At 41.6% G+C, this 230,686-nt stretch carries 229 protein-coding genes, 2 tRNA genes, 1 other RNA gene, 3 pseudogenes, 1 riboswitch and 2 other annotated features (1 of these 238 cut by a window edge); of the genes and pseudogenes, 32 read left to right on the top strand and 203 right to left on the bottom strand.

Going from position 1 to position 230,686, the window contains the following annotated elements; translation table 11 throughout:
* Positions 1-1,305, bottom strand: partial view of a glutamine-hydrolyzing GMP synthase gene (gene guaA / locus FZ941_RS01235; protein ID WP_148886541.1) — the 5' portion only. It extends 255 nt beyond the left edge of the window; the window shows 1,305 of its 1,560 coding nt (coding positions 1-1,305); the start codon lies at positions 1,303-1,305; its stop codon lies beyond the left edge, outside the window.
* Positions 1,306-1,545: 240 nt separating this feature from the next.
* On the opposite strand from guaA, the gene FZ941_RS01230 reads away from it, so the two are divergent.
* The 6 genes from FZ941_RS01230 (at position 1,546) to xerS (ending at position 7,609) form a co-directional block, all read left to right on the top strand.
* Positions 1,546-2,244, top strand: coding sequence for a GntR family transcriptional regulator (locus FZ941_RS01230; RefSeq protein WP_148886540.1), 699 nt, complete (start codon positions 1,546-1,548; stop codon positions 2,242-2,244).
* Between the two features lie 117 nt (positions 2,245-2,361).
* Positions 2,362-2,694, top strand: coding sequence for a putative DNA-binding protein (locus FZ941_RS01225; protein ID WP_005590307.1), 333 nt, complete (start codon positions 2,362-2,364; stop codon positions 2,692-2,694).
* A gap of 55 nt (positions 2,695-2,749) precedes the next feature.
* On the top strand, positions 2,750-4,318 hold the full coding sequence (gene ffh / locus FZ941_RS01220; protein ID WP_125446558.1) for a signal recognition particle protein: 1,569 nt from the start codon (positions 2,750-2,752) through the stop codon (positions 4,316-4,318).
* Between the two features lie 61 nt (positions 4,319-4,379).
* Entirely contained in the window at positions 4,380-5,171 is a 792-nt protein-coding gene (locus tag FZ941_RS01215; RefSeq protein ID WP_148886539.1) for an alpha/beta hydrolase, read from the top strand.
* 359 nt (positions 5,172-5,530) lie between these two features.
* The gene (locus FZ941_RS01210; RefSeq protein ID WP_148886538.1) at positions 5,531-6,034 is read left to right on the top strand and encodes a GNAT family N-acetyltransferase; all 504 of its coding nucleotides are present in this window, start codon (positions 5,531-5,533) and stop codon (positions 6,032-6,034) included.
* Between the two features lie 504 nt (positions 6,035-6,538).
* Complete coding sequence (gene xerS, locus FZ941_RS01205) at positions 6,539-7,609, top strand: tyrosine recombinase XerS (RefSeq protein ID WP_148886537.1); 1,071 nt, start codon at positions 6,539-6,541, stop codon at positions 7,607-7,609.
* A gap of 77 nt (positions 7,610-7,686) precedes the next feature.
* Here xerS and FZ941_RS01200 read toward each other — a convergent pair whose 3' ends face one another.
* The 37 genes from FZ941_RS01200 to FZ941_RS01020 all read right to left on the bottom strand — a co-directional run bounded on the left by FZ941_RS01200 (position 7,687) and on the right by FZ941_RS01020 (position 45,151).
* On the bottom strand, positions 7,687-8,319 hold the full coding sequence (locus tag FZ941_RS01200; protein ID WP_148886536.1) for a putative bacteriocin export ABC transporter: 633 nt from the start codon (positions 8,317-8,319) through the stop codon (positions 7,687-7,689).
* A 1-nt stretch (position 8,320) separates the two neighbouring features.
* Positions 8,321-10,330 carry a DUF1430 domain-containing protein gene (locus FZ941_RS01195; protein WP_148886535.1) on the bottom strand — a complete coding sequence of 670 codons (2,010 nt, stop codon included), beginning with the start codon at positions 10,328-10,330 and terminating at the stop codon, positions 8,321-8,323.
* Positions 10,331-10,489: 159 nt separating this feature from the next.
* Positions 10,490-11,479 (bottom strand): lipoate--protein ligase, encoded by a 990-nt coding sequence (locus FZ941_RS01190; protein ID WP_125372831.1) that lies wholly within the window; start codon positions 11,477-11,479, stop codon positions 10,490-10,492.
* 14 nt (positions 11,480-11,493) lie between these two features.
* Positions 11,494-13,197, bottom strand: a complete 1,704-nt coding sequence (gene lpdA / locus FZ941_RS01185; protein ID WP_148886534.1) for a dihydrolipoyl dehydrogenase — start codon at positions 13,195-13,197, stop codon at positions 11,494-11,496.
* Between the two features lie 72 nt (positions 13,198-13,269).
* Positions 13,270-14,313 (bottom strand): dihydrolipoamide acetyltransferase, encoded by a 1,044-nt coding sequence (locus FZ941_RS01180; protein ID WP_148886533.1) that lies wholly within the window; start codon positions 14,311-14,313, stop codon positions 13,270-13,272.
* A 220-nt stretch (positions 14,314-14,533) separates the two neighbouring features.
* Complete coding sequence (locus tag FZ941_RS01175) at positions 14,534-15,526, bottom strand: alpha-ketoacid dehydrogenase subunit beta (protein ID WP_148886532.1); 993 nt, start codon at positions 15,524-15,526, stop codon at positions 14,534-14,536.
* Positions 15,527-15,544: 18 nt separating this feature from the next.
* Complete coding sequence (locus FZ941_RS01170) at positions 15,545-16,513, bottom strand: thiamine pyrophosphate-dependent dehydrogenase E1 component subunit alpha (protein WP_148886531.1); 969 nt, start codon at positions 16,511-16,513, stop codon at positions 15,545-15,547.
* 397 nt (positions 16,514-16,910) lie between these two features.
* The gene (locus tag FZ941_RS01165) at positions 16,911-18,077 is read right to left on the bottom strand and encodes an acetyl-CoA carboxylase biotin carboxylase subunit family protein (RefSeq protein ID WP_148886530.1); all 1,167 of its coding nucleotides are present in this window, start codon (positions 18,075-18,077) and stop codon (positions 16,911-16,913) included.
* Between the two features lie 27 nt (positions 18,078-18,104).
* Positions 18,105-18,845, bottom strand: coding sequence for an esterase family protein (locus tag FZ941_RS01160; protein ID WP_148886529.1), 741 nt, complete (start codon positions 18,843-18,845; stop codon positions 18,105-18,107).
* 26 nt (positions 18,846-18,871) lie between these two features.
* Positions 18,872-19,696: an alpha/beta hydrolase gene (locus FZ941_RS01155; RefSeq protein WP_148886528.1), complete on the bottom strand. Its 825-nt coding sequence runs from the start codon at positions 19,694-19,696 to the stop codon at positions 18,872-18,874.
* A 115-nt stretch (positions 19,697-19,811) separates the two neighbouring features.
* A complete protein-coding gene (gene trmFO, locus FZ941_RS01150; protein ID WP_148886527.1) occupies positions 19,812-21,146 on the bottom strand; it encodes a methylenetetrahydrofolate--tRNA-(uracil(54)-C(5))-methyltransferase (FADH(2)-oxidizing) TrmFO in 1,335 nt (444 codons plus the stop codon).
* Positions 21,147-21,239: 93 nt separating this feature from the next.
* Complete coding sequence (locus tag FZ941_RS01145; protein WP_148886526.1) at positions 21,240-21,734, bottom strand: phosphoribosylanthranilate isomerase; 495 nt, start codon at positions 21,732-21,734, stop codon at positions 21,240-21,242.
* A gap of 56 nt (positions 21,735-21,790) precedes the next feature.
* A complete protein-coding gene (topA, locus tag FZ941_RS01140) occupies positions 21,791-23,884 on the bottom strand; it encodes a type I DNA topoisomerase (RefSeq protein ID WP_148886525.1) in 2,094 nt (697 codons plus the stop codon).
* 84 nt (positions 23,885-23,968) lie between these two features.
* Positions 23,969-24,811: a DNA-processing protein DprA gene (gene dprA / locus FZ941_RS01135; RefSeq protein WP_148886524.1), complete on the bottom strand. Its 843-nt coding sequence runs from the start codon at positions 24,809-24,811 to the stop codon at positions 23,969-23,971.
* A gap of 104 nt (positions 24,812-24,915) precedes the next feature.
* Entirely contained in the window at positions 24,916-25,479 is a 564-nt protein-coding gene (locus FZ941_RS01130; protein ID WP_148886523.1) for a sugar O-acetyltransferase, read from the bottom strand.
* A 29-nt stretch (positions 25,480-25,508) separates the two neighbouring features.
* On the bottom strand, positions 25,509-26,276 hold the full coding sequence (locus FZ941_RS01125) for a ribonuclease HII (RefSeq protein WP_148886522.1): 768 nt from the start codon (positions 26,274-26,276) through the stop codon (positions 25,509-25,511).
* The gene (gene ylqF, locus FZ941_RS01120; RefSeq protein WP_148886521.1) at positions 26,263-27,114 is read right to left on the bottom strand and encodes a ribosome biogenesis GTPase YlqF; all 852 of its coding nucleotides are present in this window, start codon (positions 27,112-27,114) and stop codon (positions 26,263-26,265) included. Before ylqF ends, FZ941_RS01125 begins: the two co-directional genes overlap by 14 nt.
* 105 nt (positions 27,115-27,219) lie before the next feature.
* A complete protein-coding gene (locus FZ941_RS01115; protein ID WP_148886520.1) occupies positions 27,220-28,134 on the bottom strand; it encodes an MBL fold metallo-hydrolase in 915 nt (304 codons plus the stop codon).
* Between the two features lie 3 nt (positions 28,135-28,137).
* Complete coding sequence (locus FZ941_RS01110) at positions 28,138-29,250, bottom strand: acyl-CoA dehydrogenase family protein (RefSeq protein ID WP_148886519.1); 1,113 nt, start codon at positions 29,248-29,250, stop codon at positions 28,138-28,140.
* A gap of 11 nt (positions 29,251-29,261) precedes the next feature.
* Positions 29,262-30,176 carry a LysR family transcriptional regulator gene (locus FZ941_RS01105; protein WP_187418364.1) on the bottom strand — a complete coding sequence of 305 codons (915 nt, stop codon included), beginning with the start codon at positions 30,174-30,176 and terminating at the stop codon, positions 29,262-29,264.
* Between the two features lie 185 nt (positions 30,177-30,361).
* Complete coding sequence (locus tag FZ941_RS01100) at positions 30,362-31,015, bottom strand: 3-oxoacid CoA-transferase subunit B (protein WP_015604978.1); 654 nt, start codon at positions 31,013-31,015, stop codon at positions 30,362-30,364.
* A gap of 1 nt (position 31,016) precedes the next feature.
* Positions 31,017-31,742 (bottom strand): CoA transferase subunit A, encoded by a 726-nt coding sequence (locus FZ941_RS01095; RefSeq protein ID WP_148886517.1) that lies wholly within the window; start codon positions 31,740-31,742, stop codon positions 31,017-31,019.
* A gap of 16 nt (positions 31,743-31,758) precedes the next feature.
* Positions 31,759-32,538 (bottom strand): enoyl-CoA hydratase/isomerase family protein, encoded by a 780-nt coding sequence (locus tag FZ941_RS01090; protein WP_015604980.1) that lies wholly within the window; start codon positions 32,536-32,538, stop codon positions 31,759-31,761.
* A gap of 284 nt (positions 32,539-32,822) precedes the next feature.
* Positions 32,823-34,001: an acetyl-CoA C-acetyltransferase gene (locus FZ941_RS01085; protein WP_148886516.1), complete on the bottom strand. Its 1,179-nt coding sequence runs from the start codon at positions 33,999-34,001 to the stop codon at positions 32,823-32,825.
* A gap of 18 nt (positions 34,002-34,019) precedes the next feature.
* Positions 34,020-34,868 (bottom strand): 3-hydroxybutyryl-CoA dehydrogenase, encoded by an 849-nt coding sequence (locus FZ941_RS01080; RefSeq protein WP_061422821.1) that lies wholly within the window; start codon positions 34,866-34,868, stop codon positions 34,020-34,022.
* A 94-nt stretch (positions 34,869-34,962) separates the two neighbouring features.
* The gene (locus FZ941_RS01075; protein ID WP_015604983.1) at positions 34,963-36,171 is read right to left on the bottom strand and encodes an acyl-CoA dehydrogenase family protein; all 1,209 of its coding nucleotides are present in this window, start codon (positions 36,169-36,171) and stop codon (positions 34,963-34,965) included.
* A 303-nt stretch (positions 36,172-36,474) separates the two neighbouring features.
* The gene (locus FZ941_RS01070; RefSeq protein WP_015604984.1) at positions 36,475-36,813 is read right to left on the bottom strand and encodes an ATP cone domain-containing protein; all 339 of its coding nucleotides are present in this window, start codon (positions 36,811-36,813) and stop codon (positions 36,475-36,477) included.
* A gap of 15 nt (positions 36,814-36,828) precedes the next feature.
* A complete protein-coding gene (locus FZ941_RS01065) occupies positions 36,829-37,329 on the bottom strand; it encodes a GNAT family N-acetyltransferase (protein ID WP_148886515.1) in 501 nt (166 codons plus the stop codon).
* Between the two features lie 336 nt (positions 37,330-37,665).
* Positions 37,666-38,322, bottom strand: coding sequence for a hypothetical protein (locus FZ941_RS01060; protein ID WP_148886514.1), 657 nt, complete (start codon positions 38,320-38,322; stop codon positions 37,666-37,668).
* A gap of 53 nt (positions 38,323-38,375) precedes the next feature.
* Positions 38,376-39,311 carry a 4-hydroxy-tetrahydrodipicolinate synthase gene (gene dapA, locus FZ941_RS01055; RefSeq protein WP_148886513.1) on the bottom strand — a complete coding sequence of 312 codons (936 nt, stop codon included), beginning with the start codon at positions 39,309-39,311 and terminating at the stop codon, positions 38,376-38,378.
* A 79-nt stretch (positions 39,312-39,390) separates the two neighbouring features.
* Positions 39,391-40,467 (bottom strand): aspartate-semialdehyde dehydrogenase, encoded by a 1,077-nt coding sequence (locus tag FZ941_RS01050; protein ID WP_148886512.1) that lies wholly within the window; start codon positions 40,465-40,467, stop codon positions 39,391-39,393.
* 242 nt (positions 40,468-40,709) lie between these two features.
* Positions 40,710-40,835 carry a hypothetical protein gene (locus tag FZ941_RS10690; protein ID WP_262366259.1) on the bottom strand — a complete coding sequence of 42 codons (126 nt, stop codon included), beginning with the start codon at positions 40,833-40,835 and terminating at the stop codon, positions 40,710-40,712.
* 183 nt (positions 40,836-41,018) lie between these two features.
* Positions 41,019-41,543 (bottom strand): GNAT family N-acetyltransferase, encoded by a 525-nt coding sequence (locus FZ941_RS01040; RefSeq protein WP_148886511.1) that lies wholly within the window; start codon positions 41,541-41,543, stop codon positions 41,019-41,021.
* On the bottom strand, positions 41,540-42,193 hold the full coding sequence (locus tag FZ941_RS01035; protein ID WP_148886510.1) for a DNA alkylation repair protein: 654 nt from the start codon (positions 42,191-42,193) through the stop codon (positions 41,540-41,542). The genes FZ941_RS01040 and FZ941_RS01035 overlap by 4 nt, the downstream gene beginning before the upstream one ends.
* Before the next feature lie 3 nt (positions 42,194-42,196).
* The gene (locus tag FZ941_RS01030) at positions 42,197-42,808 is read right to left on the bottom strand and encodes a DUF5052 family protein (protein ID WP_148886509.1); all 612 of its coding nucleotides are present in this window, start codon (positions 42,806-42,808) and stop codon (positions 42,197-42,199) included.
* Entirely contained in the window at positions 42,805-43,347 is a 543-nt protein-coding gene (locus FZ941_RS01025; RefSeq protein WP_148886508.1) for a hypothetical protein, read from the bottom strand. The genes FZ941_RS01030 and FZ941_RS01025 overlap by 4 nt, the downstream gene beginning before the upstream one ends.
* Positions 43,348-43,480: 133 nt before the next feature.
* Entirely contained in the window at positions 43,481-45,151 is a 1,671-nt protein-coding gene (locus FZ941_RS01020; protein ID WP_148886507.1) for a formate--tetrahydrofolate ligase, read from the bottom strand.
* 207 nt (positions 45,152-45,358) lie between these two features.
* On the opposite strand from FZ941_RS01020, the gene FZ941_RS01015 reads away from it, so the two are divergent.
* From FZ941_RS01015 to FZ941_RS00995, 5 genes are all read left to right on the top strand, one after another.
* Positions 45,359-46,051 (top strand): phosphopantothenate--cysteine ligase, encoded by a 693-nt coding sequence (locus tag FZ941_RS01015; RefSeq protein WP_148886506.1) that lies wholly within the window; start codon positions 45,359-45,361, stop codon positions 46,049-46,051.
* A complete protein-coding gene (gene coaC, locus FZ941_RS01010; RefSeq protein ID WP_148886505.1) occupies positions 46,048-46,599 on the top strand; it encodes a phosphopantothenoylcysteine decarboxylase in 552 nt (183 codons plus the stop codon). Before FZ941_RS01015 ends, coaC begins: the two co-directional genes overlap by 4 nt.
* A complete protein-coding gene (locus FZ941_RS01005) occupies positions 46,583-47,146 on the top strand; it encodes an ECF transporter S component (protein WP_125446530.1) in 564 nt (187 codons plus the stop codon). The genes coaC and FZ941_RS01005 overlap by 17 nt, the downstream gene beginning before the upstream one ends.
* A gap of 195 nt (positions 47,147-47,341) precedes the next feature.
* Positions 47,342-49,060, top strand: a complete 1,719-nt coding sequence (locus tag FZ941_RS01000; RefSeq protein ID WP_148886504.1) for a phospho-sugar mutase — start codon at positions 47,342-47,344, stop codon at positions 49,058-49,060.
* Positions 49,061-49,184: 124 nt separating this feature from the next.
* A complete protein-coding gene (locus FZ941_RS00995) occupies positions 49,185-49,532 on the top strand; it encodes a PedC/BrcD family bacteriocin maturation disulfide isomerase (protein WP_148886503.1) in 348 nt (115 codons plus the stop codon).
* Between the two features lie 790 nt (positions 49,533-50,322).
* On the opposite strand, the gene mutY is transcribed toward FZ941_RS00995, so the two are convergent.
* The 5 genes from mutY to FZ941_RS00960 form a co-directional block, all read right to left on the bottom strand.
* On the bottom strand, positions 50,323-51,486 hold the full coding sequence (gene mutY, locus FZ941_RS00985; protein WP_148886502.1) for an A/G-specific adenine glycosylase: 1,164 nt from the start codon (positions 51,484-51,486) through the stop codon (positions 50,323-50,325).
* Positions 51,487-51,700: 214 nt separating this feature from the next.
* Positions 51,701-52,675: a phosphate acetyltransferase gene (pta, locus tag FZ941_RS00975; protein WP_148886501.1), complete on the bottom strand. Its 975-nt coding sequence runs from the start codon at positions 52,673-52,675 to the stop codon at positions 51,701-51,703.
* A 19-nt stretch (positions 52,676-52,694) separates the two neighbouring features.
* Entirely contained in the window at positions 52,695-53,588 is an 894-nt protein-coding gene (locus FZ941_RS00970; RefSeq protein WP_148886500.1) for an RluA family pseudouridine synthase, read from the bottom strand.
* Positions 53,585-54,403, bottom strand: coding sequence for an NAD kinase (locus tag FZ941_RS00965; RefSeq protein WP_187418362.1), 819 nt, complete (start codon positions 54,401-54,403; stop codon positions 53,585-53,587). The genes FZ941_RS00970 and FZ941_RS00965 overlap by 4 nt, the downstream gene beginning before the upstream one ends.
* Complete coding sequence (locus tag FZ941_RS00960; protein WP_125372903.1) at positions 54,387-55,058, bottom strand: GTP pyrophosphokinase family protein; 672 nt, start codon at positions 55,056-55,058, stop codon at positions 54,387-54,389. Before FZ941_RS00960 ends, FZ941_RS00965 begins: the two co-directional genes overlap by 17 nt.
* A 95-nt stretch (positions 55,059-55,153) precedes the next feature.
* On the opposite strand from FZ941_RS00960, the gene FZ941_RS00955 reads away from it, so the two are divergent.
* The 6 genes from FZ941_RS00955 to FZ941_RS00930 all read left to right on the top strand — a co-directional run bounded on the left by FZ941_RS00955 (position 55,154) and on the right by FZ941_RS00930 (position 59,720).
* Positions 55,154-55,714 carry a CYTH domain-containing protein gene (locus FZ941_RS00955; protein ID WP_148886498.1) on the top strand — a complete coding sequence of 187 codons (561 nt, stop codon included), beginning with the start codon at positions 55,154-55,156 and terminating at the stop codon, positions 55,712-55,714.
* 78 nt (positions 55,715-55,792) lie between these two features.
* The gene (locus tag FZ941_RS00950) at positions 55,793-56,749 is read left to right on the top strand and encodes a ribose-phosphate diphosphokinase (RefSeq protein WP_148886497.1); all 957 of its coding nucleotides are present in this window, start codon (positions 55,793-55,795) and stop codon (positions 56,747-56,749) included.
* An 11-nt stretch (positions 56,750-56,760) separates the two neighbouring features.
* Positions 56,761-57,873 (top strand): cysteine desulfurase family protein, encoded by a 1,113-nt coding sequence (locus tag FZ941_RS00945; RefSeq protein WP_148886496.1) that lies wholly within the window; start codon positions 56,761-56,763, stop codon positions 57,871-57,873.
* A gap of 1 nt (position 57,874) precedes the next feature.
* Positions 57,875-58,222, top strand: a complete 348-nt coding sequence (locus tag FZ941_RS00940; protein ID WP_148886495.1) for a DUF1831 domain-containing protein — start codon at positions 57,875-57,877, stop codon at positions 58,220-58,222.
* A 133-nt stretch (positions 58,223-58,355) separates the two neighbouring features.
* Positions 58,356-59,003 carry a redox-sensing transcriptional repressor Rex gene (locus FZ941_RS00935; RefSeq protein ID WP_062005325.1) on the top strand — a complete coding sequence of 216 codons (648 nt, stop codon included), beginning with the start codon at positions 58,356-58,358 and terminating at the stop codon, positions 59,001-59,003.
* A 24-nt stretch (positions 59,004-59,027) separates the two neighbouring features.
* The gene (locus tag FZ941_RS00930) at positions 59,028-59,720 is read left to right on the top strand and encodes a gamma-glutamyl-gamma-aminobutyrate hydrolase family protein (protein WP_048764348.1); all 693 of its coding nucleotides are present in this window, start codon (positions 59,028-59,030) and stop codon (positions 59,718-59,720) included.
* Here the strand turns inward: FZ941_RS00930 and radC are convergent.
* From radC to gyrA, 3 genes are all read right to left on the bottom strand, one after another.
* Positions 59,717-60,400, bottom strand: a complete 684-nt coding sequence (radC, locus tag FZ941_RS00925) for a DNA repair protein RadC (RefSeq protein ID WP_148886494.1) — start codon at positions 60,398-60,400, stop codon at positions 59,717-59,719. The two genes, FZ941_RS00930 and radC, sit on opposite strands and share 4 nt — an antisense overlap.
* 153 nt (positions 60,401-60,553) lie before the next feature.
* The gene (locus FZ941_RS00920) at positions 60,554-61,300 is read right to left on the bottom strand and encodes a class A sortase (RefSeq protein WP_148886493.1); all 747 of its coding nucleotides are present in this window, start codon (positions 61,298-61,300) and stop codon (positions 60,554-60,556) included.
* Between the two features lie 7 nt (positions 61,301-61,307).
* Positions 61,308-63,758 carry a DNA gyrase subunit A gene (gene gyrA, locus FZ941_RS00915; RefSeq protein ID WP_222861804.1) on the bottom strand — a complete coding sequence of 817 codons (2,451 nt, stop codon included), beginning with the start codon at positions 63,756-63,758 and terminating at the stop codon, positions 61,308-61,310.
* Between the two features lie 206 nt (positions 63,759-63,964).
* Between gyrA and FZ941_RS00910 the strand changes: the two genes are divergently transcribed.
* The gene (locus tag FZ941_RS00910) at positions 63,965-64,951 is read left to right on the top strand and encodes an L-lactate dehydrogenase (protein ID WP_005591942.1); all 987 of its coding nucleotides are present in this window, start codon (positions 63,965-63,967) and stop codon (positions 64,949-64,951) included.
* Between the two features lie 41 nt (positions 64,952-64,992).
* Here the strand turns inward: FZ941_RS00910 and FZ941_RS00905 are convergent, their stop codons facing one another.
* The 3 genes from FZ941_RS00905 to FZ941_RS00895 form a co-directional block, all read right to left on the bottom strand.
* Positions 64,993-65,409 carry an NUDIX hydrolase gene (locus FZ941_RS00905; protein WP_148886491.1) on the bottom strand — a complete coding sequence of 139 codons (417 nt, stop codon included), beginning with the start codon at positions 65,407-65,409 and terminating at the stop codon, positions 64,993-64,995.
* 61 nt (positions 65,410-65,470) lie between these two features.
* A tRNA-Arg gene (locus tag FZ941_RS00900) sits at positions 65,471-65,542 on the bottom strand.
* A 123-nt stretch (positions 65,543-65,665) separates the two neighbouring features.
* Entirely contained in the window at positions 65,666-67,630 is a 1,965-nt protein-coding gene (locus tag FZ941_RS00895; RefSeq protein ID WP_148886490.1) for a peptide ABC transporter substrate-binding protein, read from the bottom strand.
* Between the two features lie 269 nt (positions 67,631-67,899).
* On the opposite strand from FZ941_RS00895, the gene FZ941_RS00890 reads away from it, so the two are divergent.
* The gene (locus FZ941_RS00890; protein ID WP_148886489.1) at positions 67,900-68,154 is read left to right on the top strand and encodes a metal-sensitive transcriptional regulator; all 255 of its coding nucleotides are present in this window, start codon (positions 67,900-67,902) and stop codon (positions 68,152-68,154) included.
* 201 nt (positions 68,155-68,355) lie between these two features.
* Here the strand turns inward: FZ941_RS00890 and FZ941_RS00880 are convergent, their stop codons facing one another.
* The 13 genes from FZ941_RS00880 to FZ941_RS00820 all read right to left on the bottom strand — a co-directional run bounded on the left by FZ941_RS00880 (position 68,356) and on the right by FZ941_RS00820 (position 80,632).
* Positions 68,356-68,649 carry a rhodanese-like domain-containing protein gene (locus FZ941_RS00880; RefSeq protein ID WP_148886488.1) on the bottom strand — a complete coding sequence of 98 codons (294 nt, stop codon included), beginning with the start codon at positions 68,647-68,649 and terminating at the stop codon, positions 68,356-68,358.
* Positions 68,646-70,298 carry an FAD-dependent oxidoreductase gene (locus FZ941_RS00875; protein WP_148886487.1) on the bottom strand — a complete coding sequence of 551 codons (1,653 nt, stop codon included), beginning with the start codon at positions 70,296-70,298 and terminating at the stop codon, positions 68,646-68,648. The genes FZ941_RS00880 and FZ941_RS00875 overlap by 4 nt, the downstream gene beginning before the upstream one ends.
* A 16-nt stretch (positions 70,299-70,314) precedes the next feature.
* Entirely contained in the window at positions 70,315-70,620 is a 306-nt protein-coding gene (locus FZ941_RS00870; protein WP_148886486.1) for a rhodanese-like domain-containing protein, read from the bottom strand.
* A gap of 103 nt (positions 70,621-70,723) precedes the next feature.
* Positions 70,724-72,703, bottom strand: a complete 1,980-nt coding sequence (locus FZ941_RS00865) for an NACHT domain-containing NTPase (protein ID WP_148886485.1) — start codon at positions 72,701-72,703, stop codon at positions 70,724-70,726.
* 161 nt (positions 72,704-72,864) lie between these two features.
* A complete protein-coding gene (gene rpmA, locus FZ941_RS00860; RefSeq protein ID WP_005590406.1) occupies positions 72,865-73,158 on the bottom strand; it encodes a 50S ribosomal protein L27 in 294 nt (97 codons plus the stop codon).
* Between the two features lie 17 nt (positions 73,159-73,175).
* Positions 73,176-73,520 carry a ribosomal-processing cysteine protease Prp gene (locus FZ941_RS00855; protein ID WP_148886484.1) on the bottom strand — a complete coding sequence of 115 codons (345 nt, stop codon included), beginning with the start codon at positions 73,518-73,520 and terminating at the stop codon, positions 73,176-73,178.
* Positions 73,521-73,535: 15 nt separating this feature from the next.
* Positions 73,536-73,850, bottom strand: a complete 315-nt coding sequence (gene rplU, locus FZ941_RS00850; RefSeq protein ID WP_005591928.1) for a 50S ribosomal protein L21 — start codon at positions 73,848-73,850, stop codon at positions 73,536-73,538.
* 34 nt (positions 73,851-73,884) lie between these two features.
* Positions 73,885-73,972, bottom strand: a sequence feature (ribosomal protein L21 leader region).
* Positions 73,973-74,077: 105 nt separating this feature from the next.
* Positions 74,078-74,674, bottom strand: coding sequence for a hypothetical protein (locus FZ941_RS00845; protein ID WP_148886483.1), 597 nt, complete (start codon positions 74,672-74,674; stop codon positions 74,078-74,080).
* Positions 74,675-74,749: 75 nt separating this feature from the next.
* Positions 74,750-75,964, bottom strand: a complete 1,215-nt coding sequence (gene thiI / locus FZ941_RS00840) for a tRNA uracil 4-sulfurtransferase ThiI (protein ID WP_148886482.1) — start codon at positions 75,962-75,964, stop codon at positions 74,750-74,752.
* A gap of 3 nt (positions 75,965-75,967) precedes the next feature.
* Entirely contained in the window at positions 75,968-77,110 is a 1,143-nt protein-coding gene (locus tag FZ941_RS00835; protein WP_148886481.1) for a cysteine desulfurase family protein, read from the bottom strand.
* Between the two features lie 113 nt (positions 77,111-77,223).
* The gene (locus FZ941_RS00830) at positions 77,224-79,134 is read right to left on the bottom strand and encodes a fructose-1,6-bisphosphatase (RefSeq protein ID WP_148886480.1); all 1,911 of its coding nucleotides are present in this window, start codon (positions 79,132-79,134) and stop codon (positions 77,224-77,226) included.
* Between the two features lie 44 nt (positions 79,135-79,178).
* Positions 79,179-79,997: a pyruvate, water dikinase regulatory protein gene (locus FZ941_RS00825; protein WP_148886479.1), complete on the bottom strand. Its 819-nt coding sequence runs from the start codon at positions 79,995-79,997 to the stop codon at positions 79,179-79,181.
* A gap of 5 nt (positions 79,998-80,002) precedes the next feature.
* On the bottom strand, positions 80,003-80,632 hold the full coding sequence (locus FZ941_RS00820; RefSeq protein WP_148886478.1) for a CBS domain-containing protein: 630 nt from the start codon (positions 80,630-80,632) through the stop codon (positions 80,003-80,005).
* Positions 80,633-80,875: 243 nt separating this feature from the next.
* Here FZ941_RS00820 and ppdK point away from each other — a divergent pair, with 243 nt between their 5' ends.
* Complete coding sequence (gene ppdK / locus FZ941_RS00815; RefSeq protein WP_148886477.1) at positions 80,876-83,509, top strand: pyruvate, phosphate dikinase; 2,634 nt, start codon at positions 80,876-80,878, stop codon at positions 83,507-83,509.
* A gap of 165 nt (positions 83,510-83,674) precedes the next feature.
* Positions 83,675-84,094, top strand: a complete 420-nt coding sequence (locus tag FZ941_RS00810; RefSeq protein ID WP_148886476.1) for a DUF6556 family protein — start codon at positions 83,675-83,677, stop codon at positions 84,092-84,094.
* Between the two features lie 157 nt (positions 84,095-84,251).
* Here FZ941_RS00810 and FZ941_RS00805 read toward each other — a convergent pair whose 3' ends face one another.
* The 83 genes and pseudogenes from FZ941_RS00805 to miaA form a co-directional block, all read right to left on the bottom strand.
* Positions 84,252-84,740 (bottom strand): prolyl-tRNA synthetase associated domain-containing protein, encoded by a 489-nt coding sequence (locus FZ941_RS00805; protein ID WP_148886475.1) that lies wholly within the window; start codon positions 84,738-84,740, stop codon positions 84,252-84,254.
* A gap of 12 nt (positions 84,741-84,752) precedes the next feature.
* A complete protein-coding gene (locus FZ941_RS00800; protein ID WP_148886474.1) occupies positions 84,753-85,337 on the bottom strand; it encodes a uracil-DNA glycosylase family protein in 585 nt (194 codons plus the stop codon).
* Positions 85,338-85,392: 55 nt separating this feature from the next.
* Positions 85,393-86,793, bottom strand: coding sequence for a dipeptidase PepV (pepV, locus tag FZ941_RS00795; protein WP_148886473.1), 1,401 nt, complete (start codon positions 86,791-86,793; stop codon positions 85,393-85,395).
* Between the two features lie 75 nt (positions 86,794-86,868).
* Positions 86,869-87,474: a nitroreductase family protein gene (locus tag FZ941_RS00790; RefSeq protein ID WP_148886472.1), complete on the bottom strand. Its 606-nt coding sequence runs from the start codon at positions 87,472-87,474 to the stop codon at positions 86,869-86,871.
* Positions 87,475-87,653: 179 nt separating this feature from the next.
* Positions 87,654-89,294, bottom strand: coding sequence for a hypothetical protein (locus tag FZ941_RS00785; protein ID WP_148886471.1), 1,641 nt, complete (start codon positions 89,292-89,294; stop codon positions 87,654-87,656).
* A 116-nt stretch (positions 89,295-89,410) separates the two neighbouring features.
* Complete coding sequence (locus tag FZ941_RS00780) at positions 89,411-89,860, bottom strand: hypothetical protein (protein WP_148886470.1); 450 nt, start codon at positions 89,858-89,860, stop codon at positions 89,411-89,413.
* A 9-nt stretch (positions 89,861-89,869) separates the two neighbouring features.
* Positions 89,870-90,316 carry a hypothetical protein gene (locus tag FZ941_RS00775; RefSeq protein WP_148886469.1) on the bottom strand — a complete coding sequence of 149 codons (447 nt, stop codon included), beginning with the start codon at positions 90,314-90,316 and terminating at the stop codon, positions 89,870-89,872.
* A gap of 13 nt (positions 90,317-90,329) precedes the next feature.
* Positions 90,330-90,731 carry a hypothetical protein gene (locus FZ941_RS00770; protein ID WP_148886468.1) on the bottom strand — a complete coding sequence of 134 codons (402 nt, stop codon included), beginning with the start codon at positions 90,729-90,731 and terminating at the stop codon, positions 90,330-90,332.
* 104 nt (positions 90,732-90,835) lie between these two features.
* Positions 90,836-91,000, bottom strand: a complete 165-nt coding sequence (locus tag FZ941_RS10685) for a hypothetical protein (RefSeq protein WP_262366258.1) — start codon at positions 90,998-91,000, stop codon at positions 90,836-90,838.
* Positions 91,001-91,360: 360 nt separating this feature from the next.
* Complete coding sequence (locus FZ941_RS00760; RefSeq protein ID WP_148886467.1) at positions 91,361-92,020, bottom strand: PoNe immunity protein domain-containing protein; 660 nt, start codon at positions 92,018-92,020, stop codon at positions 91,361-91,363.
* A 21-nt stretch (positions 92,021-92,041) separates the two neighbouring features.
* Positions 92,042-92,701, bottom strand: coding sequence for a PoNe immunity protein domain-containing protein (locus FZ941_RS00755; RefSeq protein ID WP_148886466.1), 660 nt, complete (start codon positions 92,699-92,701; stop codon positions 92,042-92,044).
* An 89-nt stretch (positions 92,702-92,790) separates the two neighbouring features.
* A complete protein-coding gene (locus tag FZ941_RS00750; RefSeq protein ID WP_148886465.1) occupies positions 92,791-93,276 on the bottom strand; it encodes an immunity protein YezG family protein in 486 nt (161 codons plus the stop codon).
* Between the two features lie 260 nt (positions 93,277-93,536).
* Positions 93,537-93,869, bottom strand: a complete 333-nt coding sequence (locus FZ941_RS00745) for a hypothetical protein (protein ID WP_148886464.1) — start codon at positions 93,867-93,869, stop codon at positions 93,537-93,539.
* A 114-nt stretch (positions 93,870-93,983) separates the two neighbouring features.
* On the bottom strand, positions 93,984-94,394 hold the full coding sequence (locus FZ941_RS00740; protein ID WP_148886463.1) for an SMI1/KNR4 family protein: 411 nt from the start codon (positions 94,392-94,394) through the stop codon (positions 93,984-93,986).
* A gap of 149 nt (positions 94,395-94,543) precedes the next feature.
* Positions 94,544-95,023 (bottom strand): annotated as a pseudogene (locus FZ941_RS10885) (DUF6985 domain-containing protein).
* A 125-nt stretch (positions 95,024-95,148) separates the two neighbouring features.
* Positions 95,149-95,577, bottom strand: coding sequence for a hypothetical protein (locus FZ941_RS00730; RefSeq protein WP_148886462.1), 429 nt, complete (start codon positions 95,575-95,577; stop codon positions 95,149-95,151).
* A 122-nt stretch (positions 95,578-95,699) separates the two neighbouring features.
* Positions 95,700-96,131: an SMI1/KNR4 family protein gene (locus tag FZ941_RS00725; protein WP_148886461.1), complete on the bottom strand. Its 432-nt coding sequence runs from the start codon at positions 96,129-96,131 to the stop codon at positions 95,700-95,702.
* Positions 96,132-96,167: 36 nt separating this feature from the next.
* Positions 96,168-97,022, bottom strand: a complete 855-nt coding sequence (locus tag FZ941_RS00720; RefSeq protein WP_148886460.1) for a metallophosphoesterase — start codon at positions 97,020-97,022, stop codon at positions 96,168-96,170.
* Between the two features lie 66 nt (positions 97,023-97,088).
* Positions 97,089-98,963: an AAA family ATPase gene (locus FZ941_RS00715; RefSeq protein ID WP_148886459.1), complete on the bottom strand. Its 1,875-nt coding sequence runs from the start codon at positions 98,961-98,963 to the stop codon at positions 97,089-97,091.
* On the bottom strand, positions 98,960-99,937 hold the full coding sequence (locus FZ941_RS00710; protein ID WP_148886458.1) for an HNH endonuclease: 978 nt from the start codon (positions 99,935-99,937) through the stop codon (positions 98,960-98,962). Before FZ941_RS00710 ends, FZ941_RS00715 begins: the two co-directional genes overlap by 4 nt.
* 75 nt (positions 99,938-100,012) lie before the next feature.
* On the bottom strand, positions 100,013-101,848 hold the full coding sequence (uvrC, locus tag FZ941_RS00705; protein WP_148886457.1) for an excinuclease ABC subunit UvrC: 1,836 nt from the start codon (positions 101,846-101,848) through the stop codon (positions 100,013-100,015).
* 95 nt (positions 101,849-101,943) lie between these two features.
* On the bottom strand, positions 101,944-103,038 hold the full coding sequence (gene hemH / locus FZ941_RS00700) for a ferrochelatase (RefSeq protein WP_148886456.1): 1,095 nt from the start codon (positions 103,036-103,038) through the stop codon (positions 101,944-101,946).
* 193 nt (positions 103,039-103,231) lie between these two features.
* Positions 103,232-105,685 carry a CAP domain-containing protein gene (locus tag FZ941_RS00695; RefSeq protein ID WP_148886455.1) on the bottom strand — a complete coding sequence of 818 codons (2,454 nt, stop codon included), beginning with the start codon at positions 105,683-105,685 and terminating at the stop codon, positions 103,232-103,234.
* 229 nt (positions 105,686-105,914) lie between these two features.
* Positions 105,915-109,211 carry a pneumococcal-type histidine triad protein gene (locus FZ941_RS00690; protein ID WP_148886454.1) on the bottom strand — a complete coding sequence of 1,099 codons (3,297 nt, stop codon included), beginning with the start codon at positions 109,209-109,211 and terminating at the stop codon, positions 105,915-105,917.
* A gap of 8 nt (positions 109,212-109,219) precedes the next feature.
* On the bottom strand, positions 109,220-110,152 hold the full coding sequence (locus tag FZ941_RS00685) for a metal ABC transporter solute-binding protein, Zn/Mn family (RefSeq protein WP_148886453.1): 933 nt from the start codon (positions 110,150-110,152) through the stop codon (positions 109,220-109,222).
* 424 nt (positions 110,153-110,576) lie between these two features.
* Complete coding sequence (gene trmD / locus FZ941_RS00675) at positions 110,577-111,308, bottom strand: tRNA (guanosine(37)-N1)-methyltransferase TrmD (RefSeq protein ID WP_005590438.1); 732 nt, start codon at positions 111,306-111,308, stop codon at positions 110,577-110,579.
* A complete protein-coding gene (rimM, locus tag FZ941_RS00670) occupies positions 111,298-111,816 on the bottom strand; it encodes a ribosome maturation factor RimM (protein WP_045497618.1) in 519 nt (172 codons plus the stop codon). The genes trmD and rimM overlap by 11 nt, the downstream gene beginning before the upstream one ends.
* 94 nt (positions 111,817-111,910) lie before the next feature.
* Positions 111,911-112,273, bottom strand: coding sequence for a TIGR02328 family protein (locus FZ941_RS00665; protein ID WP_148886452.1), 363 nt, complete (start codon positions 112,271-112,273; stop codon positions 111,911-111,913).
* A 75-nt stretch (positions 112,274-112,348) separates the two neighbouring features.
* A complete protein-coding gene (locus FZ941_RS00660; protein ID WP_148886451.1) occupies positions 112,349-112,903 on the bottom strand; it encodes a GNAT family N-acetyltransferase in 555 nt (184 codons plus the stop codon).
* A gap of 336 nt (positions 112,904-113,239) precedes the next feature.
* On the bottom strand, positions 113,240-113,905 hold the full coding sequence (locus FZ941_RS00650) for a TrkA family potassium uptake protein (protein WP_148886450.1): 666 nt from the start codon (positions 113,903-113,905) through the stop codon (positions 113,240-113,242).
* 10 nt (positions 113,906-113,915) lie between these two features.
* Positions 113,916-115,265 carry a TrkH family potassium uptake protein gene (locus FZ941_RS00645; protein ID WP_148886449.1) on the bottom strand — a complete coding sequence of 450 codons (1,350 nt, stop codon included), beginning with the start codon at positions 115,263-115,265 and terminating at the stop codon, positions 113,916-113,918.
* Positions 115,262-115,813 (bottom strand): putative immunity protein, encoded by a 552-nt coding sequence (locus FZ941_RS00640; RefSeq protein ID WP_148886448.1) that lies wholly within the window; start codon positions 115,811-115,813, stop codon positions 115,262-115,264. The genes FZ941_RS00645 and FZ941_RS00640 overlap by 4 nt, the downstream gene beginning before the upstream one ends.
* Before the next feature lie 175 nt (positions 115,814-115,988).
* On the bottom strand, positions 115,989-116,228 hold the full coding sequence (kphA, locus tag FZ941_RS00635; RefSeq protein ID WP_005590445.1) for an RNA-binding protein KphA: 240 nt from the start codon (positions 116,226-116,228) through the stop codon (positions 115,989-115,991).
* Positions 116,229-116,247: 19 nt separating this feature from the next.
* Positions 116,248-116,520 (bottom strand): 30S ribosomal protein S16, encoded by a 273-nt coding sequence (rpsP, locus tag FZ941_RS00630; RefSeq protein ID WP_005590447.1) that lies wholly within the window; start codon positions 116,518-116,520, stop codon positions 116,248-116,250.
* A 125-nt stretch (positions 116,521-116,645) separates the two neighbouring features.
* A complete protein-coding gene (locus FZ941_RS00625) occupies positions 116,646-117,332 on the bottom strand; it encodes a YjjG family noncanonical pyrimidine nucleotidase (protein WP_148886447.1) in 687 nt (228 codons plus the stop codon).
* A gap of 191 nt (positions 117,333-117,523) precedes the next feature.
* Complete coding sequence (locus FZ941_RS00620; RefSeq protein ID WP_148886864.1) at positions 117,524-118,450, bottom strand: DNA repair protein RadC; 927 nt, start codon at positions 118,448-118,450, stop codon at positions 117,524-117,526.
* A gap of 52 nt (positions 118,451-118,502) precedes the next feature.
* A complete protein-coding gene (locus FZ941_RS00615; RefSeq protein WP_148886446.1) occupies positions 118,503-119,336 on the bottom strand; it encodes an AraC family transcriptional regulator in 834 nt (277 codons plus the stop codon).
* 88 nt (positions 119,337-119,424) lie between these two features.
* Entirely contained in the window at positions 119,425-119,919 is a 495-nt protein-coding gene (locus FZ941_RS00610; RefSeq protein WP_148886445.1) for a YkgJ family cysteine cluster protein, read from the bottom strand.
* A gap of 244 nt (positions 119,920-120,163) precedes the next feature.
* Positions 120,164-120,808: a hypothetical protein gene (locus FZ941_RS00605; RefSeq protein ID WP_148886444.1), complete on the bottom strand. Its 645-nt coding sequence runs from the start codon at positions 120,806-120,808 to the stop codon at positions 120,164-120,166.
* Between the two features lie 170 nt (positions 120,809-120,978).
* On the bottom strand, positions 120,979-122,802 hold the full coding sequence (lepA, locus tag FZ941_RS00600; protein ID WP_148886443.1) for a translation elongation factor 4: 1,824 nt from the start codon (positions 122,800-122,802) through the stop codon (positions 120,979-120,981).
* A 123-nt stretch (positions 122,803-122,925) separates the two neighbouring features.
* Positions 122,926-123,828, bottom strand: coding sequence for an RluA family pseudouridine synthase (locus tag FZ941_RS00595; RefSeq protein ID WP_148886442.1), 903 nt, complete (start codon positions 123,826-123,828; stop codon positions 122,926-122,928).
* A complete protein-coding gene (gene lspA / locus FZ941_RS00590; RefSeq protein WP_148886441.1) occupies positions 123,812-124,279 on the bottom strand; it encodes a signal peptidase II in 468 nt (155 codons plus the stop codon). The genes FZ941_RS00595 and lspA overlap by 17 nt, the downstream gene beginning before the upstream one ends.
* Positions 124,276-125,184: a LysR family transcriptional regulator gene (locus tag FZ941_RS00585; protein WP_148886440.1), complete on the bottom strand. Its 909-nt coding sequence runs from the start codon at positions 125,182-125,184 to the stop codon at positions 124,276-124,278. Before FZ941_RS00585 ends, lspA begins: the two co-directional genes overlap by 4 nt.
* Before the next feature lie 102 nt (positions 125,185-125,286).
* Entirely contained in the window at positions 125,287-126,201 is a 915-nt protein-coding gene (locus FZ941_RS00580) for a TDT family transporter (protein WP_148886439.1), read from the bottom strand.
* Positions 126,202-126,250: 49 nt separating this feature from the next.
* Positions 126,251-127,108, bottom strand: a complete 858-nt coding sequence (locus tag FZ941_RS00575; protein ID WP_148886863.1) for a GNAT family N-acetyltransferase — start codon at positions 127,106-127,108, stop codon at positions 126,251-126,253.
* A 49-nt stretch (positions 127,109-127,157) separates the two neighbouring features.
* Positions 127,158-129,023: an ABC-F family ATP-binding cassette domain-containing protein gene (locus FZ941_RS00570; RefSeq protein ID WP_148886438.1), complete on the bottom strand. Its 1,866-nt coding sequence runs from the start codon at positions 129,021-129,023 to the stop codon at positions 127,158-127,160.
* Positions 129,020-130,225 carry a CCA tRNA nucleotidyltransferase gene (locus FZ941_RS00565; RefSeq protein ID WP_148886437.1) on the bottom strand — a complete coding sequence of 402 codons (1,206 nt, stop codon included), beginning with the start codon at positions 130,223-130,225 and terminating at the stop codon, positions 129,020-129,022. Before FZ941_RS00565 ends, FZ941_RS00570 begins: the two co-directional genes overlap by 4 nt.
* On the bottom strand, positions 130,222-130,989 hold the full coding sequence (gene dapB, locus FZ941_RS00560; protein ID WP_148886436.1) for a 4-hydroxy-tetrahydrodipicolinate reductase: 768 nt from the start codon (positions 130,987-130,989) through the stop codon (positions 130,222-130,224). Before dapB ends, FZ941_RS00565 begins: the two co-directional genes overlap by 4 nt.
* A 42-nt stretch (positions 130,990-131,031) precedes the next feature.
* Positions 131,032-131,880, bottom strand: a complete 849-nt coding sequence (locus tag FZ941_RS00555; RefSeq protein WP_148886862.1) for a DegV family protein — start codon at positions 131,878-131,880, stop codon at positions 131,032-131,034.
* 2 nt (positions 131,881-131,882) lie between these two features.
* Positions 131,883-132,257, bottom strand: coding sequence for a DUF1149 family protein (locus FZ941_RS00550; RefSeq protein WP_015605101.1), 375 nt, complete (start codon positions 132,255-132,257; stop codon positions 131,883-131,885).
* Between the two features lie 624 nt (positions 132,258-132,881).
* Complete coding sequence (locus FZ941_RS00540; RefSeq protein WP_148886435.1) at positions 132,882-134,843, bottom strand: fructose-specific PTS transporter subunit EIIC; 1,962 nt, start codon at positions 134,841-134,843, stop codon at positions 132,882-132,884.
* Positions 134,840-135,751, bottom strand: a complete 912-nt coding sequence (pfkB, locus tag FZ941_RS00535; RefSeq protein ID WP_148886434.1) for a 1-phosphofructokinase — start codon at positions 135,749-135,751, stop codon at positions 134,840-134,842. The genes FZ941_RS00540 and pfkB overlap by 4 nt, the downstream gene beginning before the upstream one ends.
* Positions 135,748-136,491, bottom strand: a complete 744-nt coding sequence (locus FZ941_RS00530) for a DeoR/GlpR family DNA-binding transcription regulator (RefSeq protein ID WP_148886433.1) — start codon at positions 136,489-136,491, stop codon at positions 135,748-135,750. Before FZ941_RS00530 ends, pfkB begins: the two co-directional genes overlap by 4 nt.
* Positions 136,492-136,638: 147 nt before the next feature.
* Complete coding sequence (locus FZ941_RS00525) at positions 136,639-137,610, bottom strand: CPBP family intramembrane glutamic endopeptidase (protein WP_148886432.1); 972 nt, start codon at positions 137,608-137,610, stop codon at positions 136,639-136,641.
* A 19-nt stretch (positions 137,611-137,629) separates the two neighbouring features.
* Positions 137,630-138,253: a TIGR01906 family membrane protein gene (locus FZ941_RS00520; RefSeq protein ID WP_148886431.1), complete on the bottom strand. Its 624-nt coding sequence runs from the start codon at positions 138,251-138,253 to the stop codon at positions 137,630-137,632.
* Positions 138,246-139,016, bottom strand: coding sequence for a TIGR01457 family HAD-type hydrolase (locus tag FZ941_RS00515; protein WP_148886430.1), 771 nt, complete (start codon positions 139,014-139,016; stop codon positions 138,246-138,248). The genes FZ941_RS00520 and FZ941_RS00515 overlap by 8 nt, the downstream gene beginning before the upstream one ends.
* A 10-nt stretch (positions 139,017-139,026) precedes the next feature.
* Entirely contained in the window at positions 139,027-139,764 is a 738-nt protein-coding gene (locus FZ941_RS00510; RefSeq protein WP_148886429.1) for an acyl-[acyl-carrier-protein] thioesterase, read from the bottom strand.
* A 3-nt stretch (positions 139,765-139,767) separates the two neighbouring features.
* Positions 139,768-140,898 carry a radical SAM family heme chaperone HemW gene (hemW, locus tag FZ941_RS00505; protein ID WP_148886428.1) on the bottom strand — a complete coding sequence of 377 codons (1,131 nt, stop codon included), beginning with the start codon at positions 140,896-140,898 and terminating at the stop codon, positions 139,768-139,770.
* A gap of 116 nt (positions 140,899-141,014) precedes the next feature.
* Complete coding sequence (locus FZ941_RS00500; protein WP_148886427.1) at positions 141,015-141,308, bottom strand: AraC family ligand binding domain-containing protein; 294 nt, start codon at positions 141,306-141,308, stop codon at positions 141,015-141,017.
* A 210-nt stretch (positions 141,309-141,518) separates the two neighbouring features.
* Complete coding sequence (locus FZ941_RS00495; protein WP_148886426.1) at positions 141,519-142,121, bottom strand: hypothetical protein; 603 nt, start codon at positions 142,119-142,121, stop codon at positions 141,519-141,521.
* A 331-nt stretch (positions 142,122-142,452) separates the two neighbouring features.
* Complete coding sequence (rfbB, locus tag FZ941_RS00485) at positions 142,453-143,499, bottom strand: dTDP-glucose 4,6-dehydratase (RefSeq protein WP_148886425.1); 1,047 nt, start codon at positions 143,497-143,499, stop codon at positions 142,453-142,455.
* A gap of 143 nt (positions 143,500-143,642) precedes the next feature.
* Positions 143,643-144,236 (bottom strand): dTDP-4-dehydrorhamnose 3,5-epimerase family protein, encoded by a 594-nt coding sequence (locus FZ941_RS00480; protein WP_148886424.1) that lies wholly within the window; start codon positions 144,234-144,236, stop codon positions 143,643-143,645.
* A gap of 4 nt (positions 144,237-144,240) precedes the next feature.
* Complete coding sequence (gene rfbA / locus FZ941_RS00475; RefSeq protein WP_148886423.1) at positions 144,241-145,110, bottom strand: glucose-1-phosphate thymidylyltransferase RfbA; 870 nt, start codon at positions 145,108-145,110, stop codon at positions 144,241-144,243.
* A 134-nt stretch (positions 145,111-145,244) separates the two neighbouring features.
* Positions 145,245-145,388, bottom strand: a pseudogene (locus FZ941_RS10880) (zinc transporter); the annotation flags it as partial.
* Positions 145,364-145,527, bottom strand: a pseudogene (locus FZ941_RS10875) (ZIP family metal transporter); the annotation flags it as partial. The pseudogenes FZ941_RS10875 and FZ941_RS10880, both read right to left, overlap by 25 nt.
* Positions 145,528-145,684: 157 nt before the next feature.
* Positions 145,685-145,903 carry a hypothetical protein gene (locus FZ941_RS00460; protein ID WP_148886421.1) on the bottom strand — a complete coding sequence of 73 codons (219 nt, stop codon included), beginning with the start codon at positions 145,901-145,903 and terminating at the stop codon, positions 145,685-145,687.
* Between the two features lie 107 nt (positions 145,904-146,010).
* Positions 146,011-147,051, bottom strand: coding sequence for a hypothetical protein (locus FZ941_RS00455; protein WP_148886420.1), 1,041 nt, complete (start codon positions 147,049-147,051; stop codon positions 146,011-146,013).
* A 9-nt stretch (positions 147,052-147,060) separates the two neighbouring features.
* The gene (locus FZ941_RS00450; protein WP_148886419.1) at positions 147,061-148,164 is read right to left on the bottom strand and encodes an FAD-binding oxidoreductase; all 1,104 of its coding nucleotides are present in this window, start codon (positions 148,162-148,164) and stop codon (positions 147,061-147,063) included.
* Positions 148,165-148,175: 11 nt separating this feature from the next.
* Positions 148,176-148,973: a Nif3-like dinuclear metal center hexameric protein gene (locus tag FZ941_RS00445; RefSeq protein WP_148886418.1), complete on the bottom strand. Its 798-nt coding sequence runs from the start codon at positions 148,971-148,973 to the stop codon at positions 148,176-148,178.
* On the bottom strand, positions 148,960-149,649 hold the full coding sequence (locus FZ941_RS00440; protein ID WP_148886417.1) for a tRNA (adenine(22)-N(1))-methyltransferase TrmK: 690 nt from the start codon (positions 149,647-149,649) through the stop codon (positions 148,960-148,962). The genes FZ941_RS00445 and FZ941_RS00440 overlap by 14 nt, the downstream gene beginning before the upstream one ends.
* A gap of 119 nt (positions 149,650-149,768) precedes the next feature.
* Entirely contained in the window at positions 149,769-150,557 is a 789-nt protein-coding gene (gene yghU / locus FZ941_RS00435) for a glutathione-dependent disulfide-bond oxidoreductase (protein WP_148886416.1), read from the bottom strand.
* Between the two features lie 67 nt (positions 150,558-150,624).
* Positions 150,625-151,305, bottom strand: coding sequence for a DnaD domain-containing protein (locus FZ941_RS00430; protein WP_148886415.1), 681 nt, complete (start codon positions 151,303-151,305; stop codon positions 150,625-150,627).
* A 9-nt stretch (positions 151,306-151,314) separates the two neighbouring features.
* Positions 151,315-152,256: a homoserine O-succinyltransferase gene (gene metA / locus FZ941_RS00425; protein WP_148886414.1), complete on the bottom strand. Its 942-nt coding sequence runs from the start codon at positions 152,254-152,256 to the stop codon at positions 151,315-151,317.
* 100 nt (positions 152,257-152,356) lie between these two features.
* Positions 152,357-152,869: an adenine phosphoribosyltransferase gene (locus FZ941_RS00420; protein WP_061422727.1), complete on the bottom strand. Its 513-nt coding sequence runs from the start codon at positions 152,867-152,869 to the stop codon at positions 152,357-152,359.
* Between the two features lie 122 nt (positions 152,870-152,991).
* Positions 152,992-155,211 (bottom strand): single-stranded-DNA-specific exonuclease RecJ, encoded by a 2,220-nt coding sequence (gene recJ, locus FZ941_RS00415; protein WP_148886413.1) that lies wholly within the window; start codon positions 155,209-155,211, stop codon positions 152,992-152,994.
* A gap of 219 nt (positions 155,212-155,430) precedes the next feature.
* Complete coding sequence (locus tag FZ941_RS00410) at positions 155,431-156,483, bottom strand: acyltransferase (RefSeq protein ID WP_148886412.1); 1,053 nt, start codon at positions 156,481-156,483, stop codon at positions 155,431-155,433.
* Between the two features lie 40 nt (positions 156,484-156,523).
* Positions 156,524-157,234, bottom strand: coding sequence for a class I SAM-dependent methyltransferase (locus FZ941_RS00405; protein WP_148886411.1), 711 nt, complete (start codon positions 157,232-157,234; stop codon positions 156,524-156,526).
* A 6-nt stretch (positions 157,235-157,240) separates the two neighbouring features.
* Positions 157,241-157,996, bottom strand: coding sequence for an SDR family oxidoreductase (locus FZ941_RS00400; protein ID WP_148886410.1), 756 nt, complete (start codon positions 157,994-157,996; stop codon positions 157,241-157,243).
* 24 nt (positions 157,997-158,020) lie between these two features.
* Entirely contained in the window at positions 158,021-158,512 is a 492-nt protein-coding gene (locus FZ941_RS00395) for a hypothetical protein (protein ID WP_148886409.1), read from the bottom strand.
* A gap of 38 nt (positions 158,513-158,550) precedes the next feature.
* Positions 158,551-159,480, bottom strand: a complete 930-nt coding sequence (rnz, locus tag FZ941_RS00390; protein WP_148886408.1) for a ribonuclease Z — start codon at positions 159,478-159,480, stop codon at positions 158,551-158,553.
* Positions 159,481-159,490: 10 nt separating this feature from the next.
* Entirely contained in the window at positions 159,491-160,114 is a 624-nt protein-coding gene (locus FZ941_RS00385; protein WP_187418360.1) for a cystathionine beta-lyase, read from the bottom strand.
* Positions 160,107-161,345 (bottom strand): GTPase HflX, encoded by a 1,239-nt coding sequence (gene hflX / locus FZ941_RS00380; RefSeq protein ID WP_148886406.1) that lies wholly within the window; start codon positions 161,343-161,345, stop codon positions 160,107-160,109. Before hflX ends, FZ941_RS00385 begins: the two co-directional genes overlap by 8 nt.
* A 31-nt stretch (positions 161,346-161,376) precedes the next feature.
* Positions 161,377-162,261 carry a tRNA (adenosine(37)-N6)-dimethylallyltransferase MiaA gene (miaA, locus tag FZ941_RS00375; RefSeq protein ID WP_148886405.1) on the bottom strand — a complete coding sequence of 295 codons (885 nt, stop codon included), beginning with the start codon at positions 162,259-162,261 and terminating at the stop codon, positions 161,377-161,379.
* Between the two features lie 81 nt (positions 162,262-162,342).
* Between miaA and FZ941_RS00370 the strand changes: the two genes are divergently transcribed.
* Positions 162,343-162,513, top strand: coding sequence for a DUF3042 family protein (locus FZ941_RS00370; protein WP_005590510.1), 171 nt, complete (start codon positions 162,343-162,345; stop codon positions 162,511-162,513).
* A gap of 213 nt (positions 162,514-162,726) precedes the next feature.
* Here FZ941_RS00370 and FZ941_RS00355 read toward each other — a convergent pair whose 3' ends face one another.
* From FZ941_RS00355 to FZ941_RS00315, 7 genes are all read right to left on the bottom strand, one after another.
* On the bottom strand, positions 162,727-163,125 hold the full coding sequence (locus FZ941_RS00355; protein WP_148886404.1) for a hypothetical protein: 399 nt from the start codon (positions 163,123-163,125) through the stop codon (positions 162,727-162,729).
* Positions 163,126-163,473: 348 nt separating this feature from the next.
* Positions 163,474-164,634, bottom strand: coding sequence for an ABC transporter permease subunit (locus FZ941_RS00345; RefSeq protein WP_148886402.1), 1,161 nt, complete (start codon positions 164,632-164,634; stop codon positions 163,474-163,476).
* Positions 164,631-165,494: an ABC transporter ATP-binding protein gene (locus FZ941_RS00340; protein WP_148886401.1), complete on the bottom strand. Its 864-nt coding sequence runs from the start codon at positions 165,492-165,494 to the stop codon at positions 164,631-164,633. The genes FZ941_RS00345 and FZ941_RS00340 overlap by 4 nt, the downstream gene beginning before the upstream one ends.
* A 1,103-nt stretch (positions 165,495-166,597) precedes the next feature.
* Positions 166,598-167,932, bottom strand: coding sequence for a sensor histidine kinase (locus tag FZ941_RS00330; protein WP_148886399.1), 1,335 nt, complete (start codon positions 167,930-167,932; stop codon positions 166,598-166,600).
* A 32-nt stretch (positions 167,933-167,964) separates the two neighbouring features.
* On the bottom strand, positions 167,965-168,696 hold the full coding sequence (locus FZ941_RS00325; protein ID WP_148886398.1) for a response regulator transcription factor: 732 nt from the start codon (positions 168,694-168,696) through the stop codon (positions 167,965-167,967).
* Position 168,697: 1 nt separating this feature from the next.
* On the bottom strand, positions 168,698-169,039 hold the full coding sequence (locus FZ941_RS00320) for a LytTR family DNA-binding domain-containing protein (protein WP_125372691.1): 342 nt from the start codon (positions 169,037-169,039) through the stop codon (positions 168,698-168,700).
* A gap of 183 nt (positions 169,040-169,222) precedes the next feature.
* Positions 169,223-169,795: a TetR/AcrR family transcriptional regulator gene (locus FZ941_RS00315; protein WP_015605159.1), complete on the bottom strand. Its 573-nt coding sequence runs from the start codon at positions 169,793-169,795 to the stop codon at positions 169,223-169,225.
* 126 nt (positions 169,796-169,921) lie between these two features.
* Between FZ941_RS00315 and FZ941_RS00310 the strand changes: the two genes are divergently transcribed.
* Together FZ941_RS00310 and FZ941_RS00305 are read left to right on the top strand one after the other, a co-directional pair.
* On the top strand, positions 169,922-170,764 hold the full coding sequence (locus FZ941_RS00310) for a DegV family protein (protein WP_148886397.1): 843 nt from the start codon (positions 169,922-169,924) through the stop codon (positions 170,762-170,764).
* Between the two features lie 90 nt (positions 170,765-170,854).
* The gene (locus tag FZ941_RS00305) at positions 170,855-171,631 is read left to right on the top strand and encodes an XRE family transcriptional regulator (protein ID WP_148886396.1); all 777 of its coding nucleotides are present in this window, start codon (positions 170,855-170,857) and stop codon (positions 171,629-171,631) included.
* A 17-nt stretch (positions 171,632-171,648) separates the two neighbouring features.
* On the opposite strand, the gene FZ941_RS00300 is transcribed toward FZ941_RS00305, so the two are convergent.
* The 6 genes from FZ941_RS00300 to FZ941_RS00270 all read right to left on the bottom strand — a co-directional run bounded on the left by FZ941_RS00300 (position 171,649) and on the right by FZ941_RS00270 (position 177,758).
* On the bottom strand, positions 171,649-172,128 hold the full coding sequence (locus tag FZ941_RS00300; protein ID WP_148886395.1) for a hypothetical protein: 480 nt from the start codon (positions 172,126-172,128) through the stop codon (positions 171,649-171,651).
* Positions 172,129-172,667: 539 nt separating this feature from the next.
* Complete coding sequence (locus FZ941_RS00290; protein ID WP_148886394.1) at positions 172,668-173,213, bottom strand: DUF1697 domain-containing protein; 546 nt, start codon at positions 173,211-173,213, stop codon at positions 172,668-172,670.
* A gap of 37 nt (positions 173,214-173,250) precedes the next feature.
* On the bottom strand, positions 173,251-173,748 hold the full coding sequence (locus FZ941_RS00285; RefSeq protein ID WP_148886393.1) for a GNAT family N-acetyltransferase: 498 nt from the start codon (positions 173,746-173,748) through the stop codon (positions 173,251-173,253).
* Between the two features lie 31 nt (positions 173,749-173,779).
* Positions 173,780-174,556, bottom strand: a complete 777-nt coding sequence (locus tag FZ941_RS00280; protein ID WP_148886392.1) for a hypothetical protein — start codon at positions 174,554-174,556, stop codon at positions 173,780-173,782.
* 107 nt (positions 174,557-174,663) lie between these two features.
* Entirely contained in the window at positions 174,664-176,652 is a 1,989-nt protein-coding gene (gene uvrB / locus FZ941_RS00275) for an excinuclease ABC subunit UvrB (RefSeq protein WP_148886391.1), read from the bottom strand.
* A gap of 158 nt (positions 176,653-176,810) precedes the next feature.
* Positions 176,811-177,758: a CPBP family intramembrane glutamic endopeptidase gene (locus FZ941_RS00270; RefSeq protein WP_148886390.1), complete on the bottom strand. Its 948-nt coding sequence runs from the start codon at positions 177,756-177,758 to the stop codon at positions 176,811-176,813.
* Positions 177,759-177,925: 167 nt separating this feature from the next.
* Here FZ941_RS00270 and FZ941_RS00265 point away from each other — a divergent pair, with 167 nt between their 5' ends.
* The 3 genes from FZ941_RS00265 to FZ941_RS00255 all read left to right on the top strand — a co-directional run bounded on the left by FZ941_RS00265 (position 177,926) and on the right by FZ941_RS00255 (position 182,739).
* Positions 177,926-180,103: an ABC transporter substrate-binding protein/permease gene (locus FZ941_RS00265; protein ID WP_148886389.1), complete on the top strand. Its 2,178-nt coding sequence runs from the start codon at positions 177,926-177,928 to the stop codon at positions 180,101-180,103.
* A complete protein-coding gene (locus FZ941_RS00260) occupies positions 180,103-180,843 on the top strand; it encodes an amino acid ABC transporter ATP-binding protein (RefSeq protein WP_005590533.1) in 741 nt (246 codons plus the stop codon). The genes FZ941_RS00265 and FZ941_RS00260 overlap by 1 nt, the downstream gene beginning before the upstream one ends.
* 369 nt (positions 180,844-181,212) lie before the next feature.
* Positions 181,213-182,739 carry an ATP-binding cassette domain-containing protein gene (locus FZ941_RS00255; RefSeq protein ID WP_148886388.1) on the top strand — a complete coding sequence of 509 codons (1,527 nt, stop codon included), beginning with the start codon at positions 181,213-181,215 and terminating at the stop codon, positions 182,737-182,739.
* 74 nt (positions 182,740-182,813) lie between these two features.
* Here the strand turns inward: FZ941_RS00255 and FZ941_RS00250 are convergent, their stop codons facing one another.
* The 7 genes from FZ941_RS00250 to FZ941_RS00220 all read right to left on the bottom strand — a co-directional run bounded on the left by FZ941_RS00250 (position 182,814) and on the right by FZ941_RS00220 (position 191,120).
* Positions 182,814-184,550, bottom strand: coding sequence for an ABC transporter ATP-binding protein (locus FZ941_RS00250; protein ID WP_148886387.1), 1,737 nt, complete (start codon positions 184,548-184,550; stop codon positions 182,814-182,816).
* Positions 184,540-186,282 (bottom strand): ABC transporter ATP-binding protein, encoded by a 1,743-nt coding sequence (locus tag FZ941_RS00245; RefSeq protein ID WP_148886386.1) that lies wholly within the window; start codon positions 186,280-186,282, stop codon positions 184,540-184,542. Before FZ941_RS00245 ends, FZ941_RS00250 begins: the two co-directional genes overlap by 11 nt.
* A gap of 96 nt (positions 186,283-186,378) precedes the next feature.
* Entirely contained in the window at positions 186,379-187,566 is a 1,188-nt protein-coding gene (locus FZ941_RS00240) for an MFS transporter (protein WP_148886385.1), read from the bottom strand.
* A gap of 155 nt (positions 187,567-187,721) precedes the next feature.
* Positions 187,722-189,068 carry an asparagine--tRNA ligase gene (gene asnS / locus FZ941_RS00235; protein ID WP_148886384.1) on the bottom strand — a complete coding sequence of 449 codons (1,347 nt, stop codon included), beginning with the start codon at positions 189,066-189,068 and terminating at the stop codon, positions 187,722-187,724.
* A gap of 20 nt (positions 189,069-189,088) precedes the next feature.
* Positions 189,089-189,454: a VOC family protein gene (locus FZ941_RS00230; RefSeq protein WP_148886383.1), complete on the bottom strand. Its 366-nt coding sequence runs from the start codon at positions 189,452-189,454 to the stop codon at positions 189,089-189,091.
* Between the two features lie 2 nt (positions 189,455-189,456).
* Positions 189,457-190,635 (bottom strand): pyridoxal phosphate-dependent aminotransferase, encoded by a 1,179-nt coding sequence (locus FZ941_RS00225; RefSeq protein WP_148886382.1) that lies wholly within the window; start codon positions 190,633-190,635, stop codon positions 189,457-189,459.
* Complete coding sequence (locus tag FZ941_RS00220; protein WP_148886381.1) at positions 190,632-191,120, bottom strand: DUF5590 domain-containing protein; 489 nt, start codon at positions 191,118-191,120, stop codon at positions 190,632-190,634. Before FZ941_RS00220 ends, FZ941_RS00225 begins: the two co-directional genes overlap by 4 nt.
* Before the next feature lie 85 nt (positions 191,121-191,205).
* Between FZ941_RS00220 and FZ941_RS00215 the strand changes: the two genes are divergently transcribed.
* A complete protein-coding gene (locus tag FZ941_RS00215) occupies positions 191,206-191,652 on the top strand; it encodes a MarR family winged helix-turn-helix transcriptional regulator (protein WP_148886380.1) in 447 nt (148 codons plus the stop codon).
* A gap of 88 nt (positions 191,653-191,740) precedes the next feature.
* Complete coding sequence (locus FZ941_RS00210) at positions 191,741-192,289, top strand: NADPH-dependent FMN reductase (RefSeq protein WP_148886379.1); 549 nt, start codon at positions 191,741-191,743, stop codon at positions 192,287-192,289.
* Positions 192,290-192,342: 53 nt separating this feature from the next.
* Here FZ941_RS00210 and FZ941_RS00205 read toward each other — a convergent pair whose 3' ends face one another.
* From FZ941_RS00205 to FZ941_RS00145, 13 genes are all read right to left on the bottom strand, one after another.
* On the bottom strand, positions 192,343-193,038 hold the full coding sequence (locus FZ941_RS00205) for an LrgB family protein (RefSeq protein WP_015604519.1): 696 nt from the start codon (positions 193,036-193,038) through the stop codon (positions 192,343-192,345).
* On the bottom strand, positions 193,031-193,411 hold the full coding sequence (locus FZ941_RS00200; RefSeq protein WP_148886378.1) for a CidA/LrgA family protein: 381 nt from the start codon (positions 193,409-193,411) through the stop codon (positions 193,031-193,033). Before FZ941_RS00200 ends, FZ941_RS00205 begins: the two co-directional genes overlap by 8 nt.
* Before the next feature lie 212 nt (positions 193,412-193,623).
* A tRNA-Ser gene (locus FZ941_RS00195) sits at positions 193,624-193,711 on the bottom strand.
* A 38-nt stretch (positions 193,712-193,749) separates the two neighbouring features.
* Positions 193,750-194,574 carry a DUF695 domain-containing protein gene (locus FZ941_RS00190; RefSeq protein ID WP_148886377.1) on the bottom strand — a complete coding sequence of 275 codons (825 nt, stop codon included), beginning with the start codon at positions 194,572-194,574 and terminating at the stop codon, positions 193,750-193,752.
* A gap of 27 nt (positions 194,575-194,601) precedes the next feature.
* Positions 194,602-194,950: a transfer-messenger RNA gene (gene ssrA, locus FZ941_RS00185) on the bottom strand.
* A gap of 108 nt (positions 194,951-195,058) precedes the next feature.
* Positions 195,059-195,544, bottom strand: a complete 486-nt coding sequence (locus FZ941_RS00180) for a thioesterase family protein (protein ID WP_148886376.1) — start codon at positions 195,542-195,544, stop codon at positions 195,059-195,061.
* A gap of 257 nt (positions 195,545-195,801) precedes the next feature.
* Positions 195,802-196,137: a YlbF/YmcA family competence regulator gene (locus tag FZ941_RS00175; protein WP_148886375.1), complete on the bottom strand. Its 336-nt coding sequence runs from the start codon at positions 196,135-196,137 to the stop codon at positions 195,802-195,804.
* Positions 196,138-196,155: 18 nt separating this feature from the next.
* Positions 196,156-197,262 carry a prephenate dehydrogenase gene (locus FZ941_RS00170; RefSeq protein WP_148886374.1) on the bottom strand — a complete coding sequence of 369 codons (1,107 nt, stop codon included), beginning with the start codon at positions 197,260-197,262 and terminating at the stop codon, positions 196,156-196,158.
* A 16-nt stretch (positions 197,263-197,278) separates the two neighbouring features.
* On the bottom strand, positions 197,279-198,445 hold the full coding sequence (aroC, locus tag FZ941_RS00165; RefSeq protein ID WP_148886373.1) for a chorismate synthase: 1,167 nt from the start codon (positions 198,443-198,445) through the stop codon (positions 197,279-197,281).
* Positions 198,446-198,533: 88 nt separating this feature from the next.
* Positions 198,534-199,601 (bottom strand): 3-dehydroquinate synthase, encoded by a 1,068-nt coding sequence (aroB, locus tag FZ941_RS00160; protein ID WP_148886372.1) that lies wholly within the window; start codon positions 199,599-199,601, stop codon positions 198,534-198,536.
* A 53-nt stretch (positions 199,602-199,654) separates the two neighbouring features.
* A complete protein-coding gene (locus FZ941_RS00155) occupies positions 199,655-200,509 on the bottom strand; it encodes a shikimate dehydrogenase (protein WP_148886371.1) in 855 nt (284 codons plus the stop codon).
* Positions 200,499-201,176, bottom strand: a complete 678-nt coding sequence (aroD, locus tag FZ941_RS00150) for a type I 3-dehydroquinate dehydratase (RefSeq protein WP_148886370.1) — start codon at positions 201,174-201,176, stop codon at positions 200,499-200,501. The genes FZ941_RS00155 and aroD overlap by 11 nt, the downstream gene beginning before the upstream one ends.
* Complete coding sequence (locus FZ941_RS00145) at positions 201,173-202,336, bottom strand: class I SAM-dependent rRNA methyltransferase (protein WP_148886369.1); 1,164 nt, start codon at positions 202,334-202,336, stop codon at positions 201,173-201,175. The genes aroD and FZ941_RS00145 overlap by 4 nt, the downstream gene beginning before the upstream one ends.
* 361 nt (positions 202,337-202,697) lie before the next feature.
* Here FZ941_RS00145 and FZ941_RS00140 point away from each other — a divergent pair, with 361 nt between their 5' ends.
* Positions 202,698-204,899 carry an LTA synthase family protein gene (locus tag FZ941_RS00140; protein ID WP_148886368.1) on the top strand — a complete coding sequence of 734 codons (2,202 nt, stop codon included), beginning with the start codon at positions 202,698-202,700 and terminating at the stop codon, positions 204,897-204,899.
* A 136-nt stretch (positions 204,900-205,035) separates the two neighbouring features.
* Here the strand turns inward: FZ941_RS00140 and pulA are convergent, their stop codons facing one another.
* The 5 genes from pulA to FZ941_RS00115 all read right to left on the bottom strand — a co-directional run bounded on the left by pulA (position 205,036) and on the right by FZ941_RS00115 (position 212,445).
* The gene (gene pulA, locus FZ941_RS00135) at positions 205,036-207,333 is read right to left on the bottom strand and encodes a type I pullulanase (RefSeq protein WP_148886860.1); all 2,298 of its coding nucleotides are present in this window, start codon (positions 207,331-207,333) and stop codon (positions 205,036-205,038) included.
* Positions 207,334-207,356: 23 nt separating this feature from the next.
* Entirely contained in the window at positions 207,357-208,307 is a 951-nt protein-coding gene (locus tag FZ941_RS00130) for a diacylglycerol kinase family lipid kinase (protein WP_125382596.1), read from the bottom strand.
* Positions 208,308-208,315: 8 nt separating this feature from the next.
* Positions 208,316-210,274, bottom strand: coding sequence for an NAD-dependent DNA ligase LigA (gene ligA, locus FZ941_RS00125; RefSeq protein WP_148886367.1), 1,959 nt, complete (start codon positions 210,272-210,274; stop codon positions 208,316-208,318).
* 290 nt (positions 210,275-210,564) lie between these two features.
* Positions 210,565-211,320 (bottom strand): hypothetical protein, encoded by a 756-nt coding sequence (locus FZ941_RS00120; RefSeq protein WP_148886366.1) that lies wholly within the window; start codon positions 211,318-211,320, stop codon positions 210,565-210,567.
* 609 nt (positions 211,321-211,929) lie between these two features.
* Complete coding sequence (locus tag FZ941_RS00115) at positions 211,930-212,445, bottom strand: QueT transporter family protein (RefSeq protein ID WP_148886365.1); 516 nt, start codon at positions 212,443-212,445, stop codon at positions 211,930-211,932.
* Positions 212,443-212,565, bottom strand: a riboswitch (PreQ1 riboswitch). (Overlaps the previous gene by 3 nt.)
* Positions 212,566-212,593: 28 nt before the next feature.
* Here FZ941_RS00115 and FZ941_RS00110 point away from each other — a divergent pair.
* Positions 212,594-213,034 (top strand): GtrA family protein, encoded by a 441-nt coding sequence (locus FZ941_RS00110; protein WP_148886859.1) that lies wholly within the window; start codon positions 212,594-212,596, stop codon positions 213,032-213,034.
* Positions 213,035-213,104: 70 nt separating this feature from the next.
* Here FZ941_RS00110 and FZ941_RS00105 read toward each other — a convergent pair whose 3' ends face one another.
* The 18 genes from FZ941_RS00105 to FZ941_RS00020 all read right to left on the bottom strand — a co-directional run bounded on the left by FZ941_RS00105 (position 213,105) and on the right by FZ941_RS00020 (position 227,615).
* Positions 213,105-213,812, bottom strand: a complete 708-nt coding sequence (locus FZ941_RS00105) for a B3/4 domain-containing protein (RefSeq protein WP_148886364.1) — start codon at positions 213,810-213,812, stop codon at positions 213,105-213,107.
* Positions 213,796-214,269 carry a MarR family winged helix-turn-helix transcriptional regulator gene (locus FZ941_RS00100; RefSeq protein WP_148886363.1) on the bottom strand — a complete coding sequence of 158 codons (474 nt, stop codon included), beginning with the start codon at positions 214,267-214,269 and terminating at the stop codon, positions 213,796-213,798. The genes FZ941_RS00105 and FZ941_RS00100 overlap by 17 nt, the downstream gene beginning before the upstream one ends.
* Positions 214,270-214,686: 417 nt before the next feature.
* Entirely contained in the window at positions 214,687-215,511 is an 825-nt protein-coding gene (locus tag FZ941_RS00095; protein WP_148886362.1) for a hypothetical protein, read from the bottom strand.
* Positions 215,512-215,724: 213 nt separating this feature from the next.
* Positions 215,725-216,543 (bottom strand): hypothetical protein, encoded by an 819-nt coding sequence (locus FZ941_RS00090; protein WP_148886361.1) that lies wholly within the window; start codon positions 216,541-216,543, stop codon positions 215,725-215,727.
* An 82-nt stretch (positions 216,544-216,625) separates the two neighbouring features.
* Complete coding sequence (locus FZ941_RS00085) at positions 216,626-217,474, bottom strand: hypothetical protein (RefSeq protein ID WP_148886360.1); 849 nt, start codon at positions 217,472-217,474, stop codon at positions 216,626-216,628.
* A gap of 10 nt (positions 217,475-217,484) precedes the next feature.
* Positions 217,485-218,405 (bottom strand): YihY/virulence factor BrkB family protein, encoded by a 921-nt coding sequence (locus FZ941_RS00080; protein ID WP_148886359.1) that lies wholly within the window; start codon positions 218,403-218,405, stop codon positions 217,485-217,487.
* A gap of 47 nt (positions 218,406-218,452) precedes the next feature.
* The gene (locus FZ941_RS00075; RefSeq protein ID WP_148886358.1) at positions 218,453-219,310 is read right to left on the bottom strand and encodes a methionyl aminopeptidase; all 858 of its coding nucleotides are present in this window, start codon (positions 219,308-219,310) and stop codon (positions 218,453-218,455) included.
* A gap of 13 nt (positions 219,311-219,323) precedes the next feature.
* The gene (gene spxR, locus FZ941_RS00070) at positions 219,324-220,601 is read right to left on the bottom strand and encodes a CBS-HotDog domain-containing transcription factor SpxR (protein WP_148886357.1); all 1,278 of its coding nucleotides are present in this window, start codon (positions 220,599-220,601) and stop codon (positions 219,324-219,326) included.
* On the bottom strand, positions 220,594-221,145 hold the full coding sequence (locus FZ941_RS00065) for a GNAT family N-acetyltransferase (RefSeq protein WP_148886356.1): 552 nt from the start codon (positions 221,143-221,145) through the stop codon (positions 220,594-220,596). The genes spxR and FZ941_RS00065 overlap by 8 nt, the downstream gene beginning before the upstream one ends.
* Positions 221,146-221,178: 33 nt before the next feature.
* A complete protein-coding gene (locus FZ941_RS00060; RefSeq protein ID WP_148886355.1) occupies positions 221,179-222,438 on the bottom strand; it encodes a UDP-N-acetylglucosamine 1-carboxyvinyltransferase in 1,260 nt (419 codons plus the stop codon).
* Between the two features lie 103 nt (positions 222,439-222,541).
* A complete protein-coding gene (metK, locus tag FZ941_RS00055) occupies positions 222,542-223,732 on the bottom strand; it encodes a methionine adenosyltransferase (RefSeq protein ID WP_148886354.1) in 1,191 nt (396 codons plus the stop codon).
* Positions 223,733-223,907: 175 nt separating this feature from the next.
* Positions 223,908-224,522 (bottom strand): tetratricopeptide repeat protein, encoded by a 615-nt coding sequence (locus tag FZ941_RS00050; protein ID WP_148886353.1) that lies wholly within the window; start codon positions 224,520-224,522, stop codon positions 223,908-223,910.
* A 33-nt stretch (positions 224,523-224,555) separates the two neighbouring features.
* Positions 224,556-225,023: a cytidine/deoxycytidylate deaminase family protein gene (locus FZ941_RS00045; protein ID WP_148886858.1), complete on the bottom strand. Its 468-nt coding sequence runs from the start codon at positions 225,021-225,023 to the stop codon at positions 224,556-224,558.
* Between the two features lie 102 nt (positions 225,024-225,125).
* Positions 225,126-225,485, bottom strand: a complete 360-nt coding sequence (gene rplT, locus FZ941_RS00040; protein ID WP_005590588.1) for a 50S ribosomal protein L20 — start codon at positions 225,483-225,485, stop codon at positions 225,126-225,128.
* A gap of 46 nt (positions 225,486-225,531) precedes the next feature.
* Positions 225,532-225,732, bottom strand: coding sequence for a 50S ribosomal protein L35 (rpmI, locus tag FZ941_RS00035; protein ID WP_146566150.1), 201 nt, complete (start codon positions 225,730-225,732; stop codon positions 225,532-225,534).
* Positions 225,733-225,765: 33 nt separating this feature from the next.
* The gene (infC, locus tag FZ941_RS00030; protein ID WP_015604487.1) at positions 225,766-226,296 is read right to left on the bottom strand and encodes a translation initiation factor IF-3; all 531 of its coding nucleotides are present in this window, start codon (positions 226,294-226,296) and stop codon (positions 225,766-225,768) included.
* 16 nt (positions 226,297-226,312) lie between these two features.
* Positions 226,313-226,443: a sequence feature (ribosomal protein L20 leader region), on the bottom strand.
* Positions 226,444-226,469: 26 nt separating this feature from the next.
* Entirely contained in the window at positions 226,470-227,147 is a 678-nt protein-coding gene (cmk, locus tag FZ941_RS00025) for a (d)CMP kinase (protein WP_148886352.1), read from the bottom strand.
* Positions 227,148-227,156: 9 nt separating this feature from the next.
* A complete protein-coding gene (locus FZ941_RS00020; RefSeq protein ID WP_148886351.1) occupies positions 227,157-227,615 on the bottom strand; it encodes an SAG1386/EF1546 family surface-associated protein in 459 nt (152 codons plus the stop codon).
* Positions 227,616-227,660: 45 nt separating this feature from the next.
* Between FZ941_RS00020 and FZ941_RS00015 the strand changes: the two genes are divergently transcribed.
* Entirely contained in the window at positions 227,661-227,858 is a 198-nt protein-coding gene (locus FZ941_RS00015; protein ID WP_316246065.1) for a ferredoxin, read from the top strand.
* On the opposite strand, the gene FZ941_RS00010 is transcribed toward FZ941_RS00015, so the two are convergent.
* Positions 227,855-228,343 carry an EbsA family protein gene (locus tag FZ941_RS00010; protein ID WP_111694566.1) on the bottom strand — a complete coding sequence of 163 codons (489 nt, stop codon included), beginning with the start codon at positions 228,341-228,343 and terminating at the stop codon, positions 227,855-227,857. The two genes, FZ941_RS00015 and FZ941_RS00010, sit on opposite strands and share 4 nt — an antisense overlap.
* A 70-nt stretch (positions 228,344-228,413) precedes the next feature.
* The coding region (locus tag FZ941_RS00005) for an LTA synthase family protein (RefSeq protein WP_187418359.1) at positions 228,414-230,686 on the bottom strand (2,273 nt) is incomplete at its 5' end.

The raw sequence follows: 230,686 nt of genomic DNA, 5'->3' as shown, positions 1-230,686 counted from the left end.
GTCAAGACCAGCCTTGGCGATTTCTTCGCGGAGGATAGCGTCCGATTCGCGGACAGTTTCTAATTTTTCCTCAGTGATTTCACCCATGACACGGATAGCAAGCCCAGGACCTGGGAATGGTTGGCGCCAGACAATTTCATCAGGCATACCAAGCTCTGTACCCAAAGCGCGCACTTCATCCTTGTAAAGTGTATTTAGAGGTTCAATCAACTCAAACTGCATATCTTCTGGCAGACCACCAACATTGTGGTGAGACTTGATAGTTTGAGCAGTGTCAGTACCAGATTCGATAACGTCAGTATAAAGTGTACCTTGAGCCAAGAATTTCACATCTTTCAGCTTGCTAGCTTCATCGTCAAAGACATAAACAAACTCGTTTCCAATGATTTTACGTTTTTGCTCTGGATCAGATACGCCAGCAAGTTTGTCAAGGAAACGCTTAGCTGCGTCCGCTTTGACGATATTAAGACCAAACTTGCCACCTAGCATCTCCATAACTTGATCAGCTTCGCCTTTACGCAAAAGACCGTGATCTACAAAGATACAGATCAATTGATCGCCGATAGCTTTCTGCAAGAGGACACCTACGACAGAAGAGTCAACACCACCTGATAGACCGAGCAGGACACGCTTGTCACCGACTGTTTTACGGATTTTTTGAATCTGCATATCGATGAAGTTATCCATAGACCAGTCGCCCTTAGCGCCACAGATATTGAGAGCAAAATTGCGCAGAATATCGTAACCGTACTCAGAATGACGAACCTCAGGGTGGAATTGAATTCCGTAGATTTTCTTGTCAGGATTTTCAATAGATGCAAAAGGACAGTCTGCAGATGTACCAGTGCGGACAAAGTCTGCAGGAATCTCTGTCACCGCATCACCGTGGCTCATCAGGACAAGCTGCTCTTCTGGTGTGCTTTCAAAGAGAGGAGAAGTAGTACGTGTTAGTTTTGATTGTCCATATTCACGATTACCGGCATCACCTGCTGGCACCACCTTCCCGCCCAATTTATGAGTCAAAAGCTGCATACCATAGCAAATCCCCAAAATTGGGATCCCCAACTCAAAAATCTCTGGGTCAATATCAAATGAATCTTCTTCATAAACTGAGTTAGGTCCACCTGAAAGGATAATCCCGACAGGACGGATAGCACGAACTTCATCCGCTGTGATCTTGTGGCTCTTGAGTTCAGAAAATACACCAATTTCACGGATACGGCGTGAAATCAGCTGGTTGTACTGGCTGCCGTAATCAAGCACGATGATTTTTTCAACATCTTGCAATTCAGTTGTAGTTGTCATCTTTTCCCTTTCTTAAAAGAAGTAATCTTTTCCCCTCATTTTATCACAAAAATCGAATTTTTCCAAGGTAATAAGACTAGCTGCAAGTAAAAATAACTGAAAGTAAGGGCATTTGCTCTGAAAATTGATAATAAAATAAGATTTCCCCACATTGATTGATATTTAGTTTGACATTTAAACTAATTGATAATACAATAAATGTATAAAAAAGCTGCTTAAAATCAGAAAAGAGGACCATGGATGTTACCTGCTTATGTGAAAATACATGATCAAATAAAAAAAGATATTGACGAGGGTATTTGGGAGATTGGCGAGCGTTTGCCAAGCGAACGTGATCTTGCTGAAACTTTCGAGGTCAGCAGAATGACCCTACGCCAAGCGATCACTCTCTTGGTCGAAGAGGGAGTTCTTGAGCGTCGAGTCGGCAGCGGGACTTATGTCGCAAGTACACGCGTTCAGGAAAAAATGCGTGGAACAACTAGTTTTACAGAAATTATGAAGTCTCAAGGGAAAGTACCGTCCAGCCAGCTGATTTCTTACCGTCGGACGCTACCTAGCGAGCGAGAAGTCGAGAAGTTGGGCATCCATAAGACAGAGAACATCATCCGCATGGAACGGGTTCGCTACGCTGACGATATCCCCGTAGTCTATGAAGTTGCCTCGATTCCAGAGAAATTTATAAAGAATTTCAAAAAAGAAGAAGTGACCAGCCATTTCTTTCAAACTCTACAGGAGCATGGGTATAAAATTGGCAAGTCCCAACAGACCATTTACGCCCGTTTGGCCAAGGAGAAAATCGCTAAATACCTAGGAATTCCCCGTGGTCATGCCATTTTAGGCTTGACACAAGTTTCTTATTTTGATGATGGAACGGCCTTTGAGTACGTAAAAAGCCAGTATGTCGGCGAACGCTTTGAATTTTATTTAGAAAACAAATAATTACATAACTTAAATTATGTTATAAAAACTGTCGATCGGCAGTTTTTTTATAATTCTCTATTTTCAAACATACCGAAAGAGTGGAGTTTAAAGGGATTATTTGGTATAATATTCTTTATGGAAATTGAAAAAACAAATCGAATGAACGCTCTGTTTGAGTTTTATGCGGCTTTGCTGACCGACAAGCAGATGAACTATATTGAGCTCTACTATGCAGATGATTACAGCCTTGCTGAAATTGCCGAAGAGTTTAATGTAAGCCGCCAAGCTGTCTATGACAATATCAAGCGGACAGAGAAAATTCTGGAAGACTACGAAATGAAACTACACATGTACTCTGACTATATCGTCAGAAGTCAGATTTTCGATCAGATTATGGAGAAATACCCTGATGATCCCTATTTGCAGGAGCAACTTGCGGTTTTGTCCAGCATTGATAACCGAGAATAAAACGGCTAGAAACCTGTCCATTTCCATCATTTGATAATTAAGAGGAGAAATATTTATGGCTTTTGAAAATTTAACTGAACGCTTACAGAACGTCTTTAAAAACCTACGCAGAAAGGGCAAAATTTCTGAGAGTGATATCCAGGAAGCGACCAAGGAGATCCGCCTTGCTCTCTTGGAGGCTGACGTTGCCCTGCCTGTTGTTAAAGACTTTATTAAAAAGATTCGTGAGCGAGCTATTGGACACGAAGTTATTGACACGCTCAATCCAGCTCAACAAATCATTAAAATCGTAGATGAAGAGCTAACAGCCATTCTAGGTTCTGATACTGCCGAGATTATCAAGTCACCAAAGATTCCGACTGTTATCATGATGGTAGGTTTGCAAGGGGCTGGTAAGACGACCTTTGCGGGTAAATTGGCCAATAAACTCAAGAAAGAAGAAAACGCCCGTCCTTTGATGATTGCGGCGGATATCTACCGTCCAGCGGCTATTGATCAGCTGAAAACACTAGGGCAACAGATTGATGTGCCAGTCTTTGCCTTGGGTACCGAGTTTCCAGCAGTAGAGATTGTCCGTCAAGGTTTGGAGCAAGCCAAGGCTAACCACAACGACTATGTCCTGATTGATACGGCTGGTCGCCTACAAATTGATGAAAAGCTCATGCAGGAGCTAGCTGATGTCAAGGCATTAGCACAGCCAAATGAAATTCTGCTGGTAGTCGATGCCATGATCGGTCAGGAAGCAGCAAACGTAGCCCGTGAATTTAACAATCAACTCGAAGTGACTGGGGTTATCCTGACCAAGATTGATGGGGATACCCGTGGTGGTGCAGCTCTGTCAGTCCGTCAGATTACTGGCAAACCAATCAAGTTTACTGGTACCGGTGAAAAGATTACTGATATCGAAACCTTCCACCCAGACCGTATGTCTGGCCGTATCCTCGGTATGGGGGATATGCTGACCCTGATTGAAAAGGCCGCTCAAGAGTACGATGAGAAGAAATCTCTTGAAATGGCTGAAAAAATGCGGGAAAACACCTTTGATTTCAACGATTTCATCGACCAGCTGGACCAAGTGCAGAACATGGGTCCTATGGAAGAATTGCTCAAGATGCTGCCAGGTATGGCCAATAATCCTGCTCTCAAAAATATCAAAGTAGATGAAAAAGAAATTGCCCGTAAACGTGCCATCGTATCCTCTATGACACCAGCCGAGCGGGAAAATCCAGACCTGCTTAACCCAAGCCGTCGCCGTCGGATTGCAGCTGGGTCTGGTAATAGCTTTGTCGAAGTCAACAAGTTTATCAAGGACTTTAACCAAGCTAAACAAATGATGCAGGGCGTCTTATCTGGAGATATGAACAAAATGATGAAACAGATGGGGCTCAATCCTAACAATCTTCCTAAAAATATGCCGGGCGGCATGCCTGATATGTCGGCTTTAGAAGGCATGATGGGCCAAGGAGGCATGCCTGATTTATCTGCCCTAGGCGGAGCAGGAATGCCAGATATGAGTCAACTTTTCGGCGGTGGCCTAAAAGGTAAAGCAGGAGAATTCCTCATGCGCCGCAGCATGAATAAAATGGCCAAGCAAATGAAGAAAAACAAGAAAAAACGGAAGTAATCGCAAACAAGTTACATAATTTGGTTTATGTAGCTTGTTTTGTACACTTAGGAAAAAAGAAATGAAAAAGTTTATTAAGTACCTAATTCGGCTTTATAACGACATACAAGCGAAGCTCACTTCCCATCCCATCAGCCATCTGCCCTTTAGCAAAGTTGATATTCAGCCAATTATCATGATTCCGGGCAGTTCAGCAACAGAGAATCGTTTTAACAAAATGGTTAGAAAGCTCAATCACGGCCAGCATCCTCACCATAGTCTCGTTCGTATCAAAGTCTGGAATGACGGCCGCATGACTTATCGTGGGCATTTGAAGCGCAAGGATAGAAATCCCATTTTTGTGGTAGGTTTTCAGAATAATCGCGATGGTTATAAAAATATCAAGAAGCAGGCTGCTATGTTCAACGCTGCCATAACTGTTTTGCGAGATAAGTACTCTTTTACTAGCTTTAAAGGGCTGGGACATTCTAACGGAGGCCTAGTATACACAGCTTTCCTGCAGCAATATCTGGCAAACTATTCTGGGTTGGAGATGGAAAAGCTCCTGACTATTGGCAGTCCTTACAATCTGAACAAGAAAAATCTTAATCATCGAGTCCCAATGCTAGATGAATTTGTAGCTAATCAGGGAAAACTGCCTAAGAAGCTTCAGCATTTATCGATTTTAGGAATATTTTTCCGAGACGGTGACGGAATTGTCCATAGAAGCAGTGTAGAGGCCGGACGCCTGATTTACAAAGGAAAGATCGCTTCGTATAGAGAAGTCGTCATCACAGGCAAGTCTGCTCATCATTCATCCCTACCACAAAATGAACAGGTAGTTGATTTGATTAGGGAGTTTTTGTTGGGATAGACTCATGTCTTTTAAAAAATTACATACTTTTAATAATTAAATGGAAAATGAAATCGAAGAAATTTAATTGTACAAAACGAGGTAGAATATACAATTGAAATAGTAGATTCAATTGTATATTTATTAAGATGATAATGTGTGGATTAAGCTGAATAGTAGTAGTTGTATGCTGGATAATTATCCCTTTTTAATGTTATAATATATGGCACATAGTCTTATGTTATGAGGTGAAATTTTGGCAAATAATAGACAAATTGAAACGTTAGGTGTTTCACATCTGGCAACATTTATTAATCAAAATATAATATTTTTTGCTTGTGAGCGACAAATTGTGTTTTGTAAGAGAGGAATTTAATAGTATGAACATAAGTGAATTATCAAGCGAATATGAAGTACGCAAACTAACGGAAGATGATGTCGACATACTATATCAGTTGTCACTTGGAAAACCTATGTATTTTGAATATTGTCCTCCTGCTGTAACGAAAGAATCTATTATTCAGGATATGAGTGCACTTCCACCAAGAACCACAAAAAAAGAAAAGTATTATGTGGGATATTTTAAGCAAAATCATTTAGTTGCAGTTGCGGATTTAATTGTGAAATATCCCAATGAACAGACTGTCTTTGTAGGGTTCTTTATGATGGCGATAGAATATCAGCAAAAAGGAATTGGAAGTAAACTGGTAAAGGAATTAGAAGAATTTTTTAGGAAGAATGGATATCACTACATTCGTCTAGGATTTGTGAAAGGAAATCCTCAAAGTGAAGCATTTTGGAAAAAGAATGGTTTTATACCAACAGGAATTGAGATGGTGCAGGAACGTTATACAGGAGTTGTGATGCAAAAGGAACTGAAGTAAGCTAGAAATTCCGATTTATCAGTATCAAAAATAGAATACGAACGACAGGAAACATCGTAGCACTTTGGACAAGTTACCTAGTTTCTTTTTAAACAAACTCATCAACGTTCTTAGTTTGAGGTTCTCTTGTTTTGATATTTACATTAGCAATTATATCCTGATATAATATTTTAAATTATCATAATCAAATTTACGTAAAGAAGTTTTAGCTTTTTTAGCATTATTACGTCTTTGACGATAATGATTTATGTTATTGATAACTTTTTTAAAATCGTTGTAATTGGTGAAAGTCATTCCGTAAATAGCTTTTAAAATTTCCAGTTTTCACTTAAATAAAGTACATTATCGGGATTAAGTTTAGTTTGAAAAAATTTTGGTTACTATTTTGTAGTAAAGTCAGATTGCTTAATTTCTCCTACCATCTTTCCGAAAAACTATAATTTTCTTGAAAAATATATCTAGATATGCTATACTTCTTTTATAGAAAATTATGAGGAAGATGGAATGAAACGCGAGATTTTATTGGAACGAATTGATAAGCTGAAGCAAATCATGCCCTGGTACGTTCTAGAATACTATCAGTCCAAGCTGGCGGTACCTTATAGTTTTACGACCTTGTATGAATATCTTAAAGAATACGATCGATTTTTTCGCTGGGTTTTAGACTCTGGTATATCTGACGCTTCAGAAATTGCTGGGATTCCTCTCTCGGTCTTGGAAAATATGACTAAGAAAGACATGGAGGCCTTTATTCTATACTTACGGGAGCGCCCACTTCTCAATGCAAATACGACCCAAAATGGTGTTTCCCAGACAACCATCAACCGGACTCTGTCAGCTTTGTCCAGCCTCTACAAATATTTGACTGAGGAAGTTGAAAACGAACAGGGTGAGCCCTACTTCTATCGAAATGTGATGAAAAAGGTTGCTACCAAGAAGAAAAAGGAAACTCTGGCCGCTCGTGCAGAGAATATTAAGCAGAAGCTCTTTTTAGGGGATGAGACAGAAGAATTCCTCCAGTATATTGATACAGAGTACCCTAAGAAGCTCTCTAATCGCGCCCTGTCCTCTTTTAACAAGAACAAGGAACGAGATCTAGCCATCATTGCCTTGCTGCTAGCCTCTGGTGTTCGTCTGTCTGAAGCCGTCAATCTGGACCTAAAAGACATCAATCTCAAGATGATGGTTATTGAAGTAACTAGAAAAGGCGGGAAAAGGGACTCTGTCAATGTCGCTGCTTTTGCCAAGCCCTATTTAGAAGAGTATTTGAGCATTCGGAGTAAGCGATACAAGGCCGAAAAGACGGATACAGCCTTCTTTTTGACGGAATACCGTGGCACTCCGAATCGAATTGATGCTTCCAGTGTCGAAAAAATGGTAGCCAAGTATTCTGAGGACTTCAAGGTGCGGGTGACGCCTCACAAACTCCGCCATACACTTGCTACACGTTTATACGATGCAACCAAATCTCAAGTTCTCGTCAGTCACCAGCTGGGGCATGCTAGTACACAAGTTACTGACCTCTACACCCACATTGTCAATGATGAACAAAAGAATGCTTTGGATAAACTATAGTTTACAGAACTAAAATTATGACACATGCAATAGTAAATGCTCTATGAACAAAAAATCATAGAGCATTTCTACTTAACTTAAATAGTGTTTAACCGAATCACTTCATCGGCCTTTTCCCAAATCACTGGATTATGAGTTGCAAGAATTATCAAGCGGTCCGGCTTTTTCAATGATAAAAGCAAGTTCATAATTTCTTGTGAAGTTTCTGGATCGAGTGCTGCAGTCAGTTCATCTGCCAAAATCAAAGGAGGATCCTTGAGGATGACTTTGGCCAAGGCGACACGCTGTGCTTCTCCGCCTGATAATTCGTAGATTTTTTGATCAAGAGTGAGATAATTCAATCCCACCTTTTCTAAGACTTCTTCTTCTCGCTTCTTCTTCTCTTGTTTAGTCCATTTTTGACCAATCAATCCAAGTTCTAAATTTGCAGCTATGATCTCGTTTTCAAGAAGACCAAAATTTTGAAAGAGATAGCCTAATTCATTTTTGAAAAAATGATGAGATTTGATTTGCTTAAGCTCTTGCCCTCGGTAGCTGATGCTTCCCTTATCATAAGGTTCCAGCTTAGCCAGAATATTGAGTAAGGTTGTTTTGCCACAACCGCTATTTCCGATTAGGGCATAGACTTTTCCTGATGCAAATTGCAGATTGATATCCTGAAAGACAGTCCGTTCTCCAAATGATTTTGACAGGTGTTCTATTTTTATCATATTAGGCTCCTTTCAGAATAATGGGCAAGAAATGCTCCTCTTTATGCGAGCGGTAAAGGAGAATCAGCCATGCATTAATCGTAAATAATAAAAACGTGACGAGAGCAATCCACCATTCCTGTGTGAGAAAGAAAATCAGGACACTACCTAATAGCAGCATGGTAATCTCTGATACGAGCATACTTTTGTGAATTTTCAAAAAGTCCATGCCCGCAATTTTCTTCAGAAAGATCGGTCTTCTAAACTCTTCAAAATAGAGGAAATTCATGGTGTTAAAGAGTAGAATGGAAGTAGCTATTGCAAAGATTCCTCCTGCAATGGTAATGAGATTCTCTAATTGAATGGATTGGGTCATCTGCTGGTATACAGACGCCGCATAGTCATATTGACTAACATTTTTTTCAAGCCCATTCTCAACTACTAGTTTCTTGCTTTTTTCCAGACCATCAAAGTAGAGATAAGAATTAAGATGAGAAAAATAAGGATTATCGTAGCCACCAAAGCTTCTAGGTAGAACAACAACCAAAATCGGGTCTGTCAAGAATTGCTGATAGATCATCGGTGTATTATTATAGATAAATCGTTTTTGGTTGTTAGGAAGATAGGTCACCCGTGCTTTCATAGGCAACTGACTCTTTCCTTGTTCATCACTAGGAGTCAGATAATCTTCATAGCGTTTTTTCAACTCCTCTTCTTGCCCTTTCAACTTTTCAGGAAGCAAGAGTCCAAATTCTCCAGCTTGCAAGTGATTCAAGCGCTCTTTTTCCTCAGGGGAAACTAAGATCCTTTGGATATCAAGGTAATTTGGTGTTACATACAGGGTGTTGGCAAGAGGATCGTAATCTGTGATCGAAAGCTCTCTCCCTGTTCTATGATCGTTCATGAAGCCTTTTGAATTAAATGCGGCAAGCTGATGATGGACCAAAAGTCCACCTTTTTCAATGCCAGACTCGATCAGTTTAGACCATTTAGCTATTTGTTCAATTTGCATTTCTTTGTTTGTCGTTTGTAAAACATTTTCCCGATTCAAACTAATTTGTATCCAATTTGTCTCTTTAGACCAAGCCAAACTTCCCTCTTGATAAGTCTGCCAGATAGAGCCATAGATGCTGACACGATGAATTGAGAGACCAATGACAGTGATTGCAAGAAATTGACATGTAAAGAGAAAAACTAAAATCCTTTTTACTGGAATTTTCCCTTTTAAAAGGCTAACCAAGTGCACCGTCTGGATGCTGAAAGCAAAGATAAAGGACAGGAGAGCTGATACGATGAGTAAGAGCATATTGTAAATGATACTACTCGAAATGATGAAGGAATAGGCAAAGGGGGTTAATTGTAAACAATAAATCAAAATGGATCCTAAGGCACTGGCTCCAATACATCCTAAAAGCAGCTCTCTGCTGTCTTCCATGAGAGAACGTCCAAAGAGTTGGTACCGTCTCATCCCTGCAATGTAACGAATCCCTGCACTCCTCAATTCAAGTGTTTTTTGAATAATGGCCAATGCACTAAAGCTAAGAATAAAAATAACCAAGGCTAAGGATTGGGAACCGGAACCAAAAAATGCCATAAAATTCTGCAAGAGATTAGGCTTATTCATGAAAGTCTTTGAGAAACCAAGTTCGTGTAGTTTTTGTTCCAACTTTTCGAGTGGTAACTTCCCTGAGAGTATATAGTAATTGGTAAGTAAGCTTTTCTTAGAAGCGACTTCTTTATCTGCTTTTTTGATGCCCTTTGGCATCTCTCCCTCTCCGTAGAGATCGTAGGAGAACTTGACCTGACCTTGCGAATCCGTTTGTTGAATCTGGCGAGCGATTACACTATTGCTTTCCCTTGCTAACTGATCTAAATTGGCTGAAAGCTCCTCATAGGTGACAGTTCTTTCTTGTTTAAGAACTCCTACTACAGGGAGGCTTCGGTAGATGAGCGTATTTGGTGAAATAAAGGCAATCCAAAGAAGAAAGCTGGTGACAAAAAGATTAGAAAAGATAATAAAGACTCGTTTCATAAGCTCACACTTTCTAAAGAGAGATTGAAGAGAGATACTTCTAGTTTTTCAAACGACTTTATCCATCTATATAATACCATAAAAGTAATATATTAGAAACTATTTATAGGTAAAACTGAGTCCAAAAAAGAGATCCGCAAAAGCGAATCTCTCATGTTTTTATCCTACTACTGCTTCAGCGATTTCTTCACGACTGATACCAGCAAAATAGCGGGTAATATCTATTGTTTCCAGTGCTTTGAGGACATCCTCACGTTCATAGCGAACACCGCGAAGGACATCTTCTACTGCTGCGACGTCTTCGATACCAAAGAAGTCACCATAAATCTTGATGTCTTGGATTTTAGACTCGATAACATTGGCAAAAACTTCGACCTTACCACTAGGGAATTTTGTTCCACGACGGACGTTAAACTCAGGTGATTTACCGTAATTCCAGTCCCAAGTACCAAATTTAGTATCCTTGATACGATTGATTTCAGCTAATTCTTCTTCTGAGAAGACGTATTCTGTCATCTCAGGGTATTCTTTTTTCATATAAGCCAGGAGAAGATCTTTAAACTCTTCAACAGTGATTTTCTCTGGTAGCTCGTCCACAATATTGGTCACACGAGCACGGACAGATTGAACTCCCTTGGATTCAAACTTATCCTTAGAAACCTTAAGAGCATTGGCCAAGACTGACAAATCCACATCAAATAGCAGACAGCCATGGTGCATGATACGGCCATTAATGTAGGCTTGGGCATTGCCACAGAATTTCTTGCCATCAATTTCCAAGTCATTCCGCCCAGTGAATTCAGCCTTTACACCAAGTTGAGCCAAGGTATTGATTACTGGCGTTGAGAAGCTCTTGAAGTCAAAGGCTTTATTCTCATCTTCTTTGGAAATAATCGTGTAGTTGAGGTTGTTAAGATCGTGGTAGACAGCTCCACCACCGCTAATGCGGCGCACAACTTCGATACCATGTTCCCGTACATAGTCGCGGTTGATTTCTTGGATGGTGTTTTGATGGCGCCCGACAATAATTGATGGCTTATTGATCCAGAGCAGGAAAATTTGATCCTCATCAAGGAGATGCTTAAAAGCATACTCCTCGAGAGCGATATTAAAGGCAGTATCATTGCTATTGTTAATGATATATTTCATTGACGAGACATCCTTTATTTTTTCTTAGGTGAATGGATGGCCATTCCTAGAACATCTGCAAATGCTTCGTACATAACTTCAGAGTATGTTGGGTGTCCGTGGATGGTCTTGAGCATTTCTTCAACAGTGATTTCCATTTCGATGATACTTGATGCTTCGTTGATCAATTCTGCAGCTGCAGGACCAATGATGTGAACACCGAGGATTTCTCCGTATTTCTTATCAGCGATGACTTTAACGAATCCTTGGGCCGCATCAGAAGCAATGGCACGTCCGTTAGCCGCAAAGTTGAATTTACCGATAGCAACATCGTATTTCTCACGAGCTTGCTCTTCTGTTAAACCAACTGCTGCTACTTCAGGAAGAGTGTAAATGGCTGCAGGAGTCAAGTTAAGTTTCGCTACAACATGGTTTCCTTTAAGGGCATTTTCAGCAGCAACTTCACCCATACGGAAGGCTGCGTGGGCCAACATCTTGGTACCGTTGATATCGCCCGGTGCGTAAATACCTGGAACAGAAGTTTCCATGTACTCGTTGACCTTGATACGGCCACGATCCAATTCGAACTCGACATCGCCAATACCCTCTAGATCTGGCACACGTCCGATAGAAAGCAGAGCTTTATCTGCGAGGATATCTTCTTTTCCTTCAACCTTGATACGAAGTTTGCCGTTTTCTTCGATGATTTCTTCCAACTTAGTTTCAGTCAGAATTGTCATACCCTTGCGCTCCAAGATGAGACGAAGGTTCTTAGAAACTTCCGCATCCATGGCTGGAACGATACGATCCATCATTTCAACAACCGTAACTTTTGAACCAAAGGTCATGAAGGCTTGACCAAGCTCAATACCAACAACTCCACCACCGATGATCACGAGGCTTTCTGGCACTTCGTTCATTTCCAGAATATCATCACTGGTCATAACAAGAGATGATTCCATACCAGGAACGTTAATCTTGCTGACTTTTGAACCACCAGCAAGGATGATCTTCTTGGTTTCAAGCAATTCTGAACCATTAACCAAAACATTCTTGTCTTTAGTAATGGTACCAATACCCTTATGAACATCTACGCCATAGCTGCGGAGAAGGCCAGCAACACCACCCACCAAGGTATTGACAACTTTAGACTTGGTTGCTAGGAGATTGTCCATATCAACTGTAAAGTTTGGATTTTCAATGACAATACCACGATTTGCTGCATGACCGATGTTTTCGATAATTTCAGCATTGTGGAGATAAGTCTTAGTTGGGATACAGCCACGGTTCAAGCAAGTTCCGCCGAGTTCAGACTTTTCAACCAAGGCAATCTTGCCACCAAGTTGAGCCGCTTTGATGGCAGCTACGTATCCAGCAGGACCACCGCCGATAACAACGATATCGTAAGCGTCATCGCTCTTACCATCATCATTTGATGCACTTGCTGCAGGTGCAGGGCTAGCTGCTGGCGCTGCTGCTCCTGCTGTTGGGATATTTTCGCCTTCTTCACCAAGGTAACCGATAACTTCCGTTACAGGGACAGTTTCGCCATCACCCTTGAGAATGGCAATCAAGTAGCCATCTTCTTCTGCTTCCAATTCCATGCTGACCTTGTCAGTCATGATTTCCAAAAGGATTTCCCCTTCTTTGACAAATTCGCCGACTTTTTTATTCCATTGAACAATTTGTCCTTCGGTCATATCCACGCCGGCTTTTGGCATAATTACTTCTAAAGCCATTTTTATTTCCTTTTCTAATTAGTTCTTCATTTGCTGAGCGCTTCTTTGCTTTTCAGACTAGCAAAGAAAATCTTATACCAACATTGAAATTGGGTCTTCAATCAGAGCCTTCAAGTCCTTCATGAACTTAGCTCCTGCCATTCCATCAACTACACGGTGGTCAATGGTCAAGCCCAAGCTCATAATTGGACGGATAACGATTTCTCCATTCACAACGACAGGTTTTTCAACTGTTGAGCTGACACCCAAGATAGCAGAGTTTGGTTGGTTGATGATTGGTCCAAAAGACTGTACACCAAACATTCCCAAGTTACTAATCGTGAAGGTTGAGTTTTGCAGTTCGCTCGGTGCCAACTTACCATCCAAAGTACGTCCGATAACGTCTTTAAAGGCGACAACTAACTCTGACAAGCTCATTTTTTCTGCGTTGTAGACGACTGGTGTCATCAGGCCATTGTCCATACCGACTGCCATAGCCAAATTCACATAATTGTGAGTGATGATCGTCTTACCTTCGTCCGTCAATGAAGCGTTGAGATAAGGGTGCTTCATCAATGTCTTGACAACAGCAAGCGAAAGCAGGTCTGTCACAGTTACTTTCTTGCCAGTTGCTTCTAGGATTGGCTCTAGAACTTTTTTACGCAGAGCCAACATTTCTGTCATGTCAACATCATAGTTGAGGGTAAAGGTTGGCGCAGTTAGGTAAGATTCAACCATCCGTTGTGCGATAACCTTCCGCATTGGCGTCATTGGAATACGCTCAATTTCACCGTAAGGAGTGATGTTGTCTGGAACTTCTTCCACTTTCTCGATTTGAGCAGGAGACTTAATCGTATCCGACTCAATATTTTCAGGCAGAAAGGCAAGGACATCTTTTTTCATAATCTTGCCACGATGGCCAGTTCCTTGAATTTCTTGCCAAGCGATATTATGTTCTTGGGCAATTCGTTTTGCCAGTGGCGAAATCCGCACCACATTTGTATCTTTATAAATTTCCACGTCTTCTTTGTGGACACGACCGTTTGCGCCTGAGCCAGAAACATCATAGAGGTTGATTCCCAAATCATCCGCTAACTTTCTAGCAGCAGGAGTCGCTCTTAGCTTATCATCAGCCATGACCTCTCCAATTCTAATTATGATACTAAGGGCACTGACTGCAAAGAAAAAATAGTTTCAATTCCTTCCAGTCGTAACCCTACAAGTTATTTTAATGCTATTTGTAACGACTATCAGCCATCACGAAAGTTTTAACATCTTTGACCCTCTACACAAGATTAGATTACATAAAATAATCTATGTAATCTAATCCATGAGAAAGCCTTTTCTTTATTATACCTTATTCTTTATGATATGTCTTCCGAATAGCGTCTTTGATGCTTTCAACAGTCGGAATCATCGCGTTTTCCAAGTTTTGTGCATAAGGCATTGGCACATCTTCACCTGCACAACGGCGGATTGGTGCATCTAGATAGTCAAATGCTTCAGATTCAGCAATAATCGCTGAAATTTCACCAATAAAACCGCTAGTTTTGTGGGCATCATTTACCAGAACAACCTTACCAGTCTTCTTAACAGAATTGATGATAATATCCTTATCAAGCGGCACCAATGTACGTGGGTCAACGACTTCTACAGAGATACCTTCTTCTGCCAATTCTTCAGCCGCCTGCATGACACGGCGCAGCATTTTTCCGTAGGTAACAACTGTTACATCAGTACCTTCTTTTTTGATTTCGCCAACGCCAAGCGGAATCGTGTAGTCCGGATCAACCGGCACCTCCCCTTTTTGGTTAAATTCTGACTTGTACTCAAGAATGATGACTGGGTTGTTATCGCGGATAGAAGACTTGAGCAGTCCTTTCATATCCGCAGGTGTACCTGGTGCCACAACCTTAAGTCCAGGGATATGCGTAAACCAAGACTCTAGAGATTGTGAGTGCTGCGCTGCGGAACCCACTCCATTACCAGCTGCACAGCGAATGGTCATCGGAACTTGTCCTTTACCACCAAACATATAACGTGTTTTAGCCGCTTGGTTGACGATATTATCCATGGCAATCACAGCAAAGTCCATGAAGGTCATATCCACGATGGGACGGAGTCCTGTCATAGCTGCTCCTGCTGCCGCTCCAGAAATCGCTGCTTCTGAAATCGGACAGTCACGTACACGCTCAGGTCCAAATTCTTCCAGCATACCAACAGATGTTCCGAAATCTCCACCGAAGACTCCGACATCTTCTCCCATCAAGAGTACATTTTCATCGCGACGCATTTCCTCAGACATAGCGAGGATAATGGTGTCACGAAAAGACATAGTTTTAGTTTCCATTTTCTTTTTCTCCTCTCTTTAGTCTGCGTAAATATCTTCAAAGGCAGATTCAAGCGGCGGGAATGGGCTTTCTTCTGCAAACTTGACAGATGCTTCTACTGCCTCTTTGACACTAGCTTGGATAGCTTCTAGCTCTTCCTCGCTTGCAATCTTGTTTTCCAGCAGGTATTTACGAAGATTTTCGATTGGATCTTTCTTCTTCCATTCGTCAACTTCTTCACGAGTACGGTATTTACCAGGGTCAGAAGATGAATGTCCCAACCAGCGATAGGTTACACTTTCGATCAGAACTGGTCCCTTACCACTGCGAACATGCTCGACAGCCTTTTGGAAGCCTTCATAGACATCGAGAACATTATTTCCGTCTTCGATGAACATGCCTGGAATACCATAAGCTGCGCTGCGCTGATGAATATGGTCAACATTGGTCATTTTCTTGATGTCAGCAGAAATACCGTAGCCGTTATTGATACAGTAGAAAATAACTGGTAGATTCCAGATGGAAGCCATGTTGACTGCTTCATGGAAAACACCTTCGTTGGTCGCACCGTCACCAAAGAAGCAGACAACAATCTTGCCTGTCTTTTTCATTTGCTGGGTCAGAGCTGCTCCGACAGCGATTCCCATACCGCCTCCTACAATACCATTGGCACCAAGGTTTCCAGCATCCAGATCGGCAATATGCATAGAGCCGCCTTTTCCTTTACAAGTACCATTATACTTACCAAGGATTTCAGCCATCATACCATTCAGGTCAATGCCTTTGGCAATGGCTTGGCCGTGTCCACGGTGATTAGAAGTGATTAAATCATCCGGATTCAAAGCTAACATTGCACCAACGTTTGCTGCTTCCTCACCAACTGAAAAGTGAGTCATGCCTGGAACTTTTCCTTTTTTTACAAGTTGCGCAATTTTCAAGTCCATGCGACGGATCTCTTCCATCTTACGGAACATCTCTAATAAGAGAGATTTATCTAAAGTTGCCATTTCTTTGCCTTTCTAAAACGCTGTTCAATCGTGAACTAAGACAATTGTTGGGAGCTGACCAAGTCGCACTGAGCTTTCATGAATATCCCACGCGCTCGAATTGTCCTATAATTCCGAATGATACAGGGTATAAGAATTATTTATTTCCCTTCTATTCTAACGAATATTGTAAGCACTGTCAAAGTTTTTGCTCAAATTTTTTCACAAAGAAAAATCAGCATATCGCATAGATACGCTGATTGATAAAACAAAAATAAATATTTCACAAACTATCATTCTTAGATTTTTTTGAATGGTTCAATAGATTCAAAACTAGATTCTCATTCTATTTCCGCAACACTATTATATATGCTGACTGGATGTTCACCGCTGTAAGAGAACTATTTGCTATAAAAAATTATTCTGCTTTCTTTCCAAAGTCCGCAATCATCTCTTCCATCTGCTCCCGACTTGGAGTGGTCAGCATGTAGAGGTAATCACCTTGCAACTCTGCGAAGGCCGCTGGCATATCTTTTTTGACTTTAAAGTTATCCCGATACTTTTCTAACAACTCCGCCTCTGAATAGGCATAATGTGAGCTTGCGCGACGAGATGTTGCCAAGCAGAATAATGGCTCCATGTCTGATTCGGGGAAAGGTTCCCCCGCAACAATATTCGCGTATCCACGATAGAGATCGATTGAGTGAGCGTAATTATAAACATCGATGGTGAAACCACCTGCTGGACGGTTATTGTATTCGATAGCTATGTAATCATCGTCTTTACGGAAAAATTCGATATGGAAAAAGCGCTCTTTCATGCCAAATGCTTGAACGATAGCTTCCCCATAAGCACGAAGTTTTGGATCCATCTCCTTGAGGACATAGTAAGAATTATCCATTTTATAAAGCATGAGGTCAAGCGGTGTGTAGGCGTAGTCAAAAGTTGTTGAAAAGACAATATTCCCCTCGGAATCAATCAGGCCATCAAACGTACAGATCTCGCTAGAAGTCACAAATTTTTCAAAGAAATAGACAGTCTCCTGATCCCATTCAGACTTAAAATGCTCGACATCCGCAGCTGTCTCAATCTTAAACGTGGCTGCTGCTCCCACTCCATTATCTGGCTTGGCAATCAGAGGAAGGCCGATTTTTTTGACAGCCTGATCCACATCCGATAGTTTTCTGACAACCTGACCTGGAACGACTGGCACACCAGCTTTCTTGAAGAGTTTCTTCATTTCAGACTTGAATTTGGTCTTTTTCAGGTCATCTGGCTTAGCTCCAAAAACGTTAAATTGTTCCCGCAACTGGGCATCTTGCTCCAGCCAGTATTCATTATGGGATTCAATGCGGTCAATCGGTCCATGTTTGTAGAAAAGGAAGGCTACCGCACGTTTAACTTCGTCCAGATTTTCCAAATTGTCAACACGGAAATACTCTGTCAAAGCGTTCTGGAGACCTGGTCCTAACTGTTCATAAGGCTCCTGTCCGATACCAAGCACCGTAATACCTTTGTTAGCCAGCTCAATCGTAAACTGCTGGAAATTTTCTGGATAATAAGGTGAAATAACAATATAATTCATAGTAAGACTTCCTTTCTACTTAACATTTTAAAGATTTAACTGGCTCAAGAAATAAGGCATCTGCTTGCGCCACCAAATCCAATCATGGGACACATCATGGCCCCATTCAGCAAACCAGGCTGGAATATTTTTGTGCTCGCAGGCTTCTTTCAGTGTATAGAATGAAGGAAGACCATCCTGCTCCCAGTCGCCCAAACCGGTACAAACAATAATGTCAGCCTGTCGATAGCGGTCAATAAACCAGCCATCATTTTGGTTCCAGATATAGTCAGCTGGTGAGTTTTGATAAATGGCCTCGTCGTTCAAATTGTCACCGACAAAAAAGCGAGCGTCATAGACACCACTAAGGGCAATCACTTTATTGAAAACATCTGGATGCTGGAGGAAGAAATTGACAGCATGATAAGCCCCCATAGAGCAGCCTGTCGTCATCATTGGGTCAAACCAGCCTGTCTTGTGTTTGATAAAGGGAATTGCTTCTTCAATAACATAACGCTCATAAGCACGGTGCATCTCAGCACGGTCATGGGGATGTTTCCAGTCTGCCAGCCAGCTTTCACTATCTACGCTGCTCAAGGTGAAAAATTGCACCTTCCCTGTCTCGATAAACCAAGAGCAGGCTTCAATCATGCCGAAGTCAGCATATTCATTGTGAGAACCGCCTGACGAGGCAAATACTACCACTGGAATTCCAGCATGACCGTAACGATTGACATACATTTCACGGTTCAAATGACCGCTCCAATGACTTAAAAATTCTACATGCATTTGTTTTCTCCTTTTAGCTTCTTTTCCTACCACTTTTCACTGATAAAGCGGAAACAGTCAGGTAGATTTTCCGCCCAGTCCACTTCATTGTGAATCGCTCCAGATTGGATTTTGATGTGCAGATTGTCCAGCACCACACCAGCAGCAATCAGCTGACGGTAATAACTGAGCGAAGAATCAATATAGGCTTGTTTGATATTGCCTGCCATGAGGGTCTTGTCAGTATCATCAGCTTCCTCCGTACCAACATAGATGAAAACTCGCTGGTCTGGATGTAACTTCTGGCGTTCTATATAGCGGTCAAAAGCCTCTTGGTGGAGCCAGTTGGCCGATGAAAAAACACCTAGACAGCCGACCTGATCCTGATATTCAATGCCGATAAACTGGGTAATATTGCCCCCCAATGAAGAACCAATCATAGCCGTATGATGGCGGTCAGGCTTAGTCCGATAGTTTTCGTCAATAAAAGGTTTGACGATATCCATGACAAACTCTGCGTACTCTGTGCCCTTGCCGCCAAATTGGACACCAGGAATATTGGACTCCTGAAACTTCCAAGCAGAATACTCATCCATCCGTCGTGGTCCATCATTGTCAATAGCCACGACTATCATTTTTTCAATATCAGGATTACGTTTGATTGTCGGAATCACTTTCCAAGAATGCCCACTGAAAGACTCCTTGCTATAGAGGACATTTTGTCCATCATGAAAATAGACGACAGGATAGGTCTTTTTAGTATCTTGTTCATAATTTTTAGGGAGCAGCACTCGCACGCGCCGTTTTTGTTTGGTGTAAGGAACCACCAACTCATGAGTTTTCATATCAAGATAGAAATAGGATTTATTCATTTTCAGAAAACTTTCTATTTTCAAAATTTTTATTTATTATATCACAAATTAAGCAAAAAAGTTAGGAAATTCCTAACTTTTTAATGATTTTTATTAGATAATGATAGAAAATAGATTATTTATCCAAATAAGGCTGTAAATCTTGCAAGGCACGCTCAGCAATCTTCTCATAACGCTCTTTCTTATCACGAATCCGAGGACCTTCAAGCTCTTTGATAATACCGAAATTGACATTCATCGGTTGGAAATGCTTGCTATCAGCGTGAGTGATATAATGCGGCAGACTACCGATTGCTGTTGTTTCTGGAAAAACAAGTGCTTCTTCTCCATTGAAGAGTCGAGCGGCATTGATACCTGCCACTAGACCAGAAGCCGCAGACTCAACATAGCCTTCGACACCCGTCATTTGTCCAGCAAAGAAAAGATTGGACTGTTTCTTAGAGCGGAAAGTCTGTTCCAGCAGATTTGGAGAGTCCATATAGGAGTTGCGGTGCATGACACCATAGCGGACAAATTCTGCATTCTCAAGGCCAGGAATCATCTGAAAGACTCGCTTTTGCTCGCCCCACTTGAGATGGGTCTGGAAGCCGACTATGTTGTAAAGGCTGCCTGCAGCATTATCCTGACGAAGCTGCACCACAGCGTATGGCGTCTTAAAATCTCCGTCACGAGGCCCTTGGTAGTCATCTGGATATTCTAAACCAACCGGCTTCATCGGTCCATAAAGCATGGTTTTAATCCCTCGCTTAGCCATGACTTCAATAGGCATACAGCCTTCAAAGTATTTTTCTTTTTCAAAGGAATTAAGCGGTGCTTCCTCCGCATTGACCAAAGCATCATGGAAATCCATAAATTCTTGCTTGGTCATGGGCGCATTGAGATAAGCTGCTTCGCCCTTGTCATAGCGGGATTTAAGATAGACCTTGGTCATATCAATGGTATTGACATCGATGATTGGCGCTGCTGCATCGTAGAAATAAAAGCCGTGGCCCCCATTGAGCGCGTGAATTTTTTCTGCTAGCGCATCGCTGGTCAAAGGCCCTGTAGCAATGACTGTGATGGCATCCTCTGGAATTTCAGTGATTTCCTCACGAATGACTTCAATCAATGGATGATTGGTCACTTGCTCCGTTACCATCTGAGAAAAACCTTCTCTATCAACCGCTAGAGCACCACCCGCTGGCACCCGAGTCGCTTCTGCCGACTTTAAGATGACTGAGTCCAACCGTCTCATTTCTTCCTTGAGCAGACCAACTGCATTGGTCAACGCATCTCCTCGCAGGGAGTTAGAGCAGACCAGTTCTGCAAAGTCTGCAGTTTTGTGCTGAGGAGTCGACTTGACGCCCCGCATTTCATAGAGTTTGACTGGGATTCCGCGCTTGGCAATCTGGTAAGCCGCTTCACTGCCCGCAAGACCAGCTCCGATAACATTGATATAGGATGATGACATGATACTCTCCCTTAGATATTTCTAGATTTTCACTCTGACCATTATAACAAAAAGATAGTAAAAAAGACAGACAGGAGGATTCCTGGCTGTCCATCATTTTGTCATTTTTTCTAAATAAGCAATCTTAGCAAAATCCTTATGATTGTTATTATCATTTCGGTAAGAATCTTGAGAAGAGGCACGGTAGATCGCCAGAAATTGCTCTGGAGTCGGCAGTAGAAATTCCACACCTTCCACTTCTCTCCGAGTCAGCTCCGCTATTGGCACACCTGAAAAGGACTCCAAAGTTTCCATGACCCCAAACTCAACAGACAAGCCTTCTTTTTGAAATTCATGTTCGTGCAGGTCGACCAAACGATAGCTCAAGCGCTCCATCATAGGTTCAATCTTGTCCATATCGTAAATACGCTCTTCATCAGGTGCTTCCCAGCCACGCTCATCGCCATGAACGTGAATGTCGATATCCCGCGCTTGCCAGTCTTGTCCAGTAACCTGCTCCAGACCTAGAGAACCCATCAGAAGTGGAACAATTCCCATCTTGTTCAGTTGAGACGCGATTTTAAGAAACTCTGCAAATTTATCCATCATAAAACTGCACCTCTTCTTCAGAAAAATATTTCACGTAATATAAATTATGTAAAAAACTATTTCACTTTTTCTTCTTGATAGTCACCATTGCTGCAGACCACTTGCTTGCCGCCACCACGAACTTTCTTTTCAATCAGATAATGATCGCATTTTGGACAGTTGCGCCCAACGGGCTTATCCCAAGATGTGAAATCACAGTCAGGATAACGATCACAGCCGTAGAAAATGCGATTTCGCTTAGTCTTACGCTCGATAACTTGACCTTTCTGACACTGCGGGCAGGTCACGCCGATTTCCTTGACAATAGCTTGAGTATGACGACAGTCTGGGAAATTGCTGCAGGCGTAGAACTTGCCAAATCGCCCCAACTTAATGACCATCGGACTACCACAGACCTCACAGTCAAAACCGGCTGGCTCATCCTTGATTTGGATTTTCTCCATCTCAGACTCAGCTTTAGCCACTTCCTTTTCAAAAGGTTTGTAAAATTCGTCAATAATTTTCTGCCACTGCTCTTTGCCAACTTCTACATCATCCAGTTTTGCTTCCATTTCGGCTGTGAATTTCACATTCACGATGTCCGGGAAGAATTCGACAATCAATGAATTGACAATCTCACCTAGTTCCGTCGGCTCAAAGCGCTTGGAAACCAGCTTAACATAGTAGCGTTTCTGAATGGTTTCAATGGTCGGTGCATAGGTAGACGGACGACCAACACCATTTTCTTCTAAAGTTTTGATGAGAGTTGCTTCAGAATAACGAGCAGGTGGCTGGGTAAAGTGCTGTTCTGGATTGGTATTGACACGTTTGACTTTATCACCCTTTTCCATATCCGGCAGCATTTTATTCTTGTCAGAGTCGTTATAAATAGCCAGATAGCCATCAAACTTGACCTGACTACCGTTGGCAGCAAATTGGACACCATTTTGCTCCAGCTTAACATTCATTGTATCAAAGACTGCTGCTGTCATTTGGCTGGCTACAAAACGGTTCCAGATCAGCGTATAAAGCTTAAGCTGATCCTTATCCAGATATTTTGCAATGCTTTCTGGTGTATTGAAGACGCTGGAAGGACGAATGGCCTCATGGGCATCTTGAGCGCCAGAAGCGTTCTTAGCCTTGCTGCCATGTTTGGAATATTTAGCACCAAATTTATCCGTAATAAAGCTTGCTGCTTCATTTTGAGCCACAGGACTGATGCGAGTCGAGTCGGTACGCATATAGGTAATAAGACCTTGTACGCCAGAACCAATATTAATCCCCTCATAGAGCTGCTGGGCCACCATCATGGTCTTACGAGTTCGGAAATTAATCTTATTAGCGGCATCCTGCTGCATAGAGGAAGTCGTGTAGGGCAGTGGAGCATTGCGTCGGCGCTCCTTCTTTTCAATGCTGTCGACAGTAAAGTCATCACCCTTGAGGTGAGACAGAACTTCTTTGACCTCATCGTTGTTGGTCAACTTCATCTTCTTGCCATTCATACCATAAAAGCTAGCTTGAAATTGACGAGTTCCTTTCTTGAAGGTTCCGTCAATTGTCCAGTATTCTTCCGGTTTGAAGGCGTTGATTTCATTTTCACGGTCGATAATCAGCTTGAGGGCGACAGACTGCACCCGACCAGCTGACAGGCCTTTTTTGACTTTCTTCCAAAGAATAGGTGAAATGGAATAACCAACCAAGCGGTCCAGAACCCGACGAGCCTGCTGGGCATTGACCAAATCCATATCAATCTGACGTGGCTCTTTAAAAGCATTCTTTACCGCATCTTTGGTAATTTCGTTGAAAACGACGCGGTTTTTCTCTTTTTCATCTAGATCGAGAATGTGAGCCAGATGCCAAGAAATAGCTTCTCCTTCGCGGTCCGGGTCACTTGCTAGAAAGACTTGCTTGGCTTTCTTGGCTTCTTTTTTCAAATCATTAATCAAAGGACCTTTACCACGAATATTGATGTATTGTGGCTCGTAGTTGTTCTCAAAATCGATGGACATGGTAGACTTTTTCAGGTCGCGAATATGCCCCACACTGGCTAGAACCTTATAGTTTCGCCCCAGATATTTTTCTATTGTTTTTGCCTTGGCAGGCGATTCTACGATGACAAGATTCTTCTTGACCGCAGACTTTTTCTTTGTTTTTGTTACCAAATTAGACACCTTCTATAAGAAATAAATCTCATAGAGTTTAAACTATTTTTTGAGAGATGTCAACTCGTAACTATTTCTATAGGAAAACTTATTTTAAAATTTAAACTCAGAAAGGACGTCAGAACCTGATGTGATGCACTTTGCACCCTCTTGAATCAAATGATGACAACCGTCCGATTTTCCATCCAAAATGGACCCTGGAATGGCAAAGACATCCCGCCCCTCTTCCATTGCCCGCTCACAGGTAATCAGACTGCCTGAGCGCATCTTGGCTTCCGCCACAATGACTCCTCGGCAGAGACCAGCGATGATACGATTTCGCTCTGGAAAATGGAATTTCAAGGGTTGCTCACCCGGCCCATACTCCGTCAGCAATAAATGATTTTTGCCAATATAAGCCTGCAGTTTTTGATTGGCCTTGGGATAGAAGACATCTAGCCCCGTCCCAATAACAGCAATAGTTTGGCCACCACTTTGCAGGGCAGCCATGTGGGACACGGTATCAATCCCACGAGCCAGCCCGCTGACGATAACCAGCTCATTATTCAACTCCTTAATGATTTTCTGCACAGCAGCATTGCCCTGCTTACTGCTGTCTCGACTACCGACAATGGCTATCTTAGGCATTTCTAGCAAATTTAAATTTCCTTGATAAAATAGCAAAGTCGGAGCATCATAAATCTCACATAAATCCCAAGGATATACATCATCCAAGATTGAAAAGGACGGGAAAAGTTCAAATTCTTCTTTCAACAATGTTAAGTCTAATCGTCTGTACTTTTCCATAAAGAGTGCGGGATTGCGGCACTCAGAGACGACTGCCTTGTCTCGCAAAGATAACTCTCCCTCTTTATTTTCTGCATACCTCAAGATATTTAAGACCTGTTGATTGGTCAAGCCAGCTTTTTTCATTTTATAAATTTCAAAATTATTCATTTTTATCACCTCACTTTCTTATTCGTAAAAAAGTTCAAAAAAAGAACTGCAATACAGTTCCTTGTTTCTTATTCGATTAATTATTGAAAAATGGTTGAGTTCTTCTATTCTTCATGAACAGGAATTTCCTTAATAATCTTAGCAGGATTGCCGGCCAGGACTAGGTTATCGCCGAATGATTTAGTCACCACTGCACCTGCTCCAACTACGACATTATCTCCTAGCGTCACGCCTGGTAGAATGGTTACACCACCACCAGCCCAGAAATTGTCACCGATCTTAATGGGCGCCCCGTATTCAATACCGGAATTTCGTTCCACTGGATCAAGGGGATGCAGCGGCGTCAGAAACTGGCAATTGGGCCCCAGCATGGCATTCTTTCCAATGGTAATAGGACAGACATCCAGCATGGTCAGATTCCAGTTGGAATAAAAATTCTCCCCTAAGTGAATGTTAACTCCATAATCACAGACCAAATCTGGATGCAACCAAAGATTCTCCCCTGTACTGCCAAACCACTCCTTGACGATAGCACTACGTTTTTCAATATCTCGTTCTTGGTTAAAACGATACTGAAAATCTCTCGAGCGAGCAGCCAATGCTCTCAATTCAGGATCTTGAGGGCTGTAGTTCTCTCCTGCAATCATTTTTTGGTATTCACTAATCATACTTATTTCCTCATAACGATTAGGATTTCTTATGAATTTATCATGGATTTAATCGGTTCAAAGCTTCGGCGGTGAATCGGTGTGATACCGTATTTTTCCAAGCCTTCCAGATGTAGCTTGGTGCCATAACCAGCATTCTGGGCAAAGTCATAGCCCGGATAAATCTGATCAAAATCCGCCATCATCTTGTCCCTCGTCACCTTGGCTACGATAGAAGCCGCAGCGATGGACAGGGAATTGGCATCGCCCTTAATAATGGACTGCTGAGGCAAGGGCAAGTCTAACTTCATCGCGTCAATCAAGAGGTAATCTGGCTTAATCTTGAGCTGGGCTACAGCTTCTAACATGGCTAGCTTGGTCGCTTCATAAATATTGACTCGGTCAATCGTTTGATTATCCATAATGCCCAAACCAACGGCTAAGGCCTGATCTAGCACCGCTTGATAAATTGCCTCATGCTTTTTCTTGGGAATCTTTTTACTGTCATTCAGCCCCTTGATTTTGCAGTTAGGAGGCAGAATGACTGCTGCTGCGACTACTGGACCAGCTAAGGGACCTCGTCCGACTTCATCAATGCCAGCAAGGGCTTGGAAGCCTTGATTGTAGAGTTCTTTTTCATAGCGCAGCATGTACTCCAGGCGTAAATCTTCATCTAGCTCTGCTTGAATTTCTTTTTGGCGCTTGAGTAGCAGTTTTTGAACACCGCTCCGCTCATCCTGCTTCAAATCCTGAAAAAGCGGATCCTGCAAGTCAGATACTTGAGCCAACTGCTCTTGGATTTCCTTAATCGTGGCCATCCAATTCCTCCAGACCATCCAGTGTATAACGTCCTAAGCGGCCATCACGCACTTCCTTGACAAAGAGACTGTAAAAGCGATCGTAGTCCTCTCTAAAGCCTAGTTTCTGCGTCATATCCATAATCATGTCTGGCGCTTCCAGCTCTAAATCCAGCTGCTCAAAGCGCTCCTGCAGTGCCTTAGGATAATGCTCTTTGAAATAATTGAGTCCAAAAATAGTAACTTCGTCCATGGGCAGCAAATTGTCCTTGATAGCACCCGTCAAAGCGAGTTTCAAAGCCACCATTTCATCTTCAAATTTGGGCCAAAGAATCCCCGGTGTATCTAGAATTTCCAAATCCTTATTGGACTTGAGCCACTGCTGACCTTTGGTGACCCCTGGTTTATTGCCGACTATTGCGATTTTCTTACCAGCTAGCCGATTCATCAGCGTTGACTTTCCAGCATTGGGAATCCCGATAATCATAGTTCGCAGAGTCTCAATTTGAATTCCTCTTTCTCGCTGGCGAGCGAGCTTATCAGCCATCAATTTCTTAGCTGCTTCGGTCACTTTTTTGACTGCAGATTGCTCCTTAGAGTTAATGGCCAAGGTTTTGATCCCCTGACTTTCAAAATAGGCCTGCCATTCCTTGGTTAAGTTTGGATCCGCTAAGTCGGCCTTATTTAAAATCAGCAACTTAGGCTTGTCCCCAACAATTTTGGTCAACATAGGATTTTGACTGGATAGAGGCAGCCTCGCATCTACCAAAATCGTCACAAAATCTACAAATTTAATACTTTCTTGAACCTGTCTCCGAGCCTTGGACATGTGCCCCGGAAACCATTGAATCGTTGCCATTAAAAACCTCTTTCTTACAATCTTCTAGTATCTCATTATACCAAAAAAATAGAGAATAAAATAGTAAAATCGCTCCCTCAAACTGACAGAAGCGATTCTCTATTCTTATAAAAATGACGGTTTGCGATCCTGTTTATCGGTGAATGGAACTCGCGGTTCACGAATCCTAGTCACATAATCAACAAATTCCTCGCCAGTCTGATCAAACTCAGCAACTGCGAAAAATTGATCGTGGTAAAAGAAAAACTTATAGTGGTTTTCAAAAGCTTCATTGAGCCATTTGTCCTTAGCTACGATTGAACGCATTGGATAATCATCTACCGCAGCAACCCATAGGGGTTTCCGATGGGCATGAGTCAACACCAGATCAGCCATATGAATCATGGTTTCCTCGCCCTGTTTGAGTAAGATGATGCTGTGACCGTTACTGTGACCGCCTGTATGAACCATTTGAATTTCTGGAATGACGTTCAGATATTCAGTAAAGGTTTCAACCTGATCCTGGATTGGCTCCCAATTTTCCTTCAGATAAGTTCCCCTTGTCCGACTATTGGGATTTCTCATTTCGTACCATTCTATCTCATTTACAAAAATCTTTGCATTTGGGAATTTTGAAACAAGCTGATTGTTTTCATCTATTCTAGTCAAACCGCCAGAGTGATCATGGTGCATGTGCGTCATTAAAATATGGGAAATATCTTCCGGTTTTAATCCCAAGAGAGCCAAACTTTCTTCAACACGGCTCTCAGAAAGAATACCTAGATTGCGGCGTTGTTTATCAGACAGCTTAGCCGTATCAAAACTCGCATCAATTAAATAATTCTGCCCCTTGTATTGAATCAAAATCGGATCTGTCAGTTCAGCCATCATATTTTCTTCTGTTGTTGGATAATAACGCGACCAAACAACCTTTGGTACAGGGCCAAATAAGGTACCTGCATCTGTGAGCTTATCCGCTCCACGCAACCAAGTCAGCTTCATTTCCCCAAACTGATACTCTTGTAATTTGAGTTCTGTCATTTTTTACTCCTTTAACCATCTTTCTGCGATTTCTTTTCTGATCGAATTTCCTGACCGTCCATAATTCTCAATAATTTCAGCATCTTTAAAATAGCGTTTGATGTTCACATGATCAAATTTTTGTAAAGGTCCGATAAGACGGAGGATTTCCTCTGTAACCTCTAGCGCTACTTTAGTCATATATAGCTTTATCCGTGAAACAAACTTGGAATCTTCTTCTATTTGATTGGGATAGGACGAAAAATAAGCATCCGCAGCAGAAAGTTTATTGTACAAATCTGCAAACTTGTACTGATGCACTTCGACATCCATCAGTCGCTTGCCAAATCCTCTTTTTACACGTGCAAACTCAAGGCCCTTATTAAAGGCGCCCTCCGCAACTCCTAAAGCAACCGCACTCAAGCCGAGTTGCATATTCTTTATAATGTTATTAAATTGTTCATTTCCAGCCAAGACTCCGCCTAATAAAGCAGTTTCTGGTAGGTTTACCTTGTCCAAGGTAACAGAACTTAGTGGAAGTCCTAGTAAACCCTGCTTTTCTATCTGCTCACCAATGAGCACACCTGAAGCACTCGTCTCCACAATGAAGAATCCGTAGGAATCAGGCTTTCCAGCCTCTCTTACTTTGGCTAAGACCAAGAGAATGTCCGCAATGCTGCTATTTGACACCTTAGCTTTTTCTCCCGAAAGTTGCCAACCTGTCTCTGTCTTAATCGCATAGGTCTCCAAATCTGCCAAAGTATTTAGATGTTTAGATTCAGAGAATCCAAGACCCGCTATACAAGTTCCCTTTACCAACTTGTCCAGATAACGCTCTTTCTGTTGCCCCGTACCAAAATTCAAAATCGGATAAACACCATAACAACCTTGGGTCAGCAATATAGTTGAAAGAGCTGGAAACTCATTCGAAATCATTCGAATAGAGCTGATAAAATCAGAAGCCAAAACCTGGTCGTCTTCTGACAAAATCGGTGAAAAAATATCCAAATCCGTCGTTAATTCTTCCCAAATCTCCTGAGGAAAGTCGACTGACTCATCATGATTTTTCATGTAGTCTCTAATAGCTGTATTTACATATGAACTCAATGCTGCTGTTTTAGTACTGGACTTCATCATCAATTCTCCCTCTATGAATGTGGCTCAGAAAGAGGCTGATAATAACCTTTTAAAAGCTCTTCATATACGTATGCTTCTACCTCATTATAGTTTGCTTTATAAGGCCGGCAGAACCAAATATTGAAAGGCACCGGATCCTTAAAGCGCACAACCTTGAATTTATTCTTATCGACAAAATACTCCAAAGGACGAGGTAAAAGTGCAATCATATCGTTTTGATAAGTTGACTCTATCAAGAAATCCCATGTCGATGATAAATAGGCAAAATTCGCTTTTATCTTTTTACTCTTTAATTTTTCAGTGATTAAATCGTAGGTTGTAAATGATTTATTAAAGGTCGCTAAACCGTACTGAGCTATATCTTTCCATTCCAATAATTCTTTGTCCGCCAAAGGATGATTCTTATCCATATAAGCTACGTATTCATCAACTTGGATGATATACTGTTCATATTTCTTTGGATCCAGGTTGGTAGGTTCAATCACTACCGCAAAATTCAAATCACCCGTAACCAACTTTTGGCGCAATTCATTACCTCCATCCTCAGTAACCTGAATGTTAACTTGCGGATTGTCTTGTAAGAACTTTGGTAAAATACTAGAAAAATATACACGTAAAATCAATGATGGAATGCCCAAGTTAAAGGTCCCTTTTTGTTTGAGGGCTTCCATATGAATCATTGATTGCATCTCTTCATGCCGGTTGACAATCTCTGTGGCAAAGCGGTAAATCTTACCACCAGCTTCCGTCAGACTCTCTAATCTTCCATTTCTACGATTGAAGAGCTGGATTCCTTCCGTTGATTCAAAATTTGTGACAAACTGACTCAAGGCTGACTGACTGATATGAATTTTCTTAGCCGCTATAGAAAGATTGCATCCACATTCGACGATATTGATAAAGTAAGTCATTTGAATTATATCCACTTTTCGTCTCCCATCTTTCAAATTTTTACGAGGTAATTTGCCATAAATAAAACAGCAACTGGCCCTCGAAAGCATGATGACCAGTTGCTAGTATTCTGATTAAAAACTAATCATCGCTCAAGTTGTCATAAACACATAGTAACACACTTTCAGAGAAAGAGCAGAATAATTGCTTACTAACTTTATTAGATTGACATCGTTTTCAAGTCTTCTGAAACAATTACTTCTCCTGCTGTCTTTTCAAGCACTTCCTCTAAGGTAACGCCAGGAGCAAGTTCTTTCAAGAGGAACTTACCATCTTGGAAACCAAAGACAGCCAACTCTGTAATGACTAGATCAAGAACTCCTTTAGCAGAAAGTGGCAAAGTGCACTCTGGCAAGAGTTTAGATTCACCATCTGAGGTAGTATGCTGGATTGCACCGATAACACGTTTCGCTCCAACCAACAAGTCCATAGCTCCACCCATTCCTGGTGCAAACTTACCTGGAATAATCCAGTTAGCGATACTACCATCTTGACTTACTTCCAAAGCTCCTAGCACGGTCGCGTCAACGTGTCCACCACGGATGATCGCGAAGGAAGTCTGCAAGTCAAACAAAGCTGCTCCAGGTAAGAGAGTAATTGGCGCTCCTCCAGAGTTTGCTAGGTTTGGATTGTAATTATCTTTCGTTGGTGTTTCACCAAAGCGAAGAGCTCCATTTTCAGCCTGAAGAATAACGTTTACTCCGTCAGGAATATAGTCAGCAGATGCGTTTGGAATACCAAATCCTAGATTGACAACATCTCCATCTTTAAATTCTTGTGCAACACGTCTTGCAATAATTTCTTTTGCTTTCATATTAGTTCACCCCCGCCAATTTTTTAGTCTCAGTCCAAAGATCACCCATCATCTTATGGTGTTCTTCTGGAGTCAAGCTTTGTACGACATAGTCAACAAGGATGCCCGGAATATAAATATCATTCGGATTAATTTCGCCAGCTTCAACAATTTCATTCGCTTCAACGATAACAGTATCTGCTGCGAGAGCTAATTGCAAGGAAATATTTTTCGTAGTGCCATCGATATACAAGTTGCCATATTTGTCAGCTTTAGTCGCTTTGATCAAGGCAACATCGATTTTAAGTGGATCATAGACCAAATATTCGCGGCCATTACGTTCTACTTTTTCATAATCTTTTTCAAGGATTGTTCCAACACCTGTCGGAGTCAAGACAGCTCCTAGGCCAGCTCCAGCTGCATGGAGACGTTCAACAACAGTTCCCATCGGTGTAAATTCAACTTCCATAGTCTTGCTGAAATATTCACGTTGAGCTGCTGCAGATGTTCCTACGTGGGCTGCAATATATTTTTTAACTTGGTGATTTTCACAAAGTCGTCCAACCCCAACTTCTTTACCAGGATGAGATGTTACCACTGATACCAAAGTCAAGTCTTGCTGGTTTTGTTTCACTAATTCTTCAATCAGTTCAAAAGGTTCACCGACTCCGAGGAATCCAGAAATTCCAACGATGTCACCCGATTTGACCTTAGAAATAGCTTCTGATAATGATACAACTGATTTCATGCTGATACCTCCTCTTTTACTTACGATTGAAAACAGCTTTGCGTTTTTCAACAAAAGCACGCATTCCTTCTAGTTTGTCTTCTGTAGAGAAGAGCAATGCTTCTGCTTCTGTTTCCAGACGGATTGCATTTTTGAGAGGAAGTTCCGCACCAACTTGAATGACATGTTTTGCTTTTTCAACAGCTAACGGTGCATTCTTCATGATGGCTGCGGCTAATTCTTCAGCTGAAGACAACAATTCTTCAGCAGGAACCAGTTTGTTAAGAATACCTAAGTCATAGGCTTCTTGACCTTTCACTGTACGAGCAGTGAAAATAAGTTCTTTGGCACGGCTAGTTCCAATCAAGCGAGACATCCGTTGAGTACCAGCAAATCCTGGAATAATACCCAAGCCAACTTCTGGGAAGCCAACCACTGTTTTTTCAAATCCGATACGGATATCTGTTGAAAGTGCTAGCTCCATACCACCACCGAGTGCATAACCATTGAGGACTGCGATCGTTGGTTGGCGTAAATCTGAAAGGCGAGTAAATGTATCATTTGCAAATGTCATGTATTCAAATGCTTGAATAGGTGACATCAAATCCATTTCCTTGATGTCAGCTCCAGCGACGAATGCTTTCTCTCCTGCTCCAGTTACGATAACAACGCGAATTTCTTCGCTTTTCTCAACTTGATCAAGAACTTCATTCAAATCAGCCAAAACTTGAGAACTCAGGGCGTTCAAAGCTTCGGGACGGTTGATAGTGATATATCCAATCCCGTTTTTAACTTCTAATAAAACAGTTTTACTCATTTTTATGCTCCTACTTATAAAAATTGAATGACTAAGTATGGTGTCAACAAATACTTAAACCCAAAATGTAAGAGCTTACATTATTATGATATACCATTTCTCACACTTCGTCTACTTAATCATCATTTATACATCAATAAGCTAAGCTTATAGCTTTGATATTCAAATTAATTTCCCAAAGAATAAAACAAGCCCTATCAAGGCTTGTTTGCAAAAAGCATCACATCGATAGGACTTGTTTATATAGTAGAAGCAAATGAAAAACTTCAAAAATGAACTAGGGTTTAGCGTTCTACGATGACCGCTGTACCCATTCCGCCACCGATACAAAGGGTAGCAAGGCCACGTTTAACATCACGTTTTTGCATTTCATGCAAGAGTGTTACCAAAATACGGCAGCCTGAAGCACCGATTGGGTGACCAAGAGCAATCGCACCACCATTTACATTGACTTTTTCAGGATCAAGATTCAATTCTTTTCCAACGGCACATGCTTGCGCTGCAAATGCTTCATTGGATTCAACCAAATCTAAATCTTCCACTGTAAATCCGCCTTTTTCAAGGGCTTTGCGAGATGCGTAAATCGGACCACAACCCATAATTTTTGGATCTAGTCCAGCGCTTGCGTAAGATTTGATCGTTGCCAAAACTGGAACGCCCAATTCTTTAGCTTTATCAGCACTCATAACAACAACTGCTGCTGCACCGTCGTTAATACCTGAGGCATTACCAGCAGTTACAGTACCATCCTTCTTGAACACTGGACGCAATTTACCCAAACCTTCAAGAGAAGCGTCTTTTCTTGGGAATTCATCTGTATCAAATACGATAGGATCGCCTTTACGTTGCGGAATTTCAACAGGAACAATTTCTTCTTTGAAACGACCAGCTTCGATCGCTGCAACTGCACGCTTTTGAGATTGCACAGCAAAGTTATCTTGGTCTTCACGTGTAATGCCATATTGTTCGGCAACGTTTTCAGCTGTAATTCCCATATGGAAGGATCCAAAGGCATCTGTCAAGCCATCGCGGAGCATAGTGTCTACTACTTGAGAGTCTCCCATACGAGCGCCCCAACGTTGGTTTTGAAGGACATAAGGAGCTTGGCTCATGTTTTCAGCCCCACCGGCTACAACGATATCAGCATCTCCACACAATACAGCTTGAGCCGCCAATTGAACTGCTTTCAAACCAGAGCCACAAACTTTGTTAATAGTGAAAGCTGGAGAAACTACCGGGACACCTGCGTTAACACTCATTTGGCGAGCTACGTTTTGACCAAGACCTGCACCCAGAACATTCCCCATGATAACTTCATCAACTTGTTCTGGTTTCAAATTTGCTCGTTCAATAGCACTTTTAATAACTAAACTACCTAGATCAACAGCCGAAACATTTTTTAAAGTTCCACCAAAAGAACCTAAAGGTGTGCGGACTGCTGCTACAATAACTGCTTCTTTCATTTCTTGCTCCTTATTATCTTAGTATTTAAAGAATCCTTCTTTAGTCTTGCGACCAAGCTTACCAGCTTCAACCATCTTCTTCAGAAGTGGAGCAGGACGATACTTAGGATCTCCAAATCCATTGTTTAACACTCCCATGATAGCCAAGCAGACATCAAGACCGATCAAGTCAGCTAATGCCAATGGGCCAATTGGGTGATTAGCACCTAGTTTCATTGCTTCGTCAATTTCTTCTGCTGAAGCAATTCCTTCTCCTAAGATGAAAATAGCTTCATTGATCATTGGAATCAAGACGCGGTTCACAACAAAACCATACGAATCTTTCACATCTACAGCTGTTTTACCGATTTTTTCAGTCAATTCACGAACAGCTTTCACAACTTCATCTGATGTTTGAAGCGCACGAATAACTTCAACCAATTTCATAACTGGTGCTGGGTTGAAGAAGTGCATACCAATAACGCGTTCTTGATGAACTGTCGCAGCTGCAATATCAGTAATAGATAGGGATGAAGTGTTTGAAGCCAAAATAGTTTGAGGATCAGTCAACTCATCCAACTGTTTAAAGATGCTCAATTTGATATCGCGATTTTCAGTAGCTGCTTCAATAACCAATTGAACATGTTTAGCATCTTCATAAGATGTAGAAGGAATCAGATTTGCCAAAATGCTATCTTTATCTTCTGCTGACAAACGACCTTTTTCAACAGAACGAGACAATTGCTTGGTGATACCATCTAGTCCTCTTTGAACAAACTCTTCCTTGATATCATTGAGATAAACTGTGAAACCTGATTGAGCAAAGACTTGTGCAATACCGCTTCCCATTTGACCTGATCCAATGATCATCACTTTTGAAATACTCATTTTTTTCTCCTATTTACTATCAAAATATAAACTTCAAAAAGAAAGAATCGGAACGATCACTAGCAAATGCTGAGCAATCGTTCCAAATTCATTATTATACAAATGCTCCAACACCAGTAATCTCACGACCAACAATCAAGGCATTCACTTCGTGTGAACCTTCATATGTATAGATTGATTCAGCATCTGCAAAGAAACGAGCAACGTCTGTCTCAAGTGTAATACCATTACCTCCGCAAGTTTCACGAGCAAGAGCAACTGTTTCGCGCATTACCAATGAGTTGTGCATCTTAGCAAGTGCAGAGTTAAGCATCAATTCGTTACCTGCTTCTTGCATTTCTGCAATACGAGTTGAATAAGCAATAACTGCTACAGCATTTGCTTGCATACGAGCCAATTTTTCTTGAACAATTTGGAATTTGGCGATTGGACGTTTGAACTGTTCACGATCTTTAGCATATTTAAGAGCTGCAACATATGATCCACAAGTCACTCCCATAGCAATGTGAGCAACGTCCGCACGAGTGAAGGTCAAGATACGGGCTACATCACCAAAACCATTGATATTTACCAAACGGTCTGAATCTGGAACCTCTACATTCTTCATGGTAATATGGCCATTACGGACACAACGAAGAGCAATCTTGTGTGGGATTGGTTCTGCATGATATCCAGGAGCTCCCTTACGAACGATAAAGCATTTCACTTTTCCATCTTCAACGTCGCGGGCAAATACTGGAACAACATCAGCTGTATCTGATCCACCGATCCAACGTTTTTCTCCGTTCAAGATCCATTTATCGCCAACACGCTCAGCTGTTGTAGCAAGACCTCCAGCAATGTCAGAACCTGACAACGGCTCAGTCAAAGCGAAACATCCTTGCCAGTCAAATGCAGCCAATTTAGGAAGGAATTCTTTTTGTTGACGCTCGTCACCACCAAGCAAGATTGTGTTGTAGCAAAGTCCACCATGAACTGTGAAGAAAGTTGCTATAGACGCATCAAAACGAGCTAATTCCAAATACAAGAATGCGATATAAAGTTCTGATGGTTTGTAGTTGCCTTCGCGACCTTCGAACAATTTAGGGTTGTTCATAATTTGAGCGCCTTTAGCAACAGCATAGAATTGTTCGAATGGGAAATCAGGTGCTTCCCAATATTCATTGATTACAGGACGAAGGTGTTTTTCAATCAAACGACGAGTTTCTTGTAATACTTCAGCTTCTCCCAATGTCAAGCCATCTGCATAGTGGAAAAGATCCTCAGGGTATAGTTCACGCAAAATTTCTTCTTTAGTTGCCATTTTATTGACTCCTTTTGTATAGTTTTTATTTGTAATAAGAGCGCTTTCATTTTGCGGCTCAGTATTTGTTGACGCTTTCATTTTATATCTAATATGTTATAATGTCTACTTAAGAAAGATTAATAAGACCATAAGTTGAGATTATACATATTGATTTGACTGGCTTTGAAAGGTCTTTTTCTAATAAAAACTAGGAAAAAATCTTTGAATGCGGTTACAAACTTTGAAGAAAGATCTACCTTGAACTGACTTTTTATATTGAGTTTAAAAAAAGAAAAAGCCCATGTGGGCTTTTCAGCATTTTTATCGGATTTGCTCAAAATGCAAATGGACAGCGATATGATCACCGTAACCACTGCGCTCCAAATCACGCTGCAAGCGGTAAGAAATATAATGCTCAGCAATGGTGATATAACCTGCTCCCAAGAGACGATTTTCAACCATAGACTGAATCATACTGATAGTCGCACGCTCAACCTTGGCTTCTTCCAAATCTAACACGACTTTTTTTGTCACCAAGGCTAGATTTTGACGGAGGTCGTCTGTCAAGACATAAACAGTTTGAGCTGCTTTTAATACCGCTTGATAGATTTTATCTGGGTCAAAATCAACGACTTCCCCACTACGTTTAATAACTTTCATAAAATACTCCTTTATTTATATATTTCTGATGTAATGTAAATCTCTGGCTTGACTGCTATCAATCCAATTTTCAGTAGCAGAGTCAAAGACAAAGCCCTCTTTTTCATAAAAAGGAAGACCAATAGCATTTCCTTCAGTTACTGTGACGGCTTGTTTTCTAGCCTGATATTGTGATTTTTGATAAGTTGTCAAGGTCTCCAATAACTCATGACCGATTCCCAAACGTTGAGCCTGCGGCAAGACGTAGAGAACATAAACATTGGCTCTGCCGTCCTCACTCATTCCACCACCAATACAACCAAGCATCTGCCCATTCACTTCTGCCAGCCAATAGCCGTTCCATTCGGTAGAAAGTTCAGTCAAGTCCTTGTGCAAACGTTCTTGGCTATAGAACATGTCAAACACTCGCTCTATGTAGGAAGAGGAGTAAATATCTTTATAGGTAGTCAGCCAAGTTTCTCTACATATTTTTTGGATTTGATGCCAATCATCCTTGCTTGCCTTACGAACCTGCATTTTCTCACCTCTCAAGCGAAGACTTACCCTGTCATTATACAATTTTTTCTTGTTTTTTTCAAAAAGAATGGAACATTTAGAAAAAGGGCTGCAGAGATGAACCGAACCACAATCCTTAGAATGTTATCTAACGTTTGATGCACCATTCAGATACAATCCTTTTGAAATATTTTTCAGAGAACTATAAGTATTAGTCTTTTTATCAAGTTAATAGAACTAACTAATAAGAGGCTGGGACAAAAGTCCTAGCCTCTCAATTGTCTTTGGATTGTCGAGCAAGACGCGGTGGTTGAGTGGGCTCTACTACGCTGATCTCATCAGCTTTTACAGCCCTACTCAACTGTGCGGAGGTGGGACGACGAAATCGAATTCTAACGAATTACCGATTTCTGTCCCACTCTCACTTTGCTCTAATACAATGTCTTGTTTCTTGTAACGATAATGCATTTTCCAATGATTTTCAGATACTTCTTCTAATTTCAGAGTTTTGTTAATCTTATTAAAAGGCAATTTCTCTTCCTCAACTTTCTTTAGGAGCTCAACTAATAAATCACCCCCAGCGTTTAGAGAAATCAAACTATCATCCTCACTATCGTATTGAAGTAAAACTTTCTTAGTCGGTTTGTGGATGACATTATAAAGATTGAAAGCTCTTTTAATGTCAAAATTCTTCTCTTTGTCTGCTATCATTGACACAGTATGTAACTCTAACCGACCAATTTTAAAAGCCCCGAAAAGACTGACAACAATCCCTAATCCAGCAAGTGTTTCCCATATAAGAGAGAAAAGTTTTAAATCCCAATCTGTTATAAGGTTAAGGAGTAAATAAAGAGCCACTAAACCAAATCCTAACAAAATTAAACCTGCGCCATAGAAACTTGCCTTATCACCAGTTCGAATAATTGGTTTGTCGTAAACTCTCTTCCCCTCAAGTTTTTCCAGACTGTGCTTTGCCTTGTACTCTTCGATTCGTTGACTATGCTTTTCTGTCATATTATGAAATCACACCTCACTTATACCTGTATCCTCTAAAACAAATTTGCCGATCAATAATCTGGTCTCAAGACACCTTTAACAGTCTCTTTCGTCGCTTCATAGTCGCCATCAACCACGACCTTGATAATGCGTTTGGCATCTTCTTCAGGAGCTGGCACAAGCGGTAAGCGGGTTGGACCCGCTGCAAATCCCATGTAATTAAGCACAGCCTTGACTGGGGCTGGGCTTGGATAAGAGAAAAGTGCATTGACTTTAGGGATGAATTTCCGTTGGATAGCTGCTGCTTTTTTGATATCATTGTGCTCAATAGCATCCAGCATTTCAAACATTTCATCACCATTTGTATGAGAAGCAACGGAAATAACTCCATCAGCCCCCAGATTCATAGCATGAAAGGCATCGCCATCCTCACCTGTATAAATCAGGAACTCCTCTGGACGATGTTCAATCAAATAAGCCATATTCGCCAGACTGGTGCATTCTTTCACGCCGATAATATTTGGGTGTTCTGCCAGCCGCAACATAGTCTCAGGTGTCATCTCAACTACTACCCGTCCTGGGATATTATAGATAATAATAGGCAGGTTTGAAGCATCCGCAATGGCTTTAAAATGCTGATACATGCCTTCTTGAGACGGTTTATTGTAGTAGGGAACAATAGCCAAACCAGCCGCAAAACCACCAAAGACATCTACTTCTTTGACAAATTCGATGGAGTCACGCGTTTCGTTGGTACCGACACCAGCTATCAAAGGAACACGCCCCTTAACAACCTTTTGAACTGCCGCAAATAGCTCCAATTCTTCATCGTGAGTCAAGGTTGGACTCTCTGCAGTCGTCCCAGCTAGCAAAATTCCATCCGTATGGTGAGCCAAAAGATGCTCAATCAAGTCTGGAATGGCCTCAAAATTGATGGAGCCATCTTCATGAAAAGGCGTGATGAAAGCTGTGATGATTTTACAATTCTTCAAATCTGCGTATGCCATAGACTTACCTCTCTTTGTATGAAAAGAGGATTGAATGACAGATATTCAATCCTCGACCTGTCACGTATTTTCAGACAGTTTATTTTAATTCAAAAACAACTTCTCCCGTCGGACGGACCAAACCACGCTCATGAAGAGTTTCAGCGATTTGGACAGAATTCCAAGCAGCACCTTTGAGAAGGTTGTCTGAAACGACCCACATATGGATTCCTTTTTCTGCATCCAAGTCTTTACGAATACGACCTACAAAAGTATCGCGTGAACCAACTGCGTTAATTGCTTGAGGATAGATTTGATGAGCTACGTCATCTTCAAGAACAGCACCTGGGAAAGCTGCAATGGCTGCCTTGACTTCTTCAATTGGAGCCACTTCTTTCGTTTCGATGTAAACAGACTCAGAGTGAGCTGACAAGACGGGAATACGCACACATGTTGCAGATACTGCAATGCTGTCATCTTCCATGATTTTCTTAGTTTCCTTAGTCATCTTCATCTCTTCGTATGTGTAATCATTGTCAGTGAAGACATCGATTTGTGGAAGAGCGTTAAAAGCGATAGGATAGTGTTTCTTGTCACCACCTGAAGGCAAGATTTCCGCATGCAAATCACGTGGATTCACACCATCATTCAACACTTCACGAAGCTCGCGTTGCGTTTCAAGAATCGCTCCCATACCTGCACCAGAAACCGCCTGATAAGTTGAAACAATGATACGCTCCAAGCCCCATTTTTGACGAACAGGCTCAAGAGCCACCATCATTTGGATTGTTGAGCAATTGGGACAAGCGATAATCCCTTTATGCTGATCTAGTGCATGAGCATTGACTTCTGGAACAACCAGAGGCACATCAGGATTTTGGCGGAAATATGAGGTGTTGTCCACTACGACTGCACCAGCTTTAACTGCATAGGGAGCATATTTTGCTGAAGTAGAGCCACCAGCTGAGAAAAGAGCGATGTCTACACCTTCAAAGGCAGTTTCTGTTGTTTCTTCAATGGTAACATCTTGTCCCTTGAACTGAAGAACCTTACCAGCTGAACGAGCAGAAGCCAAATAACGGATCTTATCAATTGGAAGTGACGATTCTTCCAGCATTTTAATCATTTGAGCGCCAACAGCACCTGTCGCGCCGACTACAGCAACTGTATATCCCATACAATCCACCTCTGAATTTTCTAAAAATTTTGTATATTCTAGTATTATACTATTTTTAAGGAAAAATGCAAATATTTCTAAAGAATTACGGACTTATTTTGTTGCAATGCTCAGCACTCACAATACTGACCCTCTCAGTATCAATGTCTCTAAGCTCGACTGCGACCAACCGTCTTGCCTCTCTGAGAGAAGTTTCATGGTTTACAAATTTTGTTCTCACGAACAAAGCTGCATCCATTGCTCTACGACTCAACTGTCTTCTGCGAAGTTGTTTCCTCAAGAGCAATAGCACTCACGACGACGACCGTCTCAGTATCAATGTCTCTAGGATCAGCTTCGACCAATGGTCTCGCCAATCTAAGAGACATAGAAAAATCCCCAATCCGTAGACTGGGGATAGGGGCACTTTCGTGTGATCAGCAGGTTCACACAACTGATCAAGGTCCGCTCCTGCGTTATGACCTCCCATGCTTCAATTTGCAGAAAATCTGCATATCGACTCATCGCACGAAATATAGTTTACCTTATCTTTCTCCGTTTTGTCAAGGTATTTAATCTAAAATATAAACAAAAACTTGTCTATCTTTCCATTCCTGACCTTCTTTTTGGAATTGTTTCCGTACTCCTTCAAGATAGAAATCAGCTTGCTCCAGCAAATTCTGTGAAGGGATATTCTGTAGATCAACATGTGCTTCTAAACGATGAAATCCTAGTTCACGACTGACTTTCTTAAGTTCACCTAGCATAGCTCTGGCGTAGCCCTGACGCCAAAATTGATTATGTATCGTATAACCTATTTCCGCCCATTGAAAATCGTCTCTAGCCAGCACAAATAAATTAACCATTCCTACATGTTTTCCGCTTTTTGCATCATAAATTCCCCAAATATACTGTTGGTCTTTCTCTCGGAAATCTCGGTGCTTAGCCACCAAATCCGCAAACCAACTTTCTGTACAAATTGTCATATCTAAAAACCCATCATCAAATGGAGATTGGGAAGGCAGTCTATCGGAAAATCCTTCCAGCCAAGCCGAATAATCTTTCTCTTCCAGATATTTTAAATAAATATGTTTCATAAATACTTACTTCCCTCTCGAATACTAAGCGCAGCCATTTCTGCCTGATGCCGCTCGATAAAATCTCTGACCCAGTCTGGGTTGGTTTTGGAATAATCTCTCAGCGCCCAGCCGATTGCCTTGTTAATAAAGAATTCTGTTTGGCCTAGATTATTGACTAAAATTTTCTCCAACAGCCCTGTGTCTGTTTCCTCTTTTCGCAGCAGCTGATGATCGATGGCCAAGCGCCGCAGCCAGATATCCTCATCACAACTCCAGGATAAAATAATCTCTTTGGTTTCTGGAAATCGGGCAATGATTGATCCGACCAAGCGATCCAAAAAGTCAATAGTATCCCACCAAGATTTTGTTTGAGCCAGCTTTTTCAAACAAGGCAAGTCAGATGGAGTCAACAGCTTCTTGCTAATCTCCAGATAATCTAGCGCGGCATACTGCAATTCTCGATAAAGATTGTTCCAAGCTTCATTTATAAAATTCCAGTCAATAACAGAGTCAGTTTGCTGTTTGAAAAAAGCTTTTGCGAGTTTCCGTCTGGCTGGAGTCTTGACTCCTAGAAACTCAAATTTATTTTTCATATAGGATTTCATAGCCACTGCATCATCAGGGTTAGCTACAGCTTTTAACTCTTTTACCAATTCCTCTACATTCATAGCTTACTCCAGCAATTCACGGTCATAAATAGTGTAGTCACAGCGGTAAATAACGAGACGCTTGCCGTCAATCAGCAACTCAGAAGTTTTAGGAGCATCTGACTTATCAAGAGAGACACGGTCGACAGCATAAGCTGCTAGAGGAGTCCCGTTTTGAGAGCGAATCAGAATGACCTTCTTCTTGCCAGTAAAGTCGTTTTTAAAAGCTGAAATCATGCGATTTAAAACGGGAACTGAACGGCTATTCTCCTCAACATCTGCCGTCTTTTGATACTGGGCAAACACATCTTTCAAGCCTTTTTCTTCTGCTATTAAGGAAGATCCCACATGGTCAATCTCATACTTACCCAAGGTGATTTTGAGCACAGAAGAATCTTCCTTGGAATTTCCCTCCGCATCAACTGAGTCAAATTCCTCGTTACGCGAGATGGATAAGGACTTGCCTGACATCTGGTCAATGAGCTGAGAATTTTCATCATAGGTGCGAACCGTCATCTCTAAACCAAGCCATTCCTCCTTGGCATTTTTGAACCACTTTTCAACAGACTGACAACCGGTCAAGGTCAAAAGACCAATACTCAAAAGAGCTATTAATAGGTATTTCTTTTTCATTATTTATGCTCCATATTTTTTTCGTATAAGGAAATTTCTTTTGCAATTTGGGATTTGGCTGCTTTTCCCGTCAATAATAACTTGAGAGGCCTCATCACTTGCAGTCCTAGGCCACCCATTGCATAGTAAGACAGGCGATAGTAAAAATAATTTACAAATTCAATGATGGCAAACAACCAAAGTAAAACTCCAATAATGATATTACTGCTACTACTCACTCTAAAAGACCAGATCCAAATCGGTATATATGCAAGCAGCATCATTAAATCTAGCACTTTTAATCCTTTATAAAGAGGTACAAGTAGTTGAGCTTTCAGGGCCTTCTTCTTTTGGATTCGTCTTAAACAGTTAAGCCAATAGAGGGAACCTTGAACCAATATCAGATTAAGAATTAACAGTGGGAAATAAAGGACGGCACTGGATGTGGCAAATCGGGTCTCTGGTTTCGTATGCAGAACATACACGATACAGAACAACACGACACTTATCGATTCCCCTGAGGCCAAATAAATTAATTCCTGTTTGAGACTTCTTTTTTTCAATGTTCATCCTCCTATGAGCAAAAACTAGGTGATGGGAATATGGCTTTATTATATCAAAATATCTGGAATTTAAGTCTAAAAAAGAGAGGCCCAGCGCTATTTAGCCCAACCTCTTCTTATATCTTAAATTCAATTAGAACAGACCGATCGCTGTGCCGTCTGCCGCCACATCCATATTGAGTGCCGCAGGACGTTTTGGCAATCCTGGCATGGTCATGACATCTCCTGTCAAAGCCACAATAAAGCCTGCCCCAAGTTTTGGTACCAATTCACGAATGGTAATTTCAAAGTTTTCTGGCGCGCCCAAAGCAGCAGGATTATCTGAAAAACTATACTGTGTTTTAGCCATACAGATTGGCAGCTTGTCCCAGCCATTCTTGACAATTTCACGAATCTGAGTCTGCGCTTTTTTCTCAAAGTTTACTTTTGAACCGCGATAGATTTCAGTGACAATTTTCTCGATCTTCTCTTCGATAGTTGAGTCATTGTCATAAAGACGAGTGTAGTGTGCTGGTTTTTCGTCAATGGTTTTGACAACAGTTTCAGCTAGGGCCACACCACCTTCGGCACCATCAGCCCAGACGCTAGCTAACTCAACTGGTACTCCGATTTCTGCACAGAGTTCCTTAAGAGCAGCAATTTCAGCTTCCGTATCAGAGACAAATTCATTGATAGCTACTACCGCTGGAATACCGAACTTACGGATATTTTCAACGTGACGTTTGAGATTGGCAAAGCCAGCACGTACCGCCTCAACATTTTCTTCTGTAAGTGCATCCTTGGCCACACCACCATTCATCTTAAGAGCACGAAGTGTTGCGACAATTACCACTGCATCTGGAGAAGTTGGTAAGTTCGGAGTTTTGATATCGAGGAATTTCTCAGCACCAAGGTCTGCACCGAATCCGGCTTCTGTCACCGTATAATCAGCTAAACGCAGCGCTGTACTAGTCGCCAAGACCGAGTTACAGCCATGGGCGATATTGGCAAACGGTCCGCCATGAACAAAGGCTGGTGTTCCGTAAATAGTCTGTACTAGATTTGGCTTAATCGCATCTTTCAAGACTAATGCCAAGGCTCCTTCTACCTCAAGGTCACGAACATAGACTGGCGTGCGGTCATAGCGATAGCCGATAACGATGTTAGCCAAGCGATTTTTCAAATCTTCAATATCCGTTGCCAAGCAAAGAATCGCCATGACTTCAGAAGCAACCGTGATATCAAAACCATCTTCGCGCGGAATACCATTGAGAGGGCTGCCTAAGCCGACAGTCACATGGCGTAGTGCTCGGTCATTCAGGTCAACCACCCGCTTCCAGATAATGCGACGTTGGTCGATACCCAGCTCATTTCCCTGATGCAAATGATTATCGATGAGAGCAGACAGAGCATTATTAGCAGTCGTAATGGCGTGCATGTCACCAGTGAAATGCAGGTTAATGTCTTCCATCGGTAAAACTTGCGCGTGACCACCACCTGCTGCGCCTCCTTTGATTCCCATCACTGGCCCTAGGGACGGTTCGCGGATAGCAATCATTGTTTTCTTGCCAATCTTATTAAGCGCGTCAGCCAGTCCAATGGTAATGGTAGACTTACCTTCTCCAGCTGGAGTCGGATTGATTGCCGTCACTAAAATCAGCTTGCCGACAGGATTTTCTGCTACTTCACGAATCTTGTCAAAACTGAGTTTGGCCTTGTACTTTCCGTACAGCTCCAAGTCATCGTAGTCAATACCAACCTTTTTTACTACATCCACAATAGGCTGTAGGGCAACGCTCTGAGCAATTTCGATATCTGTTTTCATTAGGAACTCCTCTAATTTGATAAAACTATTATAACAAATATGATATAAAACTGCACATTTAAACTCCAATAACAACACAACGTTCGGTAATTACTCTATATTCTTTTAGAGGATATAGAGTTTTTCATAGAAAAAATAAGTTTAGCTGAATAAAACATTAAGTTTATTTTATTTTACTAAATTCGTTTTTTCTTGTAGAATAAAGCTATGAATATATTGATTACCTCTGGCGGAACGAGTGAAAAAATCGACCAAGTCCGCTCTATCACTAATCATTCGACGGGTCAACTTGGGAAAATGATAGCCGAGCATTGCTTGGCCGAGGGTGCTTCGGTGACTCTGCTGACAACGGCTAAAGCTGTCAAACCTGACCCGCATGACAACCTAACGATTAAGATCATTGAAGATACGGAGCAGCTCCTGACAGCCACGGAAGGACTGGTGCCTGCTCATGACGTACTCATTCATTCGATGGCTGTTTCTGACTATAAACCAGTTTATATGGCAGGATTTGAGGAGGTTCTTGCCAGTTCAGATTTGGCAAAATTTTTGGAAAAAAGTAATTCTGAAAGTAAGATTTCGTCTGCTGATGACTATCAGGTACTGTTCCTCAAGAAAAATCCTAAAATCATCAGCAAGGTCAAGGAATGGAACCCCAATATTCGATTGATTGGCTTTAAGCTCTTAGTTGGCGTTTCTAAAGAAGAGTTACTGGCTACTGCTAGAGCTAGCCTTGAAAAAAATCAAGCTGAATTAATTGTAGCCAACGATTTGACTGAAATTACTAGTGGGCAACACCACGCCTACCTCCTTGGTGCAAACACTGTCACAGAAGCTTTCTCCAAAGAAGAAATTGCTGAACAATTGTTAAGCCATATCCAGAAAGGAGACAGTTCATGACCCATATTACTCTCGCTGTCACGGGCAGTATTTCGGCCTATAAAGCAGCAGATATTACGAGCCAGCTGGGTAAGCTAGGCTACAGTGTGTCTGTTCTCATGACGGAAGCTGCCAGTCACTTTATCACCCCGCTGACCTTACAGGTTTTATCAAAGAATCCTGTTTCCCTTGACCTTATGGACGAGCCGAGGCCAGACAAGGTCAACCATATTGAGATCGGCAAAGAAACAAATCTTTTCTTAGTCGCTCCCGCAACGGCTAATACCATCGCCAAACTGGCTAATGGTCTAGCGGATAATATGGTAACCGCTACAGCCCTTGCTCTCCCGTCTCATGTCAAAAAAGCCATCGCACCAGCCATGAATACCAAGATGCATGAAAATCCCCTAACTCAGCACAATTTGGAAAGATTAAAAAAATTTGGCTGGGAGATTATCGAACCGCGTGAAGCTGTTCTAGCTTGCGGAGATCATGGGACTGGCGCTCTAGCTGATGTCAATATTATTATAGAAAAAGTAAAGGAAATTATAAATGAGAAAACAATCTAGTATCGCGCAAATTGCTATCTTTTTTGCTATTATGTTAGTGCTCCATCTGCTGAGCTCTGTTATTTTCAACCTACTACCGGTTCCGATTAAACCGACCATTATCCATATTCCAGTCATTATCGCTAGTATTATCTACGGACCGCGAATTGGAGCTGTTCTTGGAGCCCTGATGGGGGTAATCAGTGTGGTGACCAACACCGTTGTCCTGCTGCCAACTAGCTACCTCTTCAGTCCTTTTGTAGAAAACGGCAGCATCAATTCATTGATGATCGCTATGGTTCCACGTATTTTAATCGGAATCACTCCGTATTTTGTCTACAAATGGATGAAAACTAAGCCAGGTTTAGTTTTAGCTGGTGCTGTGGGCTCAATGACTAACACCATCTTCGTTCTCGGAGGAATTTTCATTCTATTTTCATCTGTTTACAATGGAGACATCAAAGCTATGCTTGCATTGATTTTTTCAGCTAATGCAATCTCAGAAATGATTATTTCTGCTATCCTTACAGTTGCAATCGTTCCAGCACTTGAAAAACTTAAAAAATAATCACCTAGCGTGATTATTTTTTTTGATCCAAGCATGCTCATTTTTTCAAAGTATTTCACTATTTTTTAGGTCAGTACTTTCAAAAAATATGAAAATATGTTACAATGAAAGCGATTGAACAAACAAGAAAATCTTGTGCCCTTTCTTAAAACCACACAGTGATTTTCTATCTTAAATATAAAGGAGACTCCATCTATGACCTATCAAGAAAACTTCAAAAAATGGCTTGACTTCGCTGAACTTCCTGACTATCTTCGGAAAGAGTTAGAAGGTATGGACGAAAAAACTAAGGAAGATGCCTTTTATACAAACCTTGAGTTTGGTACTGCTGGTATGCGTGGCTTGATCGGCGCTGGTACCAACCGTATCAATATTTATGTTGTCCGTCAGGCAACCGAAGGTTTGGCTCGCTTGATTGAAGAAAAAGGTGATGAGTTCAAAAAACGCGGTGTTGCGATTGCTTACGACTCTCGTCATTTTTCACCAGAATTTGCCTTTGAATCTGCTGCAGTCTTGGCTAAACATGGCATCAAGTCTTATGTATTTGAAAGCCTACGCCCAACACCAGAACTTTCATTTGCAGTGCGCCATTTGGGAACTTTTGCTGGTATCATGATTACAGCCAGCCACAACCCTGCTCCATTTAACGGCTACAAGGTATATGGTGAAGACGGCGGACAAATGCCTCCGCATGATGCAGATGCATTGACTGATTACATCCGTGCGATTGAAAATCCTTTTGCGATTGAGGTAGCTGATGTTGAAGCTGAAAAAGCTTCCGGCTTGATTGAAGTGATTGGCGATGCTATTGATGCTGAATACCTCAAGGAAGTTAAAGATGTCAATATCAACCAAAAACTGATTGATGAATACGGTAAGGACATGAAGATTGTCTATACTCCGTTGCACGGTACTGGTGAAATGCTAGCTCGCCGCGCTCTTGCTCAAGCAGGATTTGACTCTGTGCAAGTCGTTGAAGCGCAAGCTGTAGCCGACCCTGACTTCTCTACTGTTAAATCTCCAAATCCTGAAAGCCAAGCAGCCTTTGCTTTAGCTGAGGAATTGGGTCGCAAGGTTGGTGCAGATGTCTTGGTTGCAACTGACCCAGATGCTGACCGTGTCGGTGTAGAAGTTCTGCAAAAAGACGGCAGCTATCTCAACCTTTCAGGTAACCAAATCGGTGCCATCATGGCTAAGTACATCTTGGAAGCTCATAAGAGTGCTGGAACTCTGCCAGCTAACGCAGCTCTCTGCAAGTCTATCGTTTCTACTGACTTGGTAACTAAGATTGCCGAAAGTTATGGCGCAACCATGTTCAATGTCTTGACTGGTTTCAAATTTATCGCTGAAAAGATTCAAGAATTCGAAGAAAAACACAACCACACTTATATGATGGGATTTGAAGAAAGCTTCGGTTACTTGATCAAACCATTCGTACGTGATAAAGATGCTATTCAAGCCGTTCTTGTAGTTGCTGAGCTTGCTGCCTACTACCGCTCACGTGGTTTGACTCTGGCTGACGGTATTGAAGAAATCTACAAAGAGTATGGTTACTTTGCTGAAAAGACTATCTCTGTAACCTTGTCCGGTGTTGATGGAGCAGAGCAAATCAAGGCTATCATGGCTAAGTTCCGTAATAATGCTCCAAAAGAATGGAACGCAACAGCTATCACTGTTGTAGAAGACTTTAAGACTCAAACTGCTACTGCTGCAGATGGTACTGTTACAAACTTGACAACTCCTCCAAGCGATGTGCTGAAATACACCTTGGCTGATGGTTCATGGATTGCTGTCCGCCCATCCGGAACAGAGCCAAAAATCAAATTCTACATTGCCGTTGTCGGTGATAGCAATGAGGATGCTCAAGCAAAAATTGCTGCTATTGAAGCAGAGATTAATGCCTTTATCAAGTAAAATAACACTATCAACCAATCAACCAGAGAATGAAATTCACATTCTCTGGTTTTTCGTTTCCAAATCAAGCATTTTTCTGCTTTTTATGGCATACTAGTTTTATCAAAAGAAATGAGGATTATTTATGGAACAATTTGCTCAAAATATTAAAGACTTGGAAGTCACAACTGTTGACCGAGCTCGCCAAGCTATTGCTGACAAAGAAACTGCAACTTTCTTCGTCGGTCGCCAATCTTGCCCATACTGCCGTAAATTCGCTGTTACTCTTGCAGGTGTTGTCGCTGATACCAAGGCGCATATTTTCTTTATCAATAGCGAAGAAGCTAGCGAATTAGAGAAACTGCAAGCCTTCCGTTCAGAATACAGCATTCCGACGGTTCCTGGTTTTGTTCATGTTCAAGACGGCCAAGTAGCTGTTCGTTGTGATTCTTCTATGACTGCAGATGAGATTAAAGCTTTTGTTGGGATTTAAGCACAAGTTCCCATTTAAAGGGTAGTTTATTTGCCTCTCTCTTTACAGAGTGAGAAGGACTATAAGTTATTTTAAAAACGAAAAAGACAAACAATATTGTTTGTCTTTTATTTTTCTTTCAAAGTATATATCGGAAAGCCGCGTTCTACTATTTTATCATCTAGTTTAAAATAATTTTTAAACCAATGCTTATATTTTTTAAATAAAGCTTCAATAGAGATATACAGGATGATTAGTGAAAAAATAAATAGAAAAGCGTGCCAATCTTGAAATTCCGATGAACTCTCAATGAAAATACCCCAGTATACACATGAGAAGAGCAAAAGAACTCCTAAAATTAAATTTACATATAAAATATAGCTCACAAAGAAGAGAAATTGATGTTTCTTTGATCTTTTACTGTAATAGATTTTATAGTTTTCGGTGTGTCTTTCGAAGACAGGCAAGTGAAAGGATTAGCGTCCGCTCCCGAACTTGACTAACTCAGGTAAGGCATGATAGCCACACCAATGGAAGAATTTATAGATGAACTCGCGAGTCAAAAAATAAATATTTAAACCTATAAAAATTGGAATAATGACGAAGTCAGGTTTCACCGTTGGAGAAAATACCCGCTGAAAATAAAGAAGGCAATGTAAGAAATTCAAAGCGCCTAATATAAAATAAATGACACTAGCAAGTTTGCTACGACGTCCAATAAAAGTTTTATCTGGAGGACTAGAGGTAGGGGACATATTTTAGTGATTTCCTATTCTTCGTAAATTTAATCGAGTACAACAGACTATTGACTTTAGTTTCCATCTTTTACGTTCCTAAAAGCCTCCCACATCTTCTGCTGGGGCTTGGCAAAGGGGTACTTGCCAAATTCTTCTGGATCAAGCCACAAGACCTCTCCCTCAGCTTCGTGCTGGCTATCTTTGACTCGACCATAAGCCAGCTGGATATGCCACTTACGATGACTGAAAACATGCTGCACCTTCGGAAAGGACTGTTGCTGCCAATCGACAATCAACTCATAATCCTGCTCAAAGCTTTCTTGAGGAGACAAGTCCAGATTGGGCTGATTTTCAGCCACCTCAAAGAGAGACATCTGATTATCTGATTGAAATTCCTCGACTTCAATCAAGGGAAAATGCCAAAAACCTGATAGCAAGCCAGCAGCTTCATTCTTTTCAAGCAAGAACTGTCCTTGCTCGTTTTCGATAATCAAGCCCTGCAAATAGACCGGAACTGGCTTCTTTTTAGGTGCTTTAATTGGATATTTATCCATTGTTCCGTGCAAATAAGCTGCGCTGAACTCTTTTACAGGACTGTCTTCTGGATGAGGATTAATAGGAGCTTCAATATCCGATCCCAAATCCATCAACGCCTGATTGAAATCTCCAGGTCTGTCTGGATCAATCAAAATCTCCATCATAGCCTGAAAAACCTTACGATTGCTAGGTTGGCCAATATCTAAATCAACTTCGAATAATCGACTCAGCACCCGCATAACATTGCCATCAACCGCGGGTTCAGGAAGGCCAAAAGCAATACTAGCAATGGCACCAGCCGTATAAGGTCCAACCCCTTTGAGGCTAGCAATTTCTTCATAGCTACCAGGAAATTTTCCATCAAAATCCGTCATTATCTGCTGGGCTGCTTTTTGCATATTTCGCACCCTTGAATAATAGCCCAATCCTTCCCAAACTTTGAGCAATCTATCCTCTGGAGTCTGCGCTAAGTCAGCTACAGTTGGAAACCAGTCAAGAAAGCGATCATAGTAAGGAATCACCGTATCCACACGTGTTTGCTGCAACATAATCTCAGAAACCCAGATATGATAAGGATTATTGGACCTACGCCAAGGCAAATCGCGCTTGTTTTCATCATACCAAGTTAATAATTTCTCGCGAAAAGAGGCGATCTTCTCCTCTTCCCACATTTCAATTCCAAATTTTTTTAAATCTAACATTTTTCTTATACTTAAGCAGACAAAAAAGAGAGTGGGACAGAAATCGGTAATTCATTAGAATTCGATTTCGTCGTCCCACCTCCGCACAGTTGAGTAGGGCTGTAAAAGCTGATGAAATCAGCCTAGTAGAGCCCACTCAACCACTGCGTCTTGCTCGACACTCCAAAGACAATTGAGAGGCTAGGAGTTTTGTCCCAGACTCTTTTTAATTATTTTATTGGTCAACACATTGTGCAGCTGTAATCAGTGTTAAGTTATAAACGTCATCTGAATTACATCCGCGAGAAAGGTCGTTTACTGGCTTATTCAATCCTTGAAGAACTGGACCGACTGCTGAGAATCCACCTAAACGCTCTGCCATTTTATAACCGATATTTCCTGCTTCAATGCTTGGGAAGACAAAGACAGTCGCTTTACCTGCAACCTTGCTGCCTGGAGCTTTCAAGGCTGCTGTGCTTGGTACAAAGGCAGCATCAAATTGCAATTCTCCGTCAACTTCTAGGTCTGGGCGCAATTCATGAACCAACTTAGTCGCATGAACCACTTTATCAACGCTTTCTCCAAAACCAGATCCTTTAGTTGAATAGCTAAGCATGGCAATCTTCGGATCAATACCAAACATTTTGGCTGTCACAGCTGAGTTAATCGCGATTTCTGCCAAAGCTTCTGAGTCAGGATTGATGTTAATGGCACAGTCACTGAAAAGATAACGTTCTGAACCACGCACCATGAGGAAGGCACCTGAAGTTCTTGTTACATTTGGACGCGTTTTAATGATTTGCAAGGCTGGACGCACTGTAGCAGCTGTAGAGTGGATAGAGCCAGAAACCATACCATCTACGATATCGAGGTAGACCAGCATAACTCCAAAATAGTTAACGTCTGTTCTTAAAAGCTCGAGAGCTTCTTCTTCACTGATTTTGCCCTTACGACGTTCCACAAGAGCAGCTACCATTTCTTCCATTCTGTCATAGTTTTTAGGATCTATGACTTCATATCCGTCCATAATGTTTTCGATTTCCAGGTAAATACGGATTTTATCTGGATTTCCCAAAAGAACTGGTGTAACTTCTGATTCTTTTACTATGCGTTTCACCGCTTGAAGAATACGCGGTTCTTGCCCTTCTGGCAAGACGATACGAACATTTTTTCCAACAACTGTGTCTCTTAGACTTTCAAAAACTTCCATGAGTTTCTCCTTTAAAATTTTAATTATTTTTTGTTAACGATGTAATAGTATTTTGGAAATCAATCGGCAACTGGGATTCCAATTGAAGCTGCTTTTCCAAAAATGGATTATAAAAAGATAGGGAGTGGCAATGCAAGGCCTGACGTGTAATTCCCGCTTCCAAAGTCCCGCCATAGAGATCATCTCCAAGGAGCGGAAAGCCAAGATGGGCAAAGTGCACACGAATTTGATGGGTTCGTCCAGTGTGCAAGCGAATATCTACCAAATAGATATCGCCAAACTGCTCTACAACCTTGTAGCTGGTATGAGCATATTTGCCATTCTTTGTCACACATCTGGTGATGATGCTATCAGGGTCGCGCCCGATTGGCGCAATTATATCTCCCTCCAGTTTAAGCTCACCACGCCCCTGAACGAGTGCGTAATAGCGCTTCTCAATCATTTTTTTCTGCAGTTGCTTATCCAGTCTTGCATGAGCATAGCCATGTTTTGCAAAGAGCATGAGACCACTGGTATCACGATCCAATCTCGTCACAATGTGAACCTGCTGATTTTCATAATCTTGCCGAATATAGTAAGCCTTAACAAAGTTTGCCATCGTATTCGAATGATTGACACTGGGGATACTGGCCACCCCAGCGGGTTTACCTAAAACCAGAAAATGTTCATCTTCATACACGATCGACAAATCACGATCCACAGCTTCTAGGCTTTCAAATCCCTTCTCAGAGGGAATATCTACCGTTACTTTATCGCCAATATCCAGTAAATAAATAGCGTTTTGAGGCTGATCATTGACAAGAATATTGCCGCCTGCAAACTTGACCTTGGCCAAAAGCCCTTTCGAAATCTCATGCTTTTTCAAAAATGTTTTGACTTTGACATGCTCATCTGCAATAAACTCAAATCTCATCCTTGACACTCCCCGATAAAGGAGTCTCTCACGCGATTCCAAAAGCTGGTATGGCTGGGCGAAGCCACAAAGTTAATCTTATGATTATCGATTTGGTACTCAAGACGGACAATATTTTTATAAGAAAATGTTTGATTATCGACCGCTATGGTATAGTAATCATTACGTGTCGGTAGCAGCTCAATCTTATCTTTTTTAGGAACAATAACTGAGGAACCCAAGGTACGATACACACGGTTATTGAGACTAGCAATCTCTGTCACTTGTAAGGCTTCAATCGTTGGGTGTAGGACTGCTCCTCCTAAAGATTTATTGTAGGCCGTGCTACCAGTCGGCGTTGAGACAGAAATCCCATCACCTCTGAATCGCTCAAAATGAACATTATTGATGACCACATCAACTACCATTGTTCTATCGGAGCGTTTAATCGTTGCTTCATTGAGCGCACGAATCGTCCGAGTTTCCCCATTTTCAAAGGTTAGCTTGACATTTAAAATCGGATAAGAGACCTTGGCACCTGTGTCCAATTTCAGATTTTCCACTAATTTATCGATTTCAAAGTCTCGGTAATCTGTATAAAAACCCAAATGTCCGGTATGGACACCGACAAAGCGCACCTTATCCAGCTGATCTTCATACTTGTGGAAGGCTGATAGCAGCATCCCATCACCACCAACAGAAATCACGATATCTGGATTTTTGGGTGTCAGGATAAAGCCTGCTTTCCGCAATTTTTGCATCAGAGTTTGAAATACTTCCTCACTCTGCCTTTTGCGATTGCGGATAATCGCAATTTTTTTACCTGTATTCTTCATCTGTATCGTCACTATTTCCAACACCGTCATTTAGCTTACGGTGCAGAGGATCAAAGAGCGCCTGTGCTTCTTGGATGGCATCACGAATGGCTCCCATCTCTTCGTCTAGTTGGTAGGCCAGATTGGCCGTTATCTCCAAGCGTTTCTTGATCTCCTCTGGAAATTCTCCTTTATACTTATAGTTTAAAGAGTGCTCAATCGTTGCCCAAAAGTTCATGGACAAGGTACGAATCTGAATTTCTGCTAAGATAACTTTATTGCCATTAATCGTATCTACTGGATATTCAACGATGGCATGGTAGCTACGATAACCACTGGCTTTTTTGTTTTTGATGTAATCACGCTCCTGGACGATACGCATATCGGTCCGATTTCGCAAAACTTCTAAAACTTCATCCACATCGTCTACAAATTGAACCATAACACGCAAACCAGCAATATCCTGCATCTCTTGGGCTAAGTTTTCCTCAGTTATCCCGCGAAGTTCCATTTTTTCCTTGATGCTTTCAATATGTTTTACGCGACCGGTTACAAACTCGATCGGTGAATGGCGTTGCTGTTTGCGATACTGTTTGCGAATGCCACGAAGCTTGATTTTCAACTCACCAACCGCCTGAATATATGGATCCAGAAAATCTTCCCAATCTATTGTCATATACATACCTTGTCATCTATTCGTTTTTTGTATAAAATAAACACAGTTGTTATTATAACATAAAATCGCTTTCAGATAAAGAAAAGGATTTAAAAATGAACCATTTAGAAATTGAATACAAAACAATGCTAACAGAAGACGAACATAAACGACTTCTGACCTTCTTTGATCATGTCCAGCCAATTTTCCAAGTCAACTATTATATTGATTCGGCGGACTTTGTTCTCCGTGAAGCTCGTATGGCCTTGCGAGTCCGAACTACTCCTGAGGATGCTGAGTTTACTCTGAAAATTCCTCAACCACTTGGAAATTTCGAGTACAACCAAATCTTATCCAAAGATGAAACCAAGGAAATTCTGGAAAATTTGCAATTTCCTCAGGGACAAATCCTCGAAAAACTTCAAGAAAAAGGAATCCCCGTTGACAAACTGACGATCCTCGGAACCCTTGAAAATATTCGTTACGAAAAACAAGATGAACTCGGTCTTTTTGCCTTGGACGAAAGCCGTTACTTTGGTAAAAAAGATTTCGAATTAGAATTAGAAATTAATAATATCGAAGAAGGGGAACAGAAATTCAAAGACTTTTTAAATGAAAAGCAAATCCAATACAAGCCTGGTAAAAGTAAGATTGCTAGATTTGCCGAAAACTTGTAAAAATGCTGAAATAATCTCATTTTTTTGGTAGAATAATACTTATAAATCTAAAGAGACAAAAAGAGGATGGTCATTCTAATGTCAGACAAAAAAAATATGAAGCTTTTCTCCCTCAATTCTAATCACTCAATCGCTGAGAAGATTGCTGAAGCTGCTGGTCTACCGTTAGGCAAGCTCTCTTCCCGTCAATTTTCTGATGGCGAGATTCAGATTAACATTGAGGAGAGTGTCCGTGGCTACGATATTTACATCATTCAATCCACCAGCTTTCCGGTCAATAATCACTTGATGGAGTTATTGATTATGGTCGATGCTTGTAAACGAGCAAGTGCCAATACCGTGACCGTTGTCATGCCCTATTTTGGTTATGCCCGCCAAGATCGGACGGCTGCTCCTCGCGAGCCAATCACTGCAAAACTCGTTGCCAATATGCTGGTTGGAGCTGGCGTAGACAGAGTTATCTCACTTGACCTTCACGCCGTCCAAGTACAAGGCTTCTTTGATATCCCAGTCGATAACCTCTTCACAATTCCGTTGTTTGCTGAACATTATTGCAACATGGGCTTAACTGGTGAGGATGTCGTCGTTGTCAGTCCGAAAAATTCTGGCGTCAAGCGTGCTCGTAGTTTGGCAGAATATCTTGATGCTCCAATCGCTATCATCGACTATGGTGAAGATGAAGCAGGACGCTCCGAAGGATATATCATCGGTGAGGTTGAAGGCAAAAAAGCAATTTTGATTGACGATATCTTAAATACTGGACGTACTTTCTCAGAAGCTGCTAAAATCGTTGAACGTGAAGGGGCTGTCGAAATTTATGCCGTATCTAGTCATGGCTTATTTGCAGATAAGGCTGCAGAATTGCTAGACAATGTCCCTATCCGAGAAATATTGGTGACTGACTCTGTTGATACGAAAGAAAAAACTCCGAAGAATGTTCACTACATCACAGCCAGCGAGTTGATTGGTGATGCTATTGTGCGTATTCAAGAAAGAAAACCAGTCAGCCCACTTTTTGCTTTTCAAAAGAAATAAGGGATAAATTTGTGATTTATTTAGATAATGCTGCTACAACCGCTTTATCGCCTGCTGCGATTGAGTCCATGACTCAGGCAATGACAGTCTTCGGCAATCCATCCAGTACCCACAGCCACGGTCGAGAAGCTAAAAAACTGCTCCGACAAGCTCGCGAAGATATTGCTAAAGTTCTACACACACAGAGCAAAAAAATCCTCTTTACATCAGGTGGTACTGAAAGTAATAACACTGCAATCAAGGGATATGCCCTACGCCATCAGAATCAAGGCAAGCATATTATCACTACGGCCATTGAACACCATGCTGTTTTAGAGCCTGTTGAATACTTGGTGGAACACTTTGGCTTTGAAGCGACTATTATTCAGCCAGTGGATGGACAAATCCGAACTGAAGATATCAAGAATGCTCTCAGACCAGATACTATCCTTGTCTCAGTCATGGCTGTCAACAATGAAACAGGCTATATTTTACCGATTCAAGAAATTGGTCAATTACTAAAGGATCATCCTGCTGCTTTTCATGTTGATGCAGTCCAAGCTGTCGGAAAGCTCCCCATCTATCCTGAAGAATGGGGAATCAATTTCCTGAGTGCATCAGCTCATAAATTCCACGGCCCAAAAGGGGTGGGATTTCTCTATGCCGACCAGATGGATTTTGATAATTTCATGCATGGCGGCGATCAAGAAAACAAACATCGAGCGGGTACAGAAAACCTCGTTTCCATTGTCGGGATGGCAACTGCACTTTCTGAAAATTTTGCCCATTTAGAGGAAAATCTTGATCATGCCCAGCAGTTAAAAGATACTTTACTGGACAACCTAACGGATATAGACTACTACCTAAACGAAAGTCAGCCTAGCCTGCCTTATGTTGTCAATATTGGATTTCCAAACCAAAAGAATGATCTTATCTTGCTTCAAATGGACCTTAATGGCTTTTCAATCTCGACTGGCTCTGCTTGTACAGCTGGTGCTGTTCAGCCCAGCCATGTCCTTCAAGCCTTATATGGCTCTAACTCTGAGCGCCTAAAAGAATCCATTCGCATCAGTGTGTCAGATCAAACTAGCATCCAAGAAATCAAACTATTAAGCCAAAAACTAAAAGAAATACTAGGAGGATAAGATGGCTTTTCAAACATCTGTTAGCTTAGCAAACTGCAACTTCACCTACTCGCTCCATCCAAACGTTAAAAAATTTACCTTACGGGATAACACATTTACTGAAACAAAAGTTGGTAATTACGAGCTTTCTCGCTTACTCGAAGCTGTTCCTAATAGTGGCGATGGATTCTTGCTTAAGATTATCGTCAATAAAGATCTAAGCGGAGTAAAAATCAATATTACGGACAAGTCTGGTTTAAGATTGGTTAATATCTTCAAATCAGAAAAACACCATATTATTCAGCAAAAATTCTATTTCCTGATGGATAGTTTAGTTGAAAGAGACATTTTTGAAAAAACACCTCAATAAGCGAAATTCTAAGAATTTTGCTTATTTCTATTATTTTATCTATCTTTATTAGTATAATAATATTTTGTTCATCAAATTAGTTGATTTTTTCACAAACTTTCTATAGAATAGAAGATAGAAAGGTCGTGATTTTGTGAAAACTGAAAAAAGCAATTCTATTCCACGTGCTACTGCTAAGCGGCTCTCCCTCTACTACCGGATTTTCAAGAGATTTAACGCGGAAAATATTGAAAAGGCCAATTCAAAACAAATCGCAGAGGCGATTGGAATCGACTCTGCGACTGTTCGGCGTGACTTTTCTTACTTCGGTGAGTTAGGTCGTAGAGGTTTTGGCTACGATGTCAAGAAACTAATGAATTTCTTTGCTAATCTTCTCAACGACAACTCGATTACAAATGTCATGATCGTTGGTGTCGGAAATATGGGCCGTGCTCTTTTACACTACCGCTTTCATGAACGGAATAAAATGAAGATTGTAATGGCCTTTGATACAGATGATTATTCTGACGTCGGGACCACCACAAATGATGGAATTCCTATTTATGGAATTTCTCAAATTAAAGAAAAGATCCAAGAAGGAAACGTAAAGACAGCCATTCTGACAGTGCCGAGCGTTAAGGCACAAGAAGTTGCATCCGTCTTGGTTGATGCTGGTATCAAGGGAATTCTTTGCTTCTCCCCAGTGCACCTATCTGTCCCCAAAGATGTGGTTGTACAATATGTAGACCTAACCAGCGAACTCCAAACCTTACTCTACTTCATGAGAAAAGATGATGAGTAAGGTAAGAAAGGAAACAGACACTTTATGAAAAAACCGATTATCGGTATAACAGGAAACCAAAGGGATATTCCCAACGATCAATTTATTCATATCAGCTATACTTCAACTGGCTTTATCGAGGGAGTCAATAAAGTTGGAGGAATCCCAATTATCTTGCCAATTGGTGATGAAGCCTTAGCTCACACCTATATCACTATGATCGATAAACTGATCCTTACCGGTGGACAAAATGTCCAGCCTCATTTCTACGGAGAAGAACAGACTATCGAAAGTGATGATTATCTGCTTCAAAGGGATCTATTTGAACTAGCTCTCATCCGAGAGGCTCGGAAACAAAACAAGCCTATTTTTGGTGTCTGTCGTGGCACTCAGCTTTACAATGTTGCAATGGGTGGCACACTTCACCAAGACATCGAGAATCACTGGCAAGATAGCACTGCTCAATACACTACACAGACTATGGTCACTAAAAATGGCTCCATCCTCCATGAATTATACGGACCTACTTGCCAAATCAACTCATTCCATCATCAAAGTATCAAGGATCTAGCGAAAAATCTAGAAGTTATAGCTTACGATCCTCGAGATAAGGTCATTGAGGCTGTTACCTCAACTGATGGAAGTCCATTTCTTGGTGTGCAGTGGCATCCAGAATTTCTATTTCCCACAAGAACAGGTGATTTAGCCTTGTTTGATTATGTGGTCCACAAACTTTAGATCAAATCCGTTTTTTCACGATAACTATAATAATTATTTTTTGAAACGATTAAATGATCTAAAAGAACCAACCCCATTAGCTCACAAGCTTCTTTCATGTGTTTGGTGACCTCGTCGTCATTCTTACTTGGTAGAATCACTCCAGAAGGATGATTGTGTACAAGTATAATAGATGTCGCCAAGTGTTTGAGCGCATAATGCAAAATCTCGCGCGGCTCAGCAATACTTCTAGTTACCGTTCCTACAAAGATTGTCTGCTGGTGGATAATCTGGTTTTGACTGTTGAGATAAATAGCAACCAAACATTCCTGCTTTTTATCTCCCAATTCGACCTGCATTTTGCGAGCTAGTTTTTGACTTCCAAGAATTTGCTCCCTCTCCAGCACTTCAGCTTTGTTGATACGACAGCCAAGCTCAATAATGGCCTGCAACTCAACAGCCTTCACAGGCCCAATTCCTGAAATTGTCTGTAACTCTTGCAAAGTCAGATATTTCAAATCATTCAAACTAGAAATCGATGATAAAATCCTTTGAGAAACTTGAAAAACAGTTTCTTTTTTGCTGCCTGTTCGCAAAAATATAGATAGCAATTCCTGATTACTAAGTTTATCCGCTCCTTCTCTTATTAGCCGTTCACGCGGCATCATGCCTATGTCATCCTGCAATGAAATACGATACATATCAACCTCCTTACCTATTAATTCGAGATTAAATAAAAAAAGATTAAATTCTTATACAGCATTTCAAACATTAGATATCATAGGAAATATTTGTAAATTTCATCAATCAAAAAACGAAGTGACTCTTGTTACTTCGTTTTGACAATATTTGCATTATAGCTGCATTTGATTATAAGATCGACTGAAAGCATCTAAAATATCTTTTGGTGCCTTGTCATAGTCAATCGTACTTTCAAGCGTTCCTTTAACAATGGTTCGACTGGTTGCTGCCGCATCCTCACATGTGACTAAAGTAATTTCAGCAACTCCTTCTGTGTCATTGATGACATCCACGCGCTCTGGTGCGACACTCTCTATACTAGAAATCGTATAGGTATAGATCTTATCCTTATCTGTGATATAGATTTTCATCCCTATTTTGGCACGATCTAGCGGTGAAAAGAGCATGTCACTGGCTCCAGTAATTCCAAAGACGTGGTGGCTGGCTAAGGCATAGTTTCCTTGTCCCATCTGTTGATCTTCTTTCATGGTTCCAGCACCATAGTAGAGTCCAACATTATCTAATCCCTTGAAAATTGGCAGATTCATCGACACTTCAGGAATTGAAATACCACCAATAACTGGTAATTTTTGAGCCTGCCACTGAGCATTGATCACCGCTTCTGTCGAAAGAGATTGGACTTCGCTAAACTCAAAACTCGATTCGACTGTCTTGTTTTGCTTGATTTCTTCCTTGGAAATCTTGCTAACCTGGTATTGGTTTGTATGCCAAACCATGATCATATTTCGGATAGAGGAGTTGAAAATCAGAGCTAGGGCAACTAGAAATAAAAGGAAAACCGCACAGTTAATGATGAAATTTCTGAGCTTGAACTTCTTCTTAGATTTCTTCACATTCATCCTCCTCTTATTCTACTTCTTCCTCATCGTCTTTTGCGTCAGGCGCAACCGTTGTAAAGGTGACAATCTGGGCATTTTGGTCCAGACGCATGACCTTCACTCCCATGGTTGAGCGACCAGTCTGGGAAATATTAGCCACGCTGGTTCGGATAATGACACCTGTGTTGGTGATAATCATCAAATCTTCCTCGCCAGTAACGGTCATCAGACCAGCAAGAGGCCCGTTCTTATCAGTGATATTGGCTGTTTTAATCCCTTTACCACCACGGCCCTTGGTTGGGTACTCGCTAGCAAGAGTTCGCTTACCGTAGCCTTTTTCAGTGATAACAAGCACTTCATCAGCCTCAGTAATCACACCTGCTCCAACAACTTGGTCGCCGTCACGCAGATTAACTCCGCGAACACCAGTCGCACTACGACTCATGCTCCGAACAGCTGTCTCATTGAAGCGGACTGAATAACCAAACTTAGTACCAATGATAACATCTGCAGCACCGTCCGTCAGAAAGACATTGATAAGCTCGTCTTCATCCTTCAAATTCAAGGCCTTAAGACCGTTCTGACGGATGTTAGCAAATTCTGTTACGCTGGTTCGTTTAACCACACCCAAACGGGTTGTAAAGAAGAGGTAGGAATGATCGCTACTGTCCTGCTGAACGTTGATAATGGTCTGAATGGTCTCTCCTTCATCCAGCTTCAAGAGATTTACCACTGGCAACCCCTTGGCTGTTCGGCCGTACTCAGGTATTTCATATCCTTTGAGACGATAAACTTGGCCTTTATTAGTGAAGAAGAGCAATCTGTCGTGGGTGCTCGTTGAAACCAGCTCTTTGACGAAGTCATCGTCTTTAACACCAGTTCCTTGGACACCGCGGCCACCACGTTTCTGAGCGGTAAATTCAGCCTGATTCAGACGTTTGATATAGCCTTTATTAGACAAGGTAATCAAAACATCCGCTTCTTCAATCAAATCTTCATCTTCAAGAGAAAGAACTTCTCCCACCATCAGCTCAGTTCGGCGGTCATCCGCAAATTTACGCTTGACCTCGTCTAACTCTTCTTTGATAATTGCGATAACGCGCTCTGGCTTAGCCAAGATATCAGCCAAGTCCGCAATCAAGGCAATCAGATCGTCATACTCTGACTGAATCTTATCACGTTCCAAACCAGTCAGACGACGCAGACGCATATCAAGGATAGCCTGACTCTGGCGCTCAGACAGTTCAAACTTAGCCATCAATTCAGCTTGTGCTTCTGCGTCCGTCTCACTATTACGGATAATGCGAATGACTTCATCAATGTGGTCCAGTGCAATCAGCAAACCAGCCAAAATGTGAGCTCGCGCTTCCGCCTTTTCTTTATCAAAGGCCGTCCGTCGAGTCACTACTTCTTTTTGGTGCTCAATGTAGGCCAACAAAATCTCACGTAGAGACAGAATCTTCGGCACACCATTTTGAATAGCCAGCATATTGAAGCTGAAATTGGTCTGCATCTGGGTCAGCTTGAAAAGATTGTTTAGAATGACATGAGCAGAGGCATCACGACGAACCTCAATGACAAAACGCACTCCTTCTCGGTTGGACTCATCACGAACAGCTGTGATACCATCAATTCGTTTTTCCTGCACCAGACGAACAATATGCTCATGGACTTTAGTCTTATTAACCATGTATGGAAACTCAGTTACGACAATTCGCTCACGGCCATTTTGCATCTCTTCAATTTCAGTGCGAGAACGAAGAACAATCGAACCTTTCCCTGTTTCATAAGCTCGGTGAATGCCAGACTTGCCCATCACCAGTGCTCCTGTTGGAAAATCTGGACCAGGCAGGACTTCCATGATGTCACGAGTCGTTGCTTCTGGATTATCCATGACCAGCTTAACTGCATCAATAGACTCACCAAGATTATGAGGTGGGATATTGGTCGCCATCCCAACCGCAATCCCTGTCGCTCCATTTACAAGCAAGTTAGGGAAGCGAGCAGGAAGAACGACGGGCTCTCTCTCGCTTGCATCATAGTTGTCAATATAATCAACAGTGTTTTTATTGATATCACGAAGCATCTCCAGAGCAATCTTGCTCATACGTGCTTCTGTATAACGCTGGGCAGCGGCCCCGTCTCCGTCCATCGAACCGAAGTTGCCATGACCGTCTACCAGCATGTAGCGATAGCTCCACCATTGAGCCATCCGCACCATCGCTTCATAAATAGAGGAGTCACCATGCGGGTGGTATTTACCCATGACATCCCCTGTGATACGAGCTGATTTCTTGTGAGGCTTATCAGGCGTAACACCCAGCTCATTCATGCCATAAAGAATCCGGCGATGAACCGGCTTAAGACCATCGCGAACATCTGGAAGAGCCCGAGCCACGATAACACTCATTGCATAATCGATGAAACTGGTCTTCATTTCGCTGGTCAAATTGACATCTACTAAGTTTCTATCTTGCATTAAAAAATGCCTCATTTCAATATTAAATCACTATCTCATTATACCACATTTTAGCTATACTTTCAGTATTTAAAACCGAATATAAAAACGTTTACATAGCTTTTTAGGGGTCAAAATCCCACGGTGAGCCGTGACAAACTGTATCAAAAGTGGTAGAATGTAATTGTATGGGGAAAACCCCAAAAATAATAAGGAGATGTTTAGAAATGACTGCTACTAAACAACATAAAAAAGTCATCCTTGTTGGTGACGGTGCCGTAGGTTCATCTTACGCTTTCGCGCTTGTTAACCAAGGAATTGCACAAGAGCTTGGAATTATCGAAATTCCACAATTACACGAAAAAGCTGTTGGTGATGCGCTTGACCTTAGCCACGCCCTTGCCTTCACTTCACCTAAAAAGATCTACGCAGCTCAATACTCTGACTGTGCAGACGCTGACCTTGTTGTTATCACTGCGGGTGCGCCTCAAAAACCAGGTGAAACTCGTCTTGACCTCGTTGGTAAAAACCTTGCCATCAACAAATCAATCGTAACACAAGTTGTTGAATCAGGTTTCGATGGTATCTTCCTTGTTGCTGCTAACCCAGTTGACGTTTTGACTTATTCAACTTGGAAATTCTCAGGCTTCCCTAAAGAACGCGTTATCGGTTCAGGTACTTCACTTGACTCAGCTCGTTTCCGTCAAGCACTTGCTGAAAAATTGGATGTTGATGCTCGTTCAGTTCACGCCTACATCATGGGTGAGCACGGCGATTCAGAATTTGCTGTTTGGTCACATGCAAACATCGCAGGGGTAAACCTTGAAGAATTCCTTAAAGATACTCAAAATGTTCAAGAGTCTGAATTAATCGAATTGTTCGAAGGCGTTCGTGATGCTGCCTACACAATCATCAACAAGAAAGGCGCTACATACTACGGTATCGCTGTAGCCCTTGCTCGTATCACAAAAGCTATCCTTGACGATGAAAATGCTGTACTTCCACTTTCAGTCTTCCAAGAAGGCCAATACGGTGTGAAAGATGTCTTCATTGGTCAACCAGCAGTTGTTGGTGCACACGGTATCGTTCGTCCAGTAAATATCCCATTGAACGATGCAGAAACTCAAAAAATGCAAGCATCTGCTAAAGAATTGCAAGCAATTATTGATGAAGCATGGAAGAATCCAGAATTCCAAGAAGCATCTAAAAACTAATCAGAAAAACATCTCCTGATAAAAGGGGATGTTTTTTTGTTTTATGTGGATCTGTCAGCAAAAATATCAAGCAAATAAGAAACGATCAGCTCCCCCTCTAAATTCTCCAAAGAAGAAAGCCAAATAAAGTCTGTATGCTCTTCTGGATCTAATATAATATTACGCTCTTCCAAAAAACTACCTGCATAAACTAAGCGCGTGAAAACAGTATCTTTGCTAGCATCAAACTGACTATCCTCATGAATAATCTTATCAATTCGAATCTTTTGATTAACCTCTTCTATAGCCTCGCGTATAGCCGCTTCTCTGGGTAGTTCGTTCTCTTCTACGATTCCGCCAGGAATATCCCAATAGCATGGATAGACATTAGGAAGGCCGCGCTTTATTTTTGAGCGTTTGATCAGCAAATACTGTCCATTATTCTCAATCAAGGTATGAGCGATTAACTTCACTGCCATGGCAATCTATCTCCTCTCTTAGACAACAAAAAAGGACTCTCACGAGTCCAAGCTTCAGTCATCCACCCTGAGAGAATCGAACTCCCATCTCAAGAACCGGAATCTTACGTGATATCCATTACACTAAGGGTGGCAACTTATTTATTATAACTAATTTTTCACAAAAAAACAAGCCTAAATGGCTCCTTTTATAAAATTCTTAATGTAGATCAAATCAAAAAGATTAACTCTCAAAGAAAGTTAATCTTTTAATCTCTTATTTCTTTTCAATATGATCTGCTAGCTCTTCTTGGGCTTTTTTGTTAGATTCTAACGTTTTTTCTTGCCATTTCTTCTTAGCTTCTTCATATTCTTTGGTCGTTACAATTTCACTTCTGAGTTTTGTATATTTAAAGTTGAAGCCAGATCCCTTGATTCCAACGAGTGAATAGGCACGACTGAAAGGTTTGGACTTACTTACAGAAGGACTACCGCCTCCTGAAATGGTCGGCATGATAATCCCACTATCCAGCAACCAAGCTTGTGCATCCGCATATTTTTCATAGCGAACTTTAACATCTGTTGTTTCAGCATTTGCCTCTTCCAACATCTTAGTATAAGTGTCCAAGCCCAGCTCTTTCATCTTCTCCATATCTTGGCCTGGCTCAAAACCAAAGTTTTGCAAGCTAGCGCCATTATTTACATTTAGAGTATCTAAGTAGGTAGATGGGTCTTGATAGTCAGCTGACCAGCCTCCTGTATAGAAGTCATAGTCTTTTTGAGCTGCAGTATTTGCAAAATAGGTGATGTTGTTCAAATCATCCACACTAATCTTCTGCAGGTCAATCACTACATTTTCTGCACCCAAGGTTGATTCAATTGATTGTTTTACTGAACTTGCCCATTGGATACTCACCTTGTCAGCCTGGTCTACAGGAAGGTCTAAATGAATTGGGAATTGAACTCCCTTAGACTCTAAAGCTTCCTTAGCTTTAGCAAATCTTGCTTTGGCTTTTTCTGGATTATAATAAGCATCTTGAGCATCTGTCAGGTCGATATTAGCCCATTCTGTACCATAATTCACTAATTTAGAGGCAACGACTTGGCCAAATGTTTGATCGCCAATTTGAACAAATGTTGGAGGGACAAGCGTATTTCTCAACTGCTTGGTAGCTCCATCTTTACCATTACTTTGCGCACCATAAGAAGTACGGTCAAGGGCAAAATTGACGGCCTGACGGAAGTCTTTATTTAAAACCGCTTCTTTTGTTGCATTCTTTTGAGCATCACTTGTTTTGGAAGTGTGATTGTAAGATTGACGGTTGAAGTTGAAATTAAAGTAATATGAGGTCGCATCCTGTGGGCTATAAAGGATATTGTCCGCATATTTCTTTTTAACTGCCGCGTATCCTGAAGTATTCGGATAGAGACGTGCACCACTATAAGCACCATCACTGAAGTTGCGAATTAAAGATTCTTGGTCTGACCCATCATAGTAGGTTAATTTGACATGTTCTAGACTGACCTTGTCTTTATCGTAATAATTTGGATTCTTAACGAATTCCATAGACGATTTAGAAGTCAAAGATTTCAAAAGGAAAGGACCGTTGTAAAGAATACTTGATGGATCAACAGAACCAAAATCTTTTCCTTTAGACTTCAAAAATTCTTCATTGACAGGGAACAAGATATTATTCGTAGTTTTAGAGTTCCAATAAGGCTCTGAGCGTGTCAGCGTGTATTGAACAGTATAATCATCTACCGCCTTCACTCCAACTTTTGAGAAGTCTTTTTCATCACCTTTGACATAGGCATCCAGGCCACTAATCGATTCTTGAATCAGGTAAAGCGCCTCAGACTTATTATCAGCCGCATACTTAAGACCTGTCACAAAGTCCTGAGCTTTAACATTTGCAATTTCTTCACCTTCAACATTGAACCACTTAGCGTCCTTACGGAGCTTATATGTATAGGTTAGGCCATCTTGAGAAACTGTCCATGATTCTGCAAGAGAGGGAACTAAATTTCCATATTCGTCATTTTCTAAAAGACCGTCAACAAGGTTTGTAATAACGTCTGACGTGGTAGCACGGTTGGCTGTCAGATAGTTCAAACTATCAGGATCGCTGGCATAAACATAAGAATACGTTGATGTACCAGATGAGGATTTGCCACAAGCCGACAAGAACACGCCTGCACTAAGTACCACTCCAGTAGCTAAAAGCATTTTTGATACTTTCATAAATACACCTCCAAAAATCGAGAGAAGCCTAAGAATAAGAGAAGTAAAAATAAAGCCATTCCTTTATTTGATCCAATATTAATCTTAGTCCAATTTCTATGTTACATTTTATAACATAAACTATTATACCAAAATTATGATGAAAAGTAAATAGAAGAATCAGAGAGTCATTATGGAAAATTTCTGAAAACTGCCTCCAACCAATCCAATTGACAAATATACAGATTAAGCATATAATAAACTCAATGTAAACAAACGAGGAAATCACCGTGAATACTAATTATATTACTCGCCTCAAGCGCTCTGAAGGTCAGTTGAGAGGCATTCAAAAAATGATTGAAGAGGACAGGGAATGTTCAGATATTCTCACACAGTTATTTGCCGTCCGCTCCAGCGTTGATCGTGTGATTGAGATGGTTATTACTGAGAATTTAACGGATTGCCTAGAAAATCCATCTGATGATCCGAAAAAACAAAGGGAAAGAATAGAGAAAGCTATTCATTTTCTGGTAAACCGAAAATAAGAAGAACAGGAAAAAAGAGGCTGGGACAAAAGTCCTAGCCTCTCAATTGTCTTTGGATTGTCGAGCAAGACGCAGTGGTTGAATGGACTCTACTAGGCTGATTTCATCAGCTTTTACAGCCCTACTCAACTGTTCGGAGGTGGGACGACGAAATCGAATTCTAACGAATTACCGATTTCTGTCCCATTCTCTTTTTATCCTTTATTCCGTCTCTCCAGACCAAGCGTTCATGCCACCTGATACGTTGGTCACATCAAAGCCCTGCATGGCAAGAAACTGGCAAGCAGTCGCTGAACGCGCTCCACCTTGGCAAATGACATAGTATTTGTAGTCAGGATCCAGCTTTTTATAGCCAGTTTCCAACTCACTGAGCGGAAGATTTCCAGCATTTGGGATATGACCCGATTGAAATTCATGCCTTTCGCGCACATCTACGATAGCCAATTTTTCAGATTGATACTGCTTTTCTAAGTCAGCTGCTGATATAGTTTTCATTTTTCTACTCCTTCTGGTTTTACCATTTTGTATAAAGCATAGGCTCCGTCTAGATTTTTCACTGCAAAGCCTGCTTGTTTTAAGATTCGCTCGGCAATATAGCTGCGCAGACCGCTGTGACAGCTTACGATATATTCTGCTTCCTTATCCAGCTCATTCAAACGTTCTCTGAGTTCATTTAGAGGAATATGGACTGTCTTGTCCGCCTTCAGGCATCCTTTCTTAAACTCATTAAGTGTCCGGACATCTAAAAAGACTTTCCCGCGTGCTAACTCGTCTTCCAGCTGGTGCCATTGGATATTTTCACTCAAGCCTTCTACTAAATTCATAGCTGCATAGCCCAGCATATTGACTGGATCCTTAGCTGAGCCAAAAGGTGGTGCATAGGTAAACTCCAGCTCTGGCAAATCAAAAATCATTAGATTGCCCTTGATAGCCGTCGCCAAGATATCAATCCGCTTGTCAACGCCTTTTTTACCAACACCTTGAGCACCATAGATTTTTCCAGTTTTTGGCTCAAAGAGCAATTTCAAGGTCAAGTCAGTCGCACCTGGATAGTAGCCCGCATGATCCTTACCGCTGACATGAATCACTTGGTAAGGCAAATGATTTTGCTGAAGGAAACGCTCGTTCAGACCTGTTAAAGCCGCTGTCATGTCAAAGACACGCACAATAGCCGTGCCAATGCTTCCCTTATTCTTCCGCTCCAAGCCAGCAATCACATCTGCCACCTGACGTCCTTGTCGATTAGCAGGCGAAGCTAGAGCAATCAAGGCATCATCGCCAGTAATTTCCTGCTTGACAAGGATGGCGTCCCCGACTGCAAAAATATCTTTCTGGCTCGTTTCATAATGCTCATCAACTAAGATGCCCCCACGAAGACCCGTCTCAATGCCTGCTGCCTTAGCCAAGCTATTTTCAGGCTGGACCCCGACAGAGAGAATGGTTACATCTGAAGCCAATTTTTGTCCATTTTCCAAGACAATCGCTTTACCATTTTCTTCGAAGCGAGTAGCTGACTGGGAAGTGATGACTTTCACTCCCTTATCAACTAATTCCGCTTGGACAAAAGCTGCCATTTCCTCATCCAGTGGTGGCAAAACATGCGGCGCTTTTTCTACGATTGTCACATTCAAGCCACGCTTGCGCAGATTTTCAGCCGTTTCCAGACCGATAAATCCAGCACCGATGACAACAGCCTCTTGAGGCTCTTCATCCAAGGCTAACATGATCTGATCCAAGTCTGGAACATTGCGCAAAGTGAATACATTAATTGCTTCTGAAAGTCCTTCAATCTTAGGAATAAAAGGCTTCGCCCCAGGTGAAAGAATCAGCTTGTCATACTGCTCTGTGAACTCTGAACCATCATGAGCCACCGTCACAGTGTGCTCCTCAGGCGAAATCTTCACCACCTCATGAAAAGGACGTACATCCAAATTGAAGCGTGCCTTGAGACTTTCAGGTTTTTGAACCAAAAGAGAGTCTCGCTCAGCAATTTCACCAGAAATATAATAAGGAAGGCCGCAGTTCGCAAAAGATACAAAAGGACCTTTTTCAAAAATTACAATTTCAGCATCTTCCACCAGCCGTCTTAAACGTGTTGCCGCAGACATACCGCCTGCAACTCCACCAATGATAATAATTTTCATTGTTGTTCCTTTCTACTTAAATGGTTTTCCCTGTCCAAGCGCTCATACCACCGCGGACATTGACAACATCATAGCCCTTTTTCTTCAGCTTTTTCGCTGCCATCTTGCTTCGCATGCCTGAATGGCAGATGACGTAAATTGTCTCCTTATTAGATGGAGCAAATTGACCAATTTGGCTCAAAGGAACATTCTGGGCCTCTTTGATATGTCCTCTACGAAATTCGGATGGCATCCGTACATCAATTAATTGGATATTGGACTTCAATCGCTTCTCCAACTCATCCGTTGAAATACTATCTATTTTTGTAAAAAAATGAAACATATTTTTTCTCCTTTATACCCCTATAGGGTATATTAAAACACTAAGAAGAGAAAATGTCAAGGAAACGATTTCAAAACTAAATAAATCAGCAGATATTGCCGATTTATTTTTTAAAATTCAAAATTGGAATTTTCCTTTTGTCCGCTTCTTTTTCGAGTCTTGTCTTGTTTACCCAGTCGTCAATAGCCTTTAAGCGCTCATATGCGCTACTATTTTTGAAGACTTCATACCATGCAGCGTCTTTACGAATCGTACTATAGTCAATAGAGAAATTAATCAAGTCTAGCTTATACTTTTCCATAAGTTCCATTGCTTCACTTGTTAGTTTTACGTTTTGGAGTTCATTATGAATTTTAACACGCAGTTGAAAATTCTCTTCATCCGTTAAATTATCATGATATTTGAAAATATAAAAAATATCTTTTTCTTTAATTTTGGGAAATTTTACAGGCAAAGGCAGTTTTTTATATTGCTCTACTAAATAAATTTTTTCAGCAAATTCCATTAAATAATATAAAAAATAAGAACCGAAATCAAAGAAAATAATGTCCCCCTCACCTTTAGGAAATAGTATCACTCTGTACGAAATCGTATCCAATTCAAGAAAGCCTCTTCCTTTATTTCTAGATTTAAATTCTTCTGAAACTGGCAGGAAGATATTGTAGCTTAACTTTTTCTTATTAAATTCTTTATCCAACTCAGCATAATATTCTATAGTGGTATCAATCAACCACACATTCATATTTATTTCAAGAAAATTATTTTTAAAAAATTGTTCCTGAACTTCATTATCCAAATCATATAAATAGTTGGCAGCGTAAAATTCTTGGAAAATATTATGAACAAAATAGTAAGATTGCCCCTCTTTATGTATGATACATAAACAAGTTATCAAATCAGCAAGCAAATCTTCTGCTCTTGTTGAAGATGAATCTTCATGATTTAATACCCTATCTAGCAAAGAAAGAATTTCACTTTCTGTAAACTCTAATTTCTCTCCATTATTTTCAAAGTAAGTGAGAAAACAAAGATAAGAAATCACTCGCAACATAGTAGACTCAGATAAGTCGGTTTTAAATTGTCTTTTCATAGCAACTAATTTTGAATGATCATGTTCTTTATAGAGCAGTCGATAAGAATTTTTGATAAAAGTAGCTTTCTCAGTCGGAAAATTTGCATTTCTTTGAAACATTTGTAACATCAAGAAAAGCAATATAGGATTTTCTGCAAATGATTGATATTCATCATATAACTGTTCTTCCAAACTCTTGATAAATCGTTCAAACACCTCTTCTCTTGGCTCTGATTCAGGCAATCTACTGATGCGCTTTATTAATGCTATTGCTTCGTTTTTACTTAAACCATTCGTTTGATAGGGATGAAATAAAGAGGCATTATTTATATGGTTAAAAGGTAATTTTCGGCTAGTCACAAGGATTGGATTATTAGAATATTCAGTGGCTAATTCTTCTATCTCTGTCGCCGCTTGTTCCATATTATTTGAAGCTATTTCATCAAAAGCATCCAAAAGAAAAATAAAACGCCCTTTTTTTGCCATATATTCAAAATACTTAAACTCTAAATCAAACCCTAATACTTTAGCTTCTTCATATATAAAATTTAAAAATTCCCTTCTTTTCTTCGAATCAAAATTATATTTCCTCAATTCAATATAAATGGGAATTCTTTGATTATTATTACTCGTAGCTTTTTCAATCTCCTTAAGAAAAAAGTACTTCAGCATGGTTGATTTACCAATGCCACCATATCCATAAATCCAAGCATTATTAGATTTTTCTAAAATGTTATCTAAATCAGCAGTATAACATCTCACATGACTTATTTCTGATTTTAAATAAGTGGGCTGGAAAATAGAAAGCAAATCGATATTATTTGTACCGCTTAAGACAAATGGAACATTCTTCACTCTTTTAAATGAACCCTCAAAATAGGAGGTGAAACTTTTATTAAATCCAGTTTCAAATTTTTCCCAATTATCTACACCAAAGTCCACCAATTCATCTTTTAATTGGATCAACGTATTATTTAGCAAAGCTGAAATAGCTAAACCCAGAAATCCCATATTGCCCTCCTTAGAATATCCTTATAACAATTCTATTATACAAAAAAAACATTGCATGTAGCAACAATTTCTTTTAAAATGATTTCACAAAAGGAAACGATTCCATTTTCTCCAAAAATAAAAATCCCAATCTTGAGACAGGGATTTTTATCAATAATGAATTATTTCGCAATTGGGTAAACTGATACTTGTTTCTTATCGCGACCTTTACGTTCAAAGCGTACTACACCTTCAACTTTTGCGAATAATGTATCGTCTCCACCGCGGCCAACGTTAACACCTGGGTAGATGTGTGTACCGCGTTGACGGTAAAGGATAGATCCTCCAGTTACAGTTTGTCCGTCAGCTGCTTTAGCTCCAAGACGTTTTGCTTGTGAATCACGTCCGTTTGACGTTGAACCTCCACCTTTTTTGTGGGCGAAAAGTTGCAAGCTTGCAAGATTCATTTTTAACATAGTGTTTTTCCTCCGTGTTAGTTTTCTGTGATAACTCTGGTTTGGACGAACTCAGAAGAGTTCTCCGATAAGTTTGCCATTCCCAAGAAAAATGATTCAAAGAAAAGCTGAGTCATTTCTCTCTGGTGCGGCGGAATATCTGTTGGTATTTCTACTCGTAAAAATCCGCCTTCTTCTTCGTTTAATTCTAAGATTGGTTCGTAGCCTGCAAATTTTTCAATTGAATTGATAAAATTTACGGCAAGCGTAGAAACCGATGCACACACGACATCAAAGCCGTATTCGCCACTTTCGGCGTGTCCAGTAATTTCCGCACTCCTCAGCTCGCCATCTTCGGCTTTCTCAAAGACTGCCTGTATCATGTGTTCTCCTATAAATTAAGCGTTGATTGCGTTGATGACAACTTTAGTGTAAGGTTGACGGTGACCTTGTTTGCGGTGGCTACCTTTTTTAGGTTTGTACTTGAAAGTAACAACTTTCTTTTGTTTTCCTTGTTTTTCAACAGTTCCAACTACAGTAGCTCCAGAAACAAGTGGAGTTCCGACAACAGTTTTATCACCACCAACAAGAACAACTTCGTTAAAAGTCACTTCTTGACCAGCTTCAACATCCAATTTTTCAACGTAGATAGCTTGACCAACTTCAACTTTAACTTGTTTTCCGCCAGTTTTAATGATTGCGTATGTGCTCATTATGCACCTCCTATGATTTTTGGGGTTTCCCCATATTTTTGTGAAGACTCGCCTAGCATCGTGGGACGAACCACTTTATACTCACTATGTGAGCAACGATGTTCGAGCGGTTGCACAGGCCGTGCATAGTCAACATTCTTAGTATAGCACTTCTACTAACCTTTGGCAAGTGATTTTATTTAATGAAAACGGATTTTCAATTAAATATCCTCATACTTTACTTCCATTTATTTCAAATATACAATCTGCCCTTCTTGATTGACATGAACATCAATAGCTATCGGAGGCTTCAAATGTTGTTTAGCTGATCTAGCAAGACTTTTATTACTATCTGAAATATTGACCTCTCGCTCTTTCCCATCAACCGTAATAGTGAAGGTAATACGAGAATAGGTAGACTTGCTTCCTCCGGTCTCAGTATCAACACCAGTCACTAAAGCCGTTTTTAGCTCGGTTGTCTGATTAGTAAAATAATGATAGCGCCAGATACCATTGCTCATTCGATAGCCCGCATAGAAGGGAATTGCAATGAAAATAATAGGTAGGCCAAACACAAGACTTAAAATACTTTGGACACGTCCATTCGTAGATATATTATAATTCCAAGAGTTTCTGAAAGCTCCCTTCCAAGAACCGGCTCGAACTTTATTTTTATAAAATTCAAATAGGATTAACCCCAAAAATCCTATGATAACCAAAAAGTGAATACCAAGTCCTAATAAATAAGTCCAACTGGGCATTCCAAACAGCAAAGCATTATCTTGTCCATCTTTCCAAGACAATGCTCCCATGAGCCCACTCAAAAAGGAATCCCATTCGTTCATAAATACCCCCTTTTATCTTCAGCATCAATAGATATAATTTCCAGATTCATTCGGTAAAAAGCTACTTCTAAACTCCTATAACAAGTCCTCAATCAGCTCGTCAACTTCATCAGTCTCTGCTTGCGGTGTGATTTCAGTGATCATGATGCCTGCAACAGCGCGTTCTACCAAGCCTTCAACATCTAGACGAGCTTCGTACTGCTCAGCATTCTTGATTTTTGGATTGGTTTTAGGCCGGTCAGGCGCAAAAATAGTACAGCAGTCTTCAAATGGCTGGATAGAGATTTGGAAAGTATCAATTTTTTCCGCAATTTCAATGATTTCCAGCTTGTCCATGGTCACGACAGGACGGATAACCGGTGTATTGGTCACGGCGTTAATAGCCTGCATACTCTCGATGGTTTGACTCGCCACCTGACCAAGACTTTCTCCGTTGATGATGACTTGACCACCCCGCTCCTCTCGAATCCGATCCGTAATACGCATCATAAAGCGACGAGTCAGTGTCATGAGGTAGGCTTCTGGAGCCTTTGCCTTGATTTCCTCTTGAATCTCCGTGAAAGGAACTTCGATAAACTGGATGTTACCGCCAAATTTAGTCAGTTTTCTTGTCAAATCTTGAGCTTTTTTCAACGCGCCTGGACTGGTGTAAGGCGGACTAGCAAAGTGAACCGCCTCGATATCCACACCGCGCTTGAGAGCCAGATAGCCCGCCACTGGTGAGTCAATTCCTCCTGAGAGCATGAGCATACCTTTTCCTGAAGTACCGACTGGCAAACCTCCAGCACCACGAATGGTCTCATAGGAGATATAAGCCGCTTCTTCACGAATTTCGACACGCAGGTCAATATCTGGCGCTTTCATCTTGACCTGAACATTTGGAATGACCTTAAAAACAGCATCCCCAAGCGTCTGGTTCAGCTCGCGACTATCCAATTCAAAGCTGTGATCACTGCGCTTGCTGGAAATCTTAAAGGTCATGCCTTCCTGATAGACTTGCTTCATGATGGTTTGGACAGCTTCGATTAGGGCTGGTACAGACTTTTCGATTTTGTAAGACGGCGAGAAATTCTGAATCCCAAAAATCTGCTTGAGTGACTCAGCGACAGGCTGATAGTCTGTTCCGTGCAGATAGACATGAGTTCGGTCACGGTCAGCCTTGACATGGACTTGTGGGTAGACTGACAAAACGGCCTGAATATTGCGTTTGAGTTTGTTGATAAAGCGCATGCGGTTCTTGCCCTTGGTAGAAAGCTCACCATAGCGCACCATAATTTCTGAATATTGCATTGTTTACCTTACTTTTCTGGTTTTTTCGTAAATGATTTTAAAAGTTGTCAAAAATTGCTCCATCTGGCTCATATCATTATCAAGATCCAAACTGATACGGACAGCAGTTTGAGCGAGAGACTTTTCGACCCCCATAGCAATCAGCGTACCTGCTGGCTTACCAGCCTTAGAAGAGCATGCGCTGGTCGTCGAGATATAAATCTCGTAGTCTTCAAAAGCATGGACGACGACTTCACCCCGCACTCCCTTGATACCAAAGGTCAGGATATGGGGAGCAAAATCTTCCAAGCCTGAGAAGACCACCACATCTGGATACTTCTGCAGCTCTTCAAGAATAATCTTCTTCATCTGAGCCGTCCGCTGGGCAAATACTTCTTGCTTTTCCATGGATAAACGCAGAGCCTTGGCTGTCGCTGCAATGCCGGCGAGATTCTCTGTCGTTGAGCGTTTGTCAGACTCCTGACCGCCACCGGTCAAGAGGGGACTGATTTTCTTGCCAGACTTGATATAGACAAATCCTACGCCCCGAAGACCGTGAAATTTGTGACTGGAGAAGGTTGCAAAATCCACGCGATCCGTCAGATAAGCAGCTGTCGGAATCTTCGTTACAGCCTGCACAGCATCCACATGAAAGGAAATGGTTGGCTTGTCTGCTAGCAGTTCGGATATTTGCTGGATAGGCTGAATACTGCCGATTTCGTTGTTGACAGCCATGATAGAGATCAGAGTGGTGTCTGGTCGAATCAACTCTGCCAGCTTGTCTACATCGACAAAACCTACCTTATCAACTGGAGCAAAATCGACTTCAAATCCCTGATTCTGCAACCAGATAGCTGACTCCTTGATCGCAGGATGCTCGATGTTGGATACGATAATGTGTTTACCAAAGGGAATCTTTTCAAAAGCTACTCCCTTAAGCACCCAGTTGTCCCCTTCTGTCCCGCCAGACGTAAAAAAAATCTCCGACGAAGACTTGCCTAAAAGCTCTGCTATTTGCCTGCGAGAAGCTTCTAAGAGACGGGTCGCCTGACTACCCAAACTATGCAGGCTGGAAGGATTGCCCCAGATTTTAGAAGCCACTTCTGTGTAAGTAGCTAGCGCTTCTGGATAGGGCTTGGTCGTCGCTGAATTATCTAAATAAATCATCTTTTTCCTCTGTATTTATCAGTAAAAATCAATACTCCTATTGTAACACGAAACGAGGATAGGAACAAGAAAGAAAAAGCCCTAAATTCTGTTATAGAACTTAGGACGAAGCTTCACCGGTCGTAAAACTCATGCAGCAAGCTAAAGAGTTCCTGTTGTTGAGCTAACAAGCTCTGACCGATGGTAGTAGATTTGATGAGGGTTCGTTCCTCTACATTTTCAATTACCTTTTTCAAGGAGGTCTGAGCAAATGGCGATTCCACGACTTTTTGAGCATTTTGGAAAGGCTGATGGGTCACCAGCTGGAAACCATAGGAATTATTGAGCAGTGAATAGCCGGCCGTTCCAGTCTTCTTTTGATAGGCCTTGCAGAGGCCACCATCAATGACAAAGAGCAGACCGCCACCACGGATAGGCGACTCTCCCTTGCCCATCTTAACCGGAGTATGACCATTGACCATCCTAGACTCTGGAGAAAAGAGACCAAATTCTTCCAAAATCAGCTGGCATACTTTCTCAGAATTACGATAAGAAAAATAAGAATTTTCCACTTCCTTGTGGGTGTCCTTATCTTCAATGAAATAGCGCTCCAAGGTGGTCATCTTTTCTTTGCCAAACAGGGGCGACAGCTTGCCTTTCCAGCAATACCAAATCAAGTCAGTTGACAAATCATCACCCACTTCCTTGTTCTTGGCCGACTGCCGAATATGATACTCAAAGAAATCCAGCAATTCCTTGCCCGCATAATGGGCTTGATTGAGAATGAAAGGCTGAAATTCTCCTGACGGCTCCAGAGGAATGCAGCCATGGAAAAGCAAGTGCTGGTTGTAAATCTTATACATAGAGCCCTTGTTCATCAGAAGGCTCATATGCTCCGCCATCTTAAGAGAACTTTGGAATGAGGCCAGCATGCTGTCTACAGCTTGATTTTCTTCTGGTGTTAAGGCTGGCGGATTTTCTGGATTTATGGTTTGGAAGCAGGTGTTAACTAGCATATGCTTGGTATCGTCAATCGTAATGCTTTCTTCCCAATAATCAATCTTATCCAGCATAATATGGTCCTGCATCTGGAATTCAGGCCGTCTTCTAATCAGCTGAGTTTCCAACTTGAACTGGATGATCGACAGCGCTTGGTGAACCTTTTCCAGCTGCAGAATTTCCTCATCTAAAAACTCCTGCTCTCTGCCGCCTAGAATGGGTCTAAACTTAGGATTAGACTGGTAAGTCTTGTCCGCAAAAAGAGTCAAGGAGCGCAGATTTAAACCATAATCTTTCTCGATATCCCAGAGATAGCCATAGCGAGCCGCAATACGTAGCACATTGAGCAAGCAGGCCTTAGAGCCAAAAAAAGCCCCCATCCAGATAATATCGTGATTGCCCCACTGAATATCCAGCGAGTGAAAACGCTGCAGTTCATCCATGACCTGAGCACTACCAGCTCCTCGGTCAAAAATATCTCCAACCACATGCAGATGGTCGATCAACAGCTGCCGAATACTTCGAGCCAAACCTAGAATAAAAGGCACCGCTTCCCGCAATTCAATCACATAAGTCAGGATATTCTCAAAATAGGACTTTTTATCGGCTAGAGCCCTATCGCTATAGAGGAGTTCCTCGATAATATAGGCATACTGTGGCGGCAAGGCCTTTCTGACCTTGGACCGACTGTATTTCGAACCTGCAAAAGCCAGTAAGTTCAAGAGTTGGGGAATAGTTTCTTGATACCAGTCTTGGCCTTTAGTTTCTTCCCCCAACACAAGCTCAGGATAGGAAACCAGCGCTGACAAGCGGTCTTTGTGAGCTTCTGACAAGCTGTCTCCAAAACAGTCCTTAATCTTCTCATTAAGGATGCCCGCGCAACTTCTCAAAATATAGTCAAAAGCAGCAAACTCCCCGTGAATGTCACTGATATACAGCTCCGTTCCTTTGGGCAGGTTCAAAATTGCCTCTAGGTTGGTCAGCTCTGTAATGACTTTCTGGCGAGAATCAAATTCTTTCAGTAAAATACGCTTATATTGCTCCATATTCAGCCCTCACTCAATAACCGATTTTTCTAATTTTCTATCTCTTATCTCAATTTCTTCAAATGTTCTTCAATCAAGAAAGCCGTCTCCTCGATTGATTTATCGGTGATATTGATGACATGAGCCCGATACTTTTTGAAGACTTCTTTCGAGTAGCCCAGTTCTTGGTAGATCTTGTCTAAATCTGTGTAGCTCGTCGCCTGAACCAAACCTAGAGAATTCAAGCGATTACTGCGAATCTTAGACAGTGTTTCTGGTTCACATAAAAGGCCGATAATCCGCTCCGGATCAACCTTGTCCAAAACCTGAGGCAGAGGAACTTCTGGAATCAAAGGCAAGTTGGAAACCTTGTAGCCTTTATTCGCGAGGTAAATGCTAAGCGGCGTTTTGGAGGTGCGAGAAACTCCTAAGAGGACTAAATCTGAATCTAAAAATCCTTGTGGCGCCTTGCCATCGTCGTATTTGACCGCAAACTCAATAGCGGAGATTTTATTAAAATACTCAGTGTCCAGGCGGTGCAAGGTACCCGGCACCTCTATTGGACTGGTGCCTGTCTTCTCCCTGATAATTTCAAAAAATGGGTGCATCAAATCCAGATAAGCAAGACCATTTGCCTGACTGAACTCCCTAGCTACAGCTGCTAGCTTGCCATCGACCAGAGTGCTGATGACAAGGGCATCGTCCTTTATGGCATCGCGCAGAATATCCAGCAATTCTTCTTCCTTATTGATAAACGGGAAACGATAGCTGTTATTAAAAATAATATCTGGGTACTGGGCTGTTACTGCAGACAATAGCTTCTGCGAAGTCCCCCCCAAAGAATCTGAAATGCTGTAAACAATAATTTCTTTCTTCATGTTCATTCCTCTTATCTCTTAACCTCAGCGCTTCTGGCCTCTTGAATAATATAATCCAGCAAGGCTGACTTGGTCACAGTTCCTAAAATTCTACGTTCATTATCCTCATCTACTACGGGCAGCGAATCAATCGCAAAATCCTGCAAAACTGCTGCTGCTTCCAAAATATTCATATCCTTGTAGCAAGTCTTGATATGAGGCATTCGGGTCATGCAAACCGCTACAGGAGTGCTGTCAATGTTAGTATTGAGCGAAGCCCGCAGCAAGTCTTTACGCGACAAAATCCCCAAGAGCAGCTTATGCTCATCAATGACATAGAGAACATCCGCATCATACATAAATAAGGTGATAATGGCATCTTGAATAAAAGAATCATGAGATACCAAAACAGGTGATGTCATGATCTCTGCCACTTCCTTTCGAAAGGTATCGAAAAAGAAAAGCGTCTCTAAATCTGAGCCCGAGTATGTGTAACCAACTTTAGGCGTAGCTTTTAAAATCCCAACCAAGGTCAGAAAAGACAGATCCGAGCGCAGAGTCGCCCGAGAAATATCTAGTAATTCAGAGATTTTCTCACCACTGAGTGGCTGGTGTTCTTTTACAATTTCTACAATTTTCTTTTGCCGTTCACTTAATTTCAAATAGGTCTGACTCCTTCGTTCTTTATATAGATGATTAGCCTGATTTCGCTTAAAATCGAGGAAATATTGCTCATATTAAATTTCAATATATCCAAATAATAATCATTTTGTAACACATTATGACAAAAAAATTGCACATTGTCAACAAAACAGGATGTTTTTTCCATTGACAAATATATATGATGTATATTAGAATATAAATAAGATATATATGACACATTTTTGTCTATTTGGAGGTAAGATATGACGAAATGGATTTATTCCTTTGAGGAAGGACGAGCCGAACAAAATGCTCTTCTGGGTGGTAAAGGGGCCAATCTGGCTGAAATGACCAATTTAGGACTGCCAGTTCCGCCAGGATTTACCATTACGACGGAAGCCTGTATTCATTTTTTAAACAGCCCCTATTTTTTTGAAGAAAAATTAAGAGAGAATGTTTTGCAGGCTATTTCCGAACTAGAGCAAAAAACCGGCCAATACTTCTCAGGAAACGAAGAGGAGCAACTGCTAGTCTCTGTGCGTAGTGGTGCCAAGTTTTCTATGCCTGGTATGATGGATACGATTTTAAACTTAGGACTAAATGACCTGCGAACCCAAACCTTGGCTTCCAAAACCAATATGGCTTTTGCCTATAATTGCTACCGCAGGCTGCTCCAGATGTATGCAGATGTCGTTTTCCAAATTCCCAAAGAGGATTTCGATCGGTTGCTCTCCTATTTTGAGAAGAATGCTGGTAAGACTGCCAACGACTTTAGTTTGGAAGAGCACCAAGCTCTCATTGATCAGTACAAGCAGCTCTATCGCGAGCATTATCAGACTTTTCCTCAAAATCCTAAGGAACAACTCTTCGCTGCTATCAAAGCCGTTTTCCGCTCTTGGAATAACCCACGGGCCCAGGTCTATCGCAAGCTCAATCAGATTCCAGAAGATTTGGGAACCGCCGTTAATGTTCAAGTCATGGTCTTTGGCAACTTTGATCAAGAAAGTGGAACTGGAGTTGTCTTCACTCGAAATCCAGCAACTGGTCAAAAAGGCCTCTTTGGCGAATTCCTTTTAAATGCCCAAGGAGAGGATGTCGTGGCTGGTATACGCACGCCTGAGCCCATTCAACATCTGCAAGAAAAGATGCCAGAATCCTATGCTGCTTTTCAAGAATATGCTCACATCCTTGAAGATCACTATAAAGATATGCAGGATATCGAATTTACAATCGAAAAGGGCAAGCTCTATATCCTGCAAACCCGTAATGGTAAGCGAACGGTCAAGGCTGCTTTGAAAATCGCTCTACAATTAGTAGAAGAAGGCAAGATCGACAAGTGCGAGGCTATCCGTCGGATTAGCCCTGCTCATATCAATCAGCTGATTCACCCAGTCTTTGATGAGAATAAGCTCCAGCAAGCGACAATTTTAGCGCAAGGATTGCCAGCCAGTCCCGGTGCTGCAACAGGAAAAATTGTCTTTACTGCCAAGCGAGCCAAAGAACTACATGAAGCTGGCGAAAAAGTTGTGCTGGTTCGACAAGAAACCTCTCCCGAAGATATAGAAGGAATGGTTGTCAGCCAAGCAATCGTCACTAGCCAAGGTGGAATGACCTCACACGCGGCAGTTGTCGCCCGAGGGATGGGAACTTGCTGTGTCGCAGGATGTGGAGATCTGCTTGTCCAAGAGGATAGCAAGACCATCCAGTGCGGAGATATCTTGCTTAATGAAGGAGATATTCTATCCGTAGATGGTCGGACTGGTTTTCTTTATCTGGGGCAAATCCCGACTGTTTCAGTAGAAAATGATCAGGACCTGCAGCTCTTGCTGACTTGGGCTGATGAAGTTGCGAAACTCTCCGTCCGCGCCAATGCTGAAACAATCCACGATTTGCAAACCGCTATTAGCTTTGGTGCACAAGGCATTGGACTAGCAAGAACCGAGCATATGTTTTTCGGTGAGGAAAGAATCCTGCAAATGAGGAAATTAATTCTGGCCGAAAATGAGATAGAAAGACTAGAGGCACTTGCCCATCTCCTCGATTACCAAGCTGAAGACTTCTATCAGATGTTCCAGACTGTTGATGAAAAACCCATGATTGTCCGTCTATTGGATCCTCCAATGCACGAATTTCTCCCTAAAGACCAACTTGAAATTGCCCTGCTGGCTGAAAAGCTCAATAAAAAGGCCAGTCAACTAGAAAGAAAAATCACACAATTGCAAGAAACAAATCCTATGCTAGGTCATCGCGGCTGTCGTTTGGGAATCACCTTGCCAGATATCTATAAGATGCAAATAGAAGCTATCTTTAGCAGCGCCATTCGACTGCAGCAAGAAGGAAATCCAGTGCGTCCTGAAATTATGATCCCGTTTATTGCTACGAAATCAGAGCTTATCTATCTAAAAGAGTTGCTCACCAAGCATATCGAATGGATTTTCAAAAAGTATCAATGCCATCCAATCCCATATGATATCGGAACCATGATCGAACTTCCGAGAGCCTGCTTCATTGCTGATCAGCTGGCTCAAGAAGCTGACTTCTTCAGCTTTGGAACCAATGACTTGACCCAGATGACTTTTGGCTTTTCAAGGGATGATATCGGAAAATTCCTCAATGATTATAAAGAGAAAAAGTTGCTCACTCAGGATCCCTTCCAAAGCCTTGACCAAGAATGTGTCGGCCAATTGATGAAATTGGCGATTGAAAAAGCTCGCCAAGTAGAGCCAAACCTATCCATCGGAGTTTGTGGTGAAGTTGGCGGTGATCCGGCTTCCATTCCTTTCTTACAAGAAATAGGAGTCACTTATGTCTCTTGCTCCCCTTATCGAGTCCCAGCTGCTCGGCTAGCCGTGGCTCAAGCTGCCTTTGACTCTGAAACGACACCAAAACAGCTCTAACATTTTGATAAAACTGACAGCTCTAAGAGGCTTATCTCTCCGCCTTTTAGAGCTGTTGTTATTTATCTTTTGTGTACGTTTTCATTTGAAATTTTCAAATTTTTGGAAGACTTTTCTAAATAAAAGACGTATAATAAATTAAGAACGAAAAGGAGCGACTTTTACATGGAAAACTATTCTCGCAAAGAAAAAAATAACAGCACTTCAAATCGAAAACCAGCTAGTCAGCATATCAAAACTGGCTTTTCTGCCCTACAAAAGACTATTGCTACAATTGCCAGTCTTCTTTCAATCGTCATTGCTTGCTTTACCATCATGAACCTTATGAACAACAATGACTCAAAATCAAAAACTGATACAGGTAGCTCGACAACGACTACTACCATTATCAAGGAAGTAGAAAAGGAATCGACATCTGTTAGCTCGACTCCAACAGAAACCTCTGCTGCTACTGAGACCGAAACATCATCAAGCTCCTCAAGCGCAGAAACGAATACGAGCCATACAACTACTTCCACTGACAGCAGTTCGACAAGCCAAGACCAGCATACAACAACAGAGTCCAGCACTCAAGCATCCAACTAAAAACTCTATTCAATCTATCCAAGAAAGCCTGAATATCACTCAGGCTTTTTTCTATTTCTCTTCTTCTCTTGCTCTTTGAGAAGAATGATAATTTTCCTAACGTTTTTGTGTCAAGAAAAATACTGCAAGGCAAGAAGCCCCACAGCATTTTTAAAAATTAAAGTTCCAAAATCTGATAATCATAGCCCAGATGAGCCAGGAACTTAAAAAGATCTTGGGTGGCGACAAAAATCGTCTTTTCATTGGTATTGGGATGGAAAGTCATGATATCCTCTGATACAATGTCCTTATCAAAATAAACTTGAATATCTTTTTCTTCATTATTTAACAAACCAAAAGGCGATACTGTTCCTGGTGGTAGCTGCATTTTTTCATAGAGGGATTCCGCTGAAGCCATGCGAATACGGTTGGCTGAAACCAGCTCTTTAAATAGGTCCATATCCAAACTTTTCTTGTCATCCATAATCAGAAGATAATATTGAGTTTTCTTCTTATTGGTCAAAAACATAGACTTAGTCCGGACTCCTTCAATTCCTTCGATAAAGGCGTCAGCTTGCTCTGTGGTGAATGCAGGTAGGTGCTCCACTACATCAAAGGTGATCCCCAACTCTTGCAACTTATTAGCCACTTGTTGATAAGCATCCATAGTTTTCCCCCTTTATTGATGAATAACCTTTTGTACCAATGCTTGCAATTCTGGCACTACCTCTGCCTCAAACCAAGGATTTTTCGCCATCCAGATTTGATTGCGGGGCGATGGGTGTACCAAGGGAAAAAAGTCTGGCAGGTAGTCTTGATAATGCTGAACCGTCTCGGTCAGTTTGACATTTCCTTTTTGCTGCAGATAGTATTTCTGCGCATACTGACCAATCAAGATAGTCAACTCAATATCTGGTAGGAGCTCTAAAATTGGCTGATGCCATTTTTCAGCAAAGCCTTTACGAGGCGGTAAATCTCCAGACTTACCATGCCCGGGGAAATAAAAATCCATGGGCAAAACCGCAAAATAACCAGACTGATAGAAAGTTTCTTCATCAACTCCCAGCCATTCTCTCAGCCGGTCGCCACTCTTATCCTTCCAGTAAAGCCCTGCCTGCTGGGTTTTCAGCCCCGGCGCTTGACCGACAATGTTAATCCGAGCATTCTTGGGCGCCGCAAAGAGTGGCTTAATGCCCTGCTCTGTGAAAGTTTGATTCTGTGGGTCAGCTATAATGGCCTTGGTAATATCTTCTATTGTCCGCATAATATCTCCTTCCTTGAAAAGAAACTCACCTGGCATAGCCAAATGAGTTCTTATTTTATTTGATCAATTCGTAGATAGCTTCCGCATAGATAGCAGCTGCACGGAATAGATCTTCAACATCGATAAATTCATTGGCTTGATGCATAGTATCGATATAGTCTGGGAACATAGCGCCGTAAGCGACACCACGTTTCAAAAGGCGTCCAAAGGTACCACCACCGATCACTTGCTCATGACCTTTCAGCCCTGTTTGTTTTTCATAAACAGCCAGCAAAGTCTGCACCAACGGATCTTCCATCGGTACATAGTGAGGAGTATGCCCATGCTCAGACAAGGTCACTTTGGTAACTGGCAACTGCTCTAAAACATTTTGAATGGCTTCTGGACTAGTTCCCTTAGGATAGCGAATATTGAGGGCAATTGTATTGCCAGCCTTGTTTTCGTCAAAGCGGAAAACGCCAGCATTCATTGATAAAGCCCCCATCTTCTCATCCACATGAGCAATCTTCAAGTTCTTACCCTCATGGTCATTTAGGAGAATATTTCCAGCCACATCTAGGTAATCCTTAGCTGGTCCAGCAAAGTCAAACTGCGTTAGGAATTTGGCTAAATAGGTTGCACCATTGACACCAGACTGAGGAGAAGCACCGTGCGCAGACTTACCGATAATGGTCACAGTGACTTGGCCACCAGCTAGTTCTTCATAAGTAAAGTCTAGCCCATTTTCCTTAGCAAACTGCTCCAATTTATCAACTAGATTTGGCAATTGACCTGATACGATGGCTGTACCAGACTCAGGTACCATGTTCTCCCGCAAGCCGCCAGTAAAGCTATGCAGGCGTGCTGCACCAGCATTTTCACCAGCAAAATGCAGGTACTCTGTGATATTTCCTTTTTCGCCATTGATAATCGGGAATTCAGCGTCTGGCGAGAAGCCAAAATCAGGCTCAGGCAGGCCTACATGAGCAAAGTAATACTCCATGTCTTTCCAGCCAGACTCCTCATCTGTCCCCACTACAAAGCGCACGCGCTTAGAAACCGGCAAGCCCAAGTCTTTGATGATTTTCAAGCCGTAGTAACATGCCATAGTTGGTCCCTTGTCATCACTAGAACCACGGGCATAAAGACGGCCATCCTTAATCGTCGGTGTATAAGGGTCTGTATCCCAACCGCTTCCAGCAGGTACCACATCCATATGGGCAAAGATTCCCAGTTCTTCTTCTCCTTCACCAAAAGTAAAGTGACCAGCATAATTGTCCACATTTTGAGTCGGGTAACCATCGCGTTCAGCAATTTCCAAGAACTTATGCAAGGCCTTTACAGGACCCGGTCCAAAAGGATGATCCTTGTCTGCCTTTGAATCATCCCGCTCTGAATTAATTTCTAAAAGGCTGGACAAGTCCGCCAACAGAGCTTCTCTACGTTTTTCAACTTCTGCTTTAAAATCAATTGTCATTTTCTCACCTCTATAAAACACTTTGATTTAAAATGAATATTTTGAATTAAATTACGATTTCTGTTTTTTACTTTATTAACGCTTTTCGATAATCTCATCAACTGGTAACCGATAGCTAGGTTCTAGCTTGTCATCTGTATAACCAACGGTAATCAAGAGTTCCGGACGGAAACGCTCATCAATCTCCAAAACTTCGTTGACTTTTGATTTATCAAATCCTAGGATGATATTGGAGCCAATCCCTTGGTCAGTCAAGGCTAAAACAAGGTTCATAGCTACCAAGCCAGCGTTAAGGGCTAAGTAATCACTCTTTTGCTGGTTGTTATAGCGAGCAAATTCAGCTGGCAAATTCTGCATGTAAAATTGAAGCTGTTCATCAGAAAAATTTCTTACTCCAGCGACACGCGCGATTTTTCGTGCCCGCTTAGCCAAATCCGTATCTGTAAAGAGGGCAATTGTCACTGGAGCTTCCTTGATTTGATCTTGGTTAGAGCCAAAAGCAATGCCCGCTAGAGCTTCATTTCGCTCACGCACTACTACAAACTTCCAAGGCTGACTATTGTGAGCACTTGGTGCCAAGGTCGCAATTTCAATAGCAGTACGGACATCCTTAGGATCTACCGGTTTGTCATTGAAATGCTTAGTCGCATGACGCTTTTTGTTTAATTCAAGAAATTTCATAATTTATTTCCTTTTCTAATTTCTGTTACTCTTATTTTACCACAAATTGAAAGAGCTTGCAGAGGTTTTTCACAAAGGATTTTTTCATTCTCTATCAAATAAAGCTGTCTGCCCTTGCCACTTGATAAGATTATTCCCTTTGTAGAAGTTTCACTTTCTCCATTCTGACTACTTGAATCTCATAAGCTCTTTTTCAAATCACTACATCCTGAGTTTCTTTCTAAGTCAAAACCTCTATATAGTTCTTGATTTAACTTAGGGATTTCAACTTTTGATTCAGGTTTGCGCACAGAATAATCAATAGCTCCAAGCAGTAGAACCAGCAACAAGACTAATATTGTCCACAAAGTCTCTTTTTTTGGAAGAGGCACTCCTTTGGTCGGGAAACCTTTCCAACGAGAATACTGCTGCAAAAATTCATTTATCTTCATCCCATTGGGGTAGAGTGTCAAAAAACCATACATGGTAAGAAAGAAAAACGAAAAACTATGCATAGATACCCAACTAAACCGAATCCTCATTTTGAAGGCTTTATAGCCTGACCTAGCCATATAAATCTCTAAGCCAAAAGCTATAATCATCAAGATAAAGAAAATAAAGACCTGCAGTTTCCAGAGCTTTCTCAATCCTAAGTAGGACCGTTTATCTGCCTGCTCTTTCACACTGTCTTTAGCTTCTCTCTCTTGAGTCTGAATTTTTGGTGTAGGTTCAGTTACTTCTTGACTTGCTTGAATCTCCTGAACCACCTCATTTTCAATCTGCGGCTTATGTTTTAGACCATACCCCACCACTTCTTTTAAGACTAACTTCAGATTTGTCTCGGTTAGTTTGTAGGGATACCCGCGTAACGTCCATTTCTCTCTTAGTTCTGGATGATCTGGAAGAGATACCATGACGTAAAAGTGCTGTCCAATCAACGTAATCGTGAAAGAAACCCGATAAAATCTAGATCTTACAAAGAAATATGCCCTATAAAGGGAGTCGCCTTCCATTTCCTTCGTCGTTTTGTCAAATTCAATCTTACCTAAAAACAGCTCTTCTATAATTTTCTGTATTTCTAAAACCTTTGTATCAACCGTATCCAGACTGAGGGGAGCCTTTAAAATAAGCTCTAAATCAGACATAGAATCCGTAGAAAAACTTATGCCAGATTTGTCTTTTTCTAAATGTTCTTCTAAATAAGTCTTACACTTGCTTAGAAAAGAGGATAAATTAGAGGAATTTAGCTGGACTGGACAATCAAGCAGCAATTCTTGACTTCCTACACTAGAATCTAAGGGGACAATATCTCTCACAATGAAATCTTGTTCTAGCAGTTCCAGAGTAAAAGAAGCTTTGTAGCGAGGTAAGATGCTTGTAATAATGACTCGATAATTTTCGCCCTTTTCAGCAGTTTTTTCCCACTTATCCGTTTCCGTTTTCCCATCAAAAATATTCTCAATCATCGCTTCAATAGCTCGTATTTTCAGATAATTATTTTCGGGAGTAAGAGGTTCAAGAAAAATCTGCTCTGGCTTATCTAGGTAGTTTTTTATTCTTCCCAGTCCTTCCGCCAATGTTTCTGGCCGATACTTGTATTGTATCCCGTATGTAGTAGGCTTTTCGCCCCACTTCAAGTGTAAATCGCTGCCGTCTACTAAAATATCCAATTTTTCTTTATAATCTTCTAGATTGATTTTAAATAGAAAAGTCGGGCAGTATGAACTCAAGACAATATCAGAAATGCCTTCTATTTCAAAACCAGATCCAAATTTTTTCTGGAGCTCTGCACGGATATCCTTCTCCAAATGTTCTTTATGCTTGTCAAAATTCAGCCCCATCTGTCTTCAACTTTCTTTTTGTTTTACTTTTCAAAACAGCCCCATCACACACTTGGTCGCATGGAAAGCATTTTGCCTCTGCTTTTCTATCATTCAACTAGAGATTGTCTTAAGCATTAAGCTTGAGTGCTTTTCTTCACTTCCTCAAACCATTTTTCAAACTCTAGACGTGGAAGCAATTCTTCATCCTTGTCATAACGCCCTTCATAACTATAGCGACTATCAAGGCTGTTTTTCTGTGCATCATAAATCAACCACATTTCAGTTGGGTGTTCACGATTGTATTCTTGGCAAATATCAAGCATTGTCTGTATATCTTCAAGACCAAAGCGTTGTACCGCTACCATCATATTTTTTGAAGTATCTACTTTAGTATCCAAAACAGTGTTGACTCTGTGTAATTTGACAAAAACTCCATTAATTTTGTAAAAAACATCAAAAGAAAGTAATGCTTCTTCAGAAATGCAATAAATATATACTTTCTCTGCTTGATTTTGGACATATTCCATAGCTAATGAAACCATGTCAATCTGGATTTCCATAAATTTATCTTCAAATTGTGTCATATTATTCTCCTACTGCTGCTCGCCTTTCACTTCCTCAAACCATTTTTCAAACTCTAGACTTGGAAGCAACTCTTCATCCTTGTCATAACGCCCTTCATAGCTATAGCGACTTTCAAGCCTGTTTTTCTGTGCATCATATACAAGCCACATTTCAGTTGGATGTTCGCGATTGTACTCTTGGCAAACATCAATCAATTTTTGTATATCTTCAGCTCCATATCCCAATAGAGCGAATGCCATATTATCGGAATCATCTATTTTTTTTGTCGCAACTTCATTAACTTTATCCATTTCGATTACAATACCATTAATCTTATAAAAAACTTTATACGATTGCAATGCTTCTTCAGAAATGCAATAAATATATACTTTTTCTGCTTGATTTTGGACATATTCCAGTGCTAGTGAAATCATGCTAGCCTGAACTTCCATAAATTTATCTTCAAATTGTGTCATTGCTACATTCCTTTTATATTTTCAATAAAACTTCCGCTTTATCTGAGTTTAGAAAATCTTTCAGTATACGCAAAGTATGTTCAATAGAATCTTTATTACAGCCATACACTCTTCTTATACTCTTATCATCAATAAGCTTGGATAAAAAGGTGACTGAAAATCTCTCTTCATCAGTTTTAGTAAACCAAATGTTAAATAATCCACCCTCTCCTGCTTCCAATTGCGTATTGTTACCTGTTGATGAAATACCTATTATCATATAATAACCGTTATAGACGAACGGAAAATTAAAATTTTCATCTTCTCCTTCATTAATCGCAATCGTATCAAGATCAATCGAAAAAATTTTCTCTAAAGCTTGCTTGACATTCTGATAACCTAAACTATCTCTTATTGGTAAGTATTGTTCGCTCATTTATAAGGACTCCACATATTCCTAAAAATCCTCACTTTTATATCTTTTTCTCTCAAAAGATTCATTTCATTCTTGAACATTCCATCTTCTATGAAAAAATACCCTTATAAAACCTTATAGTACCCCTTAGTATAACCACAAGGAATGTAGCCCGCTTGGTATAAAGCATACAAATCATCGAAAAATGTTGACTCAGCTTGAGGAATCTCTTTTTTGATGGTCAAATAGATAGCCAAGCCAATGAAATCAAATTCAATCTGATCTTTCATGGATACTACCAGTTTACCTTCCGCAATCAGGTTGTCTAATCGTGCTTCAATTTCAGGAATGATTTCCTCTTTTGCATTATTTGCCAGTGAATTCCAGTGTTTATAAATGTCACTATGGTTTTTAAAAAGATAAACACTAAAATCACCATCTTTCTCTAATACAAAATTCTACCATTTTAAACTATTAATGTTCTTTTCAGCTTCTTTTACCGTCTTTAACTGAGTAATCGGTAGACTTGTTTCTCTTTCTTCCTTCAAAAAGTCAATATTTATTAATTCATTTATCACATCTGAATGGATCTTCATCTTTATCCCCTTTCTAGAAATCAAGCTATTCTTTCAGATCAAAAGCTTCGTTTTCTATTCTCCCTGCACCAATAAATCATATGGAAAGTACTCTAGGTCTTTCAAGCGCTCGTCGTAGATTCCTTTTATCTTGCAGGTTGCGGCGGTGTCAAAACTCCAGTAGCCTACATAAGTATCTTTGGTATGGTTGTTATACCATGGAGCATCCGAGTGGCTATAGTACCAGAAGCCCTGCGCCTTAGCTACACTCTCATAAGTGTCTTCAATCATATTTTGATACTCTAAAATCGAATGAAAAGGAACTATCTTATCATGGAATAGATAAACCATGTAGTATTCAATCAAACCATCTGTGTGGTCCATCTGCTCATAAATAGCCTTCAAATCATCCAGAAACTCTTCCTTGCGTTCACTATAGAGAACTCCCAAGGCAAATATATCAACCGCCAAGTCAAAAGGAACTCCTTCCGAAGCGGCCTCTTTTAAGTTGGAGAGGATCCCTTGGTAATAAGGAAAGAGCTCCTGAACATCCTTGCCTAGAGAGTAGCCAACTCTTAATAAATCTTCATAATTAATGACCATGAACCTAAAATGACTCATGAGATCTTTAGGTTTTTCCTTTTCAAAATCATCTATATCTTCCTGTAAGCATTGAGAGTACCATTCAAATGCTTCTTGAAAGTATTCCTCTGTTTGAATTTTATCTCTTATCATGTATTAACTCCTTTTCTTAGCTTAATCTCCCTGCACCAACAAATCATAGGGAAAATACTCCAAATCTTTCAAGCGTTCGTCGTAGATTCCTTTTATCTTGCAGGTTGCGGCGGTGTCAAAACTCCAGTAGCCTACATAAGTATCTTTGGTATAGTTGTTATACCATGGAGCATCCGAATGGCTATAGTACCAGAAACCCTGCGCCTTGGCTACACTCTCATAAGTGTCCTCAATCATATTTTGATACTCTAAAATCGAATGAAAAGGAACTATCTTATCATGGAATAGATAGACCATGTAGTATTCAATCAAGCCATCTGTGTGGTCCATCTGGTCATAAATAGCCTTCAAATCATCCAGAAATTCTTCCTTGCGCTCACTATAGAGAACTCCCAAGGCAAAGACATCAACTGCACGATAAAAGGAAACTCCCTCGGAGGCGACTTCTTTTAAATTTGAGAGGATCCCTTGATAATAAGGAAAGAGTTCCTGAACATCCTTGCCTAGAGAGTAGCCAACTCTTAATAAATCTTCATAATTAATCACCATAGATCTAAAATGGTGCTCATAATACTCTGGATTTATATCAGGAAATTCAGTTATTTTTCGCTGTAATGTTTTAGAATACCATTCAAAATTTTCTTGAAAATATTCCTTTGTTTGAATTTTATCTCTTATCACGTATTAACTCCTTTGCTTAGCTTATTCTCCCTGCACCAACAAATCATAGGTAAAATACTCCAACTCCCTCAAGCGTTCATCGTAGATATTTAGCTTTGTTTTTTATATTCTTCCATTTCTTTAAAAAGTTGAAGTAAATCATTATTTTCAGGTTCTTCTCCTAAACATTTATGTTTAAAAAAAGACAACCTTTGATTAGAGGTAAAGGGACTTGCAAACCAATCAGTGTAATCAAACTCAACTTTTAATTGCTTACGAGATTTTACTATTAAAACCATTGCATACCATTTAGGTTGATTATTATTTTCTAAAACCTCTAAAATATTTCTAGAAATACTCATTAATTGATTAAAGGAGTCCATATATTCGGAAAATGGAATATCATAAATTACTGGTATATCATGTGAGAAAATATATTTTTCAGGACTTTCTTTCGTATTAAAATAGAAAAAAACTTCTCCGTCCCCTTCCTTTAACTCAACATTAAAGTAGAAATCATTCCACGTTACCGGAATCATACGATTTACATTATTTGCTATATCATTAAACAATTGGCTTAATTGATTTTCAAACATTTTTAACCTCCTGGTTTATTCCTTATCTGATTAATTCTTCAAGAGGAATATCATTTAATTTAGCTTTCCATGCATGCTCCATAGAATACCAAACTCCACTACTCCTGCTAATATTACTATTCATAGGAAAAAGAATATTAATATCGCAAGCCACCCATAAATGGAAGCAAACAAGTTCAATGCTTTGATTTTAAATAATGCTTTATTATTCTGATTCATTATTGCGATTCACCTTCCTAGGAATAAATAATTTCAGGTGATTATTTGGATATAGACACATCCACTATTTTTCCTGAGCTTATATCAATTTTGCATCTTCTAGCATAAAAATCCGTCGCATAAAGCCAGCCATCTATCAAAATCATCTGTTCGAACGAATAAATAAGCTTACTGTATCCACTGTTAGCAATGGTCCAAACTACAGTTCCTCTACAATCAAGTCTGATAATATTATTTTTCTCCAAACTATCAAAAGGTATTTCTAATAAAACAATACACTCCTCATCCACTTCTATTAGATCTCGTATAGCAAACTGAAAAATTTTAGTAATTTCACCATTCACTATTAGTTTGTTGTTTTCATATTCTACCATTCAAGTAACCTTTCTATAATCTGTTCTATGCCTTTTCCCATCATACTTAAAATCTCACTATTGGCACGTCGATATCATTTACCAAGAAGATCGTACATAGAAAGTCTATATTTCTTAAAAAAGACTCTCAATTAGACTAGAAAAACTTGAACAAACAAAGGTCGCTTCTTTAAACTTATCATAGTTCTTTTCATGATTCCAAAAAACTATGCTTTTCTCAGCTGAATAATCAAAACATAATAAATTTCCAAAACCATCTTCCGCAAAGGGAATCAGTTGGTCACCGAGTCGATCTTGTAGATCTTCAAGAATCTCATATATATTATTGTCTTCATTCTCATCTAGGCTGATTAGATTGTTGAAAATTTCTATCTTTCCTTCTACCTTAAGATGATTGGGATTAGGATAACCAGCATCATATTTCAAAGCGACTTGCTTATAATCATCTGGTAGAGTAATCTGCAATCTATGCTCCACACTTTTTATGATATCCTTAGAAATTCCCTTATAATTTAACCACTTCATATTCGTACTTGATTTCCTTTCCCAAACTTCTCTAAACTGCTCTGGCTCCTGTTTCCTATTAAACTTTGGATTTTTCTAAAATCTTTGCATAGGACGGTTGAAGCTGAGAAGCATTTGATAAAAGATAGACAAATTTATGAATTATATACTTATAGAAGTATATCTTGATAGCCAATTTCAGACAAAAGGCCATTGGTAAATTTTATTCCTATGCCATTTTCTTTATCCCAGCCACAATCACATAAAAAGCCAAATTCTTCAACACTTTCATCAAAGGTTAGAGGAAACATGATTTGCTTAGGCTGTAACAGAGAATAAATTTACTGCTCATCTCCAATTTTATTTAAAAAGGATTGTTTTTCAGCTAAATTTGTAAAACTGGAAACAATATTTGATATTTCACGATTATAGTACGATAAAATAGCAGCATTAGCCTCTGTTAGAATTTCATCTAAGTGTTCTTGAAAAAATGTATAGGCTTTTTCTTGGTTGACTTCAAATTCTGCATCTTCCTCTGCATCAATATTTATCCCTAAAACATGCTGCTTACCGAAAATCGTTATAGAAATAGGTCTTGTCCAGCCATTATTAAATTCTATGTTACCGAAAATTTGATGATCCAATTTCATTGTTCTCTTTATTCTCCAAGTTTGTCAACTAGGTGACAGCAAAAATCTTTCTTACCTTCTATGCAGTCTTTTTCCACTGCTTCATCAATTCAATGCAATTTCATTATCGAAAACAGTTATTGGCCTTACACTTCCTCAAACCATTTTTCAAACTCTAGTCGTGGAAGCAATTCTTCGTCCTTGTCATAACGCCCTTCATAGCTATAGCGACTGTCAAGACTATTTTTCTGAGCGTCATAAATCAACCACTTTTCAGTTGGGTGCTCGCGACCGTATTCTTGGCAAATTTTAATCATATTTTCTACATCCTTGATACCTTCTCTCAGTAAGATTGATTGTAGATCGATATCAACTTGAGAATCATCTGGTAAGAAATTATTTACCAAGTGTTTATGTACAACGTTCCCTTTTATTTCATAAAACAAATTAAAACTATATAAACTATCTGCTATTGCATAAATGTATATTTTATTTGCCTGATCTTGTACATATTCCAGTGCTAACGAAATCATACTAGCCTGAACTTCCATAAATTTATCTTCAAATTGTGTCATTGTCATCATCCTATCTAATTCTTTTAGCTTTTGAAGTTAGTTGATACTATTGATAAAGCGCTCGACCTTTTCAACATGATTATGAAAATCGGTATTGTTTTCTGTTCGCCAAAAAACTCCAGCTATATCAAGTCATAATAGAAGGTGTCATCTTCCATAAGCCGTTCTAGAAACTCTACTAAATTGGGAACAATTTCCTTATCATAATAGTAGATTTTCCCCTTATTTTCAGCAGCAAATCCGATAGATAGCAGTACTCCTTCATTGGCTTCAAAGAAAACTAATTTATCATCCTCAAATTGCTTGTAGATTTCAATATCTGGATAAAACTCAAAATCATGTTGCCTCAACCTAAAGTCTAATACTGACTCTGGATCCATTATACGATTTATATTGTCCACCCTGCTTTTTAGAAAGCCATATCCGACTTCTACATAAAATTCCTTGAGGAGTTCAGGGATTTGAATGCCTAGCTTTGATTCACTATCACTAATCTCATCTAGATTCACTGGATAAAACTGGTTTAAAGGCTCTAATTTAATCTTCTCAAACATCTAAGCCCCTCCTTTAAAACTCAATGCCATCTCTCTTCAACTTTTATTTTCTTTTGCTTCACTTATCTGAAAAAATTGCCTAACATCCTCTACGTAACCATACTTGTCATTCAAGTAAGCCAATAATTCCCGGTTATGGCCTTGATAATTATCTTCGCGACGTAATTCTTCATACATTTCGATAAAAGGGAGAGCTTTTTCTTGGGCCAATTCTAACTCTGCTTCGTAATCATAGGCGACTTTTCGGAATTGGATATTCACCAGTTCCCCGTCTTCAACTTCTAGCAAGGCATACTGGGCACGGTGATTTTTCAAGGCCGGCCAATCAAAATAGGGCATGCCGATTGAACCGGGATTGATAATTTGTTGCCCTTGGCTGCCATAGCGAAGCAACTGCTTGTGGACATGACCGTAAACTGCCACATCTGTCTCCTCAGCAAGTAGCTGGTCAAATTTGTCCGTCCCATTGTCAACCAATAAGTCACTCCCATAGTTTTTGTCAGGCAAGTTATGCGAGAGCGAAAAACGCAGGCCATCAATTTCTTTCTTTGCAACCATTGGCAGACTCCGCAGCCAAGCGATCTGATCAGGATCCATTCGCTCCATCAAATACTGCGTCATACGCAAGAGCTGGACTTCTTGTGGGTCTTCTAAACCATATTGCCCATCTAAAGCCTCTAATACACAATCATCCCAGTTTCCGCGGACAGTCGCTGTGATAGGAAGGTCTTTTAACAAGGCTAGCAAATCATTTTCCCCCGGACCAGGGAGAAAAATATCCCCCAAAAGCCAATACTCTGTCGCTTCCTGTCTTTTAGCATCTGACAGAACTGCCTGCAAGGCCGTGGTATTCCCATGTATATCAGAGAGAATTGCGATTCTATGTTTCATATTATTACTTTCTATTGTTCATTTTCAAATAATTGTATTGATAATTCAAACTATTTAATTACAAACTTATTTATCCGCATCGGCATTACTCATATTTTCTTCAATCATTGCTCTGACCTGCTGGCGTTGTTCCTCATTTAGATTCAACTTCTGTAGTTGTTTTTCAATACTAAATTCTGAGGTACTGTATTTCTTATCATACATCTTTAATAATTTATTACGAAGAATAGGCTCGCTGATCAAATGAATTTCTTTTAATAGTTCTTCTTCATTTCCTGCCTGTTTCTCGTCTTCGTTTCCTTCCTGTTTCTCTTCTTCGTTTCCTTCCTGTTTCTCTTCTCCGTTTCCTTCCTGTTTCTCTTCTCCGTTTCCTTCCTGTTTCTCTTCTCCGTTTCCTGCCTGTTTCTCTTCTCCGTTTCCTGCCTGTTTCTCGTCTTCGTTTAGTCTATCAATCATAGAATTAATCTTTGCTAAGGCAAAATCGCCATAAATATTATCAATCAAATTTTCCTTCATAATTTCTTGTATATTCTTAGCGAAAGTATTTTGTAAAACTTTTCCTTCTGAGTATCCAGTTTCTTGATTCCTTTCAAGCATAATCACATTTCCTGGTTTAATATCAGATAACATATAGGGAGAGTGGGTTGTGAAAATAAGCTGTAAATTTACGTCTTTCCGTCGTCTCTCTCTTTTCAAAAACTCTACGAAGTTATTAATTAACTTTCGTGACCATTCCAGATGCATTCCCATTTCTATTTCGTCAATTAAAAATATATAATCTCTGATGTCCTCATTAGATTGTTGTGAAGTCAAAGCATTTGAAAATAATCTAATAAAGTTAGTTTCACCTGCTGACATACAAATAGAATCAAATTCTAGAATATTAAATCCTAAATATGAATACTGATTTAAAAAACTACGAAGTGAGTCAAATTTCTTACAAATATCTAAAAACTCTTGGTCTTGTGATAAATCTCGTGAAAATTTTATTAATATTTTTTCATTTTCTATAGACATAATATAGTTATTAAGAAGAAATAAAAAATCAGAAATCTTTTGAAAGACTTCAAAAAAACTAACTTTCTTATTTTCTACTTTCAAACTATTCATTAGCGAATCTAACTCATTATCTAAATAACGCATTTTTCCTAAGTAAAATGTAATATCTGACTCACAGTCATCATCATTTCTGTATTTAAAATGAGCTATATCTTTCAATGCTTTATCTATCTTTTCTTTCAAATCTCCTAAACTATCCTGTCTTTTCTCTATAAAAAATGAAATTAATCTTAAACAAACATCTTTAATAAATTCTTTCTTATTATTTAGTTCTTTAGTTGAAGACTCAGGATAAGAAGAAGACTTTGTTAATAAGATTTTAAATTTGAAATCAGAAAAAATCTCTTTACCATAAAACTCAGAATAGACTCTATAATAATTTTCTAACGGAGACCAATTAGCTTCCATTCCTACGGTATTATTATCTACCAACCCAGATCCACCTCCAAAAGATTGATTGTGCAAATTAAAGTAACTTATTACAATGTTCACATTTATTTCTTGAGGTAATCCATCATCGCCATTAATTTCAAAGTTCTCATTCTCTCGTACAGTCATATTATATTGTTTGACTTTGAATTTTTCATCATCCTTAAATACTTTAAAATAGGAATTATTATTGTTTAAATGAGAATCTGAATTTTGTGTTACATATTTTATCAATTCCAATAAAGTTGATTTCCCACTACCATTTATCCCAACTATCGGAGTTATATTATAAATAGACTTTCCATAAAAATTTTCAATATAATCTGGATTTTTATCAATTTTTAATTCATCCGTTTCAAAATCAAAACTTACTTTATATTCGTCTGAAAAATTAAAAATTTGTTTTTCAAAAAGCTCATTATACCTTTTAATTACCAAAGCAATTAATTTCATTCTTCTTCTCCTACTAGTCCAATTTCTTTGCTAATATCTGTAACCATTTTTGAAAGTGGTCTTTTCCCATAATTTTCTTTGTCTGTGTAGTAACCTGTTATAAAACGATTCAACTCAGCTTTTCTCAATTCAAGATTTGTTTGATTTAAGATTTTTGACAAACCATCTCTATAACTATCTGTATATACTTCTTTTTTCCAAATCAATTCATTTACTACATCAATGTGACTTTGATATAGCTCCTCTATACCCAAAATACGAATTCCATTTTTAAAATAAATATCATGAGAATCGATTTTTATATTAATCTCATCAACAGACTTTGGAACGTATGTAAACTTTACATCATCAAATGAAAAACTAGTGTCATAGGGACTATATTCTAAACCCTTATTCGATTTCACATGATTACAGCTATAACAACTAGGAATTAAATTGTAAAATGAAACGGAAAACAGTGGATAGCTGTCTTTTGGAAAAAAATGATCTAGTTGAGCAGTATTTACTACTTTAGTCTGACCGTTAATCTCTTGTTTGCAATATCGACATTCTTTTTCAGCCTCATCAATCACTAATAATTCTTGACTACAATTATTACAATGAAGTACTTTATATGTTGAGTTTATATAATTACGATTACAATACGGGCATACAGAAACGTTCTTTAAATCAATTATTTTCCTCCTTAATCTCGAATCTATCTTTCCATAAGATTTTCTTAAAAACTCTGCTAATCTAGGTTCTTCATCTGCAAAATTATCCAACAATTCTTTAATATTTTCTAAAAATGAATACTCACCTGTCATTATCTTTAGAAAAGCATCCTTTTCACTCTCAAGTCCTGGTATATTATCTGTGACCCATTTATTTAATTCATTTTTAAATTCAGGATAATCTTGAAAATTCATTTTTCTATATAATTCCAAGCAAATTTTTTCAACTTCAGACGGATTTGATTTTTCTATAGGTATCATAATTGTCTCTCCATTCTAGCTCACTTCCTTCCAATTATACCACAAAAGACCGTTTTCACGGTCTTAGTTTATATATTAACTATCCAATTCTGCTAAGGGCTCCGCCACTTCTAACAAGGGACGGGATGGCTCTGTTTGATTGAGTTTTGCCTGCACAGCCTCCGCCACTGCTCGCGGCACGCCCACTTCGACGATTTCATCCACACTGGCTTCTTTAATCTTAGTCAGAGATTTGAAATGCTTCATGAGATTTTGCTTGCGTTTTGGCCCCAAGCCTTCGATGCCATCGAGTTGCGATGAGAAGGAATTCTTAGACCGGAGCTGGCGGTGGAAGGTAATGGCAAAGCGGTGCACCTCATCTTGGATACGCTGGAGGAGGAAAAATTCCTGAGAATTACGGGACAGTTCTACTACTTGAAGAGGATCGCCAAAGAGCAATTCATGGGTCTGGTGCTTATCATTTTTTTGCAGTCCTGCGATGGGAATATCCAGCCCCAAATGATTCTGGATAACTTCTTTAGCAATATTGACCTGGCCTTGTCCTCCGTCAATGACAATCAGATCTGGTGGCGTCAACCCGTCACGAATGACCCGACTATAGCGGCGCTTGATAACCTCTCGCATACTGGCGTAGTCGTCCGGCCCTACCACAGTCTTGATCTTGTATTTGCGATAATCTCTCTTGCTAGGCTTACCATTGACAAAGACCACCATAGCTGAGACAGGACTGGTCCCCATGATATTAGAGTTATCGAAAGACTCGATCCGAACCGGTGTCGGAATGTTAAGGAGCTTCCCTAGATTTTCGATAGCGCCCTGCGTTTTCTCAACGGATTTCTCCAAAAGGTCAAATTTCTGCTGGAGGCTGACCCGAGCATTCTTAATAGCCAGATTAACCAACTGTTTCTTTTCGCCACGCTGTGGCTTGACTACTTTGGTATCCACAACGGCCCGAACAGCTTCTTCATCAATGTCTGCTGGAATTAAGATTTCATTGGGCTTGAGGTGGGACTTTTCTTGGTAGAACTGGCCAATATAGGTCAGGAAATCCTCGTCGGGATCATTGTAATAAGGGAAAAGATTGACATCACGCTCAATTAGTTTGCCCTGGCGGACAAAGAAGACTTGGACGCACATCCAGCCCTTGTCCACATAGTAACCAAAGACATCCCGATTCTGCAAATCTTTAGCCATGACCCGCTGCTTGGTACGCAAGGTTCCAATAGCCTGAATCAGATCACGGTATTCGGCTGCCCGCTCAAATTCCATAGCTGCAGCTGTTTTATTCATCTTATCACGCAGCTCATCGATAATCTTATCATCCTGTCCCTTGAGAAAATCCGACACTTCCTGAGCCATATTCTTGAAATACTGGCTATCCCGCTTGCAAATCGTATGGGCTTCGCATTGCCCCAAGTGATAATAAAAGCAGACTTTTGCAGGTGGATTGGTACATTTTTTGAATGTAAAAATGCGATCGAGCAGGCGCTTGATTTCATTGGCTGCACCGACATCTGGATAAGGCCCAAAATAAAGACCACCATCCTTTTTGACTTGGCGCGTGATAATCAGACGCGGATAGACTTCGTTGGTAATCTTAATAAAAGGATAGGACTTATCGTCCTTGAGCATGATATTGTACTTGGGCTTATTTTCCTTGATTAGATTGATTTCTAGGAGCAAGGCCTCGATATTAGACTCGGTGACAATAAACTCAAAATCCTCAATCTCGGAAACCAAGGCCTCCGTCTTGGTGTCGTGGCTGCCACGAAAATAAGAGCGAACACGATTGCGAAGATTCTTGGCTTTGCCGACATAGATAATAGTACCGTTTTTGTCCTTGTGAATGTAACAGCCGGGACTGGTCGGCAACAGTTCCAGCTTGGATTGAATTAGCTTGTTTGTAGACATATTTTCCCAAAACCCTATCTTTTCAATAGAAATTTTTCATTTCCTAGAACATGCACTGTTACAAATGTTCATTTCTAGGTTGGTAAATCTTAGACTTACTTTGATTCTTTCGCTCTTTTTTCTAACATTTTCTTTATGAAATAAGGCATTTTGACATTTTCTCTGCCCTTTTTCTCTATCAATTTTTTGACAAATTCAGGCATCTGAAGTTCTTCTGTTTCGCTTAAGATTTGATTACTTTCTTCTGAAGGGGCCAATTCGTCAAAGGTTGTTTCTTCTGGGTGCATGTATCGAAGCTCTTCTGTTTCATGCTGACGAATAGTTGCTAATAATGCAGCGATCAAACGGGAGTCTGTGTTAGGCATTGGTGGACGATGATAAGCCACACCGAGTTCTTGACACAATTCCTGACACTCCACGTCATTATCAAACAGCACCTCGATATGTTCGCTGATGAAACTAATTGGGACAAAGATATAATGTTGCGGATGGGTCGTTTGATCTCGGAGATATTCTAGGACATCTGGCTTGATCCACGGCAAGCCAATATCGCTTTCGCTCTGCCAGGTATTGGTATACTCAGATGGAGCAAGGCCTAGCCGATGTGCAATCAACTGTGAGTTTTCAATAATCTGGTCAATATATGGATCTTCAAAATCAAGGGCTAAAACTGGTACACTGTGAGCTGAAAAGATGACCTTAAAACTTTCATCTTTGACTTGCGTTTGCAAGATTTTCCTGATTTCTTCCTCCCAAAAGCCAAGCAAATGCTCAGCCTGATACCATTCTTTGATAATATGGAATTTAATTGTCTGGCTCGTAATAAATTTTTCATACCCCATAACAGAGTAAAAGGAATAATGCGGTTCTAAAATCAAGCAAATACATTCCTCAATCCCGTCATCCTCCATCTGCTTAATAACATCTGGAATAAAGGGGCGAGAAAATTTATTAGCAAAATAGACAGCATACTCTCCCTTTAAAGCTTCTTCCACCAGCCCAACTTCTGCCCGTGTGATGCGTTGCAGGGGACTGCCACCAATACGCTGATAATTATCATGAAGATGCTGAATCTCCTGATCAGTAGGCCGCACGCCACGACGGATATTCGTAAAAAATTCTGCAATATCCTCAAAAGTATAGCCATCTGGCGATCCAAAGGTCATCATTAGAATAGCTTTTTTAGTCATAAGTTCCTCTTTTTATATAAAATCCTCTGCTATTATAACATGATATCCCCTGAAAAGCAGATAAAAGGAATGTTTTCTAGCTAAATTTAAGAATTATTTGAATCAAGAAACCTTTCTTCCACAATTTTTTCAATCAAACTAATTCACCAATAAAAAATGAAGTGAGCTGTAACACTCACTTCACTGTTATCTGCTATAAAGTTTTTCTACGGCGATGTTTCACAGCACCTGCGAGAAGAGCTGCACCGAGAGTCATTCCAAGGAAGGCTAATTGTTCCGCTTCCGTTCCTGTATTAGGAAGGACAACTGACTGGCTAGGCGAAGCTTTAGGAGTCGCTGGAGTCGATGTAGCATTAGCATTATTATCAGTTTTTGGCTGAGCTTGAGTAGCTACGTTAGCCAATGTTTCAACCGATGCATCCTTCTCATCTTGAGAAGCTGAACTTGCATTCGAAGTCAGAACCGTTTGACTACCTGCACCTGCTGCAGCAAAATTAAGTCCACCATTTGCCTGATAAGTAGTTGTAGTGGCTGATGCTAGGGCTTGGCGCACTTCTTTTGGAAGCAGGTCTAGCAAATAATTGTAATTTGCTAGCAATTCATTGTAGACTGTTTGCAAATCAACTAATTTTGCATTCTCAGTCTCAGCAACAGCTTGTTTGGCCTTCAGGTCAGCCTCTGCTGCAGCCAAGTCTTGCTTAGCTTTTTCCAATTGTTGTGGAGCTGTTTTGAGATCTGCAACTTTCTTCTGAGCCGCTGCTACACGATTTTGAGCAGCTACCAATTCAGCTTTAGCTGCTTCTAGTGCCTTATTCTTGTTTTCCTCAGCCTTCTTCAATGCTGCAAGCTGGTTTTTAGCCTCTTCTAGGGTTGCCTGAGCTTTTTGCAATTTAGCCTGATATGGAAAAAGGGCAGACGCGATTCTTGCTGTTGCTGACTTCAAAGCAGCTTTTTTATCTGACAAGTTTTGTTGAGTCAGAGCTAAGGCTTTCTCAGCAGCTTCAAGATTCTGTTTAGCTTTTACAACAGCAGCCGCACGATCTTTCTGCGCCTTGTATGAATCTGTCAACTGATTGTTTAAAAGATTCAGGCTAGACTCTTGACTAACTTTTTGCGCTTGTAACTCTGCCAAGCGATTCTTCAAGGCTGTCACATTGGCACTTGAAGCAGCCCCACGACTGCCGCCGCTGCGAAGAAGTTTCTCCATCGCCTCAACAGTTAGCAATGTGCCGTTATTAACTCTTTGATTGAAATTCCGAACATTATGGAATCCAACTTCTGAAGTTCCGTATGGAGTTCCAAACTGATTTGGATGAGTGTCATAGGCAGCAGAGATTGCATTGGCCTTGTTATCCATCATTTGGACATAGTGACCGATTTGCGCAAAGATGTTAGGCCCCACCTTCATATAAATGGCATTGGCATCCAGTTGTCTTTCATCAGTTGGCAAGCCGTATTGAGCAGCAATCTTCTGATACAAGGCTTTTTCACTATGCCAGAAATTAACCGCACCTTGAGGATTGAAGCTTATGGCCACGTTTTCATTGCCGATCAGCTTGCCCATGTGCCAGTTAGCCTTCTCAAAGTACAAGGTCTGAATTTGGCTGGCAACATTAGCATATGGATCCACTAAAAGTTCTGGAAGTCCTGCATTACGGCGGTAAGCATTGATGGCCTTAACCAATTCCAAGGCCTGCAAGTTATTCTCCAAGCTCGCTGGGCTAGATGGATTTGATCCGACTGTGATATTGAATTCATTTTGACCACGTTTGTAAAGGGCTAAAGCATCGGCTGCAGCATTTCTTACAGCTTCATTATTCGAATTATCTCGAATATTTTCCAAGAATTGCGAATAGGTCGTATTTCGTAAATCAACCGGCGCTGTACTTGCGTTTTTCTGTTCATGCACCAACTCAGTGTTTGTTGCAGCAATCAATTGCTTGGTCTGCTCTAAGTTGGCCTGAGTTTGATTGATTTTATTTTGGATTTCTGCTTGATTTTGCGGTGCAACACTTGCTGCTTGTTCCGCTTTTGCTAGTTCATTTTTAGCATGCTCCACAGCTGTCTGAGCTTGATTTTCCTGATTTTTAGCAGTTTCTACAGCTGCAGTTTCTGCATGAACTGGTTCTTTGGCCTTGTTTAGTTCAGATTCTGCCACATCCACCAATGATTGCTGACCAGCAATTGTATTTTCTTGGTCTTTAACTGCCTGACTTGCTTCCTGGACTGCAGTTTCTGCTTCTTTGACAGTTTCTGATTTTGCTGTTACTTCTTCATCAGCTTTTTTTACATTGGTCTCTGCTTGAGAAATGTTTTCTTCAGTTGCTGCCTTTTCATTTTCAGTAGCAGTAGCCACCTTCTCTTGAGCCTCTGAAACTGCAGTTTTGGCTCCTTCAAGGTCTGCTTCAGCTTTCTTAGTTTGCTCTTGTTGCTGATTTACATTTTTCTTGGCAGCATCCGCTTTTTCCTTGGCTTCTGCTACATCCGCTGTCGTAATTGGTTTCTCGGTAACTGCTGTTGCCTTTGGTTTCGTAGCCGTTGACTCAACGAGTTCATCCGCTTTTACCTGATGGCTGAGCGCACCAGAAATAATCGTTGTCGCTGCAATGCCAGTTGCTACAACGGATTTACCAATTTTCTTGTCCATAGACATCTCCTTCTAATAGCACATGTATCATTTACATTCAGTCCTATGCTATAATACTAACATAAAATGACTGGTTAAACCAGTCAAAACCATATCATTTAAATAGAAATTTTATTACAATTCTATGACAAAAATCGAACGCTTCATCCTAAGAAAGTGGAAATAGAGCGGATTTAAAGCGTTTTCTAGCTTCTTCCGCTCCATATTCCATTTATTTAGAAAAATTTCTTTACTGCTTATTTTCTTCTGGTGTCACTTGACTTTCAGCCTCTTTTTCTGAAGGAGCTGGTGCATTCGCTTCTTCTACTTTAGGAGTGGCAGGTGAGCTTGACTCTTCCACTGTTTCTTTAGGAGTCTCGCTTGTTTTTTCTTCCTTAGTCTCCTCAGCCGAATTAGCCTCCGTCTCAGTTTTAGTTTCAGTCGGATCTTGCTTGTTGGCTTGAAGCTGATTAAAGAAGGCTTCTGCTTCGGCTAACAAGCCTGCTTTGTCTACACTCGGATCGGATAATTTATCCAATAGAGCATCTACCTTGGCAAATTGCTCATCTGTCCCCTGCTGTTCCTCAAGCATCTTGTGGGCGGATATCAGCAAATTGTAAATTTTAAGATAGGTCTCTTTATCCCTGAGCGCTGCAGATGCTTGCTGTTCTTTTAAGGTTTCAACGATTTGAGCCAAGAACGTTTTCGTTTCTGCTAAAATCGTTTCTCTATCTTTGCGGGCTTCTTGCAAATCAGTACCAAGTGCTGCGAGTTGCTTTTGATAATTTGCTTGCAGAGTCGAATCCGTTACTTTTTCCAAAAGTTCTTGACCTTTTTCGAAGAGAGCTTGGAGAGTTTCTTCTGAGATTTCCTCCGTAGGTTGCGGTGCAAATTCTCCGTACAATTCTTTCAAGAAACCGTAGATAGCCGTCTTATAACTGTGGTCGTCCACCTTTTCGGTATCCAGAATCGTTTTATCCTTGGCTGAAGCAGCCTCGCCACTTGCCAGAGCCTTATCAACTTCGAGCTTGGTTTGATAAAGTTCCAAGAAAAGAACTTTCAGGTCGACCGCTTCAATAAAGGCCTGAGATTTATAAAGCTTGAGCGTCAAATCAGCAACTTTCTTCCGAAGTTCTGGCTTCAAACGAGCATCATCAACCGCAAGATAGAAAGCTTTGAGATACTCGACGGAAGTCACTCCTGTCCGATCTTGATAATCTTGCAGACTTGCCAATAGCTGCTCAATCTCAGCCATCTTAGCTTCATTTTTTTCTACCTTAGCTGCCTGCAATTCACTGAGTAAGCTGGTTTTATTCACATTGTAGCTGTCCGTTTCCAAACGTTTGATTTTGTCAACCAATTCTTGATATTTTTTATCAACTTCGGTCAGCTCTTCCGTTTTCGCTTTTTCATCAACATGAATGTAATGCTTATCAAATTGATCTAGGCTTGCCAAATATCCCTCTGTTGAGTTGCTTGGCAATTGCTTCATGGTTTCTACAAAATTACCGAGAGCTAGCTCGATTCGACGCTGCATGAGCAAGTCTTTAGCATAAATGGTTCGGCTAGCTGCCAAGAGGGCATCCACCTTTTCAAGAACTGCCTTTTCATCATAAGCTCCTGCTTGATAAGCTGATTGCAAGGCTGGGATTTTATTCTTCAAACCTAGATTCAATCCTTTGGATTGGACACGGATGTAGTGGTTGTGATCGCCATGCGGAATGACAAACTGTCCATTTTCAACCTGAATACTGTATGGAGACAGACCTGAACGCAGGGCTGTTGTATAAAGCTCGTTTAGGAAGTCCAGCTCTGGATTTCCAGTTTCTAAAGGAATCCGAACGTGCTCTTTTCGAACAGCGTATGGATGGATATGGGTCGGATCGTAGTCTTGATCCGGATTATTAAAGACAAAGAAACCTTTTGAAATCTTAATTGCTTCACGCGGTACGCCGTAAGTCTTGGAAATATAAGCGATTTTCTCTTCGTCACTTGCGTCACGAGAAAAACGGTCATATTCTGTGCTGACTTGACTGGATTGGCTTGAATCTTTTTGCTTAGCCAGGTTCGCTTCTGCTGCTGCAATCTGATCTTTGGTCAAATCTTTTTTAAAGAAATAATGTGCATGGCCGCCGTGTTGGACAACGTAACCTTCTTCATCTTTTGAGATGACATTCTCAGCATGGAAACCATGATCGTTCTCATCTTTATCAGCTGGTTTGGCTGGCCGACTTGGATTTGCTGGTTGACTAGGCTGGCTTGGTGTACTTGCAGCAGTCTTAGGATAAGTCTTCTGATCAGCAACAGGAATGTTCCGAGCTATTTCTTCTTCTAGGGCAGACAGTTTGCTGTAAGGGATAAAGTGGTAGTGATTTCCATGTGGAATGGCCACTCCTTCTGCGGTCCGTCTAACGATTTTACTTGGATCAAAGACAAGACCATCTTTTTCAACATAGCGTTTTTCTTTTGGTGTACGATAGAGTTTCTCAAGTAAGGTTTGGTAACTTGATGGTGCATCTTCTGCTTTTTCAGCTGGTTTAACTCCGTGCCCAGCATCTGATTGGGCAGGTTTGGACGCTTGAGCTGGTTTAGTAGTCTGTCCCTTGTCAGCTTGATGCGCTGGCTTAGTCGCAGTTCCTGCATGTTGATTTTCTGATGCTTTACCTGTAGGACCAGAAGCCTCTCCTCCTGTATTAAGATTTTCAGCTGGACTAGCTGCTTGCTTGCCTCGCTGCAAGGAATCCCAGTAGGCTTGGGCAGCCGCTAACTCACCTGGCGACAGATCACTTTTGGGAATATAATGTATATGACCGCCATGTGGTACCAGGAAGCCATCTCCTGTATCCGAAATCACATCAGATGGACTGAAAACATAGCCGTCATCTGTTGTATAGGCGCCATTGCTCCGACTCGATGCAGTTCCTTCTGCTTGATAGGTTCTCTTTCCTGCAGCGTAGGCGGCACTTGGACGACTGAAGTCTTGCGTTTTTCTGCTAACAGTTTGGGTAGATTTAGCTTCTGATCCTCTTTCGCCTTCTTCCTTGCTAGGATGGATTTGTCTTTGCCGTGCGATTTCATCAACTGAACGAACATTGCTGGTTTCTTTGGCATTGGTCAGATACAGGTAATATTTTCCTGCAACCTTGATAATATAACCATCTTTCACTTGGTTGACAATATCTGATTCTTGCAATTGATAATTTGGATCCCGCATGATCAACTCTTCACTCAGAATTGCATCAAAGGGAACCTTGCCATTATAGTAATGATAGTGATCACCATGTGAAGTCACATAGCCTTGGTCCGTAATCTTGACAACAATCTGCTCAGCAGTAATGCCTTCTTTGGCCTGAATCTGCTCAGGTGTCAATTTCTCAGTTTTTTGAGATTTATTGTCCTGCTTATTTGCAGATTTCTTCTCTACATAAGCGACACGATTTGTTGCTTGTTCTTGTGGCTTATCTGCTTGATACTGCATGATCGCATACCCGCACACACCAAGTGTAGCCAGTGCCGCAACTGAACTAATAATATATTTCTTTTTCATACATCACCTCAATGTTTTAATTCTTTGGCTAAAATTTCTAAATTATCTTCTAAATTTTCAAGATAGGTCTTATCATTTTCAGGATCTGCTTCCAGAGGATTTAGCACCTTTAGGTTGACTCCTGTCGCCTTCTTCAAAGTTTCGGCCAACTTAGAAGAAGCATTGCTCTCGACAAAAATCGTCTTGACTTTATAGGTCTTGATAAAGTCTTGTATCTCCGTCAACTGTCTTGGACTAGGCTCTTGATCTGGCGCAATGCCTGAAATCCCCAATTGCTTGAGACCGAAACGCTTGGCTAGATAAGAGAAGGCCGTATGCTGGGTCACGAAAGTTTTTTCATCTAGCCTGCTAAAGACTCCTTGATATTTTTGGCTCAGGACCTTTGCCTTCTCTGCAAATTTTTGAGCATTTTTCTGATAGGTATCAGCATTTTTACTATCTAGCTTGGACAATGCTTGAGCGATGAGTTGCGCTTCTTCTGCCACTTTTTCAGGATCCAGCCAAGTATGTGGATCATAGAGGGTCTTTTCATCAATCCCTTCCTCAGCAGACACTTCTTCTAAGCCAGCCACCTTGTCCAACTGCATCCCGTTGCTAGCTTCTACGACCGCTACTTTGGACTTTTGTAAACTAGGATCTAGACTACCAGCCCAAGACTCCAAAGTCCGCGAATGATACACAAAGACATCCGCTTCATAAATAGCTGCTACATCGCTGGCTGACGGCTCAAATTCATGAATCCCTGCGCCTGACTGAATCATTCGGACATCGTTCAAATCTCCCGAGACTTCTTTGACCATCGAATAAATCGGATAAAAACTCGTGACAATATTGAGCCCGCGTTTGCTGCCAGTACCACTTGCTTCCTTTTTGCTACAAGAAGCAAGGCCAAGCCCCAGCAAGACTAGACTTAAAGCTATCAAGACTTTTTTGATTTTCATTCCAACTCCTTAACCAGTTTAGCAATCATTCAAAGAAATAACTATTTTCAAAACATTCTTTACCAAGAATTGCTTTCAAAAATAGCCTCTTTTGTTAACTGGTTTATTAACTAGTTAAGATAATACTCCTTTTTATTTTTTCTGTCAAGAAGGAAGTTTGAATTTTTTCAAAAAATTTTCCAGCTCTTCATCCAAATAAAAAAAGAGTGTGGGACAGAAATCGGTAATTCGTTAGAATTCGATTTCGTTGTCCCACCTCCGCACAGTTGAGTAGGGCTGTAAAAGCTTATGAAATCAGCCTAGTAGAGCCCCCATTCAACCACTGCGTCTTGCTCGACAATCCAAAGACAATTGAGAGGCTAGGACTTTTGTCCCAGCCTCTTTGAGAAATCGATATCTACATTTTGCTACTTGATAAAAAGAACTAGTGTTCACTATCCCTACTATTGGCTCGAATTTCTTCCAACATTTTGGCTTCTTCGGCTGTACATTCATAGTTTTCCAGCAAGTCAGGACGACGCTCATAGGTCTTTTTCAGACTTTCATAGAGACGCCACTTGCGGATATTTTCATGATGACCACTCATGAGGACTTCAGGAACAACCATGCCCCGATAGTCGTAAGGACGAGTGTACTGAGGATACTCCAAGAGTCCAGACGAAAAACTGTCATCTGTATGACTGACTTCCTTGCCAATAACCTCTGGAATCAGGCGAACTGTCGCATCAATCATGGTCATAGCCGCCAATTCTCCTCCGGTCAGGACATAGTCACCTAGCGAAATCTCGTCCGTCACCAAGGTCTTGATCCGCTCATCATAGCCTTCATAATGACCACAAATGAAAATGAGTTCCTCTTCCTTGGCCAGCTCCTCAGCATAGGCTTGGTCAAAAGTCCGTCCGGCAGGATCCAGCAAAATCACGCGCGGTTGCTTCTTTTCAATAGCATCATAAGCATCAAAAATAGGCTGAGCCCGCAGCAGCATGCCCTGACCGCCACCGTAGGGCTCGTCATCCACATGCCGAGATTTTTCCGCATTTTCTCGAAAATTGTGATAGTTGATCTCCAAGAGACCTTTTTCTCGCGCCTTTCCCACAATCGAGTGCTCCAAGGGAGCAAACATCTCTGGAAAGAGGGTCAAAATATCAATCTTCATCGTCCAGTCCTTCCGGTATCTCTACATCAACCCGACCTTGCTCGATGTCAATTCCCAGCACCACTGGCGGAATGTAAGGCAGTAGCAAATCACGCTTACCTTTACGTTTGACTACCCAGACATCATTGGCTCCTGGCTGGAGAATCTCCTTAATCGTACCTAGCAGAACATCATTTTCATAGACCTCAAGGCCGATGATTTCATGGTAGTAAAATTCCCCATCTTCCAAATCAGCCAAGTCTTCTTCGGCTACTTTCAGACTAAAGTCACGAAATTTTTCGATGTCATTGATATGATACATCCCCTTAAACTTAATAATATCAAAGTTCTTGGCCTTGCGGTGGCTGGCAATCTCCACATCCATAACAAACTGGTCTTTCTTATCGAAAAGGGCCAGTTTATTACCTTTTTTAAAACGCTCTTCCGCAAAATCTGTCACTGATAAAACCCGCATCTCGCCTTGCAAACCTTGGGTATTGACGATTTTACCAACATTAAAATAATTCATTATTACTCCAGTTAATCTTTTTACTATTCGTTTTATTGTATCATTTTGCTGGCTTTTTCTCAAGACAGGCAGTTAGCCCAAACAGCGGAAAAGCCTATAAGTCAATGCCTTTTTCTTTGAGATTTTGCAGGCATTCCTCATAGTAAGCCACATCATGCTCAGGATAAATAGTGCTCGCAACAGCTATTTCTTCCAGATGCACATAGGCTGGACAGATCTTACCACGATAGTCCCGCTCTAGCCACTCTGGGGACACACGATAACCTCGCTTGCTCATCTCCTCCATAATCAGCTCATGGTAGCGGTAAAGCAAGTAAGGAGAGTGAGTAAAAACATAGTCAACGGTCGCATGTTTCTTGCCCCAGCCATTGCCACGAAGAGCGCAGCATTCCCGATGCTGACCAAGCAGTTGCGGACGGGGAAGTTTGGGAATCAGTGCTTGATGCCAGAGTCTCATTCTAACCTCCATATAGTAAAAACAAAGCAATCTTTTATTGCTCCAAATATCCTTTGACTACTATAAAATTTCATTTTAATAATCGCTGAAACGTCTATGTTTGATTTCAAAATCGAAATAATTCTCCTCCTGAAGTCGGTGGAAAATGTCTCGGTAGGCTTCTTCGTCAAAAGAATCCCCTCGATAAAGAATTTCAAAACTAAGATCCTCATATTCCAGAAAGGCATTGGCTGAGCGGAAGCCCTTGCTGTGATAGAAATCCCAACGAGCTTGGCGCTGCTCCAGATTGTCACATGGCTCGTCTAGGCGCTCAATTTCTAAAAGCATCGTTCGCTGATAGAAATTGACCAGCTTTTCGATGATTTCACCGCCATAGCCATGGCTGCGCAGGTGAGGCATAATCGCAAAGAAGCTAACATAGAAGGCTTGCGCGTTGGAGATGGCAAAGGCAAAACCAACAAATTCCTTTTCATGATAAAAGGCGAAAAAATTAGCATCTTCCTGTTCCTCATATCGTAAAAATTCACTGAGCGGTATCCTTTCCTCTTCTGGGAAAGCTTCATTATTCAAGGCTTCTACCTTATCCAAATCTGGAAAATCTGCTGTAATGATCTGGCTGGTTAAGCTCATAAAATCACTCCTTTTCTAGTGATAGTATAACAAATTTTACAACTGGTTTCAAAAAAGAGGCTGGGACAAAAGTCCTAGCCTCTCAATTGTCTTTGGATTGTCGAGCAAGACGCAGTGGTTGAGTGGGCTCTATTACGCTGATTTCATCAGCTTTTACAGCCCTACTCAACTGTGCGGAGGTGGGACGACGAAATCGAACTCTAACGAATTACCGATTTCTGTCCCACTCTCTATGTATCGATTCTCTTCATATAGATTCTCTTCATATAATAGAAAAGTGTCGAATGCCTAGTTAGAATCGCTTGGACTACCAGCGAAGAGAACTTATCCTAGCTGCTACTTCACTATTTCACGTAAATTATCCAAATGCTGGTTATCAGTCACAGCTATAATGCTGACACCTGCTGGCCAAACAAAGTCTGGGGTAAATTGGCTTTCCAAAGGCTGATTTTTTGTCAGACGATAGCCGATAATATTAAGACGATAAAGCCTACGAGCGTCTACTTCACGGACCGTTTTCCCGACCCAGCTAGCAGGCAGTTCAAACTCAGCCACCACTACATCGTCATCCAACTGGAAGACCTCAATCGAATGGTTGAAAAGAATGGTCTTAGCCAATGAAATACCAGCCTCCACTTCAGGCAGGATAACCAAATCAGCTCCCACCTTTTCCAGTACCTGCTGGGTTACTTCATCCTTGACCTTGGCAATGACATTTTTTACGCCCAATGCCTTGCAGTGCATGACCGCTAGGACGCTGGATTCCAGACTTTCTCCCGTCGCTACGACGACCGTATCACAGGAACCAACGTCCGCCGCCTCCAAAAGCTCCATATCGGTAATGTCCCCAATCACACCAACGGCAATCATGTCTTCATACTGATTGATTGTCTCTTCGTGATTATCAATCGCAATGATTTCTACATCTTGAGAAATCAAGGCCTCGATGATACTCTGTCCAAAAATCCCCAAGCCGAGGATTCCAACTGTTTGATTTGCCATTTCTTTTCTCCTATCCAATCATAATGTCCGCCTTGCTGTAATGCAAGGTTGCAGCCTTCTTCGGTTGGTAATGGTTAAGACTGACCATAAGCGTCAGCGGCCCCACCCGTCCAATAAACATCAGCAGCATAATCACAATCATACCAGCTGTATTGAGGCTGGTAGTGATATTGGCCGTCACGCCAACTGTAGCCAGTGCTGACACAGTCTCAAATATCAGATAAATAAAGCGATGACTGCTGTCGGTCACTAGCCCCAGTGCTAAAAGTCCGAGCAGAAATGTCAGCTGAAAAATCACTGTCACACCAAAAGCCTTCTGCACTAGCTGAGGAGCCAATGTCCTCCGCCCTATATTGGTATGATGCAAGCCCAGAATTTCCTTTCGGGCAAAAAGCAAAAGAACTAAGAAGGTCGTAATTTTCAGACCGCCCGCTGTACCACCCGGAGCTCCTCCTAGAAACATCTGGAGCAGATAGATAAACAGGGTTACTGGACGAGCAGCCGTATAATCTATAGAAGCAAAGCCAGCTGTCCTCATACTGACTGTCTGGAAAAAGCTGACCAGTAGCTTATCGCCAAAGGAAAGATTGCCAATCGTTCCAGGATTATTATACTCCGTCCAAAGACTCGCGACCGTCCCAATAACGAGGAGACCAGCAGTCAGCAGTAAGACTACCTTAGTATGAAAGTGCAGCCCCTTCTGTTTTCCTCCCAATTTAGTAGCCAAGTCAAACCAGACCATAAAGCCAAGTCCTCCAGTAATGATGAGGAGAGCCAAGGTGATATTGACCAAAACATCTGTCTGCAAGCCTAGTAGGCTATCATTGCCAAAATTATCAAAGCCCGCATTACAAAATGCAGAAATGGCTAGAAAGATAGAATTAAAAATCCCTTTTCTCAGACCAAACTTGGGAATGAAGCGAATCATGAGAAGGAGAGCGCCCAGTCCTTCGATAGTAAAAGTCGTGATAAAAATAGAACGGACAAATTGACCTAAGGTACGATTGTGACCATAACTAAAACTATCCCGCAGAATACGGCGATCCTTGAGACTGAGCTTTTTCCGACTTTCCATGGTGAAAAATCCGATAAAGGTCAGGATTCCCAAACCACCAATTTGAATCAGCAGCATACAAAGGAGCTGGCCCCAGACATTGTAGGTATCCACAACCGATCGTGTAAAAAGCCCTGTCACACAGACCATCGAGACAGCTGTAAAAAGATGATCCAGATAGCCCGCTTGGGAACTTGCCGTCTGCACCCAAGGCAGACTGAGTAGCAAGGAGCCACAGAATATCACCAGAAGAAAAGACAAGATAATCTTTTGCGCTGGTGACAAGCGTGAAAATAAATGCTTCATAAAGTTTCCTTTCCTGATCTAATAAAAGCAGAGGCCAGCTCTATCTGTCTCTCTCTTTCCCTGATAGCCAGCTGCAAATCATTCGTACTCTGCAAGTTTCTGACTTTGATGGCATAATCCGCTGCGACAATAGCATGTCCCCGCATGTGGCCTGTTGCGACTGCTTGGGCAAAGACACGAGCAGCATATTTACCGATTTGTGATTGAGCTTGCTGAGACAGTTTGTTAGCCAAGAAACCAGCCTGCCTTAGTTCATAGGCAGATGCCCTCCCATCAAGTCGAGCCTGAAAAACCTCTCTTACCTGAGTCGAAATCTTCTGCTTTTCAATCTCATCTTCCGCATCAATCAGATCTATAAAGCTTGACGCCATTTTCATAGCCCATCGAGCCAGTTGCCCCTGAGGAAGCTGTTCCAAAACAAGCTCCAATTCCAATCTCTTCTCACTATCATCCAGAATTTTTAGCTTATAAGGACTCGGTAAAATCACTTGATCATTCTCATAAGACTTGCGCTCATGAGCGTTCCAAGCATAATCTTCTGACTTCATATGTCCTCCGGTTTCGAATTTATTTGAATTCGAGTGTAGATTTTGCGTTTGTCTTAACTGAAATACTTGGTTCTCGCAGAGCTCGAACTGCATCAATGGCCCTAAATTCAACTACACCTAACGGCTTGTTTCATTAAGGGCCATAGAAAAACGGGACACATGGCCCCGCTGCTTCTTATTTCTCATCAATGACGATGCGAACTTTTTTGTACTCGGTTGGGACAGAGTAAACAATCGTCCTTATAGCGGAGATAGTACGACCTTTACGACCGATCACACGTCCAACATCGCTTGGATCAAGATCAAGATGATACTCTAAAAACTCAGGTGTATCTTCAATCTTGATAGTTAAGGCATCTGGCTGTGAAATCAAAGGTTTCACTATCGCAATAATGAGATTTTCAATCGTGTCCATATATCAACCTGCACTTCTATTATTTAGAGTATTTTGAATCGTGGAATTTCTTCAAAACACCAGCTTTTGAAAGAATGTTGCGAACTGTATCTGAAGGTTGAGCTCCATCAGCCAACCATGCAAGAACGCGATCTTCTTTCAATGTCACTTGGTTTTCTTCAACAAGTGGGTTGTAAGTTCCAACTGTTTCGATGAAACGTCCATCACGTGGTGAACGTGAGTCTGCAACGTTGATACGGTAGAAAGGTTTTTTCTTAGAACCCATACGAGTCAAACGGATTTTTACTGCCATTTTTAAAATTTCTCTCTTTTCTTATTTTTTATTTCGGTGAAATAGCTGAGCTATTTAGCACATGTTCTATTATAGCAGATTAAAAACAGCTGTCAAGTTTTTTTCTTGACAGACTTAAAAATTTTTTAAAGCATCAATTTTTTAATTTCTTCATAAGAAGATATCGTATAAGTCGGCTGCGCACTGCTAGTGTTAATCAGCTTTTTGGGATTGTACCAGATAGAGTCCAGTCCAGCATTATTAGCGCCAGCAATATCTGCCGTCAAGGAGTCTCCAATCATCAAAGCCTGAGACAGGACAAAATCGGGTATCTGCTCTGCTATTTTCTCATAAAACAAAGCTTCCGGCTTCTGAGTTCCCATCTTTTCCGAAATGAAAATGTGATTAAAATAGGGCGCAATATCGGAATGAGCCATGCGACCGGTCTGAATAGCCGTGATACCATTGGTCGCCCCGTAAATCTCATAGTCAGCTGCTGTCAGACTGTCCAAAAGCTCGCTAGCACCAGCGTAGGTTTGTCCTTGCTGAGCAATGTGCTGCTGATAGAGAAGGGCCAACTCGGATCCATCCTTCTCAATGCCAAAATGGGCAAAAAGACGAGAAAAGCGCGTATTGACCAGCTTTGGCTTGGTGATTTTCCCCTGCTCTAGATCCCGCCAAAGCCCCTTGTTCATGGGAATATAATAGTCTTTGTAAGTCTGAATATCCGTAACGCCCTGCTCCTTCAAAAAATGAGTCAGGGCAATGTCTTCTGCCGTATCAAAATCCAGCAGCGTATGGTCAAGGTCGAAAAGTAGAAATTTGTATGACAAGGTTGGAATCCTTTCTATAACTGTAGTAGCTTCATTATACCACAAGCCACAAAAAACCAGCCGCTCAAAAATAAACGGCTGGTTTCTAATCTACTTCACCACTGGTATCCAGAGTGCCATTTGATAGTTTGGTGGCTCTTGTTTCGATTCTGCTGCACTACCAAACAGCATCTTCCTTTTTCTCACTTCTTCTACTCTTTTTTATAGTGAATACACAAATCTCTAAATTTATTATCTAGTGCTGCAATATCATACAAGACTTCTGACAGTTTTTGGTAATCTTCCTTGATACAAAATAGATGAGCTTGACCAAACAATTTTGCTAAATTTTCTTTTAGTTCAGATCTGACCGTATCGTGGTCTTTTAAGAAGTTGCTCATGTATATATTTCTGATAGAAGCTAATTTGAAGCTAAAGTATTGATGAAGATGCTTTTGTTCTTCATTCAAGCCATTGTCCGCTACCGACTTAGCATATCTTACTATCACGTTCTCCTCACCGTCTTCATATCGTTGCTTCATCAACATAGATATTTTCTGGTAAACTTCTTTGGAAGTAGGAGATTTGATTTTTTTAAAGTTTCCCCACATGGAGAAAGAACCTCTTTTATAGTCGATATTTTTAGCTTCACAGGCTTTCGAAAATTCTGAGAAAGTCATTTTCATACAAGCAAAGCCTGCTGGATCATGGAAATAGATAAACTCATCATCTAGATCATAAACTGAAACAAAATGGTCCACCCCATACAAATGAATATGATTGGGATTATAGGTCAGATAACCCATGTCCAAAGGGCCAAGAACAACTGGCCCACTGAGCAAGAATTTACTTAAGATCGTTCTGATAGAGAGAAGATCCACCGCACTTGAATCCTTTATATAGTATTCATCGTATGTAAAACCCAGAATGTTTAAAGAATGGCTGATAGAACTATCTGGCATCCCATTATCAAAGAAGACTAAGGGATATTTTTCATCTTCCTTTATAATACTAGCACCATTTCCCATCACCATAATAGCTTCCAAAAACTCAGGGCGAACATCATAACCATACGAATGCAGCACCATCGCAAGTGAATATGTATAACAGAGAGAAACGTCCCCAAAATACATCTGCATAGCACCTCCTCCTCTGTAATTGACACCTAAAAAATGACTTGCAATCACCATTTTATTTCACCACAGGTATCCAGAGTTCCATTTGATAGTCTGGCGAGGACATGTCTCCCTCGGTGTAAACTTCAAAGTCTGGTGCTCCTGAGTGGCGATAACCTGTTTCTGGGAAGAAGACTTCCAAAACATATTTCCAAGCATGGTGGATGCTGGCAGGTATAGCCCCCTTGACTGGTACGATGGCATATTCAGCTGCTGGGATTTCCTTGATAGAAAGGCCTAGGGCTTCTGCTTTCGCTTTATCCGTCACATCATAAGCCGCCATGTAGTTAATGATTTCACCCTCTTTGACATCAGAGCAGAGGCCAAAGGATTGGCCACTGCCCATACTTTCTAAGCTTTCAAAGCTGTGATTTGCATAGAGCTGCTCCCAAGCAGATGGGCACTGGCTATTGTCGATAGCTTCCAATAGGACGCCTGCTACAGTAAAAGCAGGTTTCTTTTGAATCTTGATATCCATATTCTTTCCTCCTGTAATCTTTAAGGATAATTGAAGTCTAGGAAAGACCCGATAAGGTTTTCCATTTCGAACTTCTGAGGGAGTCGCATCATGGAATTTTTTGAAGGCTGCGCTGAAGGCATCCGAAGACTCATAGCCGTATTTCAGTGCTATATCAATGACTTTCTCAGAGCTTTCTCGCAAGTCCGTCACAGCTTCAGACAGCCTGCGGTTGCGCAAGTATTCTGCTAAAGTCATATCTGCTAGAATAGAAAAGAGCCTGCTGAAGAGAGCATAAGAATAGCCTGACAGCTGTTGGAATTGCTGCAAGTCCATTTCTGCGTCCAGCTTACTTTCCAGATATTCCATGGTTCGATTGAATTGATGCATCATATTCTTTTCTGCTTACCTCCTAACTATAGTCTAACAGATATAAGATACTTCCGCCCTAGAATTTTTGTACAAGATTTAGAGGGGGATTTTACAACCTATCCTGTAGCTTCTCCACAAAGAGATAGGCCGCTGGGCAGGTCAGGGTATTTTTGATTGTCAGATGATTAATCTGATGAATCTTCTTGCGGTCTGTGTGAGGGAACTCTCGGCAGGCCTTGGGACGGACATCGTAGATTGAGCAGAGATTGTCACCACCTAAAAAAGGACAAGGCATGGCCTTGAAAACCTTGTCGCCGTCTTCATCCACCTGCAGAAACTCCTCTTCAAAAGCCGGCAGCTTCATCTTGAAATACTTGGCAATACGGACAATATCGGCTTCCTTAAAGTCTGGTCCTAACGTCTTACAGCAATTGGCGCAGGCTGTACAGTCAATTTCCTCAAAGACCTCATCATGGATTTGCTGGGCAAGCTTATCGAGATTTTTTGGTGGCTTTTTCTTAAGATTGGCTAAAAATTTTCGGTGCTCTTTCTGCTTTTGCAGGGCTAGTTGGTGGTATTTTTCAAGGTCAATTTCTTGAGTCATAAACTACTTTCTAATCAGTTGATTTTCGTTAGCATTATATCATAAATTTCAAAAAAATGAGACTGGGACAAAAGTCCTAGCCTCTCAATTGTCTTTGGATTGTCGAGCAAGACGCAGTGGTTGAGTAGGCTCTACTACGCTGATTTCATCAGCTTTTACAGCCCTACTCAACTGTGCGGAGGTGAGACGACGAAATCGAATCTAACGAATTACCGATTTCTATCCCACTCTCATTTACTTTGTTTTAAAGATTGTTAGTTGGGCCTTTTTCGTCAAGGCTCCATGTTTCTTCTATGTAGGAAATAACAGAAGCCAAAGTTTCTCGGTCACCTTCAAAAGAGATTAAATATACTTTGTCGTCTTTTTGGAAAACCCAAGAAACCACTAGCTGCCCTGATTTCATAATTACATTCAGTTGGAAAGCTTCATTGCCAGAAACAGTGGATTTTGCTCCCCACATTTTTTCTACATCTTTATTATCATTCCAACTATAGGCTAGTCGCTGGGCAATTAGCTCAGCATTGAAAGTTTCCCCATCTTGGACATGAGCTTTTTCTCTAGTATAGCCATTCATGGTAACGATATTATAAGCTGAGCCATCCGTGAACTGAACGCTGTCGCCACCATCTAAGTCGGTGAACTTGATCCAATTACTTGGAATATCGATATAGCCGTAATCAGCCGAACCAATGCGCTTGGTCTCGGTTGTAGTAGAAACATCTTTGTCACTAGCTTTAGCAGATTTGCTGCTATCTTTTTGAGAAACTTGACTGGATGTACTACTAGAAGTAGACGATTTCCGATTACCATAATTTTTAATAAGGCCACAAGAGGACAGAGACAGACCAACCAGAACTGTCAAAAAACTAAGAAAATATTTTTTTGTCATAATACCCCCCTTTTTTAACTACATGGACCCGAACTATCTAGATTTTCATACTATCGAAACATTATAGATAACATCAACTTTTCAAGATTACTTCCCTATCTTATTTTTGGAAACAGATCTACTGTTTTTCTTCGCTTTGTAATACTGAACTCAGGCGATTAAAGCCGACTTTATTCCTCATCCATACTCAAGACGCTGAGGAAGGCCTCTTGTGGGACTTCGACAGATCCGATAGCTTTCATCCGTTTTTTACCGGCTTTTTGTTTCTCTAGAAGTTTGCGCTTCCGAGAAACGTCACCACCATAACACTTGGCCAAGACATTTTTACGCAGAGCCTTGATATCAGTACGAGCCACAATCTTATGACCAATAGCTGCCTGAATAGGTACTTCAAACTGCTGACGAGGAATGATTTTCTTGAGCTTGTCTACAATCAGCTTACCACGCTCATAGGAGAATTCCTTGTGAACAATGAAGCTAAGAGCATCAACCTTGTCGCCATTAAGGAGAATATCCATCTTCACCAGCTTGGACGAGCGATACTCAGAGATTTCGTAGTCAAAGCTAGCATAACCACGAGTAGAGGACTTGAGCTTGTCAAAGAAGTCAAAGACAATTTCAGCAAGCGGGATCTGATAGATGACATTGACCCGATTATCGTCGATATAGTCCATGGTCACAAAGTCACCGCGCTTACGCTGAGCCAACTCCATCACTGCTCCGACAAATTCCTGAGGCACCATAATCTGCGCCTTGACATAAGGCTCTTCGATAGAATCAATCTTGGTTGGGTCTGGAAACTCGCTCGGATTGGACACATCAATCGAAGCACCATCCGTCATATTGACCTTATAGATAACGGACGGTGCCGTCATAATCAGATCAATATTAAACTCACGCTCCAAACGCTCCTGAATGACGTCCATGTGCAGTAAGCCCAAGAAGCCACAACGGAAACCAAATCCTAGCGCCTGTGATGTTTCTGGCTCAAACTGCAAGCTGGCATCGTTTAGCTGGAGCTTTTCAAGAGCCTCACGTAAGTCATTGTATTTATTGGACTCGATAGGATAGAGACCAGCAAAAACCATCGGGTTCATCTGCTTGTAGCCATGCAGAGGTTCTGTTGCTGGATTATCAGCCAAGGTTACAGTATCTCCGACCCGGGTATCCTGTACAGTCTTGATAGAGGCTGCGATATAGCCGACATCCCCTGTCGCTAAGAAATCGCGGCCAATGGCCTTGGGCGTAAAGATGCCGACCTCAGTTACATCAAAGGTCTTGCCATTGCTCATGAGCTGAATGGTATCTCCCGGCTTGACCACACCGTCCATTACTCGCACTTGCAGGATTACCCCACGATAGGCGTCATAGACTGAGTCAAAGATTAATGCCTTGAGTGGTGCTTCTACACTTCCAGTCGGAGCTGGAACTTTCTCCACAATCTGCTCTAGAATATCTTCAATCCCGATACCAGCCTTGGCAGAAGCTAATACGGCTTCGCTAGCATCTAGTCCAATCACATCTTCAATCTCAGCTCGCACCCGTTCTGGATCCGCAGCTGGCAGGTCAATCTTATTGATAACCGGCAGGATTTCCAAGTCATTGTCAAGCGCTAGATAGACATTAGCCAAGGTCTGAGCTTCAATCCCCTGAGCTGCATCAACGACCAAAATAGCTCCTTCACAGGCTGCTAACGACCGCGATACTTCATAAGTAAAGTCCACGTGTCCCGGAGTATCAATCAAATGGAAAATATAGGTCTCCCCGTCCTTTGCGGTATAATTGAGCTCGATAGCATTGAGCTTAATGGTGATACCGCGCTCCCGCTCCAAGTCCATGCTGTCCAAGAGTTGGGCCTGCATTTCCCGACTGGAAACCGTCTCCGTCGCCTCCAAAATCCGGTCAGCCAAGGTTGATTTCCCGTGGTCGATATGGGCAATGATGGAGAAATTGCGAATCTTCTCCTGTCGTTTTTTCAAATCTTCTAAATTCATTTTTCTCTTCCTTTTAGGGTATTCTATTTATTATATCATGATTTGTCGAAAATAAAAACGACTGTAAGCAAGACAGTCGACTTAATTTTCCATTTATCTAAAGTCTCATAAATACGGAGACGATTAGTCATGGACTTTTCTGAGTTTTTCAAGAGTTTCTAGGAAAATAGCTGGCGCTTCAGCCGTAAATTCCAGCACTTCGCCAGTCCGAGGATGGGTGAAGCCCAGTGTTCGCGCGTGCAAAAATTGACCATGGCCCTTCAGAGTCTTACGAGGTCCATAAACCTCATCGCCAGCGACTGGATGGCCGATATAAGCCATATGGACACGGATTTGATGCGTCCGCCCCGTCTCCAGCTGCAGCTCAACCAGCGTATATTCCCCAAAACGTTCCAAGACTTGGAAACGTGTCAGAGCGGGTTTCCCCTTGGCTGTAACCGCCTGTTTCTTGCGATCTTTTTCACTACGGCCAATCGGTGCCTCAATCACTCCGCGGTCATTAGGCAGATTTCCATGCACAATCGCCCAGTATTTTCGCAGGGATTTCTTATCCTTGAGCTCGTCTGCAAGTGCCAGATGGGCTTGGTCATTCTTGGCAATCATCAAAAGGCCAGAAGTGTCCTTATCAATGCGATGGACAATCCCCGGACGCAACACACCATTGATGCCAGAAAGGTCTTTGATGTGGTACATGAGAGCATTGACCAGAGTACCGCTGGTATGGCCAGCTGACGGGTGAACCACCATGCCTTGCGGCTTGTTGACGACAGCAACATCCTCATCCTGATAGACGATTTCTAGCGGAAGATCCTCTGCCACATACTCAACCACTTCTGGCTCAGGTACTTCATAGGAAATGACATCACCTTCTTTGACGGCATACTTAGCTTTTTTTGTCTCTCCATTGACCAAAATCTGGCCATTTTTTATCTGCTCATTGGCTAAACCACGGGACAGCTCTGTCAGATCAGCCACTGCCTTGTCCAAACGCAGGCCTGCGGCAGTTGCATCAATTTTCAATTCCATTTGTTTCTTCCTTCAAAATTACCAGTAATAAAATCGCTACTCCAACAGTCAGGTACATATCCGCTACGTTAAAAATAGCAAAATTGACAAAATCTAACTGGAACATATCCACTACAAATCCCTGCTGGATCCGGTCAATGAAATTGCCCAAACCACCAGCAATAATTAGAATTAGTCCGGACAGCAACCATTTGGAGCCCTGAATATTTTTAATCAGATACCAAACAGCAACTCCAATCACGGTACAGGTAATCAAGGCGAAAAACCACTGCTGATTTTCCAAGATAGAAAAGGCGGCACCAGTATTTCTCAAGTAAGTCAAACTGACAATCTTAGGAATAAACTTCCTGACCTGCCCCAAGGAAAAATTGGAAACAATATAATACTTGACCGCTTGATCAAGAACAATCAAAAGAACAACTAAAAAAGGAATGGTAATCTTTCGTTTCATACTTCTCTTTTCTGTGCAAAATATTCTTTCATAACAGCTACAAAGGCTTCTCCAACCTGACTCAAGTCCACGTCTTCCCGCTTGACATAAACCATGCGATTATCCAAATTGTCTCGGAGCTTAATGACAGTGATCCCATTGACACTATTGCTGTCCAAGAAACCGGAGCCCGTTGCATAAGCATCCGTCCGCTCCAAAATCCCATTCAGCGTAGCCCGGTCCGTTACATTAAACATCTGGGAGCTGGCACTGGTATCGACAAAATTCTCTGAATAATAGAGATACTCGTCCTTTTCCTGAGTGAAGCGAACCGTCGGCAAATCTGCCAAGTCCTCCATGACCAACTCTTCCTTTTGAGTCAGAGGATGATTTTCCCGCAAATAAATGTGGGTCTGGAAAGGAATTAGCTCAATGACCTCCAAGCCGAGCTTCTCCACCCGCTGCATAATGCCCTTGCTATTCTGATTGTTGAGATAAATAATCCCAATCTCGCTGTGGCCTTGGGCTACTTCGTCCAAAATCTGCACGGTCGTTGATTCAAAAATCCGGAAATTCTTATATTCTGGATACTTCTGAGAAAACTCCGTAATCAAAGGCGGCAAAAAGTCATAGTGCTGCCCGGCAATGGAAAATTCATCCTTTTCCTCTTCAGGATTAGCATACTGATTTTGAAAGACATCGAAGCCTTTGACCAATTCCTGAGCTCTCTCGTAAAATTCCATGCCGCGCCGAGTCAGAAAGGTTCCGCTACTTGTCCGGCGGAAAATCTTAAATCCCAGTTCCTTTTCCAAATCTCGCACCGCGATAGATAGACTGGGCTGGCTGACATACATTTTTTCTGCTGCTTCACGGAAGGTTCCGCTGTTGGCAATGGCCACTACATAACGCAATTGTTGAATATTCATATCTTTTTCCTTTTACAAATACTCCTAATTATATCATAAACTCAGCCTTCCTCAAAGGTAGGCAGTGACTTTCCTCTTGGAAATACATCTCCGAAATCTGCCTCATTTGCCCAAAATATCCTTTGCATACAAGAAGGTGACATAAAGAACGACGAGCAGGGCTATTAAGACCTCAAAAGTAAGCAGAATTTGCCCAGCTAGACCAAGATTCAATGCGTTTAAAGATTGCTTCAAGGCCACAGCCGAAATGACCAAGGGGAAGGTAAAGGCAGAAAATCCTGCCGAAAAAGGACGATTGAGCAAACGAGGAAGTTGCCACAAAATAAAGGCATAAAAGCATTGTCCTGAAATCAAGAGCAAGCTCAACAAGACAGGATTTAGCTGAGGAAAAGTCGCCACATAAGCCGCTGTCATCAAGGAAATAGGCGCACAAATCGTTGTCGTGTTTGGACGAACATTCTCTGCTAAGCCGATTTTATAAGTTTTATAAAGGACGATTGGCAAGACCAAAATAGTCGCTAAAAGTCCGTACCAAAAGACCAGCTGCCCCAAAACTAACTGCTGGGGAACTGCAATTGTCAGAGGAGCGACACCAATCCCGACAAATAAGACCGTCCAAGCAGGAAGGACATTCTCCCACTTGAAAGGAAATACAAAAGCTAGAATATAGTAGACCATCAAGAAAACCAGCCCGCTAAAGCTCAGCCACCACAGCACTTGCGCACTAATTTGGGCAAAATTCCCCAAGAAAGTCCAGCTCGCTAGATAAGTCGAAGCTACCATTCCCTGCATAAAAAAGGTCGGGAAGACCGAGGCCACTAGCGCTTGACCTAGTTGCTCTTTGACTTGCTTGGTATGCGTCAGCATTCCCATCACTAGATGGAGGAAAAACAAGAGTGCCAGACCTGCTAAAAGATAGCGCAAGAACTGACTGACATCACCGACTAAATTTCCCAAGGCTAGTAGGCCTAGCACCAAGCCCGCCTGAACCAAGTATGGCTCTTTTCTCTTTATCATCAACAGATCTCCTAACCTTAAAAGCTCTTTTCTTCGAAAGATAATTCTTCTATTTTCTCTTTAAATAAACTGTTTCCGATTTTCGTTTAAAGCCTAATCTTTCATACAGTCTTAAGGCACCAATATTTTGAGCTTCTACTACGATTTGACAGACTTGTCCATTTCGGCCAGAAAGGTCATTCAGGATAGACCTGACTAGGTGACTCCCCAGTCCCTGTCCCTGAAAGGCTTGATCCACAGCTAAGGCGAACAGATGATTACTTCCAAAACTTGTATCCACTGAGCAAGACGCCACAATCTGACCGTCTTTTTTCAGGACATAGAGCAGGCTATCTGGGCTCTCCAGTGCTTGACTGGCATAGTGAAGCGCAGTATCCATGGGCATTTCAAAAATCTGCGACTGAAACGCTGCAATATCTGCAACCATTTCCTTTCTACCCAGCAAAACTTCCACGTCGTCTTTTTCTTCTTCAGGAAAATTTCCCGCTGCCTGCTCCAGCCAGATTTCCGTTTCTTTCAAATCATAATCAAACTTCTCAGCAAAGGTCGGATGATCTGCTAAAAACTTGACTTCACTGATGTATTCGATTTGGGATAAATCGTATTTCTCTGCAATTTTGGAAAATTCCTGCAAAAGAGCGCTCCCTATGCCCTGTCTGCGATAGTCAGGCAACATATAGACAGATACCTCTGCTTGACCGGGCTCATCCGCATAAACCGATAAAAAACCGACCGTTTGATGATCTAAATTTGCCAGAAAAAAGGTTGGCATATCCCCATCAAAATTATAGGCATTATCCAGATAAGGAAGACGATAGGTCCCATCTGTAACGTGACAACTTTGAACCAGCTCAAAAAGCTGATCCTTGATTTCCTGACTAGGCTGGCTATAAATCGGTATTTCCATCATTTTCCCTCACAAACTTGTATCCATAACGAATATACTACGTACTATCCTACTCCAACTCACTCAGATACTCATAGCGCTCATACTTTTCAAGAAGCTGCTCATTCTTGTCATCCAGCTCCTTCTGGAGTTCCGAAAGCTTAGTAAAGTCTGAGCCGTTCTGCTCCATCTCCGTCTCAATGGCGGCGATGCGTGCTTCCAGCTTCTCGATATCCGCCTCGATGGTCTCCCACTCTTGCTTTTCAAAGTAGCTCATCCGCTTCTTCTGCTCCCGCGCCTTGACTGACTTTTCCTTTTCTTTCTTTTGGGAAATAGCTGCGCTGGATTGTCTAAAAGCCTTTTCATCCAGATAGTCCGTGTAGTTGCCAAAGAACTCCTTGACCTGACCATCCTCAAAAGCTAAAATCTTGCTGGCTACCTTATCGAGGAAATACCGATCGTGGCTAACTGTAATTACTGGCCCTGCAAAGCCCTGCAGGAAATTTTCTAGAACTGTTAAAGTTGCGATATCCAAATCATTGGTCGGCTCGTCCAGAAGCAGGACATTGGGCTTTTCTAATAAAAGCTTGAGCAGGTAAAGCCGCTTCTTTTCTCCACCAGACAATTTCTCAATCAAAGTGCCGTGGCTTGAGCGAGGAAAGAGAAACTGCTCCAAGAGCTCAGCAATGGATGTCGACCCGCTACCACTCTTAACTTCTTCTGCTACTTCCTGCAAGTAATTGATGACCCGCTTGGACTCATCTAGACCTTCAATACGCTGAGAAAAATAAGCCACTCGGACTGTTTCACCAATTATAACCTGACCAGACTGAGGCTGCAACTGACCAGCAATTAGATTGAGCAAAGTAGACTTGCCCACTCCATTATCTCCGACAATGCCCAGTCGATCTTTATTTTGCAGCAAGAGATTGAAATGCGACAAAATCTGCTTGTCTCCGTATGCAAAATCCACATCTCTAAACTCGATGACCTTCTTCCCAATACGACTGGTTTCAAAGTTCATCTCTAAGTCCGTCTGATTGGTCTGACCCGCCAAATCACTTTTAAGGTCATGGAAACGATTGATACGTGCTTGCTGCTTGGTCGCCCGCGCCTGAGGCTGACGGCGCATCCAAGATAACTCCTGCTTGTAAAGCTGCTGTTTCTTGTGTAGCAGGGCAGCATCGCGCTCATCCTGCTCAGCCTTGAGTCGGACATAATCCTGATAGTTGCCCTGATACTCAATCAAGCTCCCGCCGTCTAATTCAAAAATCCGCGTGGAAATATTATCCAAAAAATAGCGGTCATGAGTAATAAAGAGGACTGTCTTCTTTGAATTTTTCAGGAAATTTGTCAGCCACTCAATCGTATCAATATCCAGATGGTTGGTCGGCTCGTCCAGCAGCAGCAAGTCCGCTTCTGAAAGTAGGACCTGCGCCAACTGAACTCGCCGGCGTAGACCACCAGAAAGCTGGTTGATTTTTGCTGCCAAGTCCGAGATACCAAGCTTGGATAGAACGGTTTTTACCTGACTTTCAATTTCCCAAGCATGCAGCGAATCCATTTCTGCCATGACCTTGTCCAGACGAGCTTGCTTAGCTTCATCATAAGCTGCCATGAGCAGTTCATATTCTCGAATGAGCTGCATTTCTCGCAAATCACTGGACAAAACAGTATCCAAGACTGTCTTGTCTTCATCGAAGTCTGGTTCCTGAGTCAAATAGGAGATTTTATAGTCAGATTTTGCTGAAAAAGGATAGACATCACCATCAAAACCTGATTTGCCAGACAAGACATCTAAAAGGGTGGTCTTTCCTGTCCCATTGACTCCAATCAGTCCAATCCGATCCAAGTCGTGAATGATAAAAGAAATCTCTTGAAAGACTGTCTTATCCCCGACAGACTTACTCAGCTTTTCAACGATAAAGTCACTCATCCAACTTGCTCCTTAATATAGTTCATTATCTCTTCCTTGCTATTTGCCAATTCTCCGTCGACAATGGCCAATTCAATTTTAGTCAGGATTTGTCCCAATTCTGGTCCGGGGTTAAAGCCATAATCTCGAATCAAATGACTGCCCGTCACTACAATCTCGTGTTTATCATAAATGGTCAGAGCAGCATGTGTAGCCTCAATAGCCTCAAACTCAACTGACAAACCTGCTGCCTGTCTTAACCTTTCTGCCTGCAGAATCAAATCAAAGTCATAATGATAGCAATCGCGCTTAGAAAGGCTCCGTTCCTGCCGAATCTCATAAACAGCTACCAGCTGATTCACTCGCTTTTGAAAGTCATTGGACGTTTTCCAATGCTTCAAGAACTTCCGAACATCTTTTACTTTCAAAGCCAGTAGAAGCGCAGCCCAAGCCTGCTCAGAACTAGAAAATCGAAAATCTTCTTCTAAACTGTCTAATAGTTCCTGCAAAGCTTCTGCTGAATCTTTCATATCAGGAAGAAAGTCGTAGGCAGCAGCTTTAATCAGGCTCTCCAGACCTTTTCGCCAGAAAGGTGCCATCAGGAGCTTGTCAAACTCGATAAAAATCCGTTCTACCGATATCTTCTCCAAAAGCGGCGCACAGTCTGCCATAGCCTGAAAGGTCAACTCTTCCAAATCAAAGTCTAAACCAGCCTGAAAACGAAAGCCCCGCATGATGCGGAGGGCATCTTCATTAAAACGCTCTGCAGCCACTCCGACTGCCCGAAGAGTGCGATTTTCCATATCTGCCAAACCGTTAAAGAGGTCCACAATCTCCCCCTTCTGATCTAAAGCAAGAGCATTGATAGTAAAATCCCTGCGCTTCAAATCCTCTTCCAAAGAGCGCACAAAAGAGACCTGACTAGGCCTGCGGTAGTCCACATAGACATCCTCAGTCCGAAAGGTCGTTATTTCGTATTCTCCCTGGCCTTCCAAGACCAGAACCGTTCCATGTTCAATACCGACATCAACAGTCCGAGGAAAGATTGTTTTGATTTCCTCAGGATAGGCCGAACTGGCAATATCCACATCGTGAATCGGCCGATTCAACAGAGCGTCTCGTACAGAACCACCGACAAAATAAGCCTCAAAACCAGCCTCTTTAATCTTCTCTAATACTGGCAAAGCCTCCTGAAACTCAGAAGGCATCTTCTCTAATCTCATAGTAAATGTTCCAATCCATAGACCAATTCAGAGCGCTTGACTACTTCTTTGATACCCAGATTTACTCCAGTCATAAAGGAAACTCGGTCATAGGAGTCATGCCGCAAAGTCAGCCCTTCTCCTTGACTACCAAAGATAACTTCCTGATGAGCGACCAAGCCTGGCAAACGCACTGAGTGAATCCGCATGCCGTCAAAGTCAGCTCCACGGGCACCAGCCAAGGATTCTTCCTCATCAGCCGCTCCCTGCTGCTTGCTTGTCCGAACTTGACTGATTAATTCAGCTGTTTTGATAGCCGTGCCACTCGGTGCATCCTTCTTGTTGTCATGATGCAGCTCAATAATTTCCACATCTGGGAAATACTTGGCTGCTTGGGCTGCAAACTGCATAAGTAAAACCGCTCCTAGAGCAAAATTCGGCGCAATCAAACCGCCCAGACGCTTTTGACGAGATAGTTGGGTCAAATCTTCAATCTGCTCAGGCGTGAAACCAGTCGTTCCGACCACCGGAGCAAAGCCATTCTCAAGAGCGAAGCGAGTATTTTCATAAGCCACTTTGGGAGTCGTAAAGTCAATCCAGACATCCGCCTGAAGACCAGCAAGTTCTTCTTTAGTATTGAAAACTGGAACTCCCGCTACTTCCTTTTCATCTGTAAAAGGATCTAGCAGACCGGCCAATGCCAACTCAGAATCTTCTGTTACCATCTTATAGGCTGCTTGTCCCATCTTTCCCTTGAAACCAGCAATAATGACTTTTATACTCATCTAAAACCTCTCTCTATTCTTGACTAAGCACCCTACAAAACTCTAGACTAGCGGAATGTAGGCCAATGCGACGCTGCCCTCACCCAAGTGAGTTCCAATCACACTACCAAAGGTAGCCAGAGGAATGTCATCCGCGATGCCAGCCTCCATCAGTTGCTGGCGTAAGCTTTCCGCCTTCTCTTCAGCATTCCCATGAATCACCATGACTTGATAGGAAGCAGAGGCAGTTTTTTCCTCCACTACTTCAATCAATCTCTTAATCGCTTTCTTTTCCGTCCGAATCTTTTCAAAGACTTCGATAACACCTGCATCGTTAAAATACAGAATCGGCTTGATACTCAAGAGATTACCCAAAATAGCTGCGCCATTGGACAAGCGACCGCCCTTAACCAGATGATTCAAGTCGTCAACCATGATAAAAGCACTGGTTCCATCAATTTGTCGCTGAATCTTAATCAAAATCTCTTCAAAATCCTGCCCTTCAGCAGCCCAAGTCAAAGCATTTTCAACCATGAGGCCAAGCGGAGCACTGGTGATTTTTGAATCAGGAAAGGCGATTTCTAGGTCAGAAAACTCGTCCTTGAGATACTGGATATTTTGATAAAATCCTGAAATCCCACTGGATAAAAAGAGCCCCAACACATGCGTGTAATCCTCGCCAGCAAGACGCGTCAACGTCTCCTCTAACTCCGCCACACTAGGCTGACTTGTCTTTGGCAAATCATCTGCAGCAGTCATCTTCTCATAAAACTCACTGGCTGTCAGATTTTTTCCTTCCACATAAGTCTCTCCAGCAATCACTACTGGAATATCGAGCACAAAAAGATGGTCATTTCCACGAAGGCTATCCGGTAAAAAAGCGGACGAATCCGTTATAACCGCTAATTTCATCATTAGAACTCCAAATTAATACCTGGTAAATCTAGCGCAATCTCAGTCACTTCATAAGTCAAACGATTGAGCATGGTCAAGCAAGGACGCGCCAATTCTTCCACCTCTTCATGCTCAAACTCACTAGGTTCCTCTACCAAACGTCCTTGAATATGATTTGTCTGCGTAATCGTTCCACTGATCACAAAACGATCAAACACAATCATGAAAGTCAAAATCACAATCATGGATGTTGAATTCTTTTCTTCATTTCTTTCAATCAGCTGAAAATTCACGTCAACTTTTGTTTCAGGTGTTCCATTTTCCTTTTCCCATTCAAAATTGCGTGCATCAAAATGATACTGGCTGACAAATTCTTGTTCACGTTGTAATTCCATTACTATTCTCCTAAAAATATACGATAGTCCATTATAACATAATTTGATGTATCTTTCTAGCGATAATTGTTTTCGGAACTCTATCAGATAGGAGATGGTGGCGAATTCTCACAAAGTCTGAAGATGATTCTGGGCGTAATTCTTCCATACTTCCAAATACTCGCTCGTCTCTCCTGCTTCTCTACGCTTAAAGAATAGATTAAATAAAAATCCAACAAAGCCTGGATAAGATTGTGTTCTTACCAATTGGCAGGTCGAAGAAGTCAAAGGAATCACTTGACAATTTAAAATCGAATGCAGAAGAGAATGTCTCGCATGTATCTCAATCCAAAAGACTTCCTCATTGACCTCGCTTATTTCGCAAGACATTTTTATCCCTTCTTTTGTCACAATATGGTACTTTCTTCCTTCGTAGAAAAAGTCTTCTCCACCTTCAAAGTAGATGGCTTAATTTGTTGACAAACTAGGGAGCCATCTATCCATCATTTTCAATGCTTCCCAAGCAACTTCTGCTTTCATATTCACAACTAACTTATCTGTATATGTTTTCATGATCTTATCCCATCTATTCAAATTATAGCAAAAAGAATCTTGATAGACCATCAAGATTCTTTCGCATATGTTTTATTTTTCCAGTGGTTTACGCAAATATCCGAAAAGAATACCGCTGACAACTGCACCAATCAAAACATACACAAGGTAAAGGATTGGGTTGTTAGTCAAACCGATAACGAAGATTCCTCCGTGAGGAGCCATAAGTTTGATGCCAGACAGACCGACAAGTGCACCTGTAAGAGCTGAACCGACGATAAAGCTTGGAATTGCACGGGCTGGGTCAGCAGCTCCAAAAGGAATCGCACCTTCTGTGATGAAAGAAAGCCCCATGACGATATTTGTCAAACCAGAATCACGTTCTTCAGTAGTAAATTTATCTTTGAAAAGCAGAGTTGCCACGAATACTGCAAGCGGTGGAACCATTCCGGCTGCCATAACCGCTGCCATGACTGGAGAACCACCAGTTGAGACAGTGCTTGCCAGCGTACTTGTACCAAATACATAGGCTGCTTTGTTCACTGGTCCACCCATATCGACAGCCATCATACCACCGACTAAGAGACCGAGAAGAACCGCAGAGCTTCCGCTTAGACTAGCAAGGAAATCGTTGAGGGCTGTATTGATTGCTGCCATTGGAATATTAACAGCCAACATGACAAATCCAGTCACAAGAACACCCAGAAGTGGCAAGAGCAAGATGGAGCGGATACCTTCAAGTGAGCGAGGCAGACCAGCAAGTAATTTGCGAAGGACTAAAATCACACCACCAGCTAAGAAACCACCAACCAGAGCTCCAAGGAAACCAGATGATACACCCGCTAGAGAGAGTGTCTTCTCACCACCTGCAGCATAGGCAACACCACCAAATGATGCACCGCTGCTAGCAATTGCACCGGCTACGAAACCAGAAACCAAACCTGGCTTTTCAGCGATTGAGTAAGCGATATAACCAGCCAATACTGGCAACATGAAGCCAAAGGCTGCACCACCAATTGCTTTAAATTGAGCTGCAATCTCATGATAGCTTCCCAGATTAGAAAGCTGATCCTTTGGCACACCTAAGATCTGATCCAGCAAGAAGGCAATGGCAATCATAATCCCGCCGCCAATAACGAATGGCAACATTTGAGAAACACCGCTCATCAAGTGCTTGTAAAAAGCTCCGCCCAAGCTAAGTTTTTCATTGCTGCTAGCTACTGCAGCGCCACCATTAGCAGCCTTGTAAACTTCGGCATTGCCAGAAAGAGCCAGATTGATGAGTTCTTCTGTCTTGCGAATACCGTCTGCAACCGGGCGACTGATTAAAGGTTTGCCGTCAAAACGATCCATTTCAACAGCCTTGTCTGCTGCGATGATGACTGCTTTCGCTTTCTTGATGTCTTCTGCTGTCAGTTTGTTGCCAACACCGCTGGCACCATTGGTTTCAACCTTGATGCCGACACCCATTTCAGCAGCCACCTTTTGAAGGGCTTCTTGAGCCATGTAAGTGTGGGCAATCCCTGTTGTACAAGCTGTAACAGCTACGAGGAAGTCCCCAGATTCGTTGGCAGGAGCAACAGTTGCTGGTTCAGCTGCCTTTTCAGACGCTTGGTCAAAAAGAGCGATAACTTCGTCTGGTGAAGATACTTTACGTAATTTGTCAGCAAAACCGTCTTTCATCAAGTATTGAGACAATTCTGCCAAGGCTGCCAAGTGAGTATCATTGGCACCTTCTGGAGCTGCAATCATGAAGAAGAGATCAGTTGGCTGACCATCCAAACTTTCATAGTCAACACCCTTGTTTGACTTAGCAAAGAGAACAGTCGCTTCTTTGACAGCAGAGTTTTTGCTATGGGGCATAGCAATCCCCTCACCCAAACCAGTTGAGGTCAAGGCCTCACGCGCTAAGATTCCTTCTTTAAAAATTTCAAAATCCGTCACATAACCGTGATCGACCAAACTTTTAATCATCTCTTCAATGACAGCTGTTTTTTCAGTTGCCTGCAAATCCAGCAACATGACATCTTTTCTCAATAGGTCTTGAATTTTCATCGTTTTTCTACCTCAACTTTTTCATATGTTTCTTTAATAAATTCCGCTGTTGCCAAGTCATCCGAGAAAGTAGTTGCCGTTCCGCAGGCCACTCCCCATTTGAAGGCTTCTACTGCATCTTTTGATTTTACAAACTCACCTGTAAATCCGGCAACCATGGAGTCGCCAGCTCCTACTGAATTTTTCACTGTTCCCTTGATTGGTTTAGCGAAGTAAGCTCCCTCAGATGTGACAAGAAGGGCACCGTCCCCAGCCATAGAGATAATGACATTTTGAGCACCTTTAGTCAGCAATTCTCGAGCATATTTCTCGATTTCGTCTAAGCTTTCCAGTTTCACTCCAAAGATAGCTCCAAGTTCGTGATTATTTGGTTTGACCAAAAGTGGCTGGTAGTCCAAACTATCAATCAAGGTCTGTCCTTCAAAGTCACAAACCACTTGCGCCCCAGTCTGGCGCGTCAAGGCAATCAGCTCCTTGTAGATGACATTTCCCAAGTTCTTAGCACTTGAACCCGCAAATACAACCGTATCTTCTGCTGTCAAACTAGATAAAATAGCTTTCAATTCTTCTAGCTGAGCTGGTTCAACATTTGGACCCGTTCCATTGATTTCTGTTTCTTGGTCTGCTTTGATTTTAACGTTGATACGCGTATCTTCCGCCACTTGGACAAAACGTGTCTCGATTTCTTCTTCTGCCAGAGTATCTGTGATAAATTTACCAGTAAAGCCTCCGATAAATCCAGTCGCTGTATTGGGAATACCCAAGCGTTTCAAGACACGACTGACATTGATTCCTTTCCCACCAGCAAACTTATCATCACTGTCCATACGATTGACACTACCGACTTGAACTTGGTCCAAGCGAACGATATAGTCAATGGATGGATTGAGTGTGACTGTATAAATCATACTTCTATTACCTCCGTTTTTTCTTTAATCTTTTGAATCACGTCAGATTCTGTCTGGTTTGTAATGAGCCTTGCGCGCGATATTGGGGCCACTTTTGCAAAAGATGTCTGCCCCAACTTTGAAGAATCAGCCAAAACATAGGTTCTCTTGGCATTTTCCAGAATAGCGCGTTTCACTGCTCCTTCTTCCATATCCGGAGTTGTGAAAAATCCACTGTCAATTCCATTCATCCCGATAAAAGCCTTGTCAAAATTCAGCTGACCGATTTGATTTAGAGCGACACCACCGATACTGGCATCTGTCGAGCGTTTCACGACACCACCAATAATCACAGCGGGAATGTTGCGCTCCACCAACTTAGTCGCATGATGGATAGAGTTAGTCACCACCGTCACGCTCGGATCGTGCAATTCATTGACTAAGAGTTCATTGGTTGTCCCTACATCAATAAAAATGACATCGTATTCTTGAATCAAGCTGGCTGCTTTTTGAGCAATCTTAGTTTTTTCTTGAATGTTTTTGATAGATTTTTCTTGGTTGCTTTCTTCCTCCTGCAAAAAGTGAAGACTCTCGGCACCACCATGCACACGCCTCAACTTCCGCTCGCTTTCAAGCTCATCCAAATCTCTTCTAACAGTTGATTCTGAAGTGTTTAAAGCTTGTACTAGATACTCTAAAGACACAAATTTATCTTTGGTAACTTTTTCGAGAATCAGCTGCTTTCTTTTCGACTTCAGCATAGAATACCTCCTCTGCAATCGATTACAGTTCTATTATACAAGATTAAGTTTCAAAGTCAAGCATTTTCTATCAATTTCTTTCAAAATAATCCATTTATTTTAGAATATAGAAAAAAGAAGTCTGTTAGACTTCTTTTAATTTCTTTATTATCTTGTAGTGATATAGACAAGAAGGATCGGTAAAAAGGCAGCAAACACACATAAGATTGAAAATACCCAGAACCAGACTGATTTAAAGGCTTGCCTATATGTGCCGGGCTGAGATTTATTTTCAGTAATGTAGGCTTTAATCTTCGACCTATTTAAAATAAGTACAATCAATACTACCGTAGTTCCTGCAGTCATCAATGCATAATTTATGAGAATCACGATGCTTTCTGGGATATAGTTAGTCAGGAAATCAAGTCCTTCTGCGATGACCAAATTATTGAAAATATGGAAGAAAATTACCCAGAAAATAGAATATTCAAAAGCGATGTAACCAAATCCCAGACCAATCAGAGCTGCAAAATACACCTGATAGAGATTTTCATGGAATAGACCGAAAAGCAGAGCCGTCATAATAATGGCAAAAACTTTTCCGTGTTTTTCCAAAGCCCGCAAGCCTGCTCCCCGAAAAATAATCTCCTCCGTAATCGGTGCCATGATGGTGGTATAGATAAACATGGTGATTGAATGAGAGCTAAAATCCTGTGATAAAATCTCAGAAAGATCCAAGCCAAAGAGCGACAAAATAGCGTTCATGATTTGACTCGTCAAAGAACTAAAGAGTTGAGAAAAAAACAAGAAGCAAATCATGAAGAAGAAGACTTTGGCTGTCATTTTCTTATTTTTCTTGCGCAAATCTCGAGTAAAAAGCTGCTTGCCCCTGAAAATCGTGAAAATGAGCACTCCCACACAAGAAGCTATAATGTAGGAACCGCCATCTTTATCCATAAAACTTTTCACAAATTCCTCAGTCTTACCTATATCAAAGCCCTGCTGAAAAAGAACAAAGAAATAGGAAAAGATAGTATAAAGGATAACGACCACAAGCATCACGATAGAATAAGTGAAGCAGCTTGCTGAAAATCTCCCCAAATCTTTCTTGGGATTTAAAGGCTCAGGTAACGTATTCATAAAATCTCCTTTGTTATTATTAGCTACGAGTCTTTCTACTGAAAAAATACAAACTTAAAAAGATTCCTTCATAAAGAAGAGCAAAAAGAATAAAGGTGTGCATGAAAAATTCTTCTGGCAAAATCCAGATGACTGGATCCTTGGCTGGATCAAATAACCAGGTACTATCACCAACAAAGAGAACTTGATGAAAGAGCGTAAAAAAATTGTTAAAACCAATCAAGCCGGCCAAACAAATCATGACAAATGGCAATACGCTCAAGATAAATAAGCTTCTTTGATAAAGAGCTAAAAATCCTTTTTTGACCACTTTTTGGATAAAGAAAATCAAAGCAGGCAGAGTAACTAAAAAAATAGCTTGCGCCAAGTGAAAAAGATACTTAACCGCTTGAAAATGATGCAGACCTGCTGCTGACGAGCGAAAATCAGGCATCGACAGCTTCTGACTAAAAGGATTGGTCAAGTAATTCAGCAAAATGTTGAAATTATATTGGATAGTCTCTGCTTTCAAATGAACTTTATCTGGTAGGTTGAAATAAGAAATCTCCATTGGGTATAAGAGCCAGGCCAGATAAATGGTTAGCAATATCGCTGTTGCCAGCAAGCACAAGACGCTGGCTGAAAATCTTACCTTATCACGCATCAAAGTCCCACTCCGCTAGACTAGACAAGACATGTGTCGGCTGAATTGGCAGATTTGGCACCTCTTCTGGCAAGGTAAAGCCTGTCGTGACCAAGAGCGTCGGAATACCATTGTCAATTCCCGCTCGAATATCTGTCAGATAGTTATCACCCACCATGACCACTTCTTCACGCGCCAACCCTAGATGCTCAATGGCTTTTTCCATGATGATGGCATTCGGCTTGCCGATAAAGGTCGGCTGAACCCGAGTGGCTGCTTCCAAGAGGGCGTTGATAGCGCCCGCTCCCGGCTGCAGACCTCGCTCCGTCGGAATATTGAGATCAGGATTGGTCCCAATAAAGTGAGCGCCCTTTTGAATAGCCAAAGTCGCTAGGGTCAGCTTCTCATAGTCCACTTCCCAGTCCAATCCCACGACGACATAGTCTGGATTTTCTGTGTCTTCTATATAGCCAGCCTCTTCAATAGCCTGTTTAAGTCCGACATCACCGATGACATAGACTTTTTTGCCCAGATTTTTCTCCTGCATATAGTCAATGGTCGCTAAAGTCGCTGTGTAAATAGTCTCAAGCGGCGTTTCAATATTGAAATTCTCAGCCAACATGGTCTTCACGGCTTCTGGCGTGCGCGTAGTGTTATTGGTCACGAAAAGATAGGGAATCTTGCGCTTCTGCAGCTCATGCACAAAGACCTCTCCTGCTGGAATCCGGCTCTTTCCCTTATAAATCGTCCCGTCTAAATCAATCAAATATCCTTTATAAGTCATACATTACTTTCTAATCTTTTTCAATCTCTTGCCAAGTGATGATAGCTTGTGCATTGACATCGCCGTCACTGGAAATCTGGTGAGTGCTCTGCAGACCGTCTAGTTCATATCTAGAGGCAATCATCCCGCCCGGCCGGACTTCTTTGACATACTTCAGGTTGATTTTCTGAGGAATATGCTGGGTAAGGAAGTCTGCTCCCATGACCTCAAAAATCCAGTCCAGATACTTGCTATTATTGACATGACCGTTCATATCCAAGTCGTAAAAGCGCACATGGTAGTCCTTACTGATAGGATTTTCCAAGTTTGGATACTTGGGACCGCGCAGCAATTTCTTAGAAAAGTCAGACTGATAAGGTGCAACAATCTCAGGCTCCACCCCATGAACCTTACGGCTATCTCGGTCCATGAGGACAAAGCTTGCCATCATCTGTATAATTGCTTCACCCGCCTCATCAAAAATCGTGAAGCGACGGTAGCAAAAGAGCCGATTGTAGGTCAAGGCCTCTGTCTCAATAGTGATTTCCTCTGCAAAACGAGGCAAACGAACCACATCAATATCATAGTCCGTGATAATCCAGACCAGATTATACTGCTCCAACATATCCTTGTCGCTGACACCCAGCTCAATCGACTGCATGCCCGACACCTGCAAGGACAGCAAGATGACATCTGGCAACTTGATATGGCCGTTCATATCCGCCATATCAAAGGGAATTTTCATTTTCATTTGATAAGTTAAGCCCATGATTTACTCCAATATAAATTTCTCAGCAACCGTATCGCCCAAAAAGAGGCCTTGTTTGGTCATGCGCACTATGTCTTTGTCTGGCACTAGCAAGCCTTGCTCAGTCAGCTCAGACACAACAGCTCCGTACTGATCTTCAAAAGAAAGATCGAATTTTTCCTCGAAGCGCTTTTTAGAAACACCTGAATTCTTCCGCAGTCCGAGAAACATCTCTTCTTCCATCTTTTCTTTCAGCGTCAGCACTTCTTCCTGCACACGGGCATTGCCCGCTTCCACCGCCTGCAGATAATGACGAATGGGCCCGTGGTTTTTATAGCGGATGCCATCGACATAGCCAGACGCTCCCGCTCCAATACCATAATATTCCGCATTGTCCCAATACATGAGATTGTGGCGGCTCTCAAAGCCTGGCTTGGAAAAGTTTGAAATTTCATAATGCTCGAAGCCGGCCTTTTCGAGCTCAGCTATAATGTATTCAAACATCTCCGCTTCCAAGTCTTCCTTGGGCAGAGGTAGCTTTCCGCGCCGCATCCGATTCATGAATACTGTGTGATTTTCCAAAATCAAGCTGTACAGACTCATGTGAGGAATGTCCAGGGCAATGGCCTTGGCTACATTGATTTTCACATCTTCCATGGTCTGCTTGGGCAGGGCATAAATCAGGTCAATTGAGATATTGTCAAAACCTGCTTTTTTGAGATTGGCAATGTTCTCATAGATATCCTTTTCCGAGTGACTGCGGCCAATCTGCTTAAGCATGCGGTCATTAAAAGTCTGGACGCCCAGCGAAACCCGATTGACAGGCGAGTCTTTTAGTACAGCAATCTTCTCCTCATCCAAATCCCCGGGATTGGCTTCAATGGTCAGCTCTTCTAGATAAGACAAGTCCAGCTTGTCCGTCAGCTTTTCCAGCAAAAAAGCCAACTGAGGTGCTGATAGAGTCGTCGGGGTCCCACCTCCGATATAGAGGGTACGGAGCTTTTGGATGTCGTAAGAATGATACTCCTCAATCAAATGCTCCAGATAAGAATCTACTGGTTGATTTCTGATAAAAACCTTGGAAAAATCGCAGTAATAACAAATCTGGGTACAAAAAGGAATATGCACATAGGCAGAAGTTGGTTTAGTTTGCATAGTATTTATTATAGCATAAAATTAGCGACAAAGCCCTCTTGGAAAATAGAATAAAAAAACTCAAGAAATAGGAAAATTCCTTGAGTTAATGTTGAAAGAGCCTCTGTTCGAGTAGATCACGGATAAAGCAACTGCTGAATCACTAAAACATGGCTCTCTTCTACGCCATATAAACTATGAAGTTCATTCGGCTCCATTGTCAGAAAACTTCCCAGTACCAATTGTACAGTTTCTCCCAAGGCAGTAAAATCTACTTTTCCTTCTAGACAGACAACTGTAACAAGAGCATCTGCGCTATGTTCAGGAATTTGTTTTCCTTTAGCAAGGTGCAAATGGCGGATGAGACGTCCTTGCTCTTCAACTGGAGTTTCAACCACATCAACATTTGGATCTATTGAGTAAAATTTCATCGTTTCCCCTCCTTTTCTTCATTTTAGCATAATTTTAAAGAATTGTCTGAATTTTTTAATATTCCTAATTACTACCTACAAAGTTACAAAATATGGTATTTTCATCATGCTCTGTTCAATTAATTTCTTAAATATAAAAAGATTGAAGAACGTCACCTAAAATAGGCCTTTTCTTCAATCTAGAAATTTGGTTTAAATTAGATTTTAAAATCATTGAATTCCATAAGCCATACTGATCTGGATTTTAGCAACTCCATTCTGCAGACTGATTTTGTCAATGCTGAACGGACTCTGCGGCAGAGATAGAAGGAAACTATCTCCCTCCGTCGTGATAGTCGAATTAGAGGTCTGCAGTTGCTGCTTCAGCATGCCAGTCACCCAAGATTTAGGGATAGGAAGGATGCCCAGCTTGGCACTATCAATTGTGATGTATAAGGCACTCCCCTTCACCGTCACATCCACCTCTAGATCTAGCTTACTATCAATGAAAAATAACTTAACTGGATACTGGATGCGCAGCTTATTGCCTTCAATACTGTAAGCACCATTCAGCAGCTCCTGATTCTCGCTATCGGTCAGCGAAGACTTGAGCACCTGATTGAGCTGGACGCTATTGAGAGAGACCTCTGTGCTGACTCCCTGAGCCGTCACATTAGCATTGTTTAAAGTCGGCTCAATCATACTTTCCCACGAAGTATTTGCTTGAACGTTTTTTAATTGCTCACTTGGATTGATAGAGGAAGGAACCAGAAATAGTACTGCTGCAAGCAACAGCACCAAGACAATTCCTACCAATCTTTTGATCAATTTCATTTTTGTCTTCCTTTACTTTGAGAAATATCCTTAGCTGAAAACACAGAAAGGATTTATCTCATTTTACACTATTTTTCCATCATTTTCTGTAATAAAGAGATTAAGAGACTAACAATCCTATGAAAAAGAGAGTGGGACAGAAATCGGTAATTCGTTAGAATTCGATTTCGTTGTCCCACCTCCGCACAGTTGAGTAGGGCTGTAAAAGCTGATGAAATCAGCGTAGTAGAGCCCACTCAACCACTGCGTCTTACTCGACAATCCAAAGACAATTGAGAGGCTAGGACTTTTGTCCCAGCCTCTTAGTCGTATATTGCCTGTATAACAAGACTTACTTAATCACTTGTTGCGTCTTAGCATAGTTGGCCTCGACTGCTTCTTTTTCTGATTTCCACCAGTCTTGGTTGTCCGTGTACCACTTGATGGTCTCTTTGAGACCCGCTTCAAAGTTGGTAAACTCTGGCTTCCATCCTAGCTCATCGCGAAGCTTGCTAGCATCAATAGCATAGCGAAGGTCGTGACCTGCACGATCGGTCACATGGTCATAAGCATCAGCCGGTTGCCCCATTTCCTTGAGAATAAGTTCCAGCACTTCCTTGTTGTTCTTCTCACCGTCAGCACCGATCAAGTAAGTTTCACCGATTTGACCCTTGGTCAAAATTGTCCAAACACCTGATGAATGGTCATTGGTATGAATCCAGTCACGGACGTTTTTACCTTCACCGTAAAGTTTTGGCTTGATACCGCTCAAGATATTGGTGATTTGGCGCGGAATAAATTTCTCAATATGTTGGTAAGGACCATAGTTGTTTGAACAGTTAGAAATGGTCGCTTTGACGCCAAATGAACGCACCCAAGCTTTAACGATTAAGTCTGAAGCTGCCTTGGTTGATGAGTATGGTGAGCTTGGATTGTACTTGGTTTCAGCCGTAAATTTCTCACCTGGACCTTCTCCATGACCTGGCAAATCTTCACGCAGAGGAAGATCTCCATAGACTTCATCAGTCGACACATGGTGGAAACGAATGTCGTATTTACGTGCTGCTTCCAAGAGTGTGTAAGTTCCGATGAAGTTGGTGTGGATAAATGGACTCGGGTCATTGAGCGAGTTATCATTGTGGCTTTCTGCTGCATAGTGAACGATAGCATCAGCTTCAGCTACCAGCTTATCTACCAAGGCTGCATCAGCAATATCTCCAACAACCAACTCAACACGGTCACCTAAAATTTCTTCAATATTGGCACGATTCCCCGCGTAAGTCAGCTTGTCCAGCACTGTCACATGGACATCTGGAAAGTTATTGTAAACATAATGGACAAAGTTAGAACCGATAAAACCAGCTCCACCTGTCACGATAATTTTTTTGTATTCAGTCATTGATTTTCTTGTCTCCAAAATGAAATTAGAATCAGGATAAATTTTTGAAATATTAAAAGAGCAAAAGCGATTAAAAAAGCAGAAAATAGAGTTTTCAAAAAGTTAAAAATGGAAATGATAAAAATAAACATCCACTTTTCTTCTTACAAATCTTCTTTTCTTAATGGTTTGACATCCTTCAGTAATGGATGGTTCTTATCTGCTTCTGAGACTTCTGCTGCTTCTAGGTTTTCCCACTGGATGCCTAAAGCAGGGTCTGCATAGTTGACAAAGGCATACTTAGGTTTGAGTTCCAAAGCCCAGTAGTCATTCACCAGATAGCTATAGGAAACCGTGTCAGAAAGGACTTGGAAGCCGTTGGCGACGCCACGTGGCACAAAAATTCCCTTGCTGGCATCGATTACTGTCTGGTAAGTATTGCCAAAGGTCTCACCTTCACGCAGGTCTACCCAAGATCCCAGCACCTTGCCGTCATCAGCAACAGAGATGTACTTGTCCCAAGGCTCAGCATGAAGGCCACGCAGGACATTTTTACGAGAAAAGCTGACATTATTTTGCAGTTTTCCTTCTGCAAAGAAGCTTACAGGAAAGCCTAGCGGCAGCATTTTTTCCTTTTGGAAATTCTCCTTAAACCAGCCTCGGTTGTCCCCTCGTACAGGGATATCAAATTCCAGCATACCTGGAATTCCGGGAACTTCACGCGCTGCTAATTCCTTATCAAAAAATTGTTCTGTCATCTTCTTACGCTTCTCCAATCAAACGGAGCAAGTATTGTCCGTATTCATTCTTCTTCAACGGCTGCGCCAATTCGTGCACTTGCTCTTTAGTGATATAGCCCATACGATAGGCAATTTCTTCTAGATTTGCCACCTGAACGTTCTGCATACGCTGAACTGTTTCGATATATTGAGCAGCTTCTAAGAGACTTTCGTGAGTACCTGTATCCAACCAAGCAAAACCACGTCCCATGAGCTCAACAGACAAATCTCCACGTTCCAAGTAAGCCTTGTTGACATCTGTGATTTCCAGTTCCCCGCGAGGACTTGGTTTGATATTCTTGGCAATTTCTACAACATCGTTATCATAGAAATACAGTCCTGTCACTGCATAGTTAGAGCGCGGCTGTTCTGGTTTTTCTTCGATGGAGATAGCATTCATATCTTCATCAAATTCTACGACACCAAAGCGTTCTGGATCCTTGACATGGTAGCCAAAAACAGTTGCTCCTTTTTCCTTAGCAGCAGCATTTTGGAGCATTTTACTCAGACCTGGTCCATGGTAAATATTATCCCCAAGAATCAGCGCTACATTATCATCTCCAATAAAATCAGCACCAATGATAAAGGCTTGTGCCAGCCCGTCCGGACTTGGCTGCTCTGCATAAGAAAGCTTGATACCAAACTCAGAGCCATCTCCCAGCAAATCCTCAAAACGAGGCAGATCCGTCGGAGTGGAGATAATCAAGATGTCCTTGATACCAGCCAGCATAAGAGTTGACAGTGGATAATAAATCATGGGTTTGTCATAAACCGGCATGAGCTGTTTTGACGCAGCGCGGGTCAATGGATACAAACGTGTACCAGAACCACCTGCAAGAATAATACCTTTCATATGAGTTTCCTCTCTTAATGTATTCTCCTTATTCTACCATTTTTGAAAGCGGATGTCATCCTTTTCACTCCCCTTAAATAAAAGAAAAATAGCGGAAATTCCGCTTTCTTCCGCTATTTGATTCAAATTTGGCATTATCCCAAAGCGACATCCAAGACCATCATGAGAACGAATCCCACCATGAGACCTAAAGTCGCCACATCAGTATTGCCATTGGTCTGCGAATCCGGTATCAACTCCTCTACCACCACGAAGATCATAGCTCCCGCCGCAAAGCCCATCATAATATCCAGCAGCTTGCGACTGACCTGATTTAAAGAAAAATACAATAGCCGAGCCCACAATGGTACACCCCCATGTAAAAAACCCGGCCAAGAATGCCTGCATAACCACAGGCTGCGATCGTAACCAGTCCATAACTTCTCCCTATCCTCTAAAATCAATCATACAAAATCGGCTTGGTTTCCCCGATACAATGAAGTTACTCGGCAATCGACAAACCATAATATCTCATCCAATATTTCACTATTCCATTCAGTCAGATAAGATATTTTCTTCTATGTCATATATAATTTTATCTCGCATTTAAACTCCAAATCGAATAAATACGGCTTTCAATTTCACGAAATGATAAATCCATAAACTCTTCATTTGATTCCGCTATCAGTCCATGATAACCCCAGACATTCACCCATATTTGGACCTTATCACTAATGATTTTTCGGTACAAATAATATCGTATGCTATCAAATTCTCCTTTAATAAATACATCATTTGGTAAAAAATTTTTCATCTTTCTCTCTCCACATAGAACTAGTAACTTTAAGAAAAGCATAATCATGACACTTGCACAACCACAAGCTGTTATTTAAAGCAAGCTCCCAAAAAAATTATTCTAACTTAATAGTCTTCATTTTGGATAGAAAATTGAACGATCTGATGATTTTGAACAATAACTTCATATTTACCGAATCCAGAATGCTTACTATCATTTCCAACACTAATAGCCATAAGATAGCGTGCATTCGGTAGCTTAGTTAAATCTAGCTGTTCTTGTAAAATCTGTTTGATTTTGTCATCATTCTTCTGGTCTTGACCAATATTAATGATAGAGCCATCGTCCTGCTCCGCGTTCAAAGTTACCTTCATTTCAATGGCAAGAGCCTCTTTTTCCAACATGTCAGAAATAGGGATTGGGTACAAGCCCTGCAAAGGCTGGCCTTCTTCCTGATTCTTTTTTATAAGAGCCTCGTATTTATCAATATTTGGTGCATCCTTATCTATCATAAAATCAAGGGATTCTAGGTATAGTTTCTTCTTATCCGCTCTTGCAAAACTATCTTTTACAGTCTGTAAAGTTTCACTATAACCTGGACTCAGCTCAAGTCCCCTATAAGCGATACTAGGGAAAGCTTGATAAATTGCGTCTCCCTTTTCAAGCTGTAGCTCAATATCCGTTTTTCCATTTTTCTTATCCCGAGAGGTGTAATATTCAATTCGGTCACCAATCTTAACCGTTTGCCCCTCAATTTCCTCAGAATACTCAGCGCTGATTAAATAACCAGCGAAAGAGGTATAGTTTTTATTGGCATCTAAAACTCTGACCGTTCCTTCAAAACCACTCTGCTTATAAGAGCGCTGAACAGCCTGTACCATTTCATATTTCGGCACTCGTACAAAAACTCCCCATATATCTATGAAATTCAGAAACATAGAGACAAGAGCCATGAGAAAAACGATCGCCACACTAGATAGGAAACAGCCCAAAACACCAAAGCCTATTTTCTTTTTTGTATTCTTTGCTAGTTCCTGATTTCCTCCATTATTTTGAGCAACAAGAGGATGTTGAGAACGACTTTTGTGTCTAGCAAATAGAATAAGTGGGATTGAAATTGATATTGATATTACTAGTAAAAGTAAAATGAGAAATATTATAATCATTTGTTTTCCTTAAGTGCCTTCTTCTTTCTCCACGTACCGTTCAATAGGATAGTCAGATGGATCTAGCAGTCCTGCTTCTCCTAAAGCCATCTGGGCCAATTGGCGTCCGATGAGCGGACCAGTTGTCAGACCAGAAGAGCCTAGACCGCTGGCTGCGTAGACATGCGGTAAGTCTGGAACAGCGCCAAAGAAAGGAGAAAAGTCGCTGGTATAAGCCCGCGTTCCCACGCGTTCGCCTAAAATCTCTGCAGTAGCCAACCTCGGCAAATAAGTTTCTGCTTCTTGCTGCAACTGATTCAATACCGTATTATCAACTGTCAAATCAAAGCACTGATCATTTTCATGACTGGCACCGACGCTGACCTTGCCTGCTAGAAAGGGAATGATATCCAGCTCGCCCTCAGGCATTACAACAGGGTAGTCATCCGTCTTTTCAGCCAGTTTAAAATCACGTAGCTGCCCCTTTTGCGGTCGAACATCTGTCACATAGCCTAGCGGCTGCAAGATTTCTCCTAGCCAAGCCCCCACAGCTAAGATAACACAGTCAAAGCTCTGACCATCCACCAGAAGTTGCTCTCCTTCTACTGTCAAGCTTACCTTTTTCTCAACTAGTTTTGCCTTACTAGCTTTCAGAAGCGTCTCCGTCAAGAGTGCTCCCTCCACACGGGCACCACCGGAAGCATATAGAAGCCACTCAAAACCTTGCAAGCTTGGAAATTTTTCCTGGGCCTCCTGACGGCTGAGAAGACTCAAGTCCCCTATTAAGGGCGACTCTTCCCGACGATTAGCAGCCAAATCATAAAGTTCCTTCAGCTTGCTCTCGTCCCTTTTCAGCAGATATACACCCGTCTGTTGGTAAAAGTCTGTCTGGATTCCAGCCGATTTCAGTTCTGCAATCAAGTCCTGATAAAAATCAGCGCCCAGACACGCCATCCTGTACCAAGCCTTATTGCGACGCTTTGAAAACCAAGGACTGATAATGCCAGCGGCTGCCTTGGTTGCCTGCCCCTTGCCGTCATCAAAGACAGTCACTTCCACATCTGGGGATTTGGATAGATAGTAAGCGGCTGTTGAGCCAACAATCCCATCTCCAATCACTGCTACTTTTTTCATGTCGCTCCCTCTCAAATATGCCGGAAAGGATTGGTCCAAGCCTGACTAGCCAGGATCTCAATCTCCCATCCCTCTTCTGCCTTCCAAGTATCAAGCTTTTCTTTTATTTTTTCCGTAAAAAGAACCTCGATATGGTGTCCAGGATCCAGCGCCAAAAGCCCTTCTGTCAGCATTTCCTGAGCTGTGTGATAGTAAATATCACCTGTAATGTAGACTTGCGCTCCCTTAGCAATGGCCTCTGGATAAAAGGACTGACCGCTACCACCACAAATAGCCACACGCTCAATCACGCGTTCGAGATCCGCTTCTTCATAAGTGACCAGACGCACACTATCTAGTCCAAAACTTGCCTTGACCTTAGCCGCAAAGTCCCCAAAAGTCTGAGGCACAATCTTCCCCACACGACCAATACCATGTTCTGGGCTTGTCTGACTGAGAAAACTTGTCTCCTCAATATCCAATAATTGGCAGAACCAATCATTTAGTCCATCCTCCACAACATCAATATTGGTATGGCTGACATAAACAGCAATATCATGCTTGATGAGGTCTAGAATGATTTGATTTCGCGCCTTATCTGCCACTAGGTTCTTGAGCGGGCGAAAAATAGGCGCATGCTTAACAATAATCAGTCCAGCACCTGCTTTGATAGCCTCCGCCACCGTTTGTTCACGAATATCCAATGCCACTAGAACCTTGTTCACTTCCTTATCCAAAGTTCCGATTTGCAGGCCTGAAATGTCACCCTCCATGGACAGTTCTTGCGCGCAATAGGCTTCATAACGGACGATGATCTCACTTGCTAACATGGAGTACCTCCTTGATACTGTTGATTTTTTGGGACATAGCAGAGCGTTCTAGCTCATTTTTTTCTGGGATATGGGCTAAAGCTCCTTCGAATTTCTTCAGTTCTTTCTGCCATTTTTCCCGAAAAACTGGCGATTTCTGCTCTAGCAGAAAAGGCCCGAAACGCTTTTCTTGCTCTGTCAAAGTTTGCTGACCTGCTTCTGCCACTAGGATTTCATAAAACTTTCCAGCTTCTTCTAAGATATCCTCAGCCAGCAAGCGAAAGCCGTTAGATACCAGCCAGCTGCGGAGTTCATCCTCTCGGTTATTGGGCTGCAAAATCAAGCTGGAAATAGCTCCAAGCTTAGCTCTGCCATTTTCCAAAATCTCTGAAATCAAGCGCCCACCCATACCAGCGATAACGATGGTGTCAATCTGATCTTCCGCTTCCAAAGCCGCTAGACCATTGGCCAAGCGAACCTCAACCTGCTCCGTCAGTCCATGTTCTGCTACATTTTTCTGAGCAGACTGAAAAGGCCCCTCTACCACTTCTCCGGCCAGAGCCTTCTCAATCCGTCCCTGCTGAATCAGGTAAATAGGCAGATAGGCGTGATCGCTTCCAACATCCAGCAGCCTTGCTCCATCCGGCACAAAAGCAGCTACTCGCTCCAAGCGTTGGGAAATAGTCTTTTTTTGCATTGCTCACTCTTTTCTAAATATTCTTCTACTCAGTATATCATTTTTAAGGGTATAAAAAAAGCAGCGGAGGAAAAATCAGCTTTTCGATAAACTGATTTTGTCTCGCCACTTATCATTTTTTATTTGATTTCTTGATACTCAGCAGCTAAACCACGCTGGACTGCCGGACGATCTGCAATCTTGTCCGCCCAAGCAGATAAGTATTTGTAGGAGGTGGTATCCAAGAACTCAGCTGCGCCTGGATAGAGCTTATCCTGAACCAGCTGACCATACCAAGACCAGATAGCAATATCAGCAATACTGTATTCATCTCCAGCCATATAAGATTTCTTGGTTAATTCTTTGTCCAGTAAATCCAGCTGTCTCTTGGCTTCCATCGTAAAGCGGTTGATAGGATATTCTAGCTTTTCTGGAGCATAGTTAAAGAAATGACCAAATCCGCCTCCCAAGAAGGGCGCCGCTCCCGTCTGCCAGAAGAGCCAGTTGAGCACCTCAGTCCGACCAGCCAAATCTGACGGAATAAGCTTTCCAAACTTCTCCGCCAGATAGAGCAAGATATTTGCAGATTCAAATACAGGAATCGGCTTATCAGCTGACTGGTCCAACAAGGCCGGAATCTTGGAGTTGGGATTTATTTTCACAAAATCTGAGCCAAATTGGTCGCCGTCCATGATGCTAATCTTAAAAAGATCATAGGCCGCCTCAGTGATACCCTCTGCCAGTAGTTCCTCCAGCATAATTGTCACCTTGACCCCATTTGGAGTCCCAAGTGAATAAAGCTGGAAAGTTTTTTTACCGACAGGAAGCTTCTGCTCAAAACGCGCGCCTGCAGTAGGCTGATTGATACCTGAAAATTTTCCTTGGTCGCTGTCCGTAGCAGACCAGACTTTTGGCAATTGATAGGTCATACTTTTCTCCTTTTTTATAAAACCAAGGGCCTGTCATATCTAACAGGCCACTGTAAATCTAGTAAATTCAGTCCTTCCACAAATTCATGGCATTGAGGAAATCATCCGAAACCGTTACATTCTGTGGATTGCTTGCTTCACGTTCCGCCCGTTTGGCTTCTACCTGAGCTGGACTTGTAATGCCTTCTCGCCGCCAATTACGCAAGATAGCCTGAATATATTTCCAATTGGCTTTGCCATTGAAAACCGCTTCGCGTAAGGCAGCCTTGACCAAATCTGGATTGATTTGATCGTCCTTAATAGTCTTGGTCAAATCCTCGATTTCAAATGGAGTCAAAAGACGCCCCAACTCTTTCTGGAATGTCTCAACCAGTTCCTTGAGAAGGTTACCATCAGACGTTGTCCTTGACCCAGTAGGACTGGAAGTGCCTAGAATCTCGTCTAGCTTTTCTAAGGCTGGTGAAGCATCAAAAATCGCCTCGATTTCCCCATTCAGTTCGATGGTTCTATACTGGAGCAAGCCCTTTTCCGTCAGATGAGACATGGAACGATTAACCTCGGATAAGGTCTTACCAATATGCTCTGCAATCTGACTGGGCGCAAACTCCTCCATTGAGGTGGTATTTTGCAGATAGAAAAACTGCCAGACCAAAAAATCATCGCTGGAATCAAAAATTTCTTTAAAATGCAAAAAGAGGGCACTTGGAAGAACCAAGTTGCCATTTTTGTAAGCTGCTAAATAAGTCATAGTACCTCTTTATAAATAAGCAAAGAAGGATGCATCATTCTCTGGACTTTGCCAATCAAATGGCGTTTCTTGATAAACTGCATAATTGACCCAGTTACTGAAAAAGAGAGCTGCCGCCAAACTCCAGCGCAGACAAGGTGTCTCATTCACATCATCATTCTTGAAATAATTTTCAGGAATATGAGGATCCTTGCCCGCTTCCAAATCACGGAAATACTCCTTGGCAAGGGTATCACGGTCATATTCCATGTGACCAAAGCTATACACCTCCCGCAAGTCACGACTTGCCAAAACAGACAAGCCAGTCTTTTCTCCCTCAGAGAGAATTTCTAGATTGGTCAGATTCAAAATGTCTTCCTTCAGCACCTCTGTATGCCTTGAATGAGGCGTGATAAATTCATCATCAAAACCTCTGAAAAGCAGATTATTGCTTGGAGCTGACTGCTCGTAAACACCCGAAAGCTTCTCTTCCATCTGGTGCTTATCTACGCCATAGCGGGCATAAAGGCCAGCCTGTGCTCCCCAACAGATATGTAAAGTCGAAAAGACATGAGTCTTGGACCATTCAATCACCTGCTGGAATTCCTCCCAATAGTCCACCGCCTCAAAAGGCAGATGTTCTACTGGCGCTCCTGTGATAATCAAGCCATCAAAGAAACGATGTTTGACCTCATCAAAAGTCTTGTAAAAGGTCTGCATATGTTCCACTTGGGTAGTCTTTGACGTATGAGAAGTCATATAAAGAAACTCAATAGTCAGCTGCAAGGGCGTATTGGCCAAATGACGCAAAATCTGAGTTTCCGTCACCATTTTCTGGGGCATAAGATTGAGTATCAAGATATTCAAGGGGCGGATATCCTGATGATCTGCCCGGTCATCATCCATGACAAAGATATTCTCAGAGCTTAAAATTTCAACTGCTGGAAGCTTCTTATCAATCTTGATAGGCATGAAAATATCTCCTTTTGTTTAATATACCTATTATACTCAAAGGAGATATAGTTTTCAATTATACTTTTTCTCTAACTAGATATAGTAATAAGCTATATCTTTAGTAGTGCATCAATACTTTATAGTCATAATCGCCGATTGCTTCGCGGCCTTTAAGCTCATCCAACTCGATGAGGAAGGCACAACCAGCCACTACGCCACCAAGACGCTCAATCATCTCAATGGTCGCCTTAACAGTTCCACCAGTTGCAAGAAGGTCATCGACAATCAGAACGCGTTGACCAGGTTTGATTGCATCCGCATGCATAGTCAGAGTATCTACACCGTACTCTTTTTCATAGTCAGCTGAGATAACTTCACGTGGAAGTTTGCCAGGCTTACGGACAGGAGCAAAGCCAACTCCTAATTCAAAGGCAACTGGACAGCCTACGATAAAGCCACGCGCTTCTGGACCAACAATCATGTCGATTTGCTTGTCAGTCGCATACTGGACAATTTCACGTACAGCGTAGCTATAGGCATTTCCATCAGCCATTAAAGGGCTAATATCGCGGAAGAGAATACCTTCCGTTGGGTAGTTTTCAATAGTTGCAATATAATCTTTTAAATTCATAATGTTCTTTCTTTCAAAAAATTTTTTACTCTCTATTATACCATGTTTTATCCAAAAAGGCTCTAGCAGACTTTCAAATATTTTTAGATATGAAAGATTTGTAAAACAAGGAGGCCTTTTCCCTAGCAATCCATGAGATAGTCATAAATCTCCTGCACAGTGCCCAGAGCCATGAGTTCTTGTTCTTTGACTAGGCGCTTGAGGTCTTGGTAAATAAGACTGCTATCAATTTCTTTCTTTTCAGCTTCCTTATTGACCGTCATGACGCCTTCGGTGATGCTGACAAAGCCCAGCTCTTCAAAAATCTGAATCATTTTGACCAAGAGAATCGGGTCGATTTTCAGATAAGCCGCCAACTCTTTGAGTTTATATCGGACGTCAAACTCGGGGAACTGATAGATTGTCTTGTAGAGTTTAGCAAATTGCTCACGAGTACCATAACCAGTCAGATAGTAAGGCTTGGCAATCTCATTCTTAAAGTAAATCGCTTCAAAATCCTGAGACTGAAGAATCTTCTTCAAGTCCTGCAAGTCATCGGGCAGGTCATAAACCACAACTGCTCTGCTATTTGTCAAATCCGGCAATTCCTCTGTGAAACGCAAAACTGGAACCTTGTCAGGCAGCGTCGCATTTTTGCTGCGGATATTGAAAAGCTGTACGCCGTCCACACGAGCATCTACCAGCATGAGCTGGAGACTGGTCTGGCCGTTCCATTTATTGACAGAGAGGCTGACAGCTAGCTCTAGATTCTTGGTCTGGGCAAATTCTGTCGCCAGGCTTCCTTGCCCAAAGGCAACTACTTCAAAAGATGCATCTTCCTGAGAAATTTTCAGCTTGAGATGGCTATTGCCAGTCCCCATAGTCCGAGCATTGTCCACTTTAAAATCCTTGAGGTAAAAAAGCGGCTTCTTATTGTCCATACCAAAAGGCGCCAGTCTCTCAAAGCTTTTGAGCGTATCCAGGGTTAGTTCTGGCAGGTGTAGCTCCTCATCTAAATACAGGGCTGTTTTGCCAGTCAAATCCAAATCATTGTCTAAGATATACTCTGTCAAGATATCAGCAAGCTCCGCCAGCTTGTCTGCTTCAAGAGTCATTCCAGCCGCTCCAGCGTGCCCGCCAAAGGCTACAAAGAGATCACGGTGGCTGTCCAAAGCCTCAAAAATATTGACCGCTTCAATACTGCGGGCGCTGCCCTTAGCAATGCCATCCTCGATATTAAGCACTATGACTGGCTGGTGCAGCTCTTCCAGCAAGCGCCCAGCGACAATCCCTAGCACTCCAGGATTCCATCCTTCCTTAGCCAGCACTTGCACTGGTCTCTTAGGGTCCAGCATGGTTTGTGCTTCTTCATAAATCTGCTGGACAATTTCCTTGCGCTCGTCATTTTTCTGGTTGATCATGAGAGCAATGTCACGAGCTTCTTCATCGTCAAAGCCGGTCAAAAGCTCAACCGCCGGATTGGGATCATCCAACCGTCCTAAGGCGTTGAGTCGGGGAGCAAGCTGAAAGCCAACCGTTTCTTCATCCAGTTCATCTGGCTGAATACCAGCTATTTTGAAGAGTTCCTGTAGACCTATTCTCTGGGTATTTTTGAGGACGGAAAGGCCGTATTTGACCAAGATCCGATTCTCCCCCGTCAGACTGACCATATCGGCAATGGTGCCAATGGCTACTAAGTCCAAAAGTTCGACTTGGACTTCTTCCAGCAAGGCTGTTGCCAGCTTAAAAGCCACCCCACAACCAGCTAGATGCTTGAAAGGGTAATCCGCTCCGCTATGTTCCGGATGGACGATCGCATAGGCGTTTGGCAACTCCTCAGGCATGGAGTGGTGATCCGTCACGATGACATCTACGCCAAAAGACTGGGCCAGCTCGATCGCTTCAAATCCCGCCACTCCATTATCCACTGTAATAATGAGCGAGATATCTTGATTTTCAATAAAATACTTGTAAACACTGCTATTAGGACCATAGCCGTCCGTAAAGCGATTGGGCAGATAGACCTGACACTCAGCCCCCAGCTGCTCCAGAGCTTCTTTGACAATAGAAGCTGAGGTCATCCCATCAGCATCATAATCACCATAGATCAAAATCTGCTCGTAATTCTCAATCGCTGAGCGAATTCGCTCCACTGCCCTCTCCATATCATGCAGGTCATAAGGGTCGTGAAGCTGGTCTAAACTAGGCTCCAAAAATTCCTGTAAAGCCTCTTCAGTCTGCACACCTCTTTGGTAAAGAAGACTGGCAGCGGCAGGTTCTAATCCAGCTTTCTTAGCCTTTTTTAAAAATTTTTCATCTGTAAAATTAGTGGCAAACTGCCAGTCGTATTTTGAGCTAATCATGATAAGTGAAACACTTTCTCCGTTCAATCTTGTCTGAATATTATAACATGAAAAAGCGACAGAACAGAAGAAAAAGGCACGGAATATTTCTTCTGTTCCATCACTTTATGTTTTACTTCCTCAATCGGTTAAAATTTGAGCAAGGACAATTTTGCTGGATTTTCTCTTACCAGCTAGGACTTCTCCAATCGCCATATCCGACTCACTAGCTCTCATTCGTCATCCTATTCCCTTTGTAAGTCTTTGCTTCAAGAACAAGCGCTTCCGAGCCAATAAAATGACTTCAGCACTTAGATGAGTTAAGAACAAGGTTAGCAAAAAGACAATCCTTCCCTGCTGCCATTTGGCAAAATCGGTCTTCTGGAGCAGATAGAAAGAGGATTCTATAAAAATCGGATGCAAAAAGAAATATAAAACGCTCAATTCTTTAAGGTGATAAAGACGCCATTTTTGACCAATTCTTGTACGTAAAACCCAATTCACCAGAAATAGAGCAAAGAGAGGCAAAGCTAAAAAGAAATTCTTGTCAATCCCTTGGTGAATAAAGACAATCCACCCATCTAGCAACAAAAGAAGGCCAGACAAGAATAGCTTTTTCCCAACACTGTCCCTGAAAAGGCTGAAATGCCGATAATCATAAAGGAGATAGCCCAAGTAAACAAAAATGGGAGTATAGAAAAGGCCATTTCGGGTGGTGAAGAAAACTTTAGCATAGGCATCAAATGACTGGGTAAGCCAGCTATTTGAAAAATAAGCGTAGTATGTCTCGATCGACCCCATTACATAAAGCAAGAGTAAAAAAATCCCCGTCTTTCTAGCACCCCATTTTCTATAAAAATAGTGAACAAGTAAAAATCCCAAAAGAAAGGCAGGAATATACCAAAGCTGATAGCATAAACCGATATACAAAAGTCCAGCCAATAAGGCTAATGGAGCATAATGTTTAGGAAGTGGCAAGGTCCAAAAATAGGCCAAGGCATAAGGGACATAAATCCCGCTCCACAAAAGATACTGCTTCAAAACACGCTTCATATACAGCTTCATTTCCTGCTTCTTAGCCAAGCTGGATTTTAGCATAAAAGCTGATGAAATCAGGAAAAAAGGCACTGCCATACGACCAAACATACTTTTCTGAGTAAAATGGAGAATTTCATTCTCAAAAAGCCGCTGGCAATGCACCAAGATTACCAAAATTGAAGCCAGATACTGAAATAAACTGAGCATGGCGTAGTTGACCGGCTGCTCAGGCTCTCTGACATTTCTTTCTGCCATAAATAGTTCTCCCTAGGAAGATTGTGCTTAATAAATGGATTTAGTACTTCCTCAGACAAAGATGCTGAAAGGCAGCGATGTCTCGATAAGGAGATTGGTTGCAGACAGCCAGCTCCATTTCAAGCATCTTTTCAGACCAGTCAGGGGCCGTTTTGTAGTCATTGGATTGCAGCCCGTAAAAAATCCGTACTCCCTGATAATCCTCAACTTCTAATGGCAAACCTGAGATAACTTCCTGAACCTGATAAACCTTAGCAGCTCCCATGCTATGGGTTTGATATTCCTGACCCGCTAAAAGCTGCTGGGCCTTCTCTGTGTCATTTTCAAAAACCACCGTATGCATAATGCGTCCAACCTCGTGATGCTTGACCAGAGAAATTTTGCCGTCCTTTTTTAAGAGGCGGGAAAATTCTGTCAAATAGAGGGTCGGTTCTGACACATACTCTAAGACATTATGACAAACGATGACATCAAAAGACTGGTCTGGTAAGGTTTGCAGAAGATCCAAGCTACCTTGCAATTGCTCATAATAAAAGTCCTGCTTGCGCTCAGAAATCATTTCTGGGTTCGGCTCGATGGCGGTCACTTGGTTGTTTTCTGCTAAAAAATCAGCCACAAGTCCAAAACCGCTACCGAAATCAAGGATTTTCTGACCCTTCAGCGACTCTAGAAAGGCAAAAATAATATCATACTGAAGCTTGCCCCAAGGCGCCTGCAGATGTGCCTTGTAGGCTTGTAGATTAGCTGTCATAAAACCTCATTTATAGTTAAACATACTGGCCGCCATCTTGTCGGCCATTCTTGGAAACAGTGTATACAGCTTGTGGGCTAGATTGAGAATGCCAGGCAGGTTGATTTCCCGCTTCTTTTTGCCAAAGGATTTGACAATTTTGCCTGCTACAAAGTCTGGCTCAAGCATATATTTGTCGACTGCTTTTACATAGGAACCGTCAGGATCTGCCTGATCGAAAAAGGCTGTTTTGATAGGACCGGGATTTACCGTCGTGACATAGACCCCAAAAGGCAGAAGCTCCAAACGCAGGGCATTGGAAAAGCCAATAGCCGCAAACTTGGTCGCCGAATACAGACTAGACTTGCTGCTGGCAATGAGACCGGCCATACTAACGATATTGACAATATGACCTTGACCTGCCTGCTTCATGCGAGCCCCAAAGATACGGGACAGATTCATCAGGGCAAAGGTATTGACCTCAAACATGGCCTCGATATCGCTTGAACTTATTTTATCAAATTCCTCAAAAATACCATAGCCAGCGTTATTGACTAGGACATCGACATGACCGTACTGGCTGTCAATTCGCTCAGCAAAGCTTTCCAAAGCCGAGCTGTCTGTAATATCCAGCTCGACTAGGTCAAGATTGTCTTTTTCTCCATAGAGTTTTTCCAGCTTGGCCTTGCTCCGCCCAACCAAAATCAGTCGGTCATGGGGCAAGAGCTTAACCATTTCCTGAGCCAGCCCACCGCTAGCTCCTGTAATAATGATGGTACGCATTGTTCTGCCTTTCGTGTTGTTAATTTAATGAAATCTTTTTCCAGCTGAATAGTCAGCATAAGCTTGATCAATGACCGGAGCAAAAAGATGATAATCCTCCCAGCTACCTAAAAATTCCAAAGGTAGGTCGTACAAGTCATTGACTACAAATTCGGAATAATCCTTCATGTACTGATGCTCATAATAGTCGTTCACAAAAGCCTGAAAGCCCTTTTTGACATCCATTGTTCCCAATTTGCCATCACACCAATCTAGAACGTAATCCACACCCAAAGTTTGCTCGTCTTTGACACTTTGGAGTGATGTTTCTTCATCAGGAGTAATCATTTCCTTTGCATCATGCTGGATTAGCCAAGTCACGAAGAAACCAATATGATTCGCAGCCCAACGATGAATCTCTCGGTAATCATCTTGTGTCAATCCTTCATTTTGTAATTGGTAGCTGTAAAGATAATTGGCTAAGGCATCCTCAATATACCAATCAGCTTTATCCAATAAACGATTTTTAACTGCCATCCTATTTTCCTCTCAAGACAACTGTCCTAAAATGGAAATTATAACTCAACCTCTTCCAAATCCTTGACTACATGGACATTTTCAAAGACGCTACTTGCATCACGGCGCATTTGGCTAATGTCTTTCGATAAGAAACGGGCACTGACATGATTGAGCAGGAGGCGTTTGACACCGGCTTCCTTAGCAACTTCCGCAGCCTGCATATTAGTCGAATGCCCATGCTTGCGAGCCATCTTTTCATCTCCCTTGCCATAGGTCGCTTCATGAACCAGCACATCTGCCGCCACAGCCAAGCGAACACTTGAATCAGTCTTTCTAGTGTCACCCAAGATGGTAATGGTCTTACCCGGGCGAGGAGCTGAGATATAATCAGCTGCGATAATCTTCGTGCCATCTTCGAGGACGATATCCTGACCATTCTTGACTTGGCCAAAGAGGGGACCAAAAGGAACGCCCGCCTCGCGCAGCTTGTCCGCATCTAGCGTACCTTCCAAATCTTTCTGCATGACCCGATAGCCCACGCAGAAAATCGTGTGGTCTAGCTTATCCGCATAAACAGTGAACTTGTCCGTTTCCAAAATCTTGCCCAGACTATTTTCATCAAACTCATGAAAATCAATCCGATAAGGCAGACGGGAACCAGACATGCGCAGGCTTGTCATCACAAAATTCTTGATACCAACCGGCCCATAAATTTCCAAATCTGTCTGCTCCTCATTAGCTTGAAAAGCTCTACTAGAGAGGAAACCCGGCAAGCCGAAAATGTGATCGCCGTGCAGGTGCGTGATGAAAATCTTTGAAATTTTACGAGGTTTAATGGTAGTTTCTAGAATTCGATTCTGTGTGCCTTCACCACAGTCAAACATCCAGACTTCATTGATTTCCTCCAAAAGCTTGAGGACAAGACTGGACACATTGCGAGCCTTGGACGGCTGACCGGCTCCGGTTCCTAAAAATTGTAATTGCATGTTTTTCTTTCTAAATGATATAAATCATGGCAGAGCGATTCTGCGAGTGATAGTATTTTCTGCCAGCATAGGACTGGGCTAGCTGACTGACTTCATCTTGATTGTAACCCAGGACTCTCTGGCTGCCATCCGCCAGCTGCTGCCAATCGGTCAAAGCAGTCAGCGCCTGACTATCCACGACTTGAGACTCAGCTTTGAGAGGTACCGTTTTTATTCTCCCAGCTTCTTCATAGACCAAGTACTGTGGAAAGACTTGGGCGATTTCAAAGAGCAAGTCAGCTGTTACCGGCTCTGGCTTTTCAGGAAAGACCAAGCCAACTTCCTCACTCTCATAGCAAAATCCATAGGACTTGCCAGAAAGATTGAGTCGGACAAAAGGTTTACTTTCTACAAAGCTAGGCTCCGGATTCCACAAGTCCAGCGCTTGCGTAATTTCTAGAAAATAAGCTGTCGCGGCTTCTGGGCTTTTCTTCTGATAAAGCTCAGCAAAGTAAGCATTGATAACGCTAGGTGGCGGAGTGATAAAGCTACGCTTCTGCTCCTCTGTCAGGCCAGCCAATACTTGCTCTAAGTAGACCCTGTCTAGGTTTGTAAAACCGCCGTATTTCAGGGCCAAGTCAATATAATCAGTCATAAAATTCTTCCAGTTTCCATTTATTTTTCTCGGCAATCCAGCCTGAAATAACTTCGATATCGTCTATGTACTCTCGATTCCCCATAATCGCGACCTTCTCTAAATCATGAATCTTGTAGGCCTTAGCAGGAGCTACCTTGATGGTAAAAGGCAAAAATAACTCTTTCATCCGCTCCAGCAGGACTTGCTGCAAAAGAGTTCTGCTATTGTCCGCCTTAGCCGAAATCAAAGAATAAGGAGTCAGGGTCGGAGTAAAATCCTCCGCCTTGTCCGCTTTGTTATAGAGGGTCAATCGAGGAATATCCAGCATGTCCAGCTCTTTCATGATGTCCAGAACGGTCTTTTCATGTTCCTCATGATGAGGGTTGCTAGCGTCAATAACATGAACCAGCAAATCGACATTTTTACTCTCCTCTAGAGTAGACTTAAAGCTTGACACCAGCTCCGTCGGCAAATTCTGAATGAAGCCAACTGTGTCTGTCAGCGTGACATTGAGCTGACCACTGAGGTTGATGTTCTTGGTCGTGGCATCTAGTGTCGCAAAGAGTTCGTCTGCCTCATACTGGCTCTTGCTGGTCAAGCAGTTCATGATCGTAGACTTGCCCGCATTGGTATAGCCGATGAGCCCGATTTTGAAAATACTGGATTCCACCCGTTTTTCACGAACGGTTGCTCGATTTTTCTCCACTGCCTTGAGCTGGCGCTCAATATCATGAATCTGATTACGGACACTGCGTCGATTCAGCTCCAGCTGGCTTTCACCAGGTCCGCGAGAGCCAATTCCACCTGCCTGACGGCTAAGCATAATCCCCTGCCCAACCAAGCGAGGAAGCAGGTACTTGAGCTGGGCTAGATGCACTTGCAGCTTGCCCTCATGACTCCTAGCCCTCATGGCAAAAATATCCAAAATCAGCTGCATACGGTCAATGACCTTAACGCCCAGACTTTCCTCAAGATTGACATTCTGGCGAGGTGTCAAGCGGTTATTGACAATAACTGTCGAAATCTCTTCGGCATCAACCATCTGTCGGATTTCTTCTAACTTGCCAGAACCGACAAAGGTCTTGCTATCATACTTTTCCCGCTTCTGGCTATAGGAGCCGACGACCTCTGCCCCTGCCGTCTTGGCTAGACTTTGCAGCTCCTCCATGGATAGGTCAAAATTTTCCGTGTCTGCTAGTTCCACACCGACCAGAAAGACACGCTCTATTTTTTTCTCTGTTTCTATCATTTCATATCCTTACTAAGACTTGGTCAGCCAGTTACTTGTCCAAAAACTTCCTGATATCTTCCATAACCTGCTCTTTGTAGTCTGGATTTCCCACCTGATAAAAGGTCACAGACATCCGATTGCGAAACCAAGTCAGTTGCCGCTTGGCGAAACGGCGGGTGTTCTGCTTGAGCTTATACACCGCCTCATCTAGGCTCATCTGACCTTCAAAGTAGGGGAAAAGTTCCTTGTAGCCGATTCCTTTGCTGGCTTGACTGGTCGGAGCCTGTTCATAAAGCCAACGGGCTTCTTCTAAAAGCCCTGCTTCCAGCATCAGATCAACCCGCTGATTGATTCGCTCATAAAGTTTTTGTCGCTCATCATCTAGACAAATCAGCAGGGCATCATAATCTGGCTGACTATTTTCTAGCGAACCTCCTAGATGAGTAATCTCCAGCGCCCTCATAGCCCTGCGTCGATTCAGCTGAGGAATCTCGATACCTAGCTCTGCTATTTTTCCAAACAAATCCTCATCTGACCAAGTATCCAGCTGCGCCCGATAGGCCAGAATCTCCTCGTGAGAGACGGAGCCGCCCAGATGGTAGCCCTCGAGCAAGCTCTGGATATAGAGCCCTGTGCCACCGCAAATGATGGGAAGCTGACCTTGAGCCGCAATCTCACGAATAGCCTGAGCCGCCTCAGTCACAAAATCATAGGCCGAATAGCTCTCACCAACCTCCCGCACATCCAGCAGATGGTGGGGAATACCTTCCTGCTCTTCAGGACGAATCTTAGCCGTGCCAATATCCAAGCCACGATAGACCTGCTGACTGTCACCGCTGATAATTTGGCCATTGAAGCGCTTGGCTACCTCGATACTCAGAGCCGTTTTCCCAACTGCCGTCGGCCCCACTATCACAATTATTTTGGTTTTCATCTTTTTCCTTGAAAAAATTTTGATTTTTCGTTACTATTAATTATAACATAAATAATAAAAGTTCAGAAAAGGAGAAATCACATGGCTAAAGGATTTGGAAAAGGCGTTCTTACAGGTGTAGCAGGTACTGTCGCTGCTCTTGCTGGTGCAGTCTATGCCTTTAAGAAAAAAGTCATCGAACCTGAGGAGCAAAAAGCAGCTTTCATCGAAGAAAACCGTAAGAAAGCCGCTCGCAAACGTGTAGCACACTAAGCCTGCACATTTTACAAAAAAGAGTGGGACAGAAATCGGTAATTCGTTAGAATTCGATTTCGTCGTCCCACCTCCGCATAGTTGAGTAGAGCCCTACTCAACCACTGCGTCTTGCTCGACAATACAAAGACAATTGAGAGGCTAGGACTTTTGTCCCAGCCTCTTTTCTTTTGTAGAAAACAGCAAGCTGAATAACTGCTACAGATAAAACAATTAATCTTTTACATTTCTCTCTTTCTTAGATGGCTGAATGCCATGAGAGCTAAAGATATAATTGCTTAAGAGCAAGAATACTAACAAGCCAAGCACAAAAAATAAATCATAAGTGGGGTCAGAAGACAGGGAAACGAAAGGAATCGAAAGACACAAAATTGTGACATAAAAGATTTTCAACTGCTTGATATAAAGCCAGAAGAGTTCAATACTCCTACTGCCACTGATCTGCGACTTAGACTTACTTTTCGAGTACCAGATGATAAATGCTTCTCCAAAACAGAATAGACTTAGCAAAAAGACCATGCTCCCAAAGCGAATCTGCAGTAGAATTCCCACTGCTAACAATAAGATGAAACCTAAGCTCGTAGCAACTACTGCTCGCCTAGTATTAGTCATAAAATCAACTCCTTTAAAGGATAAATTCAAAGAATGTCTTTAACAGTTTTTTTCTTTTTATTCTCAAGTAATCAAAAAATCAATCCTTATTTCTATGATGAGAACTAAAAAATATAAGCAAAACCATTAAAAACGAGACAATTAGGCCTACCGTAGTTTGGTTTAAAAACGGATAATTAAAAAATAAATAATTACAGAGTGTTAATAATAGACCTCCTGCCGTTAGCACAAAAGATATAAGCAGAGAAATTTTATAAAACAATTTTTTTCCATATTAGTGACCTCTTTTTTCCTTGTATATTCCATCAGAAAAGCGGAACTGCTTTTCTAAAATAGACAACAGTTAGTTTAAAGTCCTCTTTTTCGAATGATCCGATAAGTCATCAGACAGCAGAGGAGCATGAGAGAGAGGCGGATAATGATCACGCTGACACCATTTGCGGTAAAATCATTGAAGAAAAATCCTTTGCTATTGGAAAGTTTCAATAAGAGCCCTTCCGTTCCATCAGTTGAGATTGAAAAAATAGTTAGTATCTTATTTATCAAACCATCTCTGAAAATATTCATCAAAAAGTCTGGAGCCAAGAACATCCCTACAGAACTTGCAAATGTTGCTAGCGGCGACTTTGTCAAACTAGATATGAGAACCATCACCCCAAGAATAAAGAGTAAACCAACAAACTGGAATAGAATAAGGCGAATCAACAATTCTAAGAGATTCATATGGACAGGAAATTGCAAAATATTATAAATAGTCGAAATCCATTCCAAGTTCATCTGGACACTGGTATCCCAACCGCTCCAACCGAAGTAGGTCCCAAACACCAGCAAAACAAGGCTATTAACAAGGACAAATGTTAAACTAGCAATTCCAAAAACAGATAAGATTTTTGCAATCGTTAACTGATTGCGGCCATATTTAGTTGTCAAAAGTACTGAATCCATCTTTCTTGCTCGATCACCAGAGAAAACAGAGCAGCAAATATAGATCACAAATACCACCATTAAACTAAAAGCTGCATTTAAAGTATTAAACAACTTATGCCAAGGAGCAAAATTTCCCAGCTTTAACGTTTTTAAAGGGAAATAGGACTGCATCTCCTCTTGTGACTTGAGACTGATCTGATCATAATGTAAGACATCATCAGATTTATAGGTATCTGTTAAAATTTCTTGAGAATTGGGGACGAAACGATCAATGGCATACCAGGAAAACATATCATACAAATCATTCTGTTTGAAATAGGGCATATTGGCTGCATAGTCATTAACGATTTTATCCATTAACTCATCAGATAAATAACCAGTATGATCTTCAGCAATCTTTTGTTTGATCACAACTGCTTGTTTTCCATGTATTCGATCAGCTGAAGATCCACTAATCTGCCCATCATTAAAGAAATTTGCATAAAACAATCCAGCTAAAACCAGCATAATAGCCAGGACCGCACCTAAAACTGACTTCTTTTTTAGTAATTTTTTCAATTCAAAAGGAACTAATGCTATCATCCATTTACCTCCTCTCTAAAGTAATAAATATACAAATCTTCCAGACTCGGAATCACCCCTTGCGCCCCTTCGACAGGATTGTCACCGCTAATAACCCGCAAGACGATACCGTCTGGTTCTATCCGCTCATTCACAATTACATAATCCTTTGCAAAACGCTGCCACTCACGCTCGGAAACACGAAACTCCCAAACTTGTCCCTCGATAAGCGAAAGAAGTTCCTTAGCACTACCTCTTTCCACAAAATTTCCATCTTTTAGGATTAAGATTTCCTTGGCTATCGCTTCTACGTCCGATACGATATGGGTAGATAAGAGGATGATTTTATCAGCCGATAGCTCACTGATAATATTTCTGAATTTCACCCTTTCCTTAGGATCTAGACCCACGGTTGGCTCATCTAAAATCAATATTTTGGGATTATTGAGAAGTGCCTGCGCAATGCCCAGTCTTTGCTTCATACCACCCGAATAGGAAGCGATCTTCTTTTTCCGAACATCATATAAACTAGTAAGTTTCAAAAACTTATCACTCTCTACTCTGGCTTGTTTCTTCGTCATTCCCTTAAGAGCAGCCATATATAAAAGGAAATCAAGCCCAGTAAAGTTATGATAATAAGAAAAATCTTGAGGCAAGAATCCGAGATACTGGATATACTCTTCGGCATGCGAGGCGTCATCAAACTTTATCCTTCCTTGGCTCGGCTTTATGAGATCACAAATGATATTCATCAAGGTCGTTTTACCTGTACCATTTGCCCCAAGCAAACCATAGACTCCCTCAGTAAATTCACAGGAAATATCTTTGAGCACAGACATAGAGCCATAGCTCTTGCTAATGCCTATCATTTCTAACTTCATAGATGCCCTCCATTTCAAAAAATGCTACTAGAGATCGTAAGTCACTATTTTTCCTAAGATTACAAACGATTATTATACTGTTATTATAACATAAATTTTTGATTAAAAGTTTTTTTGTCTTAACAGATTTCAACCATTTGTAAAGCCAATCTTAACCTACTTAGATTATAGCGCGCTTTCTTCAAATAACAAGCCGAAAATCATAAACAGTCAGTATTTCATCCTAAATGGTCATTTGAAGAAAAAAACAGCACTTGCTGGAAGCAAATGCTGGCTTTACTGAAATAATAAAGTCAAAACTATAAAATTACAAAGAGCATAAGAAAGAATTGACCAGCAGGATATTCCGTATCATCTTCTTGAAAAAATGCTATAAGAAATATTCTTAGAAAACATCACGAAAAAGTAAGACAGAGAAAACATAGCGATAGACCGTTAAATTTTAGCAAATCTAATTTGTTTTATGTTTTCTACTAACCATCTTGGCATATTTTATTCCCCAAATAAGTAGAATAAGTAAGATAAATAATAAAATAGTGGATATCAGAGCAATTAATTTTTGAAAGTCATCACTAATCGTTATCAGTCTGTAAGAACTAAATATAAACAGAGCCAAAGTCAAAATCGTAAAGAAAATTTGGTTTGATAAGATGTCGGAACTGCTTTCCTTTTTTACTTGGTTCATAAAATAAAGATTCAACACAAGATTGCTCACAAGTATCAAATAAAAACAAATCTGAACTAGAAGCGATGCTTTAAAAATCTGGTTACTTAAAATCATAACGAATAAAGCCAGACTAGGAAGCTGGGCAGTTAAAAATCGCATTAGATATGTATTGCTATATAATTTCTTCATTTCTGGTCACTCCTAACAATTAAATAACAAAAAACCAGACAACAGCTTGAATTTAAGTTATATTTGTCTCTAAACAAGGCATTTCTTTTAGTGCCTTCGTATTCTTAAACCCTATACTAATTATAGCACTTTTAAACAGGTATGGCATAAAAAATCTTAAATTGTCTTTTTTTACTCATAAACAGTTCTTGTTACTCTCATTGAGTTAAATCAAGTGGCAAATCTAATCATTCGCAAACTAATAAATTCATTTTATCTCCAACTCTTGTCTAAAAGAGTGATCATGACTAGTGGTACGCAGAGAAACATTGGGATAGTGGCTGATAATATTTTGAACATTGGAGAGACCAAGCCCTCTATTTTCTCCTTTAGTGCTAAAGCCCTTTTTAAAAATATTATCGGAATGGATAGAAAACTCTTTTATTGTATTCTCAACAATAAAAATCTGTCTACCTTCCTGCTCTAAAAAGGCAAAAGAAACCACTGGATGACTAGTCTCCACTGCCGCTTCCATAGCATTATCAGCCAATATGGAAACAATCGTGATAAAATCAAGTAACTCCATTCCTTGAGGTTTGATTTCTTGAGGAACTTCCAAGCCAATTTCTATTCCCTTGCTCTGAGCCTCTAGAAATTTTGCTGACAAGACGCTCTTGAGAGCATCATTGTGGATATTGGACAGACGACCCAAATCATATTTAGATTGGTTGAGCGCTTGACCTGAGTCTTTAAGGACTTGGTTATAAATCTGCTCGATGGCTGGTAAATCATGCGTATCAATTCCCAACTTCAGACTCCTTAAAATATTGATGTAATCATGCCGAAAACTTCGCAACTCATTATAAAGTTCTTCAATGTGCTGACTGTAATCGGACATATTTCTCAACTGCAACTCTCTTTGTTCACTTAACTGCTGTTGAATTCGCTCTCGCAAATTACGATCTAGGATATTTACCGAACTGAGAAAGAGAATAATATAAATTATCACAATTAATTTTCTATGTGGCAAATTAACCACATTATGAGTTATTTCTAAATAAGAGAAAAATTGTACAAATACAATATAAAAAATCATGGATATATCAAGGAAAATGACTAGGTGTTTATCAGCCTCATTTAATCTAAATTCTCTTAAACGCTTAAATTTATAATGTAGTAAACTTGGGATCCATAACGATAGTAAACTAGCTACAAAAGCCGTAATATTTAAAATAAGCTGTTCTTCATTTATTAGTTGGTTATATTCCAAACCGAAAATAGGAATAACAAAAAAAGTTAATATACGATATAGAAGATTCCAAAGAACAACTGGGAAAAGACCATAAAAGATAGATAACTTTATAGGAATAGAACTCTGTCTAGTTAATAATAAAGAAAAAATTAAAAAATAAACTGGAAGATCTAAGTAAGTTAAAAAAGTTTCACTAAATAAGACAAAAAGCAGAATATTAAAAAATATATAAATAAAAGGTATTAAGACGTACTTAATCCATGTCAACTTAATTCCACTGATACGTGAAAATAAGAAAGACAGAGCTATCATTTCGAAAACAAGTAAAACAACTTGTATTATTCTTGGCACAATTCCTCTCCTATTTCTATCATATTACTTCCCTACTGCCTTAAAGCTGTCCGTAATCCTTTCATCTTGAGGCGTGATACATAGCAACCAGCGCCATTCGGGAAATAGGCTATGTTTTCTATCTTATCCAGCTGAGAGATATTCGCTGGATTGACCACATAAGAGCGATGGCAGCGATAGAGACGCTTGTCCTGCTTTGTAATCTCAGAAAGCTGTCCGTAAAATTCGATGCGCTCTTTCTTGGTGTAGAGAACTAGTCTATGAGGCACTTCTGATGTCTCAAAATAATAGATTTCATTAAAAGGCACCTGAAAATCTGACTTGGAATTTTCAAAGAGAAAAGTCTCTTCAGCTTGAAAACTGTCCTTTCTCTCGTAAAGATAGGCTAGGTCCTGCTCAATCTGCTTGATAAAATCTTCCTCAGGTAAACCTTTATCAATAAAGTCAAAAGCTGATACCTGATAGCGAAAAGTCAAGGGCATAAATTCTGAGTGAGTCGTCACAAATACAATCAGAGCATAGGGATCCAACTTGCGAATCTTTCCTGCCACCTCTAGTCCCTTCTGCGTCTCTTGCTTAATCTCAATATCCAAAAAGAAAATCTGATGGCTCCCCCGTTCCCTTACTGCATCAATCAGCATGTCCGGCTTGCCATAGATTTCTAAAAACTGGCATTCCCAGCCGTTCTTTTCCAAAATTCCCTGAATGGTTGACTCCATATAGGCTTGTTGCTTAAGATCGTCTTCTAATACAAAAATTTTCATCTTATTTTCTTCCTTCCTGAGACCAGCGCTTGATGAGACTGGATAAATGACGCCTTGAGCAGACAATATCTCCTAAGTCAGACTGCTCAAAGAACAAGCTTTTACGCTCCCTGTCAAATCCTTGAACCTTGGCTAAATTGACCAGTGTTTGACGATTACAGTGAACCAGCGCATCAGGATAGAGCTTAGCCAGCTCAGTCAGAGAAGCCCTATGGCTGTAGTTGCCTTGTCTAGTCACGATAAGAACGATGTGAGGCTTTTGAGGATGAGACTGGATATAGTAAATTGTCGAAAGTTCCAGCTTTCGAAGGGCGTTGCCGTCTTTGATTATGATAGTAGCCATTTGTCTATCTCCTTTGCTCTAGCATAGCACAGGTCGCATCGCAAATGACTCCCAAATCCTAAATGGTAGCTGAGAAGTCTTAAATGGTCTCAGAAGCGCTAAGTAAAAACTTACTTGTTAGGTAAGCTTTTACGATCTATTATTTCAGTCTGATGTATTGGTGCCAAACAGTTGTACCAACTCTTATTTTTTCTTTTTCTGTGGGAAAAGGGGCATGCCCAAAGCTGCAATCTTTTCAGCTGGAACCTTCATGCCTTCTTTGATCCATTTGGAAAGCACCGAAACAACCGCAGAACTCCAGAATGAATTCATATAGGAATTGGCTGTCTTCTTCCCACCTTTGCTACGCTTTTCAAGGAAATCAAAGACCGCCTGCGTCAGCAACTTTTCAAAATTATAATCAATAGCCAAACTAATGACACGCGCTTCCTTCTTGGCTTCCTTAAAAAGAAAAAGCCAAATCTGGTACATTTCTGTCTTGAAATTAAACTGCTCCAGCTTGTCGACAATTCCCTGAACGGTATTTTTGAAAATTCCCTCTAGAATTTCTTCTTTGGAGCTATAGTTACGATAAAAGGCTGCGCGCGAAACCCCAGCTCGCTCGACTAATTCAGAGATGGTAATCTTTTTCAAATCTTTCTTCTCTAACAATTGCATCAGAGAAATTTCCAAGGATTCCTTTGTAATTCGATTAGATTCTTGATTATAAGTTTTTAAATTTGCAAGGGATTTTTCTGATATTTTCTTTTCCGCCATAACAATTTCTTTCTTCCTGTATCAGCTGAGAATTAAGGCTTTATATCAAAGCATCTTCATGTTATAATTGTAAGAAAAGACATGTTTTTTGTCAATGTAGAGAACTGATAGAGCAGGAGAAACTAAATGACTTGGAAAATTGTTGCCGATTCTGGCTGTGACTACCGTGAGATTACAGATCTGGCCAACCAGACAAAGTTTGAGAGTGTGCCACTGACCATTCAGATTGATCATGAGATTTTTGTGGATAACGCGTATCTTGATATTGATGGCATGATGGAAAAAATGTACGCTACTTCAAGTGCTTCGAAATCAGCTTGCCCAAGCCCTGATGACTACCTTAGAAGCTTTGAAAGGGCTGAAAATATCTTTGTCGTGACAATTACGGGCTCTCTTTCTGGTAGCCACAATAGCGCCCAGCTAGCTAAAAAACTTTTCTTAGAAGAAAACCCAACAGCAAATATCCATGTTATTGACAGTCTTTCGGCTGGTGGCGAAGTTGATTTGATTGTCAAAAAATTGAACGACCTCATCAAAGAAGGGCTTTCTTTCGAGCAAGTCGTGGAAGCCATCACCCACTACCAAAAAAAAACAAAGCTTCTCTTTGTACTGGCTAAGGTAGACAATCTGGTCAAAAATGGTCGTCTCAGCAAGCTGATTGGTGCAGTTGTCGGCCTCCTCAATATTCGCATGGTCGGCGAAGCCAGCGATACCGGCACTCTGGAACTTCTCCAAAAAGCTAGAGGGGCTAAAAAGGCTCTGACAGCTGCTGTAGATGAGGTGCTTAAAGCTGGATACAAGGGCGGCCGCATTATCATTGCTCATCGCAATAACGAGAAATTTTGCCAGCAATTTGCGGAAGTTATCAAGGAAAAATTCCCAGCAGCCGACATTTCTTTCCTACCAACTTCTGGACTTTGCAGCTTTTACGCAGAAGAAGGCGGCCTCTTGATGGGCTACGAAATTTAATCCTCTCCTTTTGAGCTGAATATCTCTATTCAGCTCTTTACTTTTTCGATTTAATTCGTTAAAATAGAAGAAAGAAAAGGAGTGAATATCATGGCCAGAGGACGCGGTGTCGCTAGCCCCCAGGATAAGGAGGCAATGCGGCTCATTTCTAAAAAAATCAAAACTTTATTGAAGCAAAAGCAAATCAAACAAATTGAACTTTCCCGAGGAACAGGAATTCCAGCCAGCACTCTTACTGGCTATATCAAAGGAAATTCCCTGCCTGTCCTAGAAAATATGCAAAAAATTGCAGACTTCTTTGATATGGATGTTCAAGAGCTGGATCCTCGCTATTTATCAGTTCATAGCCCTACGTCATTTTCGCTAGAGTTCGCAGATATTTTCCAAGCCCTAGACCAGCCCCACAGACAAGCTGTAACAGACTTTGCTAAAAAAGAGCTGGAAAATCAAACGACTGAGGAAAGATTAAAAGATGATTATTTTCCTTACAAAGTCTATGAAAGCTTCCAGACTTTCTTGAACAAGCCCGAACAAGCTGACATCGTCTGGTTAGACAAAGAGCTTGACTATGATATTGCCCTCTGGATTCGGACAGATTCGCTGGAACCCAAGTATCCGCAAGGTTCTGTGGCACTCATCAAGAATACACACTTTGAATTTGCCGGCGCTATCTATGCCATTGATTACGACGGTCAGACGATTCTGAAAAGAGTTTTCAACGATCCAACTGGCATCCGCCTCATTTCTCTCAATAAAAAATACAGCGATAAATTTATCCCGCATCAAGAAGAACCCAAGGTCATCGGCCGTGTCATGGCTGCTTTTATGCCCTTAGATTTATCAGAACAAGCACAAAAGCCACTTTAGTACATAAAGCGGCTTTTCTATTTTTTCTTACTTCCTTTGCTTGCAATCGTGATGACTACTGCTATCAGAAAGAAAATAATATAAGTGGCAATTGGGAACCAGACATAGCGATGGTCCAAAGTAGGCAGTGGTAGCAAAGGTCTATGACGGCGGCTCCTCACTCCAAAGTAATGTAGCAAAAGAACCATAGGATTTATATAAAGGAGAGGATTGACTAAGTCTTTCAAAGAAGTGACCCTCTTTACACTATTTTCACGTAGGATAGAACCATAGGCATAGTACAGTAAAACAAGAATATTTATAAATAAAGGAAAAACATAATTACTCTTTAAATATGTAGGGAGGAAGGGGATTTGAAAAACTAGGATACCCGTAATCATTGCAAAAAGCATAAGGACGGAGAAATCCAATAACCAAGCTAGAAAACCATGGCGCTTGAGCCATGTATTCACTTTATCTAGCCAAGTCCACTCATTCCTATTTTTATTCACATCCATATACCTCCCTCTACTAGCTTGTTTGAACGGGCTTTGAAGCCAGAGTCCATTGACAAGACTTGCATCAATCAATATAGCGAACACGATTAACCTTGGTTTTCATGATATAAGGATTGACTAAATCATGGTATTCATCATATTCGCCTAATAAATAGCCTTTTCGTAAAATAACTTCTCTCCCCTCTATCCCGTAATCCATATTGATCGGGACAGAATTTTCTGATTTGGCTATAGAGAAATGAAAGAAAATTGCAAACCATATAAACAATGCAAGAGGTATACTCAGGATCCCCCAGATGAGATGGAACCAGCGAAACTTTCTCTTTTTCAAAAAGAGAAACCATAAGTGACAAAATACGACCACGGATAGAAGAAAAAGCCAATTGTTCCACAAGAGCGGAGTAAAGGCCAAGCTAAAGGGACTCAAGCTAAAATGCAGCAAAACAAAGATAAACAACAAGATATAGAGCACTAGCCAAATAACTTTAGAAAATTTCCAGCGCTTCGCTTTTTCTTCCCTTGTCTCCTCCAAATTTAGCTTACTCATTTCCAACCAACTCCACAATCTTCTGGAAAGTCTTGCCGTTTCGAATGGTCAGTTGCTTGTAAAAACTAGACTTGAGCAGTTTTTTATGGTAGTTGGACTTGAGATAGTCCGCTTGGTCAGCATTGCTATAAAAGAAAGCTGTCTGCCCAAAATGCAGCTGCTCCTTGTCATTTGCCCAACTGCCTGCCAGCTCTTGGACACTCTCCCTGTCTGTCTCTGGCAGATAAAAGAGAACATCTCGCCGAAAGGCTGTCTCATCCTGCCACCAAGTAGGCAGATTTGCTGTTTCTTTTTCAATCATGGCAGAGCTGACAAGGACAAAAGGCAGAGGAAAATCGTAAGACCGACTGAAATAAGCCGTCAAAATCTCCCGAATCCTCTCCTCCTGCTCCTCGCTATCAAAGAAGAGGTTGCCGCTGTTAATGTAGGAAACCGGATTTTCAAAACCCAACTCTGCTAAATCCTTCTTCAAATCGGCCATGACGACCCTGTTTTTCCAGCCGACATTAATGCCGCGGAGTAAAAGTGCATAACGCATGTGGTGCTCCTTAAAAATATATCTATTGTTTTTCAGACTAACTGTTCGAGTTTCTCATGTAAATCATCCGTTTTTCTTTCACGGCTTTTCCTAGGTCAATGACCTTTTCCTCGCCGTCAAAAACAAAACCCATTTTTCCATAGAAAGCGATGGCACGTTTGTTATCTTCTAACACCCATAATAAAATCTTTTGATAACTATCCAAGGCAGCAAATGCAGCCTGCATGAGCTGATGTCCTACACCCTTTCCATAATAATCTTTTAAGACATACAAAGCGATAATTTCACCCGCTATCATAGCTGGATCTCGAAAATCACCGTAGCTAACAAAGCCAACCACTTTAGCGTCATACAAGGCGATCAAGGTATTTTCAGGATACTTTTGACTATAAAATCGGCACTTATCCAAGGTCATCTGCTCTTGAAATTCCGCAGGCAAAATCTCATCATAAGCTTCTCGCCATGTCTGCCAATGAACTCTGGATTTCCCTTCTATCTCCTCAGCTGTTTCCATTGTTTTGATAGTGATGACCATTTATTTTTCTCCTTGAATAAATCTATCTCAATTATTTCGCCTGAAAACCATTGCTATCTAATTTTCCATTTTCTCCCCGAACAACTACATAAACATTTTTGGGTAAGGTAGTAAAATCAACATAGTCACTTAAACTCGCACCTTCAGGAACACCTCCTTCCAGAAAGAGATACAGATTCAATTGAGCTCCATACTTTTCTGATAATCGGATCATATCCTTTCTCAATTTCTTTATGTCCTCTGCTGACGCTTCATACTTCTCTGTCTTGGGATTATACTTTAGTTCCTTTTTAATTTGAACCAAATCACGATAAAACCCTTTTTGGTTGTCAGTTACATCGTAATCTAAATCTGTTCTCAGCTCCTTAAATTTCACTGGCTTTAGAACAGACTCTTTGTCAAAATATAAGGTATTCAACATAGGATGGGAATTTGTATCTAAGACAGAAGAAAAGGTAAGATCTGTTAATATGGAAGATGGCTCATCATCACTATTAGAGTAATAGTAATAAGTTCTTTCTTCTAACTCATCTGTTAAAATTTTGTCCGCCTCTTCAGTCAATTGAACTTTTACTTCATATTGATAAGAAAAATGACCGACCCACGTTGGAATCTCTATTTTCTTAACCTTCAATCCTAAATTATCTTCAAAAGCTGTGTTCACAACATATTCAATATGCTGCTTTTCCTCTTTCGTAACAAGTTTTGTCGGCAAAAATGCCCAAAGCAATTGAACTATCGGCATCATGCCTATGACAAAAATTGGAATAAAGAAAATAAATATTAGTTTAATTAGATTCCTTTTCACTTCAATTCCCCCACTTAAACTTCTCTAACTTATTTTTCACATAGTGACTCATTGACTAGAGATGTAATTAAGAGCTTAGTTTGCAACTTTGGCACTAACCATATTTTTTAATCCATCGCCTTTATTTCCAGAATCATATCGCGAATCTGCGCGGCCAGCTCGAAGTCCAGAAGTCCGGCAGCTTCTTGCATCTGACCTTCCAGTTTCTTGATCATGTCCTTGCGCTCTTGCTTGTTGAGGCTTTCGATTTCGACAGATTCTTCCTTGTCTGGCAGGGCAGCCTTGGTCACACTGATTAGGTCGCGGATTTCTTTCTTGATAGTCTGCGGTACAATGCCGTGTTTTTCATTATAAGCCATCTGGATTGCCCGACGGCGGGCAGTTTCATCGATAGCTTGCTGCATGGACTGGGTCATAGTGTCGGCATACATAATCACATGCCCCTCACTGTTTCGGGCTGCCCGTCCAATAGTCTGGATCAGGCCACGCTCGTTGCGTAGGAAGCCTTCCTTGTCCGCATCAAGAATGGCGACTAGACTAACCTCAGGCACATCGATTCCCTCGCGCAGCAGGTTAATCCCAACCAGAACATCAAAGACACCTAAGCGCAGGTCTCGTATAATCTCAGTCCGTTCCAAAGTCTTGATGTCTGAGTGCATGTATTTGACCTTGACACCCATTTCCTTGAAGTAGTCCGTCAAGTCTTCCGCCATCTTCTTGGTCAGGGTTGTGATAAAGGTCCGCTCATTCTTTTCAACACGGGCATTGATTTCACCCAAAAGGTCATCAATTTGCCCCATGGTTGGGCGAACTTCCACTTCTGGATCCAAAAGCCCTGTCGGCCGGATAATTTGTTCAATAACCGTATCCGTCTGCTCTTTCTCATAGTCACCCGGCGTAGCCGATACATAGACAATCTGATGAACATGACTCTCAAATTCCTCCCGACGTAGTGGACGATTGTCCAAGGCAGATGGCAAGCGGAAACCATAATTTACCAGCATTTCCTTACGAGAGCGGTCGCCATTGTACATACCCCGAATCTGTCCCATGGTCATGTGACTCTCGTCAATCATAATCAAGAAGTCATCAGGGAAAAAGTCCAGAAGGGTATAAGGCGGCTCTCCTTCGCTCCGACCATCCATATGGCGAGAATAGTTCTCAACACCATTCGTATAGCCCATTTCACGCAGCATTTCGATATCGTACTCCGTGCGCTGCTTCAAGCGCTGGGCTTCCAAGAGCTTGCCTTCCTTCTCAAAGATAGCAAGCTGCTCCTCCAGCTCGGCCTGAATTTTGGCAATGGCTACTTCCATGTGATCTTCATTGGTCACGAAGTGAGTTGCTGGGAAGATGGCCAAATGGTCCACTTCGCCCAAGACTCGACCTGTCAAGGCTTCAACCTCACGAATCCGGTCAATCTCGTCTCCGAAAAACTCCACCCGAAAGGCATGCTCATCCCGAGAAGCAGGGAAAATCTCAACCACATCGCCTCGAACCCGGAATTTCCCCCGCTGAAAGTCAATATCATTACGCTCAAACTGGATATCTACAAGGTCATTAAGCAGCTTGTCACGGGAAATTTCAAGGCCTGGACGCAGACTTACCACGCTGTCGGAGTATTCCTTAGGCGATCCCAGACCGTAGATACAAGAGACCGAAGCCACGACAATCACATCGTTGCGCTCCAAGAGAGCTGATGTCGCTGAGTGACGGAGCTTATCAATCTCGTCATTGACCGAGCTATCCTTTTCAATATAAGTATCGCTGGAAGGCACATAAGCCTCAGGCTGGTAGTAATCATAGTAGGAAACGAAGTATTCCACAGCGTTATTGGGGAAGAACTCCTTGAACTCACCATAGAGCTGGCCGGCCAGCGTTTTATTATGGGCGATAACCAGAGTCGGCTTATTGACCCGAGCGATCACCTGACTCATGGTATAGGTCTTACCAGTACCAGTCGCCCCCATAAGAATCTGGGCTTTCTCACCCCCCTCGATATTATCCACCAGCTGCTCAATAGCCTGGGGCTGGTCACCTGAAGGCTCGTACTTAGACACCAATTCAAATTTATTATCTGTAATTCTGTTAATCATCTTTCATTCCTCAACTTGTGCTTCTACCATTTTATCATATTTGACACATTTTCTCTGCCTTTGGCTCTGCTTTAGTAGCTAATCTCTAAGAATGGCTAGTCTCGCATTCTTATCATCCACTAGCATCAAAAATCGCCCAGCTGAGCTGAGCGATAGCTTTATTTCTTAAACATCAGCGCCTGAGGCAAGCGATTTTCCTTCTTGAGCAACCAGTAAAGATAGGCAATACAGCCAATCAGGACGATACTGGCAAAAATAGACCCTTCAGCACCGAAAGCTCCTCCTGAAAGCCAATCAATGGAAGTCTGAGAAGTGTAATTAAAGACAGAGGCATTAGCTCCTTGCCCGCTAACCTGGATGCCGTAGACATTTCCTTGGACGAAATTCCAAGCGCCATGCATCCCAGCCAAAACCCACATATTATCATATTTGATCATGAGTAGGCAGGCAAAAATTCCATTCAAAATAATCGTGACAATGGAAAGAACGGTCACACCAGGGTTAAAGAGGTGCAGTGCCCCGAATAGAGCACTAGAAATCAAGATACCAATGAAGATATTTGACTTGGCGCTAACTGCTGGAAAGAGCCAACCACGAGTCACTAGCTCTTCTGTCCCACCTTGTAGAATCCAGAAAGGTATCAGGGCAAGAATAAAGAGAACCGGCTCTAAGCTAAGCTGTGACCATTCTAGGCTTCCCGTACCCGTTAGCAATAGCAAAGCGACGACGAGCGAAAATTGTGCTGCCCCAATCAGGAAGCCTCTGCCCAGTTCTTTCAGCCATCCTTTCTTAAAAAATCCCAGACTGGAGAACGGTCTCTTTTCTATAAACTTGACCCACAGAAAAACAAGTAAGGCCATAAAGAAAAAACTACCTAGCTGAAAAAAGATATTATAATGCCCGAACACTTCCATAACCGTTGCTCGGTCAGCTGTCGGATTTACCATGGCAAGCACAGTTCCAATGATGATCCCAATCGGAATCATTCCAATGAATGCAAGGATTTCTCCTAGCTGGATAAAGCCAATAGAAATCAAAACTGCCAACCAAATCGGCGGAATGTAGCGCGACAGCTTCACATTATCTAACATACGTGATTTAAACATAGAAATCTCCTTTCTTGATTTATCTATTATAACATATTTTATGATGATAAAATGAAAGTCATTTCATACCTTTATGTTAGAAGATATAACATAAGAAACGAAAAATATTTGCCTTTCTTGAATTTTTCTGATATAATCAAAAAATATTCAACTAAAGGAGAGAAAATATGAAGAAAAAAATCATAGCTTTTCTGCTAGCTTTATTCCCTATCTTTGCACTAGGGACAACCACTCATGCAGATACCATCAAAATCGTATCTGACACGGCTTATGCCCCATTTGAATTTAAAGATTCCGATCAAACCTATAAAGGAATTGATGTTGATATTATCAATAAAGTAGCTGACATCAAAGGCTGGGAATATGAAATGTCCTTCCCTGGCTTTGATGCGGCTGTTAATGCGGTTCAAGCAGGACAGGCCGATGCCATTATGGCAGGTATGACTAAGACTGCTGAACGCGAAAAAGTCTTTACCATGTCTGACACATATTATGACACAAAAGTTGTCATTGCAACGACCAAGGCTAATACAATAAAGTCTTACGATCAACTTAAAGGAAAAACAGTCGGTGTCAAAAACGGTACTGCCGCACAACGTTTCCTTGAGAAAATCAAGGACAAGTATGGTTTTACTATCAAAACATTTGATACAGGCGACCTCATGTATAACAGCCTAGCAGCCGGAGCAGTTGACGCAGCTATGGATGACCAACCCGTAATCGAGTATGCAATCAGCCAAGGGCAAGATTTGAAAATCTCAATGAAGGGTGAGGCTGTTGGTAGCTTCGCATTTGGTGTCAAAAAAGGCAGCAAATACGAATATCTAGTCACTGAGTTTAACGAAGCCTTGGCTCAGATGAAAAAAGATGGCACCTTGAAGGACATCATCAACAAGTGGACTGCTACTTCTTCTACTACTTCAAGCAACTCTGCAGTACCAGAGACCACAACCAAGTCTGGACAAAAGGCCACTCCAGTCAAAGCTAAATATACGATTGCCAGCGACTCATCCTTCGCTCCTTTCGTTTTCCAAAATGATAGCAACAAATACACTGGTATTGACATGGACTTGATCAAGGCCATTGCCGAAGACCAAGGTTTTACACTTGAAATTTCTAACCCTGGCTTTGACGCTGCCATCAATGCCGTTCAATCTGGTCAAGCTGACGGGATGATTGCTGGGATGTCTGTGACAGAGGCCCGCAAAGAAACCTTTGATTTTTCTGAACCATACTACACTGCTAACTCTATCCTTGCGGTGACAGAATCAAGCACTATTAGCTCTTATGACGACTTGAAAGGAAAGACCGTCGGAGTCAAAAATGGTACATCCTCTCAAACCTTCCTCGTCGAAAATCAAAGCAAATACGGCTACAAAATCAAAACATTTTCAGACGGTTCTTCTATGTATGATAGTCTAAACTCTGGCTCTGTCGCTGCTATTATGGATGATGAACCCGTTGTCAAATATGCCATCAACCAAGGCAAGAAAATGAAAACACCAATCGAGGGAACCCCTAGTGGTAATCTTGCTTTTGCAGTGAAAAAAGGAACCAACCCTGAACTCATCGAGATGTTCAATAACGGCCTGGCTAATCTGAAAGCGAATGGTAAATATCAAGAAATCCTTGATAAATATCTCTCAGCTAAGAAGGATAATTCCACAACCGTTGATGAAACAACTATCTGGGGACTTCTCCAAAACAACTACAAACAACTGTTGAGCGGTCTTGGAATTACTATCTCATTGGCACTTATTTCCTTTGCCATTGCTATGGTCATTGGGATTATCTTTGGAATGTTCAGCGTCAGCCCAATCAAAGTGCTTCGCATCATTTCAGAAATTTTTGTTGACGTTATTCGTGGTATTCCACTTATGATTCTGGCAGCCTTCATCTTCTGGGGCATTCCAAACTTTCTTGAATCTATGACTGGTCAACAGAGTCCGATTAACGACTTTGTCGCAGGGACCATTGCCCTGTCACTCAATGCTGGTGCATATATCGCTGAAATTGTTCGCGGAGGGATTCAAGCCGTTCCGGTCGGACAGATGGAAGCTAGCCGAAGTCTGGGTATCTCGTACGGAAAAACCATGCGCAAGATTATCCTGCCTCAAGCAACCAAGATTATGCTACCAAACTTTGTCAACCAGTTCGTCATCGCTCTCAAGGATACAACTATCGTATCAGCTATCGGACTTGTTGAGCTCTTCCAAACAGGTAAAATCATCATTGCTCGTAACTATCAGAGCTTCAAGATGTATGCCATCCTAGCAGTACTCTACTTGGTCATCATCACACTCTTGACTCGCTTGGCAAAACGCTTAGAAAAGAGGATTAAGTAATGGCAAAATTAAAAATTGATGTCAATGATTTACATAAATACTATGGAGAAAATGAAGTCCTAAAAGGGATTAGTGCTAAATTTTATGAAGGAGATGTTGTTTGTATCATCGGTCCTTCTGGATCAGGTAAATCAACTTTCCTACGCAGCCTGAACCTGCTTGAAGAAGTAACTAGTGGGACCATTACTGTCAACGGTTATGACTTGACAGATAAGGCTACCAACGTGGACCATGTTCGTGAAGATATCGGAATGGTTTTCCAGCACTTCAACCTCTTCCCACACATGACCGTCCTGCAAAATATCACCTTTGCTCCTGTTGAGCACAAGCGAATGAGCCAAGCTGATGCAGATAAACTAGGTATGGAGCTCTTGGAAAAGGTAGGCTTGGCTGACAAGGCTGATGCCAAACCAGACAGCTTGTCAGGAGGACAAAAACAGCGGGTGGCCATCGCTCGAGGATTGGCTATGAACCCGGACATTATGCTCTTTGACGAGCCGACTTCTGCCCTTGACCCTGAAATGGTTGGCGACGTTCTCAACGTTATGAAGGATCTGGCTCAGCAGGGCATGACCATGCTGATTGTGACTCACGAAATGGGCTTTGCCCGTCAGGTCGCTAATCGCGTCATCTTTACCGCTGACGGTGAATTCCTAGAAGACGGAAAACCAGATCAAATCTTCGATAACCCTCAGCATCCACGTCTCAAGGATTTCTTGGACAAGGTGCTCAATGTATAAATGTGACGAATCCTGAAAGTAATCTTTCAGGATTTTTATTGACTTATGTTGCCCTTTTTGCTAAACTAAAGGTAGAATGATTTCGGAGGTACACGGAGACATGAAAAATTAAGTCTATTTTTTAAAGGAAACTTTATTTAGTAGATTTTGTCATGTTTCTGCATATCCGCGGGACTTTCGTTTTTTTGTGCTTTCAAGCTTCTATGCCTTATCTTTAGATTAATCCTGACACTCCTATGACAGTGCAAGATGAGAGCCTACAAACGAATAATCCTATTTGGACACTCCTGTGTCTTCTTTGTGCAATCTCAACAGCTCTGCTAAATAAAGCAGGGCTGTATTTTGTGTTATAAAACGAAGGAGACATCTATGCTGCAAATAAGAAATCTAACCATCACCCACCTAAAAGATCTGAAAGAGTTAGTCAAAGATTTGTCACTGACAGTCAATCAAGGGGACAAGGTCGCTATTATCGGCGAGGAGGGCAATGGCAAGTCCACCCTGCTCAAGCTCCTCCTAGACGAGCGACTTGTCAGCTCCTATGTCAGCTACAGCGGACTGATTGATAAATCTTATACTGCTGCCGCCTACCTGCCTCAGCAGCTGCCTTCAGAGGATGCCCAACTGACGCTCAATGATTATTTCTTTGCTGATTTTGAGACCGAGCCGGACTATGCCAAGCTCTATCGCTATGCTGGGGAGCTCAACTTTGACAGCCAGCGTTTTGCTAGTCAGCAGCAGCTCTCTAGTCTATCTGGTGGTGAAAAGCTTAAAGTTCAGCTTATCAAAAAACTAGCCAGTGATTGGAACATTCTCTTTCTTGACGAGCCCTCTAATGACCTTGATCTCGAAACTCTGACTTGGCTGGAAAACTTTATCAGCCATAGCCAGAGAACGGTCCTTTTCGTTTCTCACGACGAACACTTCCTCGCTCAAGCTGCGACTAAGATTGTTCATCTGGAACGAATCAAAAAGAAGCAGGAAGCTAGAACCAGCGTCAAGAGTCTGGACTATGAAAATTACCGCCAGCAGCGTCAGGAGGCTTTTGAAAAACAGGGGCAACTGGCACGAAAAGAGCGGGAAGAGCACGCCAAGACCATGGAAAAACACCGACGGGTTAAGCAGAGTGTGGAACATACTTTACGAAACACCCATGACGCTACTGCAGGTCGACTGGTGGCTAAGAAAATGAAAAACGTCCTCTCGCAGGGCAAACGATTTGAAAAGGCAGGCGCTGAAATGACCGAAATCCCGACACAGGAAGATGCCATCAGCCTTCACTTCTCAGACATAGAAGCTCTGCCATTGACCAAAAGAATCCTAAAATTAGAAGACATGAAACTGGAAGCAGACGGACGACAGTTAGCGGAAAACCTGACTCTAGAGGTCTGCGGTCAGGAAAAAATCGGACTGATTGGTGCTAATGGCGCAGGAAAATCTACTCTACTTAAGGAAATATGGAAGATTCTGCGCGAGCGGACAGACATGCGAGTGGGCTACATGTCCCAACATTATGGCGACTTGCTGGATGACGAAAGCTCTCCTTTGGACTTTCTGGCTCCCTCTGGCGACAAGGCTCAGGAGGAGAAAATTCTGACCCATCTAGCCAGTCTCCAGTTCACGCGCGACGAGGCCCGCCACCCGATTGGACAGCTTTCCGGCGGTCAAAAAGCCAAGCTCCTCCTGCTCAAACTGGTCCTAGACCGTCCCAATGTCCTCCTTCTGGACGAACCAACCCGCAACTTCTCCCCCACCTCTCAGCCTCAGGTTCGCCAACTTTTGGCCACCTATCCCGGCGCTATCATCTCTGTCTCCCACGATCGGATCTTTCTCAAAGAAGTCTGTCAAAAGATTTATCGATTGACGGAGACAGGGTTGGAGAAAGTTGAATTATAAGCAAAAAGAGTTGGAAATCCAACTCTTTTTGCTTCATTTAGCATCAATCTTTGAACTTTAATAAAGCTCCCCTTCTACTCCTGCGCCGTCTGCATTTGGTAATAAACACCTCTGGCTGCCATGAGCTCCTGATGCTTACCATGTTCGACGATATTGCCATCTACCATGACGAGGATGATGTCAGCATTTTGAATTGTGGACAAGCGGTGAGCGATGATAAAGCTAGTACGACCCACCATGAGCTTGCTGAAAGCCTCCTGAATCAAAACTTCTGTCCGGGTATCGATGGAGGAAGTCGCCTCGTCCAAGATTAGGATTTTAGGAACAGTAAGGAAGACACGCGCAATGGTCAAGAGCTGCCGCTGACCTTGAGAAAGGGAGTCCCCAGCATCTGCTAGGTAGGTGTCATACCCCTGAGGCAGTTGCTGGATAAAGAAATGAGCATTGGCCGCCTTAGCAGCTTCAATGACCTCTTCTCGGCTGGCATCTGGCCGGCCAAAAGCTATGTTGTCGTGAATGGTCGCCGTCTTAAGCCAAGTCTCTTGCAGTACCATACCGAACTGCTGACGATAAGAAGCTCTGGTGTAATGCGTTATGGGAGTATCGTCTAGCGAAATAAGACCACTATCTACATTGTAAAAGCGCATGAGGAGATTGATTAAAGTAGACTTGCCAGCACCGGTCGGCCCGACAATGGCGACCTTGCTAGCTGCTGGAATCCTTATATTCAAATCCTGAATCAGCTCTTTGCCAGGCTCATAACCAAAAGCCACATGCTCAAAGCTAATCTGTCCTTTGACATCTTCAGACCGAAGAATTTCCTGACCAGGCTCTGCTATTTCTTCTTGGTCTAAAACGCTGTAAATCCGCTCTGCACAAGCTAAAGCGCTCTGCAATTCCGACATGACTGACGATATATCATTGAAAGGCTTGGTGTACTGGTTGATATAGTTGAGGAAAGTCACTAGCTGCCCAACCGTAAAGCCTGTTCCCTGAATGATTCGGACAGCCCCAAAGCCCACAATCAAAGCATAGATCAGGGCATTGATAAAACGAGTCGAAGGATTGACCGTCGAAGAATAGAAAATAGCCGCCTGAGAATAGTCTGCATAAGTTTGATTACTACGAGTAAAAGCTGTATCAAACTGCTCTTGAGCATTAAAAGCCTGGATCAGACTTTCTTGAGTCAAACTTTCCTCAATCAGCTGGGTCTGCGCTCCTCTAGCCTGCGTCTGACGTTGGAAAAAGCTAAAACTTTTTTTGGCTATAAAACGCGCTAAGAAGAGAGAAAGGGGCGTCAAAAGCAAAACTAAAAGAAGGAGGAAAAAGTCCAATCTAGCCATGCTAATGATAGTAACTAAGATTGTCAGCAAACCCACAAAAAATTGATTGAAAACCATAAGTAGGCCATTGCTGAGCTGCTCCAAATCGGTCGTCACACGACTAACCAAGTCACCGGTTCCCTGCCGATCCAGATAAGCCACAGGCAGATAGTGCACTTTCTTGATGACGCCTTGACGAAGCTGCTGGCTATAGCGATAGACCAGTTGATTATAGAGCAAGGGATTGAGCCACTGAATCAGCGTATTGGCTAAGATGACCAACAGCATCTGCCCCAAAATCGGCATCAAATGCTGCTCCGCTTGAGGAAGAAGAACGCTATCAACCGCATTCCCAATTAAAACTGGAAGAAGAACAGTCAGAGCCACTTGAGCCACCGTTCCCAGACTAGCTATAAGAAAGAGCCAGCGCGCCTGCAGCAAATCTCGAGTCAAACGCCTCAAGCTGCTAGATGTTGTCTTATGCTTCATGCTTGCCCTCCTCTCCTTGACTATGCTGTGAGTGATGAATTTCTCGGTAAATGGCAGAGCTGACCAAGAGTTCCTCATGGCGACCAAGAGCCACTTGTTCTCCCTTATCTAGGACTAAAATTTGATCCGCTGAGCGCAAGCTATTGGTTCGCTGAGAGATCAAGACCAGACTGGTCTCAGTCAATTCATTCTTAATTGCCTGCAAGAGTCTAGCCTCTGTCAGATAGTCCAGAGCCGAGGTCGCATCATCTAAAACCAAGAAAGGTGCCCTCCGCAAGACAGCTCTGGCAATGGTTAAACGCTGACGCTGACCACCAGAAAAATTCCGACCAAAGGCCTCTACAGTCGCATCCAAGCCACCTTCCTTCTGAGAGACAAAGTCCGCCGCCTGAGCAATCTCTAAGGCCTGCCACAAGTCTGCATCTGTTGGCTTGGTTGACATGCCCAAGGTCAGATTGGAGCGAACAGTTCCTTGGAAAAGCTCCGCTTTCTGAGGCACCAGACTAATCCAAGACCGCCATTCACTCAGATTTTTAGGACTGCGTCCTTGGAAAAAGATGGTCAACTGACCAGCAGCCACAGGATAGAGATGAGACAGCAGCTGAACCAGAGTAGACTTCCCTGAACCTGTCCCACCAATAACACCCAAAGTCTGACCGCTTTTCAAATCAAAAGTCAGACCAGTCAAAGCAGGACTAGCTGCATTTGGATAGGAAAAGCTGACCTGCTGGACTTTAATGGCTTGATCCAGCAGAGCTGTTTTCTGCACTAATTCCTGCAGGACATCTTCTTCTGCTTGCTCGAAGACTTGACTAATGCGACCTGCACTGATATAGCTTTGATTGAGTGAGTTGACCAGCATCGCCAGCTTGAGCAATTCCACCAAAATTTGCAATAAATAATTGACCAAAGCCACTAGCATCCCCTGGGTCAGCAAGCCCTTGCCGATAAAGGTATTCCCCTGCCAAATCACAGCAATCAGAGTACCATTAACCGTAAGAAAGGTCAGAGGACTAATCAGACTAGCCAGAGCTCCCGTCCTGATTTGCCAAGTTTTATAGAGCTCATTGCGATTACGAAAGGTCTGAACCTCTCGCTGGGTCTGACCGAAAGCCCGTGTAACCCGCATGCCCTGCAGCTGCTCACGCGTCAGATTGACCAGCTGATCAGTCAGCTGACGAATTTTGGCATAGAGAGGATTCATCAGACGAGACATGAAGACGATAATAGCCGTTAAAATGGCCACCATGAGCAAGAACCACAAGGTAATGGCCGGACTAATAGTGAAGGCCATGATGATGGAGCCAAAAACGATGATGGGCGCCCTCAGAAAGAGACGAAGAAATTGATTGATGCCCGTCTGAATCTGATAGGTATCGCTCGTCAGCCGAGTCACCAAGCTTGAAGTCGTCAGCTCATCCCGACTAGCCTTAGGCAAGCGCAGAATCTTTTGATAGAGGTCACTTGTCATCTGGCGGGTAAAGCCCACAGCAGCCTTTGACGAATAATACTGGGCCACCACCGCTACCACCACGCCCAGCGCAGCCAAACCCATCAAAAGAAAAACCATCCAGTAAAGATGGGAGCTGTCGTGTCTAGGAATGGTCTCGTCCACAATCCCCGCAATCAAAAGCGGAACTAACAGTTCAAAATTGGCCTCCAAAAGCTTGAACAAGGGCCCTAGCAAAGACTCCCTGATATAGCCCTTGAAATATTTCAATAAATCTTTCATACTGCTTATTTCTCCATTAAACTGTATTTATTTTACCATAATTTTCAAAGGATAAAAAATATTCTCCTTCTGGCCAGCAGAAAGAGAACATTGATATTAGACTTCTTGTAAGTTCTGGCTTATTTTCTTTAGACCCATATACAAAAATGGTGTCGTTGCAAATAAGAAGCCGCCCAAAACTATAAAAGTCCAATCGAAGCCAAAATTATCAATCAACCAGCCTGTCACAGGGAAAATGACAATCATACTCAGGCTGAACATCATAGAGTAGACACTGAGCATGGTCGCCCGTACCTCACTTGGCAGCTGCTTTTGTAAATCATTGTCAAAAACCGGCTGAAAAAGAGCATACAAGGCGTTGCTGATTAGATAAATCAAGATATAGATGATTGGCGTACCAAAGTAGGACAACAGGTAAGTCACTCCAGTCAGAAGGACCAATAAGGGAAAGAGTTTCAAGGCAGAATACTTCTTTCCAACCTTGCTGGCCAGATAGACCGCTAAGATATTCAAAGCACTGCCAATCAGCATGACTACCGAAATCTGCCAATCTTTTAAGTCAGGCAATTGATTTTGATAATAAAAATAAAACATACACATCAGTGTTCCGATGACTTGGGAAAGAATCATCCAGATAAAAAGGCTGGGATTTCTCTGCAACTCCTCTTTAACAGCCCAGATAATCTTTTTCATAGTCAGGCGCTCGGATTTCTCTTCTTTGACACTTGGCTCCTTCAGCATCCAAGTCAAGAAAAGAACGATGATAGAGGTCCCAATCATGATATAGTAGGTCAGATGTAATTGTCCATGGACAAAAAATCCAGCCCAAACCGTTCCCAAAGATCGGGTCGCTTCAGCCACTCCAGACATAAAACTGGTGATGGATAAGTAACGTTCCTTGAGTCCAGCCTCTACAGAAGAATCATAAATCATGGCCGCACTTGTCCCCGAATCAAAATTATAGGACCAAGCACTGATCATCATAGCCAGTGCATAGACCCAAAAGTTCCCCTGCCCCGCCAACATGAGAATCGAAGACACAATCCCTGCTATCCGGCTCAGATACAGATTGGTCTTGTAGGAAAAGCGATCCGCCAACATCCCAGAAGGAATTTCACAGATGACACTAGTGGCATGAAAAATACTTTCCAAAAGCCCAATCTGCCAGAGGGACATGCCGTTTTGACTTAGAAATAAAATCCAAAAACTAGTAATGCCTAGAAAGGCAAAAAATTCAACTCCAGCCATCAGGCCGATATTTTTCCGATAACTTCTTTTAAACATATTTTCTCCTTTAACAAGTGTTTTATATTGCTATTATTTGTCACTTGTTAATCCGCTGTTTACATGACTCCTACCTCTTCTTTCTCTAAAATTCTATATTTGGATTATTTCATAGTTCATTGTTGAAAAAACGCCACATGGGCGTTTGATTCGTTTTACGGTTTAATACGGTGCAGCATACGTGGGAATGGAATGGCTTCACGGATATGCTTGGTCCCTGCCACAAAGGTTACCATACGCTCGATACCGATACCAAATCCACCGTGTGGAACAGATCCATACTTACGAAGATCCAAGTAGAATTCGTAGTCTGTCGTATCCATACCAAGCTCATTCATCTTAGCGACGAGGGCATCGTAGTCTTCCTCACGCATAGAGCCACCGATGATTTCACCATAGCCTTCTGGAGCAAGCAAGTCTGCACAGAGGACGCGATCTGGATTTCCAGGAACTGGTTTCATGTAGAAAGCCTTGATGGCTGCTGGGTAGTTCACAACAAATGTTGGTACACCAAAGTGGTTTGAAATCCATGTTTCATGTGGTGAACCAAAGTCATCGCCATGCTCAAGATGCTCGTAGTCAGCATCTTCATCATTTTCATGCGCTTGCAAAAGGTCAATCGCCTCATCATAGGTAACGCGCTTGAATGGCTCAGCAACGTAGCGTTTCAAGAGTTCTACATCACGTTCCAATGTTTCCAAAGCTTGAGGAGCACGGTCAAGAACACCTTGGATCAAGGCTTTGACATAAGCTTCCTGCAAGTCGAGTGACTCATCGTGAGTAACAAAATTATACTCCGCATCCATCATCCAGAACTCTGTCAAGTGACGGCGGGTTTTTGATTTTTCTGCACGAAATACTGGACCAAAGTCAAATACACGACCAAGAGCCATAGCGCCTGCTTCCAGATAAAGCTGACCTGACTGACTCAAGTAAGCTGGAGTTCCGAAGTAGTCTGTTTCAAAGAGCTCAGTCGAATCCTCTGCCGCATTTCCTGACAAGATTGGGCTGTCAAATTTTATAAAGCCATTCTTATCAAAGAATTCATAGGTAGCGTAGATAATGGCATTACGGATTTGCATCATAGCTACTTGCTTGCGAGAACGCAGCCACAAGTGACGGTTGTCCATGAGGAAGTCAGTTCCGTGTTCTTTTGGCGTGATTGGATAGTCATTTGATTCACCGATAATTTCGATATCTGTAATATCAAGCTCGTAACCAAATTTTGAACGCTCGTCTTCTTTGATAATCCCTGTCACATAAACAGACGTTTCTTGGCTCAAACGTTTGATAGTATCAAACTTCTCAAGTCCTACTTCTTCGCCAAATTTCTCAATAAAGTTAGGCTTGAAAGCTACGCCTTGGAAAAAGGCAGAACCATCACGCAACTGCAAGAAAGCAATTTTCCCTTTTCCTGATTTGTTGGCTACCCAAGCACCAATCGTTACTTCTTCACCAACATGATTTTTTACATCAATAATTGTTACATTTTTCTTCGACACGTTTTTTCTCTTTTCTATTTTTATTCTTTGTGGCAGACTACTTCGACATTATTTCCATCTGGGTCTAGGATAAAGGCTGCATAGTAAGGTAGATGATCACTCCGATAATCAGGTGCACCATTATCTTTTCCACCTGCCTTCAAACCCGCCTCGTAGCAAGCTCGAACCTGCTCATGGTTTTCTGCAAAAAAAGCAAAGTGAATAGGAGCCTGCTCTCCCTTTCCTAACCAAAAATCTCCACCAGGATGAGGACTGTTGGGGGCGACAAAACTGAGTAGAGAGTCAGTTCTAAAATCCAATTCGTAGCCAAGAGGAGCAAGAAAGCTTGTATAAAAGTCTTTTGAAATTTGCAAATCCTTTACTTTAATCTCAAAATGATCAATCATTCTTACTTCTCCATGAAATCCTTGAGGCGTTGAACCGCTTCTTTCAGGGTATCCATGTCAGTCGCATAGCTAAGGCGGACATTTTCTGGCGCACCAAACCCGTCTCCTGTCACTAGAGCTACACCTACTTCTTCTAAAATCGCTGTGGTAAAGGCTGTTACATCTGTATAACCTTTCATTTCCATCGCTTTTTTAACATTCGGGAAGAGATAGAAGGCTCCCTGAGGTTTGACGACTTCAAAACCAGGCACTTGAGCCAGCAAAGGATAAATAGTATTCAGGCGTTCTTCAAAGGCCAATCTCATACTTTCGACCGTATCCTGACTGCCCTTCAAGGCCTCAATGGCTGCATATTGCGCCACCGCTGTTGGATTAGAAGTCGTTTGCCCTGCAACCTTGCTCATGGCTGAGATAATTTCAGGCTCACCTACAGCATAGCCAATCCGCCAGCCCGTCATAGAGTAACTCTTAGAAACACCGTTGATGACAACTGTTTGCTTGCGAATTTCCTCTGACAGACTAGAAATCGGCGTAAATTTATTACCATTATAGACTAAACGACCATAAATATCGTCAGCTAAGATCAGGATATCATGCTCAACAGCCCAGTTTCCGATAGCTAGCAGCTCTTCTGCTGTATAAATCATACCAGTCGGATTGGACGGCGAGTTCAGAACCAAGACCTTGGTCTTCTCAGTGCGGACGGCTTCCAGCTGGGCAACTGTCACCTTAAAGTTGTTTTCCTCTGTCGCTTGAGCAAAAACAGGCTTTCCTTCAGCCATCAAGATCTGATCGGCATAGCTGACCCAATAAGGGGTCGGAATGATGACTTCATCCCCTGGATCAATCACGCTCATAAAGAAGGTGTATAGAGTGAACTTAGCACCCGTTGCTACTGTTACTTGATTTGGCTGAATCTCATAGCCATAGTACTTGGCAAAATAGTCTACAACCGCTGCTTTCAGCTCAGGTAGGCCACTTGTTACCGTATAAAAACTAGCTCTGCCATCTTCAATCGCTGCAATCGCCGCCTGCTGGATATTCTTAGGCGTCGGAAAATCTGGCTCTCCCAAGGTCAAAGAAAGGATATCCCTGCCTTCAGCCTTTAAAGCTTTCGCTCTGGCTGCTGCCGCCAAGGTCACACTTTCTTCCATATTTAAAACACGATTGGATAATTTCATAGCCCCTCCTTACTGAGCAATGTCTTGCTTTCAAATCCGATATTGTAATAAGTGCTTCCAGACTTAATTTCCCAAACAGGCTGACCATCCAAATAACCAAAAGTAGTCTTATCAATAGAGGTCGCCCCATTCTCCTTGGCTACTTGCTCTGCCTCTGCCTGACTCATCCCATCTTGTAAGCGATAGACATGGATTTTGTTGGAATTTTTGGAAATCAGAACAGCTTCTTCCTCTTTTTTACTATTTGTCCCAATCAAGCTATAGTAGGACTCTTTGCCATTGTAAATCGAAAAGCTCGTCAGACTTTCCAAATCTGCATATTCCTTAGCGATTTTTTGAGAGCCCTCCTTGGCTGACTGCCAAGGCTCGATAGCAAGGTGCAAGATCGTAAAAACTGAAAAAACAAGCGCCGTGAGGACGAGGAAAAGTCCGATGGCATAGTGCCTTATAGGAAATTCAGCCTTTTCTTTAATTTTATGTTTCACTGAATCATTATACTACAAATAGCCTGATTTTTCTAGGACTTTTATCACATTTGCATTTATTACTACTTATTGATAAAATGTTGCTATGAAAATAACTGAAAACCTAGACAAGGATACTCTACTGGACCTCAAGATAATTATCGTGCTCCATAAGGCGGAGCGTACCATTCGTAATCTCGAAGCTCAAATCTTTAAAAAGCATAATTTGACGCCAACCCAATTTTCCGTCTTGGAAACCTTATATAGTAAAGGGGAACTGCGGATTCAAGATTTGATTGATAGCATGCTGGCTACTTCGGGAAATATGACAGTCGTTATCAAAAATATGGAAAGGGATGGCTGGATTAGTCGCAGCTGTGATCCCAATGACCGCCGTTCCTTTCGCATCCAACTAACTGATCAAGGCCAGAAAAAAATCGAGGCTGTCCTACCAGAGCACATGGCCAATATCCGCCACATGACTGACCTCCTCTCCCAAAACGACAAAGAAGATTTGGTGCGGATTTTAAAAACCTTCAAAAAGCTGAGCTAAATTATTGCTAATTAGTGACAATTGTTGTAACATGGATAGTAACAAGAGAAACCCCTCTTAAAATAAAGATAAAATGGAGGACACATTTATGTCTAAAGTACTATTTATTGTTGGCTCACTTCGTCAAGGTTCATTCAATCATCAGTTGGCAGCTCAAGCAGAAAAAGCTCTAGCTGGTAAAGCTGAGGTAGCTTATCTTGATTACAAGGATGTACCATTCTTTAACCAAGACCTCGAAAGTCCAGCTCCAGCTGCTGTTGCCAAGGTTCGTGAAGAAATCCTTGCAGCTGATGCTATCTGGATCTTCTCACCTGTCTACAACTGGGCTATCCCAGGCGTTGTGAAAAACTTGCTCGACTGGACTTCACGCGCACTTGATTTGTCAGATCCAAGCGGTCCTTCTGCCCTCAACGCCAAAGTGGTGACTGTCTCGTCTGTTGCTAACGGCACTTCACCTGACGAGGTCTTCAAGCACTACCGTAGCCTCCTTCCATTCATTCGTATGAATGTAGTAGACCAATTTACTGGTGTCGGTATCAATCCAGAAGCTTGGGGAACTGGTCAACTGACTATTGCAGAAGACAAACTCGTTGAGCTGTCTGCCCAAGCAGATGCCCTCCTAGCAGCTATCAACTAAGATAAAATAAAAACATGAAGCAAGATTTCCCAGAAATACTGCTTCATGTTTTTTTATTTTAAGATAATAGCTGCGACGATTGGACTGACGATCACATACATGATTCCTGTCACGCCGATTGCAAGACCTGCCATAGCTCCAGCAACATGTCCATATTTGAAAGCCGTTCCGGTACCAACTGCATGCCCCGTGCCACCTAAAGCTAGACCAACTGCTACTGGATCCTTAATTTTTAGCAGTTTAAGAATAGTCGGTCCCATGACACTTGTCAAAATACCCGTCGCCACAACAACCACCAAGGTGACAGTTGTCAAGCCCTGCATTTTATCAGTAATACCCACTGCCATCGCTGTTGTGACAGATTTTGGAAATAGGGAAATTGCTAAAAAGAAGTCCATCCCAAAGAATTTTGCAAGCAAAGCCGTGAAAGTCGTATTGACCACTACAGCCACAAAGGTTCCTAGCAGAATACTGCGAGCGTGGTGTTTCATTAGGTGGAAGGTCTTATAAAGCGGAATTCCTAAAGCAACCGTAGACGGTACGATTAAATTATTCAAATAAGCCCCACCGACATAGTAGTCCTTATAAGAAATACCTGTTAATTTCAAGAAAGCAATGACCAAAATCGCTGCTAAAAGGAGAGGCGTTGTCAAAGGATGAGGAAATCTACGGAAAATCAGCATCCCGATGAGGTAGGCAAAAATGGACAAGGCGAGACCAAATAGTGGATTGCTCCAAAGATTAGACATGATCCATCCCTCCTTCCTTATAATCGCCTTCAAAATGCTGCTTGATGAACTGTACGACAAGGGCAATGACGATCACATTTAAAACAATGGCACCAAGAATAATCAAGACAATCGGCAACAGATATGGAGCAATCACATGAAATTTATCCATAATACCGACCGCCGGCGGCAGAAAAAGAATGGTCATATTGGCTAACAGGAAGTTGCCGACCATACTGACGTGGCGGAGTCTCAATAACTTAAACTGCAAAGCAAGAAACAGCAAGATCAAGCCGATAATACTACCTGGAACAGGAAGATTGAAAATACTTGATATCCCCTCTCCGATGATGGAAATCGAGAAAATAATCATCAACTGGACATATAACTTCATGCAGAACCTCCGAAACTTTCTATGTACAGTTTACTCCTTTTCAGAAAAATTTCAAGGTTTTTCTCAAATAAAAAAGATGGAAACGAATTCATCTGATTTCTTACATACTATCCTTACTTCTACATTCTCAGAGTCTCGCACTAAGCAAAAAGATCATCGTTCTTTTTCCCCGCTATCAAAAAAAACGCCTTGAGGCGCTTCTTGAAATACAACGGAAGACATGGGATTCGAACCCACGCACGCTTTTACACGCCTACTGCGTTTCCAACACAGCCTCTTAAGCCTCTTGAGTAATCTTCCATAAAAGAGAAAGACCTGCTTTCTCAAAACTTTATCCATTATACCACATTGCAGCTCCAGCCGCTATACTTTCCGTTATATTTTTTCGAAATTTCTATTAATTCCCAAACATGTTGGTTGATGCTAGGGAGCTCTGTGGTATCGAATCGGGATATTTCTAGTTTGTAAGGTCGGGGATCGCCTTCTTCTTTTTTCCTAGAAGAAATATCATAATCAAGAGCAGAGGCATCCCCCATAAAGGAAACACGATCATCGTAAGTCTCAAAACTAAACTTATGAGTGATTTCCCTTAGTTGACTGTGGTCATCCCCGTCTTTTTCTAAGCGATACCAGATACGCTGGTTTAAAATAGATTGATACTCATATTCATTTGGATACAAGAAGTCAAAGTATTGTTTCCATTCAGGATCCACCAGAGTAGCTGAACTATATTGATATTTCGAAAATTGCTCCATTACCTGAGCAATAATCGGCATGTGTCGCTCTCTATCTTTCAAATAGTAATAAAACTCTATATGACCATCTGTGATGACTACTCCGACATAGATAGCCGCAATGCGCTTCATCGCTTCTGAAAGACGATCTTCAATAAGGTTCAAATTAGAAAATTCGTCATAATCTGGAAACCCTGTCTCTGGATCAATATTCAAAATAGCAATTCTCAAACGTAGTGCATAAGTATAGGATGAATAGGGAGCGATAGAATTCAACGCTAAATTTAGACGGATACTAGCCATTCGGTCATCAATAAGGGTCGAAAAAGAGCCCCATTCATTCGGAAGATTTTCTAAATCAACAGAAACTTCCTCAATGGGTAGATGACTATCTTGACTCTTCCCTAAGATTTTTCCAAAAAAACTCATATCATCAAAAACCTCATTTATATATCCCTATGGAGCCGGTGGGAGTCGAACCCACGTCCAAACACCTGCCAACACATTTGTCTACGACCATAGGCCATGTCTTCATTTAACTCAACTTTGACACATGGCTCAAGCCAAAACTAAGCGAGTCTATCAATCTCTTGTAAAATCCCTAGACTTGATTTTACCGTAGCTTGCTCATAATAAGACCGGTCATCAGACACAAGCAATCCGAATCAGGTCACGCTGGCTGTTTTTTAGGCAGCTAAAGCGTAAGAATTGTTATTTTTTGCAGTTATATTTAACTGGCGTTTTACATCCGCTAGATGAGTCGCAAAATGTGCCGCATAATGCCTGTCGAATCCGTAACGACCCCAAGACAAGTAACTATTATACCAAAATAATGTCCTAATTGCAAAAATCAAGATAAAATTACTCCAAAGATGCTGAAATTCCCTTGATATAAGGCACCAAGGGAGTTTAACTACATATGATCTTTCACTGCAACTGCCACCATTTTAGCCTTGGCTCTTGGCTGTCCTGCCACCGACATCTCCATCACTATAATAGCTTTCCTTACTCCCAACTCCTCAAGCCGCGAAGTGACGATGATTTCCTGGTCAATGGGCGTCGGGCTCTGGTAATCAACTTCTAAGCGGGCTGTGATAAAGCGTCCAATGACTGTATCTTGGGTCAAGTCCAAGCCTTTTTCTTGATGGGCAAACCAAGCTGCTGAAGCCGTTCCATGGCAATCAAAAATCATAGCAATCATGCCACCAAAGAGATTGGCCGGCACACCACCAGTATAGTGAGATTCTGGTCTTATTCTAGTGATACATTCCTTCCCATCCAAACTAGGATAAGTCTTTAAATGCAGGCCTAGCTTATTCTTAGGGCCACAGCCCCAGCAATGTTGAAAACGGTCGCCGTATGTATCTTGAATAGCAATCTTTCTTGTTTCTAAAGTCATACCAGTTCCTTTCAATTTTTTCTTGTAAGCGCTTTTTTGATTATTATATCAACCTTTGGGCCAATAGTAAATAGAAAACGGAGCCAATATCTTTTAATTGTTGCTATAATCTGATTTTATAGAGAGCCAAAAATGCAGACTCTGAATGTTACGCTAAGAATGTTCATTCCCAGCCTTAATAGCCTTTCTAAGCCACAGAAAAACCAAGAAAGCCAAATCCGGCTTCTTGGTTTCATCTAATCTTCGAAATTTCTCTATTAGAATAGTTCCTGAATCGGTTCAAAAATAATCCGTTCAATATCAGACAAGTAGATAGAAAGCTGTTGCTGCCTATTAAAGAAAGCTGATAATAAATCATTACCTTGAATTTTATCTCCAAAACTCTGCATTTTTTCCTGAATGTCTGGAGTCGGCATTTGACCTGTTTGAGCCAGTTGCTGCAGCTCTTTCTGGAAAGCTAGGTAGTCATCAAAAATAGCTTTGGCTTCACTGTCCGCATTGATAGCCTGCTTGCTTTCTACTACGGCTTTGTATTCTGGCATTTCGCGAAGTCCACGACTGAGTTCATTGGCTAAATCATAGATATTTGTCATAAGATTCTCCATTTCTTTTTAGTCCAAAAATACTTCATAAACAGTATTTTCTCTTACTATTTTAGCAGATTTTTCCAAGTCTTGGCGATTTTTAAAGGTAATTTGCAGAATACCGTGGGTATCTTCGCGGTTTTCCTCGTTGATACGGATATTGACGACGGAAGTTCCTCTTAGTAATTCTAGCACACCAAGAATGGCTCCTTCTTCATCAGGAACGTTGATAAAGAGGTCATAAAAGCTATCCACACCAGCCCGCTTATGAATTTCCATCTGCTTGCGGCTTTGCCGGCCTCGGTCGAAAAATTCCCAGATAGCTGTCTCGTCCTTAGCCTCAACCGCTGCGGCAACCTTGTCTAGCTGGTTTTTAAAATCTTCCATCCGCTCCAAAATGGCTTCAGGATTTGTCAAGAGGATAGAGGTCCACATACCTGGCTCACTCTCTGCAATCCGTGTCATATCGCGAAAACCACCAGCTGCAAAAGACTGGGTCAGCTCATGCTCTTGGCTATAAGCTGCCGCTTGCTCCATAAGGCTGGAGGCTAAGATATGCGGAAAATGACTGATTTGACTGGTCACTCGGTCATGCTCGGCTGCGTCCACCTGGATAAAACGGGCATTAAGACCACTCAGTAAGTCCTGCATTTCCTCAAGCGTACCAGGCTTGGTCAGGCTAGAGGGGGTGAAGATATAATAGGCATTTTCAAAGAGGGTGACATGGGCGGCCTTGGCTCCGGTCTTGTGACTTCCAGCCATAGGATGAGCACCGACAAAGCGGACAGCTTTATTTTGCAGATATCTTTCTGCGGCCGCCACAATTTCCGATTTAGTCGATCCAGCATCTGAGATGATAACATTTTCCTTCAGGTTCAGCTCCGCTAATTCCTTGATAAATGCTATGGTCTGCTTGATGGGCACAGCCAGAATAATCACATCAGCCAATGGAGCAAAGGCCGCAAAATCATCCGTTACCCGATCTACCATTCCCCGCTCTAATGCAACTCTGCGCGATTCTTCACTGCGATTGTAGCCAAGAATCTCTATTTCAGGATGAGCTCGCCTGATGCCCAGAGCCAAGGAAGCTCCAATCAGCCCCAGACCTGCGATATAGACTGTTTTTCTCTCCATGCCCTTCTCCTTACTTCTAAAAGTTCTTGACAAATTCCCGATGGCGGACTACCGCATCCTTTAGTTCTTCCAGATTGTCCGAAGAGAACTTCTCTAGGACTTCGGTGGCTAAAACTGTTGCCACCACGCTTTCCATGACAACACCCGCCGCTGGCAGAGCCGTAGGATCGCTCCGTTCCACTGTCGCCTTATAAGGCTCGTGGGTCTCAATATCCACGCTCATCAGTGGCTTGTAAAGGGTTGGAATGGGCTTCATGACACCTCGCACCACGATTGGCTGACCATTGGTCATACCGCCCTCAAAGCCGCCTAGATTATTGGTCCTGCGAGTGAAGCCATCTTCCTCAGACCAGAGGATTTCATCCATGACTTGACTGCCCTTGAGACGGCCGGCTTCAAAGCCCACGCCAAACTCAACTCCCTTGAAAGCATTGATGGACACGACTCCCTGAGCGATCTTGGCATCCAGCTTCTTGTCCCATTGGACATAGGAGCCCAGACCGACCGGCACACCGCCAACAACAGTCTCAATGACACCTCCGATGGTATCGCCATCTTTCTTAATCTGATCAATGTAGGCCTTGATTTCTTCTTCGCGCTCGGGATTGACAATGGAAACCTCAGACTGGGCAGCTCTTTCCTTGATTTCTGCTACAGTCAGATTGTCTGGTACATCGATATCAATACCGCCAAAGGTCACGATATGACTGGCAACCTCTACACCGATTTCTTCCAGTAAGCGCTTGGCTACTGCTCCGACTGCTACACGCATGGTCGTTTCACGGGCAGAAGAACGCTCTAGGGAATTTCGCAAATCGTCAAAGCGGTATTTCATACCTCCGACCAAGTCCGCATGGCCAGGGCGTGGTTTGGTAATCTTGCGTAGTCCTTTTTTCTTTTCATCCACATCCGCCGCACTCATAATCTCCAGCCACTTCTGATGATCCAGATTTGTAACATTGAGGGTAATGGGACCGCCCATAGTCAAACCATGCCGAACTCCAGAGGTAATATCAACTTGGTCACTCTCAATCTTCATACGGGCACCGCGGCCGTATCCACCCTGACGGCGCTTGAGCTCAGCATTGATATAGTCAGCGGTCAGAGGAAGACCAGCTGGCACTCCCTCAATAATGGCTGTCAGACGAGGTCCGTGCGATTCTCCTGCTGTTAAGTATCTCATACATTTTCTCCTATTCTGGGATGGAAAAATCGGACATTCTGTCTATTTTTATCCAAACTGTCCAATCGTCTTAAACTCCATCTGGCACTTATTTCTTCAGAAATTCTTTCATCTCTTCCAGCGGAATCTGGTGAATGCTAGCCGAACCCAGCTCAGGCACCAGTACTAGTTTGATAGAGTTGCCTCTAGCTTTCTTATCATGGGTCAGGGCCTGATAGAGAGCATTCTCATTCCATGGCTGGTAATCCACCGGCAAGCCAAACTTCTGACTCATACGGATGATGTCTTCTGTAATCCCAGCTGGCATAAGGCCTTTCTTTTCAGCGACGCGGGAAACTTGTACCATGCCAATCGCCACAGCTTCACCGTGCATGACCTTTCCATAGCCCGCTGTCGCTTCAATAGCGTGCCCAATAGTATGGCCGAAATTCAGATAGAGGCGGACGCCATTATCCAGCTCGTCCTCGACCACAATCTTACGCTTGACATCGCAGGAATGGTAGATGATGCTCTCCGCATGCTCCAAAATCGACTCAGAACTGCCATCCATTTCCGAAAGCTCATCCCAGAGTTCCTTATCCTCAATCAAGCCGTATTTGACTACCTCGCCCATACCTTCAATCAATTCCCGCTGGCCCAAGGTCTGCAAAACTTCAGGGTCAATCAGAACTCCGTCAGGCTGGGTAAAAGTCCCGACCATATTCTTGGCCCAAGGCGTATTGACACCTGTCTTACCACCGATAGAGGAGTCCACCTGAGCTGTCAGACTGGTCGGAATCTGCACGAAATGAATCCCCCGCATGTAGGTCGAAGCAACAAATCCTGCCAAATCACCAACAACGCCACCACCCAAGGCTACAATGCCATCACTACGGGTCAGACCAACTTTGACCAAGAATTCATAGGCCTTGTTAACCGTCTTTAAGTTCTTGCTGGCTTCGCCCTCCAAAAAGTCAAAGACAAAAGCCTCAAACCCAGCTGCCTCTAAGCTCAGCTTGACCTTTTCCGCATAGAGTCGAGCCACTCGATTGTCCGTGATGATGACCACCTTCTGAGGCTGCCAAAGCTGGCTTAGCCAGTCTCCAGCCTGAGATAAGGCTCCTTTTTCGATGGTAATATCATAGGGATGATGAGGGAGATTTACATTTAATTCCATAAGTGCCTCCTTATTTTTCCTGCTCTACCTATAGAGCAGCTGAGTAAGATTGACTATTTATACAGAGCTTCTAGCTGCTGCCAAATTTCTTGACAGGGCATAGATTGGCCTGTCCAAAGCTCGAAAGCTTCTGCTGCCTGATAAAGCAACATACCTAGACCATTCACTGCCTCTACCTTCTGACTTCGAGCCCACTTTAAAAAAGGTGTTTCAAAAGGTTTGTAAATCACATCCGCAACTAAAATCTGTCTCGATAGCTCAATCTGTTCAGGCAGTGGCATGTTGATGCCATCCATACCCACACTTGTTCCATTGACCAACAGGTCTGATTGGTTAATTTTCTCCTGCAGAAGAGCTGAGTCTTCCAAGCTCAACACCTGAATCCTGCTCTTAGTTTGGCGACTGATTGCTACCATCTTGCTGACGGTCTTATCATAGGAAGCATGCCGAGTAAAGACAAAGATTTCTTCCGCTTGATCCAAAGCAGCTTGAGCGATAATAGCTGTCGCGGCTCCTCCAGCACCTAAAATGGTCATTTTTTTGCCCTGAATAGCAAAAGACGGCAAGCTCTTAAAAAATCCCTTGCCATCCGTATTATATCCTATCAATGTACCATTTTTATTCACCACTGTATTCACAGCTCCGATAAGACGGGCACTGGGAGCCAATTCATCAAGATACTGGATGACCTCCTGCTTGTAGGGCATTGACAAATTTATCCCAAACATATCATACCTTCGGATATTAGCAACGGTCGCTTCTAAATCCTCTGCTTCAATTTCCCAAGCAAGGTAGACACCATTGACAGCAGTCTTCTCAAAGGCAGTATTATGAATAAATGGTGAAATACTATGCTTAATCGGCTTAGCAACCACTGCTGCTAGACGAGTATGGCCATTAATTTTCATTTAAAATCTCCCGCACAACCTTCATGTTTGCTAGGGAAACCTGACCTGGTGCACTCGGCTGCTCAACACTAGCAAAAGACCAGCTCGAACCTGTCAAATCTGCAGCTAAGCGAGAAATCTTTCCGACTTTCCCCATAGAAATGGTCACATACTCTTGTTCAGGGTTCAAAATCTTAAATCCACGAGTATAGTTCATCAGATCCAGGACATCCTGCTCATTATGCGCCATGACAGAAACTTTGACCACTTTGGGTGCCAAACTCGTCAATTCTGACAAAATTTCCATCATATTTTCAGGCGTTTCCTCGAAATTATGATAACTGAGAACTAAATTTGGAAACTCGAGCATTTCTTCGAATTTTTCCTTATGCGAATAGTATTCAAAATCAACATAGTCTGGCGAATAAAAATTGGCTACTTCTTTGATAAGAGCAACATATTCATCATCTGACAGATCAATTTCGCCACCTTCTCCGCGACTTCGCAGCGTGAAGAGCAATTCACGACCAGCAAATTTCTCGAAAATAGCAGGAGCAACGTTGAGAATGCTCTCTTTCGGCAAAAAGTCCGCGCGCCATTCGATAATATCAGCATCATCATAACGACTCACATCAATTGCTTTAGCCTCTTCTAAACTTCTGGGCATGATTGAAACGACTAATTTCATTTGTCCACCTTAATTGTAAATACCTTGAGGTAGTTACTATTCTCATCTTTCTTATTGTATACAAAGTCTGCTGGTAGACCATATTCCGCTAGATAGCGGTGAGGGACTCCTGCAAATCCTTTTTCAATTTCTTTTTTAAACTTACTTTTAGAAACATTAGCTGCGTTGGTCGAGAGAATCAATGTTCCTTTTGGACTCAAGATTTCCAAGGCCTGAGCAACCAAACGATGGTAATCTTTCGCAACAGAGAAGGTCTGCTTTTTATTGCGAGCAAAGCTCGGCGGATCTAAGACAATCACATCATACTTCAACTCGTGACGCTTGGCGTATTTGAAATAATCAAAGACATCCATGACCACGAAACGATGGGGCTCTAAATCTAAACCATTGGCTTCAAAATGTGCCTGGGAAAGCTCACGACTACGCTTAGCCAAATCCACCGAAGTTGTTTGGCTGGCACCGCCCATGGCAGCTGCCACCGAGAAAGCCGCTGTATAAGAAAACATATTGAGCAGGCTTTTTCCGCTAGCTAAGCCGTCAACCAGACTCCCCCGCACCTCATGCTGGTCTAGAAAAATCCCAGTCATCAGGCCATCATTCATGAAGACTTGATAGCGCACGCCATTCTCTAAAACCGTAAAATAGGCTGGCGCTTCAGCTCCGTAGAGATGGGCAGACTCATAGTCCAAGCCCTTGAAGCGAATCTTCTCGTAAGCTCCAACGACCTCAGGAAATACCTGCTGGAAAGCATCCACTATCTGATCCTTGATTAAAAAAACAAAGGAATTGTACCAAGAGAAAACGGCATATTTCTCGTAGACATCAACTGTAAAACCGCCAAAACCGTCACCTTCTTGGTTAAACAGGCGATAGGCTGTCGTATCCTCCGCATGACGGTAATAGAAACGCTTGTCTTTAGCTTTTTCAAACAAATGTTGAAAGAAGGCTGAGTTCAGCTCTACCTTGGCATGGGAAATCAGCCAGCCAAGTCCCTTATTTTGTAAGGAGAGATAAGCTGTTCCCAAGAACTTCCCCTGCTGACTATGCAATTCCACACATTGATCGGTGAATGAAAGAGTTGGAAAATCATTCTTATCTAGAACTAAAATCCCTTTTCTCAACTTTTCCTCTGTCTGTTTATTAACAGTAAGTTTCTTCATAAGCATTATTATACCAAATATTGTGAAAATTCTCAAAGCATATTTATTATTTTCACATATTACTTGTTTTAGTAGAAGAAATTTCCAACATTTTATATATTAAATATTTATTTTATCAGGCGGCTTTTGAGTAAGCTTCCCCTACTCACACTTTCCACTATCTATCATGAAACAAATCCTGTCTAATCTTAGGTATGTTTGCGAACAATATTGAAGCTAGGAAATAATTGCCCTTATTAAATTACTTTACAAATAAAATAAACTAAACACTAAATCACCTCAATTTTTCCTCAACTTGAAAAATTGTGATATACTTAGAAAAAGAGAATTTTTAGGAAATAAGACAAGGAAGTATCTTTCTGTGAAAAAAATAACCAAGAATTTACTCAATTTTATGAGTACAAGGCTCGGTTTCGTCTTGAGCTTGCTCACGATTTATTGGTTAAAAACCATGTGGGCTTATACCGTTGATTTTAATTTAGATATCCAAGGAGCCTATCAAATTTTTCTGGCTCTGATTAACCCTTTCCCAATTGGACTTTTACTGATTGGACTCGCTCTTTATATCAAGCCGACTAAGCTTTTTTATTGTGTCAGCACGGCTATCTACATCATGCTCTTTGTCTGGTTGGTCTCAAACTCCATCTACTACCGTGAGTTTACCGACTTTGTGACAGTCAATACTATGTTGGCCTCCAGTAAGGTGTCTGCAGGTCTCGGAGCCGCAGCCATGGAGCTCTTCCGCCCTTGGGATGCTATCTATATCATTGATTTCCCAATTCTAGGCTGGCTTTTTTATAAAAAATATATCCGCTTGGATCATCGTAGGTTTAATTTCCGCGCCAGCTTTGCTGTAACGTCCCTATCAGCGATGCTCTTTTCGGCCAATCTTTTCCTAGCAGAAATTGATCGTCCTGAGCTCCTGACACGCGGATTTTCAAATTACTATGTCGTTCGCGCTCTTGGTCTTCCTGCCTTTCTCGGCTACAGTGCTAATCAAACCTATGCTGCTAATAAAGAGCGTTCCAAAGCCTCTGCCAAGGATCTAGAGCCTGTTGAACAATATATCCAATCCCACTATGCCGAGCCAAACTCTGAATACTACGGCATTGCCAAAGGTCGCAATGTTATCTATGTCCATCTAGAAAGCTTCCAGCAGTTTCTGATTGATTATAAACTGCAGATAGAGGGAAAGGAATATGAAGTTACGCCTTTCCTCAACTCCCTTTACCACTCCAACTCAACTTTAGCTTTTTCAAATATCTTTAATCAGGTTAAGGCTGGAAAGACTTCCGATGCTGAGACCATGATTGAAACAGGTCTCTTTGGTCTCAACCAAGGCTCCTTCATGGTAAACTATGGCGGTACTAATACCCAACAAGCAGCACCTTTTATCCTATCAAAAAATGGAGACTACACATCTGCTGTTTTCCATGGAAATACAGGTAGCTTCTGGAATCGCAACACTGCCTATAAGCAATGGGGCTATAATTATTTCTTCGATGCATCTTACTTTACCAAGCAAGATGAGACCAACTCCTTCCAGTATGGCTTGAACGATAAAATTATGTTCAAAGATTCCATCAAGTATCTGGAACATTTGCAGCAGCCTTTCTATGCCAAATACATCACCGTCTCTAATCACTATCCTTATACGACCAGCTTGATTGGCGATGAGATTGGTTTCCCACTGGCAGATACCAAAGACGAAACCATCAATGGCTATTTTGCAACAGCAAACTACCTCGACTCAGCTGTCAAAGCCTTCTTTGACTACCTAAAAGAAGCTGGACTGTATGAAAATTCAATTATTGTCCTTTACGGCGACCACTATGGAATTTCTAATTCTCGTAATCCAGCTCTGGCGCCTTTGATCAATAAAAATTCTGAGACATGGTCTAGCTATGACAATGCTATGTTACAGAGAGTGCCATACATGGTCGTGATACCTGGAATGGAAAAGGGAAAAATCATCGATACCTTTGGCGGACAAATCGATATGCTGCCAACCTTGGAGCATTTATTGGGAATTGACTCCAAAAATTACCTCCAAGTTGGGCAAGACCTCCTCTCACCTCAGCACCAGCAAATCGTGGCTTTCCGATCAACCAATAACTTTGTAACACCAAAATATACAAGTTATAGCGGCCGCATTTACAACACACAAACTGGTGAGGAGATCACTCTGCCAGACGAGTCAACAACAGCTGAACTAGAAGCTATCCGAACAGCCGCAAATACACAGCTGAAGATGAGCGATGCTATTCAGACGGGGGATCTATTCCGCTTTTATACGGGCAATAACCTAGGCAAAGTCAATCCTGATGATTACAACTACATCAACTCTTTGAAAGCCCTCAAGGCCATTGAGAAAGAAAAAGGTGACCAATCGACTAGCCTTTATTCAAAACGTGGCGGTGTGTCTTCTGTGGATCTCTTTAATTCACCAAGTTATCGAGCACTTCACCCAGAACAATTTCACTCTAGCACTAGCAGCGAAGAGGGAACTAGCGGAGAATCTTCTAGCTCTTCTAGCTCCTCCAGTTCAAGTGCCAGTCCCTAATCTAGGATACTACTCAACTCTTCCTAAAGGATTGAAAAATGTTTTGGGGAGAGTTTTTTATTTTTGAAGCACAAAAAAAGATTGAAGAGGTGAGCCACAAAGCCCATCTTCAATCTTTTCTTATTTTTATTCAATCTTATCTAATCACTTCAAAAACGGAAGCGGTCAGATTTTCAACATAGAAGGGTCTCTTATGGCGGCTGTTGCCGACTAATAAACGTAGGTGATCCGCATTCTCAAGGTAATATGGCAGGCCACTTGCATTAAAAATGATTTCATAATGTTTTTCATCTTTAATCTCAAAAATGACGATACCACTGCCAGCAAAGGCTTCTCTTACAAAGACATGTTTGTAAATCTCTTCATAGGTTTGATAAGAAAATTCCTTCTGACTTGTTTTTAAGTGAATAATCTGCTTGATATAATCAATACTCTCCTGATGTTGACTAATCCATTCCCAATTCACTTGGTTGACTGCATCGGGAGCATTGTAGCTATTCATGGCTCTGTCACGGTCGCTTGGCAGGACTTGGCCCTCTTCGCCTGTTCCTACTAGTTTCGTGCGGGAAAATTCTTGTCCCAATTCCATAAATGCCATTCCCTGCATGAGCAAGTTCATAGCTGTTGCCAGCTCAATTCTTTTCGTCCGAATGACCTCATCATCATCTGGGTGCAAGTCAACCAGCAAGTCATGCAGGTTGAAATTATCATGCGCCTCCACATAATTAAGAACCTGAGTTGGTGTCAAATAGGAGCCTAACTCACTGCTACCCAGAATGGCTTTGGCTATGATATCCTCAGTCGCTTGTCCGCTCACATAACCAGCTTTCAGCCCACCATAGACTTCAGCACCCTTTATCGCATCGCGCTGGGTATCATTGAAAAAGCCGATTCGTGGCAGTTGATAAGCATTGTCTTTCTTAGCCTTGTCCTCTGGCATCAGGCCCGTTCCCATGTCCCAGCCTTCACCATAAAGCAAAATCCGTGGATCAATTTTATCCATTTCTTCTCGGATGATATTCATGGTGGTGACATCATGGATTCCCATCAAATCAAAGCGGAAGCCATCCACATTAAATTCTTCTACCCAGTAACGAAGTGAATCAATCATGAATTTGCGAAACATTTCATGCTCACTGGCCGTCTCACTGCCGACTCCAGTACCATTTTGGAAAGAACCGTTGGGATTCATCCGATAGTAATAATCGGGAACCGTTGACTGAAAGGCTGAGTCAAAGGTGGAATAAATATGATTGTAAACCACATCCAAGGTCACAGAAATCCCTGCATCGTGGTAAGCCTGAATCATGGTTTTCAAATCTCGGATAGCCTGACCCGGGTCATCTGGATTGGAAGAAAAACTGGTTTCTGGTGCATTATAGTTCTGTGGATCATAGCCCCAGTTATAAGTAACTTGGCCATTTTGGTCATAGTCCTTATGTCGGTCAGAAACCGGCTGGAGCTGCACCACATTGATACCTAGATTGCGAATATAATCGAAAGTGGTCTGGTCTCCCTGGCTATTTCTAGTGCCGCTTTGACATGCCCCCAAAAAAGTCCCTCGCAAATGTTCTGCGACACCGGAACTAGGCGATTTGCTAATATCTCGGATATGCATCTCATAGATGACCGCCTGGTTTGGGTTATCTAAACGCCAGGTTGCCTCCTTGCCTTGACATACCTTAAAACCAGCAACAGTCTTGTCCCGTTCGGCAACAATAGCTGAGCGCTTGCCATCTGGACTTGTGGCGATTGTATAAGGATCACGCGTCAAAAAATGCTGGTTTTCAAAATGAACATGATACTGGTAGGCCTTGCCAGCTAAATCTTCTGGCACTTCCACCGACCAAACTCCGATTGTATTTTTAGCATGATCGTGCGAGTAAATCTCTCCCTTTTCCATAGGGAATTCTTTATAAACAGCTGCTTGATTATCGGAAGTTTCATAGACTAGCAATTCAACTGTTTTGGCTGTCGGAGCCCAAACTTTAAACTCATTTACCTGGCCCTGCAGACGATACCCAAGCCAACCTTGGTAGCCCCAGCATTCGTCAAAATAATCTGAGCGCATAGCCACATCGAAATTATGAGGACGTCGCCGCGAATATTGGTGGCTCGTCGTCGCCGCTTGCAAGGAATAGTAGACCTGATGATCTCCTTCAATCAACCACACCTCTGTAGGCAAATAAACTGGCAATAAGTCAATGTGATAATCGCAAGATTGGCTGGACCAGTCTGAACGCTTGACAATCACATGAGCCTGACTAAGAGGCTCCCAACTTTCAAAAGATAGTTCCCCCTGAATACCAAAATAATCAAGTTTGGAAAAAGGTGCTTCTTTTCCCCACTGATCTGTCTGCCACTGCCACAAGTCATAAGAAAAGTAATCTCCCTTAGGATTGTGGTAATGGACAATGACCTTATAGTCTAACATTTTCATTCATCTCTTTATTCTAATTATTCTATGGAAAGAGCACTCTCATCAATTTCATCTATATTGGCAAAAAACTCCAGATGATTGTGCAAAACTTCCAATTCTACTGGTGTATCTCCTCCGTACTCACCATCCAGATTCAACATAAAGGGTGCTTTTTTATCTAGGACTTCTAGCTTCAATTGGCTGGTTTTCAGATATTCAACATTGGCATCCGTCACATGTTGGCCGCCATTAATCGCCTGTATGATGAGACTAAGCATATCAAACAACTTAGCCGTTTTTACAAGAATCAAGGTGAAATTTCCATCGTCCAGTTTGGTATCTGGAGCTAGTTTTTCAAAGCCTCCGATAGAATTGGTCAAGGCCACAAAGACAAGCGAAACCTTGCCCTCAAAAACACCATGGTCATGCTCAATCCGTACCTTACGAGATTTAGAGCGCGGTAGCATCTTAGCCCCTTCGGCTACATAAGCCAGATAGCCTAGACGGGTCTTGACTTCACTAGGGACACTGTAAGTCAGCTCTGTCAGTGTGCCCGCCGCCGCAATGTTGATAAAGTATTTGCTACCATAAGCCCGGCCGATATCCATCTGAATCGTCTGATTTTTCTCGATAATTCGAGCTGCAGCCACTGGATCTCCCATAGGAATTTTCAAGGCACGCGCATAATCATTGGTCGTACCAGTTGGGATGAAAGCTAGCTTGGGGCGCACATCTAGACCCGCAACCCCATTCACTACTTCATTGATCGTACCGTCTCCACCGGCTGCTATGACCAAATCAAAACCAGCCTTGGCTGCCCTTTCAGCTTCTCGCCGAGCAGAGAAAGGCTCTGGAGTCGTCTGGTAGGCACTGGTTTCATAGCCAACATCTTCCAAAACATCCAAGACTTCGGCAATATTTTTTTTGATAATTTCCTGCCCAGAAGTTGGGTTATAAATCAATCTTGCTTTTTTTATCTTATTTTCCATACTCAGCCTCACAAGCTATCTAGCCAGTCCTCGTCCCGAATCTCGATTCCAAGTTCTTGGGCTTTGGTCAATTTGCTGCCTGCATCGCTGCCTGCCACCACCAAATCTGTCTTTTTAGACACACTTCCAGCGACATTTGCACCCAAGCTCAGCAATTTTTCTTTAGCTTGATTCCGTGTTAATTTTTGTAATTTTCCGGTCAATACAACTGTTTTGCCAGCGAGAGCGGCATCAGCTCCCACTTTCTCCCCCAGATAGTCTAGGTTGACGCCAGCTTCTTGCAATTCCCGTAGGAGAAGCTGACTGCCTTCCTGCTCAAAGTAAGAATGCAGACTCTGCGCGATAACCGTACCCAAGCTGTCAATAGAAGAAATTTCCTCTTGACTGGCCTGAGACAGCTTGATCATATCGTGGAATTTCTCCATCAAAATCCGACTAGCCTTGCTTCCCACGTGACGGATTCCCAAACCAAAGAGCAATTTCTCTGCTGAGTTTTCCTTGGAAGCTTGAATGGCAGTATACAATTTGTTCGCTGATTTTTCCTTAAAGCCGTCCAAGGTCAGTAAATCTTCTACAGAAAGTCGGTAAATTCCAGCCACATCCTTGACCAAGTCCTTATCAAAGACCTTTTCGACCACTGCTGGACCAAGGCCAGTAATATTCATGGCATCTCGACTGGCAAAGTGGATCAAGCCTTCCTTGATCTGAGCTGGACAGAGCGGATTGATGCAGCGCAAAGCCACTTCGTCCTCGAAATGCACCAGCTCACTCTCACAGCTCGGACAGTGACTTGGTATTTCCAAAGTCTCCTCTGAGACACGCTTGGACTCAACCACTCGCAAGACAGCAGGAATAATATCTCCCGCTTTATAGACGATAACCGTGTCTTTCTGACGAATATCCTTCTCCGCAATATAGTCCACATTGTGCAAGGTTGCTCGGCTAACAGTCGTTCCTGCTAGCTGAACTGGTGTCAGATTAGCTGTCGGAGTCACAACTCCCGTCCGACCAACTGTCCAGTCAACAGACAGAAGCTGGGCTTCCTTTTCCTCAGCTGGAAACTTATAAGCAATGGCCCACTTGGGGGCCTTGACAGTAAAGCCAAGCTCCTCTTGCACCGCCAAGTCATTGACCTTGATAACAATACCGTCGATCTCATAAGGCAGACTATCCCGCTCTTGAGCAATCTTTTCGGTAAACTTCCAAACACCATCAATCGAATCCGCTAGAAAATGAATCGGATTGACTGAGAATCCCAAAGCCGCTAGCTTGTTCAAAACTGCTTCTTGGCTGCCAGCCTGAGTCGGACTGGCTTCTTGGTAGAGGAAGGTTGCTAGATTGCGCTTGGCCACAACTGCTGTGTCCAATTGCCGCAAGGTTCCTGCTGCTGCATTTCGCGGATTGGCAAACTCAGGCTCACCATTCTCCTGCCGCAGCTGATTGACCGCATCAAAGGAAGCCTTGGGCATGTAGCACTCTCCGCGAACCGTAATGTCTAGCGGTTCTTTCAAGGTCAGTGGAATATCCTTGACCCGCTTGAGGTTTTCCGTGATATTTTCACCAACAGAGCCATCTCCCCGAGTCGCTCCTGCCACCAAAATTCCCTTTTCATAGGTCAGGGAAATAGAAAGCCCATCAATCTTGAGTTCACAAATATAGGAAACCTGTGGAAATTCCTTGCGAATCCGCTGGTCAAAAGCCATTAATTCTTCACGTGAAAAAGCATCCTGCAAACTAAAGAGAGGATACTGGTGTGGATATTTTTCAAATCCTTCTAAAATCTTCCCACCCACCCGATGGGTCGGGCTATCAGGCAGGATATCAGTTGGGTACTTTTCTTCTAACTCCACTAACTCACGATAGAGTCTGTCATACTCACTATCCGATACACTTGGCCTGTCTGCCGTATAGTATTCATGGGCGTATCGATTAAGTAATTTGACTAATTCTGACATTCTTTCTTTCATACTTCTATTATAACACACCTCACCCAGCAGTCCAATAACTAAAGTAAACTCTAAGCTCAACTAAAAAAGTAACCTCAAAGGCGCTTTTTAGGCCCTGATTAAACCATTCAAATACCAACCTTTGGATTTTTTAACTTTGGCAACTTTAAGAAATGAATCTTTCTCACTCTGAACATAAAAAAGGAGAGGACATCAATTATCCTCTACAGATTTTAAAATTTCATTAATCCACTACAGTTGACAAAGATAACTAACTTTTGGAATTTAGGTCATTTTTTGGAAAGTCCCTATTATAATAAATTGCGAATTTTTTCTTTTATAAATGCGTTAAGAGAATAGTATTTATCAAGATATTCTAGGAGTGCCTGAGCAGATTCAGAGATTCGTTCGTAACCTTGCAAAAAGTAGAGTAATTGTTTGGCCTCATTTGGATAACCTTTTTCAAATCGTCTGTTGCTGTTAAAAATATCTATAAAATCAGATTTAGAAGTTTTTTCCAAATTGATTAATTCAGTCCAGAGCTTGACAGATCTGTTTTGGATGAAATCATAAGCAGCCAATTTTTCGCCTCGTTGATAACGACCTAGTCCTATATATAGATTGCATAAAATTTCTCCCAACAGCCATTCACGGTCTCTATTTTCTTTTGATGGCAATCTTTGTGGCTGGCAGATTGTTCCATCAAAACCGACCCCCTTCCAGATAATCTTGCCTTCAGCGAAGGGAATGTTTACTAGTTCATGAGCTTCAAAGACAGCAAATTCACAAAAAACATCATCTTCAAATAGAACTTTATGTCCGTCCACTGTATTTTGGTAGTGAAATGCAATTGGTTCTAGCTTACTTAACCAGGTTAGGTCCTGGATATAGGCATGCTTGTAGCCATCTTTTACAATAACAAAGAAGTCCAAATCTGAGTACTGATCCAATCGTTCTCTTTCTGCTCCGCAAGAACCAAGTGCCAGCAAAGCTAGTGCTTGTCTAGAATCTTTTAGAGACTGACCAATATCATCTAGTCTTTGTAACAGTAATTCTGTTTTATTCATATCGTTACCTCATTATTTCTTGTTTACAGACATTATATAGTTAATGTTTTCGAAAGTCAATTTCATCCAACACCAGATACATACCAATATAATATGGTGTTTTTCCGATATTTTTTACAATGATAAATTTAAACATTTTGCGGAGTTTTGCTCATATTATCAAGAATGAAGAAATTTGAAGTATCCTTTGATTAATTAGAAAGTGGTTCTTATCTTTAAAAAGATTAAATAATTTGGAAAATACTTGAGAAGGAAAAATATATCGACTTAACCATCAATTTGCAAACGGTAAGATCTTCCCTCAAACGATGAAAATATAAATACGACCGCTCGAAGAATGGCTAATTTACCTAATTAGGCATGAAACAATCATTGCAAAATATATTTTTTAAATTACCCATAAAATGATGAGTTGAAGCGAGTTATTCAAAGTCATATGTATTTCTGATATTTAAAAGAGCGAGCCGAGACTCGCTCTGTATATAAAATTAAGACTGCTGAATAAGGTGTGGACATTTTATCACAAATACACAAAATCTTCCTCTATTTGTCCCGAATTCTTCCTAAAAAAGAGGACATAAAAAGAGCGGAAATCCGCTCTCTGCTATCTTATTTTGTCAAATCAATCCTTTTAGCGATCTGGTTAATAATGATAGCTCCAGCAATCAAAGAAGCAAATTCTCCAATGGCCGTTGTGAACCAAGTCAGGAAGAATGGCAAGCCCTGTAAGAAATACAACTCTGCCGCAATCGTCACCATCGAAATTGAGAAGAAAATGGCAAAATAGAAGTGATCCAAGCGAAGCAAATCTTTAATCAGGTATTGATCCTTATAGCGACTGAAAAGGTAGACACCTAATGATAGGAAGACTAAAGTTGACCAACCGCCGACAAAGACGTCAATGATTCCAAAGCTATAGAGATTGGCAATCATACAGCCGATGGTCACTCCCAGGATGTATTTACGATTGTAAAAGGCCATAAAGTTCATCATTTCAGAAATTCTGAACTGGTAAGCACCATAGCTGATAGCATTTAAAGGGGGCGTAATCGTAAGGGCCACATAAATAGCAGCAACAATGGCAATGTGTGTCAAATCACGAACTGATAAGTTTTCTTGTTTCATGTTTTCTCCTTTAGCGCATGAGCGCGTGTAATATGCTTGGCGAAAGAAGTTAAGCGCCAAGGATTGCCTCAGACGGAAAAGCTATCTCCTTCAAATCGACAACCTCACTAGTATAGCATAAATCCTAGAAATGTGATAGACTATGCTTATGAAAACTTTGATTAAAAAATTCTTTGACAACGAAGTCCTATCCTACCTCTTCTTTGGTGTGGCAACCACTGTCGTATCCGTTGTCAGTCGAATGCTCTGCTATGAACTGACGGGAAATGAACTACCGGCCACGATAATAGGTGATATTCTGGGCATTCTCTTTGCCTTTGTGACCAACGATACCATCGTTTTCAAGCAAAAGAGACAGGGCTGGCCAGTGCGATTGGTCAAATTTTTCACAGCCCGACTGGCTACTATGACCTTGAACTTGCTGTTAACCTTTATCTTTGTCACTAGCTTCCCGCAGATTATCGGTCAATTCGTCCACAACGATATTAAGATGGTCAACACCATTGAAACTTTCATTGCGCAAGTGCTGATTATCGTTCTCAACTATGTCTTCAGCAAAATTTTTGTCTTTAAAAACAAGGCAAAATAAGAATAGAGCAGCCTATTTCCCCAAACAAAAACATCTGGACCAGATATTTCTGATCCAGATATTTTTATTTTTAGACCTCCAAGCTGGGATTTTCAGCTGTCAGGTGGGTAATATCACCCTTAACTCCAAAATAGTCCTCAATCAGAGTCTGAAGTTCCGTCATAGCTGTTTGGGCACGCTCCGCCTGCTCTCCATTGATGGCCTCGATAACCAAGATGGCGTCCTTGGTCTCTTCTGTCAGCATGGTTCGCTGCGCTTCTCGCCAGTTAAGACAACGGCAGACAGCTCCCTCTTCATCATAGTAGATGATTTCTTCCGGTAAAGCTGGTGCATCAGTCTCAGCTCCTAGTGGGAAAAATGCTTCGCCGCCCTTGGCTTTTCCTAGATAAAGACCGCCGACAATCTTGTCCAAATCCTCACCGCCACAAGGAACAGCATAAGAGAGGGAAACACTATTATAAATATCGACTAAAGGATTGATTGGGTTGAATTCCCGCCCCTGACTAACCCGCTTGAGTAGGGCTTCGATAGAGGAACGCGCTCCTTTTTTGGTCTTGAATTGGCTGAAAGCCTGCCGCCACTCCTGAATGACCTCATTCTGAGTGAAATTCTCATCTGGAATAAAGTCTGCAGCTCGCTTTGCGCCCTTTTCCAGCAGGGATTTGAAGTAAGGATCCTTACTTTCATCCACACTATTATTCAGTCCCTTGACCACTAAAACACTAATCTGAGCTTCTGGAAACAAAGCCCAAAACTCATTTTCAACTACAATTTTCATGTTCTACCTCAATAATTTCTTTTCTGGCCTTTTTGACCAGCTCCCAGTCCTTGGTAATATTCTCTCGGACGCGAACCAGTAACTTCTCTAACTCTTTCCGCTCGTTTTCTGAAAAATTTTCCAACGAAACCTGCTCCGAATATTCGTTTTCCGCTAGGATAAAAGGATAGAGTGCTGCCCCCTTCTCGGTAACGAACCATTCCTTGTTCTTGCGGTTATTGGCTGCTGGCCGCTGTTCCAATAAACCTTTACTTTCTAGCTTCTTGACTGATCGAGCCACTGTCGAGCGATCTACCTTGAGCAAGTCTGACAGCTCCTCCTGGATAATCCCAGGATTCTCCGCAATCCGCACCAGATAGAGATACTGCCCCCGCGCCAAATCTATGTCACGAAACTCAATATTAGCGATGGAATCCAAAGCCCGAGCAATGATTCCAATCTCACGTAAAATTGACATATCTCCTCCTTCTGAAGATAGTATAACAGATTTTTGTTGCAAATGCAATAAAAATCATTTGGAAATACTTACCTTGAAAAAATTCTACATAGAACTAAACCTCCGCACAGAAGTCTTTCTGCCTTTCCCTTATCCGCACCATCAAAAAGAGGCTAGGAAAAAGTCTTAGCCTCAATTTTTGTTAGAAATAGATATTGGGAAGGTTAGCTGATTGCTTGTTAAGCGACCTCTTGATATATTTTGATAAAGGTCAGTACAATCACTAGCTAGATTCCCTCGAGTATAATCTTCACCTTTAAAATCCGTTAGTGCATCCTTATTGCTCACATCATATAATACTACAATATCAAATCGGTATGAGAAGAGCATAGAAAAACCACCTGAAGTCCACCCAGGTGGAAAGCTTGTCATAGATATTTATTTACTAATGCCTCGTTGCTTCTTAATATGTTCCTTGTACATTTTTGACTTTCTCCCGTACCATTCTTCAATGGTATAGCCATATTCCTCACGGTATTTCTCTTGGTTTTTATTGACTGTATTCAAGTTCTCTAGTGTTACTAAATTGGACTTGAAAAATGATACCAAAAATAGTCCTAAGAAAATAGGTGAAGCCGGCAACAAAGCAAGCAAGAGGTACGCTAGGAAATGATTAAGCCCATGGGTAAAGATATTGATGCCATACATCAACAACCATAAGAACAAAATAACATTCAGAAACTTTTTATAATATTCTGAGGAGAAATAATCCTTGCTAGCACGCTGCTTGGTAACAAGGATATAGATAAGGTAAATCAATGATAAGACAAATCCAATCCAGTAAACGATACGAACTGCTACTAGAGGGATTAAATACAAGATGGCTATAAACCAGCTATAATAAAAAATTATAAATAAAATCAACTGAAGAACCTGAGTCAATAAATAGGCTTTAATACGATTTCTTTTAGTAATGACATAACAACAAATAAAGTAACACCAACAAAATAAGAATAGAAAACCAAAGAAACTATTTGGGGGAATCAGGTTATTTTCCACTGAAGTCAATTGTGTAACCATTGAGGTCAGTGGTATAGCTGGGTCATACCCAGCTTCACTAGCCATTCGAAATAAGCTTATCGGAAAATAAGTCCCAAGAATAATCATCAATGAAAATAAAGGTGCTACAAAAATTATCTTTACTAAGTTTAGTCTTCGGGTTGGATCGAGTGCATCATTAATATCTTTTTGTATCTTATCCATTTATTCTCTCCTATTATCCAAACAAGGATGAGGCCGCTTTCAGACCACCATTGAAAAAATCAGAAACATTCTTGCCCACACTTTTGACAGTCTCCAAGCCTTGGTGGATTCCCTTTCCGATAGACTCCACTCCTGATTCTACCACGTCCACAGCACCATAAGCAAAATTTTTAACTCCGTCATAAAGAAAGTAGAAATATTGTTTATCAACCTTTATCTCTTCTTAGACTTCTTCACATATTCCTTATACATTTTTGACTTCTTCCCATACCATTCTTCGATGGTATAGCCATATTCCTCGCGGTATTTCTCTTGGTTCTTATTGACTGTATTCAAGTTCTCTAGTGTTACTATGTTGGACTTGAAAAATGATACCAAAAATAGTCCTAATAAAATAGGTGAAATTGGCAACAAAGCAAGCAAGAGGTACGCTAGGAAATGATTAAGCCCATGGGTAAAGAGATTGATGCCATACATCAACAACCATAAGAATAAAATCACATTTAAAAACTTTTTATAATATTCTGAGGAGAAATAATCCTTTCTGGCACGCTGCTTAGTAACAAGAATATAGATAAGGTAAATCAGTGATAAGACAAAACCAATCCAGTAGACGATACGAACTGCTACTAGAGGGATTAAATACAAGGCAGCTATAAACCAACTATAATATGAAATTACGAGCAAAAATAATTGAAAAATCTGAGTCATTAAGTATGCTTTAATGCGATTTCTTCTAGAAATAATATAAAAACAAGTAAAATGACCGCAACAAAGCAAGAATAGGAAACCAAAGAAACTATCTGGGGGAATGAGGCCTTTTTCTACTGATGTCAACTGTGTAACCATTGATGTCAGTGGTATAGCTGGGTCATACCCAGCTTCACTAGCCATTCGAAATAAACTTATCGGCAAAGACGTCCCAATCATAACCATAAGAGAATAGAGAGATAGTCCAAAAATCGCCTTTACTAAGTTTAATCTTCGTGCTGTTTCTAGTGCTTCATTAATATCTTTTTGTATCTTATCCATTTATTTTCTCCTATTTTGTTCAGGTTACATTGTAAGAGGAGGCACCATCGCCATAAAAATCGAGTGAGTAAATCAGCATTGACTAAACTTCCTGATCCAGCGACTCTTTGTATCTTTTCGACTCTTTCCCATACCAGTCTTCTATGGAGTAGTCAGATAACTGGCGGTAATCTTCCAAATATTTTTTGAGATAGTAGCCTTGAAAATTGTTCACACTTAAAACATACTGAAAGTAAAGGAAGGGGACAAATATTATTGGATTAATGGCTACAAAAATTGAACGAAAGGTATCATTTTGCTGAATAAGATCCGAGTTTGGGAAAAAGATACGGAAAATAACTATTAGGAATAGGATAAGCCCTCCGTACCTTTTTGCAAATACAACAAAACGGTCGAGAAAATCCGCTCCTCTATTTGAGTAAGTAGACTCTTGATACAAAATTTCGAGCGTATTCTTCTGAAAATTTTGAAATAGTCTAATAAAGTACAAAATAAAAGCAACCGTATATAATGCGCCAGATAAAATCATTCCTATTATCGTTCCTGCTCCAGCTATACCTATTACTAGACTTTGCAAACAAAGAAGAAAATTCATAAAACCAACCCATTTATTAAAGTAATAATAGGATAGTATTGACTGATTTTTTATTTTGGTTAGATCAATTATATAACCAACAAACCCTACAAATCCTAATCCAAAAAACGCACCATTTATGAGGCCTACTTTCATAAATAAAAACTGCAGATTTTGAGAATCAACCCAAATACTAAAAAGAAAGATTAGGAATAGGATAAATTGCATTGTAATAATTCCTAAAAGCTTTCCTTCATAACCTTTTTCATTGAAATCCTCAAATGAAGTTTTGATATACTGATCTGTTACTAAATTCATACTTTCCTCTAACGAGGCATTAAAAATTGTTTGTTTCATATTTCACCTACTATACATCTGTATCCGTATCTGTTTGTCCTTCGTCATCAAATCTCAAAATAAGCTCACCACTACGGCTTTCAAAGTGCGATACAAAACGACTTTGGATACTTGCATTGAGGACGGCACCGACGATTAGCACCTTGGCAATCAGGATAAACCAAAACATGATAATCACAACTACCACTGAGCCGACAAAACGCACATCTAAAAAGCGATCCAGATAAGCTTCAATATAAACAGTAAAAAGGTTCATGAGGCTATAAATGATAACAAGAACTAAGGTCGCACCGGGTAGGACATAGCGGATTTTGGGAATTTTCACATTGGGTAAAGAAAAATAAAGCAGAATCAGCGAAAGAAAGAGCATCAGATAAATCGTAGGCTCTGTCATGGTCAGCAACTGCTGGTAGAGGCCACGGTCAAACTGCCAGAAATTATAAAGAATCCCAACCAGCATTCGACCGAATAGGGTCAGAACGAGCGACAAGCCTAGTAGGACTTGCAAACCTAGACTCATGATAAAAGCAAAGATCCGCTCCCAGATAAGACCCCGCCCTTGCTTCGTACCATAGCATTTATTAAAAGCCTTTTGCAGAAAAGTCATACTCTGGGAAAAAGTCCAGAGGGCAGATAGGATAGAAATACTCAGCAAACCTGTCGAAGGCTTGGTCAGCACATCTCGGACAACCTTGGAGATCGTCAGATACAATGACTCCGGCAGTAAGTCTTTCAGCACAACTAAAAGCTCATCTGACCGAATCTGAAAATAGGGCAGAATATTTGCCGCAATCAATAACAAGGGAAAAATCGAAATCAGAAAATAGTAGGCCACAGCAATACTGGTAATATCTGCCTCCGATGCCTGATAAAAATGGAAAAAAGCTCTGAGAAATTCATTTTCTCTCATCTTCTTGATGAATCCTGTCACATCTCTCTCCTATTCAAAAAGGCTGGGACAAGCCCAGCCCTCTATGCTTAATAAGTCCCTTCTTCTCCCTGGCTGGTTAGAATCACAGGACCATCTTTGGTAATGACAAATTGGTGCTCATATTGGCAAGAAAGACCGCCATCAAGGGTTTTATGCGCCCAACCTGTTTCAAAGTCCGTGTCAATTTCCCATGTACCTGTATTGATCATTGGCTCGACAGTCAGAACCATTCCCTCCCGCAGGCGCAGGCCACGTCCTGCACGTCCGTAATGCGGTACCATTGGCTCCTCATGCATGGTTGGGCCAACCCCGTGACCAACCAAATCACGCACCACTCCATAGCCATGGCTTTCAGCGTATTCTTGAATGGCTGCACCAATATCTCCAATGCGATTACCAACTTTTGCAGCTGCAATCCCTCGGTAGAGGCATTCCTTAGTCACATCCATGAGTTGCTGAGCTTCTGGACTAACCTGTCCAACAGCATAAGCCCAGCAAGAGTCTGCGACACCGCCACGGAAGCTTTCTGTATATTGCTTCATCTGCTCTACATTGTTAAAGTCCAGCTTAGATACGTCCAATTCAGCCTTGTCGACTAGGCCGACAACCATGTCCACACAGATGATATCACCTTCTACCAATTTTTGATGGCGAGGAAAGGCGTGGGCCACCTCATCATTGAGAGAACAACAAGTCGCATAAGGATAATCCATAACGCTGCCCTCTACGCCAATCTGAAGGGGCAAAGCATTGTCTTCCTTACAGCGCTTGCGGACATATTCTTCAATGTCCCACATGTCAATACCTGGCTTGATCAAGTCTCTCAGACCGATATGAACAGAAGCCAGAAAATCTCCGCTCTTGTCCATTAAATCAATTTCACGTTGTGATTTTATAGTAATCATTATAACCTCTTTACTAATTAATTTTTACAGTAATCGTCGCTTTAGCAACGAATAGCGAATCTAAGTAGATATCGTAGTCAATCACTGCTGTTCGCCGCGTCTGATGAATAATACGTGGCCGAATCTGCAGGACATCATCAATCTGAACAGCCTGAAAGAAATGAATCATCATCTGATCAACGATTAAGCTCTGGCTATTCGTCGTCATCAACTGCTGCGTAATCCGAGTGATAATTTCCGTCAAGACGCCATTAGCCAAGACCCTATTTTGCTCCAGCATGAAAGGCTCGACAGTGAAAGAAAAAATATCCTCTTGCCGATGAAGCTTCTGGCCCACCTGCTCACTGAAAGTCGGTAGACTAGAAATCTGAGAACGGCTCATTTTTTCCATAATATCCCGACGTGTAATCACTCCAAGGAGAGTCTGATTACTACGTACCACCGGAATCATTTCAAAATCCTCTGCAATCATGCGCTGACTGATATTGGCAATATTCGCCGACAGTCCAGTCATGAAGATCTTGCGAGTCATCACCTTGTCCAAGGTGGTCAAAGGAGACTTATCTCCCGCATCCCGCATGGTCACGACACCAACTAGCATTTGATGCTGATTAACGACTGGAAAACGACTGGTCCGATTACGACGAACCAAGTCCAGATAATCACGAACGGTATCTGTGTCATGCAAGAAACCATATTCGTGACTAGCTCTATAAACCTGCTCTACTGTTAAAATATCTGTTTTAATCTGGATATTGGATAGGGCACGGTTAATCATGGTCGCCACGGTATAGGTATCGTGCTTGGTTCTTAGGACGGGAATTTCAATACGATTGGCCAGTTTTAAAACCTCTGGATCGACTTCAAAACCTCCCGTTACCAGCACGGCATTCTCATTTTCAAGAGCCAAAATCTGAATCTGCGTCCGATCGCCGACAATAAGAAGGCCGCCTTCATTTAAGTAGCGTAGAATATTTTGCTCGGTCATAGCTCCGATAGAGAACTTGTTAAATTCTTTTTCTAGTCCTTTTTCACCGGCAAGCACCTCTGAACCAGTAATATCCGCAATTTCCTTGTAGGTCAGATGCTCTAAAACAACTTTTTTCGACTTGACTCGAACCGTTCCACTTCTAGGTCTGGTCTCGACAATTCCTCTATTTTCAGCTTCCTTGATCGCTCGGTAGGCAGTTCCGTCGCTGACCCCTAAGTAATTTGAAATACTCCGAACACTGACCCGCTTGCCAATTGGAAGATTTTCAAGATAAGCCAAAATTTCCTGGTGTTTACTCATTGAAATCTCCTTTTTCGTAGCGATATTCGGTGTAATCTCTCATCTTTCTCGTATAGCGGTCACTCCCCTTAAACTGACGGAAGAGCTTAAAACCAGCTTTCAGTGCAACTTTCTGACTAGCAATATTCTCTTCATGCGTGATGATGGTCAGACGCTTAAAGTCGAATGTCGTAAAGGAAAGAAAAACCAATTCACGGACAACTTCAGTCATCAAGCCTTGCCCCCAATAGTCCTTCCTCAAAAAATATCCTAGCTCCGCTTCTTTTTTTATCTCATCCATTTTCTCAAATTTAATGGAACCAATCATTTCATTCGTTGCCTTATCACAAATTGCCCAAATTCCCAAAGGGTTTTTCATAAAATAATTGGCGATAACATATTCACTTTCCTGCAAGCTACTTTCAGTCGGAAAAATAAACTCGGTATTATCCGGATTGGAAGCAATTTTATAAAGGGATTCTGCATCTCCAAAAAGAATCGGCCGTAAAAACGAATGCTCCGTTTCAATAAAAGAAAAAGCTGCTAACTGTGTCCACAAATTCATAGGCTTCCTCTATAAAAAATAAGCGATGAACGCTTATTCTTCGATGAGCTGGATATCAGCACCCAGACTTCTTAATTTTTCAATAATATTGGAATAACCGCGTAAAATAAATTCAATATTGGTAATCTCTGTTCGACCCTGTGCCATCAGACCAGCAATCACCAAGGCTGCACCTGCACGCAAATCCGTTGCTTTGACAGAAGCACCTTGCAGTTGATTTGGTCCTTCATAGACGATTTGATTGCTAGCGGTTGAGATTTTACCAGTCATTTTTGCCAATTCAGCGACATGGTTGACTCGTTTCTCATAGATGGTATCAAGGATTTTTCCATGACCATGAGCTGTCAGCAAGAGTGGAGTGATCGGTTGCTGCAAATCAGTGGCAAAACCAGGATAAGGAGAAGTCTTGATGTTAATAGCCTTTAAATCCTTCTGCCCTTCTACAAAGATGCTGTCTTCTGAAATGGTCATGCGCACACCCATTTCCTCTAGCTTAGCAATGAAACTTTCCAAATGTTCATAAAGGACATTATTGATCTGGACACCTTGTCCAATTGCCGCCGCCAAAGAAATATAAGTCCCAGCTTCAATCCGATCTGGAATCACTTGATGGCGCGTTCCATGAAGGCTGTCTACACCTTCAATCGTGATAATATCAGTCCCAGCCCCACGAATATGAGCTCCCATATTGTTAAGTAGCGTAGCTACATCGATGATTTCTGGCTCACGCGCCGCATTTTCAATCACCGTACGCCCCTCAGCCTTGACTGCTGCCAACATCGTATTAATCGTAGCACCGACACTAACGGTATCCATGTAAATACTAGCTCCAGCCAAGCGTTTGCCACCCGTTGACAATTTCATATAATTGCCTTCCATGGTCATATGAGCGCCCATCGCTTCAAAAGCCTTGAGATGGAGATCAATCGGACGAGGACCAAGGTCACAGCCTCCAGGAAGCCCAACTGTCGCTTCTCCAAAGCGGCCTAGCAAACTTCCATAAAAATAATAAGAAGCTCGTAGACTATTGATTTTACCAGATGGCATCGGCATATTCTTGATGTTTCTAGGATCAACCTCTAGGCAATCTCCAGACCGCTTGACAGTCGCTCCCATGATTTCCATGATTTCGATGAGGCTATCAACATCCGAAATCGCCGGTACACCATCTAAAGTAACAACATTATCAGCTAAAATAATAGCTGGGATAAGGGCCACAACACTATTTTTAGCACCATTAATAGTCACCTCTCCTTTTAAAGGGCGACCACCATTAATTACAATTTTTTTCATGTTTTAAAATTTAGCTCTTTCACGGTATTACTCTTTATTATATCATAGTTTTATCCATTTTCCTAGACAAAAAAGCCCTCAGTTTAAACCGAGGACTACTATTTTATTGCAAAGCCGCTTGGAGCGCAGCTACCTTGTCTGTGCGTTCCCAAGGAAGATCGATGTCTGTTCGACCCATATGACCATAAGCAGCTGTTTGGCGATAAATTGGGCGTTTCAAATCCAACATTTGGATAATACCTGCCGGACGCAAATCAAAGATTTGGCGGACAGCGTTCTGAAGTCTGCTTTCAGAAACTACTCCTGTTCCAAAAGTATCAATGCGGACTGAAACGGGCCGAGCTACGCCAATAGCATAGGCCAACTGCACTTCTACTTTCTTAGCCAAGCCAGCAGCTACGATATTTTTAGCGATATAACGCGCCGCGTAAGACGCAGAGCGATCGACCTTGGTTGCATCCTTACCAGAGAAGGCACCACCGCCGTGGCGAGAATAGCCACCATAGGTATCCACAATAATCTTACGTCCTGTCAAGCCAGAGTCCCCCTGCGGGCCACCGATAACAAAGCGACCAGTAGGATTGATAAAGACCTTGGTCTGACCATCCAAGTATTCGCTTGGAATCACCTGAGCAATCACCTTTTGGATAACATCCTGATGAATCTGTTCATTGCTGACTTCAGGATCATGCTGGGTAGAAATAACTACTGTATCCACACGCACTGGACGGTCATTTTCATCATATTCGACCGTAACCTGAGATTTGGCATCTGGTCGTAGATAAGACAATTCACCTGACTTGCGCAGTTCTGCCAAACGACGCACCAGCTTGTGGCTAAGAGAAATAGGCAATGGCATGAGCTCTGGCGTTTCATCCACCGCAAAGCCAAACATAAGGCCTTGATCACCAGCTCCAATCAAATCCAACGGATCTTTTTGAGCATTTCCTCGAACCTCAAATGCTTCATTGACCCCTTGAGCAATATCTGGCGACTGTTCCACCAAAGATGGATGCACACCGACTGTCTCGGCTGAAAATCCATACTCTGTATTGGTGTAGCCAATCTCTGCAATGGTATCACGAACCACACGGTTTATATCTACATATGCTGTGGTCGAAATTTCACCAAAAACATGAACTGAGCCCGTATAAACTGCTGTTTCAGCAGCCACATGGGCATCTGGATCCTGACTCAAGACAGCATCCAAAATAGCATCGGAAATTTGGTCTGCAATCTTATCGGGATGTCCCTCCGATACAGACTCAGACGTGAAAAGTTTACGTTCTGACATAGAAATGTCCCCCCTTAAATAAATTGTTATAGAGTTACAAAGCACTGATAGAAATAACTACCACCTTATCGGGACTATATAACTTTCTCATTATACCACTTTTCCCTAAAAAATTCAGAATTTTTTTAATAGAAAAAGCTATAATCAGAAACTATAGCTTTATTGCAATGATAAACTAAGGGCAGCTTGCTAACAACTCTTCAACTTCCGCCTTACCGATAGCATCACCAGCTTGGTCAAAAAGTCTAATCGCAGCCGCAAAGTTGGATCTTGCTGCTTGTAGATTTCCAAAAGCTTGAGCAATTTCACCCAAGCCTCGGCAACTACATGCATGATTTACCACATCATCTGACTCCATAGAATAGATATATGACTTTTGCATAAAATCCTGAGCTTGAGCCAACCTGCCTAATTTAAGATTTAGATAACCTAGCTCATAGAGATTAACTGATTGACGATAATGGTCATCTGGGAAATACTTCGCTAGGAAAGCAGCTTCTTTTTCAATCCACTCTAAAGCTTGACAAAAATCTCCCGCAGATCTAGCAACATAACCTAGCTGATGATAAGAGATATGCTCATTTTCTCTATCACTTTCTTTCTGAGCCTGATTCAGATAAGCCTCTAAATTTGCAAAAGCGTTCTGATAATCCTGCCTTTCTACAGCTAGATAGGCCCGTAAATTCCAGCGGCTAAAGGAATCTTTTTCCAGCTGCTGCTCTAGTTCTTCGGCCTTATTTAACTGTCCTTCAAAGAAATATTGCCAAGCGGCTGCCAATTTATCATTCATCTACCTTCTCCTTTTACCTCCAGAACTTCTCGCCTAAACCAAATCCGTCTGAGCGATGGCCTTCTTGACATCATCGAGTGGCAGATGAACCAATTCCACCTCTTTCTCCTTGTAGAGATATTGAGCATAGTCATCTATGCGATATTGATTGATATAGACCACCCGTTTGCAGCCGACCTGAAGCAGTTGCTTGGTACAGTTGAGGCAAGGAAAATGCGTCACATAAGCCGTAAAACCCTTAGGAACACCCCGCCCCGCTCCTTGCAAGATAGCATTGACCTCCGCATGCAAGGTCCGTACACAATGCCCGTCAATGACCAAGCACTCATGGTCAATACAGTGCTCCGTTCCTGAAACAGAGCCATTGTAGCCGGTCGATATGACCTTATTATCCTTGACTAAAACCGCTCCGACCTTGGCGCGTTTGCAGGTCGAACGATTGGCAATCAAAAGAGCCTGTGCTGCAAAATATTCATCCCAAGCTAACCGATTTGACATCATCATCCACTCCTCCATCCATTCTCACTATATTATACTAAAACACTTGGTGATTGTCACCCTAACAAGAAAAAAGCTGAAACATCGTTTCAACTTTTTATCTTCTTATTTAGCAAGTTTTGCTTTAGCTGCATCTGCAAGAGCTGTGAAAGCTGCTGCATCGTTAACAGCCAAGTCAGCAAGCATTTTACGGTTTACTTCGATCTCAGCCAATTTCAAACCATGCATCAATTGTGAGTATGAAAGTCCGTTCAAACGAGCTGCCGCATTGATACGAGTAATCCACAATTTGCGGAAGTCACGTTTTTTCTGACGACGGTCACGGTATGCATAGTAGTAAGAGTTCATTACTTGCTCTTTTGCAGTACGGAACAAGATGTGTTTTGCTCCATAGTAACCTTTAGCTAATTTTAAAATACGTTTACGACGTTTGCGTGATACAACGCCACCTTTAACACGTGCCATGTTTTATTTCCTCCAAATATTTCCTAGATAATTGTCACAAAATCTCTTATTTAAGACCTGTAAGCATTGCTTTGATACGTTTGAAATCTCCTGAATGCACCATAGATGCTTTACGAAGATGACGACGTTGTTTCTTAGTTTTTCCGTGGAAACGGTGAGAAGTGTAAGCACGGAAACGTTTAAGTCCACCAGAACCTGTACGTTTGAAACGTTTAGCTGATGCGCGGTGTGTTTTTTGTTTTGGCATGATTTTTTCTCCTTTATTTAACTTTCTGACAGTTTATTTTTTGTCACTAATCGGTGCCATTTGCATGAACATTTGACGTCCATCCATCTTAGGCTTTTGCTCAATGATTGCAACATCTTGAGTTGCTTCAGCAAAGTCTGCCAAGACCTTAGCCCCGATTTCTTTGTGGGTAATCATCCGGCCTTTAAAGCGAATGGATACCTTAACTTTATTTCCTTTTTCAAGGAACTTGCGTGCGTTACGAAGTTTTGTATCAAAGTCCCCTTTATCAATGGTAGGACTGAGACGTACTTCTTTCACAGTGACAACGCTTTGTTTTTTACGTTGTTCTTTCTGCTTTTTCTGATACTCAAACTTGAACTTGCCATAGTCCATAATTTTCGCAACAGGTGGTTTAGCTTGTGGCTGAATCAGGACTAAATCGACATTCGCTTCATCCGCAAGAGATTGCGCTTCGCTAAGCGGTTTAATACCTAATTGTTCGCCGTCAAGACCGATCAACCGAACTTCACGCACACGAATTTCATCATTGATGAATAAGTCTTGTTTTGCTATGGTTTTCACCTCTTTTTTTATTTTTAGAGAAAAACAAGTGCGGACCTGCTAACGCAAACCCGCACTACATGATAGTATTTCATTACTGAAACTGAATCCTGTAGAGCCAGACAACGTTAGTCGCAAGGCGAGAAGTTCTCACTTCTGCTTTTCTCAACTCTACCATCATACCAAGTTTCTTTTTATTTGTCAATGATTTTTTTTGCTTTTTCTTCAATAAATTTGACAACTTCTGCAATTCCAATACCTGTCGTATCAAAATGGATGGCATCAGCCGCTGGTTTCAAAGGTGATACTTCGCGATGACTATCCTTGTAATCCCGCTCCGCTATTTCCTTTTTGAGCGTTTCCAAATCAGCCGGAATCCCTTTTTCAAGATTTTCCTTGTAGCGGCGCTCTGCTCTTTCCTCAACCGAAGCCACTAGAAAAATTTTCAGTTCCGCATTTGGTAAGACAACCGTTCCAATATCACGGCCATCCATAACGATACCGCCTTGTGTAGCAATCAACTGCTGAAGGGCCACTAATTTTTCCCGAACCTGCGGAATAGCAGAAACCCAAGAGACATTGTTTGTCACTTCATTTTCTCGAATCGGATGGGTGACATCAACATCCCCCACAAACACCAACTGCTCACCACTCTCAGAACGACCAAAACTAACCGAATAAGTCTCGAGCAAGGCCACAATCTCCTCTGCGTCATTTTCAGTCAGATGATTTCGAAGAGCCAGATAAGTGGCTGCGCGGTACATGGCACCCGTATCCAAATAGGTATAATTAAAATCTTTGGCAATAATCTTTGCAACAGTGGATTTCCCACTTGAAGCAGGTCCATCAATCGCAATCTGAATCTGTTTCATAACCCACTCCTACTGAATTTTAACAATATCACCTGGATTGGCATACCAAGAACCAGTAGACATGTGTGATGGATTTAGCTGCTCTAATTTTGCAATAGAGATACCTGCACGCGCCGCAATCGCAGCTTCTCCTTCACCAGGCTGAACAGTCAAAGTACCTTCTGAAGACTGAGTTGGTGTTTCTTCTGATTCACTTGGTTGCTCTGATGGAGCTGGTTGCTCCGCACTGCTACTTGAAGTTGCTGCTGCGTTAGAAGTGCCATAAAATCCATCCATAACGGTCTTTTTATTACTTCCACCAGTAGATAGATAAGCGAAAAATAGTGCCATAGCAATGACCATCACTAGAAAAACAGCTGCTAATATTGTCAGCCATCGATCAACTTTACTCGCCTGACTTTTCTTTCTGCGATTCAATTTCTCTGCTCCATTATCATATACATCTGCTTCCCATGGTTCTTTCTCCATGACTTCCTCCTTGAGTTTTTCTAAAAATCTTATTACAATATGAGTATGAAAGTTACACTCATTCCCGAACGTTGCATTGCTTGCGGACTCTGCCAGACCTACTCAGATCTTTTTGATTATCACGATAATGGCATTGTCAAATTTTATCAAGACGACCAGCTCTTAGAAAAAGAGGTTGCTAGTCAGCCTGAGATCTTCGAAGCTATTAAAAACTGTCCAACCCGAGCTCTACTAAAAGATTAATGTTTCTTGGCTTGGTCGCCATAGTAGACTTCAAAATAATCTAGAAGAGTCAGATTATCTACTAGTTCAACCTCGCCTTTAAAATGATCATTTAAAGCTAGGGCATTGACAAAATATTTTTTTGGCCACTTCCGCATGCAGAAAGTTCTGCTACGACTCTTCCCTGTAAAATGAAGGGTGATAGACGTCTTTGTTACTTCTAGCTTCTCAATCGTTGAAATGTCAATCTTAATTGGTGTGAAAGGATTTGCCGTAATAATACGCAAAATACCGTCATCATAAATCGTGAAATATCTATGCACACCGATAGCAAGTAAGACCATAAACAAAAAGAATGAAAAGAGGACAAGAGTCGGAACACTGGAGCTTTCGTACATCAAGGCCAGTCCTATAAAAATTGGAATGACTGACAAAGACCAATAAATCACCAACACCGACATTTCTGGTTGCCAATGATAGCGTACTTTCCCAAAAATCTTTATCATATCTTCACCCCCTTACTACTAGTTTAGCATAAAATAATAAAAAATAGAATTGGTAAACCTATTCTATTTTTTATTTTGCTGGTATAGCAAAGAAATCCTTCGAAAGATACCCTTTGCCACCAACCATATCATATTCGATCAATTTCAAATCATCTGCAATTTCCTGAGCTGATGGATCCAGCGCCTTCTTGTCTACACTAGCTTTATGAAGAACCTCCGTCAATAAGGCGTAGTAAGGAGATACTTTCGAATTGGTCTGCTCAAGTAGTAGGGCTGAAAAATCACTAGAATTAACCAAAGGATAGTTCAACTTAGGTGTCTCATAATTACTCCAGATAAAGTAATCTGTCAAATATTGATTTTCGGGATGATCTTTAAAAGCTGATTGAGGATATAGACCTGGCAAGTGATCACCATAAAAAACTACTGTTATTTTTTTATCAATTTTAGAAAGCTTGTCTAGAAACTCCTTGGTCGCATTGTCTGTGTGGTAGAGCAAGCGAGTATAAAAAGTTAAATTTGAATTTTCTTCATTGCTAAACCCTATACCTGTTCCTTGAAGTTCAGTAGGATTTTCTTCTATCCACGGAGCATGATTTTGCATAGTCATCACAGAGAAAAATTGACCTTCTTTATTATTTAAATTATCTAATACGATATTGTAAGTAGACTCATCACTAGGACTTATTCCTTTCTTATGAATCTTCACTCCATTTGTTTTAATCGAAATAAATTCCTTAAAATTTAAATAATTATAAATATAATTTCGAGAATAGTTAGAGGCTCCTGCTAAATGAATAGCTATTCGATTGCTCTGTGAATAAAGATTACTAATAGACGGCACATAGTTCATTTTAGGAAATACTTCCGTATATAAAATAGATACACTTTGTGAAATATTATAAAAAGGTAATCCAGTTAAAGCTTGGAATTCCATATTAGCAGTCCCTCCTCCATAACCATCCGATTTCATTAAACCACTTGTTACCTGATCTTTAATTTGATAGATATTTGGTATTGGGTTCTGAGTCAAGTTTACACCTTCTACACGTGAAGGATCAGAAAAACTCTCGCTTAATACATAAATAACAGTTTGACTCTCAATTCTCTCAGTGCGTTCTTGATTCATTTCAACAGCTAAATTATAATATTTCTTTTCTATTGCTCTGATTTTTTCAGCTGTGTAACCTTCTGGCTTTTGCATTATGTCTGTTGTAATCTGACTTATCCATACATAACTTAATGATTTATATCTAGCGTTATTTGTATTTCCTAACCAAGTTATATCTTGAAAATTATTTAGTATAGAAATTATCGGTATATTCGATATAACTTTCCCATTTCTTTTATTTATAAAAATTCCAAAAATACATAGGAAAATCAAAACTATCGTACTCAACCAGATAAAACGTATTTTTAATGAATGAATAATTTTTCCTATAAATAAATAATTTCTTAAAACAAATAAAATTAGAAATACAATTAATATAATAAATATAGCGTAAGATAATAAGGATTTATCAACAAAACTCAATAAATCTTTTGGAGTTAACATCCATATTAAATCACTTGGTAAAATTGGCTCACCTCGCATTGAAAATTTTATATAATTTGAATAAGAAAAAATACCACCAATTATAATAATAAGATTAGTAGTTACCCAAAATTGATTTATAATTAAATACAGGCTAAAAAATAGTAAAAAGAAAATAAAAATTTGGAACCCCATCGCTCCAGGTAAAAGCGAGTATCCCAAAAATAATACCCCTCTTCCTAAAGTTCCTTGGATGACACAATTAAAAATAATAGCAAGTATCAAACTAGCCGTACTAGCTAAAAAACAACTTGATTTATTTCTTCTAAAGTCTTTAATACCCTTAATAATAGTATAACAAATTAATGTTCCAAAAATTGATAAATAGATAAGCAATGTAGTAATTAGAAAAAAATGATAATCTCCATATACTATTGCTTCAGTATTTTTTACCTGATTTAATAAATTTGTACTCAAAAAAACTTTAGGTAAATGAGTATCTGTTAGTATCAAAGATAATAGTATTTGCGACAACAAAAAATAATTAAACTTATTTGGAAATTTAATATCTGAAAGATAATTGTAAACAAATTTCAACCACTTTAACTTAGTAAACTTAAATAGTATAACAAGACTAAAAATAATTAAAAAAGTTGGTATGAAATTTAATTGATAGAGGTGATTTGTAGAAAAATCCAAAATTTCGTATTTTTCATTATTTAAGTTAAAAGTAATTTCAATTAAATATGACAATATACAGTAACCAATATAAAGTGCAATTACTTTAGGCAAAAATAACCATTTATAAC

Origin of the sequence: Streptococcus sp. Marseille-P6264 (genome assembly GCF_902460355.1) — a bacterium.
Taxonomy (GTDB): Bacteria; Bacillota; Bacilli; order Lactobacillales; family Streptococcaceae; genus Streptococcus.
The sequence above is the reverse complement of the archived record's forward strand: the minus strand, read 5'-3'. Positions and strand labels throughout refer to the sequence as shown.

Bases quoted from the DNA above. Each gene is read 5' to 3' on its own strand.
- FZ941_RS01230 (WP_148886540.1), top strand. From the start codon at position 1,546: ATGTTACCTGCTTATGTGAAAATACATGATCAAATAAAAAAAGATATT.
- FZ941_RS01225 (WP_005590307.1), top strand. From the start codon at position 2,362: ATGGAAATTGAAAAAACAAATCGAATGAACGCTCTGTTTGAGTTTTAT.
- ffh (WP_125446558.1), top strand. From the start codon at position 2,750: ATGGCTTTTGAAAATTTAACTGAACGCTTACAGAACGTCTTTAAAAAC.
- FZ941_RS01215 (WP_148886539.1), top strand. From the start codon at position 4,380: ATGAAAAAGTTTATTAAGTACCTAATTCGGCTTTATAACGACATACAA.
- FZ941_RS01210 (WP_148886538.1), top strand. From the start codon at position 5,531: ATGAACATAAGTGAATTATCAAGCGAATATGAAGTACGCAAACTAACG.
- xerS (WP_148886537.1), top strand. From the start codon at position 6,539: ATGAAACGCGAGATTTTATTGGAACGAATTGATAAGCTGAAGCAAATC.
- FZ941_RS01200 (WP_148886536.1), bottom strand. From the start codon at position 8,319: ATGATAAAAATAGAACACCTGTCAAAATCATTTGGAGAACGGACTGTC.
- FZ941_RS01195 (WP_148886535.1), bottom strand. From the start codon at position 10,330: ATGAAACGAGTCTTTATTATCTTTTCTAATCTTTTTGTCACCAGCTTT.
- FZ941_RS01190 (WP_125372831.1), bottom strand. From the start codon at position 11,479: ATGAAATATATCATTAACAATAGCAATGATACTGCCTTTAATATCGCT.
- lpdA (WP_148886534.1), bottom strand. From the start codon at position 13,197: ATGGCTTTAGAAGTAATTATGCCAAAAGCCGGCGTGGATATGACCGAA.
- FZ941_RS01180 (WP_148886533.1), bottom strand. From the start codon at position 14,313: ATGGCTGATGATAAGCTAAGAGCGACTCCTGCTGCTAGAAAGTTAGCG.
- FZ941_RS01175 (WP_148886532.1), bottom strand. From the start codon at position 15,526: ATGGAAACTAAAACTATGTCTTTTCGTGACACCATTATCCTCGCTATG.
- FZ941_RS01170 (WP_148886531.1), bottom strand. From the start codon at position 16,513: ATGGCAACTTTAGATAAATCTCTCTTATTAGAGATGTTCCGTAAGATG.
- FZ941_RS01165 (WP_148886530.1), bottom strand. From the start codon at position 18,077: ATGAATTATATTGTTATTTCACCTTATTATCCAGAAAATTTCCAGCAG.
- FZ941_RS01160 (WP_148886529.1), bottom strand. From the start codon at position 18,845: ATGCATGTAGAATTTTTAAGTCATTGGAGCGGTCATTTGAACCGTGAA.
- FZ941_RS01155 (WP_148886528.1), bottom strand. From the start codon at position 19,696: ATGAATAAATCCTATTTCTATCTTGATATGAAAACTCATGAGTTGGTG.
- trmFO (WP_148886527.1), bottom strand. From the start codon at position 21,146: ATGTCATCATCCTATATCAATGTTATCGGAGCTGGTCTTGCGGGCAGT.
- FZ941_RS01145 (WP_148886526.1), bottom strand. From the start codon at position 21,734: ATGATGGATAAATTTGCAGAGTTTCTTAAAATCGCGTCTCAACTGAAC.
- dprA (WP_148886524.1), bottom strand. From the start codon at position 24,811: ATGAATAATTTTGAAATTTATAAAATGAAAAAAGCTGGCTTGACCAAT.
- FZ941_RS01130 (WP_148886523.1), bottom strand. From the start codon at position 25,479: ATGATTAGTGAATACCAAAAAATGATTGCAGGAGAGAACTACAGCCCT.
- FZ941_RS01125 (WP_148886522.1), bottom strand. From the start codon at position 26,276: ATGGCCACGATTAAGGAAATCCAAGAGCAGTTGGCTCAAGTATCTGAC.
- ylqF (WP_148886521.1), bottom strand. From the start codon at position 27,114: ATGGCAACGATTCAATGGTTTCCGGGGCACATGTCCAAGGCTCGGAGA.
- FZ941_RS01115 (WP_148886520.1), bottom strand. From the start codon at position 28,134: ATGACAGAACTCAAATTACAAGAGTATCAGTTTGGGGAAATGAAGCTG.
- FZ941_RS01110 (WP_148886519.1), bottom strand. From the start codon at position 29,250: ATGATGAAGTCCAGTACTAAAACAGCAGCATTGAGTTCATATGTAAAT.
- FZ941_RS01100 (WP_015604978.1), bottom strand. From the start codon at position 31,015: ATGAAAGCAAAAGAAATTATTGCAAGACGTGTTGCACAAGAATTTAAA.
- FZ941_RS01095 (WP_148886517.1), bottom strand. From the start codon at position 31,742: ATGAAATCAGTTGTATCATTATCAGAAGCTATTTCTAAGGTCAAATCG.
- FZ941_RS01090 (WP_015604980.1), bottom strand. From the start codon at position 32,538: ATGAGTAAAACTGTTTTATTAGAAGTTAAAAACGGGATTGGATATATC.
- FZ941_RS01085 (WP_148886516.1), bottom strand. From the start codon at position 34,001: ATGAAAGAAGCAGTTATTGTAGCAGCAGTCCGCACACCTTTAGGTTCT.
- FZ941_RS01080 (WP_061422821.1), bottom strand. From the start codon at position 34,868: ATGAGTATTTCAAAAGTGATGATCATTGGATCAGGTCAAATGGGAAGC.
- FZ941_RS01075 (WP_015604983.1), bottom strand. From the start codon at position 36,171: ATGGCAACTAAAGAAGAAATTTTGCGTGAACTATACCCTGAGGATCTT.
- FZ941_RS01070 (WP_015604984.1), bottom strand. From the start codon at position 36,813: ATGAAAGTTATTAAACGTAGTGGGGAAGTCGTTGATTTTGACCCAGAT.
- FZ941_RS01065 (WP_148886515.1), bottom strand. From the start codon at position 37,329: ATGCAGGTTCGTAAGGCAAGCAAGGATGATTGGCATCAAATCCAAAAA.
- FZ941_RS01060 (WP_148886514.1), bottom strand. From the start codon at position 38,322: ATGACAGAAAAGCATAGTCAACGAATCGAAGAGTACAAGGCAAAGCAC.
- dapA (WP_148886513.1), bottom strand. From the start codon at position 39,311: ATGGCATACGCAGATTTGAAGAATTGTAAAATCATCACAGCTTTCATC.
- FZ941_RS01050 (WP_148886512.1), bottom strand. From the start codon at position 40,467: ATGGGATATACAGTTGCTGTAGTCGGCGCGACAGGTGCTGTTGGCGCT.
- FZ941_RS10690 (WP_262366259.1), bottom strand. From the start codon at position 40,835: ATGTCTCTTAGATTGGCGAGACCATTGGTCGAAGCTGATCCTAGAGAC.
- FZ941_RS01040 (WP_148886511.1), bottom strand. From the start codon at position 41,543: ATGAAACATATTTATTTAAAATATCTGGAAGAGAAAGATTATTCGGCT.
- FZ941_RS01035 (WP_148886510.1), bottom strand. From the start codon at position 42,193: ATGAATGTAGAGGAATTGGTAAAAGAGTTAAAAGCTGTAGCTAACCCT.
- FZ941_RS01020 (WP_148886507.1), bottom strand. From the start codon at position 45,151: ATGAAAACAGATATCGAAATTGCTCAGAGCGTTGCCCTACAGCCTATT.
- FZ941_RS01015 (WP_148886506.1), top strand. From the start codon at position 45,359: ATGAATATATTGATTACCTCTGGCGGAACGAGTGAAAAAATCGACCAA.
- coaC (WP_148886505.1), top strand. From the start codon at position 46,048: ATGACCCATATTACTCTCGCTGTCACGGGCAGTATTTCGGCCTATAAA.
- FZ941_RS01005 (WP_125446530.1), top strand. From the start codon at position 46,583: ATGAGAAAACAATCTAGTATCGCGCAAATTGCTATCTTTTTTGCTATT.
- FZ941_RS01000 (WP_148886504.1), top strand. From the start codon at position 47,342: ATGACCTATCAAGAAAACTTCAAAAAATGGCTTGACTTCGCTGAACTT.
- FZ941_RS00995 (WP_148886503.1), top strand. From the start codon at position 49,185: ATGGAACAATTTGCTCAAAATATTAAAGACTTGGAAGTCACAACTGTT.
- mutY (WP_148886502.1), bottom strand. From the start codon at position 51,486: ATGTTAGATTTAAAAAAATTTGGAATTGAAATGTGGGAAGAGGAGAAG.
- pta (WP_148886501.1), bottom strand. From the start codon at position 52,675: ATGGAAGTTTTTGAAAGTCTAAGAGACACAGTTGTTGGAAAAAATGTT.
- FZ941_RS00970 (WP_148886500.1), bottom strand. From the start codon at position 53,588: ATGAGATTTGAGTTTATTGCAGATGAGCATGTCAAAGTCAAAACATTT.
- FZ941_RS00965 (WP_187418362.1), bottom strand. From the start codon at position 54,403: ATGAAGAATACAGGTAAAAAAATTGCGATTATCCGCAATCGCAAAAGG.
- FZ941_RS00960 (WP_125372903.1), bottom strand. From the start codon at position 55,058: ATGACAATAGATTGGGAAGATTTTCTGGATCCATATATTCAGGCGGTT.
- FZ941_RS00955 (WP_148886498.1), top strand. From the start codon at position 55,154: ATGAACCATTTAGAAATTGAATACAAAACAATGCTAACAGAAGACGAA.
- FZ941_RS00950 (WP_148886497.1), top strand. From the start codon at position 55,793: ATGTCAGACAAAAAAAATATGAAGCTTTTCTCCCTCAATTCTAATCAC.
- FZ941_RS00940 (WP_148886495.1), top strand. From the start codon at position 57,875: ATGGCTTTTCAAACATCTGTTAGCTTAGCAAACTGCAACTTCACCTAC.
- FZ941_RS00930 (WP_048764348.1), top strand. From the start codon at position 59,028: ATGAAAAAACCGATTATCGGTATAACAGGAAACCAAAGGGATATTCCC.
- radC (WP_148886494.1), bottom strand. From the start codon at position 60,400: ATGTATCGTATTTCATTGCAGGATGACATAGGCATGATGCCGCGTGAA.
- FZ941_RS00920 (WP_148886493.1), bottom strand. From the start codon at position 61,300: ATGAATGTGAAGAAATCTAAGAAGAAGTTCAAGCTCAGAAATTTCATC.
- gyrA (WP_222861804.1), bottom strand. From the start codon at position 63,758: ATGCAAGATAGAAACTTAGTAGATGTCAATTTGACCAGCGAAATGAAG.
- FZ941_RS00910 (WP_005591942.1), top strand. From the start codon at position 63,965: ATGACTGCTACTAAACAACATAAAAAAGTCATCCTTGTTGGTGACGGT.
- FZ941_RS00905 (WP_148886491.1), bottom strand. From the start codon at position 65,409: ATGGCAGTGAAGTTAATCGCTCATACCTTGATTGAGAATAATGGACAG.
- FZ941_RS00895 (WP_148886490.1), bottom strand. From the start codon at position 67,630: ATGAAAGTATCAAAAATGCTTTTAGCTACTGGAGTGGTACTTAGTGCA.
- FZ941_RS00880 (WP_148886488.1), bottom strand. From the start codon at position 68,649: ATGAAAACTATATCAGCAGCTGACTTAGAAAAGCAGTATCAATCTGAA.
- FZ941_RS00875 (WP_148886487.1), bottom strand. From the start codon at position 70,298: ATGAAAATTATTATCATTGGTGGAGTTGCAGGCGGTATGTCTGCGGCA.
- FZ941_RS00870 (WP_148886486.1), bottom strand. From the start codon at position 70,620: ATGTTTCATTTTTTTACAAAAATAGATAGTATTTCAACGGATGAGTTG.
- FZ941_RS00865 (WP_148886485.1), bottom strand. From the start codon at position 72,703: ATGGGATTTCTGGGTTTAGCTATTTCAGCTTTGCTAAATAATACGTTG.
- rpmA (WP_005590406.1), bottom strand. From the start codon at position 73,158: ATGTTAAAAATGAATCTTGCAAGCTTGCAACTTTTCGCCCACAAAAAA.
- FZ941_RS00855 (WP_148886484.1), bottom strand. From the start codon at position 73,520: ATGATACAGGCAGTCTTTGAGAAAGCCGAAGATGGCGAGCTGAGGAGT.
- rplU (WP_005591928.1), bottom strand. From the start codon at position 73,850: ATGAGCACATACGCAATCATTAAAACTGGCGGAAAACAAGTTAAAGTT.
- FZ941_RS00845 (WP_148886483.1), bottom strand. From the start codon at position 74,674: ATGAACGAATGGGATTCCTTTTTGAGTGGGCTCATGGGAGCATTGTCT.
- thiI (WP_148886482.1), bottom strand. From the start codon at position 75,964: ATGCAATATTCAGAAATTATGGTGCGCTATGGTGAGCTTTCTACCAAG.
- FZ941_RS00835 (WP_148886481.1), bottom strand. From the start codon at position 77,110: ATGATTTATTTAGATAATTCAGCGACGACCAAGCCCTATCCAGAAGCG.
- FZ941_RS00830 (WP_148886480.1), bottom strand. From the start codon at position 79,134: ATGGAGCAATATAAGCGTATTTTACTGAAAGAATTTGATTCTCGCCAG.
- FZ941_RS00825 (WP_148886479.1), bottom strand. From the start codon at position 79,997: ATGAACATGAAGAAAGAAATTATTGTTTACAGCATTTCAGATTCTTTG.
- ppdK (WP_148886477.1), top strand. From the start codon at position 80,876: ATGACGAAATGGATTTATTCCTTTGAGGAAGGACGAGCCGAACAAAAT.
- FZ941_RS00810 (WP_148886476.1), top strand. From the start codon at position 83,675: ATGGAAAACTATTCTCGCAAAGAAAAAAATAACAGCACTTCAAATCGA.
- FZ941_RS00805 (WP_148886475.1), bottom strand. From the start codon at position 84,740: ATGGATGCTTATCAACAAGTGGCTAATAAGTTGCAAGAGTTGGGGATC.
- FZ941_RS00800 (WP_148886474.1), bottom strand. From the start codon at position 85,337: ATGCGGACAATAGAAGATATTACCAAGGCCATTATAGCTGACCCACAG.
- pepV (WP_148886473.1), bottom strand. From the start codon at position 86,793: ATGACAATTGATTTTAAAGCAGAAGTTGAAAAACGTAGAGAAGCTCTG.
- FZ941_RS00790 (WP_148886472.1), bottom strand. From the start codon at position 87,474: ATGAAATTTCTTGAATTAAACAAAAAGCGTCATGCGACTAAGCATTTC.
- FZ941_RS00785 (WP_148886471.1), bottom strand. From the start codon at position 89,294: ATGGGGCTGAATTTTGACAAGCATAAAGAACATTTGGAGAAGGATATC.
- FZ941_RS00780 (WP_148886470.1), bottom strand. From the start codon at position 89,860: ATGACACAATTTGAAGATAAATTTATGGAAATCCAGATTGACATGGTT.
- FZ941_RS00775 (WP_148886469.1), bottom strand. From the start codon at position 90,316: ATGACACAATTTGAAGATAAATTTATGGAAGTTCAGGCTAGCATGATT.
- FZ941_RS00770 (WP_148886468.1), bottom strand. From the start codon at position 90,731: ATGAGCGAACAATACTTACCAATAAGAGATAGTTTAGGTTATCAGAAT.
- FZ941_RS10685 (WP_262366258.1), bottom strand. From the start codon at position 91,000: ATGAAAGATCAGATTGAATTTGATTTCATTGGCTTGGCTATCTATTTG.
- FZ941_RS00760 (WP_148886467.1), bottom strand. From the start codon at position 92,020: ATGATAAGAGATAAAATTCAAACAGAGGAATACTTTCAAGAAGCATTT.
- FZ941_RS00750 (WP_148886465.1), bottom strand. From the start codon at position 93,276: ATGTTTGAAAATCAATTAAGCCAATTGTTTAATGATATAGCAAATAAT.
- FZ941_RS00745 (WP_148886464.1), bottom strand. From the start codon at position 93,869: ATGGTAGAATATGAAAACAACAAACTAATAGTGAATGGTGAAATTACT.
- FZ941_RS00740 (WP_148886463.1), bottom strand. From the start codon at position 94,394: ATGAAGTGGTTAAATTATAAGGGAATTTCTAAGGATATCATAAAAAGT.
- FZ941_RS00730 (WP_148886462.1), bottom strand. From the start codon at position 95,577: ATGACACAATTTGAAGATAAATTTATGGAAGTTCAGGCTAGTATGATT.
- FZ941_RS00725 (WP_148886461.1), bottom strand. From the start codon at position 96,131: ATGTTTGAGAAGATTAAATTAGAGCCTTTAAACCAGTTTTATCCAGTG.
- FZ941_RS00720 (WP_148886460.1), bottom strand. From the start codon at position 97,022: ATGAAACATAGAATCGCAATTCTCTCTGATATACATGGGAATACCACG.
- FZ941_RS00715 (WP_148886459.1), bottom strand. From the start codon at position 98,963: ATGAAATTAATTGCTTTGGTAATTAAAAGGTATAATGAGCTTTTTGAA.
- FZ941_RS00710 (WP_148886458.1), bottom strand. From the start codon at position 99,937: ATGATACCTATAGAAAAATCAAATCCGTCTGAAGTTGAAAAAATTTGC.
- uvrC (WP_148886457.1), bottom strand. From the start codon at position 101,848: ATGTCTACAAACAAGCTAATTCAATCCAAGCTGGAACTGTTGCCGACC.
- hemH (WP_148886456.1), bottom strand. From the start codon at position 103,038: ATGACTAAAAAAGCTATTCTAATGATGACCTTTGGATCGCCAGATGGC.
- FZ941_RS00695 (WP_148886455.1), bottom strand. From the start codon at position 105,685: ATGGACAAGAAAATTGGTAAATCCGTTGTAGCAACTGGCATTGCAGCG.
- FZ941_RS00690 (WP_148886454.1), bottom strand. From the start codon at position 109,211: ATGAAAAAGAAATATATTATTAGTTCAGTTGCGGCACTGGCTACACTT.
- FZ941_RS00685 (WP_148886453.1), bottom strand. From the start codon at position 110,152: ATGAAAATCAAAAAAGTCTTGATAGCTTTAAGTCTAGTCTTGCTGGGG.
- trmD (WP_005590438.1), bottom strand. From the start codon at position 111,308: ATGAAGATTGATATTTTGACCCTCTTTCCAGAGATGTTTGCTCCCTTG.
- rimM (WP_045497618.1), bottom strand. From the start codon at position 111,816: ATGAATTATTTTAATGTTGGTAAAATCGTCAATACCCAAGGTTTGCAA.
- FZ941_RS00665 (WP_148886452.1), bottom strand. From the start codon at position 112,273: ATGAGACTCTGGCATCAAGCACTGATTCCCAAACTTCCCCGTCCGCAA.
- FZ941_RS00660 (WP_148886451.1), bottom strand. From the start codon at position 112,903: ATGAGCTTAACCAGCCAGATCATTACAGCAGATTTTCCAGATTTGGAT.
- FZ941_RS00650 (WP_148886450.1), bottom strand. From the start codon at position 113,905: ATGGCAAATCAAACAGTTGGAATCCTCGGCTTGGGGATTTTTGGACAG.
- FZ941_RS00645 (WP_148886449.1), bottom strand. From the start codon at position 115,265: ATGAAGCATTTATTTTCACGCTTGTCACCAGCGCAAAAGATTATCTTG.
- FZ941_RS00640 (WP_148886448.1), bottom strand. From the start codon at position 115,813: ATGAAGTCAGAAGATTATGCTTGGAACGCTCATGAGCGCAAGTCTTAT.
- kphA (WP_005590445.1), bottom strand. From the start codon at position 116,228: ATGGACACGATTGAAAATCTCATTATTGCGATAGTGAAACCTTTGATT.
- rpsP (WP_005590447.1), bottom strand. From the start codon at position 116,520: ATGGCAGTAAAAATCCGTTTGACTCGTATGGGTTCTAAGAAAAAACCT.
- FZ941_RS00620 (WP_148886864.1), bottom strand. From the start codon at position 118,450: ATGCAGATGTATTTTGGGGACGTTTCTCTCTGTTATACATATTCACTT.
- FZ941_RS00615 (WP_148886446.1), bottom strand. From the start codon at position 119,336: ATGATGCATCAATTCAATCGAACCATGGAATATCTGGAAAGTAAGCTG.
- FZ941_RS00610 (WP_148886445.1), bottom strand. From the start codon at position 119,919: ATGACTCAAGAAATTGACCTTGAAAAATACCACCAACTAGCCCTGCAA.
- FZ941_RS00605 (WP_148886444.1), bottom strand. From the start codon at position 120,808: ATGACAAAAAAATATTTTCTTAGTTTTTTGACAGTTCTGGTTGGTCTG.
- lepA (WP_148886443.1), bottom strand. From the start codon at position 122,802: ATGAATTTAGAAGATTTGAAAAAACGACAGGAGAAGATTCGCAATTTC.
- FZ941_RS00595 (WP_148886442.1), bottom strand. From the start codon at position 123,828: ATGGAATTGAAAATTGATGCAACTGCCGCAGGCCTGCGTTTGGACAAG.
- lspA (WP_148886441.1), bottom strand. From the start codon at position 124,279: ATGAAACGAAAGATTACCATTCCTTTTTTAGTTGTTCTTTTGATTGTT.
- FZ941_RS00585 (WP_148886440.1), bottom strand. From the start codon at position 125,184: ATGAATATTCAACAATTGCGTTATGTAGTGGCCATTGCCAACAGCGGA.
- FZ941_RS00580 (WP_148886439.1), bottom strand. From the start codon at position 126,201: ATGATAAAGAGAAAAGAGCCATACTTGGTTCAGGCGGGCTTGGTGCTA.
- FZ941_RS00575 (WP_148886863.1), bottom strand. From the start codon at position 127,108: ATGGAAATACCGATTTATAGCCAGCCTAGTCAGGAAATCAAGGATCAG.
- FZ941_RS00570 (WP_148886438.1), bottom strand. From the start codon at position 129,023: ATGAGTGACTTTATCGTTGAAAAGCTGAGTAAGTCTGTCGGGGATAAG.
- FZ941_RS00565 (WP_148886437.1), bottom strand. From the start codon at position 130,225: ATGAGATTAGAGAAGATGCCTTCTGAGTTTCAGGAGGCTTTGCCAGTA.
- dapB (WP_148886436.1), bottom strand. From the start codon at position 130,989: ATGAGTATAAAAGTCATTATTGCTGGTTTCAAGGGAAAGATGGGACAA.
- FZ941_RS00555 (WP_148886862.1), bottom strand. From the start codon at position 131,880: ATGAAATTAGCGGTTATAACGGATTCGTCCGCTTTTTTACCGGATAGC.
- FZ941_RS00550 (WP_015605101.1), bottom strand. From the start codon at position 132,257: ATGGAATTACAACGTGAACAAGAATTTGTCAGCCAGTATCATTTTGAT.
- FZ941_RS00540 (WP_148886435.1), bottom strand. From the start codon at position 134,843: ATGAAAATTCAAGACCTATTGAGAAAAGATGTCATGTTGCTGGATTTG.
- pfkB (WP_148886434.1), bottom strand. From the start codon at position 135,751: ATGATTTATACAGTCACACTCAATCCATCCATTGACTATATCGTTCGC.
- FZ941_RS00530 (WP_148886433.1), bottom strand. From the start codon at position 136,491: ATGCTGAAGTCGAAAAGAAAGCAGCTGATTCTCGAAAAAGTTACCAAA.
- FZ941_RS00525 (WP_148886432.1), bottom strand. From the start codon at position 137,610: ATGAATACGTTACCTGAGCCTTTAAATCCCAAGAAAGATTTGGGGAGA.
- FZ941_RS00520 (WP_148886431.1), bottom strand. From the start codon at position 138,253: ATGCGTGATAAGGTAAGATTTTCAGCCAGCGTCTTGTGCTTGCTGGCA.
- FZ941_RS00515 (WP_148886430.1), bottom strand. From the start codon at position 139,016: ATGACTTATAAAGGATATTTGATTGATTTAGACGGGACGATTTATAAG.
- FZ941_RS00510 (WP_148886429.1), bottom strand. From the start codon at position 139,764: ATGGGCTTAACTTATCAAATGAAAATGAAAATTCCCTTTGATATGGCG.
- hemW (WP_148886428.1), bottom strand. From the start codon at position 140,898: ATGCAAACTAAACCAACTTCTGCCTATGTGCATATTCCTTTTTGTACC.
- FZ941_RS00500 (WP_148886427.1), bottom strand. From the start codon at position 141,308: ATGAAATTTTACTCAATAGATCCAAATGTTGATGTGGTTGAAACTCCA.
- FZ941_RS00495 (WP_148886426.1), bottom strand. From the start codon at position 142,121: ATGAAATTGATCAAAAGATTGGTAGGAATTGTCTTGGTGCTGTTGCTT.
- rfbB (WP_148886425.1), bottom strand. From the start codon at position 143,499: ATGACTGAATACAAAAAAATTATCGTGACAGGTGGAGCTGGTTTTATC.
- FZ941_RS00480 (WP_148886424.1), bottom strand. From the start codon at position 144,236: ATGACAGAACAATTTTTTGATAAGGAATTAGCAGCGCGTGAAGTTCCC.
- rfbA (WP_148886423.1), bottom strand. From the start codon at position 145,110: ATGAAAGGTATTATTCTTGCAGGTGGTTCTGGTACACGTTTGTATCCA.
- FZ941_RS00460 (WP_148886421.1), bottom strand. From the start codon at position 145,903: ATGAAAAATTTTTTACCAAATGATGTATTTATTAAAGGAGAATTTGAT.
- FZ941_RS00455 (WP_148886420.1), bottom strand. From the start codon at position 147,051: ATGATTATAATATTTCTCATTTTACTTTTACTAGTAATATCAATATCA.
- FZ941_RS00450 (WP_148886419.1), bottom strand. From the start codon at position 148,164: ATGAAAAAAGTAGCAGTGATTGGAGATGGGATTGTTGGCTCAACAGCC.
- FZ941_RS00445 (WP_148886418.1), bottom strand. From the start codon at position 148,973: ATGTTAGCAAGTGAGATCATCGTCCGTTATGAAGCCTATTGCGCGCAA.
- FZ941_RS00440 (WP_148886417.1), bottom strand. From the start codon at position 149,649: ATGCAAAAAAAGACTATTTCCCAACGCTTGGAGCGAGTAGCTGCTTTT.
- yghU (WP_148886416.1), bottom strand. From the start codon at position 150,557: ATGACCTATCAATTGCCAAAAGTCTGGTCTGCTACGGACAGCGACCAA.
- FZ941_RS00430 (WP_148886415.1), bottom strand. From the start codon at position 151,305: ATGACTTATTTAGCAGCTTACAAAAATGGCAACTTGGTTCTTCCAAGT.
- metA (WP_148886414.1), bottom strand. From the start codon at position 152,256: ATGCCTATCAAGATTGATAAGAAGCTTCCAGCAGTTGAAATTTTAAGC.
- FZ941_RS00420 (WP_061422727.1), bottom strand. From the start codon at position 152,869: ATGAATTTAAAAGATTATATTGCAACTATTGAAAACTACCCAACGGAA.
- recJ (WP_148886413.1), bottom strand. From the start codon at position 155,211: ATGATTAGCTCAAAATACGACTGGCAGTTTGCCACTAATTTTACAGAT.
- FZ941_RS00410 (WP_148886412.1), bottom strand. From the start codon at position 156,483: ATGGCAGAAAGAAATGTCAGAGAGCCTGAGCAGCCGGTCAACTACGCC.
- FZ941_RS00405 (WP_148886411.1), bottom strand. From the start codon at position 157,234: ATGACAGCTAATCTACAAGCCTACAAGGCACATCTGCAGGCGCCTTGG.
- FZ941_RS00400 (WP_148886410.1), bottom strand. From the start codon at position 157,996: ATGCGTACCATCATTATTACAGGAGCTAGCGGTGGGCTGGCTCAGGAA.
- FZ941_RS00395 (WP_148886409.1), bottom strand. From the start codon at position 158,512: ATGGCAGTTAAAAATCGTTTATTGGATAAAGCTGATTGGTATATTGAG.
- rnz (WP_148886408.1), bottom strand. From the start codon at position 159,480: ATGCAATTACAATTTTTAGGAACCGGAGCCGGTCAGCCGTCCAAGGCT.
- FZ941_RS00385 (WP_187418360.1), bottom strand. From the start codon at position 160,114: ATGACTGATTATATTGACTTGGCCCTGAAATACGGCGGTTTTACAAAC.
- hflX (WP_148886406.1), bottom strand. From the start codon at position 161,345: ATGATAGAAACAGAGAAAAAAATAGAGCGTGTCTTTCTGGTCGGTGTG.
- miaA (WP_148886405.1), bottom strand. From the start codon at position 162,261: ATGAAAACCAAAATAATTGTGATAGTGGGGCCGACGGCAGTTGGGAAA.
- FZ941_RS00370 (WP_005590510.1), top strand. From the start codon at position 162,343: ATGGCTAAAGGATTTGGAAAAGGCGTTCTTACAGGTGTAGCAGGTACT.
- FZ941_RS00355 (WP_148886404.1), bottom strand. From the start codon at position 163,125: ATGACTAATACTAGGCGAGCAGTAGTTGCTACGAGCTTAGGTTTCATC.
- FZ941_RS00345 (WP_148886402.1), bottom strand. From the start codon at position 164,634: ATGATAGCATTAGTTCCTTTTGAATTGAAAAAATTACTAAAAAAGAAG.
- FZ941_RS00340 (WP_148886401.1), bottom strand. From the start codon at position 165,494: ATGAAGTTAGAAATGATAGGCATTAGCAAGAGCTATGGCTCTATGTCT.
- FZ941_RS00325 (WP_148886398.1), bottom strand. From the start codon at position 168,696: ATGAAAATTTTTGTATTAGAAGACGATCTTAAGCAACAAGCCTATATG.
- FZ941_RS00320 (WP_125372691.1), bottom strand. From the start codon at position 169,039: ATGGCTACTATCATAATCAAAGACGGCAACGCCCTTCGAAAGCTGGAA.
- FZ941_RS00315 (WP_015605159.1), bottom strand. From the start codon at position 169,795: ATGGCGGAAAAGAAAATATCAGAAAAATCCCTTGCAAATTTAAAAACT.
- FZ941_RS00310 (WP_148886397.1), top strand. From the start codon at position 169,922: ATGACTTGGAAAATTGTTGCCGATTCTGGCTGTGACTACCGTGAGATT.
- FZ941_RS00305 (WP_148886396.1), top strand. From the start codon at position 170,855: ATGGCCAGAGGACGCGGTGTCGCTAGCCCCCAGGATAAGGAGGCAATG.
- FZ941_RS00300 (WP_148886395.1), bottom strand. From the start codon at position 172,128: ATGGATGTGAATAAAAATAGGAATGAGTGGACTTGGCTAGATAAAGTG.
- FZ941_RS00290 (WP_148886394.1), bottom strand. From the start codon at position 173,213: ATGCGTTATGCACTTTTACTCCGCGGCATTAATGTCGGCTGGAAAAAC.
- FZ941_RS00285 (WP_148886393.1), bottom strand. From the start codon at position 173,748: ATGGTCATCACTATCAAAACAATGGAAACAGCTGAGGAGATAGAAGGG.
- uvrB (WP_148886391.1), bottom strand. From the start codon at position 176,652: ATGATTAACAGAATTACAGATAATAAATTTGAATTGGTGTCTAAGTAC.
- FZ941_RS00270 (WP_148886390.1), bottom strand. From the start codon at position 177,758: ATGTTTAAATCACGTATGTTAGATAATGTGAAGCTGTCGCGCTACATT.
- FZ941_RS00265 (WP_148886389.1), top strand. From the start codon at position 177,926: ATGAAGAAAAAAATCATAGCTTTTCTGCTAGCTTTATTCCCTATCTTT.
- FZ941_RS00260 (WP_005590533.1), top strand. From the start codon at position 180,103: ATGGCAAAATTAAAAATTGATGTCAATGATTTACATAAATACTATGGA.
- FZ941_RS00255 (WP_148886388.1), top strand. From the start codon at position 181,213: ATGCTGCAAATAAGAAATCTAACCATCACCCACCTAAAAGATCTGAAA.
- FZ941_RS00250 (WP_148886387.1), bottom strand. From the start codon at position 184,550: ATGAAGCATAAGACAACATCTAGCAGCTTGAGGCGTTTGACTCGAGAT.
- FZ941_RS00245 (WP_148886386.1), bottom strand. From the start codon at position 186,282: ATGAAAGATTTATTGAAATATTTCAAGGGCTATATCAGGGAGTCTTTG.
- FZ941_RS00240 (WP_148886385.1), bottom strand. From the start codon at position 187,566: ATGTTTAAAAGAAGTTATCGGAAAAATATCGGCCTGATGGCTGGAGTT.
- FZ941_RS00230 (WP_148886383.1), bottom strand. From the start codon at position 189,454: ATGATTGATCATTTTGAGATTAAAGTAAAGGATTTGCAAATTTCAAAA.
- FZ941_RS00225 (WP_148886382.1), bottom strand. From the start codon at position 190,635: ATGAAATTATCCAATCGTGTTTTAAATATGGAAGAAAGTGTGACCTTG.
- FZ941_RS00215 (WP_148886380.1), top strand. From the start codon at position 191,206: ATGAAAATAACTGAAAACCTAGACAAGGATACTCTACTGGACCTCAAG.
- FZ941_RS00210 (WP_148886379.1), top strand. From the start codon at position 191,741: ATGTCTAAAGTACTATTTATTGTTGGCTCACTTCGTCAAGGTTCATTC.
- FZ941_RS00205 (WP_015604519.1), bottom strand. From the start codon at position 193,038: ATGTCTAATCTTTGGAGCAATCCACTATTTGGTCTCGCCTTGTCCATT.
- FZ941_RS00200 (WP_148886378.1), bottom strand. From the start codon at position 193,411: ATGAAGTTATATGTCCAGTTGATGATTATTTTCTCGATTTCCATCATC.
- FZ941_RS00190 (WP_148886377.1), bottom strand. From the start codon at position 194,574: ATGAGTTTTTTTGGAAAAATCTTAGGGAAGAGTCAAGATAGTCATCTA.
- FZ941_RS00180 (WP_148886376.1), bottom strand. From the start codon at position 195,544: ATGACTTTAGAAACAAGAAAGATTGCTATTCAAGATACATACGGCGAC.
- FZ941_RS00175 (WP_148886375.1), bottom strand. From the start codon at position 196,137: ATGACAAATATCTATGATTTAGCCAATGAACTCAGTCGTGGACTTCGC.
- FZ941_RS00170 (WP_148886374.1), bottom strand. From the start codon at position 197,262: ATGGAGAGAAAAACAGTCTATATCGCAGGTCTGGGGCTGATTGGAGCT.
- aroC (WP_148886373.1), bottom strand. From the start codon at position 198,445: ATGAGATACTTAACAGCAGGAGAATCGCACGGACCTCGTCTGACAGCC.
- aroB (WP_148886372.1), bottom strand. From the start codon at position 199,601: ATGGAATTAAATGTAAATCTCCCTCATCATCCCTATGATATTACCATC.
- FZ941_RS00155 (WP_148886371.1), bottom strand. From the start codon at position 200,509: ATGAAAATTAATGGCCATACTCGTCTAGCAGCAGTGGTTGCTAAGCCG.
- aroD (WP_148886370.1), bottom strand. From the start codon at position 201,176: ATGAAATTAGTCGTTTCAATCATGCCCAGAAGTTTAGAAGAGGCTAAA.
- FZ941_RS00145 (WP_148886369.1), bottom strand. From the start codon at position 202,336: ATGAAGAAACTTACTGTTAATAAACAGACAGAGGAAAAGTTGAGAAAA.
- pulA (WP_148886860.1), bottom strand. From the start codon at position 207,333: ATGTTAGACTATAAGGTCATTGTCCATTACCACAATCCTAAGGGAGAT.
- FZ941_RS00130 (WP_125382596.1), bottom strand. From the start codon at position 208,307: ATGGAAAATAAGATAAAAAAAGCAAGATTGATTTATAACCCAACTTCT.
- ligA (WP_148886367.1), bottom strand. From the start codon at position 210,274: ATGAAAGAAAGAATGTCAGAATTAGTCAAATTACTTAATCGATACGCC.
- FZ941_RS00120 (WP_148886366.1), bottom strand. From the start codon at position 211,320: ATGAATAAAACAGAATTACTGTTACAAAGACTAGATGATATTGGTCAG.
- FZ941_RS00115 (WP_148886365.1), bottom strand. From the start codon at position 212,445: ATGAAACAAGAAAACTTATCAGTTCGTGATTTGACACACATTGCCATT.
- FZ941_RS00110 (WP_148886859.1), top strand. From the start codon at position 212,594: ATGAAAACTTTGATTAAAAAATTCTTTGACAACGAAGTCCTATCCTAC.
- FZ941_RS00105 (WP_148886364.1), bottom strand. From the start codon at position 213,812: ATGAAAATTGTAGTTGAAAATGAGTTTTGGGCTTTGTTTCCAGAAGCT.
- FZ941_RS00100 (WP_148886363.1), bottom strand. From the start codon at position 214,269: ATGTCAATTTTACGTGAGATTGGAATCATTGCTCGGGCTTTGGATTCC.
- FZ941_RS00095 (WP_148886362.1), bottom strand. From the start codon at position 215,511: ATGGATAAGATACAAAAAGATATTAATGATGCACTCGATCCAACCCGA.
- FZ941_RS00090 (WP_148886361.1), bottom strand. From the start codon at position 216,543: ATGGATAAGATACAAAAAGATATTAATGAAGCACTAGAAACAGCACGA.
- FZ941_RS00085 (WP_148886360.1), bottom strand. From the start codon at position 217,474: ATGAAACAAACAATTTTTAATGCCTCGTTAGAGGAAAGTATGAATTTA.
- FZ941_RS00075 (WP_148886358.1), bottom strand. From the start codon at position 219,310: ATGATTACTATAAAATCACAACGTGAAATTGATTTAATGGACAAGAGC.
- spxR (WP_148886357.1), bottom strand. From the start codon at position 220,601: ATGAGTAAACACCAGGAAATTTTGGCTTATCTTGAAAATCTTCCAATT.
- FZ941_RS00065 (WP_148886356.1), bottom strand. From the start codon at position 221,145: ATGAATTTGTGGACACAGTTAGCAGCTTTTTCTTTTATTGAAACGGAG.
- FZ941_RS00060 (WP_148886355.1), bottom strand. From the start codon at position 222,438: ATGAAAAAAATTGTAATTAATGGTGGTCGCCCTTTAAAAGGAGAGGTG.
- metK (WP_148886354.1), bottom strand. From the start codon at position 223,732: ATGTCAGAACGTAAACTTTTCACGTCTGAGTCTGTATCGGAGGGACAT.
- FZ941_RS00050 (WP_148886353.1), bottom strand. From the start codon at position 224,522: ATGAATGATAAATTGGCAGCCGCTTGGCAATATTTCTTTGAAGGACAG.
- FZ941_RS00045 (WP_148886858.1), bottom strand. From the start codon at position 225,023: ATGATGTCAAATCGGTTAGCTTGGGATGAATATTTTGCAGCACAGGCT.
- rplT (WP_005590588.1), bottom strand. From the start codon at position 225,485: ATGGCACGTGTTAAAGGTGGCGTTGTATCACGCAAACGTCGTAAACGT.
- rpmI (WP_146566150.1), bottom strand. From the start codon at position 225,732: ATGCCAAAACAAAAAACACACCGCGCATCAGCTAAACGTTTCAAACGT.
- cmk (WP_148886352.1), bottom strand. From the start codon at position 227,147: ATGAAACAGATTCAGATTGCGATTGATGGACCTGCTTCAAGTGGGAAA.
- FZ941_RS00020 (WP_148886351.1), bottom strand. From the start codon at position 227,615: ATGGAGAAAGAACCATGGGAAGCAGATGTATATGATAATGGAGCAGAG.
- FZ941_RS00015 (WP_316246065.1), top strand. From the start codon at position 227,661: ATGAAAGTTACACTCATTCCCGAACGTTGCATTGCTTGCGGACTCTGC.
- FZ941_RS00010 (WP_111694566.1), bottom strand. From the start codon at position 228,343: ATGATAAAGATTTTTGGGAAAGTACGCTATCATTGGCAACCAGAAATG.